This window comes from Paraburkholderia acidisoli, from assembly GCF_009789675.1.
Classification (GTDB): domain Bacteria; phylum Pseudomonadota; class Gammaproteobacteria; order Burkholderiales; family Burkholderiaceae; genus Paraburkholderia; species Paraburkholderia acidisoli.
The window spans coordinates 1,491,935-1,722,620 of sequence record NZ_CP046914.1 but is presented as its reverse complement, the minus strand read 5'-3'; the positions used below and the strand labels follow the sequence as shown (position 1 = coordinate 1,722,620).

The following is a 230,686-nucleotide window of genomic DNA, read 5'->3' as shown; positions in this document are numbered from 1 at the left end:
GTTGCGCAAGCCTCGGCGCGCGCCGCCAAGCAAGCCGCGGTGTAAGCAGGCGAGCTGCGTCGAACGTAAAAACCGGCGGGCAATGCAAGTTGCCCGCCGGTTTTTTCTTTTGCGGCACGCCCGTGCCAAAGAACGCACCAGACAAAAAAATCGGCGCATTCCGTGCGCCGATTTTTCATTTCCGCCCGTCCCGCGCGCGGTTTAATTCACGAGCCGAACATGCGATTCACGGCGCGTTCGAGGTGACTGCGCATGGCTTGCGACGCCGCTTCGGCGTCGCGTCTCTGGATCGCTTCGAGCACTTCCAGATGCTCCTGCTGCACGAGCCGCTGACGCTCGACCGACTTCACGAGCGAGAGGTTGCGCGACAGGTTCATGCTGAACACCATCTGCTCCTGAATGCCCGAAAGCGCCGTGATGAAGAACTGGTTCTTCGAGGCGCGCGCCACGGCCATGTGGAACGCAAAGTCGTCTTTCGCGCCGATGCCCGAGGTTTCGACAATGGTTTGCAGGTTTTCCCACTCGCGTTGAATCGCGGCGATATCGCCGTCCTCCGCCTTCTGCGCCGCGAGCGACGCGGCGCCCGCCTCGACCACCACGCGATACTCGTAGCAACGCCGAATGTCCGACAACGTTTCGAGCGGCGCGAACCGCCGTACGTCCGGGTCGGGGCGACGCATGACCGTGGTGCCCGAACCGTGGCGCGTGGCGATGATGCCGTCCGCGCGCAGTTGCGCGAGCGCCTCGCGCACCGTCGGGCGCGACGTCGCGAACCGCTCCGCCAGCATGTGCTCCGTCGGCAAACGCTCCCCTTCCTTGTATTCGCCTTCGATGATGCGGTTGAGGATGTCGCTGTAAATCCGCGCCGGCATATTCGGCGCTTTCTGCTCAGACATGGTCGGACGATGCACTTGAGTTGTCAGGGGTATCGTGAATTGTAAGTCATATCGCATGGCACCCGCGCGCCGGGCGTGTGCGCGGGCATGCCTTCAGCGCCACGCGCTCACCGTGATCCGCAGCGCCGCGCGTTGCGTCTCGCCCGGTTTCAGCCAGCGCAAACCCAGTCCCGTATGAATCGCGTCGGGCAAACCGAGCCATGGCTCCACGCAATAAAAGTCGCAATCGGGCGCGAGCGTCCACGTGGTGACGGCGTACCAGGGCGTCGAGCCGGGGCGGCTCAGATCGATCTCGATCGCGCGACCTTGCGATGGCATCTCGATACGCACGGGCGCGTCCGGCGCGCCGTCGAGGCAATGGAAGCGGTCGACGATCTGCGCGTCGTCGAGCCGGTATCGCCTCGCGCCGGGCGTGGCTTCGGTCGTCGCGCCGTCCGGCAACTGCCGCCGCCACGCGTTGCGCGGCAAGGTGATCGTGGTGCGCGCGCGCTCGGCGTGCGGCAGCGCGAAATAGAAATGATGGCCCGCGTAGTACGGCAGCGGGGTGTCGCCGGTATTGGTCGTGATCAGGTCGACGTCGAGCGCGTCACCCTCCCGCAGCCGATACGCCGCCTCGAAGCGAAAGCCGAACGGGTAGCGCTCGCGCGTCGCCGCGCTGTCGGCGAGCGTCACGCGCACGCCGTCGCCTTCCGGCGCGACGTCCGCCGCGAACGGCAGATCGCGCGCGAAACCATGCAGCGGCATCTCGCGCACCGTGCCGCTCGCGTCGCGCCACGCGCCCATTTCACCGTCCACCCAATGCCGCGCGATGAACGGAAACAGCAGCGGATTGCCGCCGCGAATCCCGCCCGGCTGGCTCCAGTCGGGCGCGTCGGGCCAATACAGAACGGGCGCGCCGGCTATCGTCCATGACAGCAGGCGGCCGCCCGCTTGCGGCGCCACGCGCAACCGCGACGCGCCGCGCGCGAGTTCGACGACGTCCTGATCCTGAAACCGCATCGTTTCCGTTCCGATAAAGAGAAAACTCAGCGCAGCGCGCCCGCGAATTCGGGCTCGGGCAGACCGCGCACGCCCGCGTCGAGCGCGAACACGAGGCCGTCCTGCTCGCCCGCCTGCGCGGGAATGATCGTCGTGACGAACAGCGTGTCGTAATTCGCGCCGCCGAATGCGCACATCGACGGCTTCGACACCGGCACCGCGACGCTGCGGTCGAGCCGCCCTTCCGGCGTGAAGCGCAGCAACTGGCCCGCGTCGTTGGCGCAGATCCAGTAACCGCCGTCGGCGTCGACCGCCGCGCCGTCCGGGCGGCCGGTGTAGTCGTGCAGATCGGCGAACACGCGACGATTCGTGGGGACGCCATCGTCGATGTCGTAGTCGAATGCCCAGATCACGCGGCTCGACGGATGCGAATCGGACAGATACATCGTGCGGCCGTCGGGCGACCACGCGAGGCCGTTCTGCGTGCAGAGCGCGTCGATCACGGGCGCCGACAAACCGGCCTCCGCCGTGTAGCGATACAGCTTGCCCGCCGGTTGTGGCGCGGCGGCGTCCTGCACCATCGTTCCGGACCAGAAACGGCCCTGACGATCGCAACGGCCGTCGTTGAAACGCATGCGTTCGGCGTCGTGCGCGACGCTTGCGAGCGGGCGCACGCTGACTTCGCCTCGGTGCGACTGCGCGGCCGGCTCATGCAGCGTCACGGCGAAGAGCCCGGTTTCGAGCGCGGCCAGCACGCCGCCGTCGCGCGCGAACGCGAAGCAGCCGATACGCTCGGGCAGTGCCCATTCGGTGCGGCGTGCCAGTGCGCCGCCCGCCACGCCGGCGCCATAACGCACGATCAATTGCGCGGGAATGTCGACCCAGTACAGGGCGTTTTCCGACTCGCGCCACACGGGACATTCGCCCACCGCGGAGCGGCGCGCGTCATGCGCTTCGAGCGGCCGCGTGGGCGGCGTGAGGACTGCGACGTTCGCGCTCATTGATGCTCCTCTCATTGATGATCCTTCTTCCAGGCGTCGTAGGCGGCGAGCGTCGCTGCGTTCGGCGGATAGGTGCCCGGCAGCGCCGCGCCCGCTTCGATCCGTTCGGTGATAAAGCGCTCCAGACGCTCCTGCTCGAAGGCGTCGCGCGCGACTTCCTCGGCGAGATGACGCGGAATCACGACGATGCCGTCCACGTCGCCGACGATGATATCGCCTGGATACACGGCCACGCCGCCGCAGGCAATCGGCACGTTCAGGTCGACCGTGTGGTGCTTGCAGAGATTGAGCGGCGCCGACGCGCCCGCGCAGAACACCGGAATGCCGAGTGCCGCGATCGTGCCGCTGTCGCGCACTGGGCCGTCCGAAACCATGCCCGCCACGCCGCGCACCTTCATGCGCGTGGCGAGGATCGACCCCATCGACGCCGCATCGGTCACGCCGCGGCAATCCTGCACGAGCACCGCGCCCGCAGGCACGCTTTCCACGCCCTTGCGCTGCGGATGCTCCGGATTCTGGAACGCGCTCAACTGGTCGAGATCTTCGCGCGCGGGGATATTGCGCATCGTGAACGCCGGGCCGACGAGATTCGGCGTGCCGGCCGCCGGCGCGACCAGCGGCTTGACGCCTTGCAGGAACACGTTGCGCAGGCCGCGCTTGAAAAGCTGCGTGGTGAGCGTGGCGTTGGAAACGTGGCGCAACTGCTCGAGCGCGGCGGCGCTGACGGGGATGTCGAGTGAACTCATGGCGTGTCTCTTCGGTTTTGGTGTGGATGCCGCGCGCGGCGCAGGCAGTGGCTCGCATTGTTGTAATACAACACGGGAATTGTCAACCTGACGACCGCATCGGCGAGGGATGACGCCATCTTGTAGATGTATGACGACTCGCCAAACCCGCGACGCCGGGCTTGCGCCCCATCTCCGTGAGGTAAAGCCAGCGCTTGCGCGCAGATGCGCCACTTCGAGCGACGCACGCCGCGCGCGGCCCCATGCACTAGGGAAATCCCCAGCGCGTCAATATTTGCTTTACAACTTTGCACGAAATAGAATGATGTCTTACATGAAGGGCCGATTCGCTTTGCTGTCCGCCATCGAGCCAGCCGCCGGAACCCACGGGGCACTTCGCCAAAGAAACATTCATCGGGACCCGCAGCGCGGCACGACTTGGCGCCCGGTCCGTCCACAGCAGGAGACGAGCAGTGCAACGCAAGACATTCAAGGGGGTACGGTGGTGGATCATCGGCCTCATCATGATCGGCACGGTATTCAACTACCTCGCGCGCAGTTCGCTCTCGGTCGCCGCGCCCACGCTCACCGAAACCCTCCACATGACCACGCAGCAGTACTCGTACGTGGTCACGGCGTTCCAGGCGTGCTACGCGCTCGCGCAACCCGTCGCCGGCTTCGTGCTCGACTCCGTGGGCGTCAAGATCGGCTTCGCGATCTTCGCGTTCGGCTGGGCCATCGCCAACATGCTGCACGGTCTCGCCGGTAGCTGGGGCGCGCTGGCGTTCTTCCGCGGCCTGCTCGGCATGAGCGAAGCGGCCATCTTCCCGGCCGGCATGAAAGCGATCAGCGCGTGGTTCCCGGCGAAGGAGCGCTCGGTCGCCACCGGCTGGCTCAATACCGGCACCTCGATCGGCGCGATGATTGCCCCGCCGCTCGTGGTCTGGTGCATTCTCAAGTACAACTGGCAGTTCGCCTTCGTGCTCACGGGCGGCGTCGCGCTGATCTGGGTCGCGCTCTGGCTCGTGTTCTTCAAGATGCCCGCCGAACACCCGAAGCTCTCGCAGGAGGAAGCGGAGTACATCCGCGCCGGCCAGACCGAGGCGCAGAAAGCCAGCGGCGGCAAGCGCGCTTCGTTCAAGGAAGTGCTCAAGACGCGCCGCTTCTGGGGCATCGGCATTCCGCGCATGCTCGCCGAACCGGCGTGGCAGACCTTCGGCGCGTGGATTCCGCTCTACATGGTCACCGTGCGGCACATGAACCTGAAGGAAATCGCGCTGTTCGCGTGGATGCCCTTCCTCGCCGCCGACCTCGGCTGCCTGATCGGCGGCTATCTCGCGCCGCTCTTCATCCGCTGGTTCGGCTGCTCGCTCATCACCTCGCGCAAGCTCGTCATCACGACCGGCGCGCTGCTGATGATCGGACCGGCCTGCGTGGGCCTCGTGGCGAGCCCGTACGCCGCCATCGCGCTGTTCTGCGTCGGCACGTTCGCGCACCAGACCATTTCGGGCGCGCTGTTCACGCTCGCCTCGGACGTGTTCGGCCAGCACGAAGTCGCCACGGCCACGGGCCTCTCGGGCATGTTCGGCTATCTCGGCGCGACCGTGTTCTCGCTCATCGTCGGCGCACTGGCGAGCACGATCGGCTATAACCCCTTGTTCGTGTGCCTGATGCTGTTCGACCTGATCGGCGCCTGCGTCGCGTGGCGTCTGCTCACGACGCAGCAGAATGACGAGGCGGCGAGCGCCGCGCTCCGGCCCACGCAGAAAGTCGAGGTCTGATTCGGATGTACACTGGCCGGCGCCTGCGAGGGCGCCGGCTTTCGGCGTTTTTATGTGAGGTAACTCCACTGTGAAGAAAGTTGCATTGACCGGCGCGGCCGGCCAGCTGGGCACCGTGTTGCGCAAGGGCCTGCACGAGCGCGGCGTGAATCTGCGCTCCGCCGCCGGCTCGAAGCCGCTCGAACCGCTGTTCGCGGGCGAGGACGTGATGCACGGCGACCTGCGCGATCCCGTGGTGGTCGACCGTCTGCTCGAGGGCGTCGATGTGCTGATCCACATGGCCGGTACGAGCGTCGAACGGCCGCTGCCCGAAATCATCGAAAACAACCTGCGCGGCCTCGTGGAAGTCTACGAAGGCATGCGCCGCCACGGCACGAAGCGCATTCTGTTCGCGAGTTCGAATCACGCGATCGGCATGTATCCGGTGGAAGAGAAACTCACGCTCGACTGCGCGTTCCGTCCGGACGGCTTTTACGGTCTGTCCAAGGCGTGGGGCGAATCGCTCGCGCGCCTGTACTGGGACAAGCACGGCATCGAAACGGTGAACGTGCGCATTGGCAGTTGCCTGCCCGCGCCCACGGAATTCCGCCAGCTGAGCACGTGGTTCGGTCACGAGGACCTGTTCCATCTGGTCGATCGCGTCATCAACGTTGACGAAATCGGTTTCGCGATCGTGTGGGGCGTGTCGAACAATACGCGCAGCTACTGGATTCAGGAAGGCGAAAACGACGGCGCGAAGCGCCTCGGTTACGCGCCGAAGCAGAATTCCGAAGACTGGGCCGCCGAGATCCTGGCGAGGGAGAATCCGCTCGACGCGGTGGCGCAGCGGTATCAGGGCGGCAGTTTCGCGAGCTTCGATTTCACGCCGGTGGAGCAGCGCGGGAAGCGCTCGTAGGCGCGCGATTCGACTGCGCCGCGCATCGCCGATACAAAAAAAGCGCCCTACTCGGGCGCTTTTTTGCATTGTGCGGCGTGCCGACGCGATTAAAACAACACGTGCGACTTGACGATCATCTGCACGGCCGCGGCCAGCACGCACACGAGCACGATCACGCGAAACGCCAGCGGATGCAGTTTGTCGCGCAACGGCCGGATCAGCAGCATGCCGATGATGGCGGGCACGCTCGCGGCCGCAGAAATGGCCAGATCGGCGCCGTTCGCGTGCGCGCCGCCGCTGAACGTCGTGATGAGCGTGAGCACGGAGACCACGAGAATGATGGCGATCTGCTTCGTGAACACACGGCCCGTCGCGCCCGAAGCGATCAAATACATCGCCAGCAGCGGCCCCGGCACCGAGGCGATGCTCTCCATGAGCGCCGCGCCGAAACCGAGCAGGAAGCCCACCGGCTTGACCCACGCGGGCGCGAGCGTGAGTTTCGGCGAAGCGAGCAGCAGCGCGGCCGCCACCACCAGCGCGAGCCCCGAAGCCGCCTGCGCGTGATGCGGCTCCAGCCGGATCAGCAGGGAAACGCCCACCACGTTGCCGATGATCGTGCCCACCAGCGGCGCGGCGATCTGCTTGACCGTCTTCCACAACTCGCCGCCCTCGAGCGCCTGCGGGATGTTGCCGAGGATGATGGGCATGGAAAGCAGCAGCACGGCCTGCTTGACGGGCAGGAAATGCGTGAGGATGGGCATGGCGACCAGCGGCACGCCGATGCCCGTGACGCCTTTCACCATGCCGCCGAGCACCAGCGCGATCGCGAGTCCGCAGAGTTGAGCGGCGTCGAGCGCCTGCAGGTGTGCCAGCAGCACGCCGCCGGAGAGTTGGGATTCGAGCATCGGTGAAGGTTGGCCGGTAATTGGAAGTCTCGCCGCGTGAAATCCGACATTACGGTCATCTCACGCCTGACGGGGCTGCATGATAGCGCAGGCTGGCCGCGCTCACCTGGCGCGGCCTCGAGGCGCCACCGCCACGCGCGCCGCAGCGTTGCCGGCATCGGCAAAAAAAACGGCGGCCCCGGTTCGCTCAAACCGGGCGCCGCCGTCAATCCTGCCTCGGAGACCTACCTAAAACGCCATCAACGGCGCGCCGTCAGAAGCGGTGAATGATGCCCACCGCGCCCGCGACCTGGCTGCGCGACGACGAAGGCGCGCTGTTCTGGCCGTCGCCGATATCGGCCGTCGCGTTGATGATGCTGCCGTTCGTGCCCAGCGTCTGGCCGCCCGCGCGCTGATAAGCCTCGACGAAATAGAGGCCCGTGCGCTTCGAAAGCGTCACGTATTGCGAGAGGTTGAACTGCTGATACGACGCTGCGCTCTGCACGCCGTTCGCCTTGGTCGCGCGCGTGTAGCTGTAGCCGGCCGCGAGATCGAGCGTGGTGAGCGGTTTGTAATGCAGCACGACCCCGCCGGTGTTCCAGATTTGTGTGTTGACGAACGAAGAGCCGATACCCGGGATGTACTGCACATTCGAATAGGATGCCGAAATATCCCATTGCGAATTGAACGTGTAGCCACCCGTGACCGCGAAGCGCTGTTGCGTCTGCGCGGTCTGGAAGCCATTGGTGACGCCCGAGACGCCCGGCTCGCCGTTGCTCGACGCTGTGGAATTCGCGCCCCATGCACCGCCGCCGCTGGTCGAGTTGCTCAGGCGTTCGAAGCCCACCGCAACGCCCACCGGACCGTGAATGTAATTCGCCGCGACGCTCCACGTCTGGCCCGCGCCGGGGCTGCCCGCCACGCCGCCGAGCGCGTACATGCCGCTCACGGTGAAGCCCGCGATGTTCGGCGAGGTGTAGACGACCGAGTTGTTGATCCGATAGATCGTGTCCATCGAATCGAGATCGCCCGGATGCGCGCCGTATGCGCCCGTCAGCCACGTGGTCGGGCTGTACGGCGAGAGCAGCGTGTAGTACGGCGCGTACTGGCGGCCGGCCGTGACCGTGCCGTAGGTTTTATCGGCGATACCGACGAACGCCGCGCGGCTGAACATCAGGCCCGAGGTCGATTGCGCGCCGTTGGCCGAGTTATAGCCTTCTTCGAGCTGGAAGATCGCGCGCGTGCCGCCGCCGAGGTCTTCGCTGCCCTTGAAGCCGAAGCGCGAGCCGGCCCACACGCCCTGCACCATCTTGACGGCCGAGCGGCCACCCGAATTGCTGCCGAGCGCAGCCGAACTGCTTTGATAACCGATACCGGTATCGACGATACCGTAAAGCGTGACGCTGCTTTGCGCGTGCGCGCCCAGCGTTGCGAGTCCAAGCGCGGATGCGAGGATCGTTCTTTTCATCTGTACTCCTACATGTCGTCGTTGTGATTGCTGCTGGTTTTAATTGCGGACTGCGGTTTCCTCCTGACCGGCGAGCGCGCAACCCCTGAAGCGCGCTCGCCGCCTTGCCTACCTCGATATGATTACGACCGCTTAGTGAATCTCCGGCTCGCCTTCTTGCTTCGCTGCCGCGCCGCCCGCGCCGTCACGCTGCATGAAGTCGAATTCGCAACCCTTGTCGGCCTGCATCACGTGCGTCTGGTACATCGCGCCATAGCCGCGCGTGAAACGTGGCTCCGGCGCGACCCACGCGGCCTTGCGGCGTGCCATTTCCTCTGCGGAGATCAGCACGTTGAGGCGGCGGTCCGGCACGCTCAGCTCGATCATGTCGCCGTCCTGCACGAGCGCGAGCGGACCGCCGATGAACGATTCGGGCGCCACGTGCAAAACACACGCGCCATAGCTCGTGCCGCTCATGCGCGCGTCGGAAATGCGCAGCATGTCGCGCACGCCTTCCTTCAGGAGCTTCTGCGGAATAGGCAACTGGCCCCACTCGGGCATGCCGGGCGCGCCAACCGGACCCGCGTGCTGCAGCACGATCACCGAGTCGGCGGTGACATCGAGGTCGTCGCTGTCGATGCGCGCGGCCATGTCGTTGTAGTCCTTGAACACGACGGCCTTGCCCGTATGCACGTGCAGGCGCGCTTCCGCCGCGCCCGGCTTGATCACGGCGCCGTCCGGCGCGAGATTGCCGCGCAGCACGGCGAGGCCCGTGTCCGGCATCAGCGGCTTCGCACGGCGGTAGATCACTTCTTCGCTGTAGATTTCCGCGTCGGCGATGTTCTCGCCCAGCGTCTTGCCGTTGACGGTCATCTGCGTGCCGTCGATCAGATCGCCCAGCTCCTTGAGCATCGCGCGCAAACCGCCCGCGTAATAGAAGTCCTCCATGAGGTACTTGCCGGTCGGGCGGATGTTCGCGAGCACTGGCGTGCGGCGCGCGATCTCGTCGTATTGCGCGAGCGTGAGGTCCACGCCCGCGCGGCGCGCCACGGCGATCATGTGCACGATCGCGTTGGTCGAACCCGAGAGCGCGAGACACGTGGTCACGGCATTGTCGACGGCCTGGCGCGTGATGATGTCCGAGGGCTTGAGGTCTTCCCACACCATCTCGACGATGCGCATGCCCGTTTTCGCCGACATCTGCGCGTGGCGCGAATCCGGCGCGGGAATCGAGGCGAAGCCCGGCAGCGTGAAGCCCAGCGCTTCGGCGGCGCTCGTCATGGTCGAGGCCGTGCCCATCGTCATGCAATGGCCCGGCGAGCGCGCGATGCCGCCTTCCACGCCCTTCCAGTCTTCCTCGGTGATCTTGCCCGCGCGCAGGTCGGCCCAGTACTTCCAGGTGTCCGAGCCCGAACCGAGCGTCACGCCGTTCCAGTTGCCGTTGAGCATCGGGCCGGCGGGCAGGAAGATGGTGGGCAGATTCATGGAGATCGCGCCGAGCAGCAGCGCGGGCGTGGTCTTGTCGCAACCGCCCATCAGCACGACGCCGTCCGCCGGATACGAGCGCAGCGTTTCCTCCGCCTCCATGGCGAGGAAGTTGCGATACAGCATGGTGGTGGGCTTCTGGAACGGCTCGGAGAGCGTTTGCACCGGCAGCTCGATCGGAAAGCCGCCCGCTTGCCAGATGCCGCGCTTGACCTCTTCCACACGCTGCTTGAAATGCGTATGGCACGGGTTGATCTCGCTCCACGTGTTGAGGATCGCGATCACCGGCTTGCCCGCATATTCTTCGCGGCTATAGCCCATCTGCGCCGTGCGCGAACGATGGCCGAACGAACGCAGGTCGTTCACGCCATACCAGCGATGGCTACGCAGTTCTTCGGGGGTCTTTCGCTTGTTGCTCATCTTGCATTGCTCCAGGTGTATCCGGGTGTTTCCGAAGTGTTTCGGCGAGGCCGCCAATGCCGCCTAGCGCTGTTCCTTCACGCGCGACACGAGTTGTGTCGGGCTGACGAATTGCAGGGCGACCAGCACCCACGCGAGCGTGATCGCCATGTAGATCATCGCCATGGCGTCGATGGATTGCGGCGCACGCACGCCCGTCGAAAAGACGGCGTAGTACAGCGCGACCACCAGCGTTTGCGTGTCGGGTCCGGCGGTGAAAAAAGTGAGTTCGAACATGCCGATCGTGCGCACGAGCACGAGCAGCCCCGCCGCCAGCATGCCGGGCACGAGCAGCGGCAGCAGGACGTAGCGGAAATAGCGCAGCGTGTTCGCGCCGAAAATGCGCGCCGCCGACTCCAGGTTCGGATCGATCTGCTCGATGAACGGCGTCATCACGAGAATCACGAACGGCAGCGCCGGCACGAGGTTCGCGAGGATCACGCCGGGCAGCGTGCCCGCGAGACCGAAGTGATACATGGCCGTGGCCATGGGAATGCCGTAGGTCACGGGCGGCACCATCAACGGCAGCAGGAACACGAGCATGGCGAGGCGCTTGCCCGGAAACTGCGCGCGCGCGAGCGCGTACGCCGCGGGCACGCCGAGCAGAATGGACAGCAGCACGACCGCGCCCACCACTTCGAACGTCACCCACAGCACGCTGCCCAACTGAAAGTCGCGCCACGCCTGCGCATACCAGTGCAGCGTGAAACCTTGCGGCAGCGGCGTGCCGAACCAGCGCGTGGCGATGGAATTCACGCCGACCGTGGCGATCAGCAGCAGCACGTTGAGCAGGAAGAACACCACGCCGCCCCAGACGAGCACTTTCCAGATCAGGTCGGGCAGGCGCGCATCGGGTTTCGCTCGCGGCGCGTTCGTCGCGTGCGCGTTGCTCGCGCCTTCGTTGCTCGCGTCGTCGTGAGCCAGGCCCGATGATGCATTGCGTTGCTGTGCGGTCATCAGCCTTTTCCTCCGCTCACCGGGCCCGAGTAGAAAAAGCGCCTCGCGCCCAGCATCGCGGCCACCACGACGAGCTGCACGAAGCCCATGACGATGGCGATGGTCGAGGCGAGCGCGTAGTCGTAGCTCTCGAACGCCGCCTCCGACGCCGCGATCGAAATCACGCGCGTGGGACCGGCGGGCGCGCCGAGCAGCACGGCCGAAGGAAACACCGAATACGCCTGCACGAACGAGAGGCACGCGGCCATCGTGAGACCCGGCGCGAGCAGCGGCAGATAGATCTGCCGGAACTGCTGCCACGGCCCCGCGCCGAGCGTGGCGGCCGCGCGCGCGAGCGTGGGATCGATGCCCGTGACGTACGAGAGCACCAGCAGGAACGCGAACGGAAACCCCGAGACGATCAGCGAAATCAGCACGCCCCAGTAGTTGTGCGTGAGGCGGATCTCTTCGTTCGTGTACAGATGCAGCGCGTGCAGCGCCTGCGGAAACCAGCCGTTCGGGCCGAAGTAGCTCAGCATGCCGTCCGCGATCAGCACGGTGCCGAGCGTGACGGGAATCACGAGCAGCGTGGTCACGAGCTTCTGATACGGCGACTTGCGGCGCAGCGCGAACGCCACCGGCAGCGAGAGCCCCACGTTGATGACGGTGGCCGGCACCGCGAGCTTGAGCGTGACGAACACCGTGGGCCACATCGACCGGTCGGTGAAGAATTGCAGGTAGTTCGCGAACACGCCGCCGCCGTTCATCGGCTTGAACGAGAGCATGAGACCGTAGGCGAACGGATACAAAAACATCGCGACGATAAAGCCGAGCGCGGGCGTGACGAGCCAGCCGCGGGCGTCGCGCGGCGCCTTCAGCGCGGAGACGACGGCGCTCATGACGCCCGCTCCGAGGCCGGCGCCGCATAAGCCAGCACGCGCGAAGGCGCCACGCGCAAGGTGGCGCGCTCGCCCGCTTCGAACTCACCCTCCACGCGCGCCCACAGCTTGCCGAACGGCGCGTTCGCGAGCAGCAGCGAGTCGCGGCCGCCGTATTCGACCAGCTCGACTTCCACGTCGAACGCATTGGCGTCGCCAGCATTCGCGCGTTCGAAATCTTCGGGACGCATGGCCACGGCGATCTCGTTTGCGCCCGCGCGGGCGACTTCGCCCATCGGCACGCCGGTGAGCGTAATGCCCGACGCGGACATCGCGACATGCTCGCCCTGCTCGCCGGTGAGCGCGAACGGCAGGACATTGCGATAGCCCATGAAGCGCGCCACGTGCAAATTCGACGGGCGGCTATAGACTTCCTTCGGCGTGGCGACCTGCTGCACCACGCCCTCTTTCATCACCACGATGCGATCGGCCATGGAAAGCGCCTCGTCCTGGTCGTGCGTGACGTAGATCGTGGCGCGTTCGAGGCGGCCGTGAATGCGGCGGATTTCCGCGCGCATTTCAATGCGCAGTTTCGTGTCGAGATTGGAGAGCGGTTCGTCCATCAGCACGAGCGGCGGCTCGATGACGATCGCGCGCGCAATGGCCACGCGCTGCTGCTGGCCGCCCGAGAGCTGGCCGGGCAGTTTGCTCTCGTGACCCACGAGCTGCACCAGCTGCAGCGCCTCGCGCGCGCGCCGTTTGGCTTCGTCGCGCGCCACGCCCTGCATCTTCAGCCCGAAGCCCACGTTCTCCAGCACGCTCATGTGCGGGAACAGCGCGTAGTTCTGGAACACCATGCCGAAGCCGCGTTTTTCGGGCGGCAACACGTCGATCCGCAAGTCGTCCAGCCAGATGCTGCCGCTCGTAAGCGGTTGCAAACCCGCGATGCAGTTGAGCGCCGTGGATTTGCCGCAGCCCGAAGGGCCGAGCAGCGCGACGAATTCGCCGCGGCGAATGTCGAGATCGAGCCCGCGCAGCGCGGCGAGCGGCGTGCCCTCCGCGCTCGTGAAGCTGCGGCACACCGCGTCCAGTCGCAGACGATCGAATGAATGCTTCATCACACGTTCCCGATTCACGGATCAACGACACTCAAACAGGCATCGGCAAGAAGGGCGATTTCACCGCGACTTCATTGCGATTTTTGCGAACCCACTTCGCGGTCCCATTTCTGGAACGCCGCGACCATCGCCTGCGCCGAAAGCGGCTGCACATGCGGGTAGGCCGTGAGCCACTTCGCGTACTCGGGGCGGCCATACTTCGCGATCACGTCCTGGCTCGCCTTGGGCGCCATTTGCAGCGTCACGCCGTTGACCGCCGGACCGGGATAGAAGTAGCCGTCGTCGTAGGTCATGGCCTGTTGCTGCGGCTCGAGCATGAAGTTCATGAGCTTGAGCAGCACTGCGAGCTTTTCCTTCGACACGCCCTTCGGCACGACCATGTAATGCGCGTCGTTCACCCACGTCATGTTGTCGAACGCCTGCACCTTGAACTCGGCCGGCACGATGCCGAGCGCACGCGGGTTGATGTCCCAGCCCGTGACCGTCACGGTCATGTCGCGCGTGCCTTCGCCCAGTTCCTTCATTACCGCCGAGGTGCCGCCGGGGTAATACGGCACGCACGAATTCAGCTCTTTGAGGAACGCCCAGGTCTTGTCCCAGCCGTTCACGGGATCCTGCGGATTTTTATCGCCGAGCAGATACGGCAGGCCCATCAGGAAGGTGCGGCCCGGGCCCGAATTGGCGGGGCGCGCGTAAATGAGCTTGCCGGGATTCGCCTTGCACCAGGCGAGCAGTTCCTGCGGCGTGTGCGGCGGCTTCGCGACCTTCGCGGGGTTGTATTCGATCAGCGGACCGGCCGGCATATACGAGACTTCGAGGCCATAGCCCTGCGCGAGGTCCTGCATCTTGCGCGGACCCGGCGCGTATTTGTCGAGCACGCCCGGCAGCGCCGCCGCCTGATCGGGCAGCAACTTCATCCAGAGGTTTTGCTCGATGCCGGCCGCGAGCGCGTCGGTGCCCGTGAGCACGAGGTCGATGTCGGCGCGACCGGCGGCCTGCATCGCCTTGATCTTGCCAGGCAACTGCGGCGCGGGCGCATTCGTGTAAGTGATATTGGAGACGAGCGTGGGGTTCTTCGCCTTGAAGGCTTCGAAGGCCTTCTGCGTGAGCTGGAGATTGCCGGCCACGTCGACAATGTTCAGGGATACGGGGTCCGCCTTCGCCGCGCTCGCGCCGAGCGCCGATGCGGCGGCCACACACACGGCCAGGAAGCTGGCCTTCAAGCGTCCATTGAACATCGCATCTCCTCACTTCTCTTGTTTATGGGATTGTTCTACGTGGCTTCTACGTGGCCGCGCTGGCTTCGACAGGCCGAGCCCACCGAAGGATGCCGAACCACACACCAAGTTGTCAAGCAACGTCAGGCGCTTCGTGGGGGAGTTGTCGGCTCCTTGTCGGAGAAAGCGCCCGCGAAAACCGGGCGGGCGCTGTTTTCCTGCTGGTCCTTCCCGCGGCGGTCCGGCTTCCCGCCGCGCGTACGAGGGATTACCCGCGCACGAGTTCGCCGTCGCGCAAGCGCCACAGCTGCAGCGGGTTGTCGTTCTGCAGCGTGGCCGGCAAGAGTTCCGCCGGCAGATCCTGGTAGCACACCGGGCGCAGGAAGCGCTCGATCGCCATGGCGCCTACCGAGGTCGTGCGCGAGTCGGACGTGGCCGGGAACGGGCCGCCGTGCACCATCGCATACGACACTTCCACGCCCGTGGGGAAGCCGTTCGCGAGAATGCGGCCCGCCTTGCGTTCCAGAATAGGCAGGAGGCGCGCGGCCATCGCGTAGTCGTCGCGGTCGATGTGCAGCGTGGCCGTGAGCTGGCCTTCGAGCTGCTCGGCCACGCGCGCGAGTTCGGCTTCGTCGCGGCAGGCGATCACGACCGAGGTCGGTCCGAAGATTTCGTCGGACAACGCGTGCTGCGCGAGAAACTGCGCGGCGCTGGTCTTGAACAACACCGGCAGCGCGTCGCAATGGGCTTCTGTTTTCGCGCCTTCCGCCAGCACCTCGACACCCGCGAGCTTTTCGCGCGCCGCCACGCCTTCTTCATAGGCCGAGGCGATGCCCGCCGTCAGCATGGACTGCGAGGGCTTTTGCGCGAGCGCCGCGCTAGCGGTCTTCACGAAGCGGTCGAGATCGGGACCGTCGATGGCGAGCACGAGGCCCGGATTCGTGCAGAACTGACCCACGCCCAGCGTGAGCGAATCGACGAAACCTTGCGCCAGCGCTTCCGTGCGCGCGGCCAGCGCCGCCGGCAGCACGAACATCGGATTGACGCTGCTCATTTCCGCGTAGACGGGAATGGGTTCGAGGCGATTCGCGGCGATGTTCGCGAGCGCGAGACCGCCGCGGCGCGAACCCGTGAAACCCACGGCCTTGATGGCCGGATGCGCCACGAGCGTTTCGCCCGCTTCGTTGCCGCCGCCGAACACGAGCGAGAACACGCCTTCGGGCAGACCGACGTCCGCCACGGCCTGCTGGATCGCGCGGCCGACGAGTTCCGAGGTGCCCGGATGCGCGAGGTGCGCCTTCACGACGACCGGACAACCGGCCGCCAGTGCCGAAGCCGTGTCGCCGCCCGCCACCGAGAACGCCAGCGGGAAATTGCTCGCACCGAACACGGCCACGGGGCCGAGCGGAATGCGCTGCGCGCGCAGGTCCGAACGCGGCAGCGGCTTGCGCTCGGGCAGTGCCGAGTCGAGCACCGCGCCGCACCAGCGGCCGTCGCGCACCAGCGTGGCGAACAGGCGCAACTGGCCGACCGTGCGGCCGCGCTCGCCTTCGAGGCGCGCCTTGGGCAGCGCCGACTCGAGATGCGCGCGCTCGATCAAGGCGTCGCCGATCCCGACGATGCGTTCGGCGATCGCTTCGAGCAAACGCGCGCGCGTTTCGAACGGCGCGGCGCGGAACGCGTCGAACGCCTGGCCCGCGAGTTCGCAGGCGCGCGCGACTTCGGCCTTGCCGCCCAGACCGAACGCCGGTTCGATCTCCTCGCCCAGCGCGGGCGCGAAGGCCCGCATTTCGCCTGCTGCGCCGCGCACGGCCTGCGCGCCGATCAGCATGGCTCCCGTAATCTGCATAGTCGCTCCGTTCATCCGTTTCGTTGCACGAACCGACAGCTTACGCGTGCGCCGCCGAGGACGCGGCGAGCCGCTTCTGCTCGAACGCGAGCAGTTCCTTCGCCGCCGCGCCGATGGCGGGCAGCGCTTCGGCCGGCGACTGCGAGAGCAGCGGCAGGATCGGGCCCATGTCGGCGATGCCGGAGAGCGTGACGGCGTCGTGCAGCACGCGGATCAGCGAGATGTCGTCGCGCAGCGTTTCGAGCGGCATGAACGCGTCGTAAAGCTGTTGCGCTTCTTCCGCGCGGCCTTCCTTCGCGGCCTTCAGGAGCGCCATCACGGCGTTCGCCGCGATACAGCCCGAACCCGTGGTCCAGGCGGCCAGGCCGAAATCGCGCACGTGCACCAGCGCCGGGCGCTCGCCCATGCCCGACACGACCTTCGAAGCGGGCACGCGCTCGAGCAGACCGCGCAGATACGGGTCGTTCGCGGGATCCTTGCGGACAATCGCGTACTTGACGGCGATGAGCGTGCCGCGCTCGACCAGACGCACGAGCGTCTCGACATCGACGTAATCCTCGCTCTTGATATAGAGCGTGAGCGGAATGCCCGCGGTGTCGGCGATGCGCGTGAGGCCCGCTTCCACGCCGGCCGGCGTGGTGAAGCCCGTGAGCGGCAGAACCATGGCCGTCTGGTACTGCGTTTGCGAAAGGATGCGCGCCTGGTCGAGCATCTTGCCGTAGTCCGCGCCGATAGCCGGGATCACGCGCGTTTCGGGCGCGGTCAGGTCGGCGAGCATGTCAAGCAACTCTCGGTATTCGCTCACGGCCACGTGGTACAGATTCGCGTTGCCGCCGTACAGCAGCGTGCGCAGGCCGCCCGCTTCCATATGCTGGATCAGCTTGCGGTTGGCTTCGACGTCGAGCGAGAAGTCGGGGCGGCGTGCGAGCGGCGGCACGGCCATCACGGTCGAGGCGAATTCGCTCTCGACGATCGGGGACACGTTCATGGAGCCTTGTGCTGAATGGTGGGTTGTCAATAATGCGACAGTAGCATCGCGTCGCCTTAGTTGTCAAACAACTTATGGACTTGTTAGGGTTTGTTCGGAGCGTGCCCTAAACCGCTCGAAACCCGTGCCGCGACCTGCGCCGCATCTGCGCCGATACCCCCGCCCTGCGCGATCGCTACAGCCTTCGTAACGGAATATTGTAGAATCGCCGCCGAATCTTGGAACCGGTTCCATTTACCATGTGTCGCCGGGTCGCCGCTGCGACGTTCGGCGACTTGTCACCGGCGTCGATCCGTCGAACCGGCCCGCGCAATGGCACGAGCACGACGCGCGGCCCAGGCTGGCCACGGCCGGATCACGCCGTGCCGAACTCATACAGAATCCAACCATGTCCGAATCCCCACTCACGACACGACGCGGCTTTCTGCGCACGGCCGCCGTGCTCGTTCCCGCCAGCGCGCTCGCCGGCTGCGAAGGCGGCGCGAAATCGCCCGCGACTGCGGCCACGGATGCATCCACGGCGTCCGGCGCCGCGGCCACCGCGGGCTCGTCCGCGCAGGCTGCCGCGTACAAACCCCGCTTCTTCGACGCCCGCGAGTGGGCCTTCGTCGAAGCGGCCGCCGACCGTCTGATTCCCGCCGATACCGAAGGCCCCGGCGCGCTCGAAGCGGGCGTGCCCGAATTCATCGACCGGCAGATGGACACGCCCTACGCGCACGGCGCGCTCTGGTACATGCAGGGGCCGTTCCAGCAAGGCGTGCCGGAACTCGGCTATCAGCTGAAGCTGGTGCCGCGCGACGTGTACCGCCTGGGCATCGCCGCCGTGAACGCGTATTGCACGAAGTCGTACGGCAAGGACTTCGACGCGCTCGACGCCGCCACGCGCGACAGCGTGCTGGCCGCGCTCGAAGCGGGCAAGGTCGAACTCGACGGCGTGCCCGCCTCGGTGTTCTTCGGCCAGTTGCTGCAGAACACGCGCGAAGGTTACTTCTGCGATCCGATCCACGGCGGCAACCGCAACATGGCCGCCTGGCAGATGATCGGCTTTCCCGGCGCACGCGCCGATTTCATGGATTTCGTCAACCAGAACGGCAAGCCGTATCCCTACGGTCCGGTATCGATCAACGGGGAGCGCACGTAATGGCGATCAAGAAACCGCATGTGGACGCCGTGGTGGTCGGCTTTGGCTGGACCGGCGCGATCCTCTCGAAGGAACTCACCGAAGCGGGCCTGAACGTGGTCGCGCTCGAACGCGGCGAGTATCGCGACACCTACCCCGATGGCGCGTACCCGAACACCATCGACGAACTCACGTACAACATCCGCAAGAAGCTGTTCCTCGATCTTTCGAAGACCACCGTGTCGATCCGGCATGGCGTGAACGACACGGCGTTGCCTTACCGCCAGCTGGCCGCGTTCTTGCCCGGCGAAGGCGTGGGCGGCGCGGGTCTGCACTGGTCGGGCGTGCACTTTCGCATCACGCCAGAAGAGCTGCGCCTGAAGAGCCATTACGAGGAACGCTACGGCAAGAAGTTCATTCCCGAAGGCATGACGATCCAGGATTACGGCGTGAGCTACGACGAACTGGAACCGCACTTCGACTTCGCGGAGAAGGTGTTCGGCACTTCGGGCCAGGCGTACAAGGTGAACGGCAACGTGGTGGGCGACGGCAACGTGTTCGAAGCGCCGCGCAGCGACAACTTCCCGCTGCCCGCGCAATTGAACACGTATTCGGCGCAGCGCTTTTTCGACGCGGCGCAATCGCTCGGGCTGCATCCGTACCGGCTGCCCTCGGCGAATACTTCGGGGCCCTACACGAATCCGTACGGCGCGCAGATGGGGCCGTGCAACTTCTGCGGCTATTGCAGCGGCTACGCGTGCTACATGTACTCGAAGGCCTCGCCGAATCTCAACATCCTCCCCGCGCTCAAGCAGGAAAAGCATTTCGAACTGCGCTCGAAATGCCACGTGCTGCGCGTTGAACTCGACGACACGAAAACGCGCGCCACGGGCGTGACGTACGTCGATCCGGCCGGCCAGGAAGTGTTCCAGCCCGCCGATCTCGTCATCGTTTCGGCGTTCCAGTATCACAACGTGCATCTGCTGCTGCTTTCGGGCATCGGCAAACCATACAATCCGGTCTCGGGCGAGGGCGTGGTCGGGCGCAACTTCGCGTATCAGAATCTCTCGACGATCACGGCGTTCTTCGACAAAGACACGTGGACGAATCCGTTTATCGGCGCGGGCGGCAACGGCGTGGCCGTGGACGACTTCAACGCCGACAACTTCGACCACGGGCCGCTCGGCTTCGTCGGCGGCTCGCCGCTGTGGGTGAACCAGGCGGGCGTGAAGCCGATCAGCGGCATCGCCACGCCGGCGGGCACGCCCAACTGGGGCAGCGCGTGGAAGAAGTCCGTGAAGGATCACTACGCGCACACCATTTCGATGGACGCGCACGGCTCGAACATGTCGTATCGCGACGTGTTTCTCGACCTCGATCCCACCTATCGCGACTCGTATGGCCAGCCGCTGTTGCGCATGACCTTCGACTGGAAGGACAACGACATCAAGATGGCGCAGTACGTGACGGGCCAGATGCACAAGATCGCCGAGGCCATGGGACCGAAGGCCATCAACGTGTACACGCGGCAGTTCGGCGCGCATTTCGACTCGCGCCGCTATCAGACCACCCACCTCGTGGGCGGCGCGATCATGGGCACCGACCCGAAAACGAGCGTCGTCAACCGCTATCTGCAAAGCTGGGATGTGCACAACGTGTTCGTGATGGGCGCGTCGGCGTTTCCGCAAGGCATCGGCTATAACCCGACCGGCCTCGTCGCCGCCCTCGCCTACTGGTCCGCGAAAGCGATCCGCAACCAGTATCTGAAGAACCCCGGACCGTTGGTGAGCGTGTGAAGAACCGCATGAAAAAGAACCTGATTGGCGGGCGCTTTGCACGCACGATGCTTGCGTCGCTGGCCGCGGCTGCGTGCATTTCGACGACGATGCAAGCCGCGAATGCGGCCGCGAGCGCAGCCACGAGCGCAACCGCCGATGCCCCCAACGCCAACGCCGCGCTCGTCGCGCATGGCGAATACCTCGCGCGCGCGGGCGACTGCATCGCCTGTCACACGACGCAAGGCGGCAAGCCGTTCGCGGGCGGTCTGAAGTTCGACACGCCCATCGGCGCGATCTATTCGACCAACATCACGCCCGATTCGAACACCGGCATCGGCAAGTGGAGCTACGACGACTTCGCGAAGGCCGTGCGCCAGGGCGTGCGCCCGAACGGCGACACGCTCTACCCGGCAATGCCGTTCCCCTCCTACGCGCGCCTTTCCGACGACGACATGAAAGCGCTCTACGCGTATTTCATGCAAGGCGTGGCGCCCGTGCCGGCGGGCAATCGCGCGGTGGACATTCCGTGGCCGCTCTCGATGCGCTGGCCGCTGTCGTTCTGGCGCCTGCTGTTCGCGCCGAAGGTACAGGTGTTCGACGGCACGCACTACAACGACGCGATCGTCGCGCGCGGCGCGTATCTCGTGCAAGGGCTCGGCCATTGCGGCGCCTGCCACACGCCGCGCGCGCGCACGATGCAGGAACTCGCGCTCACCGACCTCGAGGGCGACGACTTCCTCGCGGGCGGCGCGGCCATCGACGGCTGGGTGCCCACCAACCTTCGCGGCAACGCGCGCACGGGCCTCGGCGCGTGGAGCGAAGACGACATCGTGCAGTTCCTCAAGTCGGGGCGCAATTTGCATACGGCGGCGTTCGGCGGCATGACCGACGTCGTGCAGCACAGCATGCAGCACATGACCGATGCCGATCTGCTCGCCATGGCGCGTTACCTCAAGACGCTGCCGACCAGCGACGCGAAAGAAACGCCGTACGCGTACGACGACGCCGCCGCGCAGGCGCTGCAAGGCGGCAACGCGAGCGCGCGCGGCGCGGCCGTGTATCGCGACAACTGCATGGCCTGCCATCGCAGCACCGGACGCGGCTACACGCGCGTGTTCCCCGCGCTCGGCGGCAATCCCGTCGTGCAGGGCAAGGACCCCACTTCGCTGATCCACGTGCTGCTCACGGGCAACGCGCTAATGGGCACGAAAACGGCGCCCTCGACCATCACGATGCCGGGCTTCGGCTGGCGCCTCTCCGACCAGGAAGTCGCCGATGTCTCGACCTTCGTGCGTACGAGCTGGGGCAACGCCGGCACCCCCGTGAGCGCGGCAGACGTGGCGAAGGTCCGCAAGACCGTCACCGTGAACGCGCCCGAACTTCCGCCGGGCGCCTCGCTCGAGCGCTAGTTTCCCGCTCCGTTTTCCCCCGCGTAAGCCTGCCCGTTTGCCTCCTTCGCCTCGCGCGCCTCGTGCGCGAGGCGGCGGGCCGGCGCGCGCATAACAAGAGATTGCCCACGCGGCAATCCATGCATGTTGATGACACCGATGAAGACACACCTCTACGCCGCGCCCGTCCTGCTCACGCTCGCGGGCAGCGCCTTCGCGCAAAACTCCGTCACGCTCTACGGCATCGCCGACGCGGGCCTCACCTACCGCAGCAGCGAACGCACGGGCACGACCGGCGCGTACAGCGGCCATTCGAATGTGGGCGCGACGAGCGGCAATCTCTCCGGCAGCCGCTGGGGCATCAAGGGCAAGGAAGACCTGGGCAACGGTCTGGCCGCGATCTTCCTGCTCGAAGACGGCTTCGACCTCACCAACGGCACCTCGGGCCAGAGCGGCCGCCTGTTCGGCCGCCAGGCGTTCGCGGGCCTCGCCGACCGGCAATACGGCTCGCTGACGATGGGCCGCCAGTACACCTCGCTCGACGACTTCGTCGGGCCGGTCGCGCCGGTCAACTTCATCGGAGGCTTCGGCGCGCATCCGGGCGACATCGACGACCTCGACCAGACCACGCGTGTCGACAATTCGATCAAGTACACGAGCGCGAACGTCGCGGGCTTTACGTTCGGCGCGCTGTACGGCTTCGGCGGCCAGGCAGGCAGCCTGAAACGCAAGAACACGTGGAGCGTGGGCGCGGGCTATGCGAACGGGCCGCTGCACGTGGGCGTGGGTTACGAGCGCTCGGACAACAGCAAGACCGGTCTCGCCGACGCCACTTACGGCAAGTGGCAGGGCACCTTCGACGGCACCTTCAATTCGTCGATCAACGAGGGCTACGCGAGCGCGCAGTCGCAGCAGGTGGTGGCGGCGGGCGCGACCTACGACTTCGGCGCGGCCGTGGTGGGCGTGAACTACAGCAACGTGCAGTACCGCGCGGGCGCGAACTCGCTGTTCGCGGGCAACGCCAGCTTCAATATCGCCGGTATTTTCACGCAATGGAACGTGCGCCCGAACGCGCATCTGTTCGCGGGCTACAGCTATACGCGCGGCAGCGGCGCGGACGGCGTGAACGACGACGCGCAGTATCACAACGTCTCGCTCGGCGCGCTCTACGACGTCTCCCGGCGCTCGACGGTGTACCTGCTCGCCGGTTATCAGCACGCCTCGGGCGAGACGCTCGACGCGCTCGGCCGCCCGGTCGCGGCAACGGCCTCCGTGTCAGACAAGGGCAACGGCCACTCCGCGGCGGCGCAGTCGCAGGCGATCGTGAGCGTGGGCCTTCGTCAGAAGTTCTAACTAACTAACCAGGCGGTGTTTCGCGTTCAGTGCAATACGTCGGGACGCGAGAGCAGGCAGTAGAACTCGTCCATGGTGACGGTGGGCGCGAATTTCGCCAGCGTGGACTCGATCACGTCGTCGTAAATCGCCGATCCCGTCGCCGATTCGAGCTCGACGCCGGCCTGCGCCGCCTGGTCGGTGGCGATCTCGAGCGCGAGCGACAGAACGAAGCGGGCGTCGGACTGGGTAAATAGCGTTTTCATGCCTGCACTAACGGCGGCGCGGCGCGAAATCTTTAGCGTTTTTACGCCGATTCCGGGGCGCGGTTTTCACTGATATCGCGCCGCCCGCGCGGCGGTTTGGCGGCACTTTGGCGACACTTCGGACCGCCAGACCGCCGTCATTCCGGCCCGAAATATGGCACGCGTATTTCAACGGCGCACGGCACGTCGACGCCGCCCGGCGCGTGTCGCATTCGCGCACAGGCCTTGACTTGCGGCTTTCGGCTGCATACGTTGCTGGCATCGACAAACCAAGAACAATCAGAACGACGATGCCACACGACCCGCCACTCGCCGGCACACCGGCGCCCGAGCGCATTCCCTACGCTCATTTCGACGTCAACGCCCTGCCCGTGCGCGAGCAATTGCTGGCGTGGCGCGACCGCATGGGCCAGATCACCGACGTCGTGCCGCTGCACGCCCAGGTCGGCGCGCCGTTTCGCGCCTCGATCGAGCGCTGGGACGCGGGCGGCGTCATGTTCGCCGATTGCTATACCGACCTCATCAAGCTCGACCGCAGCATTGCGCGCATTTCGCAGGACAATGCGCGGCGCATCTGCTTCAACGTCTTCATCGACGGCGATGCGCAAAGCGTGATCGAGCGGCCCGCGAAGCGCGGCGACGCGCAAGGCGAAGTGGGCGTGCTCGCCATCGACCTCGACCAGCCGGTCCGCTTGATCCGGCGCGGCAGCCGCCACTTCTCCATCTTCACGCCAGGCGCGCTCATCCAGTCGTTGTTCGCCGACCCCGCCGCGCTCCATGGGCGCCGGCTCTCACCGCACGATCCGGCCGCGCGCGTCGTGGTCGAGCGCGTGCTGCGGCTGCGCGCCAACATTCGCGAGATGACCGCCGAAGCCGCGCAGCGGCACCTGCGCGAGCTCGTCGAGCTGATCGCCGCCGCGTTTGCCGCCCAGGCCGGATTGATCGGCGGCAAGCGCGCGATCGCCCGCGCGGCCACCTACGCCAGCGCGCGCGAATTCGTGCGCGCCAATCTCGCCAACGTCGACCTCACGCCCGAATTCGTGCTCGACCGGCTCGCGCTGTCACGGCCCAGCGTGTATCGGCTCTTTCAGCACGAGGGCGGTTTGAACGCGTATATCCGCCACGTGCGGCTGCGGGCGGCCGCCCAGGATCTCGTGCGTTATCCCGGCGTGGCGATCAAGGACATCGCCTACTCCGTGGGTTTTCGCAGCGCGACGGATTTCACGCGAGCGTTCCGCCGCGATTACGATGTCGCGCCGCAGGACGTGCGTTTCTACAAAAGCGTGCCCGCAGGACGGTAACGCCGCGCGATCTGTTGTAAAGTCGGTCGCTTCGCAACCCCACGCAGCACGCGCACGATGCCAACGCCCTCGACTTTCGCGCCAGTGGCGCTCGAACACGCCAGCCGCCTCATCAATCACGGCCCGACCGTGCTCGTCACGAGCCAGGACGGCGCGCGCCGCAACATCATGGCCGCCGCGTGGTCGATGCCGGTGGAATTCACGCCGCCGCGCATCGCCGTCGTGATCGACAAGCAAACCTTCACGCGCGAACTGATCCACGCGAGCGGCACGTTCGGCCTGTGCATTCCGGGCGTGGCCGCCATCGACCTCACTTACGCCGTGGGCAGCGTGAGCGGCCGCGAGATCGACAAATTCACGCACTTCGACATTCCCGCCATCGCCGGACCGGTGCTCGGTTTGCCGCTGCTCGAAACCGGCTGCGCGGCGTGGATGGAATGCCGCCTGATTCCCGAGCCGCACACCGAAGACGCCTACGACACCTGCTTCTGCGAAGTGGTCTCGGCGGCCGCCGATCCGCGCGCGTTCCGCAACGGCCATTGGGAACTCGACGCCAGCAACGGCGACCTGCACACGATCCATCATCTCGGCGCGGGCAATTTCGTGCGCGCGGGCGACAGCATCAAGGCGCGCCCGCTGAAGTAAGCCCGCGCGGCGCGTTGCCGCGTCGCGCGCATCAGGACAAACGAAACTGCGCGACGCAGCGCACGAGTTGCGCGGCCTGCTCGCGCAGGCTTTCCGCCGCTGCGGCGCTCTCTTCCACGAGTGCCGCGTTCTGCTGCGTGGTCTGATCCATCTGCGTGACGGCCTCGCCCACCTGTTCCACGCCCGTGCTCTGCTCCGCGCTCGCCTGGCTGATTTCGTCGACGATCAGGCTCACGCGCGCGATCGCACTCACGATCTGCGTCATGGTCGCGCCCGCTTCGTCCACCAGCGCGCTGCCCGCCTCCACTCGCACCACGCTCTCCGCGATCAGCGCCTGAATCTCGCGCGCCGCCTGCGCGCTGCGCTGCGCGAGACTGCGCACCTCGGTCGCGACCACGGCGAAACCGCGCCCCTGCTCGCCCGCGCGCGCAGCCTCCACGGCGGCGTTGAGCGCGAGAATATTGGTTTGCGCGGCAATGTGATTGATGATGCCGGTGATGTCGCCGATCCTGCGCGCGCTCTCGTTGATGCGCTGCATGGTGGCGACGACTTCGCCCACCACGTTGCCGCCCTTCGTCGCGATGCTCGCGGCGCCCCCGGCCAGTTCGCTCGCCTCGAGCGCATTGGCCGCGTTCTGCTTCACGGTCGCGCTGAGCTGTTCCATCGAAGCCGCCGTTTCCTGCAACGCGCTCGCCTGCTCCTCGGTGCGCTGGCTCAAATACGCGTTGCCCGAGGCGATCTGCGCGGAGCCCGTGGCGATCGAATCGCTGCTGCTGCGCACCTGCCCGACAATGCGCGTGAGCGAGCGCGTCATCGCCTGCATGGCGGCCATCAGGCTTTCGGTGTCGCCCGCGCGCAGGTGCAGGTCGACGTCGAGATCGCCGGCCGCGATCCGGCGCGCGGCGTCGCGGGCGTCGTCGGGCTCGCCGCCCAGCTTGCGCGTGATCGCGCGCGAGAACGCCACGGCGAGCGCCACGCCCGCGGCCACGATGGCCGCCATCACGCCGATGCTCGCCAACATCGCGCGGCGCTGCTGCGCCGTGGCGCGGGCGATGGCCTGCGAGGTTTCCGCGACGATCGCCGCGCCCGCCTCGCGCAACACGATGGCCGATTCGCGGTCGAGACCGTCGATGGCGCGGTCGCCCACCCCCACGTCGAACCCCGAAGCCTTGAATCGTTCGAGCGCCTGGCGGAACGCCTCGCCCATACCGGCATGCAGCGCGTTGAAGCGTTCGAGCTTCGCGCGCGCCGCGCCCGGCGGCAACGCGAGCGCGACGCGCTCGGTCGTGGCCTGCGTGGCGGCCTCGTATTTCTGGAACGCGCGCCAGTACTTGCCGTATTGTTCGGCATCCTTACCACGCAGCAGGATGTCCTTGCCGTTCTGCACCTGGTTCTTGAACGCCACGAGCGCATCGGCTACGTCGCGCGCGTTCGCGTCGTCGACCTCGATCAGCGTTTCATAGGTATTCGCGGCGCGGTTCATCTGCCAGATACCGAACAGCCCCGCCGCGGATGCCGCCAGCAGCGCCGCCCCGAGCGCCAGCGGAAGTTGATGGACCAGTTTCATCGTTCACCTTGTGTCGTCCCCTCGATGGGGCTCGTCTCCCGCCGGCGAGAGTAGTCGATGCCGCGCCGCGTGGCTCTGCACAAAAGTGAGATTTGCTGGGATTTTTGTCGCGCGGGCGCACGAGACTGCGCCGCGCGCGGCCATCACGCCGAATACAAGCCCTCGGGCCCGTTGCGCAGCGTGCGCGCGAGCACTTCCAGCCCCGCGCGCAGCATCTCGTCGCTGCGCGCGCCGCCCAGACTCAGTCGCACCGCGTGCGGCGCCGAGCCGCGCCCGATCACGAAACTGTCCGCCGTTTTCACGAGCACGCCCGCCTGACGCAACGCCGCCGAAAATTCGGCCGCGCGCCACGGCTCCGCGAGCGGCAGCCACAAGTGCGGGCTCGCCGGATCGGTGCGATAGGTCCAGCCTTCGAGCACTTCGGCGGCGCTCGCCTGGCGCAGCGCCACCTGCGCGCGCTGCTGCGCGATGAGCCGGTCGATTTCACCGTCGACGATCCAGCGCGCCGCGATTTCCGCCGGCAGCGGCGAGGTCATCCAGCAATCGCTGCGGATCACCGCGAGAATCTTGCCGACCCAATCCTGCGGCGCCTGCACATAGCCAATACGCAAGCCCGGCGCGACCGCCTTCGACAAACTGCTGATGACGATGCCGTGCTCGGGCAAGCGCGCCGTGAGCGGCGCGGGCGGCGCGTCAAGCAGCGCGGCGGGCACGAGGTCCTCGATCACCACGAGGTTGTGACGCACGGCGATCTCGGCGATCTGCGCGCGGCGCGCTTCGGACAGCGTGGCCGTGGTCGGGTTGTGCAGCGTCGGCACGCAGAACAGCGCGCGCGGGGCCAGCAGGCCGCAGGCGCGTTCGAGCGCGGCGGGCACGATGCCTTCGTCGTCGATTTCGATACCCACGAGGTTCAGCCGCAACTGCCGCGCGAGCGCCACGATGCCGGGATAGCTGAGCGCTTCGGCAAAGATCGTGTCGCCGGGGCGCAGCACCGCGCGCAGCACGCACGCGAGCCCGTGCTGCGCGCCCTGCGTGACGAGCACGCGCTCGGCCGGCACCGCGCAGCCCATGCGCGCGAGCCAGCGCGCGCCCGCCTCGCGATGCGAGCGGCGGCCGCCTTCCGGCTGATACAGCAGCAATTCGCCCGCGAGCCGTTCGTCGGCGGACAGATTGCGCAAGGTTTGCGTGAGCAGCGCGGCTTCGTCGGTGGGCATCGGCACGTTTTGACCGAGGTCAACGAGACGCGATACAGCCGACGCGAGCGGCGTGGCCGCGGCCAGGCTGTCGGCGCGTTCGGGCTCGGGCCGCGCGAGGCCCGGTCGCGCGAGACGCGCGAGGCGCGCGCCATCGGCGTCCGGCTCGGCCACGTAGGTGCCGTCGCCCACGCGCGCGACGACCATGCCGCAGCGCTCCAGCTCGGCGTAGGCGCGGCTCACCGTACCCGTGGTCACGCTGAGTTTCTTCGCGAGCAAGCGGTGCGCGGGCAGCTTTTCGCCGGGCAGCATCTGGCCCCCGTTGATGGCCTGCACATAGGCATCGGCGATCGCGCGGTACTTGGGTTCGTTGCTGCGCGAAAGCGTGGGCAGCCAGCCGTTCATGGTGTTTTCCCGGGTGTCCGACAAGGATAAAAGCGCCTCGCGGGCGCGCCGCAAGGCTGCGTCATTATCGCGCCCAATTCGCCGGAATGAAGGCTGTCATTTACTTCAATTGACTTCATTGAGTGGCGTTAATTGCCCCTCTAGGATGCCGTAACGCCTGAACAGGCGAAGGAGACAATCGCCGCCGGACGTGCCTTTCAGCCGCCCTGCAGCGCTCAGAGACCATGACAACAAACCGCATCGTCCGCATCACCGTGAGCCAGCACCGGCTCCCGCTCGATCCGCCCTTTCCGGCGTCGTGGGACAGCCGGCCGCGCCGCGCGTTTCCGGCCACCATCGTCCGCGTCGAAGACAGCGCGGGCCGCGTCGGTATCGGTTCCGGCGACGCCATGTACGGCTTCGACGACTACCGCGACCTGTTCATCGGCGCCGACCCGCTCGACCTCGAACGCCATTCCGCCGTCCTCGACAACATCAACTTTCACGCGGGCCGCCCGTGGCCGCTCGACGTCGCGCTCTGGGACCTCGCCGGCAAGATTCGCGGCGAGCCGTGCTGGCAGATGGCGGGCGGCCGCGCGAGCCGGGTGCGCGCCTATGCGTCGTCGGGCGTGCATCGCTCGCTGGACGGCATGGGGCGCTGGGCCGAGCACTGCGTCGCGCGCGGCTTTCCGGCGCTCAAGGTGCGCTTTGGCCGTGCGAGTCTCGCCGACGATCTCGCGGCGCTCGCCGCCGTGCGCGAAGCGGCGGGCGACGGCATCGAACTGATGGTCGACTGCAACCAGGGCTGGCGCATGCCGTGGGACACGCAGGCGCCGTGGAACGTGGAGCAGGCGCTCGCCGTGATTCGTGAAGTCGAGCGCCACCGCGTGTACTGGGTCGAAGAACCGCTGCATCGCGGCGACTACGCGGGCCACGCGCAACTGCGCCAGCGCACCGGCGTGCGCATCGCGGGCGGCGAGATGACGCGCGACCCGCACGAATTCGGGGCGCTGCTCGCGCACGATTGTCTCGACGTCTATCAGCCCGACGTGGTCTGTTCGCTCGGCATGGAAGGCGCGCGCAGGCTCGCCGCGCAGATCGAGGCGCACGGCAAGGTGTTCACGCCGCACACGTGGGGCAACGGCATCGGCCTCGCGGCGAATCTGCACGTGGTGGCGGGCGCGGGCAACGCGCCCTTTGTGGAGTTTCCCTACGACCCGCCCGAGTGGACCAACGAACGCCGCGACTTTCCGCTCACGCGCGCCATCGACATCGACGCACAAGGTTTTATCGAACTCGGTCAGGCGCCGGGCCTCGGCCTCGAACTGGACGACGCCGTGCTCGCGGCAACGGCCGCGACCGACAGCCGTTACGAGTGACCTCGCAGTAACCCGGCCGATACGCGAACCGAACCCGCTTCGGGCCAGGCCGAGAAACATTAGTTTGCATGACGAAGCATCAAAAACATCGATAACAAAGGAGACATCATGAAACGCATTACCTCGCTGATCCGCGCGGCCTGCCTCGCCGCGCCGCTGCTCGCGGCGTTGCCCGCGCACGCCGCCGGCACCTGGTGCGGCCAGAACAAGCCCGTGCACTTCGCGGGCGTCACGTGGGAAAGCGGCAACTTCACGAGCGAAGTGCTGCGCTACATCCTCAAGACGGGCTACAACTGCCAGAGCGACGTCGTGCCCGGCAGCACCGCCGCGACCGAAACCGCACTGTCGCGCAACGACCTGCAGGTGTGGTCCGAGCAATGGACGGGCCGCTCGGAAATCGTCGCGAACGCCGTGAAGGCGGGCACGGTGAAACTCGTGGGCGACACGCTGCCCGGCGGCACGAAGGAAGGCTGGTACGTGCCCGACTACGTGATTCACGGCGACCCCAAGCGCGGCATCAAGCCGAGCGCGCCGGGCCTGCAATCCGTGAGCGATCTGCCGAAATACAAGGCGCTCTTCACCGACGACGAGGAACCGGATCGCGGCCGCTTCCTCAACTGCCCCTCGGGCTGGGACTGCGAGCGCGTGAACACGCGCCTCCTGAAGCTGCTCAAGCTCGACGACAGCTATACGAACTTCCGCCCCGGCACGGGCGCGGCGCTCGACGCGGCGATTTCGTCGGCGTACGAACGCGGCAAGCCGATCCTCACGTACTACTGGGAACCGGCCGCGCTGATGGCCAAATACAAGTTCGTGCAACTGAAGATGCCGCCGTTCAACGAAGCCTGCTGGAAGACGCTGCGCGAGGAAAACAGCGCGCAGCAATGCGCTTCGGCGTATCTGGTTTCGCATCTGAAGATCGGTGTGTCCACGCCCTTCTATCAAGCGGAACCCGACGTCATGACGTTCTTCTCGAAGGTCAACTTCCCGCTCGACTTCCTGAACACGACCATTCTCGACATGACCGAGCATAAGGTCGATGCGCAGGCCGAGGCGCTCAAGTTCCTCAAGCAGCATCCGGAAATGTGGAAGACGTGGGTGCCCGCCGACGTCGCGACGAAGGTGCAGCAGTCGCTCGGCGCATGACGCGCTGACACCCCTCGCCTCCCACCCGATCCAATCAACGAAAAAAGGGCCGCGCACATTCTGACGATGCCGGCCCGCGACCTGGAGATTCACACGTGAAGAAAAAAATCATCGCCGCGGCACTGCCGCTGGCCCTCGCCGCGGCGGGCGCGCACGCGCAAAGCAGCGTGACGCTGTACGGCATCATCGACCTGGGCGTGGACTACGCCAACAACGTGGCGTCGGGCTCGAACGGCAATCTCGTGCCCAATAGCGGCAACCGGCTCGTGCAGATGCAAAGCGGCGTGCCGGCGGGCAGCCGCTGGGGCCTGCGCGGCAGCGAAGACCTGGGTGGCGGCTATTCGGCCATCTTCCGCCTCGAAAGCGGCTTCAACGCGGCCACGGGCGGGCTTGGCGGCGGCCTCGCGTTTTCGCGCAACGCCTACGTGGGCCTGAAGAACGAGCAATACGGCCAGATCACGCTGGGCAAGCAATGGGACGCCACCGTCGACCTGATCGAACCGTATTCGCTCAACGGCAACTACGGCGGCTGGTACTTCGCGCATCCGAACGACATGGACAACCTCGACAACGGGTTCCCGGTCAACAACGCGATCAAGTACGTGAGCCCGGTGATCGCCGGCTTCCAGTTCGAAGGCCACTACTCGCTCGGCGGCCAGGCCGGCCAGTTCTCGAACAACGCCTCGTATAGCGCGGCCGCCGCGTACACGCTCGGCTCGTTCAGCGCGGGCGTGGGCTACCTGCGCGTGAACGATCCGATCACGGCCGTGGCCGGTTACGGCAGCGGCGGCGGCTTCGTCAACGCCGTGTACGGCAACGCGCTCGCAAACGCGCGCTATCAGGGCATTCTTTCGGCGGGTGCGTCGTACGTGCTCGGCAGCCTCAAGCTGATGGCGAACTACTCGAACGTGGACTTCTCGTCGGGTAACGGCAGTCACGACCTGCATTACCAGAACTACGAAGTCTCCGGCACGTACGCGGTCACGCCGGCCTTCACGGTGGGCGCGGGCTACACGTTCACCACCGGCCTCGACCACGCGAGCGACACCGAGCCGAAGTACCACCAGGTCAACCTGATCGGTCAGTACTCGCTCTCGAAGCGCACGTCCGTCTACGCGATGGGTTCGTATCAGCACGCCGCCGGTTCCGCCGACAACGCGCAGATCACGGGCTTCAATCCGTCGAGCACGCAGAACCAGGTCATCACCCGCGTCGGCATCACGCACTCGTTCTAACGCGGCATTAGAGTTGTCCGGCGCGCGTCCTGACATGGCGCGCGCCCGCATCACGCATCAATGTCACACGCCGAATGAGGCTCATCATGGGATCTCCCTTCCTTCACCTCTCGATCGCCGACTGGGTCAACGATCAGGTCACCGCGTTCGTGCAGCGCTACGGCGACGCGTTCCACAACTTCAGCGTGCTCATGCTGCGCCACGTGCTGGTGCCGCTCGAAGGCCTGCTGCGCGCGACGCCGCCGTGGGTCGTGCTGCTCGCCGTGGGCGTACTCACGTGGCATGCGTCGCGGCGCGTGGGCGTGGCCGTGCTGTTCGTCGCCCTGCTCTGGCTGATCGGCTGCTTCGGACTGTGGGACAAGCTCATGCAGACCTTCGCGCTGATGCTGGTCGCGACCGTCATCTCCGTCGCGCTCGGCGTGCCGCTCGGCATTCTCGCTTCGTCGAGCAGCGCGGTACGGCGCGTGCTGCTGCCCGTGCTCGACGTGATGCAAACACTGCCCAGCTTCGTGTACCTCATTCCCGTGCTGATGCTGTTCGGCCTCGGCAAGGTGCCCGCGATTCTCGCTACCGTGGTCTACGCGCTGCCGCCGCTGATTCGCCTGACCGACCTCGGCATCCGTCATGTCGACGGCGAGATCGTCGAAGCCGCGCGCGCGTTCGGCACGACGCGTGCGCAATTGCTGTTCGGCGTGCAGTTGCCGCTCGCGCGGCCGAGCATCATGGCCGGTATCAACCAGACAACAATGATGGCGCTCTCGATGGTCGTGATCGCCTCGATGATCGGCTCGCGCGGCCTGGGCGAGGACGTGCTCGCGGGCATTCAGACGCTCGACGTGGGCAAGGGCACGCAGGCCGGTATCGCCATCGTGATTCTCGCGATCGTGATCGACCGCATCAGCCAGGGCTACGGCCAGGGCCGCCGCACGCGCCGTTCGATGCAGCCTTCGCGCGTGCCGTTCCGGCGCGCACGCGACACGGCGGCGAACGACACGGCGAACGCTGGCGCCACGGGCGACGCCGGCGCGGAGAACACCGTCAAGCGCGCGGTCTGAACCCGACCGGCGCGCGAGCCGAACACGATTCGCGCGCCGTCAAATACGCATCGAGGTAACGAACATGAGCGGCATCGAAGTCAAGAACGTCTACAAGATTTTCGGCACGCGCGACGCGAGCCAGCACGCGCTCGAACTGCTGCGCGGCGGCGCGGGCAAAAAGGAAGTGCTCGAAAAAACCCGCTGCAACGTGGGGCTCGACGACGTGAGCCTCTCGATCGGCTCCGGTCAGATCTTCGTCATCATGGGTCTCTCGGGCTCGGGCAAATCCACGCTCGTGCGCCATTTCAACCGGCTGATCGAACCCACCGTGGGCGAGATTCTCATCGACGGCAAGGACGTGCTCAAGCTCAACGAAGGCGGCCTGCGCGAGTTGCGCCGCTACGGCGTGAGCATGGTGTTCCAGAGCTTCGGCCTGCTGCCGCACCAAACCGTGCTCAACAACGCGGCCTACGCGCTCGTCACGCGCGGCGAGAAGAAGGCCGAGGCGCTGGCGAGCGCGCGCGAATGGCTCGGCAAGGTGGGCCTCGCCGGATACGCCGATCACTACCCCGACGAACTCTCGGGCGGCATGCGTCAACGCGTGGGCCTCGCGCGCGCGCTCGCCGCGAACACCGACGTGCTACTGATGGACGAAGCGTTTTCCGCGCTGGATCCGCTGATCCGCACGGAAATGCAGGACCAGTTGCTCGAGTTGCAGAAGACGCTCCGGAAGACCATCGTGTTCATCACGCACGACCTGGACGAAGCGCTGCGCATCGGCAACCAGATCGCCATTCTGCGCGACGGCCGCCTGATTCAATGCGGCACGCCCGACGACATCCTGCATCGCCCCGCCGACGACTACGTGCGCCGCTTCGTCGAGCGCCGCGCCGGCACGACGCATTAAGCGCCGCCCATGCGATCGCTGGTTGGCCTGCTGAGCGGCTACACGATTCTCGTGTGCGGCAACAGCCTGCTCACGACGCTGATCTCGCTGCGCATGCTGCACGCGGCGCACAGCGCGCTCGCGGTCGGGCTCGTGCAATCGTGCTATTACATCGGCTTCATCTGCGGCGCGCTCGGGCTGGGGCCGCTGGTGACGCGCATCGGGCCGCAGCGCGCGTTCATCGGCTTCAGCGCGATCACGGCGCTCGCCGCGCTCGGCTATCTCTCGTTCGACACGCCCGAAGCTTGGGCCGCGCTGCGGCTCGTCATGGGCTTCAGCATGGTCGGCGTCTTCACGTCGATCGAAAGCGGCGTGAACGGCGCCGTGCAGAACGCGCAGCGCGGCCGCGCGTTCGCGCTCTATCTCGTGCTCACCTATCTGGGCGTGAGCGCGGGGCAGTTCCTGCTCGGCGCGAACGCGCCCGGCAGCCTCGCGGAACACGGGCTCGTCAATGCGCTGTTCGTGGCAGCGCTCGTGCCCGTGGCGCTGATCGGCGACTGGCAGCAGGTCGTCGTCACGCCCAGGCCCGTCGCCACGCCGCTCGCCACGCCCAAACGCCCCACCCTGCTGCTCGACGGCTTGCGCGAACTCACGCGCGTCGCGCCGCGCAGCGTGCCCGCGTGCATTGGCGCGGGGCTGCTGTCGAGCGCGTTCTACGCGCTCACGCCTGTGTATCTCGCCGATATCGGCTATCCGTCGAGTGAAATTTCGCACGCGATGGGCGTCGTGCTGATCGGCGCGCTGCTGTCGCAATGGCCGGTGGGCCGCCTCTCCGACCGGCTCGGCCGCCGCGCGACGCTCGGCGCGGTCGCGCTTGTCGCGGCGTTCGCGGCGGCGGCGTTGATCGTGATTCGCGTGGCCGCCATCGTCGACGTGCTGCTGTTTCTTTACGTCGCGCTCACGTTCACGTTGTACGGCGTGATCGTCTCCGACGTGAACGATCGCGTCGATCAGGCGCGCCGCGTGCAAACGAGCGCCACGTTGCTGCTCGTGTTCTCGCTGGGCGGCGCGGCGGGACCGACGCTCGCCTCGCTGTTCATGCGGCTGCTCGGCGCGGGCGGGCTGTACGTGTTCGCGCTCGTCATCACGCTCGCGCTCGCGGCACTGTCGCGAGCGCCGGAACGCGCGGTCGCGCAGGCGCGCGAACCTGCCGATGCGCCGCCGGTCGAGCATGCCCACGAAAGCACGAAAGAACGCGCGAGCGAACACGTGATCGAGCCCGTAATCGTCAAGGAAAGCCAGGCGAGCGAGCCCTGAATGGCGCGCGCTCCGCGGGCCGGTATACTGCCTCGTTTTGGCGCCGCACCTTTTCGGGATAGAGCGGCGCGCGAGGAGACGACCTTGAAGCGAAAGATGCCCGCGCTCAACGCCCTGAAAGCGTTCGAAGCGGCTGGCACGAGCGGCAGCTTTACGCGCGCCGCCGAGCAGTTGAACGTGACGCAAAGCGCCGTGAGCCGCCAGGTGCGCCAACTGGAGGACCAGCTCGGCGAGACGCTGCTCGAACGCCACCATCACCGGCTCGAACTCACCGACGCGGGACGCGCGCTACTGCGCACGCTCCAGCAGTCGTTCGATCGCATCGAACTCACGGTGCGCACGATCCAGCAAAAGAGCGACCGCAACCGCCTGCGCGTGAACGTGGCGCCCACTTTCGCGGCGCGCTGGCTCGTACCGCGCCTGCCGAAACTGCACGCGCGCCACCCGGAGCTCGAACTGAGCCTCACCACCCGGCTGCAAGACAGTCTCGACGATTCGACCTCGCTCGATTGCGCGATCCGTTTCGGCGACGGCGAATGGGAAGGCCTGGAAAACTCGCTGCTGATGCACGAGTCGCACATCGCGGTCTGCGCGCCCGCGCTGCTCGCGAACGGCCCGCTCGATCTCACCAAGGTCACGCTGCTGCACGTGCTCGCGGGCGAAAATCAGCGTTACCTGACGTGGCGGCATTGGCTCGACGCGGCGCGCATCGAAGGCGTGGACACGTCGGGCGGCTATGAATTCGATCTGCTCGATTACGCGATTCGCGCCGCCGTGGAAGGGCTCGGCGTGACCATCGCGGACCGCAACATGATCGGGCGCGAACTGGCTTCAGGCCAGCTCGCGCCCGTGCGCGACGTGCATGTGGAGGGACGGCAGTCGTACTGGTTCGTGGTGCGGCCCGAACAGAAAGTGTCGAAGCCGCTCCAGCTGTTCCGGCAGTGGCTTCAGGAAGAAGCGGCGACGGCCGGCTGAAAACGCGCCGCGAGACTGCGGTCGGCGATGGCGCGGTCGGCGTCTTCGAGAATCAGGTCGGCGCCCTTCTCCGCCACCATCATCGTTGCCGCGTTCGTGTTGCCCGAGGTGATGTTCGGGAAGACCGAAGCATCGACCACGCGCAACCCGTCGAGTCCGTGCACGCGCAAACGCGCATCGACCACGGCCGTTTGCGGATCGGGACCCATTGCGCAGCTACCGCACAGGTGGTAGATCGAACCGCTCTGCTCGCGGAAGAACTGCAGCATGCTGGCGTCGTCGGTGACTTCGCCGGCGGGCGTGACTTCGCTTTCCGTCACGGCCTGCAACGCCTTCGCCTGCATCAGCTTGCGCACGAGGCGGCTGCCCGCGATGGCTTCGTCGCGATCCTTTTGCGTCGACAGATAATTGCCGCGAATCTTCGGTGCGTCTTCCACGCTGTTCGAGGCGATTTCCACCGAGCCGCGGCTCGTGGGCCGGCACGGATTGAAGCAGACGAGGAAGCCCGAATACGGCTCCGGCGTGAGCTTCGCGCGATTCGACTTCGGAATGCGATACGAGAGCGGATTGAAGTAGATCTGCATGTTCGGATGCGCTTCGCCCGCGTTGGTGCGGAAGAAACCGCCCGACTGGTTCACGCTCATCGAGAACGGCCCCGAGCGCGCGAACAGCCATTGCAGGCCGAACTTCAGTTGCGACATCCAGCTGCTGAACGAGTCGTTGAGCGTCTTCACGCGCGCGCGATAGTAGAAGCTCGCGCACAGGTGATCCTGGAGGTTCTGCCCGACGGCCGGCAACTCGTGCACCATCTCCACGCCGTGCTTCGCGAGCAGCGCACGCGGCCCCACGCCCGAGAGTTGCAGCAGCTTCGGCGAATCCACGGCGCCCGCCGCGACGATCACTTCGCGGTTCGCATGGAACGTGCGCGTCACGCCTTGCTGCACGATTTCCACGCCGGTCGCACGCTGCTTCGCCGCGTCGAACAGCACACGCGTGGCGCGCGCATGATGCTCGATTGTCAGATTCGGACGATGACCCGCGCGATGCAGATACGCCACGCTGCTCGAATCCCGCTTGCCATTGCGCGTATTCACGTCGTAAATGCCCACGCCTTCGAGGCGCGCGCCGTTGAAGTCGTCGTTGCGTTCGTAGCCGAGTTGCTCGCAGCCTTCGATAAAGCTCGCGCAGATCGGGTGCGCGCCGTCGCGCATCGGCGTGATGTGCACGGGGCCGTTCGCGCCGTGCCATGTCGTATTGCCGAGCGGATGCGATTCGAGCTTGCGGAAGTACGGCAGCACGTCCTGATACGACCAGCCCGGATTGCCCGCGGCGGCCCAGTCGTCGAAATCGCGCGCGGCGCCGCGCACGTAGATCATCGCGTTGATCGAGCCCGAGCCGCCCTGCACCTTGCCGCGCGGCGCATAGATCTGCCGTCCGCCCAGTTCCGGCTCCGGCTCGCTGTAGTACATCCAGTTATAGGCCTTGTTGTAGTACAGCTTGGCAAAGCCGATGGGGATCTTGAACCAGAAACCCTTGTCCGGGCCGCCCGCTTCGAGCAGCAGCACCGAGTGACGGCCCGAGGCCGACAAGCGCTCGGCGAGAATGCAGCCCGCCGACCCGGCGCCGACGATGATGTAGTCGTAATTCATCTTGCGTGCTCCAGTGGCTTCAGCCGCGTGCGGGCGCCGTGTCGCGCACGTCGGCCGGCTGGCTCGCCATCTGCAGATGCAGACGCTTGCCCGTGTACGGCGAATGCGCGCGCACGACGTCCATGTCGAGCTCGACGCCCAGACCCGGCGCCTTCGACGGGATGATGTAGCCGTCTTCCCATTGGATCGGCTTCTTGAGCACCTGCGCGTGGAAACCGTCCCACGTGCCGATGCTTTCCTGAATCAGGAAGTTGGGCGTGCATGCCGCGAGCTGGATGCTCGCCGCCGCGCCGATCGGGCCGTTGTAGAGATGCGGCGCGATCTGCGCGTAGTAGACCTCGGCGAGCGTGGCTACCTTCTTCGCTTCGAGCAGGCCGCCCACGCGCGCCACGTTCAACTGGATGATCGAGGCCGCGCCGCTCTCGAGCAGCTTGTGGAACTCGTATTTCGTGGTGAGGCGTTCGCCCGCCGAGATCGGAATGCTCGTGTGACGCGCGACTTCGGCCATGGCTTCGGGCTGGCCCGGCGGCACCGGTTCTTCGAACCACAGCGGGTCGTACTTTTCGAGGCGTTTGGCAAGACGGATAGCCGAAGACGGCACCATCTGGCCGTGCGTGCCGAACAGAATGTCGGCCTGGTTGCCCACGGCTTCGCGCACCTTGCGGCAGAACGTTTCGCAACGGTCCAGCACTTCGAGCGACAGCTGATGCCCCGAGTACGCCGTGTACGGGCCGGCCGGATCGAACTTGACCGCCGTGAAGCCGCGCTTCACGTTTTGCGCGGCGCATTCGGCGGCGAGATCGGGGTCGTCGTAATCGTATTCGCCGTCGCGGTTCTTCGGGTACAGGTAGGTGTACGAACGAAGCCGCTCGTTCACCATGCCGCCCAGCAGCTCGTACACGGGCTTGTTGCACGCCTTGCCCACGATGTCCCAGCACGCCATTTCCAGGCCGCTCACGATGCCCATCATCGTGAGATCGGGGCGCTGCGTGAAGCCGCTCGAATACGTTTCACGCCACAGGCGCTCCACGTGGTGCGGATCGTGATCGAGTAGATAGCGCGAGAACACATCTTCGATCGCGGGCACCATCACGTCGGGATGGAAGGTGGCCGCGTAGATTTCACCGACCCCTTCGATACCGCAGTCGGTCTTGAGCGTGACGAAGATCCAGTACATGCCGCCGAGGTGCGGAGGTGGCACCGCGACGACGTGCGTTTCCAATGCAACGACTTTCATGGTTCGAGCTGTTCAGGCAAAGTGAAAACAGGTTATGCGCGAGTCATGCGCCGGAGCGCGAGCGCAGCGATACCGCCGAGCGTGCCGATGGCCGCCACGTAGGCGAAATAAAACTGATAGCCCAGCAGGCCCGCATAGTGTTCGGTGAAGTAACCGTTCACGAGCGGCAGGAAAATATCCGACGAATAGCCGATCAGCGAAACGAGGCCGATGGCGAGACCCGTGATGCGCATGGGAATCGCGCACAGATCGAGCAGCGTCCAATAGAGGCCGCGAATCGCGTAGGTCATGAGGCCGATGAACAGCACGACCACGCCGAGCACGGCCATGTTCCGCAGCGCGGGCAGCAGGATCAGACCGACGAGACCGGCCACGGCGAGAAAGATCGCCCAGATCAGCACGCGCAGGTTGGAGAGGCGGTCGCCGAGCCAGCCGCCGCCGATGCCGCCGAGCGGGCGCATCCACAGCTTGAGCGTCGTGACCATGCCGGCCGCGACCACGCTCATATGCAGGTCGCCCTGCTGGAGATACGCGGAGAAGCTGTAGGTGGCCCAGAAGATCTGATAGCCGCAGAACACCACGGCCGCCACGAGCCACAGTTGCGGAATGGCCGCGAGCGTCGCGAGATCCTTCAGCAGCGAACCGTTCGCCTTCGCTTCCTCGGCCTCGGCCAGCGCTTCGGCCGTGGGTGCGGGGTCGCCGAACAGGCTCATCAACGCGCCCAGCGCGATACAGGTGAATGCGTACAGATAGATCACGTGGCGCAGGCCGGCCGCGTCGCCCTGGCCCGAGCTCGTGGCGGCCGCGAACAACGCGAGCGCGATGGTGGCGAGCACGGCTTCCACGAGACCGCGGCCGCCGTCGAGCACGCCGAAGAAGCGGCCCTGCTCGTTCGCCCCCGCGATCATCTTCACGCGCTTGAGCACCGAGGCCCAGAACGTGAGACCGGTGGAGAGACCCCAGCCGCAGAAGATCGCGAGCAGCGCGTTGAACGAAGGCGCCGTCGAGTACCAGAGTCCGAGCACGCCGGTCGCGACCAGCGAAAAGCAGATCAGGAGGCGCGGCGCCACGCGGTCGGCGAGCCAGCCGCTCGGCAGATAGCTGAGAAAGAACACGATGCCGAGCACCGAGTACAGATAACCGAGCTGCGAATTGTCGATGTGAAAGACATCGAGCATCGTGGTCTGATAGACCTGGCGCAGATACAGGATCGGATAGATACCGCCGGCGGCGAGCACGAGCAGCATCAACTGGATATAGCGCTGCGCAGGCGAACCGGCGCGCGACTCGGGTGCCGCGCTCAGCGGCTTCGATACGGACTTCTGCAAGATTGTCTCCATGCCGCGCGCGGTGTTGATACGCGCGCTTTCTTCTACGAGCTGATTCGAACGACTTTCAAACCGGCGCTCGCCTTTCGCGCGAGCGCCTTTAAACAATTCCAGCAAGCATTAACGAAGCGCGATCAATGCGGCATCACGACAAGACGCGTTTGCGTGAATTCGAGCATGCCGTGCTTGCCGTCGTCGCCGCCGAGGCCCGAGCGCTTCCAGCCCGCGTGATAGCCCTGATACGGATCGGCCGGCGTGCGGTTCACGTACAGCTCGCCCGCTTCGATCTCGTTCGACACGTGCATGATCGAGCGATAACGCTCCGTGAACAGCACCGACGAAAGACCGAACTGATGATCGTTGGCCATGCGCAATGCGTCTTCAAGCGTGGCGTACGACACCACCGGCAGCACCGGTCCGAAGATCTCTTCCTGCACGATCTCCATGTCGTGACCGCAATTCGACAGCAGCGTGGCCGGATAGAAGTGGCCGGGGCCTTCCGGCACGCGGCCGCCCGTTTCGATCACGGCGCCCGCGGCGACGGCGCGCTCGACCATTGCGTGAATCTGCGTGCGCGCCTGCGCGCTCACGAGCGGACCCATGCGCGAGGCGTCTTCCGCGCGGTCGCCAAAGCGCACGGCGGCCATCTTCTCGCGCAACAGCGCGACGAAGCGGTCGTGCACCGACGCGTGCACATACACCCGTTCGATCGCCGTGCAGAGCTGGCCGCAATGCGAGGTTTTCGAGCCGACGATGGCCGCGGCGGCGGCTTCGAGGTCGGCGTCGTCCTCGACGATGGCGGGCGTCTTGCCGCCCAGTTCCAGCGACGGCTTCGCGATGTTTTCCTTGCAGTAGTCGAGCACCTTGCGGCCCGCCGCCACGCTGCCCGTCAACGTGATCATGCCCACCTTGCTGTGCGTGCAGAGCACGGCCGCCGTGTCGTGATCCATGGCCAGCACGTTGAAGATGCCGGCGGGCAGCCCCGCTTCCTGCGCGGCGCGCGCCACTTCGAACGCCGAGCCCGGCGTGTTGTTGCTCGGGCGCACGACCACGGCATTACCCGTGATGAGCGCGGGCGCGATCTTGCGCAGCAACGTGTAAATGGGGAAATTGAACGGAATCAGGCAAGCCACCACGCCGATCGGTTCGCGCATGAGGATGAGGTTTTCGCGCGGGCTGTCGCTCGGGATCACCTCGCCTTCCACGCGGCGCGCCCACTGCGCGTGATAGCGCAGGATTTCGGCGGCATACTGCGCTTCCGAGGTGGCGTCGGCGACGCTCTTGCCCGACTCGGCGGCCAGCGCCGCGCCAATGGCGGGGGCGCGCGCCACGATCGCGTCGGCGAAGCGGTTGAGGATCGCGCCGCGCTCGGCTGCCGGCAGGCGGCGCCAGGCGGGTTGCGCGGCGGCGGCGGCGGCCACGGCGCGCTCGGCGTCGGCCGGGCTCGCGGCGCTCACATGGCCGATCAGCTCGGCGTTGGCGGGATTGAAGACGTCGATGCGCGCGGCGCTCGTTTCGTCGAATTGCCCGTTGATGAAGTTGTGATGAAGTCGCATGGAATACCGCCGGTTCGTCGCATGAACGGAAAGTCAGGGCAGTATCGGCGGCGGTTTGGCGCCTCACAAACGATTAATTGTCGAGCGGAGCATGCGTTTTTCGCATACTCGCCGCGCGGCTTTCGATACGGCGTTTTCGCGCCACGACGTTTCGAAATCGACCGTCGGACCGTCGCGCGGGATCATCCGAAAACGCGCTTCGGCATGGGTTGGATTACGCTTGATCCCATCCCGCATTCAATCGTCTGGTTAAAAAGATCATTGCCGAAACCAGCAAAACACGTGGCCCAGCCATTACAGATCGCTGACACGGCGATCGAATGGAACCGCACGCCGGTTTAAACGGTCATTTAAGGCACTGCAATTGCTTACCCTGATCGACCAAATCCAAGGAAGCGCCATCATGCCGACCAGCACGCCCAACCCCGACACCGCGAAAGCGCAGCAAAACCCGCAACCGAGCGCGAAGGTGGACGCGCATGCGCAGCAGGCGCCCGGCGCGCCGGCCTCGCCCGCGGGCAAGCATCCCGCACCGCCCTGCACGCTCGTGATCTTCGGCGCGGGCGGCGATCTCACCAAGCGCCTGCTCATGCCCGCGCTGTACAACCTGACCGTCGACGGCCTGCTCGACGACGGCATGCAGATCATCGGCGTCAATCACGGCGAGCGCGAAACGCAGCAATGGCGCGACGACCTGCACAGTTCGCTCGAACAGCTCGCCGCCGACAAAGCCAGCACCTTTCACGCGGGCAAGCTCGACGACAACGCCTGGAACTGGGTCGCGCAACGCTTGCAATATATGGCGGCCGAATTCGAGGAAGACGCGCCTTATCAGCAACTCGCGAAGCTGCTCGAAGGCAAGACGCAAGGTAACGTGGTGTTCTACCTCGCCGTGGGCGCGCGTTTTTTCAAGCCGATCGTCGAACGGCTCGGCAAAGCAGGCTTGCTGAAAGAAGGCGACGACGGCAAGAGCGGCTTCCGCCGCATCGTGATCGAGAAGCCGTTCGGCACCGACCTCGCCTCGGCGCGCGATCTGAACGCGCATCTGCTGAACTTCGTGAAGGAAACGCAGATTTACCGTATCGACCATTTTCTCGGCAAGGACACGGTGCAGAGCATCCTCGCGGTGCGCTTCGCGAATGCGCTGTTCGAGCCGATCTGGCGCCGCGAGTACATCGACAACGTGCAGATCACGGCTTCGGAAGTGATCGGCGTCGAAGGCCGCGGCAGCTTCTACGAGCAGACCGGCGCGTTCCGCGACATGGTGCCGAACCATCTGTTCCAGTTGCTCGGCATGGTCGCCATGGAACCGCCCAATTCGTTCGATGCGGAAGCCGTGCGCAACAAGAAGGCCGAAATCTTCGACGCGATCAAGCCGCTCACGCGCGAAGATGTCGTGTTCGGCCAGTACGAGCAAGGCCCGGCGGGCGTGGGCTACAGGGACGAACCGAATGTGGCGAAGGACAGTACGACCGAAACCTATGCCGCCGCGCGCGTGCATATCGACAACTGGCGCTGGGCCGGCGTGCCGTTTTATCTGCGCACGGGCAAGCGCCTCGCCGCGCGCCGCACCGAAATTTCCGTGCAGCTGAAAAGCGTGCCGTTCCGGCTCTTTCGCGACACGCCCGTGGACGCGCTCACGCCGAACGTGCTCACGCTGCGCATCGATCCTTCGCACGGCACGACCTTCGACTTCAACGTGAAGACGCCCGGCCCGCTCATGGAAATGGGTGCGGTGCATTCCACGTTCGATTACGATGACTTCTTCACGCAGCGCGCGAACGTGGGCTACGAAACGCTGCTCTACGACTGCATGCTCGGCGACGAAACGCTGTTCCAGCGCGCGGACAGCATCGAGTCGACCTGGGCTGCCGTAGACGACGTCTTGCACCCGAAGGATGGCGGCGCGGTGCCCGTGCATGGCTACGCGGCCGGCAGCCAGGGGCCGAAGGAAGCCGACGACCTGCTGGCTCGCGACGGGCATGCATGGCGCAAACTCACGCCGCCGGAGTCTAAGCCCGACTCGAAGCCCGACTCAAAGCCCGACTCGAAGCCCGATGCAAACAAGAAGTAAACCCGAGACCGCAAGCACGACATCAACGGAGGACCGAGTGGCAAAGAAGAACAACGCAACGAGCACGAAGGACACCCAGGGCAAGAACGCGGCGAGCGCGATTCCGGCTTCGGCGGGCATCGAAAACATTCTCGCCATCGACGTGGGCGGCACGGGGCTGAAGGCCGCGATCATCGACGCAAACGGCACCATGCGCACGGAGCGCGTGCGCGTGGCCACGCCGCATCCGTGCCCGCCCAAGCTGCTCGTCGAGACGCTCTACACGCTCGTCGAACCGCTCACCAGGCAGTATCCGGTCACGCACGTGTCGATCGGCTTTCCCGGCTTCGTGCGCGACAACCGCGTGATCACCGCGCCGCATCTGGGCAACGAAGACTGGCGCGACGTGCCGCTCGCGGCCATGCTCGGCGAACGACTCGGCAATCCTTCGGTGCGCATGATCAACGACGCCGAGATGCAAGGTCTCGCCGCCATCGAAGGCAAGGGCCTCGAGTTCGTCCTCACGCTCGGCACGGGCGCGGGCACGGCGCTCTTTCGCGACGGCGAACTGATGCCGCATCTCGAACTCGCGCATCATCCGGTCAGCAAGAAGCACGCGTACGACGAGTACATCGGCGACGCGGCACGACGCAAAGCGGGCAACAAGCGCTGGAACGAGCGCGTCGAGAAGATCATCGGCATTCTCGATTCGCTCGTGCATTACGACAAGCTGTGGATCGGCGGCGGCAATGCGGAGCGGCTTGCATTCAAGCTGCCGCCCAACGTGGCGACCGTCTCCAACGACCGCGGTATCGAGGGCGGCGCGCGGCTCTGGCATCCGCAATCGATCCGCGAAACGCGTCAGTGCACCGACACGTCCGCGCAAGGCAACGAGGCCGCGAAGCCATGAGACTCGCCCTGCTTCGCTTCGCCTCGCAGACGTTCGTTGCCGCGAGCGCCTGTTGCAGCGTGATCACGCACGCGGCGGAGCTGCACGTGATGACCTCGGGCGGCTTCACGGCCGCTTATCAGGCGCTCGGCCCGACCTTCACGCAGCAGACCGGCAATTCGCTCGACACGATCCTCGGGCCTTCCATGGGCAAGTCGCCGCAAGCGATCCCGAACCGGCTCGCGCGCGGCGAACCGGCCGACGTGGTCATCATGGTCGGTTATGCGCTCGACGGGCTCATCAAGGACGGCAAGGTGATGCCCGATTCGCGTGTCGACCTTGCCGATTCGCGCATCGGCATGGTGGTGCGCGCCGGCGCGCCGAAGCCCGATATCAGCACGGTCGACGCGTTGCGGCAGACGCTGCTGCACGCGAAATCGATCGCGTATTCGGACAGCGCGAGCGGCGTGTACATCAAGAACGAAATGTTCAAGAAGCTCGGTATCGAAGATCAGGTGGCGCCGAAAGCGACCATGGTGCCGCGCATCCCCGTGGCGGGCGTGGTGGCGAAAGGCGACTACGAAGTCGGCTTTCAGCAGGTGGCCGAACTGCTGCCCGTGCCGGGCGTGACGTTCGTCGGCAAGGTGCCGGAGTCCTTGCAGTCGGTCACGCGCTACGCCGCCGGGATTCCGGTGGGCGCGAAGCATCCGCAGGAAGCCCGTGCGCTGCTGCAATTCCTCGCTTCGCCGCAGGCCCAGGCGACGGTGGAGAAAACCGGCCTCGATCCGATCGCGCACTGAGTCATCGGCGTGTTCGAAAGCGAAAAGGGCGAACGCTTGCGTTCGCCCTTTTTATATCGACATCACATCGTCAGAAGTCCGAACGGACCGTGAGCATCACGTTGCGCGCATCGCCGAACACGCTGTAATACGCGCCGGGCGGGCGAATGTAATAGCCGCGATTGAAGATGTTGTTCAGTTGCAGCGAGGCATTCACGTGCTTGTTGAACTGATAGCCCACTTCCGCATTGAAGATCGCATACGCGCCCTGCTCCACACCGCGAGAGATACGCGTTTGCGCGAGCATGCCACCGCCCACCGTCACGCCGCTCAAGAGGCCCTGCGAGAACCGGTAGTTGGTCCAGAGCTTGAACAGATGCTTGGGATCCTCGCCGTCGGTGAGATCGGGCGCATCGTTCTCGTAATGCTCGTCGAGATAGGTGTAGCCCGCATAGACGTTCCAGTTCGGCAGCGGCTGGCCCGTCACTTCGAGTTCCAGGCCCTGGTCGCGCACCTTGCCCGCGGCAATGTAGTAGTACTGGTGAGCGGGATCGTCCACCGCGCGATTGTTGTCGTTGATACGGAACAGCGCCGCCGTGGTGTTCAACCGGCCACCGAGGAAACTGCCCTTCACGCCCACTTCGTACTGTTCGCCCGTGCGCGGCGGCAAGCCCGCGCCCGAGTAGGTGGTTTGCGTCTGCGCATCGAGAAAACGCGCATAGTTCGCGTACGCCGTGATCGACGGCACGATGTCCCACACGAGCCCCGCCGAAGGCAGGAAACGATGATTGACCTGCGCGCTCGTGGTCCAGTCTTCCACGGTCGGCAAGGTGGATTGCGTGCGGCCTTGCAGGAAGGCTTCACGGCCGCCGAGCACGAGCGTGAGCGGGTCCGCGAGCTTGATGCGCGCCTGCGCGTACACGCCGTACTGCACCGTGCGCGTGTTGGTGCCGAACGTGTACGGCACGTACACCTTCGGCACCGCGTTAGGATCGTAGAGGCTGAACAAACCCAGGGCGCTATACGGTCCTGTCACCGCCTGATAACCCGAGAGCGCCGAAGACGTGGTTACCGAATAGTTCGCGCCGAACGTGAGCGTGTGCGTTTGCCCGAACAGATGAACCGGACCGGACACGTTGGTGTCCGCGCCGAACCAGTCGTATGCCGTGCGCTGGGCCTGATCGCCGAATTCCGCGAGACCGGTCGACGTCGCGCCGGGTCCCGAATACGCGTAGTTCGCTTTCGAGAGTTCATGGCGATAGAACACCGTCGTCGACGACTTCCAGTCGCTCTCGAAACGATGCACGAGATTGACGTTGCCTTCCTCGATCGACGTGTAGGCGTAGTTCCAGCTCGGGCTGAAGTTCTGCGTGTACGAACTCGGCACGCGCTGACCGGAGAGCGCAGTCAGGCTGCTGTTGAGCACGCCGCCCGCGCCGTAGTCGATGCCCGAAGTCGGCGACACCTGGTAGGTGCCGGAAGCCGAGATGGTGGTGCGCGGCGTGATGTCCCAATCGATCGCGCCATACGCCATGACTTCCTTGCTGCGCGTGCGGTCGATCGACTGCGTGCCGTCACTGCCCACGATCACCGCGCGCCCGCGCACGGTGCCGTCCTTGTTGAGCGGCCCGGTCACGTCCACCATCTGGCGCACGCTGCCGAACGAATCGACCTGCGTTTCCGTGGCGACATGGAACTGGTCCTGCGGACGCTTGCGCACGAGATTGACGATGCCGCCCGGTTCGCCGATACCGTCGATGGCGCCCGCCACGCCGCGCAGGATTTCAATACGGTCGTACATGGCGAGGTCGAACTGCAATTGATATTGCAGGCCGCTCACGATCGACACGCCGTCGAATTCCACGCCCAGTTGCGAGCCGCGCGCGCGGTAATACGCGGTGCCGTCGCCGTAGTTGATCGAATTCACGCCCGTGACGTAGCGCAGCGCGTCCTGGATCGTCGACACGTTCATGTCGTCCATTTGCTGGCGCGTGAGCACGGAAACCGAGTTCGGCACTTCCTTGATCGGCTGCGCCGTTTTTCCGGCGATGGTGGCGTTCTTCGTGGCGTAGGTGCCGGTGCCTTCCGTGGTGGCGTCGGCGCTCGCGGTGCCCGTCACCGTCACGGCGGGCAGCACGCTGGCATCCGCCGGCGCTTGCGTGCTCTGTGCGCGCGCATACGGCGAGGCGAGGCTCAACGCCGCCAGCGCGAGCGGCGTCATGTGCGGCGCCATTCTGCGCCATCCCGATCCCGGCGCGCGTTGCGCGGCGGCCTGGTCTGTTCTCGTTTTCATTCGCTATCAATCCCACTGTTAAAAGGCCGAACGGCATCCACCCGCCAGAAGCGGGCGTGAATTGCTGGGGGACCGTTCTTTGTTATTTATTTCGGATAGCTAACCGAGTCGCTTCATGCGACACCTCGCACGGTGCAACCTCACCACTCATGTTTCTCGCGCTGCCGCTCGCCACAGCATCGTCGCGACGAGCCACGGACCGCCGATCAACGTCGCCACGAGTCCCGCCGCGAGTTGCTCGGGAAAGACGATCTGGCGGCCGAGCCAGTCGGCAACGACCATCAGCAGCGCGCCCAGCACGGCCGCGCAATACAGCTGCGCGAGCGGCCGCCGCGCGCCGGACAGCCGCGCGATATGCGGCGCGATCAGGCCGACGAACGAGAGCGGCCCCACCACGACCGTCGCCGCCGCCGTGGCGAGCGCGGCGAGCAGCAACAGCGCGAAGCGCGCGACGCCCACGGGCACGCCCACGCTCGCCGCCGCGTGCGACCCCACGCCGAGCGCCGCGAGCCAGCGCACGCCCAGCGGCGCGACCGCGAGCACGAGCACGGCGAGCGCCGCCGTGCCCCACGCCACCACCGACGGCACGTAGTAGGTCGAGCCGACCAGCAGGTCGATGAGCACGCCCGCGCGCGGGTCGCCGCTCGCCATCACCGCGCCCACCACGGCCTGGAACAGCGAGCTGATCGAGAGGCCCACGAGCAGCAGGCGCTCGGGCGCGAACTGCGCGCGCCGCCCGAACCACAGCAGCAACACGAGCGTGGCGAGCGCGCCCGCCACACAGCCCGCGAACAACGCGGCCGGCATCATGCTGCCGGTGAGAAACAGCACGGCGACGATGCCGAACATGCCGCCCGAGCCCACGCCGAGCAGATCGGGGCTCGCCATCGGATTCGCGGTCATGCGCTGCAGCAGCACGCCCGCCGTCGCCAGCAGGCTGCCCGCCGCCAGCGCCGCGAGCAGGTGCGGCACGTTCCAGAACAGCAGCGCGTCGATATGCGCGAGCGACGCGAGCTTCCAGCCGTGCACGCCGCGCGTGAAGGCGAGCGACATCGCGCACGCGTCGAGCAAGAGCAGCAGCCACGCGAGCGGCATCATGCGCGACATCGGCGGGGACGGGAAACGCGCGGCCGTCGCCTGCGCTTCGGGCCGGACAGGCAGGCGCGGCAACAACGCGACGAGCAGCGGCACGCCGAGTATCGAGGTCACGCTGCCGGTGGGAATCAGATGTGCCGAAAACAACTCGGTCTCGCCCACGTAGCGCACGATTTCGTCGGTGAGCCACAGCAGCGCCGCGCCCGTGAGCGGCGCCCAGATCAAACGCTCGCGCAAGCGCCGCGCGCCCGCGAGCCGCGCGACCAGCGGCGCGGCGAGCCCGACGAAGCCGATCACGCCCACTTCCGCGACCACGCACGCCGTCAATGCCACCGCGACGAACAGCGCCGCGCCGCGCATCCAGCCAACCGCGACGCCGAGGCTGCGCACGGTCGCATCGCCCGCATCGAAGAGACTCAACGGCCGGTACAGCAGCGCTGCGCCGAACGCGCATGCCGCGACGCGCACGCCGAGATGCGTGGCGCTCTGCCAGCCGCTTTGATCGAGCGCGCCGCCGCCCCAGATTTGCAGGCCGCGCAGGAAGTCGAAATGCACGACCGAGATCGCGAGGCTGATCGCGCCGCAATAGAGGTTCACGACCATGCCCGCGAGAATCACGCCGAGCGGCGACATGCGCTGCGTCCATGCGAGCGCGAACACGAGCAGCATGGCGAGCGCGCCGCCCGCGAGCGCGAGCGTGTCGCGGCCCAGCGCGAGCCAGCCCGGCGCCCACACGCTCGCGACGCTCAACGCGAGATACGCGCCCGGAAAAATGCCGAGCGTCATGGGCTCCGCGAGCGGATTGCGCAACACCTGCTGCGCGAGCGCGCCCGCGAGACCCAGCGCGCCGCCGCACAGCAGCGTCATGGCAATACGCGGCAGCAGGCTCTCGTGCACGAGCACGTCGCGCATGTCCGTCAGGTCGGGCGCGACCAGCGCTGGCCACCACGCCGCGCCGCCGAGCGCCCGATGCAGATGCACGGCGGCGAGGCACGCCGCGAGCGCGAACAGCGTACCGGCGATGGCGCGCGGCCCCACGCGCGGCGGCGCGGCGCGCACGGGCAGCGTGGCGTTATCCAAGTCCGCCTCCCGCGTTCGCGATGGCGCCGAGCGCGGCTTCGACAGCCACGGCGAAGCGCCGCATCGACAGCAAACCGCCATACGGCGCGATCACGGGCAGCACGGCCACGCGACGCTCGCGCGCGGCGGGCAGCGCACGCCACAGCGGGCTCGCGCCCAGCGCGGCGCGCGTCTCGTCGTGCAGCGGGCCGACGAGCAGCATGTCGGCGTGCGCGACGTCGGTTAACCGTTGCAGCGGCACGACGGCCGAGCCCATCGCGTTCGCGGTCCAGCGCGCTTGCGCCGCGCTCGCCTCGCGCGGATTCACCGCGTTGATCACGCCGAGGCGCGCGAGCACCGCGTCGAACAAACTGCCCTTCGCGTAGACGCGGAAATGGCGCTCGTCGATGGCGTCGGCGACGATCACCGTGCGTGGCGCGCTGCCGCGCAACCGCGCCGACACCGCGTCGAGCGCGCGCGCGGTATCGGCAATCAAGGCGTGAGCGCGCGGCTGGGCGTCGAGCGCGTGCGCCATCGCGAGCGTTTCGGCCTGCAGCGCGTCGTACGGCTGCGCGGCGTTCATGTAGGCGCCCAGCGTGAGCGTCGGCGCGATGCGGTGCAATGGCGCGAGCAGACCCGCATGCTCGGGCGTGACGATCAGCAGGTCGGGCGCGAGGTCGCGCAGCACGTCGAAATTCGGCTGATACAGCAACCCGACGTCGGCGACGCGCGGCGGCAGTGGCGGCGTCACGATCGTCGCCGTGTACCAGTCGGGCAAAGGAATGCCGATGGGCGCGCGGCCGAGCGCGAGCAGCGTTTCGGTCAGCTCCCAGTTGAGCACGACGATGCGGTTCGGCACGGGTGTCGGCACGGACGTTGGCACCGGTGTTCGCGCAGCGTTCGCCGCCCGCAGCGCGCGCGGCAACGCGCCGATGCCGCCGAGCGCGAGCGACGCCATCGACATTGCCGCGCCGCCCAGCCAGCGCCGGCGCGCGGGAGCCCGGCGTGAACGCGCGCCGCTCATGCCGCGTCCGCCATCGGCAACGATCCCGCGCTCAATTGACCGCTGTCGAGTTTGACGAGGCGATCGGCGAGAGGGAAATAGCGGTCGTCGTGCGTGATGACGAGCACCGTTTTGCCAAGCGCCTTCAACTGCGGCAGCAGCGTGCGATAGAACACGTCCTTGAACGCGGGATCCTGGTCGGCGGCCCATTCGTCGAACACGTAGAACGGCCGGTCTTCGAGCATCGCCACGAGCAGCGCGAGCCGCTTGCGCTGGCCTTGCGAGAGCGCGAGCGTCGAAAACGTGCCGTTCTCGATGCGCACCTTGTGATCGAGCTGCAACGCGGCGAGCAGCGCGCGCGCCTCGGCGTCGCGTTCGGGCGGCAAGCCGAGCAGCGAATCGAACAGATGAAAGTCGCTGAACACGACCGAAAAGCGCTGTCGATACGCGGCGCGCGTGGCCGCCTCGACCGCCACGCCATCGACGAGAATCCGCCCCGCTTCCGGCGCGTAAAGGCCCACAAGCAGCTTCGCGAACGTGGTCTTGCCGCTACCGTTGCCGCCCACGAGGAACACGAGCTCGCCCGCCTCGAACGCGAGATCGAGCGGCCCGAGCGTGAAGAAACCGTCTTCGCTTTCGCGCGCATAGCGATGCGAGACGCCTTCGAACACGATGCGCTCGAACGCGGGCACGAGCGCGGCCGCATGCGATGGCTCGGGCGGCAGCTTCGCCTCGAGTTGCGCGATGCGCTCGAACGCCACGCGCGCCGCGCCGACCGTGGGCAGCGCGGCAAGCAGCCCTTCCACCGGCATGATCAGGTAGAGAAACACGAGCGCGTAACCGGACATCACGCTCGCGTCGGCGTGAAAGTCACGCGCGAGCACGAAGATCGTGAGGCCGACGAAACCGAACAGCACCAGCGTGCCCCAGCTCGCCGCGAACGCGTTGAGCACGTAGCCGCGCGTACGCTGAATGCGCACGGCTTCCACGTGCGGCGCGAGTTCGCGCGCGACGAAAGCCTGGGCGCGCGCGTGATGCAGCTTCAATTCCTTCGCGCCGTCGAACAGCGCGCGGAACTGGCGCAGCAGATCGTCCTCGCGTGCGCGCGATGCACGCAAGTGGCGCAGCGCCCGCGCGCCCACGAGATGCGTGCCCAGCGAACCGATGCCGATCACCGCGAGCGCGAACACGAGGATCGGCACGGAGAGCACGCCGAGATAGACGAGACAGCCCGCGATCACCGCGCCTTGCATCGCGATGGACGGCAGGCTCACGAAAAAGATGACGATGCTGTCGAGATCCTGCGTGAGCGCGCCCATCGCGCGCGCCGCGCCGCACTGCTCCAGATCGCGGAACGAGGCGCGCGCGAGGCGGTCGATCGTCTGCATGCGCAGCCGCGCCTTGGCGCGCTGGCCGAGATACATGAAAAGCGTTTGCGAGACCACGCGCGTGACCAGCACGACCAGGCCGAGCAGCAGAAAGCGCAGACCGAGCGTAGCCAGTTGGGCACCCGTCGCCCGCAGCGCCTGATTGATGAGCGCGACCAGCGCCGCGTTGGCGAAGCCGCTCAGGAGGCTCACCAGCAAGGCAACAGGCAGCAGCCAGCGCGAGCTGCGTATCAACGAGACGATCAAGGGCATGGCACGGCCGGAAGTCATTCGGGGTCATTCAGGGCAAGAATGCGAATCATTCCTGATTTGAGCGGGAATCGCGCGCGAATCGTTGCCGGAAAAGGAGATTACCGGCTTCCGCGCGAGAGAGGATGACAGCCGATATCGAATTTTTGACAATTTTTGGACAATTCTCGATATCATCGGCGGTCTAATCGACCTTTTGCCGTGCGCTTCACGCTGCTTTCCGTCCGAACCTGCCCGCATTCGCCATGAAGGAATTTCTGCTCAAGCGCTATCCGCTCGCGCGCACGCCGCTCGCGCACGAGGTCAGCGCATCGGTCATCAACTACCGGCACGGCGAACGGGTCTCGTGGCACCAGCATCGGCATGGTCAACTCGTGTTCGCGATCCAGGGCGTGATTCGCGTGCTCACGCCCACGCGCACGTGGACGCTGCCGCAGTCGCGCGCCGCCTGGCTGCCGCCCGATGTCGATCACGAGTTGCATGCCGTGGGCGAGACGGTGCTGTGCAGCGTCTATATCGAGTCGCACGTGTGCCCGTGGCCGTGGCGCGACGCGGCGGTCATCGCGGTGTCGGCGCTGATGCGCGAACTGGCGCTCACGATCGGCGCGGCGGGCGAGAAGTACGGCGGCGACAGCCGCGCCGCGCTCGCGGTGCCGCTGCTCCTCAAGGTGCTCGCGGAAACGCCCGGCCTGCCCGAGCCCGGCGTGCCGCTGCCGCGCGACGAACGCCTGCTGAAAATCTGCGAGCACATGATGAACGACCCGGCGAGCGAATTGACGCTCGACTTCTGGGGCGAACAGTTCGGCGCGAGCGGCCGCACGCTCGCGCGGCGCCTGCATGCGGAAACGGGGCTGACGTTCGTGGCGTGGCGGCAGCAAATGCGCGTGGCCGAAGCGATCACGCGGCTCGCGCTCGGGCAATCCGTGGCGCACGTGGCGCGCAATCTTGGCTATCGCAGCGCGAGCGCGTTCATCGTCATGTTCCGCCAGGTCACCGGCGAGGCGCCGCAGCGCTATCTGGCTTCACAATGACGGCGTGTGCCTCCGCCACCACATCGACATGAACGATCCCGACTACTGGTTTCCCGCTAAACGTTACGGCTGGGGCTGGGGTCTGCCCACGCACTGGCAAGGCTGGCTCGTGCTCGCGGTCTATGTCGCGGCGCTCGTCGCGGTGGGCGTGCTGGTCAGGCCGGACCGGCACCGCTGGGCGTTCATCGCGCTCGTCGCGCTGCTGAGCGCCGGGTTGATCGGCGTGTGCTGGCTCAAAGGCGAACCGCCGCGCTGGCGCTCGTGATCGGGCGACTCACGCGAGCCGCGCCGCGAGCCTGGCGCGCACGTCCGGCCATTCGTCGTCGATGATGCTGAAGCGCACCGAGTCGCGCTTGCGCCCGTCGGGCATGATGCGTTCGTGCCGCACGACGCCTTCCTGTTGCGCGCCAAGGCGCAGGATGGCCGCGCGCGACTTGTCGTTCAGCACGTCGGTGGTGAACTGCACGCGCACGCAGCGCAGCGTGTCGAACGCGTACGTGAGCATCAGGAATTTCGCTTCGGTGTTGACAGGCGAACGCTGCGCCGACGCCGCGAGCCACGTGCTGCCGATCTCGAGCTTGCGGTTCGCGTAATCGACCTTCCAGAAGCGCGTGCTGCCCACGACGCGATCCTGTGTTGTGTCGACGATGACAAACGGCATCACGGTGCCCGCGCGTTCGCCTTCGAGCGCGCGCGCGATGTAACTGTCGACGGTTTGCGGGCCGGGGACCACGGTAACTTTCAGATTCCATAGCTCGCCGTCGGCGGCGGCCGCGAGCAGGTCGGGCGCATGGGTCGCGCGCAGCGGACGCAGTTCGACGTTCGCGCCGCTCAAAGTGGGCGTACTGAAAGTTGGCGATTCGGAGGACATGGCGTGCGTGAGCCTGGGGAGCGCAAGACGCCCATGATACGTCGCGGCGCAATCTTTACGGGCGTTTTACGCGCCGCCCGCCAAGCTGCTTGCCACCGACATCACGCACGCCCCGCGTGCCCGCTCCGAAGACCCACGCCCACGCGCTCTCCGTTGCGCTCACGCCGCCCGCCCCACCGCCTGTCCCGCGCCGTTCGAGCGCGACCGTGCTGCCATTTCGCGCGCCGCGCCAATGGCTCGACCTCGCCCTCGAAGGCCGAACGCTGCGGGACACGCGTTCGCATCTGGCCTTGCTGCCGCGTTCGCCGCCCGGCGTCTACGTGACGGGCACGCACGAGCGCGGCGAGTCCATTCGCGTGCGCCTCGACATCGCGCCGGAAGATTTCGGCTTCACGTTGCCCAGGTTGATGTCGACGGTGCCCGCCGCCACGATCAACGCGCCGCAGCCGCGTTCGCCCTGATCGCGAGCGGCGCTGGCGCTCACTCCGCCAGCTCGACGCCGCGCGTGGCCTTCATATGGCGCTTCCAGCGCGCCACCAGCACGGACCGGCGTTCGCCGTGCCGTTCGTCCAGGTAGTCGACGGCAACGACACGGTCGGTGCGGAAGTGCCGAAATGCCTGACGCCATTCGCACCATGCCGCGACCACGCGCAAGGCGTCGGCGTAACCGATCAGCAGCGGCCACACCGTGCGTTCGCTGATGCGCCCGCGTTCGTCGCGATAACGGATGCGCAGCTTGCGGCCCGCGCGAATCCACTCGCGCAGCCGCGCGACGTCGAGCGTATCCACCGAGTTCGCGAGCGGCGTCATCGGGCCGCTGGCCGGTTCGGCGATGAACGGCCGCAAGCGCTCCGGCACCGAGGCCGCGATCTTCGCGATCAGATCCTGCGCGGCGCGCGCGAGCACGGGATCGCCGCGTTGCGCGACCCATTGCGCGCCGAGCACCGCCGCCTCGAGTTCGTCGGCGGTGAGCATCAATGGCGGCATGTCGTAGTGGCGCTCGAGCACGTAGCCCGTGCCCGCCTCCCCGCGGATGGGCACGCGCTGGCCCATCAGGTCGGCGATGTCGCGATACACCGTGCGCACCGAGACCTCCAGCTCCTGCGCGAGACGCTGGGCCGTGAGCGGGCGCGTGGAGCGCCGCAGGATTTGAATGATCTGGAACAGTCGGTCGGATCGGCGCATGGCGGTTTCGATGCTGACAGCACGGTGTCAGCAGGGCTTTTGTAGCATGGCGGCATCAACCTCTGACGCAAGGAGTCAACGTGAACTTCGTTTCGACCCGCATCATCACCAACGACATCGCCCCGCTCGTGCGATTTTACGAAGACATCGGCCTGCAGGCCAACTGGTTCACCGGCGAATTCGCCGAACTGAAGTCGCCCGCGTGCACGCTCGCGGTCGGCACCAAAACCACGATGGACCGGTTTTTTGGCGGCGCGGCCACGCCCGGCAGCAATCGCGCGGTAATCCTGGAATTCATCGTCGACGACGTCGACGCGCTGTTTCAAACGCTCAAGGCGCGCGGCAAGGACATCGTGCAAGCGCCCACCACGCAGCCGTGGGGCAACCGTTCGCTGCTGGTGCGCGACCCCGACGGCAATCTCGTCAACTTCTTCACGCCAGTCACGCCCGAAGCCGTGCAGCGTTTCGCAAAGGCCTGAGCGCATCACGGCGTACAGCGCCGCTCATTTCACGGCGTTGTACACGGTGGCGCGCGACACGCCCAGATGCTGCGCCACGGTTTCCATCGACTTGCGCAACGCGAGGTAGCCCTCGTCGCGCAACGTCTGCAGCAACGCCCTGCGCTGCTCCGCGCGCAGCGCCTGCGGTGTGGTCGCGAGGCTCGCCGCGTAACGGTCGATACGTTCGCGAATCGCGTCGGCGCTCGAAGGATCGAGCGTCTCCTTCAGCGCGGCGTTCTTCGGCAGCGAAAACTGTTCGAGCAACGTGGAGAGGCTGCGAAACAGCGTGACATCCACGTTCAGACACAGCGCGGCGAAGTAGTGGCCGTCCGCATCCTTGATGCCGATCGAGGTGCTTTTCGCGCGGCGCCCGTCGGCGAACCGATTCGCGTAGTTCGCGATGACCTGCGGATAGTCGTCGTCGGCAAGGCGCGCGAGGCCCAGTTCCGTGGCCGGATCGCCCACTTCGCGCCCCGAGAGATTGTTGTGGATCGCGAGGATCGCATGCCTGGGCGAGCGGAGATCGTGCACGACCACTTCCGTAAAGGGCGCGAGCGTCTCGCCGAGTCCCGCGGCAATCTGCTTGACCTGATCGAGCATGACTTGCTGCTCGTGCGTGAATTTGGCGGATCGGGGTTTTCGCATGCTGGACGATGGATCTCACTGGCGCGCAGGGAGCGGGCGGCGCAGTACTGCGCGCCCGGCACAAACGCGCAATCACCAATATTGTACGATTTGTCTATTATTATATAATTCGTCGATACCGTGTGATCGCGCTCTTCGCCATGCCCAGCCACGCCCAACTCCTGTTGCTCGACCGCGACGCCGTCGAGCCCGCACTCCAGGCCGAACAGGTGCTCGCGGCCGTGCGCGAAGCCTTCGTCCTGCATAGCCAGCGCGCGGGCCGCGTCTTTCCCGTCGTGCGCGAAAAGCTCGCCACGGGCGGCGTGTTCGGCATCAAGTCCGGCGATGTCGCGAGCCAGGATCTGCTCGGTTTCAAGGCGGCGGGTTTCTGGCCCGGTAATCGTCAACTCGGCGGCGAGCCGCATCAGGCCACCGTCGCCCTGTTCGATCCGCACACGGGCCGGCCACTATGCCTGCTCGACGGCAACGCGATCACCACGGCGCGCACCGGCGCGGCGGGCGGCATCGGCCTGCAACAACTCGCGCGGCCGGAAAGCACCAGAATCTGCGTGTTCGGCACCGGCGTGCAGGCCAGGGTCCAGTTGACCTACGCGCTGCGCATCCTGCCGCGGCGTTGCACCGTGCAATACGTGAGCACGCGCGGCCAGGCGGTGCCCGAGTTCGAAGCGGCATTCCGCGATATCTGCGCGATCCGCCTGGCCCATGACCGCAATGAAGCCGTGGCGAGCAGCGACGTCGTCATTACGGCCACGCCCGGCGGCGGCCCGCTGTTCGACGCCAGCGCCGTGCGGCCCGGCACGCATCTCACCTGCGTAGGCGCGGATACCGCGGGCAAGCGCGAACTCCCCGAAGGCGTGCTGCAGCGCGCGCGCATTTACGTCGACGACACGCAGCAGGCGCGCAGCATTGGCGAATGCCAGTGGGCGCCGGGCCTGCCGTGCACGGAGATCGGCGACGTGCTGGGCGGCACGACGCCCGTCGCGCGCGCCGCCAGCGACATCACCGTGTTCGACATGACGGGGCTCGCGTTGCAAGACTTGACCGTGGCGCGCTTCCTGTACCGCCATGCGCTCGACACCGGCGCGGGCACGCGCGTGGCCTGGCCGTGGTAGCGTAAGCCCGATTCACTCTCTCCCCTCCTCACGCAATGCCGAACGTGTACGAAGCGCTGGTCGCGCTGCTGGACAAGGAAGGCGCGACGTATCGCGTCATCGATCATCCCGCCGAAGGGCGCTCGGATCAGGTGGCCGCGATTCGCGGCACCGAGCCCGGGCAAGGCGCAAAAGCCATGCTGTGCAAGAGCAAGGACGACGCGCGGCTGATTCTCTGCATACTGCCGGGCGACCAGAAGCTCGACTTCAAAAAGGTCGCGGCCGCGGCGCAGATCAAGAAAGCCACGCTGGCTTCGCCCGAGGAAGCCATGCGCGAAACCGGCTGCGTGATCGGCGCGATCCCGCCCTTCGTGTTCTCGCCCGCCATCGCACTGATCGTCGATCCCGGTTTGATCGCCCGCTTCGACGAGATCGCTTTCAACGCCGGGCGCCTCGACAAATCGATCGTGCTCGCTTCCGCCGACTACGTGCGCATCGCCCAACCGCTGCTCGAACCGCTATGCGCCTGAACCACGTAGCGGCGCTCTCCTTCGACCTCGACGACACCTTGTGGTCGTTCGGCGTGACCGTCAAACGTGCCGAAGACGCGCTGCATGCGTGGCTGCTCGAGCACGCGCCCGGCACGGCGAGCGTGTTGCCGTCCCGCATGGCGCTCGCCGAACTGCGCAACGAGTACGAGCGTTCGCGACCCGACCTTGCTGGCGACTTCCGTGCATTGCGCCTCGGCTCGATCGACCTCGCGCTGAGCCTGGCGAAAGAAGACCCGTTGCTCGCCGCACACGCCTACGACGTGTTTTTCGCCGCGCGCCAGCAGGTGGAATTTTTCGAAGACGTCATGCCCGCGCTGGCGTGGCTCAGTGCCCGCTTTCCGCTGGTCGCCGTGACGAACGGCAACGCGGACTTGCGGCTCACGGGCGGCAGCGAGTTTTTCCGCGCGACCTTGAGCGCGGCAGTAGTCGGAATTGCAAAGCCGCATGAGGAGATATTTCATCGCGCCGCGCGCGAAGCCGGGGTTGCGCCCGAAACCATGCTTCATGTTGGGGACGATTTCCGGCTCGACGTCCTGGGCGCGTTGGACGCGGGACTTCAGGCCGCGTGGCTCGTGCGCGAAAACGTGACGTCCGCGCACGCGTTGGTCGATGCCTCCAGCCCTGCTGCAACGCGCCCGTATGTCACCCTCAACGAACTTCGTACGCTGTGCCGGATGCTCGGCGCGCCGCCTTCTTTGGCGTGATAAGGCCTTCTGCAATGGCAGCGGAATCGAATGCCCCATAACGGGGCATCAATCCGGTTTAAAGAGGGCACGTTCCTTGCTCTCAATTTTTCCAGCGAGCGCTCGTTAACGTGGAAATAGAGTAGCGATACGCGTGCACATCACCGCGAATCGCTGTGCCGAACACGTTATCAACGCGCTGGAAAAATCCTCTCGACGTGACTTCACCGCCCAACCAGAGAGGCGCATTCATTCGTAGCAAGCATGGGCTTTACGGGGAGCAAAGAGATATGGAACGCGATTACGATTACATGGGATACGCCATTCGCGTCAGCACGGAATCCATTTCGATGCCGATACTGCGCAAACTGCACATGAACGACAGCGGTTATGTCGCAATGGTGTCGATCTTCAAGTCGGACAGCGTCACGGCCTGCTTTCCGGACATGCGCCTGACCGACCTTGGCGACCGTTGGTTCACGACCGAAGTCGATGCGTTGATGCGCGGCTACAGCGTGGGCCGGCGCATCGTGGAAGAAGCACTCGGCGGCCGGGTGATTTAAACCGGAAGCGCTGCTTCGAGCGACGCATTGAACATGTCATTTAGCTGATTGAGGCTGGACTTAGACGCTTGCGCTGTCACGCAACTGTCATTCATCGATGTTTCTCGGCGAGAAAAAAATCAAGAAAAAGCCGGATCTGCGACAAACAGGCGCAACGCAATGCGCCCATTTCCCGCCATCTGCTTGATCGTTATCAAGCGCCACTGTCATTGACGCCATCCGCTGACAGGCTGTCTTAATATTGGGCGCTCAGTCGCGCTCGAGAGGCCGTCGCCGGTGACGTGCCCCGCTTCGAGGCCGCCACGATCTCCTCGGGCGCCAGGCGCGCAGCAGTCGGACGGCAACCATGCAGACACACACTCTTTCCCAGCCCGGTCAAAGCCGGTTCGCCCAGTTTCTCGCGCTCACCAAGCCCCGCATCGCCAATCTCGCCGTATTTTCCGCGGTGATCGGCATGTTTCTGTCCACGCGCGGTTCGGTGCCATGGCGCGTGCTGGTGGGAGGAACCGCGGGCATCTGGCTGCTCGCGGGCGCCGCGTTCGCGTTCAATTGCCTGCTCGAACTGAAGATCGACGCGCGCATGAAACGCACGCGCCACCGCGCCTCTGCGCAAGGCGCGATCGCGCCGAAGGAAATTGCCGTGTTCTCGCTCGCGCTCGGCGCGGCCGGCGCCGTGCTGCTCGCCACGTGCACGAATGTGTTCACGATGTGGCTGACGCTCGCGACCTTCGTGGGCTATGCGCTGATCTACACGGCCATCCTGAAGCCCGCCACGCCGCAGAACATCGTGATCGGCGGACTTTCGGGCGCGATGCCGCCCGCGCTCGGCTGGGCTGCCGTGACCAACAGCTTGCCGCCCGACGCCTGGTTGCTCGTGCTGATCGTGTTCGTGTGGACGCCACCGCACTTCTGGGCGCTCGCGCTGTATCGCCGCGAGGACTACCGCAGCGCGGGCCTGCCCATGCTGCCGATCACCCACGGCGTGGCCTACACGCAGCTGCAGATCCTGCTGTATTCCGTTCTGCTGTGCGCGGTGACCGTCATGCCGTGGCTCACGGGAATGAGCGGACTGCTGTATCTCGCGAGCGCGCTCCTGCTTGGCGCGGTTTTTCTCGCCTACGCCATTCGCCTGTATCGCGGGTATTCGGATGCTTTGGCCCGCTCGATGTTCAAATACTCGATTCTTTATCTCACGCTATTGTTCGCAGCTTTGCTGATCGACCATAGAGTGGCGATATAAAAACGCATTGAAATCGCAAGCAAGCTTTCAATACGCGATTAAGCGTAAAGATCCAGCACCTCGATTACGGCGCGATACGACCTCGCGGTGTCGACATAAACGATAAGCGCGTCGCCGGGGCAAACATCTGCTATGGGGCTGCGCAATTGTTCAGCGACATCGAGGGTCGAGTCGATAACGATGACGTGGATATCCCCGTTGGCGGTTATACCGTCGAAATCGCTTAGCCTGCTAATACCGTCGCCAAAGCGAATTTCGACGTAAACCTCCGCGCCGCTCCCGACGAGCGCAGTCGCACCGTTGCCTCTGCGGGCACGGAGTGCATTCTCGGTACTCATTGTGTGTCTCTCAGGTTCTATCTTTGCGACCCTGCCCTCAGCCGCTGACTCGACGTTATACGATCGGAAAAAATTTCTCAACTGACTAAATCGTGTCAGCGAGGAAACCCGAATAAAAATTCGAAATTTGTTGTGTGGGGAATGGGCCGATTCATTCCATTTGCATAAGAAACTCGGGTTTTTCCGGAGCGGGTTGCCGCTTGTGCCATGTCGGTCGCATCACGCATGTTGCTTTGCCACCGCATTCGCGTGCACGCTGAACGCACAGTCGCTGTTGGCGCGCTAGATTCGCAATACGCCCTCGGGAAAAGCCCCCAGAGGGTTGTATTGGCAAGGCCGCACGTTCGTGCGGCCTCTTTTTGTGCGGCGGCCAATCACGTGGCGGGAGACGGCTAAAAGGTGATCGAGCGCTAAATCGATCGCTATGCTGCGCAATTCCCGCGCTAATTTTTCCCGTTGACGGCGTGCTAATGGCCACTGAGAATCGTCGCGGGCAATGACGTCACAGAATTGTCAAGAATGGGCCTGGAGGTTCTGCGGCCATTCGTCTTATTCGTTCGCTTCGCCCGCGTGATACGTTAGATTCATCAGATCATTTCAAATAGCATTCTGAAAGGCGATATTGTGAATCCTTCGTTAGAAACCGATGCGCAACGCAGGGCTTATGCCATCACGCGGCTTCACAAGGCCATGGGACGCCTGATCGACGCGGACGAACCGGAAGAAAAGCTCAGCGCCTCGCGCTGGGTGACGGCGTGGAGCGGCGCGATCGGAGAACTGCGTATTGCGCAACTGGTGGCCGAGAGAAACAGTTCGGAACTCAGCAGCTGACGTTGCGCCCGCCTGAATCAATCCGGTCCGCGAAGCGCGTCTTCACGGCACCGTTCAAATCAACGCCCTCGTCCCTTCCCGTTTATTCCCAAGCCTGTCTAAACCTGCGGTTAGCCACGGCCTGCGGCGTTTAATCGGCATCAACCCATACGGCAGACCTTCGCTCGCTGGCGCGCGGGCGCTTGGCGTTCGAACCCGGCTCGCATGCGCTACGCCGCGTCGGCCGCATCATGCGGAACCGGACGGCTTTGCGGCTCGAGAGAAAGGTAGGTGACATTGAGCGTCTTGAGCTCGTCGTAGCGCAGCACGAAGACGTCGCCGGCGATGGGATAAAAGCGCGTCGCGTCGTCGATGAACTGATCGCTCGCCGCGTCGTACTTGCGGTCGCTTTCCAGCCGCCTGCGCTGCGCCTGAATCAGCATGAGCCGGTCGAGTTGCCCGTCGGCATTCACTTCGTAGTCGTCGAGTATGCCCGTGAACAGGAACGTTCCCTCGCGGAACTCGACCACCGCCGCGATCATCGCCCCGTCGATGGCGTCCTCTTTTGGATGATCGAGCCCAGCGAACAGGTAGTACCAGGGCGCATCGCCGCGTGTCAGGCGCGCGAGCCGGTGCCCCGACCGATCGAGCTGCCAGCGTTGCACCGCGCCGCGCCACACGAAGGCCGCCACGAGCGCGAGACCGTTCGTGAACACGAAGTATCCCGACCCCGCGAGCGGATGGGCGTTGAGCCACGCGAGACGGCCGTTCAGATCGTCGAGCGACGCCGGGCCACCGACAAGCAGGCGAACGATGTCGCCCAATTCGATTTCGTACCCCGCCACATGGGCCGCGACGGCACCGGCTGCGTCGAACACGAACGCACACAGCACGGCCTTCAACACCACCGCGCTGAACGGCGCGTGATCGAAGGTACGCACTTCGTTGCGTTGAAAGAACTGGCGGAACAGAAAACCGGGAAGAACGACGAGGAAGATGAATAGCGCCGGAAAGGCGACGTTCATGCGTCCGAACCCGCAACGCGAACGAGTTTGGGCTGATAGCGCACGGCGTTACCGTTGGCGTCCCGGACTGTGATTTCCACATCGCTCGGCCGCGCGAGCGAGGCCGAAGCCAGAAAGGCACGCAGTTGCTCGGCGGCCTTGGGGTCCTTCAGCACGGTTTCGAGTCGCTTGCTGCGTATGACTTTCATGGGGCCTCCGTTCGTTATTGCAATCATATCGTCCTGCAATTCACGAAATCAACTCCGGACTGCCAGCGGCCAATTAACGCCTGCGAACGCACCGGATGCAATGGCAGCCATCGTTCATGCCTCCAGCGCGTCGAACCGTCCCGCACGCTGTTCGAGACCACGAATCGCCGCAGCCGTTCGATGCAGGCACCAAGCCATCTCCAATTGACGAAATGCCGGCTTCGCATTACCCTAAGTGTACAAAATTTTTACTTACGGCCGCACCCGGTCGCCTCGAACACTCGGGCGTGCGCCACGATTTCGCCTTGGAGACGCAATGAAAAAAACCGTACTGGCACAGTCCGAACTTGCCGGCTGGCTGGCCAGCGTGGGAGACGGCGCCACCGTCGTGACCACGGGCTCGGGCGGTGGCCTGCTCGAACCCGATGAACTCCTCGCCGGCTTCGAGGCGGCGTTTCTCAAAACCGGCCATCCCGCGCAACTCACGCTGGTTCACGCGCTCGGTATCGGCGACAAATCGGCGAAAGGCACCAACCGCTTCGCGCACGAAGGCATGGTCAAACGCGTGATCGGCGGGCACTGGACGTGGTCGCCGAAGATGCTGGACATGGCGCGCGACGGCGAAATCGAGGCGTATTGCCTGCCGAGCGGCGCGATCGTTCATCTCGTGCGCGAAATCGGCGCGGGCCGCCCCGGCCTCTTCACGCACGTCGGGCTGGGCACATTCGTCGATCCGCGACTGGGCGGCGGCCGCGTCAATGCGAACACCACCGAGGAAATCGTCGAACTCGCCACCATCGACGGCCGCGAATATCTGCGCTACAAGCCGTTCAAGGTCGACATCGGGCTCGTGCGCGGCACCGTGGCCGACGAAGACGGCAACATCAGCGCGATCGAGGAACCCGCCGATCTCGACGCCTACAACGTCGCGCTCGCCGCGCACAACTGCGGCGGCAAGGTGATCGCGCAGGTGCGCGAGATCGTGCCGCGCGGCACGATTCGTCCGCGCGAAGTGTCCATTCCCGGCAACCTGGTCGATGCCATCGTGGTGTGCCCCGAGCAGATGCAAACCTATTTCGGCGACTACGATCTCTCGCTCGCGGGCCTCGTGCAGTCCGACGAACATCCGCCCATGCCAGACTTCTCCGACGCCATGCGCCGCATCATCGCCGGGCGCGCCGCGCAGGAACTCGTGCCGGGCTCCACACTCAACTTCGGCTTCGGCATGTCGGCCGACGTCGCCGCGCTCATCGCGCAGCGCGGCGCCAAAGGCGAGTACTGGTTCACCGTCGAACAAGGTTTGCACAACGGCTCGCTGATGACGGGCGACTTGTTCGGCATCGCGCGCAATCCCTCGGCGATCGTTTCCTCCGCGGCGCAATTTGATCTGTACAGCGGCGGCGGACTCGATCAGACCTTCCTCGGCATGGCGGAGATGGACGGCCACGGCAACGTCAACGTCTCGCATATCGCGGGGCGCATGAGCGGCCCCGGCGGCTTCATCGACATCACGCAGGGCGCGCGCAGCATCGTGTTTTGCGGCAGTTTCGCGGCCAAGGGGCTCAAGGTTCACGCGGCGGACGGCCAGTTGACCATCGCCTCGCACGGCCAGATTCCGAAGCTCGTCGAGCACGTGTCGGGCATCACCTTCTCCGGCGCCGAAGCGATCCGGCGCGGGCAGCAGGTGACGTACGTGACCGAACGCGCGGTGTTCCGTCTCACGGCGGAAGGCATCGAACTGATCGAAGTCGCGCCCGGTGTCGATATCCAGCGCGACATTCTCGACCGCATGGCCTTCACGCCGATCGTGCGTTCGCCCAAACCGATGGACGCCGCGCTGTTCGCATCGAGCGACGCACTGACTCACGCGTACTGACTCACGCGTACTGAATCACGCGCATTGACTCACGCGTATTGACTCACGCGTATTGACTCGCATGTAATCGATCTGCCCTCCCTTCAAGACGAGCCTTTTCCATGACAGCTTTTTACGTAGAGATCGGTGAAACCTTCGTGTTCCGCAAGACGGTTTCGGAGTCGGACGTTTATCTTTTCGCAGGCATTACGGGCGATCTTTCGCCGAACCATGTGGACGAAGCGGCGATGAAGCAAACGCCTTACGGCGGTCGCATCGCACACGGCGCGTTGCTGGTCGGGTACATGTCCGCGTGCTCGACCATGGCCTGCGCGAAAACCCGCAATTCGGCGAAGGAAGTCCCGGTCTCGCTGGGCTACGATCGCATCCGCTTCCTGAAAGGGGTGCGTATCGGTGATACAGTAACCGTCACTTATACGATCAGCGAGATCGATACGGTCAAACGGCGCTCGGTGGCCAACATCGAGATCACGACCGAAGACGGATCGGTCGCCGTCGTGGCCAACCATATTCTCAAGTGGGTCGAAAACGCCTGAGCACGCAGCGCGTCAGGCATCGTCCCTCACCTACGCCCCGCAGGAAAGCATATGAAAAATAGACCTGCCGTCAGCCGATCGAGCGAGGAACAAGGCACTGAGCCGCGCAAGCGCAATCCGGAGGAAAGCCGCAAGCGCCTGCTGCTTGCCGGCATGAGCCACTTCTCGCGCTTCGGGCTGGGCGGCGCGCGCGTGACCGACATCATCGCGGAGGCGCAGATGTCGCACCGCATGCTCTACCACTACTACGAGAACAAGGAGCAGCTCTACGTGGCGACGCTCGAGTTCGCGTACGAACAGGTGCGGCTCTCCGAGGTGGCGTTGCACATGAACGAGATGAAGCCGCTCGACGGCGTGCGGCGTCTCGTCGAATTCACGTTCGATTACTACGTCGAGAAGCCCGAATTCATGGGCTTGCTGAGCCAGGAGAATTTGAATGGCGGCGCTTATATCACGAGTTCGAAGACGATTCGTGCGATCCAGTCGCCGTTGCTCGAAACGCTCGCCGACCTGAGCGCGCGAGGCGTGGAGGACGGCACCTTCGCCGAGCCGTTCGACCCGCTGCATCTCTACATCGACATCGCGGGTCTGTGCTATTTCGCGCTCTCGAACCGCTCGACGCTTTCCGCTGTATTCAGCTCGCGCGTGGCCAAGCCCGCGTTCCTGAAGGAGCGTCGCCAGCACGTGGTGAAGCTGGTCACGGCCGCGCTGACCAATCGCAATCCGCCCGCTTAATCGAACACGCGGCCAGCGCTCAGCGAACTCGCGGCTAGCGCTCAGCGAACTCGCGGCCAGCGTTCAGGGCGTCGGATCTTTCGGTCCGACGCCCTTTCTGTTTAGACCGAGATGCCGCACGCGACCCGCAAATAGCTGGCCAGGCGTTCGCAAGCGAGATTCGGGTCGCGCAATGCGCCGCAGGCATCGGCAAGCTGAAACACCTTTGCATAGTGCGCGACGCCGCGCGCGGACTGCGCACCCGCGACCATCGAGAAATGCTCCTGATGACCGTTGAGCCAGGCGAGAAACACCACGCCCGATTTGTAGTACTGCGTGGGCGAGCGGAAGATCTCGCGCGACAACTCGACTGTCGGGTCCAGCAGCGAGCGGAACGCCGATACGTCGCCGGCCGCGAGACGTTCGAGCGCGGCCGCCGCCACCGAGGCGATCGGGTCGAAAATGCCGAGCAGCGCGTGCGAGTGGCCGTGCTCGTCGCCGGCAATCATGTCCGCATAGTTGAAGTCGTCGCCGGTGTACATCTTGACCGACGCCGGCAAGCGGCGCCGCAGCGCCACTTCCCATTGCGGGTCCAGCAGCGAGACCTTGATGCCGTCAACCTTGTCGGCGTGCGCGGCGATAAGCGTGACAACCGTGTCGAGCGCCGCCGACAACGTCGCGCTGCCCCAATAGCCGGCCAGCGACGGGTCGAACATTTCGCCGAGCCAATGCAGAATCACGGGCCGCGACGCACGATCAAGCAAGCGCCCGTAGAGCGTCAGATAGTCGTCGGCGTTTCGCGCGGCGCGTGCGAGCGCGCGGCTCGCCATCAGAATGACGTCACCCCCTTCGGCCTCTACCACGTCGAGCTGTTCGAGATACGCCGCTTCGATCTCGGCCAGCGTGTAGTCGCGCTCCGCGCTCAACTGGTCCGTGCCCACACCGCACGCGATGCCGCCGCCGCGCGTCTTCGCATGCCGCACGCTGCGTTGAATCAGCTCGCGCGCCTCCGGCCAGTCGAGACCCATGCCGCGCTGCGCGGTGTCCATCGCCTCGGCAACCTTGAAGCCGTGCGACCACAGATACTCGCGAAACGCGAGCGTCGCGTCCCAGTCGATCACGACGGGCGTGCGACCGGAATTGCCCGACGCGATCGGGTCGACCACCACGTGCGCGGCCGCATAGGCTTCGCGATTGAACGCGCGCCCCGCCACCGCCAGTCCAACCGGCTCGCCTTTGACGTGGTAAGCCAGCAACGACCCGTCCTCCTGAGGCAACTGCATTTTCATAGTTAGGAATCCTTTTCTTGTCGGACGGGAACCGCCTGGGAGATTGCGATACACCGCTATTCAAGCTTGCCGGGCGCGGCCCGAAAGCCGCGCCTCGTGATTTAGTCGCGCTTACTGCCGCGTTTGCAGCCGCGTTTACAAACGCGCCACCGAAAGCGCGCCATCGACATTCACGACACTGCCGGTCGCAAAGCCGAACGAACCGTCAGCCAGCGCCGCAACGGCACGCGCGACGTCTTCCGGCTGGCCCCAACGCGCCGCGGGCACGAGCCCCTCCTCGATGCGCTTCGTGTACTTCTCCGCGACAGCCTGCGTCATCGGCGTGGCGATAATGCCGGGCCGCACTTCGAACACGCCGATGCCGAGCGGCGCGAGCCGCACCGCAAAGAGCTTCGTGAGCATGGCGATGCCCGCCTTCGACACGCAATACTCCGCGCGTTCGGGCGAAGCCATTTCCGCGCTCACCGACGACACCGAGACGATCGCGCGCGCGTGTTCGCTCGCCGTGCCCGCCATATGCCGCGCCACGCACTGCGTGAGGAAAAGCGTGCCGCGCAGATTGATGTCGAGCACGCGATCGAACGACGCCGCGCTCATCTCCAGCAGATCGACGCGCTGTTCGGGTGCGACGCCCGCATTGTTGACGAGGCAGTCGAGCGGCTTGGCCGCCCACGCGAGCACTTGCGCGAGCAGCGCTTCATGCTCGTCCAGCCTGGCAATATCGCCGACGAACAGATCGGCTCGCGCGCCCGTGGCTTCGATGCTGGCGCGCAAGGCGTCGCCGTCGTCGAAACGCAGGTCGGCGAGCGCGACGTCGAAGCCGCGCTTCGCGAGCTGCAGCGCGATGGCCGCGCCGATACCGCGCGCGGCGCCCGTGACCAGCGCGACCGGGCGCGACTCGCCTGGCGCGGTTGCCGTATGCGTCGTCATGCCGTGCGCACCCATTTTTGCCGCGCGCCCAGATCGATCAGCGCCGACTTGACTTCGGTATATTCGGCCACGCCCTGCAAGCCGGTTTCGCGGCCGAGGCCCGATTCCTTGTAGCCGCCGATAGGCATTTCCGGGCCGCCCGTGATGGTCGTGTTGACCCACACGCGACCCGCGCGCATCTTGCGCATGGCGTGCATCGACTGATCGAGGCTTTGCGTCCAGACCGTGGCGGACAAACCGTAGTCCGTGTCGTTCGCGAGATCGATGGCCTGTTCCAGCGTATCGAACGGCATCATGGCCAACACCGGCCCGAAGATTTCCTCGCGCGCCACGGTCATGCTCGACTGCACGCCGCCGAGCAGCGTGGGCGCGACGAAATAGCCATTTTCCGGCGGCACGCGTTCGCCGCCGGTCAGCACGCGGCCGCCTTCGTCCGGGCAGGTGCCGATCAAACGCAGAATGCGCTGCATCTGCGCCTCGTTCACGATCGGGCCAACCTGCGTGGCTTCGTCGAGCGGGTCGCCCACGCGCACCTGCTTCATCAGCGCGACAATGCGCTCGCTGAGCGGCTGCATCACGTCTTTCGCAACAATCAAACGGCTGCCCGACACGCAGCATTGGCCCGCGTTGAAACACACGCCGTAGACGATGCCGTCGGCGGCCTTGTCGAGATCGGCGTCGGCGCACACGATCACGGGATTCTTGCCGCCCAGTTCCAGGCTCAGCTTCTTCAGATTGCCCGCCGACGCCACCACGGCCGAGCGGCCCACGCGCGTCGAACCCGTGAACGACACCATGTCGATGCCGCGATGTTCGACGATCGCCTGGCCGACCGGATCGCCATATCCCGTGACGACGTTGACCACGCCGTCCGGCACACCCGCATCGCGCAGGATTTCGGCCATCATCAGCGTGGTCGACGACGTATATTCGCTCGGCTTCACGACCACGGTGCAGCCCGCCGCCAGAATGAACGGCAGGCGTTCCGCGAGAATCCAGAACGGGAAATTCCACGGCGTGATGAGGCCGACCACGCCCACCGGTTCGCGCAGCACCAGACCGAGCAGGCCGTCGCCGAACGTGTTGTGCGTTTCGCCGTGCAGCGCCTGCGCCTGACCGGCCGCGTAGTGCCACAGCGCCACGGCGCCTTCGATTTCGCCCTTCGACTGCGCGAGCGGCTTGCCGCTTTCGAGCGTTTCGATCATCGCGAGCGCGTCCACGCGTTCGCCGATCAAATCCGCCGCGCGGCGCAGATAGGTCGCGCGTTGCGCCGAGGTGATGTTCGCCCAGCCGCCTTTTTCGAAGCGCCGCCGCGCCGCCGCGACGGCGCGATCGACATCCTCCGCCGTACCGGCGCGCACCGTGGAAACCGGCACGCCGTGCGCGGGACTGTTGCGCACGATGGTGTCGCCACGTCCGGCGTGCCATTGACCGTCGATGAAATGATCGAACGAACGGGGCGTACTGAAAATGCTGTCCGCGAGTGTGTTCACACGCTGCTCCTTGCTTGAATGAGTCGCCTCAAACCGGCCCCAGCCAGGTGCCGGCGGCACGAATTACGAATGCTGCTTGCGGGTTTCGGCCACCGGCGTTTCACGCGGTTGCAGAATGGCGGCCGCCTGACTGCGCCGCGAAGCCGTCTGGCTCGCGCGCACGTAATACTGGTCGAGGCCCACGGCGAACATCAGCACCGCGCCCTTGATGACCAACTGGTAGTAATCCTGCACGTTCAGCAGCGTCATGCCGTTGCTCAGCACGCCGATCACGAACACGCCGAACACCACGCCCATGAAGCGGCCCTCGCCGCCCGCGATGCTGATACCACCCAGCACGACCGCCGTCACCACGTCCATCTCGAAGCCGGTGCCCGTGTTCGGCTGCGCCGAGTTCAGCCGCGACAGCATGATGACACCCGCCACGCCCGTGAACAGCCCGGAAACGATGTAGGTCATCAGCAGGTTGCGCGACACGCGAATGCCGGCGAGACGCGCCGCTTCCGCGTTGCCGCCCACCGCATACAGATGACGCCCGTAACGCGTGCGGTTCAGGATCAGCCAGCCGAGCACCATCGCCACGATCATCACGATAACGGGCACCGGCACCACGCCGATCATGCCGCGCCCCATGAAGCCGAAGCTGTGCGGGAACCCGAAGATCGGCAAGCCGCCGCTGAGGATATACGCGAGACCGCGCACGGCCGTGAGTGTGGCGAGCGTGGCGATCAGCGGCGGAATGCTAAAGCGCGTGACCGCCACGCCGTTCACGACGCCAACGCCGCCCGCGCATGCAATGCCGAGCAGGCTCGCCGCCAGCGCGCCCCAGCCGAACTGCGTCATGGCGATGGCGCTCACCACGCCGGTTAGCGCGACCGCCGAACCGACCGAAAGGTCGATACCGCCGGTGAGGATCACGAGCGTCGCGCCAACGGACGCAATGCCCAGCATCGACACCTGACGCAAAATGTTGGTGAGATTTTCGCCGGTGAGAAACACGTCGGACAGCGACGCGAACAGAATGATCAGCGCCAGCAGCACGAAGGCCATGCCGTATCGGGACGCGAAAGTACGCAGGTTGTTCATTGTGATGTCTCCTGATGCCTGAATCCCGGGCCTAGCCCGCTGCCAGTTCGAGTATGCGGTCCTGGGTGTAGTCGCCCGACTTCAGCTCGCCCGCAACGTGCCCCCGGCACAATACGATGATGCGGTCGGATACGCCGATCAGTTCCGGCATTTCCGACGAAATCATGATGATCGAAATACCTTGCGCCGTGAGTTCGCGCATGAGGCGGTAAATCTCGTGTTTCGCGCCCACGTCCACGCCGCGCGTGGGTTCGTCGAAGATGATGATGCGCGACTGCATCATGAGCCACTTGGCGACCACCACCTTCTGCTGGTTGCCGCCCGAGAGCAGCTTGACCTTCTGCGCGATGTGCGGCGTGCGAATGCGTAGTTTGTCGACGTAACCGCTCACCACGCTGCGCTCCGCGCGCAAATTCAACATGCCGATACGGCCGAGCCGCGACAGTTGGGCGAGCGTCGCGTTCTCCGCAACCGTCATGTTGAGCAGCAAACCCTGCCCCTTGCGGTCCTCGGGAATCAGCGCGATGCCGTGATCGATCGCGTCCTGCGGCGAGGCGATTTTCACCGGCTTGCCGTCGATCAGTATCTCGCCGCCCGTAACCGGATCGGCACCAAAAATCGCCCGCGCGATTTCCGTGCGGCCCGCGCCCACGAGCCCGGCAATGCCGAGAATTTCACCGCGATGCAACGCGAACGACACGTCGCGAAAGCGCTCGCCGCACAGGTTGCGCACTTCGAGCGCCACGTCGCTGGCCGCATGACCGCCTTGCGGGTACGTTTCGCTCAACTCACGCCCGACCATCAGCGCGACGAGTTCCGCGCGGCTCGTTTCGGCAGTGTTTACGCGCTTGATGAAGCGGCCATCGCGAATCACCGTGACGTTCTCGGTCAGCTCGAAAATTTCTTCGAGCCGATGCGAGATATAGATAATCGAAATGTTCTGCGCTTTCAGGCGCGCAATGAGTTCGAACAAGCGCTCGACTTCGCGATTCGAGAGCGGCGCGGTGGGTTCGTCCATAACGAGCAGCTTGACCTTGCGCGACACGGCCTTGGCGATCTCCACCATCTGCTGATACGCCACCGTGAGTTCGCGCACCGGCTTGTCCGGATCGATGTCGAGACCGAGGCGCTCGAACAGTTCCGCCGCGCGCCGGCTCGCCTGCGCGCGATCGACGAACACGCCGTTGCCGAACTCGTGGCCGAGATAGATGTTCTCGGCCACGCTCAGCGCCGGTACCAGATTGAACTCCTGATAGATCACGCCGATACCCAGATCGATCGCCGTCTTCGGATCGAACTGCGCGCACACCGTGCCCTCGAACGCGATCTCGCCGGAGTCCGGCTGGATCGCGCCCGCGAGCACCTTGATGAGCGTGGACTTGCCCGCGCCGTTCTCGCCCATCAGCCCGTGCACTTCGCCCTTGAGCACGGTGAGATCGACCTGATCGAGCGCCACGACGCCGGGATAGGTCTTGCGGATGCCCTTCATCGCAAGCAGCGTCTCTCTCATCTCGTTTCCTTCGTGCATAGAACCGGCTGGAAGCATGGTGCGCTCGATCTGCATGGCGGTGCGATTACTGGGCTTTCGTGAACGCTTTCACGGCCACGACCTGGCGATACGGCAGCTTCTCGCCCTTGATGAGTTTGAGCGCGATATCCACGTCCTGCTTGCCATTCTCGAACGGACGGTTGTCCACGCTCGCGCGCAACGCCGAGCCCGCCGCGATCTTGGTGCGCGCTTCCGGCGTGGCGTCGATCCCGCCGATAAAGAAGGTCGGCGAACTGCGATCCGCCGACTCCACCGCCGCCAGTGCGCCCAGCGCGCTCGCGTCGTTGATCGACACGACGACCTGCAGCTTGGGATGCGCCTGCAACACGTTCTCCGTCACCTGCATGGCTTCGGAGGTGCCCGGCGCCGGTTGCTCCGCCACGATCTTCGCGTTCGGCGCGTACTTCTTGATGCCGTCCTCGATGCCCTGCTTGCGCGTGATCATCTGCGGAATGCGGTCGTTGTCGAGCACCAGCACTTCGGCGTTGCCGTTCAGCTTGTCCTTGATCCACTTGCCCGCTTCGGCGCCGATCGTCTCGCCCATGTCTTTCTCGTCGGCGGAAGCCCACACGTCGGCCACCGGCGTTTCGATCGACTGCGCGATGATCTTCACGCCTTTCGCGCGCGCTTCCGTGAGCGCGCTCTTCGTGGCCTGCGGGTTGATCGCCGCGATGATGATCGCCTTGCAGCCGATGGTGGTGAAGTTCTCGATCGAATCGACCTGCTTGCCCGTGTCGTTGGAAGGATTGCTGACGACGAGTTCGCTGCCGTTCTTCGCCGCCTGTTCCTTCGCGCCGTTCACGAGATTGACCCAGTACGAGTTCGTGAGGTCCCACGTGCTGATGCACAGCTTGGGACCGGCGGCGTGCGCGTAGGTCGTGGACACGGCGAAGGCCGCAGCGGCGAGCGCCAGCTGCTTCTTGATGCGAGTCTGCATGTTTCAGTCTCCTAAGGATTGTTGTTGCTCTCTTGACCACCTGACCACCGCGGCGCCACCGAAACCGCCGTCATGAACGGCTTGCCGATGAGAGGACGACGCCAGCCTTCATCGTGCACAAGTAAAAATTTTGTTCACTTTAGTTGGGGCCGTGGCATCATGTCAAGCAGCAGTCGGGCAGACTCGGGCGACTTCGGGAAAGTCCCAGTACGTAGCATCGGCACGACATCCTCGCGCGCGACAATGCACTCATCGAGAACTTACGGAGACATCGGTTAATGAAGAAAATCAGGGGGCTTCGCTACTACATCATTGCCCTGATTACGGCCGGCACGGTGCTGAACTACCTCGCCCGCAGTTCGCTATCCGTCGCGGCGCCCACGCTCACCCACGTCCTGCAGGTATCCACCGCGCAGTACTCGTACGTCGTCGCGGCGTTTCAGGCGGCCTATACGGTCGCGCAGCCCATTGCGGGCTGGATCCTCGATCACATTGGCTTGCGCATCGGTTTCGCGCTCTTCGCGGTTGCGTGGGCGGCGGCCAACATGCTGCACGCGCTCGCCACGAACTGGCAGGGACTCGCCGTGTTTCGCGGGTTGCTCGGCTTCTCCGAAGCCGCGATCTTTCCCGCCGGTCTCAAGGCCATCTCGGCATGGTTTCCGAAAAGCGAACGCTCGGTCGCGGCAGGCTGGATCAGTTTCGGTGCGGGATTCGGCTCGATGCTCGCGCCGCCGATCATGGTGTACTGCATCCTCAATTACGGCTGGCAGGTGGGCTTTGCCGTGACGGGCGGCATCGCGCTCGTCTGGGTGGCCGCGTGGCTGCTGTTCTATCGCGAGCCGGAGCGGCATCCGCGCATGGCCGAGCGCGAACTGGCCGTTTTGCGCAGCGAGCACGCCGCGTCGGGCGCCGCTGCGTCGGGCGCCGCTGCGCGGCCGAGTTTTCGCAGCGTGATCCGCCAGCGCAACTTCTGGGGCATCGCGGCGGCGCGCTTTCTCACCGAGCCCGCGTGGCAGACCTTCAGCTTCTGGATTCCGCTCTATCTCGTGCAGGTGCGCCACCTCGATCTCAAGGCGATCGCCGCGTTCGCGTGGCTGCCGTTTCTCGCCGCGGATCTGGGCGCGGTGGTGGGCGGCTATCTGGCCTCGATGGTGTATCGCTTCACGCCGGTCTCGCTCGGCGCGTCGCGCAAGATCGTGCTCACGTTCGGTTGTCTGCTGATGATCGGCCCGGGCTCCATCGGGCTGGTGTCGAACGCCTATGTCGCCATTCTGCTGTTCTGCTTCGGCGCGTTCGCCCACCAATGCCTTTCGACCTGCCTGTATTCGCTCACGGTCGATAGCTTCGACGGCAAGGACGTGGGCACCGCCACGGGCGGCGCGGGCATGTTCGGTTACGGCGGCGGCACGCTGTTCTCGCTGCTCGTGGGTTATCTCGCCAGCAAGGTCGGCTTCAATCCGCTGTTCGCGTGCCTCGCCGTCTTCGACCTCACCGCCGCCGCCATCATCTGGATCGTGGTGCGGCCGCGCAGCGACGAACCGCTCGAACGCGACACGCACGCGACCGCGGACCGGTTGGAGCGCGCCGCGCGCTGATCCCGGCCTTCTTCGCGCCATCGACATAAGTAATAATTTTGTTCACTTTCGGGCGGCTTGTGCTATCGTGGGCAAAATCGAACAGGGCTACGCGTAGCCCGGCATAAGTGGGGAGACAGCATGTACGACTACATCATCGTGGGCGCGGGTCCGGCTGGCTGCGTGCTGGCGCGCCGCCTTTCGGACGACCCGTCCATCCGCGTCTTGCTGGTCGAAGCGGGTAAGCCCGACCGTCATCCGTATTTTCATTTTCCGGCCGGGTTCGCGAAACTTTCGGCCGGCATGGGCTCGTGGGGCTGGTCGACGGTGCCGCAGAAGCATGTCGACAACAAGGTGTTCGTCTATCCGCAAGGCAAGGTGCTGGGCGGCGGCTCGTCCATCAACGCGCAGGTTTACATGCGCGGCAATCGTGCCGATTACGACGACTGGGAAAACGAATGCGGCTGCCCGGGCTGGGCTTATGCGAACGTGCTGCCCTATTTCAAACGCGCGGAAAACAACCAGCGCCTGTGCGACGATTACCACGCGTACGGCGGCCCGCTCGGCGTGTCGGACCCGATCGGACCCGCGCCCATTTCGCACGCGTATCTGCGCGCCGCTCAGGAAGCCGGTATTCCGTTCAACCCCGATTTCAACGGCGCCCGCCAGGAAGGCTGCGGCTTTTATCAGCTGACGACGCTCAACGCGAAGCGCTGTTCCGCCGCAACCGGCTATCTGAAGCCCGTGCTCGGGCGCCCGAATCTCACGGTCTGGACCGGAGCGCTAACCACGCGCATCGTGGTGGAAGGTGCGCGCGCCACCGGCATCGAAGTCGTGAAGGACGGTTCGTCGAATCGCGAGATCGTGCGCTGCGAGCGCGAAGTGCTCGTGACCTCCGGCGCGATCGGCTCGCCGCGCCTGCTGCTGTTGTCGGGCATCGGTCAAGCCGACGAATTGCGCAAGGCCGGCGTCACGCCCGTGCACGATCTGCCCGGCGTCGGCAAGAACCTGCACGATCACTTCGATCTCTACGTGATCGCCGAGTGCCGCGGCCCGTTCACCTACGACAAGTACAACGCGCCGCATCACGCGGCGTGGGCGGGCTTGCAGTACGCACTGTTCAAGAACGGGCCGGTGGCGTCCAACCTGTGCGAAGCGGGCGGATTCTGGTTTACCGATCCCGCCTCGCGCGCCCCCGACATCCAGTTCCACTTCATGCTCGGTTCGAGCGTCGAGCGCGCGGGCGAGAAGCTGTGGCAGGAATGCGGCGTCACGCTGAATTCCGCGATCATGCATCCGCGTTCGCGCGGCACGGTGACGCTCGCGAACAGCGACCCCGCCGCCGCGCCGCTCATCGACCCGAACTTCTGGGACGATCCTTACGACAAGGCCATGTCGATTGCCGGTTTCCGGCTGGCGCGCGAAATCATGGCACAGCCCGCGCTCGCGCCTTACGTGCTGGCCGAACGCATTCCCGGTCCCGACGTGATGACGGACGAGCAGATCGTCGCGCACGCCGCGCGCCATTCGAAAACCGACTATCACCCGGTGGGCACCTGCAAGATGGGCACCGACGACATGGCCGTGGTCGATCCGCTCACGCTCAAGGTGCACGGACTCGAAGGTTTGCGCGTGTGCGACTCGTCGATCATGCCGCGCGTGGTTTCGTCGAATACGAACGCGCCGACCATCATGATCGGCGAGCGCGCGGCCGACATGGTGCTGGGCAAGACCTTGACCGCGCCCGATCGACCGGCCGCCGCGCGGCGCCATTCGACCGATCGCGCGACGGTTTAAGCCGACGGAGAGCACGATGCGCCCGACGACTGCACCGAAGACGAAACGCGGCGCGAGCGCCTCGCCGCCGTCCATGTCGTCCGACGACTACGGCACGCTGCTGGAAGGGCTGGAATCGCTCCTGCGGGAGCGCCTGATGGCGTATCGGCTCGCCGCGCGCCTGCTTGCCGGAGAGAGCCAGCCCGCGATCGATGTGGGCCAGTTCGGCCTCACCGACATCATCCGCTTGAAGCAGTTGCTGGAACCGTATGCCAACGGTCCCGTGCTCACGCCAATCGACTAGCGTTTGATTCGAGCCAACGCGAATTCGTCCGCCATGTCAGAGGTACGGCGTGAGCGCGGCCATTCCCGGCAGAGAGCGGGTCGATGCCGCGCGCTCCGCCACACCCGCCGCCCCCCTCAAGCCGTTTCCCGCAACACCTCGTCCAGCGTCGCGACCAGCATGCTCACGTGCTCGGAGCGAAAAACCAGCGGCGGCCGGATCTTCAACACGTTGGCGTGCGGGCCCGAGGCGCTGATCAACACGCCCCGGCGTCGCATGCCGTTGACAACGCGGCTCGCCAGCCCGGCGTCCGGTGCGCGCGTGGCGCGATCGGTCACGAGTTCCACGCCGACGAACAAACCCGCGCCGCGCACGTCGCCCATGCCTTCGTAGCGCTTCGCCAGGTCACGCAAGGCGTCGCCGAGCAACGCGCCCGTACTGGCCGCGTTGTCGCGCAACCGCTCGTCGCGAATCACGTTCAGCACGGCCGCGGCCGCCGCACACGAAACCGGATTGCCGCCGAACGTGTTGAAGTAGCGCATTTGCGTGCCGAACGCGAGCATCACTTCGGGCCGCGCCACCACCGCCGCCACGGGATGACCGTTGCCCATCGGCTTGCCGAGCGTGACCAGGTCGGGCACGAAGCCGTGGCGCTCGAAACCCCACATCGTTGCGCCGGTTCGGCCGAACCCCGGTTGTACTTCGTCGGCGATGAAGAGCGCGCCCGCCGCGCGCACGCGCTGCGCGGCGGCGGCGAGAAAGCCGGGCGGCGAAGCGACGATGCCATCGCTCGAAAGAATCGAATCGACCAGCATGGCCGCGGGCCGAATGCCGTGCGCACGCAGGTCGTCGAGCGCGTGCTGCACGTCGTCGGCGAAACGGGTTGCGGCGTTCGGGTCTCGATACGGATCCGGCGCCGCGACATAGCGCACGTGCGGCCCGGGCTGGATCGCGGGCCCGAGTGAAGGCGAAAGCTCCGCCAGCGCCGCGGTCACGCCGTGATACGCATACGAGGTCACGATCACGCCCGTGCCTTGCGTGTGCGCTCGCGCCACGCGCAGCGCGAGATCGTTGGCTTCGCTGCCGGTGCACGTGAGCACGACGTTGCCGAGTTCGCCGGGAAATTCGCCGAGCAGGTCTTCGGCGAAATCGAGTATGCCTTCGTGCAGATAACGCGTATGCGTGTTGAGCGTGGCCGACTGGCGCGCGATCGCGTCCACCACCACGGGATGGCAGTGCCCGACCGAGGCCACGTTGTTGTAGGCGTCGAGATAGCGCCGTCCATCGGCATCGTAGAGCCAGACACCCTCGCCACGCACGAGATGGACGGGCTCCTCGTAGAACAACCGGTAACTCGGCCCGAGCAGGCGGCGCCGGCGTTCGAGCAGCGCTCGATCGGCATCGGACAGGGCGACATCGGGCGTGAGCGAGGCAGCGGCGGCGGTCATGAATTCTCCATCAACGTCGGGCGAAACAGGCTCGCGGCGGCGGCGGGCGTGAGCGCGTCCATGCGTTCGAAGCCCTCCCAGGCGCGCGCATTGTTGCGCAGGATATACGCGGCATTGCCGGGGTAACTGGCAGCGCGCCAGTGCGAGATCGCGATGATGAGCGCGAGACGCGCGCGCACGAGTTCGGGCAGCAGTTCGATTTCCGCCGCTTCCAGCGGCACGACGCGGTGATAGGCGAGCGCGCACGCCTGCATGCCTTCGAACGGCGGCTGCCCTACCGAAACGTGATACGCCAGCGCCGTGGCGAGGTCGTTGATCATCGGCGCGACGAGCGCATCGCCGAAGTCGATGATGCCGCCGAGCCGGTCGTGGCGCCGCGCATCGACCATCACGTTCTGCGGATTCATGTCGTTGTGAATCACCTGATGCCGTAACGCCGTGAGACGCGGCGCGACGCGAGCGCCGAAGTGATCGAAGAACCGCTGTACCGAGGCGCGGCGCCGGGGATCCACGACATAGTCGAGCCGCGAAGCGAGACGCGGCACGTGCGAGATATTCCAGAGCAGGTCGCGCGCGGCGGCTGGATGCGAAAAGTCGGCGAGCGCGCGATCGAGCCGCGCGAGCACGGTGCCCATGTCGCTCATCAGCGCGATGCCGGGCGTCACGTTGTGCAGCGGCACGCCTTCGAGATAACTCACGAGACGCATGACGATACGCTGGCCGCCGCACTCGAGTTCCGGCTCGCACCGCCCGTCGCGCGCGGCCACCACGCGCGGCACCGGCAGCGACGGATCGCGGCGCCCCAGATGCAGCAGGACTTCGGTCTGGAAATTTGTCACGTCGCGCGGTTCGGCGGCGTTGACGAATTTCAGCACGTACTTGCGGCCGTCCTCGCCCACGGCGAGAAAATTCAGATCGCGCTCGCCGTTGAGCGCGCTCACCCGCACGCGCAGCCCGTACCACTCCCACGCGAACCGTTGCGCTTCGTCGGCGGACAAGGCCGGCGGATGCGTGCTCAGCACGTCGGCCGCGTCGTTGACGACATCCGCGGATGCATGAAATATTTGATGCATCATAAATTTTTTCACCAGGAGGCCGTCGGACGGCACAGCGCGGTCGCGCTGCCGTCAGGCTGCCGAGTCGATGGACATTTCCAGTTCGGTGAGACGTTCGAGAATGGCGCCGCCGCCTTCCACGATGTCCTGTTGCAGCGCGCGCGCAGCCGAGGTGCCGTCATGCTCGCGGATCGAAGCGACGATCGGATAGTGGTGATCGATCATCGAGCGGCCCGCGCCCGCGTACACGTCGGCGATCATCGGTCCCATGCGCAGCCACAGCCGTCGCAGGATGCCTTGCAGCACCGGCATGCCCGCGATATCGGCCAGCAGGAAGTGGAACACCTGATTCAGCTCGGTCGCGCGCAGCGTGTCGCCGGCGCGCATCGCCGCTTCGTTCTCGACGAGCAGCGCCTCGAGCCGCGCGATGTCGGCGGGCGTGGCCACGTGCGCCGCCGTTTCCGCCGCCAGTCCTTCGAGCCGCACGCGAATCGAGCGAATTTCCAGGTACGCCGCTTTCGTGAGGTGCTGCACGCGAATGTCGCGCGCCGATTTCATCACCAACGCTTCGTCCTGCACGAGACGCAGCACCGCGTCGCGCACGGGCGTCACGCTCGTGCCGAGTTCGGTCGCGATGTCGCGAATCTTCAGCCGGTCGCCGGGCTTGAAATTTCCCTTGATCAAACCTTCGCACAGCGTTTGATAAATGGTCGTTCCAAGATTGTCGAACTCGACGGTTTTCAGGTCGTATTGGCTCATACGTCGATGATGAAAAAGGGTGCGGACGCTTACATGCCGGCGTCCGTTCGGGCCGCAAACCGCGATTTTCGCAGATCGGCTGTCGCCTGTTCGTCGAGCCGATATTCGAGCCGCGTTTCGTCGTAGGCCGCGACCACGCCGTAAGCCTCGCGCGCGCGCTCCGCGCCGAGCCAGCCGCGATTGAGACTGCGCAGCACGCGCGCCGGATCGCGCCGCAGCGGGTCGCCGTAACCGCCACCGCCGCAGGCGAAAAACAGCATTTTCTCGTCGGGGCCGCAGACCTCTTCGTTGAAGCCCGGCAGGTCGCTCACGCTGCCGTCGGCAAGCTGCTTGCGGCTGGTGGTCGGCTGCGCGTCGCGGCCGCCGTTCACGCCGCGCGGCGGAAACTGCGAGGCATCGGCGGCATACACCACGGTCATGTCGTGATCGAGCGGATAAAACACGCCGCCCACGCCCGGCGCGCCTTCGAACTCGCCCACGCCTTGCGTGTCGGCGCGTATCTCGCGCGAGGCGATCACGATCGGGTACATCGACTCGTCGACTTCGACCGAATCGAGCGTGATGAGACCACCGTTGGCCGCGCCGCAGTAGGTGAGCCAGCCGTCGTGGCCGTGCAGCGCGCCGCCGCCCGCATAGCCGATGAAGAGCTGGTTCACGTAAGCGCGGCCGTGCTTGTACGGATCGCCGCCCGAAATCACCGCCATGCCGACCGGAAGATGCGGGCCGCCCTCCGCCTGCCCGTACGGTTCGCCCATGCGCGAAAACACGGCATTGCCCGCGGTGATGAGCCGGTCGTTGACGTTGGTGGTCGCGACCGAGGTGCCGGCCGGATAACGCGGCTTGCCGACCACCGCGCCTTCGCGCAGCAGCACGCGAATGCGGCTCGCGCTACCGTGGTTGTGCGGTAACGAAGCGTCGAGATTATTGAATACGCCGATACGGCACGATCCCGTCGTGGTGTTTTCGGAGAGATTGAGGCCGCCCGGCACGCAGTCGATGTTGTCGCGCACGTCCACCGTCACGTAGCCGTTTTCCGGATCGACCTCGATCGCGAGCCGCACGGGAATGCCTTCGTCGGCAACGCCCGGCACCGGGTCGTGGCGAATCTCGTACTCGAAGCGCCCCGCCGGCAGCTTGCCGATTTCCGCGACGATGCGGCGCTCGCCGTAATCGAACCAGTCTTCGACGAAGTTCATCACCGTTTGCGTACCGTACTTCTCCAGCAATTCGTGGATACGCCGCTCGCCCGTCATGCACGCGCCCATCTGCGCGCGCAGATCGCCTTCCCAGATCTCCGGCACGCGATTGCGCGTCATTCCCATGCGCAGGATGTCGCGCTTTTCCTTGTAGTTCTCCATCACGCGCACGCAGGGAAAATGCAGCCCTTCCTCGTACACGTTCTTCGCGAACGGCAAATACGTCGACGGCGTCGGCGCGCCGGTGTCGGCGTGATGCGAGAGCGCGACCACCCAGAACAGCGGCACGCCTTCGAAGAACACCGGCATCGCCATGATCATGTCGGCGTGGTGCGTGCCGCCCGTATAGGGCGAGTTGTTGAGAAAGCCGTCGCCGGGCCGGATATCGTCGAAATGCTCGCCGATCGGACGCGTCGCCATGTCCATCGACATCACGTGGATCGGCAGCGCGTCTTCGGTCGAAACCAGCCGGTTGTCGAACGTGAGGATCGCGCACGACAGATCCTTCGCGTTCTTGATCACGGCCGAGCGGCTCGCCTTCATCACCACGAGCGTCATCTCGCGCACGATGGCCTCGAAGCGGCTTTTGAGCACCGACATCATGAACGGGTCGATACGATTGCCGTTCGGGGCGTCGGTGCCGATGGGGTCACGTTTCACGTTGCAGCTCCTGTCCGGGGTTCTCTCTGCGTTATCGGGTTCTGCGGCTATCGTCAGGCGGCCTTCGCCAGCGCGGCTTCGCGCGCCACCTGCACGGTCAGGTTGCCGTAGCGGTCCATCGTGCCGGTGTGGTCGGGCAGCAGCACCGCGCTGAAGGTTGTCGCTTCCACCACGCACGGTCCCTGCAGCGTGGCGTTCGCGCCCAGCGTGGCCGCGTCGTACACGGGCACCTCGGTCAGGCCGCCCAGCCGATGCACGTAGAGCGGACGATGCCGCGCGGCAACCGGCGCGCCGCTCGCCTCGCCCAGCGCGAACTTGCGCCAGACCTGCTGGCTCGGGCGGCGGCCGATGGCCTGCACGCGCCAGTTGGTGAACTCCACCAGTTCGCTTTCGTTGCTGATCGAATAGATGCGCTCGTGCATGCGGTGAAACGCCTGCGCCAGATCGTCGGCGGCGCGATCGGCAAGGCGGCCGTCGCGCAGTTCGAACTGCACCGGGATTTCCCACGCCTGATATTCGTAGCGGCCCATCGCCACGTATTCGAACAGCTGGTCTTCGGGCGCGACGTGCGCCGCGTCCAGAAAGCGCTTGCCCTGTTCGCGCAACTGCGCGAGCAGACGCTCCACGCCCTCGCGGTCGAACTCGCGGCTTTGCGTGAGCAGGGTCGCGCTTTCTTCCCAGCGAATGTCCGAGATCAGGCCGCCGAACGCCGAGAGCCCCGCCACGAAGCGCGGAATCATGTAGCGCTCCAGCCCGAGAATGTCGACCATTTCGGCGATATGGCACGCCGTCGCGCCGCCGCCCGACACGAAAAAGCTCTCGCGCGGATTGATGCCCTCGCGAATCGTGATGTCCTCGATCGCGGCCACCATGTTGTGGTTGCTGGTGGTGTGGATCGCGTACGCGGCGTCGAGCACGCTGATCCCGAGCCGCTCCGCGAGCGGCGCGATGGCGGCTTCGGCGAGCGCGCGGTCGAGCTTGATCTTGCCGCCCAGAAAGTAGTCCGGGTCGATGATGCCGAGCACCACGTTGGCGTCCGTCACCGTGGGCGCCGTCGAGCCGTTGCCGTAGCAGGCCGGCCCGGGCCACGCGCCCGCGCTGTGCGGACCGACCACCAGCAGGCCGCCCGCGTCGACCTGCGCGATCGAGCCGCCGCCCGCGCCCACCGAGCGCACGTCCACCTTGGGAATGCCGAGCGCGTCGTCGTGAATCATCGCGTCGGGCGCAATGATGATCTGGCGGTTGCGGATCGCGGAAACGTCGAAGGTCGTGCCGCCCATGTCGCCCACGATCACGTCCGCTTCCTCCGTGAGCGCCTGTGCGGCCATGGGCGCGAGCGTCGGCCCCGACATCACGCTATAGATCGGCCGGCGGATGATTTCCTGCGCGGGCATCATGCCGCCCACGCAGTTGGCGAGCAGCAGTTCGCCGACAAAACCGCTCGCGCCCAGCGCCGTTTGCAGTTCGCCCACATATTTGCGGATGATCGGATTGATCGAGGCATCGATCGCCGCCGCCACCACGCGGCGGTATTCGCGCGGCACGGAACTCACCTCGTGGCTCAGCGTCACGGGCACGTCGGGCCAGACTTCGTGGATCAATTCGCGCGCGCGCCGCTCGTGCGCCGGATTCACCACCGACCACAGCAGCCCCACCGCCACGGCCTGCGCGCCCGCCTGACGCAGGTAGCCGGCGGCGGCGCGAATGCCGTCCTCGTCGAGTGCTTCGAGTTCGCGCCCGCGCGCGTCGATACGGCCGCGCACGGTGCGCGTGAGACGCCGCGGAATATACGGTTCGGGATAATCGAGCCGCCATTCGAACGCGCCTTTGCGCGGTCCTTCGCGCAGCGTGAGGATGTCGGCGTGGCCTTCGTTGAGGATCAAACCGGCCGTCGCCACCTTGCGCTCCACGAGCGCGTTGGTCGACACCGTCGAGCCGTGCACGATCAGCTTGATCTGTGCGATGAAGTCGCGCGGCGCGAGACCGTAGCCTTCGGCCGCGACATGCAGCACGTTGATGAAGCCCTTGTGGAACTCGCCGGGCGTGGTCGGGGACTTGAAGATGTTGATCTCACCCGTGCTGTCCGAGACGAGGCAATCCGTGAACGTGCCGCCGATGTCGATGCAAACCTGATAGGTCATGATTGCGTGCGCCGAATGAAACGTTGAAGGAAGGCTCCGAGGCGGGCATGCGCGCGAAACCGGTCGAGACCGAGCGCCGCAACGATGATCGCGCCCAGCAGAATCTGTTGAAGAAAGCCGTTCAGATGCAGCAGGTCCATGCCGTTGCCGAGTATCGTGACGAACAGCGCACCCAGCACCGGCGCGAGCACGTCGCCCTCGCCGCCTTGCAGACGAATGCCGCCGAGCACGGCCGCGGCGATCGACTGCAGCGCGAGATTGCCGCCCAGGTTCGGCTCGCCGGAACCCGTGCGCGCCGTGAGCAGCAACGCGCCGATCGCGACCAGCGCGCCGCACAGCAGATAGCCGAGCAGCAACGTGAGCTTGACGCGCACGCCCGCCACGCGCGCCGCCGCCGGATTCGCGCCGATCAGCGTGAGCGAGCGCCCGAACACGGTACGGCTCATGAGCCAGGCCAGCGCGCCGAGCGTGACCGCCACGATCGGCAATTGCACCGGCACGCCTGCCACCTGCGCCGTGGCGAGCGCGGCGAAACCCGCGGGCAACGGCGCCACAGGAAAGCCGCCGCTCACCGTCGAGCTGAGCGTGAGCACGATGTTCATGGTGCCGAGCGTGACGACGAACGGACTGATACGCGTCCACGCAATGCATACGCCGTTGAACAGACCGACCGCCAGCGCCGCGCCCAAACCCGCCGCCACGCCCAGCGCGGGCGCGGCAACGGCGTGATCGGCGAAATGGGTCATTGCCAGTGCGGCGCACACGCTCGCGAGCGACACCGTCACGCCCAGCGAGAGATCGAGCCCGCGCGTGAGAATCACGATGGCCTGCGCGGTCGCGAACACCATCATGTAGGAAGCCTGAACGAGGATGTTCTCGAGATTGCCGAGGCTCAGCACGTTCGGTTGCAGCGCGCCGAGCACGAGCAGCAGCGCCACGGTCGCCGCGGCGAGCGTGAGACGTTCGCGGCGCGCGGGCGCATAGAGACGCACGCGAGCGGCGGAGCGTGCCGGAGGAGTCGTCGAGGTCGTCATTTCGCTTTCCCGGAAGTCTTCACGTCGATCAACATGGCGACGATCACCACCACGCCGAGCGCGAGCGTTTGCCATTTGCTGTCGATGCGCGCCATGTTCAGCGCGTTCGACACCACGGCCAGAAACAGCGCCGCCGCCACCACGCGGCCCACGCGCCCGCTGCCGCCTTGCAGCGACACACCGCCCACCACGGCCGCCGCGATGGATTCGATCGCCGTGGTGTTGCCGAGCGTCGCTTGCCCCGAGCCGATGCGTGCCGTGACCAGCACGCCGTAGAGCGCCGCCAGCACGCCCGCCGTCGTGTAGGCGAGCAGCAACAGCCGCGTCATGGGAATGCCGGACGCGCGCGCGGCTTCCGGACGGCCGCCGACTGCATAAAGATGACGCCCGAGCGGCCGCTGCGTCATCACGTAGCCGATCGCGAGCACCACCGCGAGGCAGATCCACACGATCACGGGCACGCCGAACAGCAAGGCACGGCCGACGGCGTCGGTGAGCAGATCGGGCACGCCGTAGATCGGTACGCCGTTCGAGATGTAGAGCGCCGCGCCGCCCACCATCGACATCACGCCGATAGTGGAAATGAACGGCGGCACCTTGAGCCACGCGACGATCGCGCCGTTGGCGGCGCCCACCGCGGCGCCCGCGAGCAGCGCGGCGAGCGTGCCGATCACGACGAGCGCGAGCGGGCTCGCGTCGGGCCAGAGGGCGGGCACGCCCGTCATCGTCAGCGCGCTCGCCACCGAAGCCAGCGCGACCACGGCGCCGAGCGAAAGGTCGATGCCGCCCACCACCATCACGAGCATCTGCCCGACCGAGACGAGCGCGAGCATCGCGAAGTTACGCGCAAGATTCACGAGATTGAAGCGGCTGAAAAAGCGCGGCTCCCACACGGCCATCGCCACGCACAGCACGACGATCAGCGCCGGCACGACGAGGTTGCGCCACGCGAATCGCGGCGCGCCGGCACGCGCGGGCAACGACAGTTTGTGCACGTTCATGAAGCCTGCCTCGAGGTGAAGGTGTCGGTGAACGAATTGCGCGGCGTTTGCGCAGCGGCTTGAGCGTCGACTTCGGCGCCGGTGTCATGGCCCGTCACGCGTGGCGCGGGCGCGGCGCGCTTGCCGAAGAAGGCTTCCAGCACGTTGGCTTCGGTGCGATGCTCGGCGTCGAGTTCGGCAACGGGCCGCCCTTCGTGCAGCACGTAAATGCGATGGCTGAGATGCACGACTTCGGCGAGATCGGACGAGATCAGCACGATGCACGCGCCCCGCTCGACCAGTTGCGCGATGAGGCGATACACCTCGGCCTTCGCGCCCACGTCAATGCCGACCGTCGGTTCGTCGAATACGTACACGTCCACGTCGCGCAGCAGGCCGCGCGCCAGCATCACCTTCTGCCGGTTGCCGCCGGAGAGTGTGCGCACAGCCACTTCGGTGTCGAGCGGACGCAGGCCCAGCCGCTCCATCGCCGCGAGCGTGCGCCGCTGTTCGTCGCGCGGCCGCATCACGCCGCGCCGGTTGAACGCCGCGAGATCGAGCGCGGCCATGCTGCCGTTCTCGCGCACGCTGCGTTCGAGCGCGAGACCTTCCGCGCCGCGATCGGCGGGAAAATAACAGAGCTTTTCGCGCAGCATCTGGCGCGGGCTGCGCGGCTGCACGGCACGGCCGTCGAGTTGCACTTCGCCGCGCGCGATCGGTGCCAGCCCGAACAGGCAACGCCCGAGCGCTTCCTTGCCGCACCCGACCAGCCCCGCGATGCCGACGATCTCGCCCGCGTGCGCGACCAGCGACATCTCCGCGAGCTTGCCGTCGCGGCTCGCCAGCCGGTCGACGCGCAACCGCACCGCGCCGGGCCGGTGCGAAATGGCGGGCCACGCGTCCACGCTGCGGCCCGTCATCATTTCGACGAGACGCGCTTCCGAAACGGCAGCGGCTTCGACCACGCCCACGCGCGAGCCGGACCGCAGCACGGTCACGCGATCGGCCAGCGCGCGAATCTCGCGCATCCGGTGCGAGACGTAGATGATGCCGACGCCCCGCGCGCGCAGCGACTTCACGAGCGCGAGCAGACGGTCGGCTTCGGCGTCGGTGAGCGACGCCGTGGGTTCGTCGAGAATCAGGATGCGGCTCTTTTGCAGCACCGCCTTGGTGATCTCGGTCATCTGCTGCTCTGCGCGCGACAGCGTGCCGACGAGCGCGTGCAGGTCGAGTTCGAAGCCCAGTTCGCGCATGCATTGCGTGGCGAGCGCGGCCATCCGCTTGCGGTCGACGCGGCCGAAGCGCGTCAGCTCGCGGCCGAGAAACAGGTTGTCGAGCACGTCGAGGCTCGCGACCAGACTGAACTCCTGGAACACCGCCGAAACGCCCGCTTCGCGCGCCGCGTGCGGCGTGAGATCGGCATGGACCTGACCATCGATCTCGATGCGCCCTTCCTCCGGCACGAGAATGCCCGTGATCACGTTGATGAGCGTGGACTTGCCCGCGCCGTTCTCGCCGAACAGCACGTGAACCTCGCCGGCGCGCAGATCGAAATCGACGCTGCTCAGCGCACGCACGCCAGGAAAGCGCTTGCTTACGCCGGTCAGCCGCAACAAAGTTTCCGCCATGATGAGTCCGTCCGGGTTCCGTTACGGATCGCCGCCGAATGGGGTGTTGCCGTGAAGCGCCGCGCACGGCGCTCACCGCCACCTTCGTCGCGACGCTTACTTCTGCTCGAACACGGGCCGCCAGTTCGCGGGCGCGAGAATCTGCGTGGTGTCGATCTGCGCAACGCTTTCGCGCGTCACCATCTTCGGCACGACACGGTATTGCGGCGCGACCGGCTGCTTTTCGAGCGCGCGCACCGCGAGATCGACGGCGGCGCGCGCCTGCATGGTCGGAAATTCGGTGGCGAACGCCGCGATCTTGCCGCTGCGCAAGAGATCGAGCATGGCCTGGTTCTCGTACGACGAGACGATCGTCACCTTGTTCAAGCCGGCCTCCGACACCGCGCCGACCGCGGCTTCGGCAGCGGGCGCCGCGCCCCAGACCGCGTTGACGCCCGAATACGTCTGCAACGCGTCTTCGACCAGATGCAGTTGTTCCGGCACGCCCGCTTCGCCGAATTTCACGTCGAGGACCTTGACCTTGCCGCCGTTCATCGACGACTGGAAGCCCTTCAGATAGCTCTCCGCCCAGCCGGAACCCTGCGGACCGGGAAACGCCACGACCTGACCGCCCGCCGCGCCCAGCGCGTTCTTGAGATAGGTGCCCGTGAGCGCGCCCTTGGTCTGGAAATCGACGAAGATTTTCGACGTGACCGGCGCGCTGTCGACCGGATTGATGAAGACCACCGTGGGAATGCCCTTCGCCTGGCTCTGCTTGAACTTCGCGGTCAGGCCGGCTTCGGAAATGGGGGCGACGACAATGGCGTCAGCGCCCGAGGCGAGGCAGTCGTCGAACTGCGAGACCTGCACCGGCAACTTGTCGTAGCCGCCCGCCTGGAGGATGGTCGCCGAAACGCCAATGCGGCGCGCCTCGCTGATCACGCCGTAATCCACGGCGCTCCAGTAGCTGTCTTTCAGATGCGGGATGAGCACGCAAAGCTTCCATTTGCGGCTCGCTTTCGTGAGCGGCGTGATCTGCGTGGCAGTGGCCTTGCCGCCCTGCACGCTTTCCACGTTGAACGGCGGCCATGTGCTTTGCGCCTGCGCGAGCGCCGCCACCGAGGAGAGACTGAGTATTGCCCAAAGCTTCCTGCACCAGGTCGACCGCATAACGAGTCCTCTGCTGTTGGGATGATGTTACGTATTTGATGCATCATAATTTTCCGCGAAAAAAGTCATCGCAATAAGGGTAAACCCCATATTCGACGATTCGTGCTGAAGGAGCGCGGGACTCGCTGGGGATACCAGGCGACCGGGGGGGTCGTTGCTTGGCGGAAGTCCGCTTTCGAGAATATGGCGTCACGTCACCTTGCGAAAACGCGGGCAATTTATTTCGCGATCCTGACGATTTGCGATATTTCGGCATGGCTGCGCCACGCAGTTGACGCAGCGCACGCCTCGCAGTCGAATAGCAGTGAACCGGTATTCCCGAGCCGGAAATACGCCTGCGATTGCTTACGTTCGGAGACCTACCATGCAAGATCAAGCCATACTCGACGCGCTCGAGGCGCACTGGCGGGCGTCGGCGGCGGGCGACCTGGAAGCGGAGCACCAGATCTACGCCGAAGACGTGATTTGCGACTATCCGCAATCGGGCGAACGCATTCTCGGCCGCGCGAATCTGCAGGCGCTGCGCAGCGCGCATCCCGCCCGGCCATCGGGTTTCGGGGTAAGACGGATGCAGGGCGCCGGCAACCTGTGGATCACCGAATACACCATTACCTACGGCGACCGTGACGCGTTCACGGTCAGCATCATGGAGTTCCGCCACGGCAGGGTGACGCACGAAACCCAGTACTTTTCGGAGCCTTTCGAAGCGCCGGCGTGGCGTTCCCGCTGGGTGCAAAAGATGCCGTAGCCCGAACGCATCTCAGGCGCCCACGGCAGGTTTTCGCCAGGCGAGCCACGCCCTTCACTGACAACGCGCTTCGAGCCAATGCCGGAACGCGATCAACGCGTCCGAGCGCTCTTCGGTCGCCTGCCACGTAAACCAATAAGAAAATTTCGTGGGAATCGTCATGGGCGATAAGCGCACCAGCCGCCCCGTCCTCACGTCTTCGGTCACGAATTCCGGCGGCAGCAGCGCGACACCCAGGCCGGCCAGCGCGGCCTCGCAACTCAACAGCAGCAGCGAGTAATAACTGGCGGCTTCGACCTTGACGTTCTGTAACCCCAGCGCCGCCAGATACTCGCTCCATGCCTCCGGCATTTCTTTCAGATGCAGCAGCGGCAAGGCGGCAATGTCCTTCGCGGAAAGCGTCGCGCGCTCGTTCAATAGCGACGGCGCGCAAAACGCCGCGAGCGAGAGCGGGAAGAGTTTCGTCATCTGCGTGCCCGGCGGTCGTGTGGGGGAATTGATGATGGCCGCGTCGAACTGCGTGCGCGAAAGATCGATGTGACCCACGCGAGACGTGACGTTCACGAGAATGCCGGGATGCTCCTTGACGAAGTTCGGCAGATTGGGAATGAGCCACCGATTACAGAAACTGCCGGCCACCGACAAATTCAAGGTGTTACGCAGCGTGTGACGCATCTGCGTACGCACCGTGGCCGCCTCCAGTTCGTCCAGCAGCGGCGCGATCTTCTCCCAATACTCCTTGCCCGACGCCGTCAACGTCAGATGGCGGCCGGATCGCTCGAAAAGCGCGACGTTCAGGAATTGCTCGAGGTCGAGTACCTGCCGGCTCACGGCGCTTTGCGTCAGCCCCACGGAATTGCCCGCCTGAGTGAAGTTCATGAAGCGCACGCAGGCGTCGAAGATGATGAGGGAATCGCTGGAAGGAATGCTTCTGCCGATCGATCGCTTCATGCGAAAAACTCATCCTGACATTGAAAATGGTCATTATGAGGGGATTTTTGGCAACCGTACCATGCGCAAATCGATTTGTGATGGAAATAGCATGTTCAATCAGACCACGGTTGCCGCCCAGCGCGCGCCACGTCCCGCGCCCACGAGCGCGGTGGCTATCATCGGGGGCATGGGACCCGAAGCGGGCGTCGACATGACGTCGCGGTTCCTGACCGCCTGCCGCGAGGAAATGGCCCGGCGCGGCGTTCCCGTCACGGACCAGAGTTATCCGCCGCATGTCCTCATCCAGTATTGCGTCCCCGATCGCACGGCCGCCTTCCAGGGCATGGGCGACTCGCCGGTGCCGGCACTCGTGGCGGCGCTCGGCACGGCCCGGGCGGCGGGCGCGCGGCTGTGCGGCATTGCCTGCAACACCGCGCACCTCTGGCACGAAGACATGGAGCGCCTGTTCCCCGACATGACGCTCGTGCATATCGCACGCGAAGCGGCGGCCACCGTGCGGCGAACGGGCGCGAAAACCGCCGCCGTGCTCGCGACCACCGCCACGCAGGAGAGCGGCCTGTATCGCCGTGCGCTGGTCGAAGCGGGACTCGGCGTGATCGAACGGTCGCCCCGTGAAATGCAGCAGGTCCACGAGGCGATCTTCCAGATCAAGGCCGGCGCGTTGCCGGCCGCGACCCGGACGCTCGAAGCCGCCGTCGCCTGCGCCTTGCGGGAAGCCGATTGTGTCGTGCTGGGATGCACGGAACTCGGCCTCGTCATCCATCCGGGCCAGTACGCCGCGGGCGCCGTGGTCGATGCCGCCGACGTTCTCGCCGCGCGCCTCGCCGAGCAGGCATTCAGCCATCCGTCAACGCTATCGCCCGAAACGCCATGAACAACTCACTCGATACGCAAGCCAGCCCGAGCATGACGGCCAGCCGCCTGGAAAAACACGAATCGCCGCTGGCGCAGGAAAGCGAACCGGTCACGCATTACTCGAAACCGCGCAAGATCATCCTGCTGATCGTCCTTTTGGCTGCGTGGGTTTTGGCCAATGCCGACCGCATCGCGATGAGTATTTCCATCGTCCCGATGACCCAGGAATTCTCCCTGGACTCCCGTGAGACCGGCCTCGTGCTGAGTGCGTTTTACGTCACGTACGCGGTCATGAATCTGCTGGCCGGCTGGCTCTCCGACCGCATCGGCTCGCGACGCGTCCTGGTGTTCTGCGTCGCGTCGTGGTCGGTGTTCACGGCGCTGACCGGCATGGCCTGGTCGCTCGGCTCCCTGATCGCGATACGTGCGCTCTTCGGCATTGGCGAAGGCGGTTTCGCACCCGCCAGCACGGTCACCATTGCGGAGGCGTACCGCAAGAGCGAACGCGCGAAACCGAAGAGCCTCGTCATCGGTGCGGCCTTTCTCGGCAGCGCCGTGGGTTCCGGATGGATCGCCACGATGATCCACTCGCACGGCTGGCGCTTCGCCTATCACGTGCTGGGCGCGGTCGGCGTCGCGATGGCGATCGTGCTCTGGCTCGTCGTCAAAAAGCCGCCCGTGCAGGCCGCGGGCACCCGGCAAACGCGGCCGGGCGTCAAGGCGCTCCTGCGCACGCCCATCATGCGGCGAACGGCGCTGATCTTTTTCTTCAGCAATCTCGTGATGGTCGGGTTGATGTCGTGGATGCCCACGTATCTGGTGAAGACGAAACACGTCAACCTCATGGCGGCGGGCCTCGCGTCCTCCCTGCCCTATCTCTGCAGCTTCGTTTGTCTGAATGTCGTTGGCTGGTTGCTCGACCGCCATGGGCAAAAACACGAGCGGCGCTTCCTCGCGGGCGGTGCGTTTTCGATGATGGTGTTCATGGCGCTCATGGTCACCTGTTCGCAACTCTGGACGCTGCTGACCTGCTGGACGCTCTGCATGATGAGCTACACCTTCGTCTACGGCACCGTGTTCGCGATCCCGCTCAAGCGCCTGCCCGACGGGATGATCGGCTCCGCTTCGGGCGTCGTGAATTTCGGCGGCCAACTGGCGGCGTCCATCTCGCCGGCCGTGATGGGACTTCTGGTTGCGCATTACGCGGGTTCGTTCGTCCCCGCCATGCTGTTTCTGGTCGCGGCCGGCGCCGGCGCGTTCCTCGTGGCCGTGACATGGCGCGACGGCGAGCGCACCGCGTGAAGCCGCACCGCGACGCCGGCCTTTTCGCTTTGGGCCGGGTCCCTCATTCCATTGCAGGAGTCAGTTCTTGAAAATTGCCGTACTTCATTTCGTGCACGAGACCGTCACGTTTCTGTCCAATCCGACCACGCTCGACGACTTCATTTACGAAGGCTCGCCCGCTAAAGGCGAAGCCCTCCTGAGCATCGACGCCAAGTCGTACATGGGCGGCTTCGTCAAGGCGGCCCGCGAGCACGCCGACGTCGAGCTGGTGGGCATCGAATCGCCGCTGCAACCCAAAACGGGCATCGGCTCGGGATGGATCACCACCGAAGCGTTCGACCATTTCCTCGGCAAGATGGTCGAGGCGCTTCGCGCGCAAGGACCGTTCGATGGCGTGTATCTCGCGCTGCACGGCGCGATGGGCGTGACCGGCGTGGCTCGCCCGGAAGCCGAGATTGCGCGCCGGGTGCGGGAAGCCGTCGGCCAGGCCGCGTTTATCGCCGCCACCTTCGACCCTCATGGCAACGAAGACGAAGCCTTCCTCGCTTCGGCCAACCTTGCCTTCACCGTCAAATACTATCCGCACTACGACGCCTACCTGCAGGGCACGCGCGCGGCGCGCAACCTGATTCGCTGCATCCGTGGCGACTTCACACCGGCCCATGCGTCGCGCAAAGTGCCGCTCATCTCGCCGACGGTGCTCCAGTGGACGGGAAGCGCGGCCTGGATGTCGCTGATCAATCGCGCCCTGACCTGGGAGGCGCGCGAGCCCGACGTCTACGTGAACGTCTTCTTCGGCTTCCCTTGGTCGGACGTGCCCGACGCCGGCATGTTCGTGCAGGTGACGACGAACGGGAATCCCGCGCTCGCCGCGGAAGTCGTCGAGGACATGTCGCAGGCCATCTGGCGCCAGAAAGACGCGTTGCTGAATTCGACCGAAATCGTGCCGGTCAGCGACGCGGTAGCGGCCGCCGCGTCGGCCTGTCAGCGGGGAGCGTTCCCGGTCGTCATCGCGGACCATAGCGACCGTTCCGGCTACGCCACCTGGGTACTCGACCAGATCATCCAGCAAGCGCTGCCCGATACGGTCATCGCCACCGTGACGGATGCCTCCGCGCTCGACGCGCTGCAAGCAAAACATGCGGCCTCGGGTGACGCGGTGGAGATCGAGGTCGGCGGCCGGGTGGACGCCTCCGCCGGGCAGCCGCGCGTGGTGCGCGGCACGCTCGTCACCGTTCCCGGGTTGCAGACGAAAGACGCCGGGAAACTGCCGTTTGCGACGATCCGCTTCGGAGACAACAACCTGCTCGTGATCAGCCGCTACCTCACCCAGGTGATGGAGCCCGCGGAACTCGCGCAGTTCGGCGTGGACATCAACGCCTACAAGGTGTTCGCCATCAAGTCGCGGGTTCACTTCCGGCGCGGCTTCGACGACAGCGGCTTCGCGAAAACGATCGTCATCACCGAGCCCGACGAGGCGTTTCTCGGCACCACGCGACTCGAAGGTCTCGCGTACGCCAACCTCGAGCTGTCGTCCTTCTATCCGTACAGCAACGACGTAGCACGCTGATCGCACGACGCCGGCCTCGCCCGGCGCCGGCCTTCGGCATTCCCCACCGATCTCGACAATAACGCTTCGGCATCCTGAACAACATGAAGAAAACACTTCTCGCCTGCGCATTGGCATCGTCCGCCGTTTCCTCGTTCGCGCAGAGCAGCAACACCCTTTACGGGATCATCGACACGGGGGTTGCCTACATCAACAATCAGGCCGGCCATTCGAACCTTTTCATGGAAAGCGGCTGGGATTCCGCGAACCGGTTTGGTTTCAAAGGCACGGAAACTCTGGGCGGCGGCTATGCGGCCATTTACCAGCTCGAAGCGGGCTTCAATTCGACGACGGGTACGGCATCGGGCGGCCTCATGTTCGGCCGCTGGGCTTACGTGGGTATCAGTTCACCCTATGGCACGCTCAAACTCGGCCGCCAGTACGACTTCATGTCGCCGTATCTGTTCGCCGACTCCAACATGGAATATCAGTCGCTGTGGGCGGGTCAATACAACGACGCCGACCGCATCGCCGGCGAGTGGGTCAACAACGCGGTCTCGTGGGAAAGCGCGGCATTCGCCGGTTTGCGCGTGGGCTTGATGTACGGATTCAGCAATGCGGTGGGCGCGTTCAACGGAACGAGCGGTTCTCCGCGCACCGTCAGCGCAGGCGCGCGATACCACCGCGGGCGACTCGGCATCGATTTCGCCTTCACAAAGTCGAACGGCACCGGCGCCAGCATCTCGCAGAACCTGTTCGGCGCCAGCGATTCGCGGGCCATGGGACTGGGCGCGCGCTACGCTTTCGATCGCTTCACCGTGTACGGCAACATCAACGCGAGCTATTACAACGGCATCAAAGGCGGCCTGCATCAGTCCATTCAGGGCACCGACTTCGGTGTGCGCGCGGCGCTAACGCCTACGTTTTTGCTGACGCCCGGCGTCTCGCTCACGCGAGTCGAAGGAAAGGGCTCCGGACAGTTCAATCTCACGGGCGACTACCTGCTTTCCCGTCGCACCGACATTCAAACCGGCGTCTTCTACGCCCACGCCTTCAATGACCGGTTCCAGCCGGCCTTGCTGCCTGCCTTGAACCTGGCCACCGACGTGGGCGCGTCCACGTCGGTCAATCAGGTTGGCGTGCGCGTCGCGTTGCGCACGCGGTTCTAACGAAGCGGGCGAACGATTACCCGTGCCGGACCTTCGCCGCCGGATAGTCGAGCAGCCCGCCGTGGAACGGCATGGACGCGAGCGTGTCGGGGCCGACCTCCTGGTCGATCGACGCATTCCGTTATCGGGAGATTGCCGTCACGTCTTCATCACGCTGATCACATGCGGCTGCGTCATCGCCTTCAATCCTTCCGTGCCGAACTCGACGCCCCAGCCCGAGTGTCCCGTGCCGCCGAACGGCACCATGGGATGAATCGCACCGTGCTGGTTGATCCAGACCGTCCCGGCGCGAATCCGCGCCGCGACCGCCTCGGCCTTGCCGATATCCGACGACCACACCGACGCGCCCAGCCCCACACTCAGGCGATTGGCGCGGGCAACGGCATCGTCCACGTCGCGATAGCGAATAATCGGCAGCACCGGGCCGAACTGCTCTTCGTCGACGAGGCGCGCGCCGTCGCTCAGGCCCGTCACTAGCGTGACCGGATAGAAGTAACCGGCGCCATCGCGCGGCGCGCCGCCGCATTCGATCGTCGCGCCGTTCGCGCGCGCGTCTTCCACCAGCGCGACCACTTTGTCGTATTGCGCGCGGTTCTGGATCGGCCCGATCGCCACGCCCAGCGCCAGGCCATCGCCCATCGGCATCGCGAGGGCGATCGCGCGCAACTCGTCGACGATGGCGTCGTGCAGCGCGTCGGGCACATAGAGCCGCTTCGCGCAGGCGCAGGTCTGCCCCATGTTGAGAAACGCGCCCCAGAAGAGCTTCATGGCAATCACTTTCGGGTCCGCGTCCGGCAGCACGATGGCGGCGTCGTTGCCGCCTAGTTCCATGGTCGCGGGCGTGAGCTTCTGCGCGGCCGCGGCGGAGATCCGCGCGCCGGTCGCCGTGGAGCCCGTGAACAGAATCTTGTCGATGTCGTCGTGCGCGGTGAGGCAGGCGCCGACGCGGCCATCGCCGCTCACGCTGTTGAGCACGCCGGGCGGCAAGACCTGGGCCATCAGCCTCACCATCTCCAGCGTCCCGATACTCGTGTACTCCGACGGCTTGATCACCACGGTGTTGCCCGCCTTGAGCGCCGGAACGATTTGCCAGATCGCGATCAACAGGGGCCAGTTCCACGGCGCGACCGCGGCGATCACGCCATAAGGCTGGCGATGCATCGTGTCGCGGCGCGTGGCGTCCTCGAACACGACTTCGGGCGCCAGCGAGAGGCTCGCGGGCACGCGCGTCCACACTTCGCAACCCCACATCTCGAAGCGCGAACCCGGAATCTGGTCCGGACCCACGCCGCCGAGCGGCTTGCCCTGCTCGCGGGTAATCCACCGCGCGAGCGGCTCGGCGTGCTCCTTGAGGACATCGGCCACGCGCAGCAATGCTTCGCTGCGGGCGGCGTCGCCCAGCGCCGCCCACGCCGGTTGCGCGGCGCGTGCGGCGGCGACGGCCTCGTCCACCTGGGCGTCGCTCGACATCGGCACGCGGCCGATGGCTTCGCCGGTAGCGGGATTGACGGATTCGAACGTATCTTGCGCGGGAACCGGCTCGCGGTTGACGGTGTTGAGGAAGGTGTTCATTGGAGAGCCTGAGGGTGCGGGGTATCGGAGTGCGTTGCGGTGCCTGCGGTCTGCGCGAGTTCGAGGCGAGCGCGGCTTCGTGCCGGATTCACGGCGACAAGGCTCACCACGCCGCCGACGGCGAGCACGCCTGCCGCAAACATCAGGCCGTTCTCGTAGCCAACGATGCCTTCCGTCGCCGAAACGAAGCGGCCCATGCTGATCGGCGCGATCAATCCGGCCGTGGTGGCGAGTGAATTGGCGATCGCCAGCGCCGCGCCGCGTTGCCGGGCGGGCGTGATCTCGCCCGTCACCGCCGAGCACAGCACGAAGGTGATCTGCGGCAGGCTGCAGCCGACTGCGAGCAACACCGTGCGCGTCATGCGGTCCAGTCCGAAGCGCAGCGCGATCACGATCAGCAGTGCGCCCGCGAGCGTGCAGCCCGCGGTGAGCACGCCGCGCGACACGCGGGAGCCTACGCCGCGCCGGAGCATCGTCTCCGAAATCCACGAGCCCAGCAAAATGATGGGAATGTTGATCGCGATGAAGAGCGAAAACATCCAGCCGCTTTCCGACGCGCCGAAGTGCAAACCCTTCTGCAAATACGCGGGAATCCACGTGAAGATCAGGGCGACCACCCAGTACGCGCTCCAGTACACGACCACGTTGCCGAGGTAGGTTGGATCGAGCAGCAGGCGCCGGTACGGCAGCGACGCCACCGGCGCAGCGGCACGCGAGCCCTGCGCGAGCGCGGGTTCGTCGAGCGGACCTTCGGCGGCGAACAGTTGCCAGAGCACCAGCCACACGACGCTCGCGCAACCGAGCGCGAGGAACGCCGTGCGCCAGCCGAAGTGGATCGTGAGCGCGGTGACGACCGGCCCCGCGATGAGCATGCCGACCTGCCCGCCCTGCATGATGATCGCCGTGGGCACGTTGCGGCGATGGTCGGGCACCCACTTGTAGCAGGCATGCAGCGCGAGCGGATACGCCGGCCCTTCCCCCGCCCCCAGCACCACGCGGCAGGCGATCAGCACCGGCAGCGAGATTGCGCCGATCGCCAGCGGAAACTGCGCGATGGCCCAGATGAACGCGAGCAGCAAAATAAGCGGCTTCGAGGCAATGCGGTTGGCCGCGAACCCGAAGCCGATACCTGAGAGCGCGAACAGCGCGAAGAACGAACCGGCCACGAGGCCGAATTGATTCGGCGAAAGCTGCAGATCGCGCATGAGCGGCACGGCGACGAGGCCGAGTGCCGCTTTGTCGGCGAAATTGATCAGCATGAAAACGAACAGCAGCGCGATGATGAGCGCCGGCGAGCGGCGCAAAGAGCGTTCCGACATGATGACCTCGATGCTCGAATGGCGGGTGCCGTTGCCGGCAGCGCGTGGTCGTGGTACGTCAGGGACGCCCGTTAGGGACGCTCGCCCGTGATGGTCGCGCGCATCATGCGCCGCACGGCCGGGAAATAGTCCTGGATGGCGTAGTGCTGGGTCGCGCGGTTGTCCCAGAAGACAACCGTGTTCTTCTGCCAGCGCAAGCGCATCTGGTATTCCGGGCGGCGCGCCTGATCGAACAGATAGTCGAGCAAGGCCCGCGCGCCCGTGGCGAATTCCGGCATGCCGCGAAACGCTACGGACTCCGTAAAGTTCAGCAGATGCGTCGTGAAGCCTTCGTTGACGTAGAGAATCTTCTCGCCCGATTCGGGATGCACGCGAACGACCGGATGCACCACCGGCGGAAATTCGGCGCGAATGGCGCAGCGCTTTTCAACGGCAATGCGGTCGATGAAGCCGGGCAGCATGTCGTGCACGGCATGCAGATTGTCGATTGCCTCACGGATCGCGGCGGGCAAACCCTCGTACGCGAGCGCCATGTTCACCCACAGCGTGTCGCCGCCGCTCGGCGGGCATTCCACGCAGCGCAGGATCGACCCGAGCGAAGGAATTTCGCGCCAGCTCACGTCGCTGTGATAGATGTTTTCGCGCGCGGGATGGCTGCCGTCGCCGCCCAGCAGCACGAGTTCCGGGTGATCGGCATGATGCGGAAACACCGGATGGATCTCCAGCGGGCCGAAGCGGCGCGCAAACGCCACATGGTCGGCCGGCGCGATGTCCTGGTCGCGGAACACCAGCACCTTATGGCGCACCAGCAAGGCGCGCAGCGCGGCGATGTCGTGGTCGTCGAGCCCGGCACCCAGGCGCACACCGCTGACTTCGGCACCGATCGAAGGCGTGATGGGCTGGGCGCTCATGCGCTGCGCGGCCTGCCGGATGTCGGGGGAAGCGTCGTAAATGGGGCTGGCAAGGGTACTCATCGGGTCGTCTCCAATTTGTTTCATTTGAGACGATACTAATTTATCCGGCGCGCGCCTGTAAAGACGAAAGCGATCCCGCCAGGGAAATTCCCGAGAAGTCCGCTTCCCCGCTCGCTCAAACGTGAGCGTTGCCGCCCAGATCGCCCGCGCTCATTTCAATCACTTTCTTGTCGAGTTTCGTCAGCGCATTCACGAAGACTTCGCGTTCGCTCTCGGTGAGGACGTCGAGCAATTCGCGTTCGAGATTCGTGGCGATCGGGGTGATCTGATCGTGAATCTGCTGGCCTTTGCGCGTGAGTTTCAGGCGGTTGCTGCGCATGTCGTTGACGTTGTCGGAGCGCGAGATCAGTTTCATCGCCGACATTCTCGTCACCGCGCGGCTGACTTTGGCCTTGTCCATGCTGGTGCGCTCCATGACTTCACCCGACGATAGCTCGCCATAGCGCCCGAGCACGGCCACCACGCGCCACTCCGGAATGGAAAGGCCGAAGCGCTCCGCGTGCTGCTGCGCAAACGTCACCGCGATGTGCGACGCAAGGACGGTAATGCGGTAAGGGACGAAACTTTCGAGGTCGAACATGAGGGTGCGCCAGGCAAGAATCCGAATGACCCGAATATTAGCAAGTTACCCATCGGCCGGAGCGCTCCTCGAAACGCGCGGTCGTTTGAGAGAGAGTATTCAGCGGCGCATTCAACCGCGCTTCGCCGTCTTATCCGTGGATCCGACGACGAAGCGCCCTCGTGCAGGCAACACGCCAATGTCTGTCTATGCCCGCGCCTCGTTGTAGTATTCTGGCGGGCCGTGCATAACAGGGTGGAAGGAATGGAGCACTCCGGTGCTGGTCACGAGCAACCCGCACCTCGTCTCGACGTTTTGGCCGAGGCGGAGTTGACGCGTTCGGGCTTTCGCCTGGCCTTTCCCGCCGCACTCGAATCCCGCTATTGGCGCGACATCGCCGTCGAAAGGCTGCGGGAAATGCGTTTTATCGCGCTTTGGGGTGTAGGCGGCTATTTCTGCCTCGGCGTCTTGCTGAATCTGATCGTCATCGAGAATCCCAACTGGACGAGTGTCGCGATCCAGTTGGTGGGCGCCAGCCTCCTTACGCTCGCCATCATCCACTTCGGTCTGCGCAACAGCGTGGGGGTTGCCCGGCGCGAAATCGCGCTGCTCGCGTGCTGTCTCGTTTGCACGCTCGCGGCAATTCTGGTCGTCACCGCCAAGCCGGGGCCCGTCACGCAGCGCGACTTTCTTCTTGCAATTCCGCCAGCCAGCTTCGTTCTGATCTTCATCCGGCTGCGCTTCCATCAAGCGGCCGCGTTCTTCATTGCCAATCTCGGCGTCTACGCGCTCTCCGTGTTCGTCCGCCCGGAAATCAGCCGTAGCGACGCCATGTTTCTGATCGGCTTCATGAACACGCTGTTGCTTCCGGCGCTGGTGGGCGGACATGCGTTCGAACGCGCCTTGCGCCGCATTTATCTGCACGGACTGCTGGAACGCCTGCGCGGCGAGAAACTCGCCGCTCAAAATGCAACGCTGACCGGTCTCTCGTACACGGACCCGCTGACCGGCGTCGCCAACCGGCGCAGGCTCGACGAGACGCTCGCCGCGCTCGCGACCGCACCCGGTGCGACGGGCGCGTTGCTGCTCGCGGATATCGATCTCTTCAAGGCATTCAACGATCGCTACGGCCATCTTGCCGGCGACGCGTGCCTGTGCCACGTCGCGCAATGTCTTGCGTCTCGCTTGCGCAGCACCGACCTGCTCGCCCGCTTCGGCGGCGAGGAATTCGCGGTCGTGCTGCCGGGCACGACCATCGAAGAAGCGAGCCGCACCGCAGAACGATTGCGCGACGCGGTGCAAAACCTGCACTTCGTCGTGGAGAACCAGCGAGTCAGCGTCACGATCAGCATCGGCATCGCCATGCGTCTGGGACAGAGTTCGCCGGACGCGCTCATCGGCGCGGCGGACATGGCGCTCTATGCGGCCAAGCACGCCGGACGCAACCTCGTGCAAGTCGCGCTGCCCGATTCCGGCCAGCGCGAGCCGCTTTCGGCCTGACGGTCGCGACGCCCCCAACCGTCGTCCTCTTTAGCAACCGCGAACCCGTTACGCGGGCAGGTCGCGCACGACCTCGATCAGATCGCCGCCGTTCATCTCGTAGAAGAAGCCGTATAGCTGAACGTGCTTCGGCACGGCCGGGCTGTCACGCAGCAGTTTCACGTCGTGTTGCAGCGACGCCTCGAAGTTCATGATCGCGAGACTGTCGTGATCGAACATCGTCGAAATGTCGGCGTGGTGGCAATCGTGATACTTGCCGATCAGCTGGTCGGGCCGGAAACCGGTGGCGCCGCAGAACGAGTGATGCACGACGACCACTTTCTGCACTTTGAACAGGTAGTCCATCGTCGCCACCGACTGCAATGCCGAGGCGGCACGTCCGGCGGCGCAGTACACGGCGAACAGCGTGCGCGTGTGACCGATCTTGTTGCCCTGCGCGTCGAGGATGTTCTGCCCTGGATAGACTTCGTCGCCGAAGTGTTCCGCGACGACCTGCGGCACTTCGCCGGCGCGCGGGTCGAAGCAGCAGATCACCATCGTCTTCATCGGAATCGCCTGATTGAAGCCTTTGAAGTCGTCCTGATCGAACCACGATTGCGTGCGGAATTCGTACTCACTATATTTCGCCGACATATTGCTGCTCCTCGAGTGGAAAATGCATCGCCGGAACTTGCGCGGAAAAGCCGTCTAGCTTTCGAAGGGTGCGTGGTCGATCAGATCGCAAACATTCGGACAGTCGAAGCCATGCACGTGACGGCGCGCGACGTCGGCGAGCCCCGTGCCGACCGCCGTCTGCGGCTTTTTTCTCGCGACTTCGGCAATCGCTTGCTGGAACGCGAGCTTGAATCCGTCGCGCGGATAGAGTTGCAGCACGTCGTCCACGAACGAAGGTGTGATTTCGTCCAGAAACAGACCGAATACGTCCACGTGCGCGCCCAGATAGATCAGCGCGATTTCCGCCTGCTTGCGGTCGGCAATGCCGCCGCTCGAGTGCAGCGCGATACCGTCCCAGACGAGATCGGCCTTCTCTTTGGTGTAGCCGTCTGCGAGCAGGAGGCGGCTCGCGGCGTCGGCGCCATCGACCTCGAAGCGCTGCCCGGCACCGTACGGCTCCGTTAAACCGAGGTCGTGATATAGCGAGGCGAGGTAGACGATCTCGGGGTCGTACTTCAAGCCGCGTTTTTCCCCGAGATACGCCGCAAACCACCAGGTGCGATGCACATGTGCCATCATCGGCCGCGAATGAATGTGCTCGACGAGCGCCATTGCCTTGCGTGTGTGCGCGGTATCGGGAGCGGTCAACGCTCCGATGCTGACAGGTGGTTTCATAACGTTCCCGGTACGTTGATTCCCGTTTTCGATACTCGGGATTCTCTCGCCGCGCCGGGCACGGCTCAATTACCCGCCGGGTAATCGGCGTGTGATTCATTTGAGGCACACTCTCAATTCACACACGGAGCGAGTCACGATGGTCGAAGCGAACCCGGCATCCAGAAACACGCGCCTCGCGACGGGCGAGTTGCTCCGATACTGGCGCGGTGTGCGCGGCCAGACGCAACTCGGCCTCTCGCTCGCGAGCGGCGTGTCGCAGCGGCATATCAGCTTCATTGAAAGTGGACGGAGTTCACCGAGCCGGCAAATGCTGCTGGATCTCGCCGAGTCGCTCGATATTCCTTTGCGGGATCGCAATGGTCTGCTGCTCACGGCGGGCTACGCACCGATCTACGCAGAGGGCACGTGGGAAGACGAAGCGATGCTGGGCGTGACGACGGCGCTCAAACGGATGCTGCATCATGCAGAACCGTACCCTGCCGTGGTGATGGACCGCTACTGGAACGTTCTCATGACGAACGAGGGCTTGCCGCGCCTTTTCAACTGCTTTACTGATGTTTCGAGTTGGCCGGGGCCGAACAACATCCTGCACGCGATATTCGATCCGGCGCGCCTTCGGCCGCATATTTCCGGCTGGAACAATCTCGCGATCAGTCTCATTCAACGCGTCTACCGCGAGGCGGTGGGCAGACACGTGGACGAGCAGACCACGGCGTTGCTCGAGAGTTTGCTGGCGTATCCCGGCGTGCCCGGCGACTGGAAGACCCCCAAGGGTCTCGAATCGGCGGTGACGTCGCCGGTGGTACCACTGGCCCTCATGAAAGACGGACAGACGCTTCGTTTCTTCTCGATGGTCACCACGGTCGGGACGCCGCAAACCGTTGCGGGACAGGAGCTGCGGTTGGAGTGCATGCTGCCGGTCGACGCGGAGACCGAACGTCTTCACCAGGCGCTACTGGACGAGGCACTCGTTCGCAACCGGAGCTGAAGGCGGAATTCGCACCCCACCAAGGTCTCCTGGTGTCGGCAATCAAGATCCATCGGAGGGGAACGTCAACCGCGCCCCGTTGGACCTCTCTGCCCGGCATCTGGCGCGATCAATCCTGGCATGGCGCTACCGATGCGCCTCGAATGCCGTGACGCTCGAGCGCGGCGGCAACAAAGCCCGAGCGCTTCATGTCCTCCACGAATGCGCCCAGCGCGGCCGCCGCCGCCTCGCCCCGGCTTTTCGCCACGCCCATTGCCTGACGAATCACCATGAAGCGTTCGTCGAGCAATCGCAAGCCGCCCACCTTCGCGGCATCGGCTTCGAGTTGCTGCTTCACGCCCGCCGCCACTTCGAGTTTTTCGTCGAGAAACGTTTGCACGACCGCCGGCGAAGTAGGCGCACGCACGATCTGCGCGGCCTTGAGTTCGCGCGTGAGAAAGAGATCGTACGCACTGCCCTTGCCCACCACGACGCGGTTGTGCGCCTGATCGATTTCGGCATTGCTGCGGACCGGCGAGTCGTCGCGCACGAGATAGAAGCCTTCGATCAGCACGTACGGCTCGGTGAACGCGATGGTTTCCCCGCGTTTGGGATCGACGGCGAAAAAGCCGAAGTCGGCGCGCTCGTCGCTCACGGCTTCGACCGATTTGCCCGCCGCGTCGAACACCACGAGTTCGAGCGGCACGTCAAGACGCTCCGCGAAGGCGCGCGCGAGATCGACGGAAACGCCGAACGGCTCGCCTGATTGCGTGTCGCGGTTGGCGAGAATCGGATTGCCGAGATTGATGGAGGCGCGCAGCGTGCCCGTGGGCGCGAAGGCGTGGACGAGGGCGGAGTCGAGGGTCATCGGGTTTCGCTGTTGAGACCGCGCACGGGCGCGCGCGGATCAGGGTTCGAAAATCTCGCGAATGCGCGAGAGCGCGTCGAGCGTATGCAGCAAATGCTGGCGCAGTTCCTCGGCAGCTTCCTCGTTGTGCTCGCGTTCGAGCAATTCGAGCACATGCAAATGCTGCTTCGCGTGTTCGACATAACGTTCGCGATGCTGCATCGACCGATACGAGAGCAAACGGCGCACACGATTCACGCGCCGGATCGTGTCGATGAAAAACGTATTGCCCGACGCCTCCACGAGCGACTCGTGAAAGCGCACGCCGCGGTCGTGCAACTGATCGGCCGTGTCGGTTTCGATACCGCCGGCCAGCAGATGCTTTTCCGTTTCGCGGCAACGTTCGAGCACCTTGCGTTCGAGCTTGTAGCCGGGCTCCAGCAACGCGGCCGGCTCCAGCGCGAGGCGCAGCCGGTACGACTTGAGCAGGCTGTCCGGCGTCGTGAGCATGGGCGAAAACTCCCAGCCGTAACCGGGTTTGCGCTCGGCCCAGCCTTCCTGCGCAATGCGCCCGAGCACAGCCGTGAGCTGCGCGCTGGTCAGGCCGTAACGCGTGCGTATCATCTGCTCGGAAAACTCATTCGGCAATTCGCCTTTGAGCAGATCGTCGGCAATGCGGAAATAGACGCTCGTGATCACGTCCGTTTCCGCGAGACCGAGTTCTTCCACCACGTTCGACAACGACGCCACCACCGGCCGCGCGACAAAGAAGCCGCGATTCTTTTCACGCGTGAGCACGCCTTTTTCGTGCAGCAGCGCGAGCGCTTCGTTCACGGGCGAGCGCGACACGCGCAAGCGGTCGGCGAGCATTTGCGCAGGCAGATGCGCGCCCGTTTCGAGCCCTTCGTTGCGGATCAGTTCGAGAATTTGCGTCGCGATGGATCGGTCAATCATGTCAGTCGGCGATTGACGCCGCGCGCGGCGTTAGCGGTTTTTGCCTCCGCGCGCGAGCGTCTGTTGCAGGATCAGCGGAATCACGCCGCCCGAACGCAACAGCGTGCATTCGAGTTGCGTTTCCACGGCCGCGCGCGCGTCGATCGAATCGATACGGCCGTCGGCGCGCACGATACGCACCGGCACCGCGCAACGCGGCGTGATGGCGGCGGCATCCGCTTCGACTTCGAGCATATCACCCGGCCCGATCGCGAGGCTATCCGGGTGCGTCCCCGGCGCGAAGCGCAACGGCAGAATACCCATGCCGATAAGGTTCGAACGATGAATGCGCTCGAAGCTCGCGGCCAGCACCGCGCGAATACCGAGCAGACGCTGCCCTTTCGCGGCCCAGTCGCGCGACGAACCCGTGCCGTAGCGTTCGCCCGCGATCAACACCACCGCGTCGCCATGTTGCGCGTAGCGTTGCGCGGCTTCGTGGATCGGTAGCACATCGCCGCTCGGTACATGCAGCGTGTGCGCGACCGGCATGCCCGGTTTCAGGCGATTCACGAGCGTCTTGTTGTAGAACGCCGCGCGCATCATCACTTCCCAGTTGCCGCGCCGCGAGGCGAACACGTTGAGGTCGTCGCGATCGTCGCCGCGCGAAACGAGAAAGTCCGCGACGAAGCTGTCCTTCGGAATCGCGCTCGCGGGCGAGATGTGATCGGTCGTCACGTCGTCGCCGAGCACGAGCAGCGGATACGCGCGATAACGGCCGAGCTGGCTGCCTTGATCGAGCGACGCGAACGGCGGCCGGCGCAACGCCGTGGACGCCGCGCCCCACGGGAAGCGCGCGCTCGAAGGCGCCGCGAGTTCGTGCCACGCGGGATTGCGGCTCGCCACGGCGAACGCGCGCGGGTAATCCTCGGGATCGGCCGATTGCGCCACCAACGCCGCCACTTCCTCGCGCGTGGGCCACAGATCGCGCAGATACACCGGCGTGCCATTGGCGGCGCGCTGCACCGGCTCGCGGCTCAGGTCGATCTCCGCGTTGCCCGCGAGCGCGAATGCGATCACGAGCGGCGGCGACATGATGAAGCCGAGATCGAGATCGGGATGAATACGGCCCGCGAAATTGCGGTTGCCCGACAGCACCGCCACCGGATAGATGCGGCCTCCGGCTTGCGCGTCGCGCACGCTTTCCGTTAGCGGCCCCGAATTGCCGATGCAGGTCGTGCAGCCATAACCGACGATATCGAAGCCCACGGCCGAAAGATCGTCGATCAAGCCAGCGCGCGCGAGATACGCGGCCGCGGCGGGCGAACCCGGCGCGAGCGAGGTCTTGATCCACGCGGGCACCGTGAGGCCTTTTTCGCGGGCTTTACGCGCCACCAGACCGGCGGCGATCAGCAGCGCGGGATCGGACGTGTTCGTGCAACTCGTGATGGCCGCGATCGCCACGGGATGGCGCGGCATCTCCGCTTCGCGTGCCGGGGGCGTGAAGTCGAGCTTCGCGAGCGTTGCCGGCAGCGCCGTGTAATCGAGCAGATCCTGCGGCCGGCGCGGCCCGGCCACGTGCATGCCGATGCGCGCGAGATCGATCTCGATCGTGCGCGTGTAGCGCGGCGCGGCTTCGGGATCGAACCACAGGCCCGCCGCGCGCGTGTAAGCCTCGACGAGTTGCTCGGCCTCCTCGCTGCGATGCGTCGCGCGCAAATACTCGAGCGTGCGCGCATCCACGGGGAAAAAGCCGGTGGACGCACCGTATTCCGGCGCCATGTTCGCGACCACGGCGCGCTCTCCCGCCGTCAACGTCGCCACGCCCGGCCCGAAGAATTCGACGAATTCGCCCGACACGCCAATCGCGCGCAGGCGCTGCGTGACGGTCAACGCGAGGTCGGTCGCGAGCGCGCCGGGCGGCAATGCGCCCGTGAGTTTCACGCCGATCACGTCGGGAATGCGCTGCATCACGGGCATGCCGAACATGACCGTTTGCGCCTCGAGTCCGCCCACGCCCCAGCCGAGCACGCCGATGCCGTTGATCATCGGCGTGTGGCTGTCGGTACCGATCAGCGTATCGGGCACGGCCCACGCCTCGCCGTCGCGCATCGTGCGCGTCACCACGCTCGCGAGCTGCTCCAGGTTGATCGTATGCATGATGCCCGTGCCGGGCGCGTGAATGCGCACGCCGGTCAGCGCGCGCGAAGCCCAGCGCAGAAAGCGGTAGCGCTCCGCATTGCGGCGCAGTTCGAGCGCGAGATTGCGCGGCGCGGCATCGGCTGCGCCGAAGTATTCGACCGCCAGCGAATGATCGACCGACGAATCCACCGGCAACACCGGATTGAGCGCCGCGGGATCGGCGCCCGCCTCGGCGAGCGCGTCGCGCATGGCCGCGATATCGACGAGCGCGGGTGTGCTGGTCGTGTCGTGCATCAGCACGCGATTGGGCTGGAACGCGATCTCGTGCTCGCTCGTCGCACGCTCGCGCCAGGCGAGGATCGCGTCGACGGCTTCGCGGCGCTCGCCGCCTTCGGTATTGCGGATCACGTTTTCGAGCAGCAGGCGCAGCACCACGGGCAATTCGCGCAGATTCGCGCCGAACATCGCGGGCAAATCGACATAGCGCAGCGGGACGCCTGAAATCTCCAGACGAGCGATCGGTGGGGTGTCGGTGTTTTCCATGAGTGTATTTTTGCACTTATCCAGGTCAAAATGCAATCCAGTGGAAACCCGAAATGCAAAAAATCAGGAGACAGCCGTGAGACAAGCCGCCGTGGCCGCTGTTATGCCCGTGATCGCGCCATCGCCCGACACCTTGCGGCGCAAGCTCGTGCTGGGCGCGGCGTCGTTCGGCGCACTGGCCACCCTGGGCGCGGCGCCACGGCACGCTTTGGCGCAACCGGCGGCCCGAGAGGAACCGCATCACCCCGTTTTGAAAGGACAGTCATCCATGTTTGCTTACGTCGGCTCGCGCACCACGCGCGAACGCAACGCCCGCGGCGACGGCATCAGCGTTTATCAGGTCGATACGACGACCGGCGCGCTCACGCTCGTGCAACTCGCGAAGGACCTCGTGAATCCGTCGTTTCTCGCTCTCAGCCGCAATGGCGAGCGCCTTTACACCGTGCACGGCGACATGAGCGACATCAGCGCGTTCGCCGTGGACAAGGCGAGCGGCACACTCACGTTCCTCAACACGCAGAGCACGCAGGGCAAGAATCCCGTGCATCTCGCGCTCGATCCGCTCGAGCGCCACGTGGTCGTGTCGAATCACATCGGCGCGAGTCTCGCCGTGCTGCCCGTCGCCGCCGATGGCTCGCTGCTGCCGCTCACGCAGCTCGTGCATCTCGAAGGACCGATCGGGCCGCACCGCATCGAACAAAAGCAGTCGAAGCCGCACTTCAACCCGTTCGACCCGGGCGGGCGTTTCGTGATCGTTCCCGACAAGGGCCTCGACCGCACATTCTCGTTCCGCTTTGAAAACGGCACGCTCACGCCCGCCGCCACGCCGTTCGTCGCCTCGCGCGAAGGTGCCGGGCCGCGCCATCTCGCGTTTCATCCCGGCGGCCAGTATGCGTGGATCGTCAACGAACTCGACTCGACCGTGACGAGCTACCGTTACGACGCCGCGACAGGCGCGCTCGCGCCGTTCCAGGTGCTCTCCGCGCTGCCGGAAACGTTCACGGGCGACAGCCGCGCCTCGGAGATCGAAGTCGATCGCAGCGGCCGCTTTCTCTACGCCTCGAATCGCGGCGACGACAGCATTGCCGTGTTCGCCATCAACGCGGCGACCGGCCATCTACGCTTCGTGCACGCCGAACCGACGCTCGGCAAGACGCCGCGCTTCATGACGAGCACGCCCGACGGCCGCTTCCTGTATGCGCTCAACGAAGACAGCGACACGATCGTCGCGTTCAGCGTGGATGCCCAGTCGGGACGCCTCACGCCTACGGGTTTCGTCGCCGAATCGGGCAGCCCCGTGTGCATGGTGTTTTCGACACACGCCGCATAACGCGCCGCTCATCCCACGCAAAAAACCGGCGGCCGCGCGCCGCCGGTGGAGACATCCATGCAAGCCACTCCCGCAATCGACGAACGCGCGCTCGTGCGCAAGATCGCCTGGCGCATCATTCCGTTCGTGTTCATTCTTTACGTCATTTCGTATATCGACCGCGCCAATATTGGCTACGCCGCGCTGCAGATGAATCACGAACTGGCGCTCACGAGCGAAGCGTTCGGCTTTGCTTCCGGCATCTTTTTTATTGGCTATTTTTTGTTCGAAGTGCCAAGTAATGTCATGCTCAACAAGTATGGGGCGCGCGTGTGGATTGCGCGCATTCTGGTGACCTGGGGCCTCGTTTCGGTGGGCTCGGCTTTCGTGCAGAACGCCACCCAGCTTTATGCGCTGCGCTTTCTGCTGGGCGTGGCCGAGGCCGGCTTCTTTCCCGGCATCATCGTGTATCTGACCTACTGGTTTCGCGCGAAAGAACTCGCCACCACGGTTGCGCTGTTCACCGCGGCGATTCCCGTGTCGTACATCATCGGCGCGCCGCTGAGCACGTGGGTCATGGACACCGTGCACTGGTTCGGCTGGAGCGGCTGGCGCTGGATGCTGGTGCTCGAAGGTGCGCCCGCCTTGATCGGCGGCGTGCTCTGCTTTCTCTATCTGACCGACCGCCCCGCGCTCGCGAAATGGCTCGCGCCCGAAGAACGCGAGTGGCTGCTCGCCGAACTCGAAGGCGACCGCAAGGCACGGCCTGCCGCAAAGCATTTCGGCTCGCTCAAAGCGATGACGAATCCGAAAGTGCTCTATCTCTCGTTCATCTATTTCGTGTACCAATGCGGCAGTCTGGGCGTGGGTTACTGGATGCCGCAAATCATCAAGGGCTTTTCGAAAACGCTGAGCCACACGCAGATCGGTTTGATCGCGATGGTGCCGTACCTGTTCGCCACGGTCGTGATGATCCTGTGGTCGCGTAACTCGGACCGCCGCAACGAACGGCGCCTTCATTCGGCCGTGCCGCTGGCCGTGGCCGCGCTCGCATTACTGGGCGCGGGTCTCACCACGAACCCGTATGTGTCGATCACGATGATCAGCTTCAGCCTCGCGGGACTCTACGCGTTCAAGTCGCCGTTCTGGGCATTGCCCACGCTCTTTCTCACGCGTTCCACAGCCGCTGTTTCCATCGCCGTGATCAATTCCGTGGGTAATCTTGGCGGTTTCGCAGGACCGTTCGCTATTGGCTATATCAAGGGCTCGGGCCAGAGCGCGACGCCGGGACTGCTGTTTCTTTCCGCGCTGCTGGTCATGGCATTCCTGATGACGTTCTTTATCCGCATTTACGAAACGCCCTCGCCCGACGACGCGCACGGTGCCGTGGCGAATCACGGCCACTAAACCCGAAGCAGCAACGCCGGGCAAGCCTGCCCGGCTTCCAGCACAAAATAAACGTATTAGAGGAGACAACTCGATGAACAAGCGGCATGCCATTTCCTTCGCAATCCTTAGCACGATGAGCAGCGCTGCAATCGCGCAAAGCAGCGTGACGCTCTACGGCATCATCGACAGCGGCATCAACTACACCAATAACGTGCAAAGCGCAAAAACCGCTTCGGGCCTCGCAGGCGGCCGCCAGATCGCCATGATCGAAGGCGGCTCGGCAGGCTTGCAAGGCAGCCGCTGGGGGTTTCGCGGCGTGGAAGATCTGGGCGGCGGACTCAAGGCGCTGTTCTTGCTCGAAAGCGGCCTCTATAGCAACAACGGCATGCTGAACCAGGGCGGCGCGCTATTCGGCCGTCAGGCCTATGTGGGCTTGCGCAGCAACGACATTGGCACGCTCACGCTAGGTCGTCAGTACGACCCCGTGGTCGATTTATACGGGCCGTTTCTGGCCGCGCCGCAATGGGCCGGCTATATGTCGTCGCACCCGAGCGATCTGGACAATGCGCTCAACACACGGCGCATCAACAATTCGATCAAGTTTCGCAGCGCCAGTTATCGCGGCCTGACGATCGAGGCGATGATGACGCTCGGCGGCACGCCCGGCTCATTCTCGAACAACTGGATCTGGGGCGGCGGCGCGGCCTATGCGCACGGGCCGTTTTCGATTGGCGCGAGCTATCTGAACATTCGCAACCCCAATACCTCGTTTTTCGGCGCGAATCCGAATGCGGGACCGGCCACGACCAACAATCTCGGCAGCTTCGGCAGCGCGACGAGCGCGGAAAGCAACCCGGTGTTTGCGGGCTATGCGTCGGCGAACCGGCTGGAAATTGCGGGCGTGGGCGCGGGCGTCACGCTCGGTGCGCTCAACGTGAATCTTGCCTACTCGAATACACGTTTCGAGGACATGGGCTCCGCCTCCGGCCCGAACACGCTGCGCTACCGTGGCACGGCCTCGTTCAACAATGCGGAAATCAACGCGAAGTATCAATTCACGCCCACCCTGCTCGCGGGCGTAGCCTACGACTACACCCGCAACGGCGGCGCGGGCGGCAAAGGCGGCGCGAACTACAGCCTGTTCAGCGCGGGACTCGACTATTTTCTTTCAGCGCGCACGGACGTATATACGATTGCCGTTTACGAGAAAGCGAGCGGCACGGACTCGCTCGGTCAAAGTGCGGTCGCGCAGATCACAGGACTCACGCCTTCTTCCACCGACAAGCAGGTTTCGTTGCGCGCGGGGATTCGGCACAAGTTTTGATGCCCGACGCGTTGAAGCGCGCGCGAATGACGAAACAAATGCGCAGATGATGACCCGATGAATGCGTCTATCTGCGATCAGTTTGATACCGGGCGCCACGGTTAGCTGTTGCTGAGCGACGCTTCAAAATTCCCTACCGGGATTTGCGCGACGTTAGCACTCAAGCCTTAACGCACAGGATGAGCAAAACGGCGCGGAAATGCGGGATCGGATGACCGCGATCCTCCGCCAGCATCGACGAAGGATTCGCTGCATGGCACCCGGCGGAGACAAGCGCTCAAACAACACCATGAGCGGCGATGTTGCGATATTGACCTTTGAAGTACAGCAATGGCTGCGTAGTACCGGCGTCTTGCAGGTTCAACGCTTTCACTTCGCCAATCACGATCACATGATCGCCCGCGGCGTGTTCGGCGTGAATTTCGCAATCGAGCCAATGAAGACTGCCGGCAATGATGGGATTGCCGAGCGGCGATTCCTGCCATTCGACGCCCTGCCACTTGTCTGTGCCTCGCCGGGCGAACTGGTTAGAAATCGGGATTTGCTCGTCCGACAGGATATTGACGGCGAATCGCCCCGCTTCGCGAATTTTTGGGAGGCTGGCCGAACTGGACATCACGCTGAACGACACCAGCGGCGGGTTCACTGACACGCTATAAAACGACTGGCAGGTGAAGCCAATCGGTTCGCCTTCGATATGCGAGGTAATTATCGTGATACCGGATGCGTAGTGCCCGAGCGCTTCGCGAAAGCGCAATGGCTCGATAGCGTTACCAGGGAGTGACATAGTAGGGACTAGATACGGGACGCACTTCGGGTTAGGGATCGCCTGAAGTCATCCGGGGATACTGCCTGACTTCCGCTTTTGCCAATAGGGAAAGGCGACCCGTCGATGAAAACCGACCGGGTCGCCCGCTCACTCTTTTGCGTGGGGTCGTCACGAGCAACTCACGACGACCTTTTCCGCCTTTGAATCAGTTCGAGAGTTCGTTTCGGACGATCTCTGCGCCCGCGCTCAACGCTTCCAGCTTGCCTTTCGCGATCGCGCGCGACAGAGGCGCCATGCCGCAGTTGGTGCACGGATAGAGCTTGTCGGCATCGACAAACTGGAGTGCTTTGCGCAGCGTATTGGCGACTTCCTCCGGCGTTTCAACGGTATTGCTGGCCACGTCAATCGCGCCCACCATCACCTTCTTGCCGCGGATGAGTTCGATGAGCTCCATCGGCACGTGCGAGTTGTGGCATTCCAGCGAGACCATGCCAATGCTGGACTTTTGCAGCTTGGGAAACGCCTCTTCGTACTGACGCCACTCCGACCCGAGCGTCTTCTTCCAGTCCGTATTGGCCTGGATGCCATAGCCGTAGCAAATGTGGACCGCCGTTTCGCACTTGAGCCCTTCAATGGCTCGTTCCAGCGTGGCCACGCCCCACTCGTTCACCTCGTCGAAGAACACATTGAAGGCGGGTTCGTCGAATTGGATGATATCGACCCCGGCAGCTTCCAGTTCGCGGGCTTCCTGATTCAGGATGCCGGCGAATTCCCACGCCAGTTTTTCGCGGCTCTTGTAGTGATCGTCATAGAGCGTGTCGATCATCGTCATCGGGCCGGGCAGCGCCCATTTGATGGGTTGCTTCGTTTGCTGGCGCAGGAACTTCGCATCCTCGACAAAGACTGGCTTCCGGCGCGCCACCGCACCCACGACCGTCGGCACGCTTGCATCGTAGCGATCACGAATTCGCACGGTCTTGCGGTTCTCGAAATCCACGCCGTCCAGGTGCTCGATAAACGTGGTCACAAAATGCTGACGCGTCTGTTCGCCGTCGCTGACGATGTCGATGCCCGCGTGTTGTTGCTCTTGCAGCGACAACCGCAAGGCATCCTGCTTACCCTCGATCAGCGCCTCATCCTGCAATTTCCACGGTGACCAGAGTTTCTCGGGTTCCGCGAGCCACGAGGGTTTGGGCAGGCTGCCAGCAGTCGAAGTGGGTAGCAATTTTTTCACAGTAGATGACCTTGTATTTTTGACTGATTAACGAGCGTAGCTAGTCGCCCACTGTTCAAGAACGGCCTGGTAGGGTTTGATAAACTGCTCTTCAACAAACCTTCCCTGCTCAATAGCCAACCGGCTACGTTCTTCCCGATCGTAAACAATTCGCGTCAGCGAATAATCCTCATGCTTCAAACTGGGCTGATAGGACTTACCCGCTGCTGAGTTCGCATTGTAAATTTCCGGGCGATAAATCTTCTGGAAGGTATCCATCGTGCTGATGGTGCCGATCAACTCCAGATTGGTGTAATCGCCCAGCAAGTCGCCAACAAAATAGAAGGCCAAAGGCGCAGCGCTGTTCGGAGGCATGAAATAGCGAACCTTCAGCCCCATTTTTTCGAAATACTGGTCAGTCAACGAATACGCATCCTGCTCGTATTCCACACCCAATACCGGATGCTGATTTTCGGTCCGACGATAGGTTTTGCTGCTCGAAACGCTAAGACATATGACGGGCGGCTTCCCGAAGTTGTCCTGGTAAGCGCTCGAGTTCACGAAGCACTTGAACAGCTTCCCGTGCAAGTCACCAAAGTTTTCCGGTGTGCTGAAATTCGGTTGATTCTTGTTATGCTCCAGCAACAAGACGCTAAAGTCATAATCACGCACGTAAGAGGAAAAGTTATTTCCTGCAATCCCTTCGATACGTTCGCCTGTTTTCCGGTCGAGAATATTCGTCTTCAATATTTCAATCAGAGGGAGCGCGGCACCGCTATTTTCACCCTCCATATTCATCTCAACGGAGATGATTTCCAGCTTGACGGTGTAGCGGTCGCCTTCCGGGTTGTCCCAATGCGCCAAAGCATTGAATCGATTGTCGATCATCCTGAAAGTATTGCGCAGGTTCGCCTGGCGACTCGCTCCTCGCGCCAGGTTGGCGAAATTGGTCGTGATGCGCGTGTTTTCAGAAGGCTGATAGTCTTCATCGAAACAAATGCTCTTAATAGCAAAGGTAAAGTCTTTACTCATTTTGGTTTGACGCCGAAAATTCTGATGAAAACTTGCGATTACTGTTTGCTTTTCCGGTATTTTATGCTAGGCGATCAATGAATAAAAATGAATTGATTTCATGCTTCCATTAGATCGTTTCATGGACCGGAGCACGGGATCTCTCCGTCTGCCAACGCCCTGCGACTCGTTCGCGAGCCCTTTCCGCGCACCGGCAATTTCCGTCAACGCGGTGCGGTTCGTGGTGCGAAAGAAGAAGCGCGCCCCAAGACAAGCTCGGGGCATGCAAGCAATGCAATGCAGTGCGGTGCAGCGGGTCAATGCGCCTGGCTGCGCAACGCTTTCGCGGCCGCGACCATATTGGTGAGCGCGGGAATCACCTCGGCCCACTGGCGCGTCTTCAGACCGCAGTCCGGGTTCACCCACAAGCGCCCGGCCGGAATGCGCTCTGCCGCCTTCTGCATCAGTTGCACGATATGAGCTTCGGTCGGAATGTTCGGCGAGTGAATGTCGTACACGCCCGGCCCGATCTCGTTCGGGTACTTGAAGTGATCGAACGCGTCGAGCAGTTCCATGTCCGAGCGCGATGTTTCGATCGTGATCACATCGGCGTCCATCCCGGCGATCGACGCGATGATGTCGTTGAACTCCGAATAGCACATATGCGTGTGGATCTGCGTTTCGTCGGCTACGCCGTTTGCCGTGATACGGAACGATTCCACGGCCCAGCGCAGATATTCGGCCCACTGCGCGCGGCGCAGCGGCAAGCCTTCGCGCAACGCGGCTTCGTCGATCTGGATCACGCGCACGCCGGCCTTCTCCAGATCCAGCACTTCCTCGCGAATCGCCAGCGCAAGCTGATAGCACGACATCGAACGCGGTTGATCGTCGCGCACGAACGACCAGTTGAGAATGGTGACCGGCCCCGTGAGCATGCCCTTCATCGGCTTGTTCGTGAGCGACTGCGCGTAGGTGATCCACTCGACCGTCATCGCGCGCGGGCGGCTGATATCGCCAAACAGAATGGGCGGCTTCACACAGCGCGAACCGTACGACTGCACCCAGCCGAACTGACTGAACGCGTAGCCGTCGAGTTGCTCGCCGAAGTACTCGACCATGTCGTTGCGCTCGGCTTCGCCGTGCACGAGCACGTCGAGACCCAGTGCTTCCTGCTCGCGCACGCTGTGCTCGATTTCGGCACGCATTGCGCTTTGATAAGCCGCATAGTCGAGCGCACCGCTCTTGTAGTGGCTGCGTGCCTGGCGAATCCCGGCCGTTTGCGGGAACGAGCCGATAGTCGTGGTCGGGAAAGCGGGCAGCCTGAGCAACGCGGCCTGCTTCGTTGCGCGTTCGGCGTATGCGCTCTGACGATTGCCGAGTTTTGCGTCGATGCGTGCCATCGCCGCCTTCACCGCCGGGTTGTTCACGCGCGGCGACTGGCGGCGCGCGGCGATCGCGGCAGCATTCGCGGCGAGTTCGACGGCAACGGCATCGCGGCCGGCGTTGAGCGCGGTGGCAAGCACGTTTAGCTCGTCGAGCTTTTGCAGCGCGAACGCGAGCCACGAGCGAATCCCGGCGTCGAGTTTTTCCTCGCTCGCGAGATCGACCGGCACGTGCAGCAGCGAGCACGACGGCGCGATCCACAAACGTTCGCCTAGCTGCCGCGCGAGCGGTTCGAGCCAGTCGAGCGTCGCACCGAGATCGGTCTTCCAGATGTTGCGGCCGTTGATGGCGCCCACGGAAAGCACGCTTTGCGCGGGCAGCTTGTGCGCAGCGAGCGCCAATTCGTCACGCGCGTTGATTGCATCGATATGCAAACCGTCCACTGGCAATGTGCACGCGAGATCCAGATTGTCCTTCAGCTCTCCGAAGTAAGTGACCAGCAGCAGCTTCACGCCACGCTGCTCGAAGCCTTCGTAGGCGGTCTTGAATGCTTCGCGCCAGGCGGGTTCGAGTTCCGTCACGAGGATCGGCTCGTCGATCTGCACCCACTCCACGCCCAGCGCCTTGAAATGGCTGAGCAGCGCGCGATACACCGGCATCAGGCGCGGCAGCAAAGCAAGCTTGTCCGACTCGTCCTTCGCCTTGCCGAGCCACAGGTACGTGAGCGGACCGACGATCACCGGCTTCGCGTTTACGCCCAGCGTCCGGGCTTCGCGCAGTTGTTCCGAAAGACGCGAGGTGTCGAGATTAAACTGCGTGTTTGCCGTGAATTCCGGGACGATGTAGTGGTAGTTCGTGTCGAACCACTTCGTCATTTCCCCTGCGGCCACGCCGCCGCAGCAGCCCGCGTGCTCTTCGGCACTCTGCGCCGAGCGGCCGCGCGCGACGCGGAAGTAGTTGTCGAGCGTATCGCCGTGAAAACCCTGCACGCGCTCGGGCAGATTGCCGAGCGTAAAGCTCATGTCGAGCACCTGGTCATAGAACGCGAAGTCGCCGACCGGCACGAGATCGAGTGCCTGCTGGTTCGTCCAGTGGCGCGCGCGCAGTTCAACGCCAAGGGCCTCGAGTTCGTCGCGCGACGACTCGCCCTTCCAGTAGCGTTCGAGACCGAATTTCAGTTCGCGTTTCGCGCCGATGCGCGGGAATCCGAGATTGTGCGTGGTGACCATGTGCGCTGCCATCCTTTGAGAGTGCGGAGATGCTTCGAAGGTGGCAGGAATAATAGGGCTACCTGCAAATGAATAAAAATGGCATTATTTCATCGATACATTAGATTTTTTCATTCCTCGTTTTTCGGGTTGATCCCATGCTCGAGCGTGTTCATCTTGTCCTCGTACGCGAAGTCGCGCGCCAGGGTTCCCTGACCGCTGCCGCGGAATCGTTGTTTCTCACGCAGTCGGCGCTCAGTCATACCGTCAAGAAAATCGAGCATCAGCTTGGCACCCCAATCTGGCACCGTGAAGGCCGCAGCCTTCGGCTGACACAGGCCGGGCAATATCTGCTCTCGCTCGCGGAGCGCCTGCTGCCGCAATTCGAACTCGCCGAGGAGCGCATGAAGCAATACGCGGCCGGCGAGCGCGGCACGCTGCGCATCGGCATGGAGTGCGCGCCGTGTTACCAGTGGCTGCTCAAGGTCGTCTCGCCGTATCTGACGCGCTGGCCCGACGTCGATGTGGACGTGAAGCAGCGCTTTCAGTTTGGTGGCATTGGCGCATTGATCGGCTACGACATCGACGTGCTCGTGACGCCCGACCCGCTCAACCGGCCCGGCTTGCGTTTCGAACCCGTATTCGACTACGAACAGGTGCTCGTCGTGGCAGAGGGCCACCGGCTTGCCAACGTGCGTTATGTGAAACCCGAACAGCTCATCGACGAAACGCTCATCACCTACCCGGTGGAAACCGACCGGCTCGACGTCTACAACCAGTTCTTGCGACCCGCGAACATCGCACCGCGCCGTCACAAGACGATCGAAACCACCGACATCATGTTGCAGATGGTGGCAAGCCATCGGGGAGTGGCCGCGCTGCCGCGCTGGCTCGCGGAGGAATACGCGGACCGCATGCCGCTCGTGGCACTCAAGCTGGGCAAGCAAGGCATTGCCAAACAGATTTTTCTGGGCACACGCGAAGGCGATACGGTGGTGGATTATCTGAGTTCGTTCGTTGAATTCGCTCGGGAGTCGAACTGGCAGGCGCCGCGCATGCGCAGTTGATCCTGGGTCACATCCGGGATAATGAAGCGCCGAAAAATGCTACCTTAGCGCTGCCACGAGACGTTGGCCGTGGCAACCATCACAGCAAGGGAGGACACATGAGCGCAAGCTGCAACGAACCGCATCACGCCCATCATGACCACAAGCACGGCCCGGGATGCGGCCATACGGCCATCCAGCATGGTGATCACGTCGACTATCTGCATGACGGTCATCTGCATCACCCTCATGGCGACCACGTCGATGAGCACAAGGTCGAGGTTAGCGACAAGAACCCCGATACCTGTACTCACGGCGCGGGCGGCCATGAGCCCGGGCATGTGCACGGACCGGGCTGCGGGCACGAAGCCGTGCCGCATGGCGATCACGTCGATTATCTCGTCAACGGGCATCTGCACCATCCGCACGGCGACCACTGCGACGACCATGGCGCCGTCGAGGTCGTGACGAAAACCTGACCGACGATGCCCGGAAGCGCGCTCGTTCGCGCGCTTCCGACGTCTGGCACCTGGCCGCGATGTCTGCGAAGGCTGGAAAGCGGGTCGTGTCCGGATGCGCACCGACTCGCTTCTATTCGATGCGTTTGAACCTTCGGCCTGAATTGTTGGCAGTGCAAAGCTTGAGGATAAGCACGCTCACCATGGCAGGTTCGTCGCTGAAGAGAAGATGAACCGTCGCGGGACCGGATGAATATCTCACCGCGCTTCTCGTCCGTAACCGTTATCTCCTGCCCTGAGATACCGCTGCGGGCTCGTTCTGAGCGCCTTTTTGAGTGCAGACGGGCGAGGTACGCTCCCGGGGCTTCGAGTTCAGCGCCGTGGGCAAGCTGACGAGCAATCTGTCGATCATCGTGGCTTACGTTTATCAGGACGTGAAGAACGTCGAGGCCAACGACGAAACGCTGAACCAATGGCCGGTGGATATTCCGCGGCCACGACAGATGGCGTCGCTGCGGGCCGACTGGACGTGGCATACGGGCGCGATCGCGGGATTGGGCTTTGGCGTGGGCGTGCGTTATCAAAGCGCGGTAGCGGGCGCCGCGGACAATTCGATCACCGTGCCCAGCTACACGCTCTACGACGCGGCCGTGCACTACGAGACGCGCGACTGGCGCCTCGCCGTCAACGCGACGAATCTGTTCGAGCCGCTACGTGGGCGGTTGCCAGTCGTCGGCGGTGTGCATCTACGGCAATCCACGCACGGTGATCGCTTCGGCCCGATACAACTGGTAAGAAGGCTTTGTGATCCGGCGGCGTGTGGCCGGATCACTCGCCGTTTTCGGATTCGTTAGATCGTGCATCGAACCGTATAGGGTCCTTCACGATGCGTGATCGCCCAACGGCGCGCCCGGCATTCAGCTAACCCACTGAACGGCGGTCTGCCCAGCGTGCCACGGCAACGCCAAGGTGTGACCCGAACCATTAGTCAACCCGGTACCAACGACCCGATTCCGGGCACACCGCGGCGGGTGCACCGTTCGACCAGACTTGCTCCTCCTCCAGTTGCAGCGAGGCCAAAGGGGCATTGTCGAAAACTACCTTGAGTGCCTGCTTGACTTCGGCATCTTCGATGGGAAGCTCCCACGTCAGGAATATCTGGATGTCATCCCGGTCCGGCGCGAAGTCAGCCACATTAAAGCAGTGACTACGGCGCGGAATGACGCCGTGAGGCTGGCCAGTATCGAATATCACAGCGGTCCCCCGAGTCAGGGGAATGCGATGGCCCGTAGAGGGAAAATGCAAGTCCAGCCCCCGGTCCTCGCTCAAGAAGAGATTGCAGAAGGCCGCACCGCCATATTGCGCACCGTCATGGTGGTACCTCGCGCCACGACAGGCCATAAGGGCGACGTCACTGGCAGCAAGCACAGTGGGCAGCCCTAGTGAGCACATCCAGTCGGACATTGCCTGCACGCAGCGCTTGTAGTCCGGCCAGCGCGCTTGCGCTCGCGGCAGAGACATTGCCTCAACGTCCCCAGGCTCCAGGACGAGCCGCGACGATGTCTCCCGTTCCCAATCTGCTAGCAGGCGCGCGGAGGGAACAGGTACGTCGACCGTGCCTGATAGAACGATGTCACTTACGCGTCGACTGCGGATGGCGTCGCCGCTCCAGAAATAGGAAGTCAGCATGTCTCGAATTCGATGCTGTCAAAAGGGGCATCTGAGTCATTGTAACGATTCATGCTGGATCACATTGTCGAAACCCACTCACACCGACGTCTGCCCGGCCGCCAACACGTCGTCGCTCATACCCGCCAGGCGCGCCGCGTTGCGATACTCCCTCGGCGAGTGTCCGGTCGATCGCTTGAACGCGTTGCTGAATGCGCTTTCCGACGCATAGCCGATCGATTCCGCGATGACCGCCACTGGCGTCGCGCCCGCCCGCAACGCGCGCTCCGCGAGACGCATGCGCCACTCGGCGAGATAGGTCAGAGCGGGCACGCCCGCCGTAGTCTTGAAACGCAGCGCGAACGTCGTACGCGACATCGCGCAGGCGTCGGCCAATTCTTCGAGACGCCAGCTACGCGCGGGTTCACCGTGCATCAACGCCAGCGCGGGCGCGAGACGCCGGTCGCTCATCGCGCGAAACCAGCCGGCGGACAGCACCGCGTCGGTCTCCATATGCGCGCGCAGGATCTGGATGAACAATAGCTGCGCCAGATGGGCGGTAGCCAGTTGCGCGCCGGCCCGGGTATCGGCGCGCTCGGCAACGAGTTCGGCGAGCAGCCATCGAAACGCGCTGGCTTGCGTACGCGACGCATCAATTCTGATCCACGGCGGCAGCACATTCGCGAGCAGTTGTCCGCTTGCGGCATCCAGCAGCACATGTCCGCCGATATAAGCGAAATCCTGTCCATCGCCCATGCACACGGGCGACTTTCCGGCGCCCGAAAAGAGGCGCATGGCGTCGACCGGAACGAGTCCCGGCTCGCTCGACACGACGAACGCGCGCGGCATGGTCATCAGCCCGACATCGCCCTCATTGAAGCGAATGGATTCGGCTTCGCCGTCGATCGTCACCCAGCAATGCCCGCGCGCGATGGCAAAAAACTTGATCTTCGTGGGCGCCGGAAAACGGATCGCCCACGAGCCGCCCGCGCAAAAGCCGCCTGTTACGAGCGACTGGGCGCAGGTCAGTCTGAGGATGTCGGAAAGCGGATCGGCGTTCATTTTCGTACTATTGCGCAACTAAGCCGTACTTTCAAGCATTCTGCGTACGACCGAGCATCGTTAATCTGAACGCACTCCAACACACGGAAGGATCGAGTTCATGAGCGGCGAATGGGTTTTGGTTACGGGCGGCACCGGTTTCATTGCACAGCATTGCATTCTCGCGCTGCTCGAACGCGGCTATCGCGTGCGGACGACGGTGCGCTCGCTTGCGCGGGAAAAGGACGTGCGCGCCCAGTTGCGCGTCGGCGGCAACGTGGCGGACGAACGTCTGTCATTCGTCGAGGCCGATCTTTCGAACGACGCCGGCTGGCATGAAGCGATGTCGGGCTGCGCTTACGTCATGCATGGCGCCTCGCCCACGCCGTCGGGCGATCAGGTCACTGAAGACGACTGGGTCCGGCCCGCCGTCGAAGGCAATCTGCGCGTGCTGCGCGCCGCGCGCGACGCGGGGGTCAAACGCGTCGTGCTGACTTCGGCGTTCGGCGCGATCGGCGTGGGGCATGCGCCCGACTATCGGCGTCCCTTCGATGAAACGGACTGGAGCGATCTGACTGGCGACGTCGCGCCGTATCAGAAGTCGAAGACGCTCGCGGAGCGTGCCGCGTGGGACTTCATCGCGCGCGAGGGCGGCGAACTGGAACTGTCGGCGGTAAATCCCGTGGCGGTGCTCGGCCCCGTGCTGGGCGCGGATTTTTCGCATTCCACACGGATCATCAAGAGCCTGCTGGACGGGCAACCCGGCTGCGTGAACATCAACTCGTGTTTCGTCGATGTCCGCGACGTCGCCGATCTGCATGTGCTGGCGATGACCCACCCCGCCGCGCATGGCGAGCGCTTTCTCGCGACGGCGGGCGCGAGCCTGCTGATGATCGAAGTCGCAAAGGTGCTGCGCGACAGGCTCGGCGCGGCGGCGGCCAGAGTGCCGACCACCGTCTGGCCAGACGAGGAAGTCCGCAAGCATCCCGCCATGAAGTCGGTTGCGCCCTTGCTCGGCATCGACATGAACGCGACGAGCGCCAAGGCCATCCGCCTGCTCGGCTGGCACCCGCGGTCGAGCGAGGAAGCCATCATCGCGAGTGCGGAGAGTTTCCTGCGGCTCGGCTTGATCGACGGACAAGCGTGAAACGCGAAGCGAGCGGCATGCCGCTCGCGGTCACGCAGATGCGTCGTACGAACGAAACTCGATTGCCCGGACTCGCGCGTCAAGGCAGCGCTCTCGCTGCGCGATGGCCGCAACGTGCGTCCACTCCCGCACGCCTCCTGACAATGCACGGCGCGCGCAACCCATTTCAAGCGAGGCGGATCTTCGGTTGGGCGAGGCCGTTGATGCGCTCGGCGGTCCACAACAGCGCCGCCTTGCCGAATCCATGCAATTCCTGCTGATGACGCCGATAAAGCATCGCATGGCTCAGTTGCGCGAGCCGCCCTTTGATGAAGCCGCCTTTGAAAAACCCGAACTGGCCTAGCGTGCCGAACGCATCGTAGTCGGCCAGCGACACGAGCGAACCGAAATCGTGGAAGTGAAAGCCCGGCAATGCGCCACCGGCCAACCAGCCGGGCAACGACCGGGCAAGATGTTCGGCCTGTTGCGTGGCAACCTGCGCCGTGGGCGCCAGCGGACGCTCGGCATCGTCGAGATGCAGGCTCGAACAATCGCCCAGCGCGAAGATTTTCTCGTCACGCGTTGACTGCAAAGTCGGGCGTATGACGATCTGATTGGATTTCGTGGTTTCCAGTCCGCCCAGACCTTGCATGAAGTCGGGCGCCTTCACCCCCGCCGCCCACACCATCAGATCGGCCTGCACGTGCTGGTCATCGCCATAACGGAAGCCGTCCTGCTGCGCGCCGGTCACGCGCGTCGACGTGAGCACCTTGAATCCCATGCGTTCGAGGCGGTCCTGACTCGAGCCGGATATGCGGGGCGGAAATGCTGCCAGCAAGCGCGGTCCGCTTTCCAGCAAGGTCAGGTTGAGGCGATCGCGCACGCTCGCGTCGCCGTAAGAAGCGGCGATATCGAGTAGCCGGCTGAGTTCCGCGGACAATTCCACGCCGGTCGCGCCACCACCGACGATTGCCACGCGCAGCGACTCGTTGCGCGCCACGCTGCGGAAAATGTGCGTACGCAGCGTCTCATTGAACGCCTCAGCCTGCCGCTGGCTGTCGATGAAATGGCAGAACTGCCGCACGCCTGGCGTGCTGAAATCGTTGGCGTGACTGCCGAGGCACAGCACGAGCACGTCGTAGCCGAGCGTGCGCGACTCCAGCACGGTCTCGCCATCGCGTGTGCGCAGCGCCGCGATTTCAATGCGCTGGTTTTGCCGGTCGAGACCGCACATTTCGCCCGGCTGGTAGCTGTATCCGTGATCCTGCGCGTGAGCGAGGTAGATCACCTGCTGCTGATGAACATCGCGCGTTCCCGCCGCGATGGTATGCAACATCGGCTTCCAGATATGCGTTGGGCTGCTGTCGACCAACGTCACCTCGGTGTTGCCCGAAGCGCGAAACTTTCGGCCCAGTTTAGTCACGAGCAGCAAGCCAGCGATGCCGCCCCCGACCACGACGATACGTGTTTTCTTTGCCATGAATATTTCAACATGCGATGAATTAAAGCGATGCTAACACTGGCTTCGATTTGCGGCAGCCAGCGCGGCAAGGGCCCGCACATCGCCGCCAGAATCCACCGCGCAATACCGCTTTTATCCATTTGCTTTCGCGAAAACATTCTAAATAGTTGAACGAAGCGCACCACGAGGGCGTTATGCGAGAGCGCGCCGCGTCGATCACAAACGGCAGGCTGATTGTTAATACGCGAAAGAGAAAAGCCGCCGGGCGTGAGGCCAACGTCGCGAAGCTGCGCGAGCGCCCTGTATGCGAACGCGGCGATTTACCTCGCGGAACGGAAACGATTAAGTGTGGGAATCCTAACTATATGATTCCGCGCCGCCGATAGACGCAATGCTGGCGGAGGGCAGCCAGAGTCGAACTGACCCGGGAACGGCTAACGTCCCCAACTGGATTTGAAGTCCAGCCGTACCACCGGATACGAATGCCCTCCGTTTTACTGCTAACAAACTCGTTGCACTCACAACCACTCGTGCATGCGGCTATCCGGCCGCAATAGATGCATTTCGCGATGAAACCGAGTATATCCAACGCGATCGAAGAACTCCAGAATCTGGATCGCGCGCTTACGCCCCAAGGCCGTGGCGTCGCGAAACACGGCGGCGCTCACCGTGCCGCCCTGCTCGCTTGCAATACGCGCGACCGTGCGCGCGAGCGTCTGCATTACCTCGCGATCGTAGAACAGATCGCGCACCACCTGATACGTCTTGCCGAGCCGCGCAAGCTTGCGCAGCAGCGCGCGCATCTTTTCCTCCGGCTCCTGCAGTTCGCGCGCGAGATCGCGCACCCATGGCGGATCGAACCCGCCTCGCGCGACGAGCGGCAACACCCGCGCCGCGAGCGCCTCCTCGGCGGCGTCGAGTGTCACCGCGTGCGAAGGCAGATGCAGCCACGGCCCGCTGCGGGCCACGCGGCTCTCGCTCACGAGCGCCTCCACGGCGGCACGCCACGTCGCCTCGCTGACCAGCGGCGCCGCAATGCGACGCAAGCGCGACGCGTCCGGGCCCTGCTCGTCGGGCGAACGCGTGTGATACGCCGCGAGTGCCTCGACGATGGTGCCGGCGAGGCGCGTCCAGTGCGCGCGTGCAATCACCGCGCCCGCTTCGTCGCGGCCTTGCGGCGCCACGACGATCGCGTCGGCGGGCAACGCGAGCGCGGCTTCGTCGTAGCCGGTGAACTGCATCAGCGTTGCGCGCGCGATGCCGCGCGGCGCCTGGTCGATCAGCGGCGCCAGACGCGCTTCGTCGAGCCACGTGCGCGAGGCGTCGAGCCACGCGCGCCGCTCGGGCGTGCGACGACGCCGTGGCGGCCCGAACGGATCGAGCACGCGCCCGCCTCCCACGGTGCGACTCGCTTGTGCATTGCGCACGATAAAGCGGTCGCCGGACAACGCGTGCACGGGCGCCTCGAACACGAGTTGCACGCGCGCATGCGCGCCCGGCGCGAGGGTCTCGGCGTCGAGCAGCGCGACGTTCGCCACGCGATGCGTCGTGCCCAGATGCACGTGCAATGGCGACCAGTGCTGCAACGTGACGTCGGCATCGGCGAGTAGCTCGAGTTCGACGTCGAGCCGCGTGGCGGGCGCCGCGAGCTTCGCATCGACGATCCAGTCGCCGCGCGCGATCAGCTCCTTGTCGACGCCGGTCAGGTTCAGCGCGCAACGTTGTCCAGCGTGACCGGTTTCCGCCGCCCGATTCTGCGCATGCAGGCCGCGTACGCGCAGCGGCAAGCCGGCGGGCGCCAGCACGAGCGAATCGCCGGCTCGTACGCGCCCGGCGAATACCGTGCCCGTGACCACGGTGCCCTGGCCCGCGAGCGTGAAGACGCGGTCCACCGCGAGGCGAAAGAGGCCATCGTCGCGCCGCGCGTGCCAGGCCATGGCGCGCTCACGCAGCAACGCGTCGAGTTGCGCCACGCCGTCGTCCTGGTCGACGGTGGCATTCGTCGCGAAGACCGGCGCCTCGGCGAGCGTCGTGCCTGCGAGCGCCAGCGCGATTTCCGCACGCACCGCCTCGAGCCGCGCGGCATCGACACGATCGGTCTTGGTCAGCGCGATCGCGCCCTCGCGCACGCCGAGCAATTGCAGAATGGCGAGATGCTCGCGCGTTTGCGGCATCACGCCGTCGTCGGCGGCGATCACGAGCAGTGCGAAGTCGATGCCGCACGCGCCCGCCGCCATCGTATGCACGAGCTTTTCGTGGCCCGGCACGTCGATGAAACCGAGCACGTCGCCGTTTGCGAGCGGCGTGTAGGCGTAGCCGAGTTCGATGGAAATGCCGCGCGCCTTCTCTTCTTTCAGGCGATCGGTGTCCACGCCCGTGAGCGCGCGCACGAGCGTCGTCTTGCCATGATCGATGTGACCCGCCGTGCCGACGATCACAGACGCAGCTCCACGAGTTGCGCGAGGAACACGGCTTCGTCCGCGGCCTCGAGGCAGCGCAGATCGAGCCGCAAGGCGTCGTCGGCGATACGGCCGATCACCGGGCGCGGCAAGCGCCGCAACGCGCGTTCGAGCGCGAGCAGGGCGCGGCCGCTGCCGCCTTTGCCCGCGCCTTTGCCTGCATAGCGCACGACCAGTCCGCTGCTCGGCAAGACGTCGACCGGCAACGCGCCGCTGCCGATCTGGCTGAACATCGGCTCCACGCTCGCGGTGTACGTGTCGCCCAGCGCACGTTGCAGCGGCGCGAGCGCGCGCTGCGCGGCCTCGTGCATTTCCGTGGCGGGACGCGTGAGCAAGCGCAGGGTCGTCAAACGCTCGCGCAAAAATTCGGGCGCCCGATACAGGCGCAGCACGGGTTCGAGCGCCGCGAGCGTGAGCTTGCCCACGCGCAGCGCGCGCTTGAGCGGATGCTTCTTGATCTTCGCGATCAGTTCCTTTCGACCGACGATGAGACCCGCCTGCGGGCCGCCCAGCAGTTTGTCGCCGCTGAACGTGACGACATCGGCGCCCGCCTCGACCGTCGCGCGCACGGTAGGCTCCGCGGGCAAGCCCCATTGCGCGAGATCGACGAGCGTGCCGCTGCCGAGATCGACCGCCACCGGCAAACCATGCTGATGCGCGAGCGGCGCGAGTTCGTCGAGTTCGACGCTTTTCGTAAAGCCGCTGATCGCGTAGTTGCTGCAATGCACTTTCATCAGCAAGCCCGTGCGCGCGTTGATGGCCGCCTCGTAGTCCTTGAGATGCGTGCGGTTCGTCGTGCCGATCTCGCGCAAACGCGCGCCCGCGCGGCTCATGATGTCGGGAATGCGGAACGCGCCGCCGATCTCCACGAGTTCGCCGCGCGACACCACCACTTCCTTGCGGTTGGCGAGCGCGCTCAGCAGCAACAGCACGGCCGCCGCATTGTTATTGACGACCGTGGCCGCTTCCGCGCCCGTGAGTTCGCAGATCAGTTCGTCGATGAGATCGTCGCGGTCGCCGCGCTTGCCGCTCGCGAGATCGAACTCGAGATTCGCGGGCTGCGCGAGCGAACGCATGACGGCCTGCACGGCTTCCTCGGGCAGCAGCGCGCGGCCGAGATTGGTGTGCAGCACCGTGCCCGTGAGATTGAACACGCTGCGCAGCCTGCTTTGCGCGCGCGCTTCGAGACGCTGCGTGCTGGCCGCGATCACGCGTTCGAGCGAAAACGGCTCGGTGTCATTCGCGGGCAACGCCAGCGTGCCGTCCTGTGCCTCGCGCCGCCAGCCGTCTTGCGTGGCGCGCACGGCCGCGAGCACCTGCGCGCGCCCATATTGGTCGACGAGCGCTTGCGCGAGCGGCGAGGCGATCACGCGCTCCACGGCGGGCATTTGCGCGAGCAGCGCATTGAGCGGCGGCGGTTGAGTCACGGTGTCACTCATCGCGCGCCCTCAGCGGTCTTCGGGCACTTCGGGCCACAGCAGCGGATTCGGACTCGCGCGCCGATATCCCGCATCGCCCATCAGCAAGTCGAGCGTGAGACTCGCGAGGTCGTCGGCGAGCGGTTCGATCTCGAGGTCCTTGTCCTGATAGCCGATCTTGCGGTACGTGTGGCATTCGTCGCACGACTCGGCCTTGAGCGCGCCGTTACCGCCTTCGATGCCGTGATAGGCAATGCCCTTGGTCGAATCGCAGTTCGTGCACTTCACGCGCACCACGTGGTTTTCGGTGCCGCACACGCCGCATTGCGCATAGCGATAGCCCTGATACGCGCCGCCCACGCGCACCACGCTCGCCACGGGCGGCGAACCGCACACGGGGCACACGCCCGGCGCATCCACATAGGGAATCTCGCGCAGGTCGAGGCGGCTCGCGAAACTCGTCCAGACCACCTGCAGCGCGGCCATGATGAACGGCGCGGTCGCGGGCGCGACTTCGGCGTAACGCTGCGCGAGAATTGCGTCGGCTTGCGACTCGAGTTGCGCGTCGCTCATCGCGCGCAACGCGTCGAGCACGTTCGCGAGCGCGGGCGCGACGGCACCCGCCGCCTGCACGCGGTTCGCGAGATCGCGCAACACGTCGCGCCATTGCGGATCGCGTTCGCCCGAGAGCGCGGGCAGGATCGGCATGGAATGCTGCTGCGCGCTGGCGATGGACTCGCGCGACGGCAGCGGCACGTTCAAGGCGTCGAGCGCCTGCTGCTGCGACTCGGCGAGCGCCGCCATCAGCCGCACATAACCGGCGATGGGGTTCTGCTCGGCAAGACGGCGCAATCGTGCTGCGCGCGTACTGAAGAACGCGAGCCGCTCGGGCAGGCGAATGCGGGGAATTGCCGAGGGATCGAGCGTTTGAATCTGCTCGGGATCGAGAATGCGTTGTGTCACGACAGGTTGGCTCCGGATGCGCCAAAAGCGCGCCACATGAATCGCCACCAAAGAAAAACCGCCGCGCCCCATGAAAATAAGGCCGGCGGTCTACCGTTCGCGCGCCGCCGTGCATTCCGGCAAACGCGCGGCCCGCTGTTACTTGACGCTCTCGCGGAACCAGCGCGGATGATGCTTTCTCGCCCAGCCCCAAGTGACGTAACCGCGCGTCATCGCGCCGATCGAACCCTTCACCCACAACGCCGCATAAATATGGACGATGATGCCGACGATCAGCACGAACGCGGCAGCGGCATGCACGACGGCGGACAGGCGAATGATCCCGATCGGGAAATAGAACGAGAAATAGCGCCGCCAGATCACGATGCCGCTCGCGAGCAACAGCACGAGGCAAACCACCATCGTGAAGAATAGCAGCTTCTGTCCCGCATTGTATTTGCCGATCTCGGGCAGTTTGTCCTCGCGATTGTGAAGCACGTCGTCCATCTGTTTCATCCACTGGATGTCGCTTTTGTCCAGATAGTTGTGATGCCAGAAACGCAGCGCGAGAATCATGAACGACACGAACATCACGAGGCCGATGAACGGATGCAGAATGCGCGTCCACTGGCCGCCGCCGAACAGCGCGGAAAGCCAGAACATGGCCGGATGAAACATCGCGAGGCCGGAGAGCGCGAGCAGGATGAAACTGATTGCCGTGATCCAGTGATTGCTGCGCTCGTTGGCCGTATAACGCTGGATCAGATGCGGTTCGTCAACGTGTTTCATCGCTGCGCTCCTCGGGTGGTTCGCCACGGATACGCCGTGCTTCTTCCACGGCGGCTTCCTCGTCTGCCGGATGCACTTCGTTCGGGCCAATGCGCGTGTAGTGGAAGAAACCGGCCACGGCCGCGAGCGCCATACCCGCGAGCGCGAGCGGCTTCGCAATGCCCTTCCACACGCGCACGAGCGGGCTGATGCGCGGGTTGTCCGCCAGCCCGTGATACAGCGACGGTTTGTCCGCGTGATGCAGCACGTACATCACGTGCGTGCCACCCACGCCGGCCGGATCGTACAGCCCGGCGTTCTCGAAGCCGCGCTCCTTCAGGTCGACGATGCGCTCTTCCGCATGCACCTTCATGTCTTCCTTGGTGCCGAACACGATCGCGCCGGTCGGGCACGTCTTCACGCACGCGGGCTCCTGTCCCACCGCCACGCGATCCGAACAAAGCGTGCACTTGTACACGCGATGCTCGGTCTTCGACAGACGCGGAATGTTGAACGGGCAGCCGGTGATGCAGTAGCCGCAACCGATGCAGTTTTCCTCGTGAAAGTCGACGATACCGTTGGTGTACTGCACGATCGCGCCCGGCGACGGACACGCTTTCAGACAGCCGGGATCCTCGCAGTGCATGCAGCCGTCCTTGCGGATCAGCCATTCGAGATCGCCCGCCGGATTCTCGTATTCCGTGTAACGCATCACGGTCCACGAGTGCTCGGTAAGATCGCGCGGATTGTCGTACACGCCGGTGTTGATGCCCACTTCGTCGCGCAGGTCGTTCCACTCCATGCACGCCGTCTGACACGCCTTGCAGCCGATGCACTTGGTGACGTCGATCAGTTTGGCAACGGTGCCCGTGACCGGTTCGCGCACGCCGGGCGGCGGCGTGGTGGTGGCCGACAGGCGTTTGATGTCGAGTGATTGAAATGCCATGTCGTCCCCCTAGGCCTTTTCCACTTTCACGAGGAACGACTTGAACTCGGGCGTCTGCGAATTGCCGTCGCCCACGGGGGGCGTGAGCGTATTCGTCAGATAGCCCGGCTTCGTCAGTCCCGTGAAGCCCCAATGCAGCGGTACGCCCACGTGATGCACGGTCTTGCCGTCGATCGTGAGCGGCCGGATGCGCTTGGTCACCACGGCCACCGCATAGAGGTAGCCGCGATTGCTCGACACCTTCACGCGGCCGCCGTCGACCACGCCGATATCCTTCGCCAGCGCCTCGCCAATCTCGACGAATTGCTGCGGCTGGATGATGGCGTTCAGGCGCGCATGCTTGGTCCAGAAGTGGAAATGCTCGGTGAGCCGGTACGACGTGCCCACGTGCGGAAACGCCTGCGCCGTGCCGAAGGTCTTGCGGTCGTCGGGGAACACGCGTGCCGCCGGATTGCTGGTGGCCTGCGGGTTGTTCGGATGGAACGGGTTGTAGCCGAGCGGGGTTTCGAACGGCTCGTAGTGCTCGGGGAACGGTCCTTCGTTCATGCCGTCGCGCGCGAAGAAACGCGCCACGCCCTCGGGGTTCATGATGAACGGCCCCATGCCCAGATCCGGCGCCTCGTCCACCTTGTAGTCGGGAATGTCCGCGCCAGTCCACGCCGCGCCGTTCCATGCGATCAGCTTGCGCGTGGGATCGAACGGCTTGCCCGCCGTATCGCACGAAGCGCGGTTGTACAGGATGCGCCGGTTCGCGGGCCACGCCCACGCCCAGTTGAGCGTCTGGCCAATGCCCGTGGGGTCCGAATTGTCGCGCCGGCCCATCTGGTTGCCCGCCTGGGTCCACGCGCCGCAGAAGATCCAGCAGCCGCTCGCGGTCGTGCCATCGTCCTTCAACTGCGCGAAACCGGCGAGCTGCTCGCCCTTCTTCACGAGCACCTTGGTCGCGTCCTTCGGGTCGGTTTGATCGGCGAGCGCCCGCCCGTTGTATTCCTTCGCGAGTTCCTCGGGCGTGGGGCTTTCCGGGTCCGAATACTTCCAGTCGAGATTGACGATGGGATCGGGCAGCTTGCCGCCGTCCTTCTTGTACGCCGCGCGAATGCGCAGGAACAGCCCCGACATGATCTCCAGATCGCTGCGCGCTTCGAACGGCGGTTCCGCGCCCTTCCAGTGCCATTGCAGCACGCGGCTCGAACTCACGAGCGAACCGTTTTCCTCGGCAAAACACGTGGTGGGCAGCCGGAACACCTCGGTCTGGATCGAAGCGGTATCGACATCGTTATAGTCCCCGTACTTCTTCCAGAACTCGGAGGTTTCCGTGGCGAGCGGGTCCATGATGACGAGCCACTTGAGCTTGCCGAGCGCGGAGAGCGTCTTGGCCTTGTCCGGCGCCGAAGCGATCACGTTGAAGCCCTGGCAGATATAGCCGTTGACCTTGCCCTGGTTCATCAGCTCGATGGTTTGCAGCAGGTCGTACGGTTTGTCGAGCTTGGGCAGCCAGTCGTAGCCCCAGTTGTTGTCCTTCGTGGCCGCGTCGCCCCACCATGCTTTCATGAAGCTCACGAAGAACGCGCCGTAGTTCTTCCAGTAGCTCAGCTGGTTGGGCCGCAGCGGCTGCGTCGCGCGCTTCTTGATGTAGTCGTCGTAGTTCTGCTCGGCCTCGAACGGCAGCGTCATGTAGCCCGTGAGCAGATTCGACATCAGCCCGAGGTCGGTGAGGCCCTGAATGTTCGAGTGGCCGCGCAGCGCGTTCATGCCGCCGCCCGCAATGCCGATGTTGCCCAGCAGCAATTGCACCATCGCGCCCGTGCGGATCATTTGCGCGCCCACCGAATGATGCGTCCAGCCGAGCGCGTACAGAATCGTGCCCGCGCGGCCCGGTACGGCCGTGGTCGCCAGCATTTCGCACACCTTGAGGAATTTATCCTTGGGCGTGCCGCACACCTTCTCGACCATTTCGGGCGTATAGCGCGAGTAATGCTGCTTGAGCAGCTGATACACGCAGCGCGGATTCTGCAAGGTTTCGTCGGTTTTCACGAAACCGTCGTCGCCCAGTTCGTAGTTCCACGAGGTCTTGTCGGGATACGCGTGTTTCTGCGGATCGTAGCCCGAATAGATGCCGTCGTTGAACGCGAAGTCCTCGCGCACGAGGAACGTGAAGTCGGTGTAATTCTTCACGTACTCGTGCTGGATCTTGTCGTTCGTGATCAGCCAGTTGATCACGCCGCCAAGGAACGCGATGTCCGTGCCGGAGCGGATCGGCGCGTAAAAGTCCGCGACCGATGCCGTGCGCGTGAAGCGCGGATCGACGACCATGAGCCGGGCCTTGCGGTGCGCCTTCGCCTCCGTGACCCACTTGAAGCCGCACGGGTGCGCCTCGGCCGCATTGCCGCCCATCACCAGAATCACGTCCGCATTGCGAATGTCGACCCAATGGTTCGTCATCGCACCACGGCCAAACGTCGGGGCAAGACCTGCCACCGTCGGGCCGTGTCAGACACGCGCCTGGTTGTCGAACGCGAGCAGGCCCATGCTGCGGGCCACTTTATGCGTGAGATAACCGACTTCGTTGCTGCCCGCCGAGGCGGCCAGCATGCCGGTGGTCAGCCAGCGGTTGACGGTTTTGCCGTCCGCCGTTTGCTCGACGAAATTCGCGTCTCGATCCGCTTTGAGCAACTTCGCTATTCGGTCGAGCGCGTCCTCCCACGAGATGCGTTTCCACTCGTTCGATCCCGCCGCTCGATACTCCGGGTATTTGAGCCGGTTCGGGCTGTGGATGAAGTCGATGAGACTCGCGCCCTTCGGGCACAGCGTGCCGCGATTGACGGGGTGGTCGGGATCGCCTTCGATATGGATGATGCTCGCCGTGGCGTTTTTCGCGCCGTCGCCGAGACCGTACATGAGAATGCCGCAACCTACCGAGCAGTACGGGCAGGTGTTGCGGGTTTCCGTGGTGCGCGCCAGTTTGTATTGTCGGACTTCGGCCAGTGCGTTGTCGGGCGCGAAGCCCATCAACGCGAGGCTGGAACCAGCCAGCGAGGTAGCCGTGACCTTGAGGAACTGACGCCGGGACATCTGCAGCATGATGCGTCCTCGGCTTTGTGGTTGTGGGTCAGTTGAGTATATGAGGTTTTTCGGCGACGGATCCTCATGATGTTCGCGATCGAAACGCTCGCGCGCTCGTGCGCGTTCCGGCGCGGGCCGGGAATCGGGCTTGCTATAGTGAACCGGCAAATGGGCCATCTTTATGACGAATGTCCGCGGCGCTGTTAGCGGCCTTCGTTTGCGGGTTCATCGGGCAGGTGATCGGGACCGGTCATCGGGCCAGGTAATCGGCAACTTCATCGGCAACTTCATCGGCTCACGCACCGGCTAACTCGTTGGCTAACTCGTCGAGCCAACCATCGCGCTAACCACGGGGGCGCTCATCATGTCGACACTGTCATCGGAACGCCTGCAATCGGCCGCACGCAAGGAAGCGTCGTGGGTGGTCGGCGCGTTGCGCCAGTTCATCGCCGACCGCTGCCCGTCGCTCGCGGCCAGCATCGCCTTCTATTCCGCGTTTTCGCTCGCGCCCACGCTCGTGATGGTGATCGCGGTGGCCGGCTGGTTCTTCGGCGCCGAAGCCGCGCGCGGCGAGCTGTTCCGCCAGGTGCACAACGTGCTCGGCGACGACGCCGCCGCCGGCATCACCACGATCGTGCAGAACGCGCACCGCTCCGGCGATGCAGGCGGCATCGCCGCGATCATCTCGCTCGTGATGCTGGCCGTGGGCGCGTCCGCCACGTTCTCCTCGCTGAACTCGGCGCTCAATCTGGTGTGGCCGCTCGAGGGTCCGCGCGCCTCCAGCGTGATGGCGCTCGTGCGGGTGCGGCTGATTTCGTTCGGCCTCGTGCTCGGCGTGGCCTTCCTGCTGATCGTGTCGCTCGTGCTCGATACGGCGATCACGTTCGTCGGCAACTGGATCTGGGGCAATTCGCCCTACGTGATCATCGGCAATCTGCTGCAACTGGGCGTCGGGTTGCTGGTGCTGGCCGTCGCGTTCGGCGCGCTGCTCAAGTTCCTGCCCGACGCGCCCGTGCACTGGCGCGACGCGCTCGTGGGCGGCATCGTCGCGGCGGTGCTGTTTTCGGCGGGCAAGAAGCTGTTCGCGCTCTATCTCGCGCACGCGGGCATGGCAACGGCGTTCGGCGCCGCGGGCTCGCTGGCCGTGCTGCTGATGTGGCTCTATTTTTCGGCAGCGGTGTTGCTGCTCGGCGCGGAATTCGCCGCGGCGCGCGGGCGTCAGCAGGATCCGCGCGGCGCATGGGGTTTCCTCGAGGAAACTCCGCCCGGCAGCCGCGCCAAGCTCGCCTCGGTTCTCGCGGCCTCGACCATCGCGCCGCTGCATGAAGCGCGCCGCTCGCCCGGCGTGTCCGGCAATGGCGCGAACGCCATTGACCCGGCTGCACCGGCGCCCGCCGCCGCGCCGATCGGAAACTCCGCCAAACCCATAGCTGCCGTGCCTCCGGCCTATACCGCGGAGCTTGCCGAGGGAAATTCGGCACTATCGGAAACTCCAGTCGGCGCGATCGGGCTGGCCAGCGCCCATGAAGGCGCATTCGGACGACGCAAAACCGGCCTCCAGATCCGCCGTTCGGTGGTGCGCATGGAAGACAGCGCGACTTATGCGGCCGCTCGCACGCTCGTGCGCGCGGGGCGTGGCGTGGCCGCCGCCGACCGCTACGTGAAGCAACATCCGTGGGGTTCGGTGCTCGTCGTGGCGAGCGCGGCACTCGCGATGACGGCCGCCGCGGGACGTCGACAAATACAGGAATCCAACCCGCTCGCGCATGCCGCCAAAGGCCGCGATAAAGCAAGTCGTTAGCCACTTGTTTCAAGACTTTTATCAAAAACAACAATAATGCCAGGTCAACAAAGCAATATTTCCAAAACCGGAATAATTGACCAATGCCTTGTCAAATAAGGCGTTCTGGCAGGTGTCAGCTTTTCGCGACAAACATTTTTTTTCGGTTCTGGTGCATTGGCGTGCTGCGTTATTCTCCATCGCGCAACAACTACACAATCTCTGCGTGGAGAAAACAGAATGAAACGAGTCGCACTATCGACCCTCTCGCTGGCCCTGCTGGCTTCCGCCGGTGCCGCGCACGCTCAAAGCAGCGTGACGCTCTATGGCGTGATCGACGAATCGATCCAATGGGCACACAACGTGGATACGGCCGGTCAGAACAAGAATCTGGTGGGTCTGGTTGGCGGCAACCTGTCGGGCGACCGTTGGGGCCTGAAGGGCACGGAAGATCTGGGCGGCGGCCTGAAGGCAATTTTCCAATTGGAAAACGGCTTCAACCTGAACAACGGCAAGCTGGGTAGCTACAACGGCAACACGGCGCTGTTCGGCCGTCAGGCATTCGTGGGTCTGGCGCACGACCAGTTCGGTACGGTCACGCTCGGCCGCCAGTACGACCCGCTGGTCGACCTGGTTCAGCCGCTGACGGGCGACAACTACTTCGGTAGCACGTTCGCAACGCCGGGCGACATCGACAATAACGACAACAGCTCGCGTACCAACAACGCCATCAAGTACACGTCGCCGGTTCTGAGCGGCTTCCAGTTCGAAGGCATGTACGCACTGGGCGGCGTGGCTGGCTCGACCGGTTCGGGTCAAAGCTGGGGCGCAGCGGCAACGTACGGCATCGGCTCGTTCAACGCCGCAGCCGGCTACTTCCGCATGGACAACTCGTCAAACCCGGCTAACCGCCTGACGGCGAACGGCGGCTGGGCTTCGACGGCAACGTCGGACAACGTGTTCCAGGACGGCACGGTCATCACCGAGCAATTCGCTTCGGCGAAGTCGGTTGGCATCGCTTCGGTTGCTGGCCAGTATGTTGCCGGTCCGTTCACGCTCGGCCTGCGTTACAGCAACGTGCAAGTCAAGCCGGACGGCTACTCGACGTTCCAGTCGACCGAGCGTTACAACGTCGGCGGCGCGTTCCTCGGCTATCAGCTGAACCCGGCCCTGCTGCTCGGCCTCGGCTACATCTACACGCACGCTGCCGGCGACACGTCGAGCTCGTACCACCAGGTTTCGCTGGGTGCGGACTACAACCTGTCGAAGCGCACGGACCTGTACGCGGTTGCGGCTTACCAGCACGCCAACGGCACGCAACCGGGCCAACCGGGCACGAGCGCTACGGCGTCGATCGGCTCGTACGGCTACAACTCGGCTTCGAGCTCGCAAGAACTCGTCAGCCTCGGCATCCGTCACAAGTTCTAAATACCGCTTTCGCCGGGCTTCGGCCCGGCTTCGCGAGCGAGACCAGGCAGCTAAAAATCACACGCTGCACAAACCAGCCTTCGGCGCAAGCCAAGGCTGGTTTTTTTATGCTCGAGCGGTTTTAGAGCAGATCTTCTACGCGTCGATGCGGGGCGTCGAAGTCGTGCGGTTCAGGCTCGGCGGCGATCGCGAGATCGCGGGTTCTTCGCGGGTGCTTCGCGGATTCTTCGCGGGTGCTTCGCGGATTCTTCGCCGCTTCCACGCCGCATTCAGCGCAATCGCGTCGCCGCTGCGGCCGCATGCCGCGCGAAGGCCTCGGCGAGCGGCGCCGCTCCTTGCGCGCCGCGTATGGTGTAAATCGACGTCGTGAGCGCAGGCGCGAAGCGCTTCACGCTCACGCGACCGCCGGCTTGCGTGGCGCTCGACGACGCGCTCACGGCGTCGATCAGCGCGATCCCCATGCCCGCCTCCACCATCGCCACCACGGACTGCGCGAGCGGCGCCTGCACGCTCAATTCGCGCGCTACGCCATGCTCCGCGAACACGCGGTCGATGCGCGCGCGCACCTCGCTCCCAAGCGGCAACGAGACGAAGCGTTCGCCGGCGCAATCGGCAACGTCGATCACGCGTTTGCGCGCGAGCCGATGACCGCGCGGCACGATGCAGCGCAACGGCCATTCGCCGATGACCTCGACGCGCGCGCCCGGATGCGCGACCGCCTGCGCCACGATACCGAGATCGCATTGCCGCGCCGTCACACGCTCCGCAATCTCCGCCGCCTCGCCCGTGCCCAGTTCGATATCGACGCCCTCATGCTCGCGCGCGAACGCCGCGGCAAGGCCCGGCACGAACTCCGCGCAAAGCTCGACACTCGCTGCCACGCGCATCACCCCGCGACGCTGCGAGCGAATCTGCTCGGCCGCCAGCGCCACGCGCTCGAAGCCGACGAACGCGCGCTCGACCTCGCCGTGCAGCGCATGCGCCTGGGCCGTTGGCACGAGACGGCCGCTGCGGCGCTCGAACAGCGCGAGCCCGAGGTTCTGTTCGAAGTCGGCGAGCAGGCGGCTCACGGCGGGCTGCGAGACACCGAGCGACGACGCCGCGCGCGTGACCGTGCGCCATTGCATCAGCGCGCGAAACGCCTCGATCTGTCGCAAGCTGAGATCCGTCGCAAGCATAAGGTGATGTTATGGAAATAACGCCGAGATTGGTGGTGACATTCACGTTTCCTGTGAATACGCCATGAATAACGCCACATCATATCGCGGCCTCACCCATAACACGACAACATGGTTTTCGGCATCAATGCGTTTTTACCGCACCAAATAAAAATCCCCGCGGCCAATGCCAACGGGGATTTCTGGGTACAGACTCGCCGCCGTCACGCGACGGCGACCGCAGCGGCGATTAGCCTGCTGCTGCGTCCTTCAGCTTCTTCAGTGCGCGTGCCTTGATGCGAACCGAAGCGGGCTTGGCCGGGAACCAGCGCTCTTCGCCGGTGAACGGGTCCTTGCCGAAACGCTTCTTCTTTGCCGGCACAGCTTGCACGACGATCTTCAGAAGACCCGACAGCGTGAATTCGCCAGCGCCCTTCTTGTGGACCGAACCGAGGATCGTGTCTTCCAGCGCGGCGAGCACGGCCTTGGCAGCCTTCGGCTCGACGCCAGCGCGTTCAGCGACGTGTGCAGCCAGCGAGGCCTTCGTGAAGGTGTCCTTGATCGGCGACGGTGCGCCAGCAGCCGCCTTCACGGCGACCTTCTTAACTGCGGCCGTCTTTGCCGGCGCTTTCTTTGCAACAACCTTCTTGGCCGGGGCAGCTGCCTTTTTGGCCACTTTCTTTGCGGAAGTCGGCATGTTTCTCCTACCAGTGTTGGTCAGTGAACGATAAAGCACTTGCGGAATGCACGTGCTTCAACGGCGGATTCTACATAGACGCAAGCGTTTTGCGTGAAGCTTTTGCATTGTCGTTACGATTTTGTTGCGCGGCGCAGACTTCGTAACGCATTTCGATGCCTGTTTACAGGGGTTAACGTGCATCCCGCGCCCCGCAGCGAGGCCAAAACGTCGCGCCTCGCGCGCACGATCGTGCGCTGCGATCGTCAAGAAAACGCCTTACGTATGGCGCTTTTGCGTGATTTTCGTCCGGCGTGTCGATGTCCGCGCCTCGTGTGGAGCGGTCGTCTATGCGCTCGCCAGAGCGTCAAAGCGTGCGCAGCAATGCGGCGAGCGAGGTCAGCGCCGCCTCGATGCGCTCCGCTTCCACCGCGCCGTAGCCGAACAGAAACCCCTTCTGCGCAGGCGTTTTCAGATGAAACGGCGTAAGCGGATGCAAGCCGATCGACGCCTTGCGCGCCGCCGCGACGAGCGCGGCTTCATCGATCGGCGCCACCAGTCGCGCCGCAAGGTGCAGGCCCGCCGTGCTCGGCGTGATCGCTTCGAGCCACGGCGCGAGCGGTCCGCGCAGATGCGCGAGCAGCACGTCGCGGCGCGCCGCATAGGTTTGGTGCATGCGCCGCAGATGCCGCGCGAAGTGGCCATTGAGCATGAAATCGGCGAGCGCCGTCTGGGTGAGCACGCAACCGTGGTTGTCGCCGATCTGCCGCGCGCGGGCGAGCGGCCCGGCCAGCGCGGCCGGCGGCACGAGGTAGCCCACGCGCAGTTCCGGGAAGATGGTCTTCGAAAACGTGCCGACGTAAGCCACCAGGCCCGCATGATCGAGGCATTTGAGCGGCTCCATGGAGCGCCCCTCGAAACGGTATTCGCAATCGTAGTCGTCCTCGATCACGAGCGCGCCGCGCGCCTGCGCCCATTCGAGCAGCGCGACGCGGCGCGCGAGACTCATCGGCATGCCAAGCGGAAACTGATGCGAAGGCGTCACGTAAACCAGCTTCGCGGCTTGCGGCAGTTGCTCGACCACGAGCCCTTCGCGGTCCACCGGCACGGGCACGATTGTCGCGCCGAGCGCCGCGAAGATGTCACGCGCGGGCGGATAACCGGGCTCCTCCACGGCCACCACGTCGCCGGGCGCGAGCGTCACGCGCGCGAGCAGATCGAGCGCCTGCTGCGCGCCCTGCGTGACGATCACCTCGTCCCAGTTGCTCTGCACGGCGCGGTTGAACGCCAGATAACGCGACACCGCGAGGCGCAGCTTTTCCTCGCCCGACGGATTGCGATACGTGCCGTAGCCGCGCGCCTGTACGCGCAGCGCGTCGTTGATACAGCGCCGCCAGACGTCGAAGGGAAAGCGCGATTTGTCGGTCACGCCGCCCGCGAAATCGCACGCGAGACGCGCATCCACGCGCGGCAGCGGCACCGGCTCGGCGGCCTGCGCCTGCCACCACGGCGTCGCGTGAGCGCCGCGCGCGGGCGACTCGACCCGCAAGGCCGTGTCGATCTGCGAATTCGGATGCGCACGCTCGCGCGCGGGCAGGCGTTCGAGCGTGTCGGCGACGAAGGTGCCCGAGCCGCGCCGCGACTCCAGATAGCCCTCGGCGAGCAGGCGTTCGAAAACGTCGAGCGTGGTCTTGCGCGAGACGCCCAGTTGCTGCGCGAGGTCGCGCGTGGAAGGCAGGCGCGTACCGCCCGCGAGGCGGCCGTCCACGATGCTGTCGCGCAGTTGACGATAGATCTGGCCGGCGAGATCGCGACGGCCCGACACGGTGACGTGGAGTTCCATGGTGGCGCTGGCGCGCGTTCCGGTTGAGCAAAAGTGGTCACCCGAAATATTGCCAGAATGGCTATATGAACGCGCCAGCGCGGCGCCTAAAGTGCGTTCCGTGGCAACGCAAACGACTCTTTCAGCTCAGGTCAACACTCAGGAAAAGGTGAACGTCATGGAACAGCGTCTGGACTTCTACAAGGTCTGCCCCGAAGGCACCAAAGCGATGATTGCGCTCGAAGAACGGGTGAGCAAAAGTGCGATCGAAAAGCCGCTCGCCGAACTCGTGCGCCTGCGCGCCTCGCAGATCAACGGCTGCGCCTTCTGCGTGGACATGCACACGACCGACGCGCGCAAGGGCGGCGAAACCGAGCGGCGGCTCGCCACGGTGAGCGTCTGGCGCGAAACGCCGTTCTTCACCGAGCGCGAACGCGCGGCGCTCGAATGGACGGAGTCGGTCACGCTGCTCGCGCAGACCCACGTGCCCGACGACGTTTGGGAACGCGTGAAGCCGCACTTCAGCGAGCAGGAGATCGCCGATCTCACGATGCTGATCATCGCGATCAACGGCTGGAACCGCATCGCCGTGACGTTCCGTAAAACGCCGGCTTGAGCGGAGTCGGGCGGGCTCGCGCCGGTTTTGAACCGGCGCATCGACAGCACGAACGCGAATCAGGCAAGCATCAGACGGCGGCCGAAGCCTGCTCGCCGCGCTTTTCGTGATGCTCGCGCGAGAGACGGTTCATCAGCGGCAGCAGCACGACGGCCACCACCACGCCGCCCGTGGCGAGCCAGCCGAGCCCCGCGAAGAGGCGCGTATAGAGCGGCAGCGAGGTGAGCGGATCGAGCGTGCCGGAAGGCATCTGCGCGAAATTGGCGACCACGCTGCCCAGATACTGCGACACGCCCGTGGCGACGAAATACGCGCCCATCATGAATCCGCTCATGCGCGCGGGCACGTAGCGCGCGACCATCGCCAGGCCAAGCCCGCTCACGAGCAGCTCGCCGAGCGAATAAAAGCCGTAGCCCGCGACCATGAACCACGACGACACGCGGCCGTCCACCGCGTAGCGCCCGCTCGCCGCGAACACGAAAAAGCCCGCCGCGACCACGGCGAAACCGAGTGCGTATTTCGCGGCCACGGGCACGTCACGGCCGCGTCGCGCGAGCGAGGTGTAGAGCGTGGCGAGGATCGGCGAAAGCACCATGATCCAGATGGGATTCAACGCCTGGAACTGGCCCGCGCTCCATTTGAAGAGATTCACGCCGAACAGCGCGAATTGCGGATCGACGTTGCGCAGCGCGAACAGCGTGAGCGACGTCGACATCTGCTGATAGAACACGAAGAACAGAATCACCTGCAAGGTGAGGATGAGCGCCGCGATCAGGCCCGCGCGCTCGGCGTGCTCGCAGCGCGCGAGCATCCAGCCGAACACCGCGAGAATCGCCACGCCCGCCGCGTAGACGCAATCGCGCGCGAGCGTTTCGTGCTGCAGCACGAACATCGTTGCCGCGCCCAGGGCGATCGCGCCCGCCGCCACGAGCGCGACGCGGCCCCACTGCAGCGGACGCTCGTCCGGTGCGGAACCGATCTGCGCGAGCGTGCGGCGCATCAGCAGAAAGTTGAGCAGGCCGAGCACCATGCCCGCGCAACACACGCCGAACGCGGCGTGCCAGCCCCAGTGGTCCTTGATCCACGGCGTCGCGAGAATCGAGATCGTCGAGCCGATGTTCACGGCCATGTAATAGATGGTGAACGCGCTGTCGAGGCGCGCGTCGTCGCCTTCGTAAATGCGACGCACGAGATTGGCGGCGTTCGATTTGAACAGCCCGTTGCCGACGACGATCACGCCGAGCGAGGCGTACATGTGGTTGAGGCTGTCGTCGGGGATCGCGAGCATCAGATAGCCGGCCGCGAGAATCACGGCGCCCGCCAGCATCGAGCGCCGCGCGCCGAGAATCTGGTCGCCCACCCAGCCGCCGATGGCCGGCGAGGCGTAGACGAGCGCCGCGAATGCGCCCCATGTGAGATTGGCGTCGCGATCGGCGAAACCGACCTGGTTGACCATGAACAGCACGAGCAGCGCCGCCATGCCGTAATAGCCGAAACGCTCCCACATTTCGATCAGGAAGACGGTTGCGAACGAACGCGTCTGAGTGGGCCGGGGTTGAGCGGGCGTAGTCATGGTGCCGTGTCTCCTGCAAATGATGCGATGTTGCCGGGCCTGCGGGTTGCGCCGCATGGTGCCGATACGTGCCGCTGGCGCGCGGTTGCGTCCGCCGTGGCGTGAGCTGTGCTTTTTGAGCAGCGGGCGATTGTACGAGACTTGCGCGCCTGGCCGCGTTTTCGTGGCCGCGCGCCACGCTCCCCGCGACCGCGCGCTGGCAGTTTTTGCGCGGCTTTTGGCACCTGCGTCGCCGTATGCGCGGCTAGAGTGATCTTCGTCGGCGGGCGCGCAGCCTGCCGACATTCTCACTTTTTCGGGGACTCCACCATGGCGCTGCAAATCGGCTTTCTCGTCTTTCCGGGCGTTCAGCAACTCGACCTCACGGGTCCGTACGACGTGCTCGCGTCGATCCCGGAGGCCCGCGCGCGGCTCGTCTGGAAGACGCGCGAACCCGTGCTGTCGAGCAACGGCCTCGCGTTCACGCCCGACACGACCTTCGACGATTGCCCGCCGCTCGACGTGATCTGCGTGCCGGGCGGCAGTGGCGTCGGCAAGCTGATTCCGGACGACGCCACGCTCGGCTTCCTGCGCGCGCAGGCGCAAACCGCGCGTTACCTCACCTCGGTCTGCACGGGCGCGCTCGTGCTGGGCGCGGCCGGCCTGCTGCGCGGCAAGCGCGCGACCACGCACTGGCGCTATCACGAACTGCTCGCGCCGTTCGGGGCCATTCCGGTGCAAGACCGCGTGGTGCGCGACGGCAATCTGTTCACGGGCGGCGGCGTCACGGCGGGCATCGACTTCGCGTTTACACTCGCGGCCGAACTGATCGGCGCGGACGCGGCCCAGGCGCTCCAGCTGCAACTCGAATATGCGCCGGCGCCGCCGTTCGAGGCGGGCGATCCGGCCACGGCGCCGCGCGCCATCGTCGACCAGTTGCGCGCGCAAACAGCGGCCACGTTCGCCGAACGCGAGAAGATCGTCGCTACGGCGGCGGCGCGGCTTTAATCAGGGTTTGCGCGAATCCATCGCGCATGCACGCTTGCCACCGTGAAGCGCAAGGATCGTTTACATTCGATGGCGGGTCTGACAGACCCGACCAGGTACGACCTGGAAATGCAGCCCTGAATCAGCCGTTCAAACCAATTCAATAGGGGTAGTCATGCGTTCCACGATCAGCAAGCTCACTCTCGCCGCGGCCACCGCCGCTTTCCTGCTCGGCGCCGCCGCGCCGTCGTTCGCGCAAACGGACGCCAGCGCGCCGGGCGCCGCCGACACCGCCGCTTCGCAGCCGCTCACCAAGGCGCAGAAGAAAGCGCAGGCCAAGGCGGCGCGCAAAGCCGACCGCAAGGCGGCCCGCGCGAAGAACCGCGCCGAGCTGAAGAAGCTCGAAGACAACGGCTATCAGCCCGCGCAGAACGACCCGAACTACCCGCAGAACCTGCAGAACGCGCAAAAGAAGGCCAACGCCGCCGCTGGCGCGAGCCAGTAACGCGCGCGGCGTGCGCCAACTTTCGAGCGCGCACGCCCCGCTGCAAGCCTGGACGATTCCCCCGCGTCCGACGCACGCCGCTGCGCCGGACGCTTCTTTTTGGGCGCGCGGTTTTTCACAGGGTTTGCGCAGATCGCCGCCGCTTTTCGCCAGCACAGCCGCGCATTCCACGCCCGCGCGTGCCGCACGGACACGCGCAACGCTTCGTCCGACGAATGGCAGTACCATCCGCGAAGCGAACGGCTCGCGCGTTCGCGCCAGGCCGGAGCGTCCCAAGGCCACCCGCATGATTCCCGTCTCGCGCGCTGCCGCCTGGGCACCGCGCTCGAGCACGCGGACCCACAGGAGCCGCTGATGCAAGTGTCCATCGACGACGCGCGCCGTTTCGCCACGGCCGCGCTCACGAAACTCTCGGTGCCCGAGGACATTGCCGCCGACGTCGCCGATCACCTGATCGAATCGGACCGCGCGGGCTACGCGAGCCACGGTTTGTCGATCCTGCCGAACTACCGCCGCGTGATGGCCGAGGGCTTCGTGGTCGCCGACGGCCGCGCCGAACTCGCCGTCGATCGCGGCAGCCTGATCGCCTTCGACGGCCACAGCGGCTTCGGCCAGCATGTCGGCAAGGTCGTGGTCGAGCACGCCATCGCGCGCGCCCGCGAACACGGGCAATGCATCGTCACGCTGCGCAACAGCCATCATCTCGGCCGCATGGGTCATTACGGCGAGATGGTCGCCGCGCAAGGCTACGTGCTGCTCGCGTTCACCAACGTCACCAACCGTCCGCCGATGGTGGCGCCGTTCGGCGGCCGCGCGCCGCGCCTCACGACCAATCCGCTGTGCTTCGCGGGACCGTTGCCGGGCGGCCGGGCGCCGTTCGTCGTCGATATCGCCACCAGCGCGATCGCCATGAACAAGGCACGCGTGCTCGCCGAAAACGGTCAGACCGCACCGGCCAACGCGCTGATCGACGCGCACGGCGAGCCCACGACCGACCCGAACGCGCTGTTCACCGACCCGCCCGGCGCGCTGCTGCCGTTCGGCGCGCACAAGGGTTACGCGCTCGCGCTGGTGGCCGAACTGCTCGCGGGCGTGCTCTCGGGCGGCGGCACCATCCACGAAAAGAATCCGGCCAACGGCGTGGCCACCAATAATCTGTTCGCGCTCGTGCTCGATCCGCAGGTCGATTTCAACGCCACGTGGCGCTCGCAGGAAGTCGAGAACTTCCTGAACTATCTGCTCAGTTGCCCACCGCAGGACCCGCAACATCCCGTGCAATACCCCGGCCAGTACGAAGCCGAAAACCGCGCGCGCCACGAACGCACGATCGACTTGCCCGACTCCGTGAAAAAGCCGTTCGCCGATCTCGCGAGCGAATTGCATATCGCGCCACTGAGCGCATGAGGTGACGCGGCACGGCGCACCACGCGCATGAAAAAAACCGCGCGGTCTGACGACTCGCGCGGTTTTTTCTATCGGCGAAAAGCGGCCAGAAAGCCGCAAAAAGCGAGTTACACGGCCACCGCGCCCACGTAGTTCTCGGCCATCGCCGTGGCGGCGGCGCGCGAGGTGGTGACGTGCTCCAGTTCCGCGACTTGCAGGCGCTGCTCGAACGGCGAGGCGTCGTCGAGACGGTGCATCATGCGCGTCATCCAGTACGAGAAATGCTCGGCGCGCCAGATGCGGCGCAGCGCCGTTTCCGTGTAGGCGTCCAGCAGATCGGTGCGATCTTCCTTGTAGAACGCCACGAGCGCCGCCGTGAGAATGCGCACGTCCGACACGGCGAGATTGAGGCCCTTCGCGCCGGTGGGCGGCACGATATGCGCGGCGTCGCCCGCGAGGAAGAGGCGCCCGTGCTGCATCGTCGCCGAAACGAAGCTGCGCATGCCGACGATATTCTTCTGGAAAATGCGCCCTTCCACCACGTGGTGCCCGTCGTGCGAATCCACGCGCGCGTGCAGTTCGGACCAGATGCGGTCGTCGGACCAGTTGTCGACATGATCTTTCGGATCGCACTGGAAATACATGCGCTGCACGTTAGGCGAGCGCGTGCTGACGAGCGCGAAGCCGCGTTCGTGGCGCGCGTAGATCAGTTCGTCCGACGAAGGCGGCGCTTCCACCAGAATGCCGAACCAGCCGAACGGGAACACGCGCTCGTAGTCCTGGCGCAGCGCGGCCGGAATCGCGGCGCGCGAGACGCCTTGCGAGCCGTCGCAGCCGATCACGTAATCGCAGTGCAGTTCGTGCTGCGCGCCGTCGTGCTCGAAGCGGATGGAAGGCGCGTTGGTGTCGATGCCGTGCACCGAGGTGTTCGAGACGTTGAAGAACAGCTTGCCGCCGGCCGCCACGCGCGCGGCCACGAGGTCCTTGAGCACTTCGTGCTGCGCGTAGACCGTGATCGCCTTGCCCGTGAGGCCCGTGAGATCGATACGGCGGCGCTTGCCTTCGAACGCGAGTTCGAAACCGTGATGCAGCGCGCCTTCGGCCTGCATGCGCGCGCCCACGCCCGCTTCGGTGAGTGTGTCCATGGTGCCTTGCTCGAGCACGCCGGCGCGGATCGTCGATTCGATCTGCTCGCGGCTGCGCATTTCGAGCACGACCGAGTCGATGCCGCGCAGATGCAGAAGATGGGAAAGAAGCAGGCCCGCGGGCCCGGCGCCGATGATGCCAACCTGGGTGCGCATGTGATGTCTCCTATGCGGCGTTGCTTGTAGAAATTGATTTTTCGCAAGTGTCGCCGCGCGCAGCGATATCGCGCAACGCGATATCGAGAATAGGCACTATCCATTTTTCGAATAGTGCTCGGCCGGAGGTTTGACCGCCTTCTTCGCCCGATCAAACGTCTGCGGAATGAAATTTGCTGCTATGCAGCGTTTTTCGCCCGCTCAGCGCACCGCGCTTGCTGCTGCTTGCTGCCGCTCGCTGCCGTGCCTACCGCCGCTACGCCCCCGCTCCTCCCATTCCAGAAAAATCCATGCACCTGCCACCGCTTCACTTCCGCTCCCGCTTCCGTCTCGCCACGCTTTCCGCCGCCATGTCCACGGCGCTCACCGTGGCCTGCGCGCTGCCCGCCGCCGCCCTCGCGCAAGCCGCGCCGGCGGCGCCCACCGCCAGCAGCCCGACCGTCAACGCGCAACCCACGCACGATTTACACGCGAGCGCGCCGCAGCCCGACCAGTTGCCCAAAGCGCCGATCCGCCCGGCCACGCCCGCCGACCTCTACGGCCGCCTCTATCACGACGTCGAACTCGCGCAGGTCTTCCCGGACAGCAAGACCTTCGCCGACATGCTGCCCACGGCGCGCCCCGCGCAGATCACGGCCGCCTACGACCGCTGGCGCCAGAAGCACGCGAGCGACGCTGACGCCGCCGCGCACAAGGCCGCGCTCACCGAATTCGTGAACCAGTACTTCAAGGCGCCGCCCACCACCGAAGACCACTATGTCTCCGACCCGAACCAGGACGTCACGAGCCATATCGACACGCTCTGGAACGTGCTCACGCGCCAGCCCGACGCCACGCCCGACGCGCAGTCGTATTCGTCGCTGCTGCCGCTGCCGCATCCGTACGTCGTGCCGGGCGGCCGCTTCAACGAGATCTATTACTGGGACTCGTACTTCATCATGCTCGGCCTCGAAGCGAGCGGCCGTCACGAACTCACGCTCGACGAGCTGAACAATTTCGCCACGCTGATCGACCGTTACGGCCATATCGCCAACGGCAATCGCACCTATTACCTGAGCCGCTCGCAGCCGCCGTTCTTCGCGCAGATGGTGAGTCTCGTGGCGGAAAAGGACGGCGACGACGTGTATCTGCGCTATCTGCCGCAACTGCGCAAGGAATACGACTACTGGATGGCGGGCGCGCAGACGCTCAAGCCCGGCCACGCCACGCGCCACGTCGTGCGCCTGCCCGACGGCACGCTGCTCAACCGCTACTGGGACGCGCGCAACCGGCCGCGCGACGAGTCGTATCGCGAGGACATCCTCACGGCGCGCAGCGTGCCGCAGCGCGACGCCTCGGACCTCTGGCGCAACCTGCGCGCGGGCGCGGAAACGGGCTGGGATTACAGCTCGCGCTGGCTCGCCGACGGCCGCACGCTCTCGACCATCGACGTGACCTCGCTCGCGCCCGTCGACCTGAATTCGTTGATGGCGATCCTCGAAACCACGCTCGCCAAGGCCTACGGCATTCAGGGCAACGCGCGCGAGGCGGCGCTCATGACGAAGCGCGCGCAACAGCGCAGCGAGGCGATCGACCGCGTGCTGTGGGACCCGCAGCTGCACGCGTTCGGCGACTACGACTTCGTGCATCACACGCTCACGCACCGCTTGACGGCGGCGACGCTGTATCCGCTCTACGCGGGCGTGGCGAAGCGCCAGCAGGCGCAGGACGTGGCCGCCGCCGTGCGCGCGGGCCTGCTGCGCCCCGGCGGCCTCGCCACGACCCAGGTCGCGACCGGCCAGCAATGGGACGAGCCGAACGGCTGGGCGCCGCTGCAGTACATCGCGGTCGCGGGCCTGCGCCGCTACGGTCAGGACGATCTCGCGCAGGACATCGCCACGCGCTGGATCGCGACGAATCTCGCGTATTACCAGCGCACCCACAAGCTGGTCGAAAAGTACGACGTGAGCGCGGCGGCCACGAAGGCGTCGGCGGCGGGCGGCGGCGAATATCCGTTGCAGGACGGCTTCGGCTGGACCAACGGCGTGCTGCGCGTGCTGCTGCAGATGTATCCGCAAGCGGGCGCGGCGGCGGGCACGCAGGCGTCGGGCGCGGCGCCGGTCAGTGCGCCCGCGGCGCCGCGGCCGTAAGCGCCGCGCGTAAGCCACGGGCCGACCCCGCCCGGCGCACGCTTCACGCGCCGGGCGTACACTTTTTTGTCTAGTTGCCGAAAACTTTCGTGACATTGACGGAGCCGCCCATGCGCGAGGAAACCGCGTTCCTGTTCGACCTCGACGGCACGCTCGTCGACAGCGTCTATCAACACGTGCTCGCGTGGAAGGAGGCGCTCGACGCCGAGGGCATCGAGCTTTCGGTGTGGCGTATTCACCGGCGCATCGGCATGAGCGGCGGGCTGTTCATGAACCAGCTGCTGCGCGAAACCCACACGTCGATCTCGCCCGAGCGCATCGCGCGCTTGCAGCAGGAACACGCCGCGGCGTACCGGCGGCACGCGGCGCAGGTGCGGCCGCTGCCGGGCGCGCGGGCGCTGCTCGACGCGCTCACGGCCGCGCAGGTGCCGTGGGCGATCGCCACCAGCGGGCGCATGGAAACCGCCGCCGTGAACCTCGCCGCGCTGGGCGTCGATCCGGCCGTGACGACCGTCGTCACGCGCGACCAGGTGCGCCACGCGAAGCCCGACCCGGATCTGTTCGTGGCGGCGGCCCAGCGCCTGAACGTGCCGGTCGAGCGCAGCCTCGTGGTGGGCGACAGCGTCTGGGACATGCTGGCCGCGCAGCGCTGCCGGGCGCTCGGCATCGGCCTGCTCTCGGGCGGCTACGGCACCGAGGAACTCGAACGCGCGGGCGCGCTGCGCGTGTACGAAGATCCCGCCGATCTGCTCGACCATCTCGACGAAGTCTGCGCGCGCGATTGAGCGCGACTTCCCGCAAGAACCGCGCTCGCGGCCGCGAGGCACACGTCGCGCCGCGCTGAAAGCCGATCGCATGACTGCGGCGCGAAAATTGCTCATTCTTTTGGCGTGGGCTGCGTCCGTTGCGCCATCGGCGTATGCTGACAAAGCTTGACAGCGCAATTCCGACAAGTGTATCGACACGCCGATCGACCGCGTGGCGACACGCTCATTGACCCGTCGACACGTGACACGTCGACTTGTCGACCCGTTAGTCGGCCCATCAACTCGCGGTCTCACGCCTTCGCTGCGATGAACGCCTCCAACCCTGCACCCGGTTCCGAATCCGCGCCGCGCGTGACGGTGGTCGTGCTCACGCGCAATCACGTGCGGCAAACCGTCGATACCGTCGCGCGCCTGCTCGCGCTGGCCGAGTGTCCCGACGTGATCGTCGCCGACAACGGCTCGACCGACTCCACCGTGGGCCTGATCGCCGCGCTGTTTCCGCAAGTGCGCATCGTGCAGGCGCTGCGCGACCGCGGCCTCGCCGGCTTCAATCGCGCCATGCTGCTCGCGCGCACCGACTACGTGGCCTGCTGCGACGACAGCACCTGGTTCGTGCCGGGCGCCCTCGCGCGCGCGATCACGCTGCTCGACGCGAACCGCGACGTGGCGGTGCTCAACGCGCGCGTGGTCGGCGACGACGAACGCGAGATCCATCCCGCCTGCCTCATGCTCAACGCCACCTCGCCGGACACGGAGCATCACGTCGAGAGCCCCGCCGGCCCCGCGCTCGCGAGCTACATGGCGGGCGCGTGCGTGCTGCGCGCCAGCGTGTTCCGCGCGCTCGGCGGCTACGATGAACGGCTCTCGCACGGCGGCGCGGAAACGCTCGCGGCGCTCGACGTGCTCGCGGCGGGGCATCGCATCGTCTATTGCGAACAGGCGCTCGCGCACCGCGATCCGCTCTACCGCTGGTTCACGCGCGCCCAGCAATGCGCGCTCGCACGCAACGCCGCGTGGGTCGCATGGATGCGCCTGCCCGTGCGCGACGCGCTCGGGGCCACCGGCCGCGCGCTCGCCGTGTTCGCCCGCCAGCGCTCGCTCGGGCCCGCCGGTTTCGCGCTGTTGCGCGGCGCGTTCTGGACGCTGCGCCGCCGCCACGTCGTGCCGCCGCACGTCGTGCAACTCACGCGCCAGGTGCGCCGCGCGGAACGCCACGTGCGCGCCGGCATTCCCGCGATGGCCGAAAAGTACGACCGCTCGGGGCAACGCGCGTGGTAAGCTGCGGCGCCCGTCGTGCGCGTCCTCCGGTGCGTGGTAGCGCGCTGGCAACGCAGCGGAATCGACAGCAGGCGCGGCGCGCGCGGGCAGTGCAAACGAGAAGCCTCATTTCGAACCGAAGATCATGACGACGCCCGATTCCGGCATCGCCTTGCACGGCAGCCAACCGCCAACCCACTCCCCGCCGCCCGAAGGCCACAGCGGGCGCCGCTTCGAGGCGCTCGTCGAGCCCATCGAAGATTACGCCATCTTTCTGCTCGACAAGGAAGGCCGCGTCGTGAGCTGGAATCGCGGGGCCGCACGCATCAAGGGCTACGCGGCGCACGAGATCATCGGCGAGCATTTTTCCCGTTTTTATACCGACGAAGCCAACGCGCGCCGCTGGCCCGAGCACGAACTCGAACAGGCCGCGCTGCACGGCCGTTTCATGGACGAAGGCTGGCGCGTGCGCAAGGACGGCTCGATGTTCTGGGTTAACGTGGTGATCACCGCGCTACGCGAGCACGACGGCACGCTCGGCGGCTTCGCCAAAGTCACGCGCGACCTCACCGACGAGCGCCGCCAGGTCGAGGCGCTGCGGCTGTCCGAAGAACGCTTCCGCCTGCTGGTGGAAAGCGTGAGCGATTACGCCATCTTCATGCTCGACCCGGAAGGCCGCGTCGTGAGCTGGAACACGGGCGCGACGAACCTCAACGGCTACCGGCCCGCGGAAATCGTCGGCCAGCATTTTTCGGTGTTCTTCCCGCCCGAAGACATTTCCGCTGGCATTCCCGAGCGCGAATTGCGCCTCACGCGCGAGCGCGGCCGTTTCGTGACCGAAGGCTGGCGTGTGCGCAAGGACGGCTCGATGTTCTGGGGCGCCGTGACGCTCACGGCCGTGCGCGACGGGCACGGCCATCTCACGGGCTTCGCGAAGGTCACGCGCGACATGACCGAAAGCCGCCGCAACGACGAACTCGAGCATTCGAGCGAGCAGATGAAGCAGTTCCTCGCCATGCTCGCGCACGAACTGCGCAACCCGCTCGCGCCGGTGCGCAACGCCGTGGCCACCATGCGGCTGATGGAAAGCCCCAGCCCCGAGATCGAAAGCGCGCGCGAGATGATCGACCGCCAGATCACGCATCTCACGCGGCTCGTGGACGATCTGCTCGACGTGGGCCGCATCACCTCGGGCAAGATCGAACTGCGCGAAGCGCCGCTCGACGTGGCCGATGTGATCGCGCATGCGATCGCCGCCGCGCAACCGTTCACCGCCGCGCGCGCCCAGCGCGTGGAGGTGCGCCTGCCCGCCACGCCGCTCAGCATGACGGGCGATCACACGCGCCTCGTGCAGGTCGTGCAGAACCTGCTGCACAACGCCTCGAAATTCTCGCCCGACGCGAGCGTGATCGTCGTGGACGTGCAGGCGATTCCGCGCGCACTGCAAATCCAGGTGCGCGACGAAGGACGCGGCCTGCGCCCCGGCACGTTCGAAGCGATCTTCGGCTTGTTCAGCCAGGATCGCTCGATGCCCGGCCCCATCGAAAACGGCCTCGGTATCGGCCTGATGCTGTGCCGCTCGCTGGTCGAACTGCACGGCGGCACGATCTCGGCAACGAGCGACGGCCCCGGCACGGGCAGCACGTTCACCATTCGCCTGCCGTTCGCCCGGGCCGCCACGCATGCGCTGCCGGTCCGACTCACCGGCAGCGTGGCCGAACTCGCGGCGCTCGCGGAAAACGGCGTGCCCGCGCTGCGCGTGCTGATTGTGGACGACAACCGCGATTCCGCCGACAGCCTCGCGATGCTGCTCGAACTCAAGGGCCACGACGTGCGCGCCGCCTACAGCGCCGGGCAGGCGCGCGAAACGGTAAACGGCTTCACGCCCGACGCCGCGCTGATCGACATCGCCATGCCCGAGGTGGACGGCTACGCGACCTTGCGCGAGCTGCGCACCGTGGCCGCGCTCGGCAACACGCTGTTCGCCGCGATGACCGGTTTCGGCCAGGCCGCCGACGTCGAGCAAACGCGCGCGGCGGGCTTCGAGAAGCATCTGGTCAAGCCCGTCGACGTGGAATTGTTCGACGAAGTGCTCGCGCTCGCCGCCGCGCGGCGCCTGCCCTAACGCCGCGTCTCCTGGCGCCTCAGGGCATGACCGGCACGAACGGCCGGTAGTCGATTTCCGCGCCGCGCACCACGATCGCCGTCGACTCCGGCACCTCGGCCCACGCCTCGGGCAAATCGACGATCGGCTCCGAGACGATCAGATAGGCGTCGTCGCCCACGGCCGCGATGCGCGGGTCGTCGGGATACAGCTCGTGCAAATGACGAAACGAGGTGCTGTGATAGAGCGAGCGCGAGTTGCGCTCGGTCGAGTAACGCACCGCCACGAGTTGCTCGCCGTCGCTCGCGCACACGGTCATGTTCAGCGCGGGCTCGATGCCGTGCTTCTGCGCCACCGCTTCGACGAAACCCGCCATGCGCTCCAGCCCTTTCACGGGATCGGCCTCGAGCCCGAACGTCATCGCCAGATAGAACATGGCCTCGGAGTCGGTCGAGCCTTCGAGCGCGTTGAAGCGGCCCGGGTCGATCGCCACCAGCAACTCGCGCCGCATCAGCGGAAAGCCCTGGATCAGCCCGTTGTGCGCGAACATCCAGCGCCGGTGCCGGAACGGATGGCAGTTGGTTTCCTGCACAGGCGTATGCGTGGCCGCGCGCACGTGGGCGAGAAACATGGGCGCGGTCACGGCGCGCGCGAGTTCGCGCAGATTGCGGTCGTTCCACGCCGGATGCACGCTGCGGTAGCGGTACGGAATGTCGTGCGGATGCTGATACCAGCCGAGCCCGAAGCCGTCGCCGTTCGTGGTGGTCGCGCCCTTGGTGGAATGCAGGCTCTGGTCGATCAGCGAATGGCGCGCGCGAAACAGCACGGTTTCGAGCGGCACGGCGTTGCCCGTGTAAGCGAGCCAGCGGCACATGGCGAACTCCTTCGTAGCAAAGTGATGGCAGCAAGTAATGGCATGCAGGCGCTTTCGGCGCTGTCTCGCACCCGCTGGCGCCCCCCGCACCTCAAGGCGCGGCGTTGCGCAGGTCGGCGATTGGCGTGAGAAAGCCGGTCAGGCCCGTGAGTATGATCTGCACGCCGATACACAGCAGCAGAAACGACGAAATGCGCATGGCCACGCGCGTGCCTTCCACGCCCAGATAATTCGCGAGACGCGCCGCGCGGCTGTACACGTAATAGATCACCACCATCACGAGCGCCGAAATCACGATCGACGCGAAACTCGACAGCAGCCACGCCGAGAGCTTGTGCGTGCGGTTCGCGTTGAGCGCGATGGCCGTGGCGATCGAGCCGGGGCCCGTGGTGAGCGGAATCGTCAGCGGGAAAAACGCGTTGCCGGGCGGCGCGGGCGCGCGCGCGGGATTGCCTTCGGTATCGACGATGGCGGTGTCGGCGAGCGCCACGTCGTCCATCGCGGGGCGCGGTTCCGGCTCGGGCGCGTTGAGCATCTGCCAGCCGCTCACGGCCACGGCGAGGCCGCCGCCGATACGCAGCGCTTCCATGGAAATGCCGAAGAAATGCAGCACGGGCGTGCCGACGAAGAACGCCGCGAGCAGCACGAAGAACGCGTTGATGGCCACGCTCTTGGCGAGCAGGCGGCGCTGTTCGTCGCTGAGCGTGGAGGTGCGGTCGAGAAAGACAAAGGCAATGCCGATGGGATTGATGATGCTGATGAGTCCGGTGAACCCGAACAGGATGTCTGAAATGAGGCTTTCGATCATGGAGGCGTTTCCGATGTGAGCCCGCGCGCGACCGATCAGGATCGACCTGCAAACCGAGGTGCGGATCGACAAGGATCACAGCGCGGATCGCGGCGGGAATCGAGGCTGCGAGAAGTGTAACTGGATCGGCTCGCGGCATGAATGAACGGCGTCATTCCGGCGCGGCGCACCATCGCGGCAGCCTTCGCTCGCGGGCCCGCGGCGGGCCCCGATGTACCGCAACGCAGCATGGTTTCAGGCGGCTCTTCGATAATTTTGGCTTCTTTACGGGGCGCGTTCGCGAGCATAGAGTGGATTGCCTCGCACCCAGGCGCGACGTTTGTTTTCTTCTCATACGAAAGAGGAGTTGCCATGTCACTGAGGTTGCTCGCTGCCCTGCCCTTCATCGGCATCCTGCTCGGCGTACCGTTCGTCAACCGCACCGAGCCCCTCGTGCTCTGCATGCCGCTGGTGTTGGCGTGGATCGTCCTGTGGGTCGTGCTGACCGCCGTCATCATGGGTCTGATCTATCGGCTCGACCCGACCAACCGCCTGCCGCTCGACACCGCAGAAGAGGTGCGTTCATGAGCGCGCTCGTCATCATCGTCGCCATTACGCTGGTCGCGCTCGGGCTGGGCATGCGCGCGCGGCGCGGCCACGACATGAATCTCGAACAATGGTCGGTGGGCGGGCGCAGCTTCGGCACCGCGTTCGTGTTCCTGCTGATGGCGGGCGAGATCTACACCACGTTCACCTTTCTCGGCGGCAGCGGCTTCGCGTACGGCAAGGGCGCGCCCACTTACTACATTCTCTGCTACGGCACGCTCGCCTACGTGCTGTCGTACTGGATGCTGCCGCCCATCTGGCGCTACGCGAAGCAGCATCGTCTGCTTTCGCAGCCGCATTTCTTCGCGAGCAAATATCACAGCCCGGCGCTCGGCGTGCTCGTCGCCTGCGTGGGCGTGCTCGCGCTGGTGCCGTATCTCGTGCTGCAACTGAAGGGCCTCGGCATCATCGTGACCACGGCCTCGTATGGCGCGGTGTCGTCCACGGCAGCGATCTGGATCGGCGCGGTGGTGGTCACGACCTACGTGATCGTTTCCGGCGTGCGCGGCTGCGCGTGGAATTCGGTCGTCAAGGACACGATGATTCTCGCCATCGCCGTGTTTCTGGGCATTTATCTGCCGATCCACCATTACGGCGGCATGAGCGAAATGTTCCGCGCCATCGACGCCGCCAAGCCCGGCTTCCTCACTTTCGCGCCCAAAGGCCAGAGCGTGGCGTGGTTTCAGTCCACCGTGCTGCTCACGGCGCTCGGCTTCTTCATGTGGCCGCACACGTTCGGCTCGGTGTACACTGCGAAGAACGACCGCATTTTCCGCCGCAACGCGATGATCCTGCCGCTGTACCAGCTGATCCTGCTGTTCGTGTTCTTCTGCGGATTCGCGGCCGTGCTGAAGGTGCCGGGCCTCAAGGGCGGCGACATCGACCTCTCGCTGTTCCGCCTTTCGCTGCAAACCTTCGACCCGTGGTTCGTGGGCGTGATCGGCGCGGCGGGCGTGCTCACCGCGCTCGTGCCCGGCTCGATGATCCTCACCACGGCTTCCACGCTGATCGCCAACGACATCTACCGCGGCGGCCTCATGAAGAACGCCGACGACGCCCGCGTGGCGCGTCTCGCCCGCTACTTCGTGCCGGTGATCGCGCTGGTGGCCGTGGCGTTCACGCTGCGCGGCGGCGACACCATCGTCGCGCTGCTGCTGATGGGCTACAACTTCGTCACGCAGCTGTTTCCGGCGCTCGTGTGCAGCCTCGCGGCGCGCAATCGCGTGACGAAGCAAGGCGCGTTCTGCGGCATTCTCGCGGGCGTGCTGGTGGTGGTCGTCATCACGCTGATGAAGCTGAGCGTCGCGCAACTGCTGCCGTTCGCGCCCGACGGCCTGAAGGACGTCAACATCGGCTTCCTCGCGCTGTTCGTCAACGTGATCGTGCTCGCGGCCGTGAGCCTCGTGACGCAGCCGCGCGCGCATGTCGACCGCGAACACGCGGGTGCGCACTGAATGGCTTGATTGACGCGCTTGACGTGACCTGAGCGTTTGCTTCGACATCCTGACCCAGCCGGCCGGATCGCTTCGCGGTGATCCGGCCGACGGGTTTTCAGGCCGCCTTGCGCGCTTCGGCAATGCGCTGCGGCGCCTCGGGGCGCGCGTAAAGCCGCTCCATATACGCCTGCAAACGCGGAAAACCGTCGAGCAGTTGCAACTCGTTGGCCCAGTCCATCAAGTACACGGTCACGCAGTCGGCCACCGAAAGCCGGTTGCCGACGATGAACTCGCGCCCTTCGAGGTGCGTGTCGAGAATCGCCGCCATCGTGACGAAGTCCTCGCGGGCGAGCGCGATGTCGGCGGGCAGGCGTTTTTCCGGCGGATACAGGATCATATGCCGCGTGATGCGCCACAACGGCTGCTCCAGCTCGGTCACGGCGAACATCGTCCAGCGGTACGCCTGCGCGCGATCTTCGAGGCTGTCGGGCAACAGCGCCTTCTCGGGATACTTCTCCGCGAGATACAGCACGATGGCCGCCGACTCGGGAATCACGCGGTCGCCGTCGATCAGCACGGGCACCTTACCCGCCGGATTGATACGCAGATATTCGGGCCGCTTGTGCTCGCCTTCGAGCAGATTGACCGAGACGTATTCGAAATCGGCATCCACTTCCTTGAGGCCCCAGAGCGCGCGTTGCGCGCGCGTGCCCGCAAATCCGTAAAGTCTCATGACGGCCTCCGCTCACGCGCCGGGAATGGCCAACACCGGCATGACCTCCACCGATTCGCCCGGAAACAGCGCGAAATGCGGGTGGTTTTCGAACAGCTTCGCGGCGGCTTCGGCCGACTCGGCGCGCAACACGGTGAAGCCCGTGAGCAGGTTCGTCGTATCGACGATACCGCGCTCGCTGATGGATTTCGTCTTGCCGAGCGGGCCGCCCATCTCCACGATCTGCGCCTTGTGACGCTCGACCCACGCATGCCACGCGGCAATGCCCTCCTTCTCCTTTGCGCGCCGCTCCGCTTCGGGCAGCGCCATCCACGCCTTCATGCGCGGGTTGTCTTTGCCGCCGAGAAATACCGCGAGAAACAAGGTCTGATCGCTCATGCGTCCTCCGTCCGATTCGTCAAAGGGAGCGGGCAACGGCCGTCGCCCGGCTTGCCTTGACACAATAGGTTGATATCAACACAATTGCAACATGGCACGCGAGAAAAACCTCCCTTTCGAGACCACGCTTCTGGTGCGCGATTGCTGCCTGTGTTTGCACATGCAGCGCGCGGCGCGCAATCTCGCGCGTATCTTCGACGAAGTCCTGCGCCCGCTCGATCTCACGAACGGGCAATTCTCGCTGCTGATGTCGCTGAACCGGCCCGAGCCGCCCACGATGAAAGACGTCGCGTCCTTGCTGGCAATGGATCGCACCACGCTCACCGCGGCGCTCAAGCCGCTGGAGCGGCGCGATCTGGTGGTGATCGAACCGGACCCCGAAGACAAGCGCAGCCGCCTGCTGAGTCTCACGCCCGCGGGGCATCGCCTGCTCGCGCAAGCGTTTCCGCTGTGGCAGCAAACGCACGAGGCCATCGAAAAACCGTTTGCCCCCGGCGAAGTGGACACCTTGCGCGCGCAGTTACGCGCGCTTTCCTGACGCGCGTTCGCGGCGTTAGCGTTTGGACGCGCCGTAGAGCGTCGAATCGGCGAAACCTTCTGCCGCGAGCACGCGGCCCACGAGAATCAGCGCCGTGCGCTCGATGTCGGTGGCCTGCACCTTCGCGGCGATATCGGCGAGCGTGCCTGTCACGCGTTCCTCGTCGGGCCAGCTCGCGCGATAGATCACGGCGACCGGACAATCGTCGCCGTAATGCGGCTTCAGTTCCTCCACGATGCGCGCGATATGCCGCACGCCCAGATGGATCGCCATGCTCGCCTTATGACGCGCGAGATCGCCGAGCGCCTCGCCCTCGGGCATCGCCGTTTTGGTCGCGTAGCGGGTGAGAATGAGCGTTTGCGAAATGCCGGGCAGCGTGAGTTCGGTGCCGAGCGCCGCCGCGCAGGCGGCCGTGGCTGTCACGCCGGGCACGATTTCATAAGGAATGCCGAGCAAACGCAGGCGCCGGATCTGCTCGCCGATCGCACCGTATAGCGAGGGGTCGCCCGAGTGCACGCGCGCGACGTCGAAGCCGTTGCGATGCGCGTCCGCGAGCAACGCGACGATTTCGTCGAGCGTGAGCGGCGCGGTATCCACCACTTTGTGCGCGCGATGACCGTCGAGCACGGCGGGCGGCACGAGCGAGCCCGCGTAGAGCAGCACGGGACACGTGCGCACGAGACGCTGGCCTTTCACGGTGATCAACTCGGGATCGCCCGGCCCCGCGCCGATAAAATAGACGGTCATGCTTCGGAACTCCGCGTTTGCGTGTGAAGTGGAATCGGCGTGGCGTGGAAATCGGCAAGCGCCCGCACGGCGTCTTGCGCCAACTCGAATTCGCGCTGCGCGGGCGGCAACGGCGGACGCCGCATCATCACCACGGGCAGCCGCATCTCGCGCGCGACGGCGAGTTTCGCTTCCGTCGCCGCGCCGCCGCTGTTCTTGCTGACGATCACGTCGATGCGCGCCGCCGCGAACAACGCGCGCTCGCCTTCGCGCGTGAACGGCCCGCGCGCGTCGATCACGCGGGCGTGCTCGTGACCCGCATGCGCGTCGAGGCAACGGATCGTCCAATGCTGATGCGCGGGGACTTCATGCAGATGCGCGAGCGGCTCGCGCCCGAGCGTGAACAGCGGCCGCGCGAACGCGTCGAGCGCGTGTGTCACGCCGTTCCAGCCGTCCACCTGGCGCCAGTCGTCGCCGGCCTGCGCTTGCCATGGCGCGCGCCGCAGCGCCCAATACGGCACGTGCGCGCTCGCGCACGCCTGCGCCGCGTTGGCGCTGATTTGCGCGGCGTACGGATGCGTGGCGTCGAAGACGAGCGCGATACGTTGATCGGCGAGATAACGCGCGAGGCCCGGCGCGCCGCCGAAACCGCCCACGCGTACCTCGCACGCGAGATCGGCGGGCACGCGGCCGAGGCCCGCGAGCGAATACACGTGCGGCGCGGCGAGCGTGCGCGCGATCGCGAGCGCGTCGCCGGTGCCGCCGAGCAGCAGGATGCGCGCCGTCATGGCTTCACGGCTTCGTAGAGCGTGACGGGCAGCGCCTGGCGCCACGTGTCGAAACGTCCGAGCGGTTCCGCCTCGCCGATACCGAGGCGCGTGAGCGTGCCGCCATGCTGCGCGCGCCACGTCACGAGCGCGGCTTCGCTTTGCACCGTGACCGCGTTCGCCACCAGCCTGCCGCCCGGCGCGAGCGCCGCCCAGCACGACTCGAGTACGCCCGGCACCGTCACGCCGCCGCCGATGAATACCGCGTCGGGCGTGGCCAGTCCGGCGAGCGCATCGGGCGCGCGGCCCGCGACGAGTTGCAGCCCCGGCACGCCGAGCGCCGCGCGATTGTGTTCGATGAAACGCTGACGTTCTGCGTTCGCCTCGATCGCGATCGCCCGACACGCGGCGTGCGCGCGCAGCCATTCGATGCCGATGGAGCCGCTACCCGCGCCCACGTCCCACAGCAGCGCGCCGGGCGTGGGCGCGAGGCGCGCGAGCGTGAGCGCGCGCACGTCGCGTTTCGTGAGCTGGCCGTCGTGCCGGTACGCCTCGTCGGGCAGGCCGGGCGTAAGCGTCCAGGCTTGCGCGACGGCGGGCGTCTCGCTCGCGCATTCGAACGCGACGAGATTGAGCGCCGCGACTTCGCCGGCATGCCAGGCATCGGCGCGGCCGTCGATACGGCGTTCGCACGGGCCGCCCAGATGCTCGAATACGGTCAGACGCGTTGCGCCGAAACCGGCTTCGGCGAGCAACGCGGCGAGCGCGGCGGGCGTGCGGCCGTCGGCGCTCAAGGCGAGCACGCGTGAACGCGCGTAGAGCTGGCGGCGCAACGCGTCGAGCGGACGGCCGACCAGCGAGACCATGGCCGTGTCCTGCAACGCCCAGCCGAGCCGGGCCGCCGCGAGCGAGAGCGACGAAGGCGCGGGCAGCACGCGCATTTCGCCGGGCGCGAGATGGCGCGCGAGCGTCGCGCCCACGCCGAACAGCATCGGGTCGCCGCTCGCGAGCACGCACACGCCGTGCTTCGCGTGGTTTTCCGCATCGGCATCGACATCGACATTCGCATCGGCGGCCGCATGGACATTGGCCTCGACATCGACATGCGCCGCGCGATACGCCAGCAACGCTGTGACGCTGAACGGCTGCGGCCACGCCTCGCGGCGCGCCCGCACGCGCGCGGGCAGCATCGCGAGATGCCGCGCGCCGCCCGTCACGATAGCCGCGTCGAACAGCGCGCGCCTTGCCTCGCGCGCGAGTCCCGCATATCCGTCGTCGCCAATGCCGATCACCGTCAGCCACGCCTTGCCCTGCATCCGCTCTCCGTTTTCGGGGTCGTGCCGCGCGCCCGCAAGCCGTTCGCTGGCCGGGACGCGCATGAAAACGGGCATAATACCGCTTCCGCCGGCGCCTTCAGGCTGAAAAGCGTGAAGGCTCAAAAGGGAACACAGCGAAGCTGTGGCCGCCCCCGCGACTGTGAGCAGCGAGACCGCATCCACCCGAGCCACTGGTTTTACCGGGAAGGCCGATGCGGTTCGCGACCTGCGAGCCAGGAGACCTGCCGGCCGAACCGTTGAACGTACCCATGCCGGGCGGGGTGTACCGCTGGGTGTTTTTGTAGCGCCGCCTGACGCACGCCCGTGCGCCGAAGCGACGCGTTTGCGCCATGCCCTTGAAGCCCGATTCCACACTCACGTCCGCCGCCGACGCCGCGATCCGCCCTTCCGCGTGTCCGGGCCTCGTGCGCGTGGTCGCCGCGCGCGACGGCGGCATTTGCCGCGTGCGCCTGCCCGGCGGCGTGCTGCGCGCGGCAGCCGCGCGCGCGCTCGCCGCGGCCGCGCTGACGCATGCGCGCGGCGTGCTCGAATTGACGAATCGCGCCAACGTGCAGATTCGCGGCGTGCGCGCGAGCGAAGAAGCGGCCTTGAGCGCGGCGCTGATCGCGGCGGGTCTCGGCCCTCATGGCCTCCATGGCGCCGATACCGCGAGCACGCGCGCGCAAACCTGCGTCGCCGACGAATTGCGCAACGTGATGCAAAGCCCGCTCGCGGGTCTCGATCCGCACGCGCACGACACCGCGCCACTGGCCGCCGCGCTCATCGACATGCTGCAGGGCGAGCCGCGTTTTGCCGCGCTCTCGCCGAAATTCGCGCTGCTGCTCGACGGCGGCGAACGCCTCGCGGAGCGCGCGCATCCGCACGACATCTGGCTCGCGGCGCTGCCGCGCGAGGCGGAAGATGCCGGGCAAGCGCACTATGCGCTGGGTCTCGCGGGCTGTCCGGGAGAGACGCCGCTCGGCACGCTGGCCGCGAGCGACATTTGCGCGACGGTGCGGGCGCTGCTGCACGCGTTCCTCGATTTCGCCGATAACGACAGCCGCATCCAGCGCATGCGCGACATCGCCGCGACGAATGCGATGAACGCTACAAACGCGATGGACGCGCTGCTCGAACGCGCGCGCGGGCATGCGGGTTTCGCGCTCGCGCCGTATCGCCGCGACGAAGCAACGCGCCCACGCGCCACCGCAACGAACGCGGCGCTACGCCTCGGCGCGCACGCGCTGCAGCCGGACGGCAGCGGCTACGTGGGCGCGCAACCGGCGCTCGGCCGCATCGAGGCGGCCACGCTGAACGCGCTCGCCACGCTCGCGCAAACGCACGGCGACGGCACGCTGCGCGTCACGCCGTGGCAAGGCCTGCTAATGCCGAACGTGAGCGCGCAGGCAATGCCCGCCGTGCTCGCCGCGTTCGACGCGCTCGGTCTCGTCGTCACGCGCGCGCATCCGCTCGCGCGGCTGATCGCCTGCGCGGGCTCGCCGGGCTGCGCGAAAAGCCACGCCGACACCAAAGCCGACGCGCACCGCCTCGCCGCCCTGCTGCCGCACGACGCCAACGCCGCCGAAGTCCACCTGAGCGGCTGCGAGCGCTCGTGCGCCGCCGCCCATCGCGCGACGTTCACGCTGCTTGCGTGCGCGCCCGGCCATTACGACCTTTACCGGCGTGACGATGTCGATGAGAAAGCCGCCCGCTTCGGCCGCCTCGTCGCGCCCAACCTGACGATCGAAGCCGCCGCGCCCCTGCTCGCGCGGCGCACCCGGAGCAACACCGATGTCTGATTACATCCGCGACGGCCAGGCGATTTATCGCGAGTCGTTCGCGACCATTCGCGCCGAAGCCGACCTCTCGCGCATTCCCGCCGACCTCGAAAAACTCGCCGTGCGCGTGATCCACGCCTGCGGCATGGTCGACGTGGCCGCCGACCTCGCGTTCTCCGCGCATGCGGGCGCCGCGGGCCGCGCCGCGCTCGCGAACGGCGCGCCCGTTCTCTGCGACGCGAAGATGGTCGCGTTCGGCGTCACGCGCGCGCGCCTGCCCGCCAACAACGCGGTGATCTGCACGCTCGACGATCCCGCCGTGCCCGCGCTCGCAAGCGAACTCGGCAACACGCGCTCGGCGGCGGCGCTCGAATTGTGGCGGCCGCATCTCGCCGGCAGCGTCGTCGCCATCGGCAATGCGCCCACGGCGCTGTTTCATCTGCTCGACATGATCGCGGCCGGCGCGCCGCGTCCCGCGTTGATCCTGGGCTTTCCCGTGGGCTTCATCGGCGCGGCGGAATCGAAGGCGCAACTCGCGGCGCAGAACCACGGCGTGCCGTTCGTGGTCGTGCACGGGCGGCGCGGCGGTTCCGCCATGGCCGCCGCCGCCGTGAACGCGCTCGCTTCGGAGACCGAATAAATGGCCCAGAAAGGTCGCCTGCATGGCATCGGCGTGGGTCCTGGCGACCCCGAACTGCTCACGCTCAAGGCCGTGCGCCTGCTGAAAGCCGCACCCGTGGTGGCGTATTTCGTCGCGAAGGGCAAGAAGGGCAACGCGTTCGGCATCGTGGAAGCGCATCTCGGCGAGCAGCAGGAGCAGTTGCCGCTCGTGTATCCCGTGACGACCGAAGCGCTCGAACCGCCGCTCTCGTACGAAGCGATCATCGCCGACTTCTACGACGGCGCCGCCGAAGTCGTCGCGCGCCATCTCGACGCCGGCCGCGACGTGGCCGTGATCTGCGAAGGCGATCCGTTCTTCTACGGCTCGTACATGTATCTGCATGACCGGCTCGCCGCGCGCTACGAAGCCGAAGTCGTGCCGGGCGTGTGCTCGATGCTGGGCGGCGCGGCCGTGCTCGGCGTGCCGCTCGTGTATCGCAACCAGAGTCTTTCGGTGCTTTCGGGCGTATTGCCCGAACACGAACTGCGCCGCCGTCTCGCCGACGCGGACGCCGCCGTCATCATGAAACTCGGCCGCAACTTCGAGAAAGTGCGCCGCGTGCTCGGCGACCTCGGACTCGCGCGGCGCGCGCTGTATGTCGAGCGCGCGACCATGGCGAATCAGCGCATCGTGCCGCTCGACGACGTCGATCCGATGGCGTCGCCGTACTTTTCCCTGCTCGTGGTGCCGGGGGCGAAATGGCAGGCGTAAGCGCGACGCCGCCCGCCATCATCGTGCTCGGGCCGGGCGCGCTGGCCACGGCGCAGCGCGTGAAAGCGCTCTATGAAGGCGCGCGGATTCACGCCCTGCAGGACCGCGTGAGCGGCGATGTCGCGTTCGCCGAACTCGGCGCGCATTTGCGCGACTGCTACACGCGCGGCCTGCCGATCATCGCGTTGTGCGCGGCCGGCATCGTGATTCGCTGCCTCGCGCCGCTGCTCGCGAACAAGGGCGCGGAGCCGCCCGTCCTCGCGCTCGCCGAGGACGGCAGCGCGGTCGTGCCGCTGCTCGGCGGTCTCACGGGTGTGAACGTGATGGCGCGCACGATTGGCGCGGCGCTCGCGGTCGCGCCCGCGATCACCACGAGCGGCGAATTGCGCTTCGGCACCTGCCTGCTCAATCCGCCCGCGGGCTATGCGCTCGCGAGTCTCGCGCAAGGCAAGCGCTTTGTTTCCGATCTGCTCGCGGGCGACCGCACGCGCATCGACGGCCATGCGCCCTGGCTCGACCACGTCGACCTGCCGCGCGACGCGCACGCGCGCCATGCGATACGCGTGAGCGCGCAGGCGTGGGACGGCAACCCCGCCGATCTCGTGATCCATCCGCGCAGCGTGATCGCGGCGCTAGGTGCCGTGGCCGTGCCAGACGCCACACTCGCGGCCACCGTCGAGCGCACGCTGCAAGCGCACGGCCTCGCCCGGCAGGCGCTCGCCGCAATCGTTGCGCCCGCAACGTTGATGGGCGATGCGTCGCTCGCGAACGCGGCCGCCGCGCTCGACGTGCCGCTGCGTTTTGTCGATGCCGATATCGATGGCGATATCGGCGCGGGGCTCGACACCGCGATCGCCGCCGGCCTCGCGCCAAACAAGGCAAACGAGGCAAACGTGCAACGCATCGCCGCGAACGACGCGGGCATCGCCCTGACCGTGGCCAGCGCGCCTGTCGATCCGCTCGCCATCGGCCGCGCGCGCGGCAAGCTCACGGTGATCGGCCTCGGTCCCGGTCGCGCCGATCTGCTCACGCCCGCCGCCCGCGCCGCGCTCGACGACGCCACCGATATCGTCGGTTACGCCACCTACGTGGAAATGGCAGGACCGTTGCGCGCGCAACAACGTCGCCATGCCACCGACAATCGCGAGGAGCTGCAGCGCGCGCGTCACGCGTTCGAGATGGCTTGCGAAGGGCGGCGCGTGGCCGTGGTGTCGTCCGGCGACCCGGGCGTGTTCGCCATGGCGGCCGCCGTGCTCGAAGCGCTCGAGGCCTCACAGGACCCGCGCTGGCATGCGGTGGAACTCGCGATCGTGCCGGGCGTTTCGGCCGCGCTCGCAACGGCCGCGCGCGTGGGCGCGCCGCTCGGCCACGACTTCTGCATGATCTCGCTCTCGGACAACCTCAAACCGTGGAGCGTGATCGAAACACGCCTGCTGCATGCTGCGCAGGCCGATCTCGTCATGGCGTTCTATAACCCGATCTCTCGCGCGCGCCCGTGGCAACTCGATCGCGCGCTCGACGTGATTCGCGGCGTGCGTTCGGGCGACACACGCGTGGTGCTCGGCCGCGACGTGGGGCGTCCCGCCGAAACGCTACGCGCGACCACACTCGGCGCGCTGCGTTCGAGCGACGTGGACATGCGCACGATGGTGATCGTGGGATCGTCGATGACGCGCGGTTTCAGGCGCGTGGGCGATGAACAGGGCGAGTGGATCTACACGCCGCGCTGGTATCCGCAAGACGATACGGCGACGTGAAAGCAGGGAGAGGTCTCGCGCCCGGCGCGCGGTGGGTACGACCCACGCGCCGGGCGCACGCGGCGATCAGCCTAGATCGCGCGTTTCCAACTCGACGGATTGTCCGCCGTTCTTTTCGAGCGCGCGGCGCGCAGCGCGTTCGATGGTGGGCCGATTGGCCTCGAACGCACTCAATAGCGAATGCGACGAGGTACCTTCGTTACCGCAGGAGTCGTTGAGTGCATCCAGCGACACGCTGCACCAGACCGCGCGATTGTCGACTTGCGCTTCGAACGCAACACGCGCGGCAGCCACCGTGTGACGGCGATTCGTAAATTCGATCCGCATCGTTGTCCTCCGTTAAGTTGGCGGATACATCTGGACCGGACGGCGCGCAGCCAGCCGGCACCTCCCACGAATTTAGCAAGCAACGGACCCGTGCGAGCCTGATGCTTACTGCCATTCGCGATTCCCCGAACTCGCGCCGAATGCAGAACGGCCCTTGAATATCAGGGCCGGAGGTTTTTTATAGCTGGAATGACTGCATGAGATTGCCTGAGTGACGCGAACGCCCATCGTCCCACATTGCGCGGACGACTGCATTAACGGTGTCACTATGATGTCAGCGCGCCGATTTGTCTTGCGGCGTCTCGTTCAGCGCAGTCAGTAATTTCTCCCGCATCCAGCGATGCGCGGGCGAACTGGCGTGGCGCTTGTGAAAGAACACGTTGAGCCGGTAAGGCGGCGCCGCGAACGGCGTGGCATGCAGCACGAGTGCCGTGGCGCTGGCGGCATCGGCGAACTGCAACGCCGCGCGCCTCGGCAAGGTAAGAAGCATGTCCGAATTCGCGACGATGAACGGCGCGGCCATCACGCTCGGCAATTGCACGGCCACGTCGCGCACATGGCCCTGTTCGAGCAACGCGGCGTCGATCACACTGCCCTCGCTGCTCCACGGCGTCACCACCACGTGACGCTCCGCGAGATAGTGCGCGAGTGAAAGTTTCTTCTTGATGCGCGGATGTTTCGCGCGCACCGCGACCACGTAGTCGTCGGCGAAACAATCGAGCGCGTCGAGTCCCGCGGGTCGTTCGGCGTCGTGCTCCGTGAAGCCGAGCGCGAATTGCACGCGGCCCGAAGCCAGTTCGTCGAGCGACTCGCGCTCGCTCGAATAAACCACGCGAATGCGCACGTGGGGCGCCGTGCGTTCGAGCGCGGCGATCAAACGCGGCAACACCGCGAACGCCGTGAAGTCGGTGGCCGCGAACACGAAGGTTTGCCGGCTCGTCGCGGCCTTGAACGGCCCTGCCTCGCCCAGGCTGCCCGTGAGCATCTGGAGCGCCTCGCGCACGCCGCTCGCCATGTGCCCGGCGCGCACCGTGGGCTGCATGGCGCTGCCGTAGCGCACGAACAACTCGTCGTCGAGCGCGCCGCGCAGCCGGGAAAGCGCGTGACTGCACGCGGACGCGCTCAGCGACAACTCGTTCGCGGCCGCGACAACGCTGCGGTGCCGGAACAGCGCATCGAAGACGAGCAGGAGATTCAGGTCGATGCGCCGCAATGTTTCGTGCATAACGTACAGCCTCGAATGAAAACAATGCAGTGCGTGCATTCTGCATCGCTTTTATCATGCTGTCTCGACCGATTCACATCCGCCTTCCGCTCATGACGCAACCCACTTTCCGCCCCGCCGTTCCCGCCGACACCGACCGCTGCTTCGCCATCGAAACCACCGCTTACGAAGGCGACGAGGCGGCCACGCATGCGAAGATCGCCACGCGCATCGCGGTGTATCCGCAAGGCTTTCTCGTGATGGAGCTGGACGGCGAACTCATTGGCTTCATCAACGGCGGCTGCGCGCACGAGGTGGTCATGTCCGACGAATCGTTCAAGGAACTCGTGGGCCACGATCCCGACGCGCCCAACGTCGTCATCATGTCGGTGGTGATCGACCCGGCGCAACAGGGCAACGGCTATGCCTCGACGATGATGCGGACCTTCGTCGCGCAGATGCGCGCGCTCGGCAAGCGGTCGATCCATCTCATGTGCAAGGACCGCCATGTCGCGCTGTACGAGCGCATGGGGTATCGCTACGTGCGGCCGTCTTCGTCGGATCACGGCGGCATGGCGTGGCACGAAATGGTGATGGACCTCTGAGCGGACCGCTGAACCGCGCGCCCGGCCGGGCTTTCGCGGCGCTTTCACGCAGGGCGCATGAAAATGGCGACTGAACTAAACTTCGCGCCGGGCTCGCCGTAAACGAGATAATCCCGCGAAGTAACGCCCGAAGCAGGGCCCGAAGTCAATCTCGCAGTAATGCCGTGTGACTCGTCCATCGCCACCATGACCCAGACCACCGCTATCGACGCCAACGCAGAAGCCGCCACCGACATCGCCCCCCTCACGCCCGACGCCGTGCCGCTCAACGAGCCGCTCGCATGGCCGGTCGTCGACCGCGACGGCACGCTGCTGCTCGAGCGCGCCGCCGTGATCGTCAACGAGGCGGAGCACAAGTTCCTGTTCCAGCACTTCGCGCCGTATCGCGGCGACCAGCCGGTGACCGAAGCCGCGGCCGAAACGGCGAAAGACAGCGCCAAACCGTCGAATGCCGCAGCATCGGCGGAAAGCGGCGCGGCGACCAACGCGCGCGACATGCACCTGACGATCGGCGCGTTGATGGGGCTGCGCCCGCAAATGGGCGCGAGCGGCGCGCCCATGCATCCGTGCCGCCTCATCGGCCTCGCGCCCAACGACGCCATGTTCGTCACCCTGCCCATCGCCGAAGGGCGCCCGGTGCCGATCACGCCCAGCGAGAACGTCGAGATCGTCGCCATTGCGAGCCAGGCCGTGTACCGCTTCGTGTGCACCGTGGAAGGGCTGTGCCAGACGCCGTTCGATTATCTCGTGCTCTCGAAGCCCGCCAACATTCGCCGTTTGCGCGAGCGTCGTTCGATTCGCGTGCGCGCGCAATTTCCGGTGCGTTACGGCATTGGCGAGGAAGGCGAGCAATACGACGGCGTGGCGATCGCGCGCGGCATCAGCGCGCTCGGTATTTCCGTGAGCGCGGCGTGGGCGTTGGGCAAGGTCGGCGAGCGTTTGCGCGTGGCCTTCGAGCTGCGTTCCGGCGGCGCGGTCACGTCCATCGCCACCACGGCCGTGGTCCGCAACGTGCAGACCGAGGCCGCCACGGGCAACGCCACGCTCGGCCTCGAGCTCGATCGCCTCACCCCCGCCGAGCAAATGGCGATGAAGGTCTACGTGTTCGATCGGCAAGACGACGTGCTGTATTGGACCGGCAGCGTGCGCTGATTTGCGCGTTGTTTTTACGTCGATCAGCGTGCTACGCGAGCAACGCGTGCGCGTCGAGATATTCGCCGTCCCACGCTTGCGCCAGCGCCTCGCAACGCCCCACTCGCACCGCGCCCGCTTCGCAGTCGATCACGCGCACATGATCGGCATGACGCGGCCGCGCGGGCCATTGCGTCACGCGGCCGTCGCTGAATAGCCAGAGATGCTGCGCGCGCGCCGGATCGCGGCGCCGCGCCGTGTCGAGCAACCGCGCGGCGCGCTGCACGCCCGCTTCGAGCGGCGTGCCGCCGCCACCGCCGATCGGCTCGATCCAGCGTTCGTTCCACCAGCGCGGCACCGCCGGGCCGAAGCGCCATTCCGCCCGCGCGCCGCCGAACGCGATCAACGCGACTTCCGCGCGTTCGGCGCGCGCGCGATCGAACAGTGCGATCAATAGCCCCTTGGCAAGCGCGAGTTGCCCGCGCGCGAGCATCGACGCGGAGCAATCGAGCACGAAGCAATGCAACGCGCGCGATGCGGGCTGGCGCCGGGCGAAGCGTAGATGCTGCGTTTGCAGCGCCGCGCCGCGTTTGGCCGCGAGCGTGGGCGGCCACGCGATGCGCCGGCTCGACGCGTCGTCGCGCGAGCCGCCAGACGTGCTGCGGCCAAAGCCCGGACCTGGATCGTTGCGCCGCCGGACGCCGCCTTGTGCGAAGGCAGCGGTCCTTGCCCGACGGGTCAGCGTTTTTTTGCGGGTAGCGGAATCACGCCTTTGACGGAAGTGGCCGCCACTGGCTCGGGCGCGAGTTCGCCCCAGTCGCGTTGATCGTTCTGCCCGCCCTGTTCGTTTTTATCGGCGGACGAATTGCTTTCGGTATCCTGATGATTGGCGTTCGGCTGATCGTGACGGCGCGACGCTTCCGGCGCCGCATGGCGACGATGCGCGAGCACGCTCTCGGCCACGGCGTCGACATGCTCCGGGCTCACGGCCGGCGCGCCCTCGTAAGCCGCGAGCGCACGCGCCGCGCGCAACATCACGAGATCGGCGCGCATGCCGTCCACGGCCGCCTCGATACAGCGTTGCGCCACGCGCTCGTGCACGGCGTCGCTCCACGGCAGCGCGGGCAATGCCGCGCGCGCCGCGACGATGCGCTGCGCCAGCGCGCGTTGCTGCGCCTCGAACGCGGCGCAGAGCGCTTGCGGATCGGCGTCAAACGCGAGCCGCGCCTTGACGATGCGCTGGCGCTCAGCGGCATCGCGCGGCGTAGCGAGTTCGACCAGCAAGCCGAAGCGGTCCAGCAGTTGCGGCCGCAACTCGCCTTCCTCGGGATTCATCGTGCCGACCAGCACGAAGCGCGCGTCGTGCGTGTGCGAGACGCCGTCGCGCTCGACCGTGTTGATGCCGCTCGCGGCCGCGTCGAGCAGCACGTCGACGAGCGCATCGGGCAACAGGTTCACTTCGTCGACGTAGAGCACGCCCTCGTGGGCGCGCGCGAGCAGGCCCGGCGCGAAACGCACGGCGCTCTCGCGCAGCGCGGCTTCGAGATCGAGCGTGCCGATGAGTTTCTCTTCGCTCGCGCCCAGCGGCAGCGTGACGAACGCGCCGTGCGGCAGCAACGCGGCCAACGCGCGCGCGGCCGTGGATTTCGCGGTGCCGCGCGGACCGCAGACGAGCACGCCACCGAGCGCCGGGTCGATGGCCGCGAGCAGCAACGCGCGCTGCAATTCGGCCTGGCCGACGAGCGCGGTAAAGGGAAAAGCAAGGGGCAACGCGGGACGCGTGGCCGCGGCGTTCGTCATGATCGTCCTTCGAGTTGCTGCCCGGCTTCGAGCAGACGCTGTTCGAGTTGCGCGCGATGCTCGCCCGGCTCCTGCCACAAGCCGCGCTGGATCGCTTCCAGCAGACGTTCGCACACGGCATGCAGCGCGTGCGGATTGTGACGCTGCATGAAGGCGCGCGTGGCGTCGTCGTGCACGTAGGCGCTCGCGACGAGTGCGTATTGATGATCGCCCACCACGCGCGCCGTGGCGTCGTAGCCGAACAGATAGTCCACGGTGGCCGCCATTTCCGCCGCGCCCTTGTAGCCGTGGCGCTTCACACCGTCGATCCACTTGGGGTTCACCACGCGCGAGCGAATCACGCGCGCGATCTCCTCGTGCAAGGGCCGGATGCGCGGCGCCGCCGGGTTGCTGTGATCGGCGTGATAGAGCGTGGGCTGCGCGTGCGAGAAGTGCCGCGCGGCCGCCGCCATGCCGCCCTGGAACTGATAGTAGTCGTTCGAGTCGAGCAGATCGTGCTCGCGGTTGTCCTGGTTCTGCAACACCACGTCGAGCGTGGCGAGGCGCGCGCGAAACGCGTCGCTGGCTTCGTCGCCCGCGCTCTTTTGTGCATACGCGAAGCCGCCCCATGCCTGATACGCGTTGGCGAGGTCGGCGTCGGTCTGCCACTGGCGATGATCGATCATCGTTTGCAGGCCCGCGCCGTAGGCGCCGGGGCGCGCGCTGAACACGCGCCAGCCCGCGCGGCGGCGTGCGTCGTCGGCGTTCATGCCTTGCGCGATCAACGCGTCGCGTTCGCGTTGCACGCGCGCGCGTAGCGGGTTCTGGTGCTCGGGCTCGTCGAGTTCGGCCACGGCTTGCACGGCCGCATCGAACAGATGCATGACGTTGGGAAACGCGTCGCGGAAAAAGCCGGACACGCGCAACGTCACGTCGATACGCGGCCGGTCCAGCGCTTCCACCGGCATGATCTCGAAGTCGGTCACGCGCTGGCTGCCCGCCGCCCATTTGGGGCGCACGCCGATCAATGCCATGGCCTGCGCGATGTCGTCGCCGCCCGTGCGCATCGTGGCCGTGCCCCACACGGAAAGCCCCACGGCGCGCGGATAGTCGCCGTGCTCCTGCAAATGCCGCTCGATCAGTTGCTGCGCCGACTTCATGCCGAGCGTCCACGCCGCCTGCGTGGGCACCGCGCGCGTGTCGACCGAATAGAAGTTGCGGCCCGTGGGCAGCACGTCGGGGCGGCCGCGCGAGGGCGAACCGCTCGGGCCTGGCGGCACGAAACGACCGGCGAAGCCACGCCGCAACGCGCGCATTTCCTCGCTGCCGCAGGCGTCGAGGCGCGGCAGGACGTCGTCGCGCAAACGCGCCAGCACTTTCGCGGTTTGCGGCAACGCGTCGACCGCATGATTATTTTGGATGCCTGAGCAAATGCCGTCGATCAACGTGATTGCCAGCGCTTCCAGGCGCTCGCGCGTGTCGCCCGCATGACGCCACGGCGCGGCGCTGGCATCGGCGAGCAACTCGGGGCGCGGCCCGCTCCACGGCGCGGCCCAATCGACGCTGGCCGGATCGAGCAGATGATCGATGCGCAAGTCGCGCGCCATCGCGTCGATCAGCCCCGCGTTCGCGCCCTGCCCGTCGGCGCTCGCGTAACGGCCGAGCGCCACCAGCGTGTCGCGGCGCTGCACGCCTTGCGGCGACTCGCCGAACGTGTGCAAACCGTCGCGAATCTGCGCTTCCTTGAGTTCGCAGAGATACGCGTCAGCGCGCGTGAGCAGGTCGTCTTCGCCCGCCTGATCCCGCGGCGCGGGCATGCTCAATTCCTCGTGCAGGCGATGCTCGATGAGGGTCGCGAGGATCGTCTTGCGCAGCAACTTCGCGCGGCGCGGATCGACCATCAAGGCTTCGTAGTACTCGTCGACCTGACGTTCGAGATCCTGCATCGGCCCGTAATTTTCGGCACGCGTGAGCGGCGGCATCAGATGATCGACGATCACGGCCTGCGCGCGGCGCTTCGCCTGGCTGCCCTCGCCCGGATCGTTGACGATGAACGGATACAGATGCGGCAGCGGGCCCAGGATCATGTCGGGCCAGCAGCTTTGCGCGAGCGCGACGCTCTTGCCCGGCAGCCATTCGAGGTTGCCGTGCTTGCCCACGTGCGCGATGGCGTCAATGCCGAACGTGTCGCGCAGCCAGAAGTAAAACGCGAGATACGCGTGCGGCGGCACGAGTTCGGCGTCGTGATAGTTCGCGTAGGTGTCGTCGCCGCGCGAGCGCGACGGCTGAATCCCGACGAACACGTGGCCGCAGCGCCAGCCCGCGATCATGAAGCGCCCGCGCCGCACCGTGGGATCCTCCTCCGGCGCGCCCCAGCGCGCGATCAACGCGTTCTGCGCCTCGGCGGGCAGTTGCGAAAAGCGCGCGCGGTAGTCGTCGAGCGAAAGGCTCTGCCACGCGGGTCGCAATGCACGCGTGTCGGGGTCGTTGGTCACGCCTTGCGTGAGCACGTTCATGAGCGCTTCGCCGTCTTCCGGCACCTCGGCCACGCGGTAGCCTTCGTCGCGCAGCATGCGCAAGATGCTCACCATGGAGGCGGGCGTGTCGAGTCCCACGCCGTTGCCGATACGCCCTTCGCTCATCGGATAATTCGCGAGCACCAGCGCGAGCTTTTTCGCTTCGTTCGGCATCCTTCGCAACGCACACCAGCGCTGCGCGAGTTCCGCGACGAACGCCACGCGCTCCGCGTCGGGCTGGTAGCGCACGACATCGACCTGCGTATGCGGGCAGTGATACGCGAGCCCCTTGAAGCTGACCGCGCGCGTGATGATGCGGCCGTCCACTTCGGGCAGCGCGATATGCATGGCGATGTCGCGCGAGTTGAGGCCGTGGTTGTCCTTGAGCCAGTCCTCGCGATTGCCGCCGCTCAGAATCACCTGCAGCACGGGCGCGTCGCCGGCAATCTCGATCGACTCGGGGTCGTCCAGCGAAGATGCGGCAAACGCCGTGGTGTTCAGCACGAGCGACACGTCGTGCTCGGCCGCGAGTTGCGCGAGCACGTCGCGGCTCAACGCGTCCTTGAGCGAGGTGATGGCGAGCGGCAGCGGATTCAGCCCGCGCGCGAGCATCGCGTCGATCAGCGCATCGAACGCGGCCGTGTTCGCGGCCTGCAAATGCGCCTTGTAGAACAGCAGCGCGACCACGCTCGCGCCCGGCTGCCAGCGCGCGCGCCATTCGTCGATGGTCGCCACGTCGCGCTGCGGGCAATAGAGCGCCGCGGCCGGCAGCACCACGGGCGGCGGCGGCTCGCTGCCCCAGCCGAACGCATGCCATGCGAGCGCGCGCAAAAACGACTCGGCATTGGCCGCGCCGCCTTCGCGCAAGTAACGCCACAGCACCCGGCACAGCGCGGGCTCGGCGCGGCTCTTCGCGATGAGATTCGGGTCTTCCTGCAAGTCGCCGGAGAACATCGCGAGCAGTTGGCCGCGGCGCTCCGCGAGCGAGACGACCTGTTCGATGCCGTACGGCCAGTACGCCTCGCCGCCCAGATGATCGACCACCACCACGCGCGCGTGCTGCAACACGTCGTCGAGATAAAAGTCGACGGACGCGTTCTGCCGCAAGTACGAAACGTTCGCGAGCCGTACGCTCGGGAAGCCCTCGGGCAGGCGCGGCACCACGCTCGCGAGCAAGGCCAGCGTGGTGTCGGCGGAACTGAGCACGACGATCTCGGCGGGCTGCTGGTCGATGCGAACCACGCCTTGCGTGTCGTCGACGAAACCGCCCGGCGTGGTGCGCAACAAATGCATCTTGCGGTCTCTCGAACTAACGCGCTTATTGCGCCGATGCAGCTTGCGCCGACGCGGTATGCGCCGACGCGGTATGCGGCTGTGCGAGCGCCGCGTCGAACGCGGCTTGCAGCTTCGCGCCGTCGAGGTCCTCGCCGATCAGCACGAAACGGCTCGCGAGCGGCTGCGCGGCGCTTTCCTGCGCGTTCCAGCGGCGGTCGAAATAGCTGTCGAAGCGGCGGCCCACGCCCTGGATCACGAGACGCATGGGCGCGCCCGGCAACGCGGCGAAACCCTTCACGCGATAGATCGTGTGCGCGTCCACGAGTTGCTGGAGCGCTTCGATGGCGGCGTCGCGCGAAGCCACTTGCGCGCTCACGACAACCGAATCGAATTCGTCGTGATGATGATCGGCGTCTTCGGCTGAACCGTGATGGTCGTGGCGCAGATGAATGCTTTCTTCCGATGCCGCTTCGAGCCCGAGCAGCGTGTGCAGATCGAGCTTGCCGTGCTGCGCGCGCACGATCTTCACCTGCGGCGGCAGTTCCTCGCGCAGTTCCTCGATGAGCGCGTCCTGACCGGCTTCGTCGATCAGATCGGTCTTGTTGAGGATCACGAGATCGGCGGCGCTCAACTGATCTTCGAACAGTTCATGCAGCGGCGACTCGTGGTCGAGGTTCGGGTCGGCGCGGCGCTGTGCGTCCACGGCCTGCGGATTTTCCGCGAACTGACCGCTCGCGGCCGCGGGCGCATCGACCACGGTCACGACCGCATCGACAGTGAACGCATTGCGGATGGACGGCCAGTTGAACGCCTGCACGAGCGGCTTCGGCAACGCGAGGCCCGAGGTTTCGATCAGCACGTGGTCGATATTGCCGCGGCGCTCGAGCAGTTGCTCCATCACCGGGAAGAACTCCTCCTGCACCGTGCAGCAGAGGCAACCGTTGGCGAGTTCGTAGAGCTGGCCTTCCGTTTCGTTGCCGTCCTCGTCGCAACCGATCCCGCAACCGCGCAGAATTTCGCCGTCGATACCGAGCTCGCCGAACTCGTTGACGATCACGGCCACGCGCAGGCCGCCCGCGTGCTGAAGAATATGACGCAGCAACGTGGTTTTACCGCTACCGAGAAAGCCCGTCACGATCGTGACCGGAATCTTGCGCATCTGCATGAAGTGCTCCTTCGGCGTGTGGCCTCGCGAATCGCCATGAGCGGTAGGGCGCGTCGTTCGTGCGCGCAACGCAGCCGCGCCTCGCGGCGCGACGGATTTCGTTGCGGGGACGAACGACCGGAACCGCTCTCGAACGCAATGCGGGCCACGCCCACCGATCGCATGAAAGCATGAAATTTACGAACCCTGCGCCGCATCCCCGCAGCGCGAATTCCTCGTTTCTGGCCGGTATCCGGACTGACGATGCGCCGCCTCGCCTTCCCGCGCGAGCGCCCTCGCGGAGCGTTTCGTGCAGTGGCTTCGTGAAAGCGGCGTGCGGCTTGCGTGCGAGAGTTCGCTCGCAGACCGCGCTCGTTGTACCGTTGCGGGTGCAGTTCAGGTTGGCCATGCCCGAGGCGGGATGGCTCCCTGATTCCCGTTTAACTGCGCGCGCCATGTTCGCGCGCGCGAGCACCAGAGTGCGTGCGAGTGTAGGCGTGGGGGGCACGCGCGTCAAGGAAGCGGATTGAAAGCCGGCGGCGAATCTCGCGCGAAAGCGCGTGTGCTATCGTAGCGCGCAATTTGCGGGCTTCCGCGCGGGGCTCGCCGCGGCTTTGCCACTTCATCTTCGCGCCATCTTCGCGTCTTCGTTCGCTATCGCCGTGAATCGTGCTTCGTTTTCCGCCGCTCGTGCGTCCGGTTCCGCTTCTGTTTTTGCAGCGGATTCGGCCGATGACGATGTCGATGGCCATGCCGCCTCGCTCGTGATTGGCGTGGGTTGCCGGCGCGGCGTGACGCTCGCGCAGGTCGAAGCGGCCGTGCACGCGGCCCTCGGCAATTGGCTGCTGGCGCAGGTGGCCGCCGTGGCGACGCTCGACGCGAAAGCCAGCGAACCCGCCTTGCACGCGTTCTGCGCAGCGCATGCGCTCACGCTCGTTCTCTACACGCGCGAGCAGATCGCGGCCGTGCCGGCGCTCGCTGTGGCGGCTGCCGCGCCCTCGCCGCCTTCGCTCGCCGCGCGCGCGCACTACGGCGTGAACGGCGTGTGCGAACCGTGCGCGTGGCTCGCCGCGAACGGCGGCCCGCTCTTGCGCGCCAAACTCGCGCTCGACGGCGTGACCGTCGCGATCGCCCGCCAGCTCCCCTGACCCACTCGACATCGACGATGAAAACCGACCCCGAATCGCACCAGCGCATGACCCAACGCCGCCGCGAAGGCCACGAGAAAAAGCAGGCTGCGGCGACGCACGAAAAAGGCCTCTTGATCGTCAACACCGGCAACGGCAAAGGCAAGAGCACCGCCGCGTTCGGCATGGCCGTGCGCGTGCTCGGCCACGGCATGAAGCTCGGCGTCGTGCAGTTCATCAAGGGTGCGTTGCACACGGCCGAGCGCGATTTTCTCGGCAGCGTGGCGCATTGCGACTTCGTGACGATGGGCGAAGGCTACACCTGGAACACCCAGGATCGCGAGCGCGATATCGCCACGGCGCGCAAAGGCTGGGACGAAGCGAAGCGCATGATCGAAAGCGGCGAGTACGTCATGGTGATCCTCGACGAACTCAACACCGTGCTCAAGTACGACTACCTGCCGCTCGACGAGGTGCTGGGCGTGGTCAATGCGCGCGCGCCGCACGTGCACGTGGTCATCACGGGCCGCCACGCGCCCGACGCGCTGCTCGAAGCCGCCGATCTCGTCACCGAAATGCGCCTCGTGAAGCATCCGTATCGCGAGCAAGGCGTGAAGGCGCAAAAAGGTGTGGAGTTCTAAATGACGGCCTGCCCCGCGCTCTTTCTCAGCGCGCCCGCTTCGGGCCAGGGCAAGACCACGCTCACGGCGGGTCTCGCGCGGCTGCATCGGCGCGCGGGGCGGCGCGTGCGCGTGTTTAAGACGGGGCCGGATTTTCTCGATCCGATGATCCTTGCGCAGGCGAGCGGCGCGCCCGTGCTTTCGCTCGATCTGTGGATGGTGGGCGGGGCCGCCTGCCGCGCCCTGCTCGCGCAAGCCGCGCGCGAAGCCGACCTGATCCTGATCGAAGGCGTGATGGGTCTGTTCGACGGCACGCCGAGCAGCGCCGATCTGGCGACAGCATTCAACGTGCCGGTCGCGGCCGTGGTGAGCGCGAAGTCGATGGCGCAAACATTCGGCGCGATCGCGTTCGGGCTCGCGCGCTTTCGCCCCGAGGTGCCGTTTCATGGCGTGCTCGCGAATCGCGTGGGTTCCGCGCGTCACGCGCAGATGTTGCAGGAAGCGCTGCCCGCTGACGTGCGCTGGCTCGGCCACGTGGCGAGCGACGCGCTGCTCGAATTGCCCGATCGCCATCTCGGCCTGCACCAGGCGAGCGAGATCGCCGACCTCGACGCGCGCATCGAGCGTGCCGCCGACGCGCTCGCGCCCACCGCGCTCGCGCAATTGCCGCCAGCCGTCGATTTCGGCGATGTCGATCACGTGCCAAACGTGCCGCGCGCGCTCGAAGGCCGCCACATCGCCATGGCCTGCGACGCCGCGTTTTCCTTCGTGTATCCCGCCAATGTGGCGTTGCTCGAAGCCATGGGCGCGCGCGTGAGCCGCTTTTCGCCGCTCGCGGACGAACCCGCTCCCGCGAATGCCGACGCGATCTGGCTGCCCGGCGGCTACCCCGAACTGCACGCCGCCACGCTCGCGAGCAGCACACGCAGCGCCCATTCGTTGCGCGCACATCTTTCGGCGTCCAAACCCTTGATCGCCGAATGCGGCGGCATGCTCTGGCTGCTCGACGCGCTCACCGATACGCAAGGCACGCGCACGCCCATGCTCGGCCTGCTGCCGGGCGTTGCGACCATGCAGAAGCGCTTCGCCGCGCTCGGCATGCAGCAACTCGACAGCGCCGCGCACGGCGCGCTGCGCGGCCACACGTTTCACTATTCGCGCGTGAGCACGCCGCTCGACGCCGTGCTTACCGCGCGCAATCCGAACACGGGCGCGCCCGGCGAAGCGCTCTATCGGCACGGTTCGATCGTGGCGACCTATATGCACGCCTACTGGCCTTCCAATCCGGCTTTCGCGGCCGCCCTATTCCATGGCACAGCCTTTTGACGACGCCGAGCGCGCGGCGGTCTACCGCGCGATTTACGAGCGGCGCGACATGCGCCACTTCGTGCCCGGTCCCGTCGACCCGGCCACGCTCGCGCGTCTGCTCGACGCGGCGCATCATGCGCCGAGCGTGGGCTTCATGCAGCCGTGGCGCATCGTCCGCATTACCGAGACTTCGTTGCGCACGCAACTTCAGGCAGCGGTCGAGCGCGAACGCCTCGCCACCGCCGACGCGCTCGGCGAACGCCGCGAAGCGTTCATGCAACTCAAGGTCGAAGGCATGCGCGACTGCGGCGAACTGCTCGTCGTCGCGTTGATGGACCGGCGCGAGCCGCATGTTTTTGGCCGCCGCACATTGCCGGAAATGGATCTCGCCTCGGTGGCATGCGCGATCCAGAACATGTGGCTCGCCGCGCGCGCCGAAGGACTCGGCATGGGCTGGGTGTCGATTTTCGATGTCGACGAGGTGCGCGCGCTGCTCGGCATGCCCGCCGGCGCGAAACCCGTGGCGATCCTCTGCGTGGGTCATGTCGAGGCGTTTTATCCGCAGCCGATGCTGGAGATGGAACGTTGGGCCGAACGCAAAGCGCTCGACGACTGCGTGTTCGAGAACCGCTGGCCGACGGCGGACGGCGACGCTACGGCGCCGTCACCGGCCTGACCGACTTCACTTCCGGCACGGCGTGGCCGTTCGCGTCGAGGTTAGCGGCGTCCTTCAGCGCCACGCGCCATTGCGGCGCGCCCGCATACGGCAAACGCGCGAGCGCGCCAGCCACGAGATACGGCTCGGCCTGTTGTGAATTGGCGTTGCGGTCGCGCTTCACGGCGCTCACCTTATAGACTTCGTTGCCCTCAGGCAGCGCGAAAAAGCGCAACGTGAGCGTGTGCACATAGGTCTTGCCGAACCACGGCAGCGCGGGCGGCGATGGCGGCAACACCGGCGTGGCGAGCGCGCAGGCGTTGCCGCCATTGCAATCGCCCTCGACCACGCTCACGCCCGCGGGACGCGTGGCCCACGCCACCGACACCAGATAGCGTGCCGCCGCGGGCGCGCCTTCGCTGAAGCCGCGCCGCGCCAGGCTCGCGCGCAACAGCGGCTCGCCCGGCAGCATGTCACCGGCCTCGGCCTGCGCGGGCGACTGCGCGAACCGATAACGGGCGGCGGCGTTCGCTTCGGGCAGCGCCCCGGTGGCGGCGATATCGGTGGTGACGCCCGCGCAACCGGCAAGCGCGGCCAGCATCGTCGTCAGGAAACAGACAGACAATCGTATCTTCACGAACGGCTCCATCGAAAAACGGGTTGTGCGCCTGGCTTCGTCGGCCGATCAATCGGGATCAATCGAGATCAATCGGGCGTCCGGCCAGGCGCGTCGTGCGCCTCGAGCGCGGGCAGCGACATCGTGAGCGTCGTACCTTTGTCGGGCTCGCTCTGAACCTGCACGTCGCCGCCGTGACGCGTCACGACGGTTTTCACGAACGCCATGCCGAGCCCCGCGCCGCTCACCTCGGGCCGCTGCCCCGCATGAAAGCGCCGGAACTGCTCGAACAGCCTCGCCTGGTCCTCGGGCGCGATGCCGTAACCCTGATCGCGTATCGCGCAGATCACATGCGGCGGCACGCGCGCGTCGAGCGCGATCGAACACACGACGCGCGTATCCGGCGGACTGTATTTGACCGCGTTGTTGAGCACGTTCACGAGCGCGCGCGTGATGAGCGAACGGTCGGCGTTGATCCAGCCCATCTGGCCGGCGTCGCATGCCGTGTCGATCTGGATGCGTTTCGCGCGCGCCTGCGGCCAGACTTCGTCGCTCGCGTCGATCACGAGTTCGGCGAGGCTCGTGGGTTCGAGCGCATAGACCTGCGATTCGGCGCGCGCGAGTTGCACGAAGTCGTCGGCGAGTGTGAGCGCGCGCCGCGCATAGCGTTCGATGCGCTCCATCACCTCGCGCGCGGGGCCCGCCGCGAGTGCGCCGCGCTCGCGCTCGGTTTCCACCAGCGCGACGATCGACGCTTGCGGCGAGCGCATGTCGTGCGACAGCAGCCGCAGCGCGTCTTCGCGTTGACGCTCGGCGTCGTGCAGCGCGGTCACGTCGACAAGACCCGCGATCCAGCCCACGGCCTGGCCTTGCGCGTTGGTGCAGCGCGCGTAGCGCAGCAGATAGTCGCTGCCGTCGCGCGCGCGCACTTCCACGCCGCGCTCCATCAGCCCGGCGAATTCATGGCGCGCCGGATCGAGCGGCGCGGGCCAATGCGCATGCGCGAGCGCCATGGCCTCGGGGCTCGGGTCGATCGGCTTGACGAGCGCGAGATCGCCGAACACGTCCTGCATCGCCCGCCCTTCCACGGTATCGACGGCGAGGCCCGCGAAATACGCGCGCGACGCGTGATTGGCGATCAGCACCGCGCCGCGCAGATCGGCGACGAGAATCGGTTCGGGCACCGAATCGAGGCTGTCCCACACGAAACGGCGCATGTCCTGCAAACGCTGCGCGGCCTGCGCCATCAGCGCCATTTGCTGCGCGAGCGCGTCGCCGCCGAACTCGCGGCGCGGCATGGGCGCCTCGGGCAGCAAGTACGGCTCGTCGGCGAGTTGACGCAGTTCCTTGCGCAGATACGCCATCGTCATTTCGAGCCGCCGCCAGCTCCACAACGGATACACGACGACGAGCGCCGCGATCGCGGGCACCGGCGTGAACCAGAGGCGCGCGCCGTGCAGCACGGCCGCGCTCGCGCCCAGCGACACGGCGATCAGCAGCGCGAGCAGCAGCAGCGCGCGCAGCGGCGAGAGCACGAGCAAGCCGGCGAGCACGATCGCGAGCGGCACGAGCGAAAGCAGCACGATGGCGAGCGTGGGCACGGGCTGAATGGCGGTGCCGTTGAGCAGCGTGTCGAGCACGATCGCGTGAATGTAGACGCCGGGCAGCGGTCCGAGCGTGCCCGAAAGCGGCGTGGCGAAGCGGTCGTACAAGCCCGAAGCCGAAACGCCGACGATCGCCACGCGCCCGCGCAACGCATTCGCGGGCACGCGGCCTTCGAGCACGTCGGCGAACGAGAGCTTGCGGTAGTGCTGCGAATTCGCGCCGAACGGGATGAGAAATCGGGACTCGCTGCCGGGGCCGGCGGCGCGCAGCATGTCGTCGCGCTGCGCCGCGGCGGGCGTGCCGTGCGCGAGCGTGAAGGCGCCGCTGCGGATCGCGCGCCAGAGCGGCAGCATCAGTTGCGGCCAGCGCTGCGCCGCGTCGCCTTCGAACAGCGCCACGCTGCGCACGATACCGTCGCTATCGACTTCCAGGTTGATGTGGCCGAGACCGGCGGCCGCCTGCGCGAGCGGCGCGACCGGGCGCACGGCGTCGCGACGGCCCGCCTCATCCGCGGGCGTGAGCAGGATCGGCAGGAACGCGGGGCGCTGGCGCAGCGCCTGGGCGAAACGCGCGTCGTTGGGCGAGGGTTCGGTGAACAGCACGTCGTAGACGATGGCCGCAGCGCCCGCCTGCGCGAGCCGGTCGGCGAGTTGCGCGTGGACGGCACGCGCCCACGGCCAGCGCCCGAGCGCGGCCACACTCGCATTGTCGATTTCGACCACCACGATGTCGGGCGACACCGGCGCCGCGCGCGCGGCGAGAAAGCGGTCGTAGACGAGATGGTCGGCGCCGCTCGTCAAGCGCAACAGCACGCATAGCAGCACCACGACGGCGCCCGCACAGCCCACGCCAGCCCACTCGAACAAAAAGCGCCGCCCGACCGAGCGGCCAAGACGCGAGGACGGCCCAACGCTCATGCGCGCGCTCACCAGTCCAGCCGGAACGACTGAATCGGACTGGCCTTCTGGTAGTAGCGGCCATGGTCGAACTGCTCGGCGATCACCGTCCAGTAGTAGACGCCCTTGGGCAGATCGCGCACGACGGCCTCGCCCGCCGCGATGTCGGGATGATCGACGAGCGGCACGCGCAAGTCCGGCGTGGCCGCGAGCACGAAGCGAAAGTGCGTGTCCTGCGCACCCTGCTCGACGAACCAGCGGAACGCGAAGTCGCGCGAGCCTTCGATCGGGCCGGCGCTGGCGCCGAGTGCGAGCCGGCGGCGCTCGAACGCATAAGCGGCCGGAATGCCTTCGAGACCACGCGCGTCGATGGCGGAAATGCGCACGAAGTACGTACCGTCGTCGAGCGCGCCGATCGAGACGTGCGGCGCGTTGCTGCGCACGTCGCGGACCAGATCGAGCAAGCCCGCGTCGCGCCCGATCTGCACGCGATAGCCGCGTGCGCCGGAGGGCGGTGCGAGGTCGAACGCGACATCGGCATCGTCCTGAATTTTCGACGCGTTTTGCAACGCGGGCGCTTCGAGCAACGCGACGGGGCTGCCCGCCGCCTCGCCCGCCACGGTGACGCTGCCGTAGCGCGCCAGCACGAGTTGCTCGGACGCGGCGAGCGGCTGGCCCGGCGCGGGCGCCGCCGCATACGCGCCGCGCCAACCTTGCGCGAGCGAGGTCGTGTCGACGCCCACGGCGCCGTCGAGTACCTCGACCGTGGTGGCCGCCCCGGCGGCATGCGTGCCGTCATAGGTCACGCGGAACTGCGTGCCGCGCACGCCCGCGACCACCGAAGGGGAGCGAATCTGAAAGCGGTCGTCCTTCTTCGTGGCGTGCGTGACCTCGGTGTTCACTTCGCCGCGATGCAGGTCGACGACGCGGTCCGTCGCGCCCGTGAGCACGGTCTGGCGCAGCGTGGCGAGATTGAGCGAGGTGTCGGCCGGCAGCACGAGATGCGAACCGTCCGCGAGTTCGAGCGTGGCGAAGCCGTTCGTGCCGGTCTGCACGCGATCGCCTTCGACGAGCTTCGCGCCAACGCGCAGCGGCAACAGCGGCCCATTGCGAAACGCGTGCTGCGCCGGTCCGTTCGCGGCGATCACGGTCGCGCTGAGCGGGTCCTGACGCAACAGCGCGACGGGCACGCGCAATACCGTACCCGGCTGCAGGCGGCGCGGCGCGCTCACGCGATTCACGCGCGCGAGCGTTTTCCAGTCGGCGGGATTTTGCAGATAGCGCGCGGCGATGCTGTAGAGCGAATCGCCGGCGCGGGTTTCGTACGGCGTGGTTTCGGTGACGCGGCCGGTTGTACGCGGCGCGGCTTCGCGCGCCTCGACCGCTCGCGCGCCCGATACGAGCGCGAACGCGCAGGCGACGAGCGGCGCCGCGGACGCACACGCCGCGCGCCCTTTCGCGGCGGCCCGAGTCCTGCGCGCGGCGCTCAAGGGCCGTCTCCCTCGATGCGCTCGAGTCGATATCCGTAACCGTAGATGGGCGTGAGGCGGTAGCCGTTTTCCGGACGCAGGCCGAGCTTCGAGCGCAGCATCGAGACGTGCGTGTCCATGGTGCGCGACGGGATGTCGTCGGATTGCTTCCAGATCACGTCGAGTATGTGCGCGCGCGACAACGGGCGGCTCAGATGCTGGAACAGCAACAGCGCGAGGTCGAATTCCTTCTGCGTGAGCGCGACCTGACGGCCGCTCACCGAAGCCTGACGCGACTTCAGATCGAATTCGTATTCGCCGAAGCTTTCCTTCAGCGCGGGCGAATGCAGTTGATACGCTCGGCGCAGCAACGAATTGACGCGCGCGATCAGCACCGGCGCCGCGACCGGTTTGACGACGTAGTCGTCGGCGCCCGCGTTGAGCATTTGCGCGATGTCGATTTCGCGGCTGCGACTCGTCATGAACAGCACGGGCAGCCGCGTCGACAGACTTTGCCGCACCCAGTGCAGCACTTCGTCGCCGGCCATATCGGGCACGTTCCAGTCAAGCACGAGCAGGTCGAATGTTTGCCGACGAAGCTGCCGGACCAGTTCGCCGCCCTTGGCGAACGCGTGGCAGATGTGGCCCGCCGCCGTCAAGGTCTGGCACACGAAGTCCGTCTGTGCCGCATCGTCATCCAGTACTGCAATTCTCATAGCACCCCGCAACGAGGATCGTTATTCATGTTGTAAGGACGGACGGGCCCGCCGCGCCTCGCTGTGCGTGGCGTGCGGCGTTTTGCCCCGAGTCCTGCCTGGCGCAATGCGAGCTGCCATCCCCGATGTTCGGACACGCGAATGCCAAGCGCATCGCACGCCAAGACCGCTACTTTCGCCGCGTCTCGAAAAAATGGGCAACGGCGCGAAACGATTCGACGGGCGCGGCCTCGTGCGGATGCAGCCTGATGGCTGCGCCCGGTATCGGCGGCGTTCTGGCGCGAGGCTGGGGCCAAATGCGCGCGCATCCTGACGGAACCGCTCGCCCGTGGCCGTCAGGCATACGCTCAGGGGGTAGCGGAGTTCGAAGCCTGCGGGAGGCGGGCGATACCTTGCCAAAGCCGGCGGCCCGCGCAAACCGTGGAACGCTGGCGATGTCGATGTCGATGTCGATGTCGATGTCGATGTCGATGTCGCAAGCGTGCTCGATCGGCGGGCTATTCTTACCTGGGACTTGAGAAGTTACTGTCAGGGATTGTTAAATCTGACGGGGTGCGCCCAAACGATTGGCCGATGCCGCATACATTTGAGAAAGAAAACGTAAGCGCCTTTGCCGTTCAAGCCTTCGCGTGGCTCGTGCTGGCGTTCGGCGCGGCACGGAGAAGGAGCGACGCGCCCGGCCAGGCGCGGCTCGCGAAATAGGGAAGCCGCCGTTTCAACGTTGCGATTCTCGACGTCACGTTCAAGGCGGCTTTTGAAGGTAGCCCTCGCGGAATACCCGCTGATGACTCGCGTATCACCGGGCGGACGGTGCGCCATCCGTATTCGAAGGCGCGCGCGACACCGACAGTTCCACGCGACGGTCTGGCGCCAGACATTCGATCAGCGCCGCGCGATTGGCATTGCGGTCGCCGCATTGCGCGACCGGCCCCGCGCTACCGCGCCCCACCGCACTCATTTGCACGTTCGTGACGCCGCGGCTGCGCAAATAGTCGACCACCGTTTGTGCCCGGCGCTTCGACAGGTCGCGGTTGTAGCGCTCGCTTCCGAGCCGGTCGGTATAGCCATCGGCGCGAATGGCCGTGATGTCGACGGCCGCGACGATGTCACGCGCCAAGGCGTCGAGGCTCGCGCGCCCTTGTTCCAGCATGCCGCCGATGTCGCCGCGATCGAACTGGAACAACGTGTCGGACGGCAAGACGACCTTTGCCGGCACGACGGACGCTGGTGACGGCGGCGTGCACGCAGCGAGCGCGGTGTCGAGCGTGCCGATCTGCTGCGCTGCGTCCGCGACGCGAAGCTGGCTCGCCTCGAAGAGACGCGACCACGCTTCGTGCCCCGCATGAATCAGCGCGACCTCCGAGCACGCGACAATGCGTTGCGCTCGCGGACACGCGCCGAACACCGGCGAGTTCTTCGCCGCCTCGAGACGGCGCCACAGATCGGGGCGCACGATCGTTGCCGTGCGCAACACCGGATTGGCCGCCGGAAGGGCCCCGCGCCCTTCGAGCCCATCGATCAACTGATCGGCCTCGCGGCTCGCCTCCTCGACGAAGCCCCACTCGTTGTACTGATTGCGCTCCTCACGCGCGGCATAAATCCAGCACTGCGCCTTCGCGCCGAAGTAGTTTTGTTGCTTCGCGCCCAGCGCCTGCAAGCGTTGCTGCTCGCTGTCGAGTTGCGCGTGGCTCACACGCTCGGGATGCGTGTCGTTCCATGTTTCGGTCACGGCGCCGGCCGCTGCGTTTTGCGAGGCCGAGAAACCGTTTTCCCGCACCGTGGGGTCCTGCACCTGCAACTGGTCGCGCGTCGCCTGGGACGCGCAACCGGCGAGCGCCACCGTTAGCGCGAGCGCCATCGTTGAATATTTCATATTGTTTGTCCGTGGATAGGCGGCGCGGCGCGCCGCCGCGCACCGTGCCGCGCTCAGCCGCCGAATACGATGCCGACGCCCGCGCGAACGATGGTGCTGTTGCCGCCCGCAGACGAAACGCCGAGGTTGTAGTTGACGTTGCCTTTCTGATTCCAGCGCGACACGCCAACACCCAGCGCCGCCTGCCCGCGATAAGCCGCCACCCCCGCATTCATGGTCGTGCGACCCGGCAAATACGGCGTGACGATGTTCAACGCCGACGAAGCCGCGATACCGCGCCGCGCCGAGCGGTCGATGTCGTCAATACGGCCATTCAAGCCGTTCGCCACGCCGTTGAGTTGCCCGAGATTGACGGCGTCGGTGGGGGCCGTGCCAGCCGCCACATTCGTGATTTGCCGCTCGCCGCCGACCGTGCCCACCGACACCGAGTTGTCCCGCGACGCCACCGAATTCGCACCGATCGCGACCGCATTCGCGCCCGTTGCCTGCGCCTGATCCCCGATTGCCGTGGATGCGTTGCCACTCGCAATGGCTCCGCCGCCCACCGCCAGCGAAGCCGCGCCCGTGGCGACAGCCGCGCCGCGCGTGGTATTGACCGCGATGTATTGCGAACCCGCGCCAGCCACGTTTTCGATCGCCTGGCCGAGGTTCGCCACCTGCACGTTGGTCGCATAAAGCTGCGCACCGGTGACGGCGTCGGTGCTGCTCGCGCTCAGGTCGGCGTCGGCGAGATTCGTCAGCTTGACGGCCGTGCTCGCGTCCTGACCGCCGAGCGTCAACTTGTCGTGCGCGGAGGAGTCGTACTGAACCGCGTTCGCCACCGTGCCGGCGATATTCGTGATGGAGGTCTGCAGATTCGTGATGTCGGCGGTGTTTTGCGTGATGCGGCCGTCGAGATTGGTGATGGCCGCGCCAACGTTGTTCACGGTCGTGCCGCCCACCGAGTAGGCGGGTGCCGCGATCGTGCCGTCGGCGTGGACCGAGGCGCCGCCGCCCAGCGCCGCCGCCGCGCTCGCGGCATGCGCGTAGAGTTGCGCGCCGTTGACGGCGTCGGCACTCGACGCGCTGACGGCACCCGCGGCAACGCCCGTGAGCACGCGGCTGCCGGCCGTGCCCGTGAAGTTCACGACGCCGCCATCGGTGCCCGCGCCAACGGTAATCGCGCGGCTGACCGGGTCCTGCTCGACGAGGCCGATACCGGAGCCGGAAATTTGCTGTTGCAACGACGTCAGCCCACTGTCGAGCGTATCCAGCGCATTGCCGACGGTACGTTGCGTGCCGCCTTGCATGTGATAGGCAGGCGCGACGATCGAGCCGTCTGCGCTCAAGCCGGCCCCGCCGCCGAGCGTGGCGCTCATGGCGGCCAGCTGGCCTGCGTTCACGGCGTCGCCCGGTGCCGAACCCGCGGCGAGATTCGCGATCTTCGTGCCATTCGCGCCGCCGAGCGTGACGGTCGCCTTCGAGGCGTCGTCGTAGGCCACGAACGCGTTCGTCACGTTGCCGCCCGTGTCGATCTTCAAGCCTGCCGCGCGCAACTGCGCGACGTTCACCGCGTCGCCGTCCAGCGCGCCGCCCGCCACGTTCGACAGCACCGTGCCGTTCGCGCCGCTGAAGGTCACGCGCTCGTGCGCGGATGTGTCGTATTTCACGCCGTCCGGCGAACCCGTGGTCGCCGTGGTTTCGAGCGCTTGCAGCGCCTCGCCCACGTTGCCGTAGGTCGCGCCGCTCAACACGTACGACGGCCCTTTGAACGTGCCGTTGGCGTCCACCGCCGCCCCGCCGCCCAGCGATGCCGCCGTGCCGCTCGCCACGCTGTAGAGCTGCGCGCCGTTGACCGCCTCGCGGCTCGCGGCCGCGACATTGCCCGCGGCGAGATTCGCGATTTTCGTGCCGTTCGCGCCGCCGCCGAGCGTGACGGTCGCCTTCGAGGTGTCGTCGTAGGCCACGAACGCGTTCGTCACGTTGCCGCCCGCGTCGATCTTCATGCCCGCCGCCTTGAGCTGCGCGACGTTCATCGCGTCGCCGTCCAGCGCGCCGCCCGCAACGTTCGACAGCACCGTGCCGTTCGCGCCGCCGCTGAAGGTCACGCGATCATGCGCGGACGTGTCGTATTTCACGCCGTCCGGCGAACCCGTGGCCGCCGTGGTTTCGATCGCTAGCAGCGCGTGGCCCACGTCGTTGTAGGTCGCGCCGCTCAGCACATAGGCCGGGCCGCTGATCGTGCCGTCGTCTTTCACGGCCGCACCGCCGCCCAATGCCGTGGCCGCGCCGCTCGCGAGGGTGTAGAGCTGCGCCCCGTTGACCGCTTCCATGCTCGCCGCGCTGACAACGCCCGCGGCCACGTTACGCAGGGTGACTGGCGCGCCCGTGCCGCCCAGCGTGACCGCCTCGTGGGTCGACGAGTCGTAGAGGACGGCGTCGGCCACCTGGCCCGCGAGGTTCGTCACGTCTCCGGCGATATTGGTCACCGCGCCGGCAAGGTTCGTGACGTACTGGTTGGTGGCGAACAACTGCGAGCCGTTGACGGCGTCGGTACTGGCCGTGTCGAGCGAGCCGGCGGCGACGTTCGTGAGCGCCACCGTGCTGCCCTTGCCGATGCCGCCGAGGCTGACCTTGTCGTGCGCCGCCGAATCGTAGACAACCGCGTTGGCCACACCGTCACCCGCGGCCGTTTGCACCGCCTGCAACGCATGCCCCACGTCGCTGTATGTCTGGCCCGAGACGACGTAGCCTGGCGCCTGGATGGAACCGTCGGCGGTCACGGCCGCGCCGCCGCCCAGTGCGCTCGTTACGCTCCGGAGCTGCCCGACGTTGACGGCGTCGGTGTCGCCCTGCCCCGCGGCCATGTTGACGATGCGGCGCGTGTTGAGCTGGCTCTGGAGCGTGGTCTTCGTGTTGTCGGGGTTCACGACCAGGCGCATAGCCGTGCCGTCGCTGCCCACCGAGACCGTGTTCGCCACGTTGGCCACCGAGCCCGACCCGAGCGCCACGGAGTCGTTGGCCGTGGCGAGCGACTGAATGCCCAGCGCGGTGCTGCCGCCGCCGTCCGCCTGCGTGTTCGAACCCATGGCGATACTGCCGGGCGCGTTGGCGCGCGCGACGTCGGTGGGCGGCGTGGACCCGACCGCGTTGCCGGTGCCGCGTACCTGCGAGTAGTAAGCGGCGGTTTTGTACGAGGCGCCGCCCGCGTCGTCCAGGTCGACGCCCGACCCCTGCGTGGCCTGCAAGACCAACAGGTTGTTCTGGATGTTTTGCGTGGCCACGACGCGTTCGAGCAAGGCCTTGGCCGCCACGGCCTGGCCGCTGTCGCTGCCAAGGTCGCCCGACACGGCCGTGCCCTCGTCCCGCGCGGCTTCTTCCGCGTGCGCAGCGAGCACGAGGCCGCCGAAGCCCACCGCGGCGAGCACCCGCGCCACGCCCGCAACGGCCGCGGCCGGACCGCTCTTGCGCTTGCCGGACGCGCGCTCCGGCACCGCCACCCAGGTTCCCGACGATTCGTTCCAGACTGATCGATAAGCCTTGTTCATACACATTCCAGGTTCGTTGATGGATGAGGCGATCAAGCAAGAGGCTCCATGCATCTCGCCAATCATTTATTTAGTTATCCGAATTCACCGACAGGCCAGATGATTGAACTCAGAGCCGGTATCGTGCTGGTTTTCCGCATTGTTCCGGCAACGGCCGGTTACGACCATTCATCCGAATGGCTAATGCAGGCGACGCCTGACTCGCGCGAGAATGTCGCCGCGCGACACCTCACGCGCTGTGGATCGAGCGCGCTCCTAAATAAATTTGGATAACTAAGAAAATAGCGATGGGAAATGGATGGAATTCATTGCCAGCGCGCCCTAAACATTACGGATCGCTCGCGGGACAATCCACACGAAAATTCCTAAACAAGCTATTTTTATCTTGATCAGGATTTAGAAAAGCAAATGGATGCCGTGCAGGCATCCATTTGCTTTGCGTCGGAGCGACGACAGGAACGCGTCAAGGCTGGTGCTGATCGCCGTGGCCGCCGCCACCGCCATTGCCGTGACCGCCGCCTTGCGGCGCCTCCGGCCGGCCGCCGCCGTGCTGCTCGGGCGCCGGACCGTGCATGCCGCCACCCGGCGGCGGGCCGCCCGCCGGACGCCCGCCAGCCTGCGGAGCGGGCGCGGCCGGGCGCGCCTGCTCGGGCGCGCGCTGCGGTTCCGGCGCACGCGGCACGTTCGCCGGCATGTTGTTGGCCGGCCGCGGCGGTTCCGCATTGCCTTGCGGCGGACGCGCCATGCCCGGTTGCGGGCTGCCGGGCGGATTGGCCCGTCCGCGCTGCATCTCGTAGTTGCCCGGCGGACGGCCGTCACCCGGCGGCATGTTGCCCGGTGCGCCGGGCGCCCCCGGCGGACGGCCGGCTTCGGGCGGCCCGCCATGCTGCGGCCCGCCGTAATTGCCGGGCGGACGGCCGCCGCCACCGGGCGGCGGTCCCGGCGGACGACCCGGCTGACCATGCCAGGCCGGCGGTCCCGGCGGCGGGTGGCCGCGCTCGGGCGGCGGCACGTGGGCCCAGCGCGCCTGTTCGCCGTACCACGGCCGATCGCGATAGAAACTGCCCCAGTACGCACCGAGCGAGAACGTGATGACCGGCAGACCGATCGCCGCGCCATAGTTGGTCAGCGGCACGTAGCCGCCTTGGTACGGGTAGCTGAGATAGCCGCCATAGACCCAGCCGCGCAAGCCTTCCACGGTCACGTCGCACCACGAGTAGTCGCCGACGCAGCCCATCACCGTGACGGGTTCGTTCGGTCCGATCTCGGAGACGACGGGGTAATCGCCGGACGGCCCGGCATAGACATCGACCGGCTCGCTCGTGTAAGCCGCGGTTTGCGCCTGGGCGTCCGTGGCGGCGAGCGAGAGGCCGGTTGCGAGACAGGTCGCGGCCAGCGCCGCGGTGAGGGCGCGCTGTCGCGGCCCGGAACGATTGCTCATCGTCTCTCCCTTGTTCTGGCTATCGTTGGGAAAGACGCTGCAAAATTTGTTCCCGCCCTATTCGCGTCAGAGGCGCCGGGCGGGCCTCAGCGTAGACGGCGCGCTTACTCGTTTTCCTCGAAGTAGTGGCCGAATTTCGACTGCTTGGTGCGGATATAGCGCTCGTTTTCCTCGCGCATCGGAATCGCCAGCGCCACGCGTTCGATCACCGGAATGCCGTGTTGCTGGAGCGTGTCGAACTTCTTCGGATTGTTGCTCATGAGCCGCACCGAGGTGACATTGAGCAAGCGCAGGATCGCCGCCGCCGAATCGTATTCGCGCGCGTCGTCGGGCAGACCGAGGTCGAGATTCGCTTCCACCGTATCGCGGCCCTGTTCCTGGAGCGCATAGGCGCGGATCTTGTTCGACAGGCCGATACCGCGCCCCTCGTGGCCACGCAGATACAGCAGCACGCCGCGGCCCTCGGCCGCGATATAGCGCAAACCGAGGTCGAGCTGTTCGCCGCAGTCGCAGCGATACGAACCGAGCACGTCGCCAGTCAGACATTCGGAATGGAGACGCGCGAGCACGGGCTCGCCGTTGCCCACGTCGCCCATGACGAGCGCGAGATGCTCGGCGCCGCCATCCTTCACCCGATACACATAGGACTCGAACGTACCGTAACGGGTGGGCAGCGTGGCGGTGGCGTCGAGCACGACGCATTCGTTGGCGTTGTCGCCGTCCGCGCAGGACGACTCAGGAAGCGTAGGCATGATCTAAGGCAAAAGGCTGGCAAAAACCGGCGAAGCCGGGTTGAAGTTCGGAACCGGAGTTTACCGCCATTTGGCGCACCACGCCGGGGCGGCCTCTGGCGCGTCGGCGGCGGGCGTGGACCCCGCACGCGCGCGACCTCGCGCTTATCCCAGGTGGCGCGCCCAATCAGCCGCCTATACTGAAGAGGCTTTCTGATGGCATACGGAAGGCATTCGGGCGAAACGTCCGCGTGCCGCACCGCGCCATGTCTGGAATCGGCACGGCCGATCAGCACGACCTCGCACGACAGATCCGCAACACCTCTCGGACCCGCATCACAAAAGACGCACGGACCATAAAGGGAGCCGCCCTATGACAAGCGTTGCACAGGTACTGAAATCCAAACCGGAACAGGTCGTCTTCACGATCGGCGCCAGCGATTCCGTCTACGACGCGATCCGCCTGATGGCCGACAAGCAGATCGGCGCCTTGCTCGTGACCGATGGCGCCGAGATCGCCGGCATCGTCACCGAGCGCGACTACGCGCGCAAGGTCGTGCTGATGGACCGGTCGTCGAAAACCACGCCGGTGCGCGACATCATGAGCCCGCACGTGCGCTTCGTGGGCCTCGACCAGACCACGTACGACTGCATGGCGCTGATGACCGAGCGGCGCATGCGTCATCTGCCCGTCATGGACGGCGGCAAGATCGTGGGAATGGTGTCGATCGGCGACCTGGTGAAGGAAATCATCGCCGAGCAGAAGTTCACGATCGAACAACTCGAGCAATACATTCAGGGCGGCGCGGGCGGCTGAACGCCGGCGCGTATCGTCGCCGGCAATGAAAAAGCGCCCAAGCCCCGTTGGGGTTGGGCGAAGCCACCTGACAGGCGGCGGAGGTTCTACCCACGCCGCAACGCGCGTCGCGCGGGGCGTGTGGCGAAAGCGAACACCAGGTCCGCCTTCGCCGATGTACAGCGTATGAATGATGCGCGGGCCGCGCGATTCAACTCGACTCGGCGTGTCCAGCTGAAGGGATTCGCAAACCGGCCCGTTCCTGCTGCGCGCGCGAACGCTCCATGAGCCGTTCGGCGCGCGCTTTCCTGCTATCTGTAACGGCCGGGTTGCCCCAATTAGTTGCCGAAATAAACCGATTGCGACGGCCGCACGCTAGCCGGCTGACCCGACTGCGACGAACCCGAGGTGCCCGAGCCATAGCCACTGGTTTCAGGCGTTTGCGCCTGCGCCAGACCTTGGCCTTGCTGCTGCGAAACGCGCGCTTCGGCGGCCTGGATGTCGCTCGGATAGTTCGAGTCGTTGGCCGTGGCGGGGTTGTAGCCAGCCTGTTCGAGCTGGATCAGCTGCGATTTGACTTCGGCGCGCGTGACCGGGCCGTTGTTGTCTTGCGCCTGAGCAAACGACAGCGCGGGAGCAGCGGCAAGTGCCGCGACGAATGCAGCTTGAACGAGAGTACGGGTATTCATGATCGGTAACCTCCAACACTTGTTGTAGGCCGGCGTGTTGTCTGCAATGCGTGATTGCGATGCCGGGCCAGTGCTTGCAGTGTAGGAAGCTATCGACTTAGGGGAAACCCCTATTTTTAAAAGACATAGTTTCAAGCAAGGAAACAATCGCCCTAAATGTAAGGGACGGATGGCGATACCTTACAGCAGCAGCTTGCGCGGGCCGCTCACGAAGCGGCTGCCCAGCTCGTAAAAGCGCAGCGGCCGGTCCATCTCGCGCGAAAGGCCAATGCGCGTGGTCACGCCCACGGGCCGCTGCGGCTCGTCCACGCGCCCGATCCAGAGTCCGTGGCCGCGGCACAAATCCACGCCGTCGAACGCCGGGCCGATGTCGTAGGCCTGCGTGAGTCGGCCAGGCCCGCGCGCGAGATCGCGCAGCGGCACGCCGGGGCGCCGCGCTTCCATGGCGGCGATGCCGTCCACGGGTTCGAGCGCGCGAAACAGCACGCCCGCGCCCACGTCGAGCGCCTCGCTCGACATGTTCAGCATCCACGCGCTGCCATACGTGAGCCGCACATAAGCGTGGCCGCGCTCGAGAAACATCGAGGCGTTGTAGGCGCGCCGGCCGATGAACGCGTGGCTCGTGGAATCGCCGAGCGGATACGCCTCGACTTCGACCAGGCGCCCGGCCATGCGCCGTTGCGCGCGCCCTTCGGCGAAATCGCGCACGAGATATTTACCGACCATGAAGCGCGCGAGTTCGGTGGTGTCGAACGGCAGGTCGTCGCGCGTGAGCGGCAGGATCGTCGGCAAGCGGATCTCCGTGTTCGGCCAGTCGCCCGAGTGTAGCGCGGCGCTTGACAACGCACGCACGCGCGTTGCGCTACCATCGACCGCAGTCCCGCGCGACCCGCTCGCGCTGCCCGTCGAACCCCGAAGCCACATCGAAACCCGCGAACCGGCGCGCGCCATGACGTGTTGCGCGCGCCCTCGTCACCGAAGGAGACGCACGATGAACGAACAGAGCGCGATTCAATTTCTCAACGACGTGCGCAAGCCGCTGCTCACGCTGCACAAGGCGATTCTCGACCACGAACGCGCCCAGTACGAACGCGAGTTCGGGCCGGTCACGCCCGCGGCGTTCCTGCAGGTGCTGATCAACGGCACGGCGTTCCGCTGGCTGATGCCGCTCTCGACCGTGATCGCCAATGTCGACGAAACGCTCGACGCCAAGGACGCCACGCCCGAGGACCGCGTGGGCGCGGCCGAAGGCGTGGCGGCGCTGTTCTCGGGCGAGGAATCGGAGGAGTTTTACGAGCGTTATCAGGCGCTGTTGCAGGCCAGCCCCGAGATCCTGCATCTGCACGGCACGGTGGCGCCGTTGCTGAATTCGCTGAAGAACTGACGACGGTTTTCCGGCGCGCGAGCCGGGCGAGCGGCGTCCTCAAACGCGCTTCGCTTTCGCCGCGCTCAAGCGGCGCCACAACGTGGTCTTGCTGATGCCGAGCATCTCGCACGCGCGGTCGCGGTCGCCGTTGCAGGCCTCGAGCGCGGCACGAATCTCGTCGGCTTCCAGATGCAGGCTGCGCTCGCGCAACGTGAGCGCTTCGCCCGCGCCGCCGCGCGTGTGAGCCGGCGCGTGATGCGTCTCGAACACCTCGGGCGCGATCGCGCGCAGCACGGCCGGCGTGAGCACATCGTCGTCGGCATCGGCGAGTTCCACCACGATCCGTTCGATCACGTTCTGCAATTCGCGCACGTTGCCCGGCCACGTATGGCGCGCGAGCGGCACGCTCACGAGCGCGAGCGTGCGCGCGGCGTCGTCGGGCGTGCGAATGCGCAGCGCCACGCGCGGTTCGCGGCGCGCCGCCTGCAACAGCAGTTCGGCGGCGAGCAACGCGACGTCGGCGCCGCGTTCGCGCAACGGCGGAATCGACAGATTCAGAATGTTCAGCCGATAAAACAGGTCCGCGCGAAACGCGCCCGTTTCGATCTGGCCGGTGAGCGCGCGGTGCGTGGCCGCGACCACGCGCACATCCACGCGCGTGGGCTCCGTCGCCCCCAGGCGCACCACTTCGCGCTCCTGCAACACGCGCAGCAGGCGGCTTTGCAGCGGCAACGGCATTTCGCCGATTTCGTCGAGAAAGAGCGTGCCGCGATGCGCCGCTTCGATCAGCCCGACCTTGCCGCCACGCCGCGCCCCCGTGAACGCGCCTTCTTCGTAGCCGAACAATTCGCTCTCCAGCAGCGCCTCGGGAAACGCGCCGCAATTGAGCGCGACGAACGGAAAGTCGCGCCGCGCGCTCTCGCGGTGAATGCCCTGCGCGGCCATTTCCTTGCCCGTGCCGCTTTCGCCGCGAATCAGCACGGTGGCGTCCGATTTGGCGTAGCGGCGCGCAAGCTGGCGCACGCGTTCGATGCCGGGCGTCGCGCCGCTCAGATCGTCGAGCCGGTAACGCGCCACGAATTGCTGGGTGCGCTGGCGCGAACGCAAGGTGCGGTCGAGCCGCTCGACCGCGCGCGACTCCTGGAACGTGAGCACCGCGCCCGTCGTCACGCCGTGGTCGACAAGCGGACCGCGATGCACGACGTAGCTCACGCCGCGCACGGTTTCGAGCGATTCGCCGTCCGTCTCGGGCAGCGAAAACGCAATGTCGGGCGCGAGCGCGGCGAGCGCCTGCCCCGCCGCCGCCGCCGGATCGATGCCCAGCACGGCCGCGAGCCGCTGGTTGATCGCCTCCACTCTGCCGCGCGCGTCGAGCGCCACCACGCCGTCGCGCAAATGCTGCAGCACGCTGTCTAGCCGCTGGCGCCGCTGCGTTTCGCGTTGCGTCGCCTGCACGAGTTCGAGCGCGTTGTCGAACGCCGCGCGCACCGACGAACGCGAGTAGACGAAGAACGGCACGAGCCCGAGCCGCGCCGCCAGATCGTTCACGTGGCCCGGCCCCACCACCGCGCCCACGCCGCGATCGCGCAGGTCGAGCACGCACGCTTCGGCGTCCTGCACGGAGTGATACGAGGCGAAGGTCACGTCGATATCGAACGCGCTCGCGAAGCGGCGCACCTCGGCGGGCGTCTCGCCGTAGGTGACGAGCGCGACGTGATCGGCTTCCCGCCGCGCCCGCGCGAGCGCCTGCATCACGTCGAAGCCCGTGGCCTGCACCAGCACGACCGGCACGTCCACGCGCGGCTTGAGATACGAGCCGTTCGATCCCGACGCGATCACCACGTCGGGGCGCTGGCCGGGTCCGGCGGCGGCGATCTCGGCCGCCGCTTCCTCGAAGCCGCGCGCGACCACGCGCACCTCGGCGCGGTCGTCGTATTCGCGGGCGATGTCGCGGAACAGGTCGCGCAGGCGGCTGATGCCCATCGCCCAGACCCGCGGACGGAATTCGGCGGACGCGCCGGGAGCAGGAAATCGGTTCATGACGTGCATTATCGCGCCGAATTTCATTTTTGAAATCGTCGTTTCACAAACGAAATTCCGGGTCGCGAACGCGTATTGCCAATCCGGCGCAAAATCAACGCTCTAGTCGCGGCACAGCGACCTGGCACGGTATTCGCAATATCGTCGCGGATTCAGACGGAGACACCTCGCATGAACGCCACATCCCTTGCCCGCACGGGCGCGGACACGCCCGCCGCGCAATCCTGAGCGCGCCATCCCCATCCAGTCAAAGAGAGGAAGACACCATGAGCGAAGCAGATAACGGTACGCAATCCGCAGGCGGCTTCAAGCCGAAGAAGTCGGTCGCGCTGTCGGGCGTCGCCGCCGGCAACACGGCGCTGTGCACCGTGGGCCGCACCGGCAACGACCTCCACTATCGCGGCTACGACATTCTCGACCTCGCCACCGCCTGCGAATTCGAGGAAGTCGCGTACCTGCTCGTGCACGGCAAGCTGCCGGGCGCCGCCGAACTCAAGGCGTACAAGGCCAAACTCAAGGCGTTGCGCGGCCTGCCCGCGAACGTGAAGGCCGCGCTCGAATGGGTGCCGGCTTCGGCGCACCCGATGGACGTGATGCGCACGGGCGTCTCCGTGCTCGGCACAGTGCTGCCCGAGAAGGACGATCACAACCTGCCGGGCGCGCGCGATATCGCCGACCGCCTGATGGCGTCGCTCGGCTCGATGCTGCTCTACTGGTATCACTACTCGCACAACGGCAAGCGCATCGAGGTGGAAACCGACGACGACTCGATCGGCGGCCATTTCCTGCATCTGCTGCACGGCGTGGAACCGTCGAAGTCGTGGGTCGACGCCATGCACGTCTCGCTCAATCTCTACGCCGAGCACGAGTTCAACGCCTCCACATTCACAGGCCGCGTGATCGCGGGCACGGGCTCGGACATGTATTCGGCGATCACCGGCGCGATCGGTGCGCTGCGCGGCCCGAAGCATGGCGGCGCGAACGAAGTCGCGTTCGAGATCCAGACACGCTACGACAACGCCGATCAGGCGGAAGCCGACATTCGCGCGCGCGTGGAAAAGAAAGAAGTCGTGATCGGCTTCGGCCATCCGGTCTATACGATCTCGGACCCGCGCAACAAGGTCATCAAGGAAGTGGCGAAGAAGCTCTCGAAGGAACAGTCGAACATGAAGCTGTTCGACATTGCCGAGCGGCTCGAATCGACGATGTGGGAAGTCAAGAAAATGTTCCCGAATCTCGACTGGTTCAGCGCCGTTTCCTATCACATGATGGGCATTCCGACCGCCATGTTCACGCCGATCTTCGTGATCGCGCGCACGGCGGGCTGGAGCGCGCACATCATCGAGCAGCGCGTCGACAACAAGATCATCCGCCCGAGCGCGAACTACACCGGGCCGGAAAACCTGAAGTTCGTGCCGATCGGCAAGCGCTGATCCTTGCACGCCAGTCGTCCGGACGGACTATGACGTTCGGACGACTGTGACGCGGCAACGCAGGCGCGTAGATTGACGTTTCCGACTACACGCAAGCACGCGCCGCCGCGCATCTCAACACAACCACATTGGTCCCCAGCCGTGAATACCGCCTACCGCAAGCCTCTTCCGGGCACCGGCCTCGATTACTTCGACGCGCGCGCCGCCGTCGAATCGATCCAGCCCGGCGCCTATGACACGTTGCCGTACACCTCGCGCGTGCTCGCCGAAAATCTCGTGCGGCGCTGCGACCCGGCCACGCTGAACGCCTCCCTTTCGCAACTCATCGACCGCAAACGCGATCTCGACTTTCCGTGGTACCCGGCGCGCGTGGTGTGTCACGACATCCTCGGCCAGACCGCGCTCGTCGATCTCGCCGGCCTGCGCGACGCCATCGCCGACCAGGGTGGCGACCCCGCCAAGGTCAATCCGGTCGTGCCGGTGCAGCTGATCGTCGATCACTCGCTCGCGGTGGAATGCGGCGGCTTCGACCCGGACGCGTTCGCGAAGAATCGCGCGATCGAAGACCGCCGCAACGAAGACCGCTTTCATTTCATCAACTGGACGAAGGAAGCGTTCGAGAACATCGACGTCATTCCGCCCGGCAACGGCATCATGCACCAGATCAATCTGGAGAAAATGTCGCCCGTGATCGGCACGCGCGACGGCGTGGCCTACCCCGACACCTGCGTGGGCACGGACAGCCACACGCCGCACGTGGACGCGCTCGGCGTGATCGCCATCGGCGTGGGCGGCCTCGAAGCGGAGAACGTCATGCTCGGCCGCGCCTCGTGGATGCGGCTGCCCGACATCGTGGGCGTGGAACTCACGGGCAAGCGCCAGCCCGGCATCACCGCCACCGACATCGTGCTCGCGCTCACCGAATTCCTTCGCAAGGAAAAGGTCGTGGGCGCGTACCTGGAATTCCGCGGCGCGGGCGCGTCGAGCCTCACGCTCGGCGACCGCGCGACCATCTCGAACATGGCGCCCGAATACGGCGCCACGGCCGCGATGTTCTTTATCGACGATCAAACGCTCGACTATCTGCGCCTCACGGGCCGCGAAGAATCGCAGCTCGAGCTCGTCGAGACCTACGCGAAAACAGCGGGCCTCTGGGCCGACGCGCTCGCCCCCGCACAATACGAGCGAACGCTCACATTCGATCTTTCCACCGTCGTGCGCAATATGGCCGGCCCGTCGAACCCGCACAAGCGGCTGCCCACGTCCGCGCTCGCGGAACGCGGCATTGCGGGCCAATGGGAAGACACGCCGGGCCAGATGCCCGACGGCGCCGTGATCATCGCGGCCATCACGAGCTGCACGAACACGAGCAATCCGCGCAACGTGATCGCCGCCGCGCTGCTCGCGCGCAACGCGAACGCGCGCGGCCTCACGCGCAAGCCGTGGGTGAAAAGCTCGCTCGCGCCGGGCTCGAAGGCGGTCGAGCTGTACCTCGAAGAAGCGAAGCTGCTGCCGGACCTGGAAAAGCTCGGCTTCGGCATCGTCGCGTTCGCGTGCACCACCTGCAATGGCATGTCGGGCGCGCTCGATCCGGTCATCCAGCAGGAAATTGTCGATCGCGATCTCTACGCCACGGCCGTGCTCTCGGGCAACCGCAATTTCGACGGACGCATTCATCCGTACGCGAAGCAAGCGTTCCTCGCCTCGCCGCCGCTCGTGGTCGCGTACGCGATTGCGGGCACGATTCGCTTCGACATCGAAAAAGACGTGCTGGGCACGGACCCGAACGGCCAGCCGGTGTACTTGCGCGACCTGTGGCCGAGCGACGAGGAAATCGACGCAATCGTGGCGCAAAGCGTGAAGCCCGAGCAGTTCCGCAAGGTCTATACGCCGATGTTCGCGGCCACGGCCGCGAAGCGCGACGCCACCACGCCGCTTTACGACTGGCGTGCGCAGAGCACCTACATTCGCCGCCCGCCGTACTGGGAAGGCGCGCTCGCGGGCGAACGCACGCTGCGCGGCTTGCGTCCTTTGGCCGTGCTCGGCGACAACATCACGACCGACCATCTTTCGCCGTCGAACGCCATCCTGGCGGACAGCGCGGCCGGTGAATACCTCGCAAAAATGGGCTTGCCCGAAGAGGACTTCAACTCGTACGCCACGCATCGCGGCGACCATCTCACGGCGCAGCGCGCGACCTTCGCGAATCCCACGCTGATGAACGAAATGGCCGTGGTGGACGGTGCGCTGAAGAAAGGTTCGCTAGCTCGCGTCGAACCGGAAGGGAAGGTCGTGCGCATGTGGGAGGCCATCGAAACCTACATGGAGCGCAAGCAGCCACTCATCATCGTGGCAGGCGCGGATTACGGTCAGGGCTCGTCGCGCGACTGGGCGGCCAAGGGCGTGCGGCTCGCGGGCGTGGAAGCGATCGTGGCGGAAGGCTTCGAGCGCATTCACCGCACCAACCTCATCGGCATGGGCGTGCTGCCGCTGGAGTTCAAGCCGGGCACGAACCGCACGACGCTCGGTATCGACGGCACGGAAACCTTCGACGTGACCGGCGAGCGCACGCCGCGCGCGACGCTCACGCTCGTGATCGAGCGCCGCAACGGCGAACGTGTCGAGGTGCCGGTCACGTGCCGGCTCGACACGGCCGAGGAAGTGTCCATCTACGAGGCGGGCGGCGTGCTGCAACGCTTCGCGCAGGACTTCCTCGAATCGTCGTCCTCGGCTTCGTCGCAATCGGCAGCTTGACGGCGGCTCAACCTTCGTTTCAGGACAACACATGGCACACGTTCCTCAAATCAAGATTCCCGCGACCTACATGCGCGGCGGCACCAGCAAAGGCGTGTTCTTCCGTTTGCAGGATCTGCCCGAAGCGGCGCGGCAACCGGGCGAGGCGCGCGACCGCCTGCTCATGCGCGTGATCGGCAGCCCCGACCCGTACGGCAAGCAGATCGACGGCATGGGCGGCGCAACGTCGAGCACGAGCAAGACGGTCATCATCGGTAAAAGCACCAAGCCCGATCACGACGTGGATTACCTGTTCGGCCAGGTGGCCATCGACAAAGCCTTCGTCGACTGGAGCGGCAACTGCGGCAATCTCTCGGCGGCGGTCGGGCCGTTCGCTATCGGCGCGGGCCTGATCGACCCGAGCCGCGTGCCCGACAACGGCGTGGCGATCGTGCGTATCTGGCAGGCCAACATCGGCAAGACCATCATTGCGCACGTGCCCATGACCAACGGCCAGGTGCAGGAAACCGGCGGCTTCGAGCTGGACGGCGTGACGTTCCCCGCCGCCGAGGTGCAGCTCGAATTTCTCGACCCCGCCGCCGAGGAAGAAGGCGCGGGCGGCGCGATGTTTCCCACGGGCCAGGTCGTGGACGATCTCGAGGTGCCGGGCGTGGGTACGCTCAAGGCCACGATGATCAACGCGGGCATTCCCACGATCTTCGTCAACGCAGAAGCCATCGGCTACACGGGCACGGAGTTGCAGGACGCCATCAACGGCGATCCCGCGGCGCTCGAGAAGTTCGAGACGATCCGCGCGCACGGGGCACTGCGCATGGGGCTCATCAAGCATCTCGACGAAATCGCCACGCGCCAGCACACGCCGAAGGTCGCGTTCATCGCGAAGCCGGCGGGCTATACCGCATCGAGCGGCAAGCGCGTGGAAACCGGCGACGCCGACCTGCTCGTGCGGGCGATGTCGATGGGCAAACTCCACCACGCCATGATGGGTACCGCCGCCGTGGCTATCGGCACGGCGGCCGCCATTCCCGGCACGCTCGTGAATCTCGCGGCGGGCGGCGGCGAGCGTAGCGCGGTGCGCTTCGGGCATCCGTCGGGCACGCTGCGCGTGGGCGCCGAGGCGCGCGAGGTGGACGGCGAGTGGACGGTCACGAAGGCCATCATGAGCCGCAGCGCCCGGGTGCTGATGGAAGGCTGGGTGCGCGTGCCCGGTGATTCGTTTTAACGCAGATCGCCCCACGTCATGAGGCACAAAATAGAGCATCATTTGACGCTAAATTAAGTGCCATTGACGTGAAGGTTCCCATACGCACCACGATTGCACTCGACGACGACCTCGTCGCCAAGGCGCAGGCCTATACAGGCAAGGAAGAAAAACGGCGCTCGTGCGCGAGGCGCTGAAAGCGCTGATCCAGCGCGAGGCGGCGCGCCGTTTGGCCAATCTGGGCGGCAGCCAGCCCAATATTCAGGGCGTGCCGCGCCGGCGTCACGAGAGCGAATGAACCTCGTCGATACCCCGGTGTGGATCGATCATCTCGGCGCGGCCGATCCGCTGCTCGTCAGTCTGCTCAATGACGACCGCGTTTTGGCTCATCCGTATGTGATCGGCGAGATTTCGCTCGGCAGTTTGCGCGAGCGCGAGATGGTGCTGGGAGCGTTGCTGGACTTGCCGCGCGCAACGGTTGCCACGCCCGACGAAACGTCGTGGCTGATCGAGCGCGAGCGCTTGTTCAACCGGGGTATCGACTATGTGGATATCTCGTTGCTGGCGTCCGCGCGCCTGACTCCGGGCGTCACGATCTGGACACGCGGCAAGCGTCTCTCGCAGGTCGCAAGGGAGTTGCGCGTCGGCGCGACACTCGAGCACTAGCGGCACACGAGATCGGCCGCACGCGCGGCCTCGCAACACGCGCTGCCCGATCCGGCACACGGCGCGATCGCGTCGAGCAGATTTGCGGCGATCAGCTTTGCGGCGATCAGCTTTGCGTCGAGCAACTTGTGGCGATCAGCTTTGCGGCGTCGGCAAGTACGGCATCGGGTCGACGGGCTTGCCGTCACGGCGCACTTCGAACAAGACGGCCACGCGATCGTTGCTTTCGCTGCCCATCTCGGCGATCTGCTGGCCTTGATGCACGGTGTCGCCCGTTTTCACGAGCAAGCGCCGGTTGTGCGAGTACGCGGTGAGAAAGTCCTTGTTGTGCTGGACGATGATGAGGCTGCCGTACTCGTTGAGGCCCGTGCCCGCGTACATCACCTTGCCGTCAGCCGCGGCGATCACGGGGTCGCCGGACTTGCCGCCGATCTCGATACCCCGTGTTTCACCCGGTGCGAACGGCTCGACCACGTGCCCCCGCGCCGGCCAGACGAGCGCGACGCTGTTGGCGTGGCGCGAGACCTCGGCGGCCACTTCGCGCGCGTCGGCGGCGTTGGCGCCGCTTGCCCCGCCAGCCTGCGGCGCGGCGGCCTGCACAGTGATCGTCTGCGTCGAAACGAGCTTGATCGACTGCCCCGCGCGCAGCTTGCTGGCGGGCTTCAGCTTGTTCCACGCGGCAAGATCCTTGACCGATACGCCCTGGTTTTGCGCGATACGCGCGAGCGTGTCGCCGCGGCGCACGCGCACATACGAAGTTTTGGTGACGGTGCGCGTGACCGGCGCGCTAACGGCCGGTGCGGCGTTGTTACCCGCGCCATTGGCGCTGCCGGAATTGGCCGACGTATCGGGTTGCGGCTGCTGCGGTTGCGTCTGCTGCTGATCCATATTGGCGCAGCCGCCCAGCAGCGCCACCAGACCCAACGCGGCGCAAAACCCAGCTAGACCGTTGGCGCGGCGGCCGTGACGATCTTCGAACATGATGAACCTCCTGCTTTACCCGCGACGGCGCATGACAAGCAACGAATAGAGTCTGCGACACGGCGCGCGGCGTTCCAGGCGCCACCGTTATCTCAATGCCTCGACTCGCCTACGCGATCGCTTGAATCTGCTTCTAAAAACACGGAAATCTCAGACATCTAACACTTAACGTTTGCGATCATTCAAATAGCGAACGAACGTGCAATCCTGAAATGATGCGGCATTGTAAGGCGCAATCCTCGCGCCTCCTGCCGCCGACAACACATTGATACAAATGTTAATTAGCGAAATTTCGCCGAAGCCGGTTACGCGTGAAATGGCGCGAAAAGGGGATGAAATTGGCACTTTCACCGCGAGTGAAACGTTTGCATCGTTACATTGATCGAACCCTTTCATCGCGTTATTGGGTCGACCGGCGGGAAACCTGCACGCATGCGGCACGTCACCGCAAACGCCCGGGCGTGATTCGGGTAGTATTCCGTCGATTTTTGCGGAAGTCAGTAGGAACCCTTAGGGGTTTCGCCGGTCTTTCACTATGCTTACCGTGCGCGGCCCGAGCCGCCACAAGATTTCCGGCACACGCCGTGCTGTGGCACGTACCGGACATCGCCAAATTACATACAACGTACTGCACGCACCGCCCGCTCGGCCCTATCCGGCTGCTCGATTTTCGAATGCGCCATTCCGGACCGGCGAGTGCTCAACTCATGTCAAAGTCATCCAGTCGCCTGGTCGAGCTCGATTTTTTTCGCGGCCTCGTCCTTTTGATCATCGTCGTCGATCACATCGGCGGAAGCATTCTGTCGCGCGTGACGCTGCATGCGTACGCGCTATGCGATGCCGCCGAAGTCTTCGTCTTTCTCGGCGGCTACGCTACGGCCACGGCATGGGCGGCACTGTGCGCGCGTCGCACCGAAGCCATCGCCCGTCAGCGCTTCATCAAGCGCGCATTCGAGATTTATCGGGCATTCGTCGTCACGGCGCTGCTCATGCTGCTCGTCACCGCCATCCTCGTGGCCTGCAACGTGGACGCGCCGAATCTCGCCACCACCGACCTCGACGACCTCACGCTCGCGCCCGCCGCCGCGCTGCGCGACATCGTGTTGCTGCGTCGTCAGCCTTATCTCGCGGGCGTGCTGCCCATGTACGCGTGCTTCGCGCTCGCCGCGCCGTTCGCGCTGCCGCTCGCGCGCACCAAACCGTGGCTGCTGCTCGGCGTGAGCCTCGCGCTTTGGGGTATCGCGCCGCACGCGGCGCCGTATCTGCCGCATGTGGCCGATGTGCAGTGGGACTTCAATCCGTTCGGCTGGCAACTGCTGTTCGTGCTCGGCGTGATCGCGCAAACCCAGCCCGTGTTCCAGCGCGTCACCGCGCACCGGCTCGGCGCGCTCGTGACGCTGTGCGCACTGCTCGTGGTGGCCGCCGCGGCGATCTACCGTCTGCAACTCGGCAACGTCGCGCTCGACGCCGACTTCAAGCGCAACCTCGCGTGGTTCCGCGCGCTCAACTTCATCGGCATCGCGTGGCTCACGGCGCACGTCATCAAGCTCGGCTGGGCGAAGCGGCTGGCAAGCGCGCTGCCGTGGGTCGGCCTCGTCGGGCAGAAGGGCCTGCTCTCGTTCGTCGCGGGCGCCGTGATTTCGCTCACCGTCGACTCCGTGCTGTACTGGTACACCGACGGCTATCTCAACGTGCCGGCCGGCCTCGTCGCCGACGCGGTCGCGCTCACCGCGCTACTGCTCGTGGCGCGCGCCTCCGACCCGCTCAAACGCCTGTTGCCGTCGCGCGCGAAGGCGTCGGTCTGAGGTCAGCGGGCCGCCCTCGCTGCCGGCGTTCGACCTGCGCCGGCGGCACGGTCCCTTCGCGCAGTCCACATTTGCCACATTCGCTCGCCGTTGCCATGCGCCGCCTGCTTCGCTCCGCATTCGCCCCGCTGCTTCTGACCTGCGCCGCCCTCGCGGCAGCAACGACCGTAGCCGCGCCCGCCGCGGCGAGCACGCTCACGGTGCGCATGTTTCACGCGGAGGCGCTCAATCGCGACTGGCCGTACGTCGTTTATCTGCCAACGGGCTATCGTGCCGATCAAGGCCGCTATCCCGTGCTGTATCTCTTGCACGGGAACAACGACGACGCCATGAACTGGATCACGCAAGGCCAGCTCCAGGCGACCGCCGACGCGCTGATCGCGCGCCACGAGATTCCGCCCGTCGTGATCGTGATGCCGCAAGGCGGCACCGACTGGTACGTGGATCGCAAGGAAAAGATGGAGACGGCGTTCTTCGACGACCTGCTGCTCGAGGTCGAATCGCAATTCGCGGTCTCGCAAGAGCGCGACGGGCGCGCGATCGGCGGGTTTTCGATGGGCGGCTTCGGCGCGCTGCGCTACACGATGGAGCACCCCGACATGTTCTGCGGCGCGCTGCTGCTTTCGCCGGCCATCTATTCGGGCGACCCGCCGCCCGCTTCTTCGGCGCGCCGCGTGGGCGTGTTCGGCGAGCATCAGTTCGATTCGCACGTCTGGCGCGCGCTCAACTATCCGGCGCTGTGGAACGCCTACTTCGCGCAACCGCGCCGCGTGCCGTTCTTCATCGCGGCCGGCGACGACGATCTCGTGATCCAGGCCGAGTCGTCGCTGCTGTACACGCGCTTGCGCGAAGCGGGCAATCCGGCGGCGCTACGCATTATCGACGGCGGTCACGTCTGGGCCGTCTGGCGCGACTTACTGCCCGCCGCGCTCAAATACACGCTCGCCTGCATGCGCTAACGAGGCGTCGAACGGCGGGAACGATCTCCCGCACCACGCCGTTAATCACGCGAATTTGCACAAACCTCGCATCAATTTCGCGCTATTCCGCCCAATTCGCCCACAACACCATCAGCACGGTCATGAGCGCCGGACCGATGAAGATGCCGATCAGCCCGAACGTGGAGGCGCCGCCCAGAATGCCGAACAGCACGAGCAAGAACGGCAGGCGCGTGGAATTGCCGATCAGCACCGGCCGCACGAAATGTTCGGCGACGAACACCACCACGCAGCCGCACGCGGCCAGGATCGCCGCCGCCACCATCGAGCCTTGCGCCGCGAGCCACAGCGCCGCGCCCGCGAACACGATGGGCGCGCAGAACGGCAGCATGGCCGCGACCGCCGTGACCGTGCCGAGCAGCGCCGCGTGCGGCACGCCTGTCGCGAGATACGCGGCGCCCAGCAGCACGCCCTCGCCCAATCCCACGACCACGAGGCCCGTGACGGTGGCCCGGATCGCCGCGGCCATGCGTTGCAGCAGTTGCGCACCGTCGGCGCCGAACGCGCGGCGCGCGCCACGCATCAACGTGGACGAAAGTTTCGGCCCCGCCTGAAAGATCACGAACAAGGTGACGAGCGTAAAGCCGAACGTGACGGACGCGTGCGCGGCACGCGCGCCGAAGTGACGGCCGAAGTTCACGAGCGTGTCGCCGTGCAGATGCTGCATCGCGGGCGACGCCTTGAGCGGTTGCGCGAGATTGGCCTGCCACCAGTCGTTCACCTGACGGCTGCCCACGGGCAGACGCGAGACGAAATCGGGCACCGGCACGCCGTTTTCCTGCGCGTCATGCACCCAGACGTAGAGTTCGTGCGCCTCGCCGCCCGCCTGAATGGCCGTGACGGCGATCGGCAGAATCACGAGCAGGCCGATCGCCACCGAGAGCAGCGCCGCGATCAAGGTGGTGCGGCCACGAAACCACGCGCGCGATTCGATGGCGCCGTACGCCGGCCAGAGGACGATGGCGAGCACGGCCGCCCACGCGACGGCCGGCAAAAACTCGCGCACGACCCACAGCGCGAGCACGACGAGCAAGGTGTACAGCACCGCCGAGGCGGCGCGCTGGATTTTCTGCTCGTGTGTGGAGTTCGGAGCAGGCGGGCGATGAATCATGTAACCTCGGGAAAATTTTAAAAAAGGCGCTCGCGCAGTCCAGCATGCGGCGCAGCAACATCGAGCGCGCAAAACCCGCTTTTCGTCAGATTCGCTCGCACTCCGGGCGTTCCGCCCCCTTCCTCCCAACGCCGTCGCAATGCCAATTTTCGGGGCATCGCATGTCGCGTCTCGCACAACAGTGCGTTGCACAAATTCAAGATGTCGACCCTAATCGGCCGCAAACCCGCATTCCTTCGTTCGCTGCAACGTCCGGCGGGGGCATTGTTGCCGGAAATGGAATGGTGTTTCAACGGCGACACAATGGCACTTGTCAGCGCGCAGGAATACAGTCGCGGCAACCCCACGTACGGAGCCGACAATGAAGAAAAAAGCGTGCCTCGCGCTTAACGGTGCCAACGGCGAACGCATCGAGATCCTGGAGCAGACCGATTCTGCGCTGGTGATCCGCTGGGTCGAACCGGGGCGCTGCCATTACGGCGAACAACGCTGGCGCCGCCGCTCGGCGCATACGTCCGGAACCTGCGCCGTTTCGCGCCGCAAGATCCGCCGTGGCGACGCCGTGTTCAAGCCGGCCGAGCGCCCCGCGCCGCTCAACGCCTCGGTCATGATCGCGGCCGAAGTGTTCGGCGAGCTCGTCGCGGTGGAAGCGTAACGCGCCTTCCGCGCGCCACGGACCTGCCGTCCAGCGCTGGCGTCCCGCTTTCACGCCGCTGAACTGCGCGTCTTCCGCGCCCGCTCGCCGCAGCAACGCAGCACCCGATGCCGCGGCCAACCCCGCGCCCCAAGCACCGCTCAACGCGCCAGCGCAATCGTCCGCGCGGCATGACGCGGCACGAAGCCTTCCGCCGATGACGCCTCCCGCAGCGCAGCCACGCGCGCGAGCACGTCGGCGTCGAAGGGCGCGGCGCGCGGCCCGGCGCGGTCCACGTGCAGCAACAGCTGCTCGCTCGCCGCAACCGGCGCGGCGCCATCCACCGCGACATCGCCTTCGGCGTACATCTCCAGATAGACGCGCACGCGTTTCGCGTCGTGCTCCAGCACCCGCATCTCCACGCGCAACCGCGCGCCGGCCTTCACCTCGCGCAGATAGTTCAGATGCGCCTCGAGCGTGTACATCGAACGCCCGCGCGCCTCGCGCGCCGCCGCATCGAGGCCGATGGCGTCGAGCAGCGCATCGGTCGCGAAGCTGTAGATCAGCATGTAATACGCGTCGCGCAAATGCCCGTTGTAATCGACCCAGTCGGCGCGCACCGTGTCGCGGTACACGAGCGGCGCCGTCGCGTTCGTCATCGCGTTCCTCCGTGAGCGGCGCGGCGCGGTCCGCCGTTTGCGCGTGCAGCAGTGTAACCGCAGCCGCGCCCCGGCCGTCGCGAGGCGCGCAATTCGTCTGACGCTTCCATCGAACGCCTTTTTGCGTCGATGGCCGCGCCCCGCGCGCCGATCCGCCGCCGTGCACACCCCCGGCCGCTGCGGTAAGGTTTGACGATACGCGGCGCCGGCCGCGCCCGGCTTCTCATGGCGCGCCGCCCTCGCCGCCCCGCAACCGCCGCCTTGCGCGGCGCTTCTGAGGCCCGGCCATGGCAGAGAACACGCCCCCGCTCCCGTTTCCTCCGCAGCAGTTTTCGCTCGATGTGATGCTCGAGAAGTACGCCAAGGGCGACGAGCAAAGCGCCGACGACATCTATCGCCGCGTCGCGCGCGGCGTCGCGGCGGTCGAGCCGCCGGAACTGCGCGCGGAAGTCGAGGCGCGCTTCGTCGACAACCTGCGCCACGGCGCGCTCGGCGCGGGCCGCATCATGAGCGCGGCGGGCGCGGGCATCGACGCCACGCTCATCAACTGTTTCGTGCAGCCCGTCGGCGACAGCATTCAGGGCGTCGACGACGAAGGCCGCCCCGGCATCTACGTCGCGCTGTTGCAGGCCGCCGAAACCATGCGGCGCGGCGGCGGCGTCGGCTACAACTTTTCGGCGATCCGGCCGCGCGGCGCGCACGTGCACTCGACGGGCTCGAGCGCCTCCGGCCCGTGCAGCTACATCGACGTGTTCGACGCGTCGTGCCGCACGGTGGAAAGCGCGGGCGCGCGGCGCGGCGCGCAGATGGCCGTGCTCGACTGCGATCACCCGGACCTGCCCGAATTCATCGAGGCCAAGCATTCGAAGGGCCGCTGGAACAACTTCAACGTCTCCGTGGCCGTCACCGACGAATTCATGCGCGCCGTCGAGGCGGACGCGCCGTGGCAGCTCGTGCATCGCGCCGAGCCCTCGCCCGCGCTGCGCGCGTCGGGCGATCTGCATCAGCGCGAGGACGGCAAATGGGTCTACGCCGAACTGCGCGCGCGCACGCTCTGGGACGCGATCATGCGTTCGACCTACGACGTGGCCGAGCCGGGCGTCGTGTTCATCTCGCGCATGAACGAGGACAACAACCTGCGCGCCCTCGAAGCGATTCGCGCGACCAATCCGTGCGGCGAGCAACCCTTGCCCGCGTATGGCTGCTGCAATCTCGGGCCGCTCGATCTCACGCGCTTCGTCGTCGATCCGTTCGCGCAGCTCCACGGCGGCACGCCCGATTTCGACTGGCAGGCGCTCGCCGCGCGCACGTGCACCCAGGTGCGTTTTCTCGACGACGTGCTCGACGCCACGCTCTGGCCGCTGCCCGAACAGCAAGCCGAGGCGGCCGCCAAGCGGCGTATCGGCGTGGGCTTCACGGGACTCGGCGACACGCTCGTGATGCTCGGCATCCGCTATAACTCGGAGGAAGGCTGCGCGTTCGGCGCGCGGATCGGCCGCACGATGCGCGACGCCGCGTATCGCGCCTCGGTAGAACTCGCGCGCGAGCGCGGCGCCTTTCCGCTGTTCGATGCGGCGACCTATCTCGCCGAGGGCACCTTCGCCTCGCGTCTGCCCGACGCCGTGAAGGCCGAGATTCGCGCGCACGGCATCCGCAACAGCCATTTGCTCTCGATCGCACCCACGGGCACCGTGAGCCTCGCGTTCGCCGACAACGTCTCGAACGGCATCGAGCCCGCGTTTTCGTGGACCTATCAGCGCACGCGCCGCATGGCCGACGGCAGCCGCGAAACCTTCGACGTGGAAGATCACGCGTGGCGGCGCTACCGCCAGCTGGGCGGCGACGTGGACGCGCTGCCCGCGTACTTCGTGAGCGCGCTGGAAATGAGCGCGCAAGAGCACGTGGCGATGATGGCGGCGGTGCAGCCGTTCGTCGACACCTCGATTTCGAAGACGGTGAACGTGCCCGCCGACTATCCGTTCGAAGATTTCGAGCATCTCTACCTCGATGCGTGGCGGCGCGGCTTGAAGGGTCTCGCCACGTACCGGCCGAACGAGACGCTCGGCGCGGTGCTGCAGACCACGCCGGCGCCGGCCCCGGCGGCCACGCCCGACGACGCCGCCAGCGACGCGCTCCTCGACCCGCTGCGCGTGGCCATCGATCATCGGCCCAAAGGCGAGTTGCCCGCCGTGATCGAGAAGATCGAATACATCACGCAGGCCGGCAAGGTGTCGCTCTACGTGGCGGTGTCGTTCATGGCAGTGACGGGCCAGGTGGGCGGCGCAACGGCCACGATCGAACGGCCGATCGAGTTCTTCATCCCGATTGGCCAGCGCGACGAATCGCAGCAATGGATCACGGCGACGATGCGTTCACTCTCGCTCGCGGCGCGCGGCGGTTTCGTCGCGCGCAATCTGCAGGATCTGCGCAAGGTCTCGTGGGATCGCGGCCAGGTGCGCTACGGCGAAACGCAGCGTCTGGACGGGCGGCGCACGCCGCTATGGCACGACTCGGAAGTCGCGGCGATCGCCTATGCGATCCAGCAGATACTGCACCGGCGCGGCTTTCTCGATGCCGAAGGGCGGCAGGTGCCGTCGCGGCTGCTCGCGCAACGGCATGGTGGTGGCGCTGCGGCGGTGGTGCCGGCTGCGACGATGGCGGCCGAAGCGCCCGTGGAAGCGGAACGCCCCGGCGATCAGGTGCTGCCCGTCGACAACGCCCTGCCCGCCGACGCGCAACACGCCTGGCCGCACGCGATGTTCGGCAGGCGCTGCGGCTCGTGCGGCGCGAACGCGGTGATCCGCAAGGACGGGTGCGACTTCTGCACGGCGTGCGGGGAGATCGGGTCGTGCGGGTGAGCGCGCCGGTGCTTCACGTTGCGGAGGCACTCGCCGGTCACTGAACGAGATCGACGCTCAGCGTGCGTTCGTTGCTACGGCCATGATCGTCGACCACGCGCACGCTGTACGTGCCGGTGGTCGACGGTTGCCAGAAGAGCGTGCCGCTGGGCGCACTCGTGCCCACGTACGCGTCGTTGACGAACCAGTAGAGCCGTTGCGTGCTGGCGTCGGCGGTTGCCGTGAAGGCGATGCGCGTGCCGCCCACGTCCTTCACCCGCATCGCGTAGCGACTGCCGCGCAGCGGCGAGCCGATCCGCGGCGGTTCGCCCACGATCTGGCCGGCGTCGCGACAAGCGCGATTCTGCGGCGGCCGGCGCACTGCGATACCGGCCTGCGCGAACACCTGGCGCAGATCGGATGGCCAGAATTCGAAAACCTCGGTATGCGTACGCCCGCTGTCATAGGGCGGGCAAGCCGCCTGCCCCGTGGCGTTGTCGATCACGACGGGCCGGTGCAGCGTGCTCACCCGGATCGGCGACTTGCCGGGAATGAACCAGGTCCAGCCCAGTTGCGGACACCACGGGTTCGGTAGATTGCCGCTCGCAAGACAAATGGGGACGCGCTTCAGCCCGGCGGGCACCGGGCGGGCGGGCTCGGCCACCGTGCGCTGCGCCGCCACCGAATCGACGATCTGGAAGAACAGCGGCGCGGCCGCATCCACGCCGACGAACGCCGTGTTGCTGGAGTTGTCGAAATTGCCCACCCAGACGACGAGTACGTACGGACCGAACACGCCGGCCGTCCACGCGTCGCGGAACGACCAGGACGTGCCGGTTTTCCAGTACACCGGCAAACGCGACGGCTGCGCATAGCTCGTCTCGTCGGGGCGCACGTGCTGGCGCAGGATGTCCATCGTCATGAAGCTCGCCTCGGCGCTCAGCAGCCGCTTGCCGGGCAACTCCGGCGAGTCGGCGCGCAGCCGCAGCGGCCGAAGCACGCCGCCGTTCGCGAGCATCGCGTAGAGCCTCGCAAGCTCCTGCATCGTCACCTCTCCGCCGCCGAGCACCAGCGCGAGCCCGTAGTGCTGCTCGCTCGCGGCGAGCCGGACGTCCGCGTTGCGCAGAAACTCATAGAGATCCGGATGCTGAAGTTGCGATGCGGTCCACACGGCGGGGACGTTACGGCTGCGGTTCAGCGCGTCGGTCGCGGTGATGGGGCCGAGAAAGCGGCCGTCGAAATTCTCCGGCGCGTACGGACCGAACGACGTCGGCACGTCGCGCAGTATGGTTTGCGGATGCAGCACACCCTGATCGAAGCCGAGCGCGTAGATGAACGGCTTGAGCGTCGAGCCCGGTGAGCGCCGCGCAAGCGTGCCGTTCACTTGCCCCTGGATCGAGCGATCGAAGAAGTTCGCCGAGCCGACGAGCGCCTTGACGCCCATGTCCCGCGTGTCGACGAGAATCGCGGCGGCGTTGCGAATCCCCTGACGGTCGTTGCGCGTGACATAGCGATCGATCTGCCGCTCGAGCGCGCGCTGCAGGTCGAGATCGATCGTCGTAACGAGCCGCGCGTCGCGGTCGCCTGCATCGCGGCGCTGCGGCTCGCGCGAAGCCAGCACCTGATCGACGGCATGCGGTGCGGAAAACGGCAACGCCGAAAGCGGCCGGAGTTGCAGCGGCAATTCGAAGAGCGCGGCAAGCGCGGTATCGGCAGGATGTTGCGCCGCCCAGCGCGCGTAGAGCCGGTTGCGCGCCACCGTGAGCGCCTGGTTGATCTGCGCCTGGGTGCCCCGCACGCGCCGCGCCGGATCCTGCGGAACGACGGCGAGCGCCAGCGCCTCGGGCAGCGTGAGGGCATCGGCGGCCTTGTCGAAGTACACGAGGCTCGCGGTGCCCGCGCCTTCCACGTTACGTCCATACGGCGCGTCGTTCAGATAGGCCTCGAGAATCTGTTGCTTCGAGTAGAACAGTTCGAGTTGCAGCGCGCGGCCGATTTGCCTGAGCTTGCCCAGCGGCGTGCGGGTGTTGAGCGGCCAGAGCGAACGGGCGAGCTGCATGGTGATCGTGGAGCCGCCCTGCGGATTGCCGCCGCGCACATACGTTACCCACGCGCCGCGCGCGAGCCCGTAGAGGTTGAAGCCCGGGTGCCAGTAGAACCAGCGGTCCTCGTGCAGCAACACGGCGTCGACGAGCTGCGGCGACATCCGGCCGAGCGGCACCCACAACCGGTAGCGGTCGTCCTTCGCGAGCGTGAGACGCAGAAGCCGGCCGTTCGCGTCCAGCACGGCCGTCGACGCAGGCTTCCAGTCGCGCAGCGACGGATGCGGCCACAGACGGCAGCCGGCGAGCAACGCGGCGACCAGCAGTACGCCGGCAATCCCGTTCTGCCAGCGCTGCACCCACCGCGCGAGCGCGCGCAGCACAGAGCGCGGCACGCTCTCAGCCGCCATGTGTCGCCGCCTTCCCGCGCACGGTGCGCCCGATCACGGACGCACGACGGTCAGCGCCGCGCCCCCGGGCGCTTGCGCCTGCACGCGCCGGTCGTACATTGACTCGCCATAGGCTGGCGGCACGACGAAGCGGCCCGCGTTACTCGCCTTGATGCGGTACACGAACTCGCGCACGTCGGTCGTCGCGGTGCCGTAGATCACGACGCGGTCCTCGCGCACGTCCACATAGGCGGGCTGCCAGCTCGACCCCGCGACGCCGATCGGCGAATGCCACGGTGGCGGCGCCGTGCTCGCGTCGCTCGACGCGGCATCGCTGCTGTCGGCGTCGCTGGACGGCGGCGGCGTGAGCACCGGATCGAAGCCACCCGGCAGCAGATCCACGATGGCGACGTTGCCGACACTCGTATTGCCGGTGGCGCGAATTTTCAGATGCACGTCGATCTCCTCGCCGGGCGTGATCTTGCCGAGGGGCTTGCCGCTCGTATCGGTGTACTCGCGCACGATTTCGAGGCCGTTGCGGATCGTTTTCGCGGCATTGCCGCGATCGTAGCCCGACTGGCTCGCGATCCACCACGCGGGCAGCGCGCTGCCGTTGATGAAATCGACGCGCGTGGCGTTCGAACTCCATGTGGCCGACTTCATCAAGCCGGCCTGCACCGTCGACACGTCCTTCGACGTGCCGTTGGCGAGCACCTCGTTGATCGCGAGTTGGTCGAGACTGCCCGCCGTCGCGCTCGAGTAGGCCGTGAGCGCGAGAATCGTCATCGACGAAGACAGCGTGTTGAAGCGGTCCTGTTCGAGCGGCGTCACGATGTTGGCCACGGCACGCGGCGACAGCTTCGCGATACGGTCCGGGAAATGCTTCGCGATCAGGTACAGGGTGGTCGCATCGCGCGTGAGCGGATCGATGAAATAGCCGAAGCCAAACGATTCGTCGCGCGGCGCGGCGCGCTCCAGCAGCTTCTGCGGCCCGGCGATCAAGGCGGCGGCCTCCTTGTCCTGCTTCAGCAATTGATAGGACGCCGCCAGCCACGCCGCCGCCAGGTCGTCCTTCCACTGGTTCGGATACGCGCTCTGCAACCGCTTCTGGACGGCCGCGAGACTGTTGGTCGTCACATTGCCCTCGCGCGTCAGCAGATAGACCGCGTACGCACGCTGCCGCAGCAGGTCGAGCGTGTCGAGCGCGTCGTTCGCCGCCAGCTTTTGCAGGTACTGATTGCCGGCATCCAGCATGTCGGGCGGCACGGCGACGCCGCGCTCGCCTGCGTCGATCAGCACGTGCATCGCGTAGACCGAGACGAACGGATCGGCGTCCTGCGTGGCGGTCCAGAGCCCGAACCCGCCCTGCGCATTCTGCCGGCTGCGCAGCAGCTCGAAGAACTGCCGGGTCATGTCCGCGCCCGTCGTGCCCTCGGCCGCGAACTGCGTTCGCGTGGGGCTCGTCAGCGCGCGCGCCGACAACCACTTCGCGGCGAACAGGCGCGGCACCATGGCGCTCACGAGTTGCTCGCTGCAGTCATGCTCGAAATTGACGAGATACGACGCCAACCCTTCCGACAAAACGACCGGCGCGGTCGAAATACTCGCGTCACGGGCGGCATACGCGTCGTACATCGTGCGCAGTTCGGGCACGCTTGCCTTCTTTCCCGGCGCGAGTTGCGCGAACCCGAGTTGCGTGCGGAATGGCGCGGCCGGCCGCACCGACACGTCGGCATGCTGCGCGGCCGATTTGTCGCCGTAGCGCGCGCCGAACGACAGCGCGCCGTCGCCGAGTACGCCGGTGGCTTTCACGCGGAACAGCGCGACGCCTTCGTGCAGCGGCGCGAGCGCGATGCTCTGCGTGGCCGCACCGACGACGTCCAGTTGCGGGCTGCCGGTCAGCGTGACGGACACGGGCACCGGCTTGTTGTCCACGCCGGTCAGATTGTTCGCAATGCCGACGCTGATCTCCGCCTCGTCGCCCGGCGCGAGTGTCGTCGGCGTATTCGGAGAGAGGACGAAGTCGCCGCGCACCGTGGTCTCGCTGGACGCCGTGCCGATGAGATCCGGCGAAACGGACACGGCCATGACGCGCATTTTGCCGTTGAAATAATCGGGCACGCGGTAGCTGAATCGCGAGTCGCCATGCGCGTCGACGATGCCCGACCAGAACACCACGGGCTTGTCATGCTTGCGCTTGAACGGATTGAGCTGCCGCCCGATGGCGTCGTCGGCGTCGCCGCCCGGCGCGGCCATCGACATCAGCTTGCCGAAGTCGGGCAGGATCAGGTCGAGGATCTGCGAGGTGCCCACTTCGAGCGTCCGCTTGCGGAAGAAGTACTTCAACGGGTCGCCGAGCTTGTAGTGCGCGACCTGCAGAATGCCCTCGTCGACGGCGAACAGCACCAGTTTCCCGGGCCGCGGCGAATGCACGGTGAAGGTCGCCGTCTCGCCCGGCTTCACGAGCGCCGGCGCGTCGACGGTCAGCGCATTGCGGCGCGCGTCGAGGTTCACGGAGAACGGCACGACGCCGTAGCTCAACGGGCTCATGAACACCTCGTCCGACGAGGGATCGCGAATGTACTGCACGTTGATGTACCCGCTGCCTTCGAAGCCGGCAGGCACCGTGATGTGCTGGATCGAACTGGTCGTGTTCGCATGGAACCACGCGTGCGCGTACACCTTGTCGCGCTCGATGGTGATCAGGCCACTGCCCGCATACGGCGCGCGTATCGCGATTTCGATCGGCTCGCCCGGCTTGTAGTCGTGCTTGCTCAGCGTGAGTTGCAATTCGGCGTTGCGGTCGAGCGAGCGCGAGACATTCGCGTCGCCCGCCACCGAATAGTCGATCCGGTTGACTTCCGCGCCATCGGGACCATGAATCACGAGTGCGTAGTTCCCGGGCCGGTCGGTACGCAACGGAAAGACAGTGCCGGCCGCGGCGATCGAAAGCGGCTGCTCGTCGAGCGGCACCTCTTTCAGCCTCGAGTCGTACTTGTACGCGCCCGAATCCTGTTTGGTCAGCACCGAGACATAGCGTTCCTCGACAAGCTGCGCGCGCAGCCCGCTCACCGCGATCGCCTTTGCGTGCGGATCGATCGCGACGAGGCGGACGCTACGGGGACTGCCGCGCATCACGTAGCCGAGACTGTCCGCCGACTTGTAGCCCACGAGCCAGTCGTTGTTCGACACGAGCGTCTGCGCATTCGCGGCGACGCTGCGGCCGCCGTCCGCTTCGTAAGCCTTGGCCTGGAAATAAAGCTGGTAGGTCGCGTCTTCGTACTTCTGCAGGTCGAGATCGAACTCCGCGTGACCTCGCGCGTCGGTTTTGCCGTCCTGCAGCGTGCTCGTGTAGTCCTCTTTCGCGCGATGCGCGCTGAAGAAATGATAGTCGGACCAACTGCGGAACGACGGCCACGCGGGCCGCAAGGTCAGCGTGGCCTCGACGCGCCGGTCCTCCGCCGGCGTGCCGAACAGGTTTTGCGCGTCGACGATCCCCTTCAGTTGCGCGGGCTTGACCCAACCTTCGGCGACTTGCTGCGACAACCGCGCGTCGACCTTCATGCGGTCGGGCATGAACTCCTTCACCTGCACCGTCACACTGCCGATAGGCGTGTCGCCCGGCCGCCCGTCTTTGACGATATACAGGTTGGCCGTCCACGTGCCGGTTGGCGCGGTTTCGGCCGGCGTGTAGTCGAGCGATGTGAAGCCGTTCGAATCGACGGCCAGCGAACGCCGTTCGACCGTGATACCGCGCGGATCGACGATCTCCGCCTGCAGCGGCACGCCTGCCGGGCTGCGCGACCAGTCCGCCGCGCGCACGATCATGCCGATGTGCAGCAGATCGCCCGGCCGGTACAGTCCACGATCGGAGAAGAGCCACGCCGACAGTTGTCCGCGGCTCGTCGCATTGGGTTCGCCACCCACATCGAAGCGCGAAAAATCGAGCTGGCGATCGCTGCCCGAGACGGGCAAAAACGAAAGATCGCCGTCTTTCGACACGACGTACAGCTCAGGACGTTTCTCGCGCTCGAGTCCCTTCAGGGTCGGGAAATGCGCGACGCCGTCAACGTCGGTCGACTGCGTGAAGAGCGGCTGGCCATTGACCGCGAGCACCGACACCTTTGCGCCCGCCACCGGTCTGCCGGTACGGATCGACTGGACGAACACGTCCTGACTGCCGTCGAGCGCGCGCTTGACGAGCATCCCGAGATCCGTCACGACGATCAGGCGCGTGTCGCGGGTGTTCGAATTGTCGGCATTCGCATCGTCGCCACTGCCGGCATCGTCCGAACTGCTTTGACTGTCGGCATTGTCCTGCTGGTTGCCGTCGCCGTCGCCCGAACTGGCGGAACTGTCTTCGTTGCCGTCGCTCGCCTTTTTCTTGTCGGCGGCCGGATCGTAGCTCGACAGATGAATCAGAAAGACACCGCGCTTGCCGTTCTTCAGATACTGACCGAGATCGACGCCGTCATAGCGCGCCTTGCCGGGGTCCGCCGAAGGGAACGCCCGCTTGATCTCGAAATGCTCGACGATATGGTCTTCGCTGAAGCTGTACGACAACTCCGGCCTGGCGTAGGTGCCCCGATTGAAACTGACCAGATGCTGAAGCTGCTCCGGCAGCACGCGGCCGATCTCGACCTTCATGCCCGGCAGATTTCTCGAGACGATCGAAATCCGCTTATCGCCGCTCAACGACAGCAACGAGCCGTCGGCGACGAAACGCAGCAGCTTGGGATAGTCGGGCACCGTGAGCGTGCGCGTGACCGGTGCGGCGAGCAGATAGCCGCCCGCCGATTTGAGGCCCGCGTCAACGCGCACATAGATCCGCGCGCCGGGCGTGGCGTGATACTTGAAGCTCTGCAGCGCGGCTGAATCCGTTTCGGTCGGCGTCACGCCGAGGGGCAGCGGCGTGGACTGCTTGAGCACGGCATCGCTCACGTCATCCACGTTCCACGCGTACGGCGGATCGTCGTCGGCCTGCTCGACGCCCGCTTTGCGTTTGGGCAGGACCCAGGCCCTGGCGTGCGCCGCGATGTCTTCGGCGCGCACGGCGTCGGACAATTGCGCCACGAGCACTTGCTCGGGCTCGTAATGGTCGCCGTCCACGAGCGTGGGCGAGATGTCGCTGAGCGTGAGACTGTATAAACCCGGCACCGCGACCTCGGCGCGCAGCGGCGCCGCCGTGCCGTCTCCGCCACGCGCGCTGCGCACGCCCTTGTCGAGGTCCAGCCGCGCCGAAAGCGGATCGCGCGGCACCTCGAGCGGCTGGGACCGCACCCACGCGGTCAACTTGTGCGTGTCGTAGCTGACCGTGTAGCGCAGCGGCGTCGTCGCCTTGCCGTCGCGGCCGACCAGCGCGAAACCGAGACGCTGCTCGAACGTGGCCGGATCGACCGGATAGTTGAAGCGGATCTCCATGATCGCCTGCTTCAACGCCGCATTCCGCGGGTCTTGATAGAACGCGTTCGAGCCGAATTGCGCGGCGAATGCCGGCACGTCGAACGCGAAGCGGTCGTCGGCCATCGTCACCTGCGGCGCAAACGCCTCGCGAACCGCGAAACGCACCGCCACGTGCGCACCAACCGGCCAGTCGGCGGCGGGCGTGAATTGCAGCGTATGGTCGTCGGTCCAGACCCACGCGCCCTTCAACGCCGGTTGCATCTCGATGCCCTGCGTTACGGCCTTGCCCACGAGCGCGAGCGGCGCGGCCGACTTCGAGAACGCCACCTCGAGCGGATGCACGATCGTTTGCGGCTTGCCACTGTCGTCGTCGCTATAGGTGGTGACCGGTGGCGCATTCACGCGGAAGGTGACCCGATCGGGCTCCGGCGCTTTCGGCCGATGCTGGTACCAGTAAATGCCGTAGGCCGCCGCGAGCGCGACCACCGCCACGCCCACCGTCCGCCCCGGCCTGCGACGTACGTGTTCCGCGGCATAACCGGGCCACGCAGGCGCCGTCCAGGACACGCCGCCGACCAGCGGCCGCAACAGGCGCCCGAGCAGCCGGAAAACCCGTGCAATCGTGCGAAACGGGAGCAGAAGCAGGAAGCGGAGCAGATCCATGATGGTCGGTCGTGCGCTAGCTGAAAATCACTACGACAATGCGTTGGAGGCGTCGCGCAGAAAACTCTGCGCGATGCAGCGTTTTAATCCGTCGATATCACAACGACTGCGCGCGGCGAGCGATCTCTCCCGCGGCGAATCACGCCAATTCACGAACGGCCCGACGTTGGCCTCCCGAATTGAACATCTACTTTCATTCGACACATTTCCGTGGAATAACCGGCAATCCACGATGCCGAAAATCCGGACGCGCACGGGAACGATGAAAATCGCATCCCGCAGACAAGGAGCGCGAGCGCACGACATGGCCGCCCGCACGCGACGGCGATTATACCGACTCGTATCGACCGTCGATAGCGAGGTCCGGCCGTGCATTTTTCCATGCCGAGTGAATTGAAAATCGCCCACGTCGATTTTCAAATTAAACAACTCGCAATTTCCGCCCGATAAAATAGCGCCTCTCATCTATTTATTCTTCTCCGTCGTCACGCGCCGGCCTCGCTGGCCGAGTCGTGCATATTTACCCAACCGATAGAGACGCGGCAATCGTATCAATCCGAAGCTTGTGCATCATCAAGTTTTCCTGACTTGCGTTCATTTTCCCGGCATCGGCAAATACCCCACAAACCCCTGCGCCAACGCGTTCCCCTCGCCCGCCCTCACGAGTTTCAGCACCTGCGATTCATAAGGATTGCTCAGCAGCGGCCGGAACACCACACGCTCGCTCCCCACACGTCCCAGCGCGGCGGGCACGAGCGCGATGCCCATGCCGAACTCCACCATCGTCACCACGGTCTGCCAGAGCCGCGCCTCGTGACGGATCTGCGGACTGAAGCCGGCTTCCACGCAGGTCGCGATGATTTGATCGTGATAATGCGGCGAGACCGAACGCGGAAACAGAATGAACGGTTCGCGAGCGAGCGTCGCGAGTTCGATGCGCCGCTTGCGCGCGAACGGATGCGCGGCGGGCAAACAGCACAGGAAGGGCTCGGAAACCAGCACCTCGGTTTGCACCTCGGCGGGAAAACGTCCCCAGTGCGCGAAGCCCAGATCGATCTGCAAGCGCTGCAACGCGTGCATCTGTTCCGCCGTGTTCATCTCGCGCAGCACGACCTCCACGGCCGGATGATCGGCTTCGAAACGGCGCACCGCTTCCGGCAAGCCGCGATACAGCATCGAGTTGACGAAGCCGATGCGCAAACGCCCCGCCAGCCCATGCGCCGAACGGGCCGCGATACGCCGCACTTCGTCGGCCTGTTCGAGCAGCCGGCGCGCCTCTTCGAGCAGCACGTTGCCCGCGTTCGTGAGCGCGACCGCCTTGTTGGTGCGTTCGAGCAACTGCACGCCCAGTTGCTCCTCGAACTTGCGGATGTCGAAGCTCAGCGCGGGCTGCGAGATGAAGAGCCGGCGCGCCGCGCGGCCGAAATGCAACTCCTCGGCCACGGCCACGAAATAGCGCAATTGCTTGAGTTCCACGGCGTCGTCTCCCGCGCGATGTCCGCGATTTATCGATAGATAACGCTTATCGTACATGACATCGGTTGTATTGGACCGTTATCGAAGCCGCGCCTAAGCTGTGTCGAACTCGCCGTGACAGCGGCGGCAAAACAGCAATCCGATGGAGACACCTCGATGAGCGACCGGCCCGCCTTCGCCACGCCACTCAACGGCGCGGACAACATTCCCGACAGCCGCGGCATCAACTTCTACACCAGCGATCCCGGCTTCGCGCCCCTGCTGCGCAGCTATCTCGGCGACGACGCCTTCCGCGCGATCGAAGCGCAACTGACCGAGCTGGGCTTGCGCGCGTCGGACGAACTCGACGCGCTCGCCTCCGTCGCCGACAAGCATCCGCCCGTGCTCGCGCCGCGCACGCGCCGCGGCGAAGCGATCCAGAGCATCGAAAAGCATCCCGACTACGTGGCGCTCGAACGCGTCGCCTACGCCGAACTCGGCCTCGCCGCGATGAGCCATCGCGAACACGCGAGCGCGCCGCTCGTGAAATACGCGCTCACCTATCTGTTCGTGCAGGCCGAATTCGGCTTGTGCTGCCCCGTGAGCATGACCGACTCGCTCACGCGCACGCTGCGCAAGTTCGGCACGCCGGAACTCGTCGCGCGCTATCTGCCAATGCTCGCCTCGCAGGACTTCGACACGCTGTTTCAAGGCGCGATGTTCATGACCGAGCAGGCCGCGGGCTCCGACGTCGCGCGCATCGCCACGCGCGCCGTGCGCACGCGCAACGCGCAAGGCGAGGACGTCTGGCAGTTGCACGGCGACAAATGGTTCTGCTCGAACGCCGACGCCGATCTCGCCATGGTGCTCGCGCGCCCCGACGACGCGCCGCCCGGCATCAAGGGCCTCGCGCTGTTCCTGCTGCCGAAAACGCTTGCCGACGGCTCGCGCAACACCTACCGCATCGTGCGCCTCAAAGACAAGCTCGGCAGCCGCTCGATGGCGAGCGGCGAGATCGTGCTCGAAGGCGCGCAGGCCTATCTGATCGGCGAAGTCGGGCGCGGCTTTCACCAGATGGCGGACATGATCAACATGTCGCGGCTGTCGAACGGCGTGCGCGCGGCGGGTCTCATGCGCCGCGCCGTCACCGAGGCGCTGCACGTGGCGCGCCACCGCGAGGCATTCGGGCGCAAGCTCGTCGACATGCCGCTCATGCAGCGCCAGTTGCTCAAGATGATGCTGCCCGCCGAGCAGGCGCGCTCGCTGTTCATGCGCATCGCCACGCTGCTCCCGCGCGCCGATCAAGGCGACGCGCCGGCCGCGAAATGCGTGCGTATCCTCACGCCGCTCATCAAGTTCCGCGCCTGCCGCGACGCGCGCCGCGTGACCGGCGACGCGATGGAAGTGCGCGGCGGCGTGGGCTATATCGAGGAATGGAGCGACCCGCGTCTCGTGCGCGACGCGCATCTGGGCTCGATCTGGGAAGGCACGAGCAATATCGTCGCGCTCGACGTGGCGCGCGCGGCGAAACGCGAAGGCGCGCTCGACGCGCTCGCGCAATACGTGAATGCCGAACTCGCGGCCAGCGGCCTGCCCGCGCAAAACGTGGCACTGCTGCGCGACGTGTTCGACCGCGCGGGCGCGGCGCTCGTGAGCGTGGCCGAATGCGGCCGCGACGAGTCCGTGCGCCAGGCCGCGAGCGCGCTGTATCACGCCACCACGGCCGCGTTCATGGCCTGCGAGGCGGCCGCGATCCAGAGCGACTACCGGCGTCTCGCGCTCGCTAACCTGATCGTGCAGCACAAGCTGCTGCCGCGCGATCCGCTGGCGCTCGACGAACGCGACGCGCATGCGGCCACGCTGCGCGCGATCGTCGACGAGCGAAGCATCACGCTCGCCGACGCCGTTGCGCTGATGCCCGCGCAGTGAGGTCCCATCATGTCGATTAATTCGGTTTCCCAGGTACATGGCGCGCTGCACGGTTTGCGCGTACTCGATCTGAGCCGCGTGCTGGGCGGCCCGTACTGCACGCAGGCGCTCGCCGATCACGGCGCGCAGGTCATCAAGCTCGAACCGCCCGACGGCGACGAAACGCGCGGCTGGGGGCCGCCGTTCGTGGGCGAAACGGCCTCGTATTACGTGGGCGTGAACCGCAACAAGCAGGGTATTGCCGTCGATCTGTCGCGCGGCGAAGGCCGCGCGCTGCTCTGGCAACTGCTCGAAGGCGCGGACGTGCTGGTCGAAAACTTCAAGCCCGGCACGCTCGCGCGCTGGGGCATGGATTACGAACGCGATCTGCGGCCGCGTTTTCCGCGCCTGATTCACTGCGCGATTTCGGGTTTCGGCGCCGACGGCCCGCTCGGCGGCTTGCCCGGTTACGACGCCGCGATCCAGGCGATGGCGGGCCTCATGAGCGTAAACGGCGAACGCGACGGCCCCGCGTTGCGCGTGGGCTTGCCGATCGTCGACATGGTCACGGGGCTCAACGCGCTCGCGGGCATTCTGCTCGCGCTGGCCGAGCGCGAGAAAAGCGGCCTCGGCCAGTCGGTGGACATCGCGCTCTACGACTGCGGCGTGTCGCTGCTGCATCCGCATCTGCCGAACTACTTCGGCAACGGCCGCACGCCGCAGCGCAGCGGCAACGCGCACCCGAACATCGCGCCTTACGACAGCTACGCCACGCGCACGGCGCCCATCTTTCTCGCCGTGGGCAACGACCGCCAGTTCGCAAAGCTGTGCGCGCATCTGGGCGTGCCCGAACTCGCGAGCGACGCGCGTTTCGCCGACAACCGCAGCCGCTGCGCGCATCGTCCCGAACTCAAGGCGGCGCTCGAAGCGCGGCTCGAAGCGCACGACTGCGAGCCGCTCGCGCGCGACCTGATCCAGGCGGGCGTGCCCTGCGGTCCGGTGCAGACCGTCGATGCCGTGGCGGCGCATCCGCATACGCGGCATCGCGGCATGATCGTCGAAATGAACGGCTATCGCGGCACTGGCGCGCCCGTGAAACTCTCGCGCACCCCGCCCACCTACCGCACGCTTCCGCCCGCGCTCGGGGCCGACACGCGCGCCGTGCTCGACGCACTGGGTATCGACGCGCACACGCAGCAACGCCTGTTCGAATCCGGCATTGTCAAGGAACCCGAAGCAACGGAAATCGTGCAGAACTAACCACGTCAACGGAACATAGACCGGCCCGAGCCGGCTCAACCCGCTTCAGGAGACACGCATGAATCGCCACGCCCAACTCGCCCGCCAGCCCGCGCGCGCCTCGCTGGCCGCCTTCTTCGGCACCACCATCGAGTGGTACGACTTCTACATCTACGCCACGGCCTCGGCGCTGATCTTCGGCAAGCTGTTCTTCCCGTCGAACGAACCGTTCTACAGTACGCTCGCGTCGTTCGGCACCTTCGCCGTGGGCTTTTTCGCGCGCCCGTTCGGCGGTCTCGTGTTCGGGCATCTCGGCGACCGCATCGGCCGCAAGAAGGCACTCGTCGCCACGCTTTCGATCATGGGCGTGGGCACCGTGGGCATCGGCTTCCTGCCGACCTACGCGAGCGCCGGCGCGCTCGCGCCCGCGCTGCTCGTGCTGCTGCGCGTGGCGCAGGGCGTGGCCATCGGCGGCGAATGGGGCGGCGCGGTGCTGATGGCGGGCGAGCACGCACCGAAGGACAAGCGCACGTTCCTCGCTTCGTTCGCGCAGCTCGGCAGTCCCGCCGGGCTGATTCTCGCGCTGCTGGCGTTTCGCAGCGTCGCGCATCTGGACAAGGACGCGCTCTATGCGTGGGGCTGGCGCCTGCCGTTCCTCGCGAGCGCGGTGCTGCTCGTGGTGGGCTTGCTGATTCGCTCGGGCGTGGGCGAGTCGCCGGAATTCGAGGCGCTCAAGACACAACGGCGCACCGCCGCGATGCCGATCGTCGAGGTGCTGCGCGATTCGTGGCGCGCCGTGCTGCTGTGCCTGGGCGCGAACGTGATTGGCGTGGCGGGCGCGTGGTTCGTCAACACGTTCATGCTGAATTACACGACGCAAACGCTCGGCCTCGATCGCGGGCTGATTCTCGACTGCCTGTTCGTCGTGGCGTTCATCCAGCTGTTCACGCAGCTGTTCTCGGGCTGGTTCGCGCAGCGCGTGGGCGCGGGGCGCTTTCTCGTGCTCGCCGCCGCGCTCGCGACGATCTCGCCCTATCCGATGTTCGTGCTGGTTGCCACCGGCAAGCCGGTGGCGATCGTCGTGGGCATCGCCATCGCGGTGATGTGCATGTGCAGTTCGTATGCGGTGATGGCGGGCTTCATGACGAACGCGTTCCCGGTGCGGGTGCGCTACTCGGCCATTTCGATTTCCTACCAGTGCTGCGCGGCGCTCGCGGGCGGTTTGACGCCGCTCGTCGGCACGCTGCTCGCGCATCACTTCCCGGGCCAGTGGTGGCCGCTGGCGATGTTCTATAGTGCATTGGCCGGCATCTCGCTGCTGTGCATCGCCGTGCTGCAACGGCGCCAGCACGCGGCGAAAACGGACGACGTGGGCATGGCGGTGGCCGAATAAGCGCCAGGCCACGCTTCGGCGGCGCGGCTCAAGCCCGCGCCGTCGCCCCGATCGCCGCCATCAGCGTCATGACGGCCACGCGCCACGCCTCGCTCTCGCGCCCTTGCGCGAACAGCGCCCCGACGATCTCGCGATGCAACGCCTCGCGCTGGGCGCTGGGCGGCAAGATTTCGCCGAAGCTCATCAACGATTGCGCGAGCGCCGCGCTCGGGCCGCCGCTCGCCAGCGCGGCCAGCAGATTCTGCGCGGCGTCGGGAATCGCGGCGATCATCAGCATGCGCTCCTCCCAGATCACGAAGCGCGCGAGCCGCGCGAGCAGGCTGTGCTCGCCGCCGCTGGCGAACACCGGCATGCCGTCGAGCCACGCGAGCAGGCGCGCGCCCTCCATCGGCCGGGCGATCACATAGCCCTGGGCGCCGTCCACGCCGAGCACGGCGAGCGCGTTGAGCAGATCGAGCGAGTCGATACCTTCGGCCAGCACGAATTGGCCGAGCGAATGCCCGAGCCGCGTGAGCTGATAGATCACGCGCAGCGTGTTGAGCGCTTCGTCGCCGCTCACCTGCACGAGTTCGCGGTCGAGCTTGATCCAGTCGAACGGCAGTTCGCGCAGCCGCGTGAGACCGCTGTGCCCCGAGCCGAGGTCGTCCTGCGCGAGCAGCACGCCGAGCGCGCAGAACTTCTCCAGAATCGCGCGCTGCCCCTGGCTCAGCGTCAACGATTCGTTCTCCAGCACTTCGAGCGTCAGGCACGCGGCCGGGCAATCGTGCGCGTCGAGCGCGCCGCGCAGCGCGTCGTAATAGCGGATGTCGTTGAGCGCGGCGGGCGGCAGGTTGATCGAGATGTCCAGCACGCGGCCGCGCGCGCGCCAGCGCAACCGGTCGCTCAGCGCGAGATCGAGGCCGCGCGTGAACAGCGCGAGCAGGTCGTCGGACGACAGCGCGGAGAGAAACTCGTCGGGCGCGAGCAGACGCTCGCCGTCGCGCAGCCGCGCGAGCGCCTCCACCTTGCTCACCGTGCCCGTCGCCAGATTGAGCAGCGGCTGATAGTGCATCTCCAGCGCGCCCACGCGCACGAGCGCGGCCCAATGCTGGCGCACGCTCACCGGCACGGCGGCGCTCATGCCGTCGTGCGTCTGGATACGCGACGCCGCGCAGCCGAGCAGCGTTTGCAGCAATTCGACAAATGCGACCTGATCGGTCCCGACAAAGCCGCCCGGAAACTCGCTGTACAGAATCAGCAACGCGAGCGGCGGCTGGCCGGGCGCGGCGAGCGGAACCGCCACGAGGGAACGCACGCCCTCGTTGGCCGCGATTTCGCGCCACAGCGCGACGAGCGGATCGGTCTGAAAGTTGACGACGCGCTCGGGCTTGCCGCTGCGCCAGGCGCGCCCGACGGCGCCTTGCCCGTGCGGATGATCGGCGCGTACGCTCACGATCTGATCGTGCGCCGCCAGCACGCCGAGCAGGCCGCCCGCGGCCTTGCCGCCCGCGCCCGCCTCGAAGTGAAAGATGCCCGACGCGTCCGGCCGGCCGATCACGCACGCCGTGATCTCGTCGTGCCCGGCCAGCGTCTCGATCACCTGATCGATGAAATTCGTGTAGCTGCCGGCTTCCCACACGAGCCGCGTGATGCGCAGCAGCGCTTCCTGCTGGGAATCCTGCACGTCTTGATACGCCTTCAATTGCCACGCCAGGTCGGACGTCAGGCGGCGCGCGTAGAGCGCGAGCGATTCGTTGCTCACCACGCTTTCGATCTGCGCGTAGAGCAATTCCTGCAGCACGCTGCGGCTGCGCACCAGTTCTTCCTTGTCGAGCCCGACGATCGCGTGAATGCGGCCGATGCGCTGCGCCATCTCGGCGTGCTCGAGGGGACTGAGGTTGGGATCGGCGAGCGCGAGGAGATTCTCGATCTGGCGCGTCTTCAGATTCGCGAGTTCGTCGCCGGCGAGCATTTCCAGAATGCGGCGGGATTTGGGCAGGCGCGCGAGTTCTTCGTAGAACTTCTGCACCACGAGGGCCGC

Annotated in this window: 191 protein-coding genes, 1 tRNA gene, 2 pseudogenes and 2 riboswitches (2 of these 196 cut by a window edge); of the genes and pseudogenes, 87 read left to right on the top strand and 107 right to left on the bottom strand. The window is 65.9% G+C overall.

Translation table 11 applies throughout. The features are described from left to right. Positions 1 to 45, top strand: partial view of a phasin family protein gene (gene phaP, locus FAZ98_RS21745; RefSeq protein ID WP_158953684.1) — the 3' end only. 522 nt of this gene lie to the left of the window's left edge; 45 of the gene's 567 nt are visible here — the last part of the coding sequence; its start codon lies beyond the left edge, outside the window; its stop codon occupies positions 43 to 45. A gap of 161 nt (positions 46 to 206) precedes the next feature. On the opposite strand, the gene FAZ98_RS21740 is transcribed toward phaP, so the two are convergent. The 4 genes from FAZ98_RS21740 to FAZ98_RS21725 form a co-directional block, all read right to left on the bottom strand. After that, positions 207 to 896: a FadR/GntR family transcriptional regulator gene (locus FAZ98_RS21740; RefSeq protein ID WP_158953682.1), complete on the bottom strand. Its 690-nt coding sequence runs from the start codon at positions 894 to 896 to the stop codon at positions 207 to 209. A gap of 93 nt (positions 897 to 989) precedes the next feature. Beyond that, a complete protein-coding gene (locus tag FAZ98_RS21735; protein ID WP_158953680.1) occupies positions 990 to 1,895 on the bottom strand; it encodes an aldose epimerase family protein in 906 nt (301 codons plus the stop codon). Positions 1,896 to 1,921: 26 nt separating this feature from the next. Beyond that, the gene (locus tag FAZ98_RS21730) at positions 1,922 to 2,875 is read right to left on the bottom strand and encodes an SMP-30/gluconolactonase/LRE family protein (protein WP_158953678.1); all 954 of its coding nucleotides are present in this window, start codon (positions 2,873 to 2,875) and stop codon (positions 1,922 to 1,924) included. An 11-nt stretch (positions 2,876 to 2,886) separates the two neighbouring features. Further along, positions 2,887 to 3,621, bottom strand: coding sequence for a ribonuclease activity regulator RraA (locus FAZ98_RS21725; RefSeq protein WP_158953676.1), 735 nt, complete (start codon positions 3,619 to 3,621; stop codon positions 2,887 to 2,889). A 452-nt stretch (positions 3,622 to 4,073) separates the two neighbouring features. Between FAZ98_RS21725 and FAZ98_RS21720 the strand changes: the two genes are divergently transcribed. Both FAZ98_RS21720 and FAZ98_RS21715 read left to right on the top strand, forming a co-directional pair. Beyond that, the gene (locus FAZ98_RS21720; RefSeq protein ID WP_158953674.1) at positions 4,074 to 5,381 is read left to right on the top strand and encodes an MFS transporter; all 1,308 of its coding nucleotides are present in this window, start codon (positions 4,074 to 4,076) and stop codon (positions 5,379 to 5,381) included. Positions 5,382 to 5,451: 70 nt separating this feature from the next. Next, a complete protein-coding gene (locus FAZ98_RS21715; RefSeq protein ID WP_158953672.1) occupies positions 5,452 to 6,276 on the top strand; it encodes an NAD-dependent epimerase/dehydratase family protein in 825 nt (274 codons plus the stop codon). 89 nt (positions 6,277 to 6,365) lie between these two features. On the opposite strand, the gene FAZ98_RS21710 is transcribed toward FAZ98_RS21715, so the two are convergent. The 9 genes from FAZ98_RS21710 to FAZ98_RS21670 form a co-directional block, all read right to left on the bottom strand. Further along, positions 6,366 to 7,163 carry a sulfite exporter TauE/SafE family protein gene (locus FAZ98_RS21710; RefSeq protein WP_158953670.1) on the bottom strand — a complete coding sequence of 266 codons (798 nt, stop codon included), beginning with the start codon at positions 7,161 to 7,163 and terminating at the stop codon, positions 6,366 to 6,368. A 253-nt stretch (positions 7,164 to 7,416) separates the two neighbouring features. Next, positions 7,417 to 8,610, bottom strand: a complete 1,194-nt coding sequence (locus tag FAZ98_RS21705) for a porin (RefSeq protein WP_158953668.1) — start codon at positions 8,608 to 8,610, stop codon at positions 7,417 to 7,419. Positions 8,611 to 8,742: 132 nt separating this feature from the next. Beyond that, the gene (araD, locus tag FAZ98_RS21700) at positions 8,743 to 10,494 is read right to left on the bottom strand and encodes an L-arabinonate dehydratase (protein ID WP_158953666.1); all 1,752 of its coding nucleotides are present in this window, start codon (positions 10,492 to 10,494) and stop codon (positions 8,743 to 8,745) included. Positions 10,495 to 10,557: 63 nt separating this feature from the next. Further along, entirely contained in the window at positions 10,558 to 11,490 is a 933-nt protein-coding gene (locus tag FAZ98_RS21695) for an ABC transporter permease (protein ID WP_233272762.1), read from the bottom strand. Next, positions 11,490 to 12,368, bottom strand: a complete 879-nt coding sequence (locus FAZ98_RS21690; RefSeq protein ID WP_158953664.1) for an ABC transporter permease — start codon at positions 12,366 to 12,368, stop codon at positions 11,490 to 11,492. Before FAZ98_RS21690 ends, FAZ98_RS21695 begins: the two co-directional genes overlap by 1 nt. Continuing rightward, positions 12,365 to 13,465, bottom strand: coding sequence for an ABC transporter ATP-binding protein (locus tag FAZ98_RS21685; RefSeq protein WP_158953662.1), 1,101 nt, complete (start codon positions 13,463 to 13,465; stop codon positions 12,365 to 12,367). The genes FAZ98_RS21690 and FAZ98_RS21685 overlap by 4 nt, the downstream gene beginning before the upstream one ends. A gap of 71 nt (positions 13,466 to 13,536) precedes the next feature. Beyond that, a complete protein-coding gene (locus FAZ98_RS21680) occupies positions 13,537 to 14,703 on the bottom strand; it encodes an ABC transporter substrate-binding protein (protein ID WP_158953660.1) in 1,167 nt (388 codons plus the stop codon). A 247-nt stretch (positions 14,704 to 14,950) separates the two neighbouring features. Next, on the bottom strand, positions 14,951 to 16,531 hold the full coding sequence (locus FAZ98_RS21675; protein WP_158953658.1) for an aldehyde dehydrogenase (NADP(+)): 1,581 nt from the start codon (positions 16,529 to 16,531) through the stop codon (positions 14,951 to 14,953). A gap of 40 nt (positions 16,532 to 16,571) precedes the next feature. Beyond that, entirely contained in the window at positions 16,572 to 17,519 is a 948-nt protein-coding gene (locus FAZ98_RS21670; protein ID WP_158953656.1) for a dihydrodipicolinate synthase family protein, read from the bottom strand. Positions 17,520 to 17,907: 388 nt separating this feature from the next. Between FAZ98_RS21670 and FAZ98_RS21665 the strand changes: the two genes are divergently transcribed. From FAZ98_RS21665 to FAZ98_RS21650, 4 genes are all read left to right on the top strand, one after another. Continuing rightward, entirely contained in the window at positions 17,908 to 18,660 is a 753-nt protein-coding gene (locus FAZ98_RS21665) for a gluconate 2-dehydrogenase subunit 3 family protein (protein ID WP_158953654.1), read from the top strand. Continuing rightward, positions 18,660 to 20,435, top strand: a complete 1,776-nt coding sequence (locus FAZ98_RS21660; RefSeq protein ID WP_158953652.1) for a GMC family oxidoreductase — start codon at positions 18,660 to 18,662, stop codon at positions 20,433 to 20,435. Before FAZ98_RS21665 ends, FAZ98_RS21660 begins: the two co-directional genes overlap by 1 nt. Before the next feature lie 8 nt (positions 20,436 to 20,443). After that, complete coding sequence (locus tag FAZ98_RS21655; protein ID WP_158953650.1) at positions 20,444 to 21,826, top strand: cytochrome c; 1,383 nt, start codon at positions 20,444 to 20,446, stop codon at positions 21,824 to 21,826. Positions 21,827 to 21,964: 138 nt separating this feature from the next. Further along, positions 21,965 to 23,158 (top strand): porin, encoded by a 1,194-nt coding sequence (locus FAZ98_RS21650; protein ID WP_158953648.1) that lies wholly within the window; start codon positions 21,965 to 21,967, stop codon positions 23,156 to 23,158. A gap of 26 nt (positions 23,159 to 23,184) precedes the next feature. Here FAZ98_RS21650 and FAZ98_RS21645 read toward each other — a convergent pair whose 3' ends face one another. Next, positions 23,185 to 23,403 carry a hypothetical protein gene (locus FAZ98_RS21645; RefSeq protein ID WP_158953646.1) on the bottom strand — a complete coding sequence of 73 codons (219 nt, stop codon included), beginning with the start codon at positions 23,401 to 23,403 and terminating at the stop codon, positions 23,185 to 23,187. A 290-nt stretch (positions 23,404 to 23,693) separates the two neighbouring features. On the opposite strand from FAZ98_RS21645, the gene FAZ98_RS21640 reads away from it, so the two are divergent. Together FAZ98_RS21640 and FAZ98_RS21635 are read left to right on the top strand one after the other, a co-directional pair. Then, positions 23,694 to 24,704, top strand: coding sequence for a helix-turn-helix domain-containing protein (locus FAZ98_RS21640; RefSeq protein ID WP_158953644.1), 1,011 nt, complete (start codon positions 23,694 to 23,696; stop codon positions 24,702 to 24,704). Positions 24,705 to 24,761: 57 nt separating this feature from the next. Then, on the top strand, positions 24,762 to 25,349 hold the full coding sequence (locus FAZ98_RS21635) for a flavin reductase family protein (protein WP_158953642.1): 588 nt from the start codon (positions 24,762 to 24,764) through the stop codon (positions 25,347 to 25,349). A gap of 31 nt (positions 25,350 to 25,380) precedes the next feature. Here the strand turns inward: FAZ98_RS21635 and FAZ98_RS36065 are convergent, their stop codons facing one another. Together FAZ98_RS36065 and ehuR are read right to left on the bottom strand one after the other, a co-directional pair. Next, positions 25,381 to 26,916, bottom strand: a complete 1,536-nt coding sequence (locus FAZ98_RS36065) for a methyl-accepting chemotaxis protein (RefSeq protein WP_158953640.1) — start codon at positions 26,914 to 26,916, stop codon at positions 25,381 to 25,383. A 143-nt stretch (positions 26,917 to 27,059) separates the two neighbouring features. Continuing rightward, positions 27,060 to 28,514: a MocR-like ectoine utilization transcription factor EhuR gene (ehuR, locus tag FAZ98_RS21625; protein WP_158953638.1), complete on the bottom strand. Its 1,455-nt coding sequence runs from the start codon at positions 28,512 to 28,514 to the stop codon at positions 27,060 to 27,062. A 224-nt stretch (positions 28,515 to 28,738) separates the two neighbouring features. Here ehuR and FAZ98_RS21620 point away from each other — a divergent pair, with 224 nt between their 5' ends. The 7 genes from FAZ98_RS21620 to FAZ98_RS21590 all read left to right on the top strand — a co-directional run bounded on the left by FAZ98_RS21620 (position 28,739) and on the right by FAZ98_RS21590 (position 36,468). Further along, the gene (locus tag FAZ98_RS21620) at positions 28,739 to 29,872 is read left to right on the top strand and encodes a mandelate racemase/muconate lactonizing enzyme family protein (RefSeq protein WP_158953636.1); all 1,134 of its coding nucleotides are present in this window, start codon (positions 28,739 to 28,741) and stop codon (positions 29,870 to 29,872) included. 108 nt (positions 29,873 to 29,980) lie between these two features. Next, complete coding sequence (locus FAZ98_RS21615; RefSeq protein WP_158953634.1) at positions 29,981 to 31,018, top strand: ABC transporter substrate-binding protein; 1,038 nt, start codon at positions 29,981 to 29,983, stop codon at positions 31,016 to 31,018. A gap of 95 nt (positions 31,019 to 31,113) precedes the next feature. Then, positions 31,114 to 32,253 (top strand): porin, encoded by a 1,140-nt coding sequence (locus tag FAZ98_RS21610; protein WP_158953632.1) that lies wholly within the window; start codon positions 31,114 to 31,116, stop codon positions 32,251 to 32,253. A gap of 86 nt (positions 32,254 to 32,339) precedes the next feature. Continuing rightward, positions 32,340 to 33,308 (top strand): ABC transporter permease, encoded by a 969-nt coding sequence (locus FAZ98_RS21605; RefSeq protein WP_158953630.1) that lies wholly within the window; start codon positions 32,340 to 32,342, stop codon positions 33,306 to 33,308. Positions 33,309 to 33,372: 64 nt separating this feature from the next. Continuing rightward, complete coding sequence (locus FAZ98_RS21600; protein ID WP_158953628.1) at positions 33,373 to 34,197, top strand: quaternary amine ABC transporter ATP-binding protein; 825 nt, start codon at positions 33,373 to 33,375, stop codon at positions 34,195 to 34,197. Positions 34,198 to 34,206: 9 nt separating this feature from the next. Further along, positions 34,207 to 35,493 (top strand): MFS transporter, encoded by a 1,287-nt coding sequence (locus FAZ98_RS21595; RefSeq protein ID WP_158953626.1) that lies wholly within the window; start codon positions 34,207 to 34,209, stop codon positions 35,491 to 35,493. Between the two features lie 96 nt (positions 35,494 to 35,589). After that, positions 35,590 to 36,468: a LysR substrate-binding domain-containing protein gene (locus tag FAZ98_RS21590; protein WP_158954120.1), complete on the top strand. Its 879-nt coding sequence runs from the start codon at positions 35,590 to 35,592 to the stop codon at positions 36,466 to 36,468. Here the strand turns inward: FAZ98_RS21590 and FAZ98_RS21585 are convergent. From FAZ98_RS21585 to aldA, 4 genes are all read right to left on the bottom strand, one after another. After that, positions 36,441 to 38,117: a GMC family oxidoreductase gene (locus tag FAZ98_RS21585; protein WP_158953624.1), complete on the bottom strand. Its 1,677-nt coding sequence runs from the start codon at positions 38,115 to 38,117 to the stop codon at positions 36,441 to 36,443. The two genes, FAZ98_RS21590 and FAZ98_RS21585, sit on opposite strands and share 28 nt — an antisense overlap. Positions 38,118 to 38,136: 19 nt before the next feature. Further along, positions 38,137 to 39,354 carry a mandelate racemase/muconate lactonizing enzyme family protein gene (locus FAZ98_RS21580; protein ID WP_158953622.1) on the bottom strand — a complete coding sequence of 406 codons (1,218 nt, stop codon included), beginning with the start codon at positions 39,352 to 39,354 and terminating at the stop codon, positions 38,137 to 38,139. Positions 39,355 to 39,386: 32 nt separating this feature from the next. After that, on the bottom strand, positions 39,387 to 40,601 hold the full coding sequence (locus FAZ98_RS21575; RefSeq protein ID WP_199272405.1) for an MFS transporter: 1,215 nt from the start codon (positions 40,599 to 40,601) through the stop codon (positions 39,387 to 39,389). 215 nt (positions 40,602 to 40,816) lie between these two features. Further along, on the bottom strand, positions 40,817 to 42,238 hold the full coding sequence (gene aldA / locus FAZ98_RS21570; RefSeq protein WP_158953618.1) for an aldehyde dehydrogenase: 1,422 nt from the start codon (positions 42,236 to 42,238) through the stop codon (positions 40,817 to 40,819). 21 nt (positions 42,239 to 42,259) lie between these two features. Between aldA and FAZ98_RS21565 the strand changes: the two genes are divergently transcribed. The 4 genes from FAZ98_RS21565 (at position 42,260) to FAZ98_RS21550 (ending at position 45,980) form a co-directional block, all read left to right on the top strand. Beyond that, positions 42,260 to 42,580: a hypothetical protein gene (locus FAZ98_RS21565; protein WP_158953616.1), complete on the top strand. Its 321-nt coding sequence runs from the start codon at positions 42,260 to 42,262 to the stop codon at positions 42,578 to 42,580. A gap of 61 nt (positions 42,581 to 42,641) precedes the next feature. Further along, positions 42,642 to 44,312, top strand: a complete 1,671-nt coding sequence (zwf, locus tag FAZ98_RS21560; RefSeq protein ID WP_158953614.1) for a glucose-6-phosphate dehydrogenase — start codon at positions 42,642 to 42,644, stop codon at positions 44,310 to 44,312. A gap of 37 nt (positions 44,313 to 44,349) precedes the next feature. Continuing rightward, complete coding sequence (locus FAZ98_RS21555; RefSeq protein WP_233272760.1) at positions 44,350 to 45,201, top strand: ROK family protein; 852 nt, start codon at positions 44,350 to 44,352, stop codon at positions 45,199 to 45,201. Beyond that, entirely contained in the window at positions 45,198 to 45,980 is a 783-nt protein-coding gene (locus tag FAZ98_RS21550; protein ID WP_158953610.1) for a substrate-binding domain-containing protein, read from the top strand. Before FAZ98_RS21555 ends, FAZ98_RS21550 begins: the two co-directional genes overlap by 4 nt. A 70-nt stretch (positions 45,981 to 46,050) precedes the next feature. On the opposite strand, the gene FAZ98_RS21545 is transcribed toward FAZ98_RS21550, so the two are convergent. The 4 genes from FAZ98_RS21545 to FAZ98_RS21530 all read right to left on the bottom strand — a co-directional run bounded on the left by FAZ98_RS21545 (position 46,051) and on the right by FAZ98_RS21530 (position 53,049). After that, a complete protein-coding gene (locus FAZ98_RS21545; protein ID WP_158953608.1) occupies positions 46,051 to 48,252 on the bottom strand; it encodes a TonB-dependent siderophore receptor in 2,202 nt (733 codons plus the stop codon). A gap of 147 nt (positions 48,253 to 48,399) precedes the next feature. Continuing rightward, positions 48,400 to 50,427: a Fe(3+)-hydroxamate ABC transporter permease FhuB gene (gene fhuB, locus FAZ98_RS21540; RefSeq protein ID WP_233272759.1), complete on the bottom strand. Its 2,028-nt coding sequence runs from the start codon at positions 50,425 to 50,427 to the stop codon at positions 48,400 to 48,402. Continuing rightward, a complete protein-coding gene (locus FAZ98_RS21535; protein ID WP_158953604.1) occupies positions 50,420 to 51,430 on the bottom strand; it encodes an ABC transporter substrate-binding protein in 1,011 nt (336 codons plus the stop codon). The genes fhuB and FAZ98_RS21535 overlap by 8 nt, the downstream gene beginning before the upstream one ends. After that, the gene (locus tag FAZ98_RS21530; RefSeq protein WP_158954118.1) at positions 51,427 to 53,049 is read right to left on the bottom strand and encodes a cyclic peptide export ABC transporter; all 1,623 of its coding nucleotides are present in this window, start codon (positions 53,047 to 53,049) and stop codon (positions 51,427 to 51,429) included. The genes FAZ98_RS21535 and FAZ98_RS21530 overlap by 4 nt, the downstream gene beginning before the upstream one ends. Positions 53,050 to 53,291: 242 nt before the next feature. On the opposite strand from FAZ98_RS21530, the gene FAZ98_RS21525 reads away from it, so the two are divergent. Both FAZ98_RS21525 and FAZ98_RS21520 read left to right on the top strand, forming a co-directional pair. Continuing rightward, the gene (locus FAZ98_RS21525) at positions 53,292 to 54,077 is read left to right on the top strand and encodes an AraC family transcriptional regulator (protein WP_158953602.1); all 786 of its coding nucleotides are present in this window, start codon (positions 53,292 to 53,294) and stop codon (positions 54,075 to 54,077) included. Positions 54,078 to 54,105: 28 nt separating this feature from the next. Continuing rightward, the gene (locus tag FAZ98_RS21520) at positions 54,106 to 54,342 is read left to right on the top strand and encodes a hypothetical protein (protein ID WP_158953600.1); all 237 of its coding nucleotides are present in this window, start codon (positions 54,106 to 54,108) and stop codon (positions 54,340 to 54,342) included. 9 nt (positions 54,343 to 54,351) lie between these two features. Here the strand turns inward: FAZ98_RS21520 and FAZ98_RS21515 are convergent, their stop codons facing one another. Then, entirely contained in the window at positions 54,352 to 54,948 is a 597-nt protein-coding gene (locus FAZ98_RS21515; protein WP_158953598.1) for a GNAT family N-acetyltransferase, read from the bottom strand. Positions 54,949 to 55,064: 116 nt separating this feature from the next. On the opposite strand from FAZ98_RS21515, the gene FAZ98_RS21510 reads away from it, so the two are divergent. Next, positions 55,065 to 55,409 carry a hypothetical protein gene (locus FAZ98_RS21510; protein ID WP_158953596.1) on the top strand — a complete coding sequence of 115 codons (345 nt, stop codon included), beginning with the start codon at positions 55,065 to 55,067 and terminating at the stop codon, positions 55,407 to 55,409. Between the two features lie 19 nt (positions 55,410 to 55,428). On the opposite strand, the gene FAZ98_RS21505 is transcribed toward FAZ98_RS21510, so the two are convergent. Beyond that, entirely contained in the window at positions 55,429 to 56,133 is a 705-nt protein-coding gene (locus FAZ98_RS21505; protein ID WP_158953594.1) for a helix-turn-helix transcriptional regulator, read from the bottom strand. Between the two features lie 80 nt (positions 56,134 to 56,213). Here FAZ98_RS21505 and FAZ98_RS21500 point away from each other — a divergent pair, with 80 nt between their 5' ends. Next, a complete protein-coding gene (locus FAZ98_RS21500) occupies positions 56,214 to 56,612 on the top strand; it encodes a VOC family protein (protein ID WP_158953591.1) in 399 nt (132 codons plus the stop codon). Positions 56,613 to 56,636: 24 nt separating this feature from the next. On the opposite strand, the gene FAZ98_RS21495 is transcribed toward FAZ98_RS21500, so the two are convergent. Beyond that, entirely contained in the window at positions 56,637 to 57,278 is a 642-nt protein-coding gene (locus FAZ98_RS21495; protein ID WP_158953589.1) for a helix-turn-helix transcriptional regulator, read from the bottom strand. Between the two features lie 140 nt (positions 57,279 to 57,418). Here FAZ98_RS21495 and FAZ98_RS21490 point away from each other — a divergent pair, with 140 nt between their 5' ends. The 5 genes from FAZ98_RS21490 to cyoE all read left to right on the top strand — a co-directional run bounded on the left by FAZ98_RS21490 (position 57,419) and on the right by cyoE (position 61,406). Continuing rightward, positions 57,419 to 58,390 (top strand): ornithine cyclodeaminase family protein, encoded by a 972-nt coding sequence (locus FAZ98_RS21490; protein ID WP_158953587.1) that lies wholly within the window; start codon positions 57,419 to 57,421, stop codon positions 58,388 to 58,390. Between the two features lie 35 nt (positions 58,391 to 58,425). Continuing rightward, the gene (locus tag FAZ98_RS21485) at positions 58,426 to 58,899 is read left to right on the top strand and encodes a YbaK/prolyl-tRNA synthetase associated domain-containing protein (RefSeq protein WP_199272360.1); all 474 of its coding nucleotides are present in this window, start codon (positions 58,426 to 58,428) and stop codon (positions 58,897 to 58,899) included. Continuing rightward, complete coding sequence (locus FAZ98_RS21480) at positions 58,890 to 59,624, top strand: HAD-IA family hydrolase (RefSeq protein ID WP_158953583.1); 735 nt, start codon at positions 58,890 to 58,892, stop codon at positions 59,622 to 59,624. The genes FAZ98_RS21485 and FAZ98_RS21480 overlap by 10 nt, the downstream gene beginning before the upstream one ends. Positions 59,625 to 59,779: 155 nt before the next feature. Further along, positions 59,780 to 60,166 carry a hypothetical protein gene (locus FAZ98_RS21475; RefSeq protein WP_158953581.1) on the top strand — a complete coding sequence of 129 codons (387 nt, stop codon included), beginning with the start codon at positions 59,780 to 59,782 and terminating at the stop codon, positions 60,164 to 60,166. Between the two features lie 346 nt (positions 60,167 to 60,512). Then, a complete protein-coding gene (gene cyoE / locus FAZ98_RS21470; protein WP_158953579.1) occupies positions 60,513 to 61,406 on the top strand; it encodes a heme o synthase in 894 nt (297 codons plus the stop codon). Between the two features lie 38 nt (positions 61,407 to 61,444). Here cyoE and FAZ98_RS21465 read toward each other — a convergent pair whose 3' ends face one another. Then, positions 61,445 to 61,744, bottom strand: coding sequence for a hypothetical protein (locus tag FAZ98_RS21465; RefSeq protein ID WP_158953577.1), 300 nt, complete (start codon positions 61,742 to 61,744; stop codon positions 61,445 to 61,447). Between the two features lie 690 nt (positions 61,745 to 62,434). On the opposite strand from FAZ98_RS21465, the gene FAZ98_RS21460 reads away from it, so the two are divergent. After that, complete coding sequence (locus FAZ98_RS21460) at positions 62,435 to 62,575, top strand: hypothetical protein (RefSeq protein WP_158953575.1); 141 nt, start codon at positions 62,435 to 62,437, stop codon at positions 62,573 to 62,575. A gap of 209 nt (positions 62,576 to 62,784) precedes the next feature. Here FAZ98_RS21460 and FAZ98_RS21455 read toward each other — a convergent pair whose 3' ends face one another. Together FAZ98_RS21455 and FAZ98_RS21450 are read right to left on the bottom strand one after the other, a co-directional pair. Continuing rightward, entirely contained in the window at positions 62,785 to 63,579 is a 795-nt protein-coding gene (locus FAZ98_RS21455) for a hypothetical protein (RefSeq protein ID WP_158953573.1), read from the bottom strand. Then, positions 63,576 to 63,767: a hypothetical protein gene (locus FAZ98_RS21450; protein ID WP_158953571.1), complete on the bottom strand. Its 192-nt coding sequence runs from the start codon at positions 63,765 to 63,767 to the stop codon at positions 63,576 to 63,578. The genes FAZ98_RS21455 and FAZ98_RS21450 overlap by 4 nt, the downstream gene beginning before the upstream one ends. Positions 63,768 to 64,083: 316 nt before the next feature. On the opposite strand from FAZ98_RS21450, the gene FAZ98_RS21445 reads away from it, so the two are divergent. The 3 genes from FAZ98_RS21445 to FAZ98_RS21435 all read left to right on the top strand — a co-directional run bounded on the left by FAZ98_RS21445 (position 64,084) and on the right by FAZ98_RS21435 (position 66,914). After that, positions 64,084 to 65,643, top strand: coding sequence for an acyl CoA:acetate/3-ketoacid CoA transferase (locus tag FAZ98_RS21445; RefSeq protein WP_158953569.1), 1,560 nt, complete (start codon positions 64,084 to 64,086; stop codon positions 65,641 to 65,643). A 137-nt stretch (positions 65,644 to 65,780) separates the two neighbouring features. After that, entirely contained in the window at positions 65,781 to 66,179 is a 399-nt protein-coding gene (locus FAZ98_RS21440) for a MaoC family dehydratase (protein ID WP_233272758.1), read from the top strand. A 51-nt stretch (positions 66,180 to 66,230) separates the two neighbouring features. Beyond that, complete coding sequence (locus FAZ98_RS21435) at positions 66,231 to 66,914, top strand: TetR family transcriptional regulator (RefSeq protein WP_158953565.1); 684 nt, start codon at positions 66,231 to 66,233, stop codon at positions 66,912 to 66,914. A 101-nt stretch (positions 66,915 to 67,015) separates the two neighbouring features. On the opposite strand, the gene FAZ98_RS21430 is transcribed toward FAZ98_RS21435, so the two are convergent. The 6 genes from FAZ98_RS21430 to FAZ98_RS21405 form a co-directional block, all read right to left on the bottom strand. Continuing rightward, positions 67,016 to 68,182, bottom strand: coding sequence for a dihydrodipicolinate synthase family protein (locus FAZ98_RS21430; RefSeq protein WP_158953563.1), 1,167 nt, complete (start codon positions 68,180 to 68,182; stop codon positions 67,016 to 67,018). 135 nt (positions 68,183 to 68,317) lie between these two features. Further along, positions 68,318 to 69,112 carry a 3-ketoacyl-ACP reductase gene (locus tag FAZ98_RS21425; RefSeq protein WP_158953561.1) on the bottom strand — a complete coding sequence of 265 codons (795 nt, stop codon included), beginning with the start codon at positions 69,110 to 69,112 and terminating at the stop codon, positions 68,318 to 68,320. After that, positions 69,109 to 70,605 (bottom strand): aldehyde dehydrogenase family protein, encoded by a 1,497-nt coding sequence (locus tag FAZ98_RS21420; protein WP_158953559.1) that lies wholly within the window; start codon positions 70,603 to 70,605, stop codon positions 69,109 to 69,111. Before FAZ98_RS21420 ends, FAZ98_RS21425 begins: the two co-directional genes overlap by 4 nt. A gap of 63 nt (positions 70,606 to 70,668) precedes the next feature. Further along, positions 70,669 to 71,691: an ABC transporter permease gene (locus FAZ98_RS21415; protein WP_158953557.1), complete on the bottom strand. Its 1,023-nt coding sequence runs from the start codon at positions 71,689 to 71,691 to the stop codon at positions 70,669 to 70,671. A 31-nt stretch (positions 71,692 to 71,722) separates the two neighbouring features. Next, positions 71,723 to 73,201, bottom strand: coding sequence for a sugar ABC transporter ATP-binding protein (locus FAZ98_RS21410; RefSeq protein WP_158953555.1), 1,479 nt, complete (start codon positions 73,199 to 73,201; stop codon positions 71,723 to 71,725). Positions 73,202 to 73,265: 64 nt separating this feature from the next. Beyond that, positions 73,266 to 74,177 carry a sugar ABC transporter substrate-binding protein gene (locus tag FAZ98_RS21405; protein ID WP_158953553.1) on the bottom strand — a complete coding sequence of 304 codons (912 nt, stop codon included), beginning with the start codon at positions 74,175 to 74,177 and terminating at the stop codon, positions 73,266 to 73,268. Positions 74,178 to 74,455: 278 nt separating this feature from the next. Between FAZ98_RS21405 and FAZ98_RS21400 the strand changes: the two genes are divergently transcribed. From FAZ98_RS21400 to FAZ98_RS21390, 3 genes are all read left to right on the top strand, one after another. Continuing rightward, a complete protein-coding gene (locus FAZ98_RS21400; RefSeq protein WP_158953551.1) occupies positions 74,456 to 75,772 on the top strand; it encodes an MFS transporter in 1,317 nt (438 codons plus the stop codon). 120 nt (positions 75,773 to 75,892) lie between these two features. After that, entirely contained in the window at positions 75,893 to 77,548 is a 1,656-nt protein-coding gene (locus FAZ98_RS21395; RefSeq protein ID WP_158953549.1) for a GMC family oxidoreductase, read from the top strand. Between the two features lie 16 nt (positions 77,549 to 77,564). Then, positions 77,565 to 77,831, top strand: coding sequence for a hypothetical protein (locus tag FAZ98_RS21390; protein ID WP_158953547.1), 267 nt, complete (start codon positions 77,565 to 77,567; stop codon positions 77,829 to 77,831). 116 nt (positions 77,832 to 77,947) lie between these two features. On the opposite strand, the gene FAZ98_RS21385 is transcribed toward FAZ98_RS21390, so the two are convergent. The 9 genes from FAZ98_RS21385 to torT form a co-directional block, all read right to left on the bottom strand. After that, positions 77,948 to 79,258, bottom strand: a complete 1,311-nt coding sequence (locus FAZ98_RS21385; protein WP_158953545.1) for an aspartate aminotransferase family protein — start codon at positions 79,256 to 79,258, stop codon at positions 77,948 to 77,950. Next, positions 79,255 to 80,334: a phosphotransferase gene (locus tag FAZ98_RS21380; protein ID WP_199272358.1), complete on the bottom strand. Its 1,080-nt coding sequence runs from the start codon at positions 80,332 to 80,334 to the stop codon at positions 79,255 to 79,257. The genes FAZ98_RS21385 and FAZ98_RS21380 overlap by 4 nt, the downstream gene beginning before the upstream one ends. Positions 80,335 to 80,385: 51 nt before the next feature. Then, on the bottom strand, positions 80,386 to 81,072 hold the full coding sequence (locus tag FAZ98_RS21375; RefSeq protein WP_158953543.1) for a GntR family transcriptional regulator: 687 nt from the start codon (positions 81,070 to 81,072) through the stop codon (positions 80,386 to 80,388). A gap of 29 nt (positions 81,073 to 81,101) precedes the next feature. Beyond that, positions 81,102 to 82,928, bottom strand: coding sequence for a hydantoinase B/oxoprolinase family protein (locus FAZ98_RS21370; protein WP_199272357.1), 1,827 nt, complete (start codon positions 82,926 to 82,928; stop codon positions 81,102 to 81,104). Between the two features lie 53 nt (positions 82,929 to 82,981). Then, on the bottom strand, positions 82,982 to 85,069 hold the full coding sequence (locus FAZ98_RS21365; RefSeq protein WP_158953541.1) for a hydantoinase/oxoprolinase family protein: 2,088 nt from the start codon (positions 85,067 to 85,069) through the stop codon (positions 82,982 to 82,984). Next, on the bottom strand, positions 85,066 to 86,103 hold the full coding sequence (locus tag FAZ98_RS21360; protein ID WP_158953538.1) for an ABC transporter permease: 1,038 nt from the start codon (positions 86,101 to 86,103) through the stop codon (positions 85,066 to 85,068). The genes FAZ98_RS21365 and FAZ98_RS21360 overlap by 4 nt, the downstream gene beginning before the upstream one ends. Beyond that, complete coding sequence (locus FAZ98_RS21355; RefSeq protein WP_158953536.1) at positions 86,100 to 87,104, bottom strand: ABC transporter permease; 1,005 nt, start codon at positions 87,102 to 87,104, stop codon at positions 86,100 to 86,102. Before FAZ98_RS21355 ends, FAZ98_RS21360 begins: the two co-directional genes overlap by 4 nt. Continuing rightward, positions 87,101 to 88,711 (bottom strand): sugar ABC transporter ATP-binding protein, encoded by a 1,611-nt coding sequence (locus FAZ98_RS21350; RefSeq protein ID WP_158953534.1) that lies wholly within the window; start codon positions 88,709 to 88,711, stop codon positions 87,101 to 87,103. The genes FAZ98_RS21355 and FAZ98_RS21350 overlap by 4 nt, the downstream gene beginning before the upstream one ends. Before the next feature lie 96 nt (positions 88,712 to 88,807). Further along, entirely contained in the window at positions 88,808 to 89,860 is a 1,053-nt protein-coding gene (gene torT, locus FAZ98_RS21345) for a TMAO reductase system periplasmic protein TorT (protein ID WP_158953532.1), read from the bottom strand. Between the two features lie 364 nt (positions 89,861 to 90,224). Between torT and FAZ98_RS21340 the strand changes: the two genes are divergently transcribed. Beyond that, on the top strand, positions 90,225 to 90,608 hold the full coding sequence (locus FAZ98_RS21340; protein ID WP_158953530.1) for a nuclear transport factor 2 family protein: 384 nt from the start codon (positions 90,225 to 90,227) through the stop codon (positions 90,606 to 90,608). Between the two features lie 54 nt (positions 90,609 to 90,662). Here FAZ98_RS21340 and FAZ98_RS21335 read toward each other — a convergent pair whose 3' ends face one another. Next, positions 90,663 to 91,487 carry a LysR substrate-binding domain-containing protein gene (locus FAZ98_RS21335; protein WP_158953528.1) on the bottom strand — a complete coding sequence of 275 codons (825 nt, stop codon included), beginning with the start codon at positions 91,485 to 91,487 and terminating at the stop codon, positions 90,663 to 90,665. Between FAZ98_RS21335 and FAZ98_RS21330 the strand changes: the two genes are divergently transcribed. From FAZ98_RS21330 to FAZ98_RS21315, 4 genes are all read left to right on the top strand, one after another. After that, positions 91,486 to 92,436: an aspartate/glutamate racemase family protein gene (locus FAZ98_RS21330; protein ID WP_158953526.1), complete on the top strand. Its 951-nt coding sequence runs from the start codon at positions 91,486 to 91,488 to the stop codon at positions 92,434 to 92,436. The two genes, FAZ98_RS21335 and FAZ98_RS21330, sit on opposite strands and share 2 nt — an antisense overlap. After that, positions 92,433 to 93,719, top strand: a complete 1,287-nt coding sequence (locus FAZ98_RS21325; RefSeq protein WP_233272757.1) for an MFS transporter — start codon at positions 92,433 to 92,435, stop codon at positions 93,717 to 93,719. Before FAZ98_RS21330 ends, FAZ98_RS21325 begins: the two co-directional genes overlap by 4 nt. A 67-nt stretch (positions 93,720 to 93,786) precedes the next feature. Next, positions 93,787 to 95,271 (top strand): M81 family metallopeptidase, encoded by a 1,485-nt coding sequence (locus tag FAZ98_RS21320; protein WP_158953524.1) that lies wholly within the window; start codon positions 93,787 to 93,789, stop codon positions 95,269 to 95,271. An 83-nt stretch (positions 95,272 to 95,354) separates the two neighbouring features. Further along, the gene (locus FAZ98_RS21315) at positions 95,355 to 96,419 is read left to right on the top strand and encodes a porin (RefSeq protein ID WP_158953522.1); all 1,065 of its coding nucleotides are present in this window, start codon (positions 95,355 to 95,357) and stop codon (positions 96,417 to 96,419) included. A 138-nt stretch (positions 96,420 to 96,557) separates the two neighbouring features. Here FAZ98_RS21315 and FAZ98_RS21310 read toward each other — a convergent pair whose 3' ends face one another. From FAZ98_RS21310 to FAZ98_RS21295, 4 genes are all read right to left on the bottom strand, one after another. Next, positions 96,558 to 97,991, bottom strand: coding sequence for an aldehyde dehydrogenase family protein (locus FAZ98_RS21310; protein ID WP_158953520.1), 1,434 nt, complete (start codon positions 97,989 to 97,991; stop codon positions 96,558 to 96,560). Continuing rightward, the gene (locus FAZ98_RS21305; protein WP_158953518.1) at positions 97,988 to 99,310 is read right to left on the bottom strand and encodes an MFS transporter; all 1,323 of its coding nucleotides are present in this window, start codon (positions 99,308 to 99,310) and stop codon (positions 97,988 to 97,990) included. Before FAZ98_RS21305 ends, FAZ98_RS21310 begins: the two co-directional genes overlap by 4 nt. Positions 99,311 to 99,381: 71 nt before the next feature. After that, entirely contained in the window at positions 99,382 to 100,284 is a 903-nt protein-coding gene (locus FAZ98_RS21300; protein WP_158953516.1) for a TauD/TfdA dioxygenase family protein, read from the bottom strand. Between the two features lie 115 nt (positions 100,285 to 100,399). Beyond that, positions 100,400 to 100,804: a MarR family winged helix-turn-helix transcriptional regulator gene (locus FAZ98_RS21295; protein WP_158953514.1), complete on the bottom strand. Its 405-nt coding sequence runs from the start codon at positions 100,802 to 100,804 to the stop codon at positions 100,400 to 100,402. On the opposite strand from FAZ98_RS21295, the gene FAZ98_RS21290 reads away from it, so the two are divergent. Continuing rightward, positions 100,784 to 102,343: a GGDEF domain-containing protein gene (locus FAZ98_RS21290; protein ID WP_158953512.1), complete on the top strand. Its 1,560-nt coding sequence runs from the start codon at positions 100,784 to 100,786 to the stop codon at positions 102,341 to 102,343. The two genes, FAZ98_RS21295 and FAZ98_RS21290, sit on opposite strands and share 21 nt — an antisense overlap. Positions 102,344 to 102,391: 48 nt before the next feature. On the opposite strand, the gene FAZ98_RS21285 is transcribed toward FAZ98_RS21290, so the two are convergent. Both FAZ98_RS21285 and FAZ98_RS21280 read right to left on the bottom strand, forming a co-directional pair. Next, positions 102,392 to 102,976, bottom strand: coding sequence for a carbonic anhydrase (locus FAZ98_RS21285; RefSeq protein WP_158953510.1), 585 nt, complete (start codon positions 102,974 to 102,976; stop codon positions 102,392 to 102,394). A gap of 54 nt (positions 102,977 to 103,030) precedes the next feature. After that, complete coding sequence (locus FAZ98_RS21280; protein WP_325072523.1) at positions 103,031 to 103,645, bottom strand: HD domain-containing protein; 615 nt, start codon at positions 103,643 to 103,645, stop codon at positions 103,031 to 103,033. Between the two features lie 166 nt (positions 103,646 to 103,811). Here FAZ98_RS21280 and FAZ98_RS21275 point away from each other — a divergent pair, with 166 nt between their 5' ends. Beyond that, positions 103,812 to 104,663, top strand: a complete 852-nt coding sequence (locus FAZ98_RS21275; protein WP_158953506.1) for a helix-turn-helix domain-containing protein — start codon at positions 103,812 to 103,814, stop codon at positions 104,661 to 104,663. Between the two features lie 109 nt (positions 104,664 to 104,772). Here the strand turns inward: FAZ98_RS21275 and FAZ98_RS21270 are convergent, their stop codons facing one another. From FAZ98_RS21270 to acnA, 3 genes are read right to left on the bottom strand one after another with little or no spacing between them, the layout of a single operon-like run. After that, positions 104,773 to 105,510, bottom strand: coding sequence for an ABC transporter substrate-binding protein (locus FAZ98_RS21270; RefSeq protein ID WP_158953504.1), 738 nt, complete (start codon positions 105,508 to 105,510; stop codon positions 104,773 to 104,775). A 39-nt stretch (positions 105,511 to 105,549) separates the two neighbouring features. Then, positions 105,550 to 106,443, bottom strand: a complete 894-nt coding sequence (locus tag FAZ98_RS21265) for a GntR family transcriptional regulator (protein WP_158953502.1) — start codon at positions 106,441 to 106,443, stop codon at positions 105,550 to 105,552. Between the two features lie 30 nt (positions 106,444 to 106,473). Beyond that, positions 106,474 to 109,104 (bottom strand): aconitate hydratase AcnA, encoded by a 2,631-nt coding sequence (gene acnA / locus FAZ98_RS21260; protein ID WP_158953500.1) that lies wholly within the window; start codon positions 109,102 to 109,104, stop codon positions 106,474 to 106,476. A gap of 268 nt (positions 109,105 to 109,372) precedes the next feature. Between acnA and FAZ98_RS21255 the strand changes: the two genes are divergently transcribed. The 3 genes from FAZ98_RS21255 to FAZ98_RS21245 all read left to right on the top strand — a co-directional run bounded on the left by FAZ98_RS21255 (position 109,373) and on the right by FAZ98_RS21245 (position 113,126). Further along, positions 109,373 to 110,434, top strand: a complete 1,062-nt coding sequence (locus FAZ98_RS21255) for a lactonase family protein (RefSeq protein WP_233272809.1) — start codon at positions 109,373 to 109,375, stop codon at positions 110,432 to 110,434. Positions 110,435 to 110,491: 57 nt separating this feature from the next. Next, entirely contained in the window at positions 110,492 to 111,820 is a 1,329-nt protein-coding gene (locus FAZ98_RS21250; RefSeq protein ID WP_158953498.1) for an MFS transporter, read from the top strand. Positions 111,821 to 111,935: 115 nt separating this feature from the next. Then, positions 111,936 to 113,126 carry a porin gene (locus FAZ98_RS21245; RefSeq protein ID WP_158953496.1) on the top strand — a complete coding sequence of 397 codons (1,191 nt, stop codon included), beginning with the start codon at positions 111,936 to 111,938 and terminating at the stop codon, positions 113,124 to 113,126. 277 nt (positions 113,127 to 113,403) lie between these two features. Here the strand turns inward: FAZ98_RS21245 and FAZ98_RS21240 are convergent, their stop codons facing one another. The 4 genes from FAZ98_RS21240 to metE all read right to left on the bottom strand — a co-directional run bounded on the left by FAZ98_RS21240 (position 113,404) and on the right by metE (position 118,731). Further along, a complete protein-coding gene (locus tag FAZ98_RS21240) occupies positions 113,404 to 113,913 on the bottom strand; it encodes a flavin reductase family protein (protein ID WP_158953494.1) in 510 nt (169 codons plus the stop codon). Positions 113,914 to 114,100: 187 nt separating this feature from the next. Further along, positions 114,101 to 115,129, bottom strand: coding sequence for a methionine synthase (locus FAZ98_RS21235; protein WP_158953492.1), 1,029 nt, complete (start codon positions 115,127 to 115,129; stop codon positions 114,101 to 114,103). A 27-nt stretch (positions 115,130 to 115,156) separates the two neighbouring features. After that, positions 115,157 to 116,140, bottom strand: coding sequence for a DUF1852 domain-containing protein (locus FAZ98_RS21230; RefSeq protein WP_158953490.1), 984 nt, complete (start codon positions 116,138 to 116,140; stop codon positions 115,157 to 115,159). A gap of 296 nt (positions 116,141 to 116,436) precedes the next feature. Next, positions 116,437 to 118,731 carry a 5-methyltetrahydropteroyltriglutamate--homocysteine S-methyltransferase gene (metE, locus tag FAZ98_RS21225; protein WP_158953488.1) on the bottom strand — a complete coding sequence of 765 codons (2,295 nt, stop codon included), beginning with the start codon at positions 118,729 to 118,731 and terminating at the stop codon, positions 116,437 to 116,439. Between the two features lie 137 nt (positions 118,732 to 118,868). Here metE and FAZ98_RS21220 point away from each other — a divergent pair, with 137 nt between their 5' ends. Continuing rightward, the gene (locus FAZ98_RS21220) at positions 118,869 to 119,777 is read left to right on the top strand and encodes a LysR family transcriptional regulator (protein WP_158953486.1); all 909 of its coding nucleotides are present in this window, start codon (positions 118,869 to 118,871) and stop codon (positions 119,775 to 119,777) included. A gap of 44 nt (positions 119,778 to 119,821) precedes the next feature. Here the strand turns inward: FAZ98_RS21220 and FAZ98_RS35425 are convergent, their stop codons facing one another. Then, the gene (locus FAZ98_RS35425; RefSeq protein ID WP_199272356.1) at positions 119,822 to 120,205 is read right to left on the bottom strand and encodes a hypothetical protein; all 384 of its coding nucleotides are present in this window, start codon (positions 120,203 to 120,205) and stop codon (positions 119,822 to 119,824) included. Positions 120,206 to 120,549: 344 nt separating this feature from the next. On the opposite strand from FAZ98_RS35425, the pseudogene FAZ98_RS21210 reads away from it, so the two are divergent. After that, positions 120,550 to 121,009: pseudogene (locus FAZ98_RS21210) on the top strand (TonB-dependent siderophore receptor); the annotation flags it as partial. 189 nt (positions 121,010 to 121,198) lie between these two features. Here the strand turns inward: FAZ98_RS21210 and FAZ98_RS21205 are convergent. Further along, positions 121,199 to 121,903 (bottom strand): hypothetical protein, encoded by a 705-nt coding sequence (locus FAZ98_RS21205; protein ID WP_158953482.1) that lies wholly within the window; start codon positions 121,901 to 121,903, stop codon positions 121,199 to 121,201. Positions 121,904 to 121,981: 78 nt separating this feature from the next. Then, positions 121,982 to 122,944: an AraC family transcriptional regulator gene (locus FAZ98_RS21200; protein ID WP_158953480.1), complete on the bottom strand. Its 963-nt coding sequence runs from the start codon at positions 122,942 to 122,944 to the stop codon at positions 121,982 to 121,984. 100 nt (positions 122,945 to 123,044) lie between these two features. Here FAZ98_RS21200 and FAZ98_RS21195 point away from each other — a divergent pair, with 100 nt between their 5' ends. Beyond that, entirely contained in the window at positions 123,045 to 124,070 is a 1,026-nt protein-coding gene (locus FAZ98_RS21195) for an SDR family oxidoreductase (protein WP_158953478.1), read from the top strand. 166 nt (positions 124,071 to 124,236) lie between these two features. Here FAZ98_RS21195 and FAZ98_RS21190 read toward each other — a convergent pair whose 3' ends face one another. The 8 genes from FAZ98_RS21190 to fdnG all read right to left on the bottom strand — a co-directional run bounded on the left by FAZ98_RS21190 (position 124,237) and on the right by fdnG (position 135,125). Beyond that, complete coding sequence (locus FAZ98_RS21190; protein WP_158953476.1) at positions 124,237 to 125,529, bottom strand: NAD(P)/FAD-dependent oxidoreductase; 1,293 nt, start codon at positions 125,527 to 125,529, stop codon at positions 124,237 to 124,239. 377 nt (positions 125,530 to 125,906) lie between these two features. Further along, positions 125,907 to 126,002, bottom strand: a tRNA-Sec gene (locus tag FAZ98_RS21185). 27 nt (positions 126,003 to 126,029) lie between these two features. Continuing rightward, positions 126,030 to 127,949 carry a selenocysteine-specific translation elongation factor gene (gene selB, locus FAZ98_RS21180; RefSeq protein ID WP_158953474.1) on the bottom strand — a complete coding sequence of 640 codons (1,920 nt, stop codon included), beginning with the start codon at positions 127,947 to 127,949 and terminating at the stop codon, positions 126,030 to 126,032. Then, positions 127,946 to 129,409: an L-seryl-tRNA(Sec) selenium transferase gene (gene selA, locus FAZ98_RS21175; RefSeq protein WP_158953472.1), complete on the bottom strand. Its 1,464-nt coding sequence runs from the start codon at positions 129,407 to 129,409 to the stop codon at positions 127,946 to 127,948. The genes selB and selA overlap by 4 nt, the downstream gene beginning before the upstream one ends. A 9-nt stretch (positions 129,410 to 129,418) precedes the next feature. Beyond that, a complete protein-coding gene (gene fdhE, locus FAZ98_RS21170; RefSeq protein ID WP_158953470.1) occupies positions 129,419 to 130,351 on the bottom strand; it encodes a formate dehydrogenase accessory protein FdhE in 933 nt (310 codons plus the stop codon). Positions 130,352 to 130,489: 138 nt separating this feature from the next. After that, entirely contained in the window at positions 130,490 to 131,119 is a 630-nt protein-coding gene (locus FAZ98_RS21165) for a formate dehydrogenase subunit gamma (RefSeq protein WP_158953468.1), read from the bottom strand. Further along, entirely contained in the window at positions 131,106 to 132,044 is a 939-nt protein-coding gene (gene fdxH, locus FAZ98_RS21160) for a formate dehydrogenase subunit beta (RefSeq protein ID WP_158953466.1), read from the bottom strand. Before fdxH ends, FAZ98_RS21165 begins: the two co-directional genes overlap by 14 nt. A gap of 9 nt (positions 132,045 to 132,053) precedes the next feature. Next, entirely contained in the window at positions 132,054 to 135,125 is a 3,072-nt protein-coding gene (gene fdnG, locus FAZ98_RS21155; RefSeq protein ID WP_158953464.1) for a formate dehydrogenase-N subunit alpha, read from the bottom strand. 346 nt (positions 135,126 to 135,471) lie between these two features. Between fdnG and FAZ98_RS21150 the strand changes: the two genes are divergently transcribed. After that, positions 135,472 to 136,908, top strand: coding sequence for a YihY/virulence factor BrkB family protein (locus tag FAZ98_RS21150; RefSeq protein ID WP_158953462.1), 1,437 nt, complete (start codon positions 135,472 to 135,474; stop codon positions 136,906 to 136,908). Between the two features lie 219 nt (positions 136,909 to 137,127). Next, complete coding sequence (locus tag FAZ98_RS21145; protein ID WP_158953460.1) at positions 137,128 to 138,315, top strand: porin; 1,188 nt, start codon at positions 137,128 to 137,130, stop codon at positions 138,313 to 138,315. A gap of 269 nt (positions 138,316 to 138,584) precedes the next feature. On the opposite strand, the gene FAZ98_RS21140 is transcribed toward FAZ98_RS21145, so the two are convergent. The 3 genes from FAZ98_RS21140 to pdxR form a co-directional block, all read right to left on the bottom strand. After that, the gene (locus FAZ98_RS21140) at positions 138,585 to 139,493 is read right to left on the bottom strand and encodes a LysR substrate-binding domain-containing protein (protein ID WP_407672090.1); all 909 of its coding nucleotides are present in this window, start codon (positions 139,491 to 139,493) and stop codon (positions 138,585 to 138,587) included. 229 nt (positions 139,494 to 139,722) lie between these two features. Beyond that, positions 139,723 to 140,169 (bottom strand): HU family DNA-binding protein, encoded by a 447-nt coding sequence (locus FAZ98_RS21135; protein ID WP_158953456.1) that lies wholly within the window; start codon positions 140,167 to 140,169, stop codon positions 139,723 to 139,725. Between the two features lie 346 nt (positions 140,170 to 140,515). Then, positions 140,516 to 141,991, bottom strand: a complete 1,476-nt coding sequence (pdxR, locus tag FAZ98_RS21130; RefSeq protein WP_158953454.1) for a MocR-like pyridoxine biosynthesis transcription factor PdxR — start codon at positions 141,989 to 141,991, stop codon at positions 140,516 to 140,518. A 157-nt stretch (positions 141,992 to 142,148) separates the two neighbouring features. Here pdxR and FAZ98_RS21125 point away from each other — a divergent pair, with 157 nt between their 5' ends. Next, complete coding sequence (locus FAZ98_RS21125; protein ID WP_158953452.1) at positions 142,149 to 142,586, top strand: carboxymuconolactone decarboxylase family protein; 438 nt, start codon at positions 142,149 to 142,151, stop codon at positions 142,584 to 142,586. A gap of 70 nt (positions 142,587 to 142,656) precedes the next feature. On the opposite strand, the gene FAZ98_RS21120 is transcribed toward FAZ98_RS21125, so the two are convergent. Then, on the bottom strand, positions 142,657 to 144,159 hold the full coding sequence (locus tag FAZ98_RS21120) for a peptide MFS transporter (RefSeq protein ID WP_158953450.1): 1,503 nt from the start codon (positions 144,157 to 144,159) through the stop codon (positions 142,657 to 142,659). A gap of 309 nt (positions 144,160 to 144,468) precedes the next feature. Here FAZ98_RS21120 and FAZ98_RS21115 point away from each other — a divergent pair, with 309 nt between their 5' ends. From FAZ98_RS21115 to FAZ98_RS21105, 3 genes are all read left to right on the top strand, one after another. Beyond that, positions 144,469 to 145,146 carry a DJ-1/PfpI family protein gene (locus FAZ98_RS21115; protein WP_158953448.1) on the top strand — a complete coding sequence of 226 codons (678 nt, stop codon included), beginning with the start codon at positions 144,469 to 144,471 and terminating at the stop codon, positions 145,144 to 145,146. Positions 145,147 to 145,300: 154 nt separating this feature from the next. Next, complete coding sequence (locus tag FAZ98_RS21110) at positions 145,301 to 145,630, top strand: DUF4148 domain-containing protein (protein ID WP_158953446.1); 330 nt, start codon at positions 145,301 to 145,303, stop codon at positions 145,628 to 145,630. A 354-nt stretch (positions 145,631 to 145,984) separates the two neighbouring features. Continuing rightward, on the top strand, positions 145,985 to 147,034 hold the full coding sequence (locus tag FAZ98_RS21105) for an Ldh family oxidoreductase (protein ID WP_158953444.1): 1,050 nt from the start codon (positions 145,985 to 145,987) through the stop codon (positions 147,032 to 147,034). Between the two features lie 107 nt (positions 147,035 to 147,141). On the opposite strand, the gene FAZ98_RS21100 is transcribed toward FAZ98_RS21105, so the two are convergent. After that, a complete protein-coding gene (locus tag FAZ98_RS21100) occupies positions 147,142 to 148,314 on the bottom strand; it encodes a 4-hydroxybenzoate 3-monooxygenase (protein ID WP_158953442.1) in 1,173 nt (390 codons plus the stop codon). A 290-nt stretch (positions 148,315 to 148,604) separates the two neighbouring features. Here FAZ98_RS21100 and treF point away from each other — a divergent pair, with 290 nt between their 5' ends. The 4 genes from treF to FAZ98_RS21080 all read left to right on the top strand — a co-directional run bounded on the left by treF (position 148,605) and on the right by FAZ98_RS21080 (position 154,592). Then, on the top strand, positions 148,605 to 150,443 hold the full coding sequence (treF, locus tag FAZ98_RS21095) for an alpha,alpha-trehalase TreF (protein WP_158953440.1): 1,839 nt from the start codon (positions 148,605 to 148,607) through the stop codon (positions 150,441 to 150,443). Positions 150,444 to 150,553: 110 nt separating this feature from the next. Beyond that, positions 150,554 to 151,228 (top strand): HAD family hydrolase, encoded by a 675-nt coding sequence (locus FAZ98_RS21090; RefSeq protein ID WP_158953437.1) that lies wholly within the window; start codon positions 150,554 to 150,556, stop codon positions 151,226 to 151,228. A gap of 288 nt (positions 151,229 to 151,516) precedes the next feature. Then, positions 151,517 to 152,488 carry a glycosyltransferase family 2 protein gene (locus FAZ98_RS21085; RefSeq protein ID WP_158953435.1) on the top strand — a complete coding sequence of 324 codons (972 nt, stop codon included), beginning with the start codon at positions 151,517 to 151,519 and terminating at the stop codon, positions 152,486 to 152,488. Between the two features lie 124 nt (positions 152,489 to 152,612). Further along, the gene (locus FAZ98_RS21080; protein WP_158953433.1) at positions 152,613 to 154,592 is read left to right on the top strand and encodes a PAS domain-containing hybrid sensor histidine kinase/response regulator; all 1,980 of its coding nucleotides are present in this window, start codon (positions 152,613 to 152,615) and stop codon (positions 154,590 to 154,592) included. A 19-nt stretch (positions 154,593 to 154,611) separates the two neighbouring features. Here the strand turns inward: FAZ98_RS21080 and FAZ98_RS21075 are convergent, their stop codons facing one another. Together FAZ98_RS21075 and FAZ98_RS21070 are read right to left on the bottom strand one after the other, a co-directional pair. After that, positions 154,612 to 155,445: a class II glutamine amidotransferase gene (locus tag FAZ98_RS21075; protein ID WP_158953431.1), complete on the bottom strand. Its 834-nt coding sequence runs from the start codon at positions 155,443 to 155,445 to the stop codon at positions 154,612 to 154,614. 91 nt (positions 155,446 to 155,536) lie between these two features. After that, positions 155,537 to 156,253: a MarC family protein gene (locus FAZ98_RS21070; protein ID WP_158953429.1), complete on the bottom strand. Its 717-nt coding sequence runs from the start codon at positions 156,251 to 156,253 to the stop codon at positions 155,537 to 155,539. Between the two features lie 351 nt (positions 156,254 to 156,604). Here FAZ98_RS21070 and FAZ98_RS21065 point away from each other — a divergent pair, with 351 nt between their 5' ends. Both FAZ98_RS21065 and FAZ98_RS21060 read left to right on the top strand, forming a co-directional pair. Further along, on the top strand, positions 156,605 to 156,820 hold the full coding sequence (locus tag FAZ98_RS21065) for a DUF3311 domain-containing protein (RefSeq protein ID WP_158954108.1): 216 nt from the start codon (positions 156,605 to 156,607) through the stop codon (positions 156,818 to 156,820). After that, a complete protein-coding gene (locus FAZ98_RS21060) occupies positions 156,817 to 158,292 on the top strand; it encodes a sodium:solute symporter family protein (RefSeq protein ID WP_158953427.1) in 1,476 nt (491 codons plus the stop codon). Before FAZ98_RS21065 ends, FAZ98_RS21060 begins: the two co-directional genes overlap by 4 nt. A gap of 97 nt (positions 158,293 to 158,389) precedes the next feature. On the opposite strand, the gene FAZ98_RS21055 is transcribed toward FAZ98_RS21060, so the two are convergent. Further along, entirely contained in the window at positions 158,390 to 159,007 is a 618-nt protein-coding gene (locus FAZ98_RS21055) for a glutathione S-transferase family protein (RefSeq protein ID WP_158953425.1), read from the bottom strand. A 12-nt stretch (positions 159,008 to 159,019) separates the two neighbouring features. Beyond that, complete coding sequence (locus tag FAZ98_RS21050; RefSeq protein ID WP_158953423.1) at positions 159,020 to 159,385, bottom strand: YciI family protein; 366 nt, start codon at positions 159,383 to 159,385, stop codon at positions 159,020 to 159,022. Between the two features lie 91 nt (positions 159,386 to 159,476). Here FAZ98_RS21050 and FAZ98_RS21045 point away from each other — a divergent pair, with 91 nt between their 5' ends. After that, positions 159,477 to 159,923, top strand: coding sequence for a MarR family winged helix-turn-helix transcriptional regulator (locus tag FAZ98_RS21045; RefSeq protein ID WP_158953421.1), 447 nt, complete (start codon positions 159,477 to 159,479; stop codon positions 159,921 to 159,923). 15 nt (positions 159,924 to 159,938) lie between these two features. Here the strand turns inward: FAZ98_RS21045 and cobM are convergent, their stop codons facing one another. From cobM to cbiE, 3 genes are read right to left on the bottom strand one after another with little or no spacing between them, the layout of a single operon-like run. Continuing rightward, a complete protein-coding gene (gene cobM / locus FAZ98_RS21040) occupies positions 159,939 to 160,670 on the bottom strand; it encodes a precorrin-4 C(11)-methyltransferase (RefSeq protein ID WP_158953419.1) in 732 nt (243 codons plus the stop codon). Next, positions 160,667 to 161,437: a cobalt-precorrin-6A reductase gene (locus FAZ98_RS21035; protein ID WP_158953417.1), complete on the bottom strand. Its 771-nt coding sequence runs from the start codon at positions 161,435 to 161,437 to the stop codon at positions 160,667 to 160,669. Before FAZ98_RS21035 ends, cobM begins: the two co-directional genes overlap by 4 nt. Then, a complete protein-coding gene (gene cbiE, locus FAZ98_RS21030) occupies positions 161,434 to 162,732 on the bottom strand; it encodes a precorrin-6y C5,15-methyltransferase (decarboxylating) subunit CbiE (RefSeq protein WP_233272808.1) in 1,299 nt (432 codons plus the stop codon). Before cbiE ends, FAZ98_RS21035 begins: the two co-directional genes overlap by 4 nt. A 72-nt stretch (positions 162,733 to 162,804) precedes the next feature. Then, a riboswitch (cobalamin riboswitch) is annotated at positions 162,805 to 162,996 on the top strand. A 92-nt stretch (positions 162,997 to 163,088) separates the two neighbouring features. Between cbiE and cobG the strand changes: the two genes are divergently transcribed. From cobG to cobJ, 4 genes are read left to right on the top strand one after another with little or no spacing between them, the layout of a single operon-like run. Next, positions 163,089 to 164,531, top strand: coding sequence for a precorrin-3B synthase (gene cobG, locus FAZ98_RS21025; RefSeq protein WP_199272401.1), 1,443 nt, complete (start codon positions 163,089 to 163,091; stop codon positions 164,529 to 164,531). Then, entirely contained in the window at positions 164,524 to 165,150 is a 627-nt protein-coding gene (locus tag FAZ98_RS21020; protein WP_158953411.1) for a precorrin-8X methylmutase, read from the top strand. The genes cobG and FAZ98_RS21020 overlap by 8 nt, the downstream gene beginning before the upstream one ends. After that, positions 165,151 to 165,882 (top strand): precorrin-2 C(20)-methyltransferase, encoded by a 732-nt coding sequence (locus FAZ98_RS21015; protein WP_158953409.1) that lies wholly within the window; start codon positions 165,151 to 165,153, stop codon positions 165,880 to 165,882. Continuing rightward, entirely contained in the window at positions 165,870 to 167,639 is a 1,770-nt protein-coding gene (gene cobJ / locus FAZ98_RS21010; RefSeq protein ID WP_158953407.1) for a precorrin-3B C(17)-methyltransferase, read from the top strand. The genes FAZ98_RS21015 and cobJ overlap by 13 nt, the downstream gene beginning before the upstream one ends. Positions 167,640 to 167,705: 66 nt before the next feature. Here cobJ and FAZ98_RS21005 read toward each other — a convergent pair whose 3' ends face one another. Further along, positions 167,706 to 167,966, bottom strand: a complete 261-nt coding sequence (locus FAZ98_RS21005) for a DUF1488 family protein (protein WP_158953405.1) — start codon at positions 167,964 to 167,966, stop codon at positions 167,706 to 167,708. 274 nt (positions 167,967 to 168,240) lie between these two features. Beyond that, positions 168,241 to 169,191, bottom strand: a complete 951-nt coding sequence (locus tag FAZ98_RS21000) for a LysR family transcriptional regulator (RefSeq protein ID WP_158953403.1) — start codon at positions 169,189 to 169,191, stop codon at positions 168,241 to 168,243. 92 nt (positions 169,192 to 169,283) lie between these two features. On the opposite strand from FAZ98_RS21000, the gene FAZ98_RS20995 reads away from it, so the two are divergent. Further along, the gene (locus tag FAZ98_RS20995) at positions 169,284 to 169,775 is read left to right on the top strand and encodes a GNAT family N-acetyltransferase (RefSeq protein WP_158953401.1); all 492 of its coding nucleotides are present in this window, start codon (positions 169,284 to 169,286) and stop codon (positions 169,773 to 169,775) included. Between the two features lie 186 nt (positions 169,776 to 169,961). Next, entirely contained in the window at positions 169,962 to 170,927 is a 966-nt protein-coding gene (locus tag FAZ98_RS20990; RefSeq protein ID WP_158953399.1) for a flagellar brake protein, read from the top strand. 31 nt (positions 170,928 to 170,958) lie between these two features. On the opposite strand, the gene FAZ98_RS20985 is transcribed toward FAZ98_RS20990, so the two are convergent. The 4 genes from FAZ98_RS20985 to cobW all read right to left on the bottom strand — a co-directional run bounded on the left by FAZ98_RS20985 (position 170,959) and on the right by cobW (position 177,641). Continuing rightward, positions 170,959 to 171,420, bottom strand: a complete 462-nt coding sequence (locus tag FAZ98_RS20985) for a vWA domain-containing protein (protein ID WP_407672089.1) — start codon at positions 171,418 to 171,420, stop codon at positions 170,959 to 170,961. Positions 171,421 to 171,644: 224 nt separating this feature from the next. Then, positions 171,645 to 172,706, bottom strand: coding sequence for an ATP-binding protein (locus FAZ98_RS20980; RefSeq protein WP_158953397.1), 1,062 nt, complete (start codon positions 172,704 to 172,706; stop codon positions 171,645 to 171,647). After that, a complete protein-coding gene (gene cobN / locus FAZ98_RS20975) occupies positions 172,703 to 176,494 on the bottom strand; it encodes a cobaltochelatase subunit CobN (RefSeq protein ID WP_158953395.1) in 3,792 nt (1,263 codons plus the stop codon). Before cobN ends, FAZ98_RS20980 begins: the two co-directional genes overlap by 4 nt. Positions 176,495 to 176,519: 25 nt before the next feature. Continuing rightward, positions 176,520 to 177,641, bottom strand: coding sequence for a cobalamin biosynthesis protein CobW (cobW, locus tag FAZ98_RS20970; RefSeq protein ID WP_158953393.1), 1,122 nt, complete (start codon positions 177,639 to 177,641; stop codon positions 176,520 to 176,522). A 206-nt stretch (positions 177,642 to 177,847) separates the two neighbouring features. Continuing rightward, a riboswitch (cobalamin riboswitch) is annotated at positions 177,848 to 178,114 on the bottom strand. Positions 178,115 to 178,384: 270 nt separating this feature from the next. On the opposite strand from cobW, the gene FAZ98_RS20965 reads away from it, so the two are divergent. The 4 genes from FAZ98_RS20965 to bluB are packed head-to-tail and all read left to right on the top strand — an operon-like array spanning position 178,385 to position 181,351. After that, complete coding sequence (locus FAZ98_RS20965; protein WP_233272807.1) at positions 178,385 to 178,768, top strand: cobalamin biosynthesis protein; 384 nt, start codon at positions 178,385 to 178,387, stop codon at positions 178,766 to 178,768. 17 nt (positions 178,769 to 178,785) lie between these two features. After that, positions 178,786 to 179,388 (top strand): cob(I)yrinic acid a,c-diamide adenosyltransferase, encoded by a 603-nt coding sequence (gene cobO, locus FAZ98_RS20960; RefSeq protein WP_158953389.1) that lies wholly within the window; start codon positions 178,786 to 178,788, stop codon positions 179,386 to 179,388. Beyond that, on the top strand, positions 179,389 to 180,693 hold the full coding sequence (locus tag FAZ98_RS20955; protein ID WP_158953387.1) for a cobyrinate a,c-diamide synthase: 1,305 nt from the start codon (positions 179,389 to 179,391) through the stop codon (positions 180,691 to 180,693). Beyond that, a complete protein-coding gene (gene bluB, locus FAZ98_RS20950; RefSeq protein WP_158953385.1) occupies positions 180,677 to 181,351 on the top strand; it encodes a 5,6-dimethylbenzimidazole synthase in 675 nt (224 codons plus the stop codon). Before FAZ98_RS20955 ends, bluB begins: the two co-directional genes overlap by 17 nt. On the opposite strand, the gene FAZ98_RS20945 is transcribed toward bluB, so the two are convergent. The 6 genes from FAZ98_RS20945 to FAZ98_RS20920 all read right to left on the bottom strand — a co-directional run bounded on the left by FAZ98_RS20945 (position 181,329) and on the right by FAZ98_RS20920 (position 192,032). Then, positions 181,329 to 181,967 (bottom strand): DUF4136 domain-containing protein, encoded by a 639-nt coding sequence (locus FAZ98_RS20945; protein ID WP_158953383.1) that lies wholly within the window; start codon positions 181,965 to 181,967, stop codon positions 181,329 to 181,331. The genes bluB and FAZ98_RS20945 overlap by 23 nt on opposite strands. A 68-nt stretch (positions 181,968 to 182,035) precedes the next feature. Further along, the gene (locus FAZ98_RS20940; protein WP_158953381.1) at positions 182,036 to 184,468 is read right to left on the bottom strand and encodes a CHASE2 domain-containing protein; all 2,433 of its coding nucleotides are present in this window, start codon (positions 184,466 to 184,468) and stop codon (positions 182,036 to 182,038) included. An 8-nt stretch (positions 184,469 to 184,476) separates the two neighbouring features. Next, on the bottom strand, positions 184,477 to 185,937 hold the full coding sequence (locus FAZ98_RS20935; protein ID WP_158953379.1) for a FecR family protein: 1,461 nt from the start codon (positions 185,935 to 185,937) through the stop codon (positions 184,477 to 184,479). Next, entirely contained in the window at positions 185,934 to 186,632 is a 699-nt protein-coding gene (locus FAZ98_RS20930; protein WP_158953377.1) for a response regulator transcription factor, read from the bottom strand. Before FAZ98_RS20930 ends, FAZ98_RS20935 begins: the two co-directional genes overlap by 4 nt. A 796-nt stretch (positions 186,633 to 187,428) precedes the next feature. Continuing rightward, complete coding sequence (locus FAZ98_RS20925; RefSeq protein WP_158953375.1) at positions 187,429 to 188,505, bottom strand: OmpA family protein; 1,077 nt, start codon at positions 188,503 to 188,505, stop codon at positions 187,429 to 187,431. Positions 188,506 to 188,558: 53 nt separating this feature from the next. Next, a complete protein-coding gene (locus FAZ98_RS20920; RefSeq protein ID WP_158953373.1) occupies positions 188,559 to 192,032 on the bottom strand; it encodes a YadA-like family protein in 3,474 nt (1,157 codons plus the stop codon). A 48-nt stretch (positions 192,033 to 192,080) separates the two neighbouring features. Here FAZ98_RS20920 and FAZ98_RS20915 point away from each other — a divergent pair, with 48 nt between their 5' ends. Beyond that, positions 192,081 to 192,305 carry a hypothetical protein gene (locus FAZ98_RS20915; RefSeq protein ID WP_158953371.1) on the top strand — a complete coding sequence of 75 codons (225 nt, stop codon included), beginning with the start codon at positions 192,081 to 192,083 and terminating at the stop codon, positions 192,303 to 192,305. A 190-nt stretch (positions 192,306 to 192,495) separates the two neighbouring features. Here the strand turns inward: FAZ98_RS20915 and FAZ98_RS35970 are convergent, their stop codons facing one another. Together FAZ98_RS35970 and ribA are read right to left on the bottom strand one after the other, a co-directional pair. After that, the gene (locus tag FAZ98_RS35970; protein WP_158953369.1) at positions 192,496 to 193,473 is read right to left on the bottom strand and encodes an SH3 domain-containing protein; all 978 of its coding nucleotides are present in this window, start codon (positions 193,471 to 193,473) and stop codon (positions 192,496 to 192,498) included. 104 nt (positions 193,474 to 193,577) lie between these two features. Then, positions 193,578 to 194,225, bottom strand: a complete 648-nt coding sequence (ribA, locus tag FAZ98_RS20905; RefSeq protein WP_158953367.1) for a GTP cyclohydrolase II — start codon at positions 194,223 to 194,225, stop codon at positions 193,578 to 193,580. A gap of 352 nt (positions 194,226 to 194,577) precedes the next feature. Between ribA and FAZ98_RS20900 the strand changes: the two genes are divergently transcribed. Further along, positions 194,578 to 195,021 (top strand): CBS domain-containing protein, encoded by a 444-nt coding sequence (locus tag FAZ98_RS20900; RefSeq protein WP_158953365.1) that lies wholly within the window; start codon positions 194,578 to 194,580, stop codon positions 195,019 to 195,021. A 317-nt stretch (positions 195,022 to 195,338) separates the two neighbouring features. Here the strand turns inward: FAZ98_RS20900 and FAZ98_RS20895 are convergent, their stop codons facing one another. Both FAZ98_RS20895 and FAZ98_RS20890 read right to left on the bottom strand, forming a co-directional pair. After that, entirely contained in the window at positions 195,339 to 195,689 is a 351-nt protein-coding gene (locus FAZ98_RS20895) for a DUF4148 domain-containing protein (RefSeq protein WP_158953363.1), read from the bottom strand. Between the two features lie 180 nt (positions 195,690 to 195,869). Further along, on the bottom strand, positions 195,870 to 196,487 hold the full coding sequence (locus FAZ98_RS20890) for a DNA-3-methyladenine glycosylase (protein WP_407672112.1): 618 nt from the start codon (positions 196,485 to 196,487) through the stop codon (positions 195,870 to 195,872). A 193-nt stretch (positions 196,488 to 196,680) separates the two neighbouring features. On the opposite strand from FAZ98_RS20890, the gene FAZ98_RS20885 reads away from it, so the two are divergent. Next, on the top strand, positions 196,681 to 197,073 hold the full coding sequence (locus FAZ98_RS20885) for a thioredoxin domain-containing protein (protein ID WP_158953359.1): 393 nt from the start codon (positions 196,681 to 196,683) through the stop codon (positions 197,071 to 197,073). Positions 197,074 to 197,112: 39 nt separating this feature from the next. Here FAZ98_RS20885 and prpR read toward each other — a convergent pair whose 3' ends face one another. Beyond that, positions 197,113 to 199,095 carry a propionate catabolism operon regulatory protein PrpR gene (prpR, locus tag FAZ98_RS20880; RefSeq protein ID WP_158953357.1) on the bottom strand — a complete coding sequence of 661 codons (1,983 nt, stop codon included), beginning with the start codon at positions 199,093 to 199,095 and terminating at the stop codon, positions 197,113 to 197,115. Positions 199,096 to 199,361: 266 nt separating this feature from the next. Between prpR and prpC the strand changes: the two genes are divergently transcribed. From prpC to FAZ98_RS20855, 5 genes and pseudogenes are all read left to right on the top strand, one after another. Next, positions 199,362 to 200,528: a bifunctional 2-methylcitrate synthase/citrate synthase gene (gene prpC, locus FAZ98_RS20875; RefSeq protein ID WP_158953355.1), complete on the top strand. Its 1,167-nt coding sequence runs from the start codon at positions 199,362 to 199,364 to the stop codon at positions 200,526 to 200,528. Positions 200,529 to 200,669: 141 nt separating this feature from the next. Further along, positions 200,670 to 203,282 (top strand): Fe/S-dependent 2-methylisocitrate dehydratase AcnD, encoded by a 2,613-nt coding sequence (gene acnD / locus FAZ98_RS20870; protein WP_158953353.1) that lies wholly within the window; start codon positions 200,670 to 200,672, stop codon positions 203,280 to 203,282. Between the two features lie 31 nt (positions 203,283 to 203,313). After that, entirely contained in the window at positions 203,314 to 204,504 is a 1,191-nt protein-coding gene (gene prpF, locus FAZ98_RS20865) for a 2-methylaconitate cis-trans isomerase PrpF (RefSeq protein ID WP_158953351.1), read from the top strand. Positions 204,505 to 204,584: 80 nt separating this feature from the next. Continuing rightward, positions 204,585 to 204,781: pseudogene (locus FAZ98_RS20860) on the top strand (type II toxin-antitoxin system VapB family antitoxin). Then, positions 204,778 to 205,149 carry a type II toxin-antitoxin system VapC family toxin gene (locus FAZ98_RS20855; protein WP_158953349.1) on the top strand — a complete coding sequence of 124 codons (372 nt, stop codon included), beginning with the start codon at positions 204,778 to 204,780 and terminating at the stop codon, positions 205,147 to 205,149. Before FAZ98_RS20860 ends, FAZ98_RS20855 begins: the two are co-directional and overlap by 4 nt. A gap of 135 nt (positions 205,150 to 205,284) precedes the next feature. Here the strand turns inward: FAZ98_RS20855 and FAZ98_RS20850 are convergent, their stop codons facing one another. Next, positions 205,285 to 206,130, bottom strand: a complete 846-nt coding sequence (locus FAZ98_RS20850) for a peptidoglycan DD-metalloendopeptidase family protein (protein ID WP_158953347.1) — start codon at positions 206,128 to 206,130, stop codon at positions 205,285 to 205,287. 707 nt (positions 206,131 to 206,837) lie between these two features. On the opposite strand from FAZ98_RS20850, the gene FAZ98_RS20845 reads away from it, so the two are divergent. After that, positions 206,838 to 207,935 (top strand): OpgC domain-containing protein, encoded by a 1,098-nt coding sequence (locus FAZ98_RS20845; protein ID WP_158953345.1) that lies wholly within the window; start codon positions 206,838 to 206,840, stop codon positions 207,933 to 207,935. Positions 207,936 to 208,030: 95 nt separating this feature from the next. Continuing rightward, a complete protein-coding gene (locus FAZ98_RS20840; protein WP_158953343.1) occupies positions 208,031 to 208,894 on the top strand; it encodes an alpha/beta hydrolase in 864 nt (287 codons plus the stop codon). Positions 208,895 to 208,976: 82 nt separating this feature from the next. Here the strand turns inward: FAZ98_RS20840 and FAZ98_RS20835 are convergent, their stop codons facing one another. Further along, positions 208,977 to 210,044 (bottom strand): AI-2E family transporter, encoded by a 1,068-nt coding sequence (locus FAZ98_RS20835; protein WP_158953341.1) that lies wholly within the window; start codon positions 210,042 to 210,044, stop codon positions 208,977 to 208,979. A gap of 361 nt (positions 210,045 to 210,405) precedes the next feature. Between FAZ98_RS20835 and FAZ98_RS20830 the strand changes: the two genes are divergently transcribed. Then, a complete protein-coding gene (locus FAZ98_RS20830) occupies positions 210,406 to 210,699 on the top strand; it encodes a DUF3331 domain-containing protein (RefSeq protein ID WP_158953339.1) in 294 nt (97 codons plus the stop codon). Between the two features lie 140 nt (positions 210,700 to 210,839). Here the strand turns inward: FAZ98_RS20830 and FAZ98_RS20825 are convergent, their stop codons facing one another. Next, a complete protein-coding gene (locus FAZ98_RS20825; protein WP_158953337.1) occupies positions 210,840 to 211,337 on the bottom strand; it encodes a thioesterase family protein in 498 nt (165 codons plus the stop codon). Positions 211,338 to 211,624: 287 nt separating this feature from the next. Here FAZ98_RS20825 and FAZ98_RS20820 point away from each other — a divergent pair, with 287 nt between their 5' ends. Then, a complete protein-coding gene (locus tag FAZ98_RS20820) occupies positions 211,625 to 214,195 on the top strand; it encodes an adenosylcobalamin-dependent ribonucleoside-diphosphate reductase (RefSeq protein WP_158953335.1) in 2,571 nt (856 codons plus the stop codon). A gap of 37 nt (positions 214,196 to 214,232) precedes the next feature. On the opposite strand, the gene pbpC is transcribed toward FAZ98_RS20820, so the two are convergent. The 4 genes from pbpC to FAZ98_RS20800 form a co-directional block, all read right to left on the bottom strand. Further along, complete coding sequence (gene pbpC, locus FAZ98_RS20815) at positions 214,233 to 216,626, bottom strand: penicillin-binding protein 1C (protein WP_158953333.1); 2,394 nt, start codon at positions 216,624 to 216,626, stop codon at positions 214,233 to 214,235. Between the two features lie 33 nt (positions 216,627 to 216,659). Then, positions 216,660 to 222,671: an MG2 domain-containing protein gene (locus FAZ98_RS20810; protein ID WP_158953331.1), complete on the bottom strand. Its 6,012-nt coding sequence runs from the start codon at positions 222,669 to 222,671 to the stop codon at positions 216,660 to 216,662. 30 nt (positions 222,672 to 222,701) lie between these two features. Then, positions 222,702 to 223,136, bottom strand: a complete 435-nt coding sequence (locus FAZ98_RS20805) for a hypothetical protein (RefSeq protein WP_158953329.1) — start codon at positions 223,134 to 223,136, stop codon at positions 222,702 to 222,704. A gap of 129 nt (positions 223,137 to 223,265) precedes the next feature. Further along, positions 223,266 to 224,147, bottom strand: a complete 882-nt coding sequence (locus FAZ98_RS20800; protein WP_158953327.1) for a LysR family transcriptional regulator — start codon at positions 224,145 to 224,147, stop codon at positions 223,266 to 223,268. 156 nt (positions 224,148 to 224,303) lie between these two features. Between FAZ98_RS20800 and FAZ98_RS20795 the strand changes: the two genes are divergently transcribed. Genes FAZ98_RS20795 through FAZ98_RS20785 form a run of 3 tightly spaced genes read left to right on the top strand, consistent with a single transcriptional unit; the run spans position 224,304 to position 228,666 of the window. After that, on the top strand, positions 224,304 to 226,055 hold the full coding sequence (locus FAZ98_RS20795; protein WP_158953325.1) for an acyl-CoA dehydrogenase family protein: 1,752 nt from the start codon (positions 224,304 to 224,306) through the stop codon (positions 226,053 to 226,055). Positions 226,056 to 226,064: 9 nt separating this feature from the next. Next, positions 226,065 to 227,294 carry a CaiB/BaiF CoA transferase family protein gene (locus FAZ98_RS20790; protein WP_158953323.1) on the top strand — a complete coding sequence of 410 codons (1,230 nt, stop codon included), beginning with the start codon at positions 226,065 to 226,067 and terminating at the stop codon, positions 227,292 to 227,294. Positions 227,295 to 227,352: 58 nt separating this feature from the next. Further along, positions 227,353 to 228,666 (top strand): MFS transporter, encoded by a 1,314-nt coding sequence (locus FAZ98_RS20785; RefSeq protein WP_158953321.1) that lies wholly within the window; start codon positions 227,353 to 227,355, stop codon positions 228,664 to 228,666. Positions 228,667 to 228,694: 28 nt separating this feature from the next. Here FAZ98_RS20785 and FAZ98_RS20780 read toward each other — a convergent pair whose 3' ends face one another. Beyond that, positions 228,695 to 230,686, bottom strand: the 3' portion of a protein-coding gene (locus tag FAZ98_RS20780) for an EAL domain-containing protein (RefSeq protein ID WP_158953319.1). 33 nt of this gene lie beyond the right edge of the window; only the last 1,992 of its 2,025 coding nucleotides appear in the window; its start codon lies beyond the right edge, outside the window; its stop codon occupies positions 228,695 to 228,697.

Excerpts from the sequence above, each read along its gene's own strand:
- FAZ98_RS21740 (WP_158953682.1), bottom strand. The coding sequence starts at position 896 with ATGTCTGAGCAGAAAGCGCCGAATATGCCGGCGCGGATTTACAGCGAC.
- FAZ98_RS21735 (WP_158953680.1), bottom strand. The coding sequence starts at position 1,895 with ATGCGGTTTCAGGATCAGGACGTCGTCGAACTCGCGCGCGGCGCGTCG.
- FAZ98_RS21730 (WP_158953678.1), bottom strand. The coding sequence starts at position 2,875 with ATGAGCGCGAACGTCGCAGTCCTCACGCCGCCCACGCGGCCGCTCGAA.
- FAZ98_RS21725 (WP_158953676.1), bottom strand. The coding sequence starts at position 3,621 with ATGAGTTCACTCGACATCCCCGTCAGCGCCGCCGCGCTCGAGCAGTTG.
- FAZ98_RS21710 (WP_158953670.1), bottom strand. The coding sequence starts at position 7,163 with ATGCTCGAATCCCAACTCTCCGGCGGCGTGCTGCTGGCACACCTGCAG.
- FAZ98_RS21705 (WP_158953668.1), bottom strand. The coding sequence starts at position 8,610 with ATGAAAAGAACGATCCTCGCATCCGCGCTTGGACTCGCAACGCTGGGC.
- araD (WP_158953666.1), bottom strand. The coding sequence starts at position 10,494 with ATGAGCAACAAGCGAAAGACCCCCGAAGAACTGCGTAGCCATCGCTGG.
- FAZ98_RS21695 (WP_233272762.1), bottom strand. The coding sequence starts at position 11,490 with ATGACCGCACAGCAACGCAATGCATCATCGGGCCTGGCTCACGACGAC.
- FAZ98_RS21690 (WP_158953664.1), bottom strand. The coding sequence starts at position 12,368 with ATGAGCGCCGTCGTCTCCGCGCTGAAGGCGCCGCGCGACGCCCGCGGC.
- FAZ98_RS21685 (WP_158953662.1), bottom strand. The coding sequence starts at position 13,465 with ATGAAGCATTCATTCGATCGTCTGCGACTGGACGCGGTGTGCCGCAGC.
- FAZ98_RS21680 (WP_158953660.1), bottom strand. The coding sequence starts at position 14,703 with ATGTTCAATGGACGCTTGAAGGCCAGCTTCCTGGCCGTGTGTGTGGCC.
- FAZ98_RS21675 (WP_158953658.1), bottom strand. The coding sequence starts at position 16,531 with ATGCAGATTACGGGAGCCATGCTGATCGGCGCGCAGGCCGTGCGCGGC.
- FAZ98_RS21670 (WP_158953656.1), bottom strand. The coding sequence starts at position 17,519 with ATGAACGTGTCCCCGATCGTCGAGAGCGAATTCGCCTCGACCGTGATG.
- FAZ98_RS21665 (WP_158953654.1), top strand. The coding sequence starts at position 17,908 with ATGTCCGAATCCCCACTCACGACACGACGCGGCTTTCTGCGCACGGCC.
- FAZ98_RS21660 (WP_158953652.1), top strand. The coding sequence starts at position 18,660 with ATGGCGATCAAGAAACCGCATGTGGACGCCGTGGTGGTCGGCTTTGGC.
- FAZ98_RS21655 (WP_158953650.1), top strand. The coding sequence starts at position 20,444 with ATGAAAAAGAACCTGATTGGCGGGCGCTTTGCACGCACGATGCTTGCG.
- FAZ98_RS21650 (WP_158953648.1), top strand. The coding sequence starts at position 21,965 with ATGAAGACACACCTCTACGCCGCGCCCGTCCTGCTCACGCTCGCGGGC.
- FAZ98_RS21645 (WP_158953646.1), bottom strand. The coding sequence starts at position 23,403 with ATGAAAACGCTATTTACCCAGTCCGACGCCCGCTTCGTTCTGTCGCTC.
- FAZ98_RS21640 (WP_158953644.1), top strand. The coding sequence starts at position 23,694 with ATGCCACACGACCCGCCACTCGCCGGCACACCGGCGCCCGAGCGCATT.
- FAZ98_RS21635 (WP_158953642.1), top strand. The coding sequence starts at position 24,762 with ATGCCAACGCCCTCGACTTTCGCGCCAGTGGCGCTCGAACACGCCAGC.
- FAZ98_RS36065 (WP_158953640.1), bottom strand. The coding sequence starts at position 26,916 with ATGAAACTGGTCCATCAACTTCCGCTGGCGCTCGGGGCGGCGCTGCTG.
- ehuR (WP_158953638.1), bottom strand. The coding sequence starts at position 28,514 with ATGAACGGCTGGCTGCCCACGCTTTCGCGCAGCAACGAACCCAAGTAC.
- FAZ98_RS21620 (WP_158953636.1), top strand. The coding sequence starts at position 28,739 with ATGACAACAAACCGCATCGTCCGCATCACCGTGAGCCAGCACCGGCTC.
- FAZ98_RS21615 (WP_158953634.1), top strand. The coding sequence starts at position 29,981 with ATGAAACGCATTACCTCGCTGATCCGCGCGGCCTGCCTCGCCGCGCCG.
- FAZ98_RS21605 (WP_158953630.1), top strand. The coding sequence starts at position 32,340 with ATGGGATCTCCCTTCCTTCACCTCTCGATCGCCGACTGGGTCAACGAT.
- FAZ98_RS21600 (WP_158953628.1), top strand. The coding sequence starts at position 33,373 with ATGAGCGGCATCGAAGTCAAGAACGTCTACAAGATTTTCGGCACGCGC.
- FAZ98_RS21595 (WP_158953626.1), top strand. The coding sequence starts at position 34,207 with ATGCGATCGCTGGTTGGCCTGCTGAGCGGCTACACGATTCTCGTGTGC.
- FAZ98_RS21590 (WP_158954120.1), top strand. The coding sequence starts at position 35,590 with ATGCCCGCGCTCAACGCCCTGAAAGCGTTCGAAGCGGCTGGCACGAGC.
- FAZ98_RS21585 (WP_158953624.1), bottom strand. The coding sequence starts at position 38,117 with ATGAATTACGACTACATCATCGTCGGCGCCGGGTCGGCGGGCTGCATT.
- FAZ98_RS21580 (WP_158953622.1), bottom strand. The coding sequence starts at position 39,354 with ATGAAAGTCGTTGCATTGGAAACGCACGTCGTCGCGGTGCCACCTCCG.
- FAZ98_RS21575 (WP_199272405.1), bottom strand. The coding sequence starts at position 40,601 with ATGCTGCTCGTGCTCGCCGCCGGCGGTATCTATCCGATCCTGTATCTG.
- aldA (WP_158953618.1), bottom strand. The coding sequence starts at position 42,238 with ATGCGACTTCATCACAACTTCATCAACGGGCAATTCGACGAAACGAGC.
- FAZ98_RS21565 (WP_158953616.1), top strand. The coding sequence starts at position 42,260 with ATGAACGGAAAGTCAGGGCAGTATCGGCGGCGGTTTGGCGCCTCACAA.
- zwf (WP_158953614.1), top strand. The coding sequence starts at position 42,642 with ATGCCGACCAGCACGCCCAACCCCGACACCGCGAAAGCGCAGCAAAAC.
- FAZ98_RS21550 (WP_158953610.1), top strand. The coding sequence starts at position 45,198 with ATGAGACTCGCCCTGCTTCGCTTCGCCTCGCAGACGTTCGTTGCCGCG.
- FAZ98_RS21545 (WP_158953608.1), bottom strand. The coding sequence starts at position 48,252 with ATGAAAACGAGAACAGACCAGGCCGCCGCGCAACGCGCGCCGGGATCG.
- FAZ98_RS21535 (WP_158953604.1), bottom strand. The coding sequence starts at position 51,430 with ATGAGCGGCGCGCGTTCACGCCGGGCTCCCGCGCGCCGGCGCTGGCTG.
- FAZ98_RS21530 (WP_158954118.1), bottom strand. The coding sequence starts at position 53,049 with ATGCCCTTGATCGTCTCGTTGATACGCAGCTCGCGCTGGCTGCTGCCT.
- FAZ98_RS21525 (WP_158953602.1), top strand. The coding sequence starts at position 53,292 with ATGAAGGAATTTCTGCTCAAGCGCTATCCGCTCGCGCGCACGCCGCTC.
- FAZ98_RS21520 (WP_158953600.1), top strand. The coding sequence starts at position 54,106 with ATGAACGATCCCGACTACTGGTTTCCCGCTAAACGTTACGGCTGGGGC.
- FAZ98_RS21515 (WP_158953598.1), bottom strand. The coding sequence starts at position 54,948 with ATGTCCTCCGAATCGCCAACTTTCAGTACGCCCACTTTGAGCGGCGCG.
- FAZ98_RS21505 (WP_158953594.1), bottom strand. The coding sequence starts at position 56,133 with ATGCGCCGATCCGACCGACTGTTCCAGATCATTCAAATCCTGCGGCGC.
- FAZ98_RS21495 (WP_158953589.1), bottom strand. The coding sequence starts at position 57,278 with ATGCGAAAACCCCGATCCGCCAAATTCACGCACGAGCAGCAAGTCATG.
- FAZ98_RS21490 (WP_158953587.1), top strand. The coding sequence starts at position 57,419 with ATGCCCAGCCACGCCCAACTCCTGTTGCTCGACCGCGACGCCGTCGAG.
- FAZ98_RS21485 (WP_199272360.1), top strand. The coding sequence starts at position 58,426 with ATGCCGAACGTGTACGAAGCGCTGGTCGCGCTGCTGGACAAGGAAGGC.
- FAZ98_RS21480 (WP_158953583.1), top strand. The coding sequence starts at position 58,890 with ATGCGCCTGAACCACGTAGCGGCGCTCTCCTTCGACCTCGACGACACC.
- cyoE (WP_158953579.1), top strand. The coding sequence starts at position 60,513 with ATGCAGACACACACTCTTTCCCAGCCCGGTCAAAGCCGGTTCGCCCAG.
- FAZ98_RS21465 (WP_158953577.1), bottom strand. The coding sequence starts at position 61,744 with ATGAGTACCGAGAATGCACTCCGTGCCCGCAGAGGCAACGGTGCGACT.
- FAZ98_RS21460 (WP_158953575.1), top strand. The coding sequence starts at position 62,435 with ATGGGACGCCTGATCGACGCGGACGAACCGGAAGAAAAGCTCAGCGCC.
- FAZ98_RS21455 (WP_158953573.1), bottom strand. The coding sequence starts at position 63,579 with ATGAACGTCGCCTTTCCGGCGCTATTCATCTTCCTCGTCGTTCTTCCC.
- FAZ98_RS21450 (WP_158953571.1), bottom strand. The coding sequence starts at position 63,767 with ATGAAAGTCATACGCAGCAAGCGACTCGAAACCGTGCTGAAGGACCCC.
- FAZ98_RS21445 (WP_158953569.1), top strand. The coding sequence starts at position 64,084 with ATGAAAAAAACCGTACTGGCACAGTCCGAACTTGCCGGCTGGCTGGCC.
- FAZ98_RS21435 (WP_158953565.1), top strand. The coding sequence starts at position 66,231 with ATGAAAAATAGACCTGCCGTCAGCCGATCGAGCGAGGAACAAGGCACT.
- FAZ98_RS21430 (WP_158953563.1), bottom strand. The coding sequence starts at position 68,182 with ATGAAAATGCAGTTGCCTCAGGAGGACGGGTCGTTGCTGGCTTACCAC.
- FAZ98_RS21425 (WP_158953561.1), bottom strand. The coding sequence starts at position 69,112 with ATGACGACGCATACGGCAACCGCGCCAGGCGAGTCGCGCCCGGTCGCG.
- FAZ98_RS21415 (WP_158953557.1), bottom strand. The coding sequence starts at position 71,691 with ATGAACAACCTGCGTACTTTCGCGTCCCGATACGGCATGGCCTTCGTG.
- FAZ98_RS21410 (WP_158953555.1), bottom strand. The coding sequence starts at position 73,201 with ATGAGAGAGACGCTGCTTGCGATGAAGGGCATCCGCAAGACCTATCCC.
- FAZ98_RS21405 (WP_158953553.1), bottom strand. The coding sequence starts at position 74,177 with ATGCAGACTCGCATCAAGAAGCAGCTGGCGCTCGCCGCTGCGGCCTTC.
- FAZ98_RS21400 (WP_158953551.1), top strand. The coding sequence starts at position 74,456 with ATGAAGAAAATCAGGGGGCTTCGCTACTACATCATTGCCCTGATTACG.
- FAZ98_RS21395 (WP_158953549.1), top strand. The coding sequence starts at position 75,893 with ATGTACGACTACATCATCGTGGGCGCGGGTCCGGCTGGCTGCGTGCTG.
- FAZ98_RS21390 (WP_158953547.1), top strand. The coding sequence starts at position 77,565 with ATGCGCCCGACGACTGCACCGAAGACGAAACGCGGCGCGAGCGCCTCG.
- FAZ98_RS21385 (WP_158953545.1), bottom strand. The coding sequence starts at position 79,258 with ATGACCGCCGCCGCTGCCTCGCTCACGCCCGATGTCGCCCTGTCCGAT.
- FAZ98_RS21380 (WP_199272358.1), bottom strand. The coding sequence starts at position 80,334 with ATGATGCATCAAATATTTCATGCATCCGCGGATGTCGTCAACGACGCG.
- FAZ98_RS21375 (WP_158953543.1), bottom strand. The coding sequence starts at position 81,072 with ATGAGCCAATACGACCTGAAAACCGTCGAGTTCGACAATCTTGGAACG.
- FAZ98_RS21365 (WP_158953541.1), bottom strand. The coding sequence starts at position 85,069 with ATGACCTATCAGGTTTGCATCGACATCGGCGGCACGTTCACGGATTGC.
- FAZ98_RS21360 (WP_158953538.1), bottom strand. The coding sequence starts at position 86,103 with ATGACGACCTCGACGACTCCTCCGGCACGCTCCGCCGCTCGCGTGCGT.
- FAZ98_RS21355 (WP_158953536.1), bottom strand. The coding sequence starts at position 87,104 with ATGAACGTGCACAAACTGTCGTTGCCCGCGCGTGCCGGCGCGCCGCGA.
- FAZ98_RS21350 (WP_158953534.1), bottom strand. The coding sequence starts at position 88,711 with ATGGCGGAAACTTTGTTGCGGCTGACCGGCGTAAGCAAGCGCTTTCCT.
- torT (WP_158953532.1), bottom strand. The coding sequence starts at position 89,860 with ATGCGGTCGACCTGGTGCAGGAAGCTTTGGGCAATACTCAGTCTCTCC.
- FAZ98_RS21340 (WP_158953530.1), top strand. The coding sequence starts at position 90,225 with ATGCAAGATCAAGCCATACTCGACGCGCTCGAGGCGCACTGGCGGGCG.
- FAZ98_RS21330 (WP_158953526.1), top strand. The coding sequence starts at position 91,486 with ATGAAGCGCACGCAGGCGTCGAAGATGATGAGGGAATCGCTGGAAGGA.
- FAZ98_RS21335 (WP_158953528.1), bottom strand. The coding sequence starts at position 91,487 with ATGAACTTCACTCAGGCGGGCAATTCCGTGGGGCTGACGCAAAGCGCC.
- FAZ98_RS21325 (WP_233272757.1), top strand. The coding sequence starts at position 92,433 with ATGAACAACTCACTCGATACGCAAGCCAGCCCGAGCATGACGGCCAGC.
- FAZ98_RS21315 (WP_158953522.1), top strand. The coding sequence starts at position 95,355 with ATGAAGAAAACACTTCTCGCCTGCGCATTGGCATCGTCCGCCGTTTCC.
- FAZ98_RS21310 (WP_158953520.1), bottom strand. The coding sequence starts at position 97,991 with ATGAACACCTTCCTCAACACCGTCAACCGCGAGCCGGTTCCCGCGCAA.
- FAZ98_RS21305 (WP_158953518.1), bottom strand. The coding sequence starts at position 99,310 with ATGTCGGAACGCTCTTTGCGCCGCTCGCCGGCGCTCATCATCGCGCTG.
- FAZ98_RS21300 (WP_158953516.1), bottom strand. The coding sequence starts at position 100,284 with ATGAGTACCCTTGCCAGCCCCATTTACGACGCTTCCCCCGACATCCGG.
- FAZ98_RS21285 (WP_158953510.1), bottom strand. The coding sequence starts at position 102,976 with ATGTCGGCGAAATATAGTGAGTACGAATTCCGCACGCAATCGTGGTTC.
- FAZ98_RS21275 (WP_158953506.1), top strand. The coding sequence starts at position 103,812 with ATGGTCGAAGCGAACCCGGCATCCAGAAACACGCGCCTCGCGACGGGC.
- FAZ98_RS21270 (WP_158953504.1), bottom strand. The coding sequence starts at position 105,510 with ATGACCCTCGACTCCGCCCTCGTCCACGCCTTCGCGCCCACGGGCACG.
- FAZ98_RS21265 (WP_158953502.1), bottom strand. The coding sequence starts at position 106,443 with ATGATTGACCGATCCATCGCGACGCAAATTCTCGAACTGATCCGCAAC.
- acnA (WP_158953500.1), bottom strand. The coding sequence starts at position 109,104 with ATGGAAAACACCGACACCCCACCGATCGCTCGTCTGGAGATTTCAGGC.
- FAZ98_RS21255 (WP_233272809.1), top strand. The coding sequence starts at position 109,373 with ATGTTTGCTTACGTCGGCTCGCGCACCACGCGCGAACGCAACGCCCGC.
- FAZ98_RS21250 (WP_158953498.1), top strand. The coding sequence starts at position 110,492 with ATGCAAGCCACTCCCGCAATCGACGAACGCGCGCTCGTGCGCAAGATC.
- FAZ98_RS21245 (WP_158953496.1), top strand. The coding sequence starts at position 111,936 with ATGAGCAGCGCTGCAATCGCGCAAAGCAGCGTGACGCTCTACGGCATC.
- FAZ98_RS21240 (WP_158953494.1), bottom strand. The coding sequence starts at position 113,913 with ATGTCACTCCCTGGTAACGCTATCGAGCCATTGCGCTTTCGCGAAGCG.
- FAZ98_RS21230 (WP_158953490.1), bottom strand. The coding sequence starts at position 116,140 with ATGAGTAAAGACTTTACCTTTGCTATTAAGAGCATTTGTTTCGATGAA.
- metE (WP_158953488.1), bottom strand. The coding sequence starts at position 118,731 with ATGGTCACCACGCACAATCTCGGATTCCCGCGCATCGGCGCGAAACGC.
- FAZ98_RS21220 (WP_158953486.1), top strand. The coding sequence starts at position 118,869 with ATGCTCGAGCGTGTTCATCTTGTCCTCGTACGCGAAGTCGCGCGCCAG.
- FAZ98_RS35425 (WP_199272356.1), bottom strand. The coding sequence starts at position 120,205 with ATGGTCGTCGCAGTGGTCGCCGTGCGGATGGTGCAGATGCCCGTTGAC.
- FAZ98_RS21205 (WP_158953482.1), bottom strand. The coding sequence starts at position 121,903 with ATGCTGACTTCCTATTTCTGGAGCGGCGACGCCATCCGCAGTCGACGC.
- FAZ98_RS21200 (WP_158953480.1), bottom strand. The coding sequence starts at position 122,944 with ATGAACGCCGATCCGCTTTCCGACATCCTCAGACTGACCTGCGCCCAG.
- FAZ98_RS21195 (WP_158953478.1), top strand. The coding sequence starts at position 123,045 with ATGAGCGGCGAATGGGTTTTGGTTACGGGCGGCACCGGTTTCATTGCA.
- FAZ98_RS21190 (WP_158953476.1), bottom strand. The coding sequence starts at position 125,529 with ATGGCAAAGAAAACACGTATCGTCGTGGTCGGGGGCGGCATCGCTGGC.
- selA (WP_158953472.1), bottom strand. The coding sequence starts at position 129,409 with ATGAGTGACACCGTGACTCAACCGCCGCCGCTCAATGCGCTGCTCGCG.
- FAZ98_RS21165 (WP_158953468.1), bottom strand. The coding sequence starts at position 131,119 with ATGAAACACGTTGACGAACCGCATCTGATCCAGCGTTATACGGCCAAC.
- fdxH (WP_158953466.1), bottom strand. The coding sequence starts at position 132,044 with ATGGCATTTCAATCACTCGACATCAAACGCCTGTCGGCCACCACCACG.
- FAZ98_RS21150 (WP_158953462.1), top strand. The coding sequence starts at position 135,472 with ATGTCGACACTGTCATCGGAACGCCTGCAATCGGCCGCACGCAAGGAA.
- FAZ98_RS21145 (WP_158953460.1), top strand. The coding sequence starts at position 137,128 with ATGAAACGAGTCGCACTATCGACCCTCTCGCTGGCCCTGCTGGCTTCC.
- FAZ98_RS21140 (WP_407672090.1), bottom strand. The coding sequence starts at position 139,493 with ATGCTTGCGACGGATCTCAGCTTGCGACAGATCGAGGCGTTTCGCGCG.
- FAZ98_RS21135 (WP_158953456.1), bottom strand. The coding sequence starts at position 140,169 with ATGCCGACTTCCGCAAAGAAAGTGGCCAAAAAGGCAGCTGCCCCGGCC.
- pdxR (WP_158953454.1), bottom strand. The coding sequence starts at position 141,991 with ATGGAACTCCACGTCACCGTGTCGGGCCGTCGCGATCTCGCCGGCCAG.
- FAZ98_RS21125 (WP_158953452.1), top strand. The coding sequence starts at position 142,149 with ATGGAACAGCGTCTGGACTTCTACAAGGTCTGCCCCGAAGGCACCAAA.
- FAZ98_RS21120 (WP_158953450.1), bottom strand. The coding sequence starts at position 144,159 with ATGACTACGCCCGCTCAACCCCGGCCCACTCAGACGCGTTCGTTCGCA.
- FAZ98_RS21115 (WP_158953448.1), top strand. The coding sequence starts at position 144,469 with ATGGCGCTGCAAATCGGCTTTCTCGTCTTTCCGGGCGTTCAGCAACTC.
- FAZ98_RS21110 (WP_158953446.1), top strand. The coding sequence starts at position 145,301 with ATGCGTTCCACGATCAGCAAGCTCACTCTCGCCGCGGCCACCGCCGCT.
- FAZ98_RS21105 (WP_158953444.1), top strand. The coding sequence starts at position 145,985 with ATGCAAGTGTCCATCGACGACGCGCGCCGTTTCGCCACGGCCGCGCTC.
- FAZ98_RS21100 (WP_158953442.1), bottom strand. The coding sequence starts at position 148,314 with ATGCGCACCCAGGTTGGCATCATCGGCGCCGGGCCCGCGGGCCTGCTT.
- treF (WP_158953440.1), top strand. The coding sequence starts at position 148,605 with ATGCACCTGCCACCGCTTCACTTCCGCTCCCGCTTCCGTCTCGCCACG.
- FAZ98_RS21090 (WP_158953437.1), top strand. The coding sequence starts at position 150,554 with ATGCGCGAGGAAACCGCGTTCCTGTTCGACCTCGACGGCACGCTCGTC.
- FAZ98_RS21085 (WP_158953435.1), top strand. The coding sequence starts at position 151,517 with ATGAACGCCTCCAACCCTGCACCCGGTTCCGAATCCGCGCCGCGCGTG.
- FAZ98_RS21080 (WP_158953433.1), top strand. The coding sequence starts at position 152,613 with ATGACGACGCCCGATTCCGGCATCGCCTTGCACGGCAGCCAACCGCCA.
- FAZ98_RS21075 (WP_158953431.1), bottom strand. The coding sequence starts at position 155,445 with ATGTGCCGCTGGCTCGCTTACACGGGCAACGCCGTGCCGCTCGAAACC.
- FAZ98_RS21070 (WP_158953429.1), bottom strand. The coding sequence starts at position 156,253 with ATGATCGAAAGCCTCATTTCAGACATCCTGTTCGGGTTCACCGGACTC.
- FAZ98_RS21065 (WP_158954108.1), top strand. The coding sequence starts at position 156,605 with ATGTCACTGAGGTTGCTCGCTGCCCTGCCCTTCATCGGCATCCTGCTC.
- FAZ98_RS21060 (WP_158953427.1), top strand. The coding sequence starts at position 156,817 with ATGAGCGCGCTCGTCATCATCGTCGCCATTACGCTGGTCGCGCTCGGG.
- FAZ98_RS21055 (WP_158953425.1), bottom strand. The coding sequence starts at position 159,007 with ATGAGACTTTACGGATTTGCGGGCACGCGCGCGCAACGCGCGCTCTGG.
- FAZ98_RS21050 (WP_158953423.1), bottom strand. The coding sequence starts at position 159,385 with ATGAGCGATCAGACCTTGTTTCTCGCGGTATTTCTCGGCGGCAAAGAC.
- FAZ98_RS21045 (WP_158953421.1), top strand. The coding sequence starts at position 159,477 with ATGGCACGCGAGAAAAACCTCCCTTTCGAGACCACGCTTCTGGTGCGC.
- cobM (WP_158953419.1), bottom strand. The coding sequence starts at position 160,670 with ATGACCGTCTATTTTATCGGCGCGGGGCCGGGCGATCCCGAGTTGATC.
- FAZ98_RS21035 (WP_158953417.1), bottom strand. The coding sequence starts at position 161,437 with ATGACGGCGCGCATCCTGCTGCTCGGCGGCACCGGCGACGCGCTCGCG.
- cbiE (WP_233272808.1), bottom strand. The coding sequence starts at position 162,732 with ATGCAGGGCAAGGCGTGGCTGACGGTGATCGGCATTGGCGACGACGGA.
- FAZ98_RS21020 (WP_158953411.1), top strand. The coding sequence starts at position 164,524 with ATGTCTGATTACATCCGCGACGGCCAGGCGATTTATCGCGAGTCGTTC.
- FAZ98_RS21015 (WP_158953409.1), top strand. The coding sequence starts at position 165,151 with ATGGCCCAGAAAGGTCGCCTGCATGGCATCGGCGTGGGTCCTGGCGAC.
- cobJ (WP_158953407.1), top strand. The coding sequence starts at position 165,870 with ATGGCAGGCGTAAGCGCGACGCCGCCCGCCATCATCGTGCTCGGGCCG.
- FAZ98_RS21005 (WP_158953405.1), bottom strand. The coding sequence starts at position 167,966 with ATGCGGATCGAATTTACGAATCGCCGTCACACGGTGGCTGCCGCGCGT.
- FAZ98_RS21000 (WP_158953403.1), bottom strand. The coding sequence starts at position 169,191 with ATGCACGAAACATTGCGGCGCATCGACCTGAATCTCCTGCTCGTCTTC.
- FAZ98_RS20995 (WP_158953401.1), top strand. The coding sequence starts at position 169,284 with ATGACGCAACCCACTTTCCGCCCCGCCGTTCCCGCCGACACCGACCGC.
- FAZ98_RS20990 (WP_158953399.1), top strand. The coding sequence starts at position 169,962 with ATGACCCAGACCACCGCTATCGACGCCAACGCAGAAGCCGCCACCGAC.
- FAZ98_RS20980 (WP_158953397.1), bottom strand. The coding sequence starts at position 172,706 with ATGACGAACGCCGCGGCCACGCGTCCCGCGTTGCCCCTTGCTTTTCCC.
- cobN (WP_158953395.1), bottom strand. The coding sequence starts at position 176,494 with ATGCATTTGTTGCGCACCACGCCGGGCGGTTTCGTCGACGACACGCAA.
- cobW (WP_158953393.1), bottom strand. The coding sequence starts at position 177,641 with ATGCAGATGCGCAAGATTCCGGTCACGATCGTGACGGGCTTTCTCGGT.
- cobO (WP_158953389.1), top strand. The coding sequence starts at position 178,786 with ATGAAAACCGACCCCGAATCGCACCAGCGCATGACCCAACGCCGCCGC.
- FAZ98_RS20955 (WP_158953387.1), top strand. The coding sequence starts at position 179,389 with ATGACGGCCTGCCCCGCGCTCTTTCTCAGCGCGCCCGCTTCGGGCCAG.
- bluB (WP_158953385.1), top strand. The coding sequence starts at position 180,677 with ATGGCACAGCCTTTTGACGACGCCGAGCGCGCGGCGGTCTACCGCGCG.
- FAZ98_RS20940 (WP_158953381.1), bottom strand. The coding sequence starts at position 184,468 with ATGAGCGTTGGGCCGTCCTCGCGTCTTGGCCGCTCGGTCGGGCGGCGC.
- FAZ98_RS20930 (WP_158953377.1), bottom strand. The coding sequence starts at position 186,632 with ATGAGAATTGCAGTACTGGATGACGATGCGGCACAGACGGACTTCGTG.
- FAZ98_RS20925 (WP_158953375.1), bottom strand. The coding sequence starts at position 188,505 with ATGAAATATTCAACGATGGCGCTCGCGCTAACGGTGGCGCTCGCCGGT.
- FAZ98_RS20920 (WP_158953373.1), bottom strand. The coding sequence starts at position 192,032 with ATGAACAAGGCTTATCGATCAGTCTGGAACGAATCGTCGGGAACCTGG.
- FAZ98_RS20915 (WP_158953371.1), top strand. The coding sequence starts at position 192,081 with ATGCATCTCGCCAATCATTTATTTAGTTATCCGAATTCACCGACAGGC.
- FAZ98_RS35970 (WP_158953369.1), bottom strand. The coding sequence starts at position 193,473 with ATGAGCAATCGTTCCGGGCCGCGACAGCGCGCCCTCACCGCGGCGCTG.
- ribA (WP_158953367.1), bottom strand. The coding sequence starts at position 194,225 with ATGCCTACGCTTCCTGAGTCGTCCTGCGCGGACGGCGACAACGCCAAC.
- FAZ98_RS20900 (WP_158953365.1), top strand. The coding sequence starts at position 194,578 with ATGACAAGCGTTGCACAGGTACTGAAATCCAAACCGGAACAGGTCGTC.
- FAZ98_RS20895 (WP_158953363.1), bottom strand. The coding sequence starts at position 195,689 with ATGAATACCCGTACTCTCGTTCAAGCTGCATTCGTCGCGGCACTTGCC.
- FAZ98_RS20885 (WP_158953359.1), top strand. The coding sequence starts at position 196,681 with ATGAACGAACAGAGCGCGATTCAATTTCTCAACGACGTGCGCAAGCCG.
- prpR (WP_158953357.1), bottom strand. The coding sequence starts at position 199,095 with ATGAACCGATTTCCTGCTCCCGGCGCGTCCGCCGAATTCCGTCCGCGG.
- prpC (WP_158953355.1), top strand. The coding sequence starts at position 199,362 with ATGAGCGAAGCAGATAACGGTACGCAATCCGCAGGCGGCTTCAAGCCG.
- prpF (WP_158953351.1), top strand. The coding sequence starts at position 203,314 with ATGGCACACGTTCCTCAAATCAAGATTCCCGCGACCTACATGCGCGGC.
- FAZ98_RS20855 (WP_158953349.1), top strand. The coding sequence starts at position 204,778 with ATGAACCTCGTCGATACCCCGGTGTGGATCGATCATCTCGGCGCGGCC.
- FAZ98_RS20850 (WP_158953347.1), bottom strand. The coding sequence starts at position 206,130 with ATGTTCGAAGATCGTCACGGCCGCCGCGCCAACGGTCTAGCTGGGTTT.
- FAZ98_RS20845 (WP_158953345.1), top strand. The coding sequence starts at position 206,838 with ATGTCAAAGTCATCCAGTCGCCTGGTCGAGCTCGATTTTTTTCGCGGC.
- FAZ98_RS20840 (WP_158953343.1), top strand. The coding sequence starts at position 208,031 with ATGCGCCGCCTGCTTCGCTCCGCATTCGCCCCGCTGCTTCTGACCTGC.
- FAZ98_RS20835 (WP_158953341.1), bottom strand. The coding sequence starts at position 210,044 with ATGATTCATCGCCCGCCTGCTCCGAACTCCACACACGAGCAGAAAATC.
- FAZ98_RS20830 (WP_158953339.1), top strand. The coding sequence starts at position 210,406 with ATGAAGAAAAAAGCGTGCCTCGCGCTTAACGGTGCCAACGGCGAACGC.
- FAZ98_RS20825 (WP_158953337.1), bottom strand. The coding sequence starts at position 211,337 with ATGACGAACGCGACGGCGCCGCTCGTGTACCGCGACACGGTGCGCGCC.
- FAZ98_RS20820 (WP_158953335.1), top strand. The coding sequence starts at position 211,625 with ATGGCAGAGAACACGCCCCCGCTCCCGTTTCCTCCGCAGCAGTTTTCG.
- pbpC (WP_158953333.1), bottom strand. The coding sequence starts at position 216,626 with ATGGCGGCTGAGAGCGTGCCGCGCTCTGTGCTGCGCGCGCTCGCGCGG.
- FAZ98_RS20810 (WP_158953331.1), bottom strand. The coding sequence starts at position 222,671 with ATGGATCTGCTCCGCTTCCTGCTTCTGCTCCCGTTTCGCACGATTGCA.
- FAZ98_RS20805 (WP_158953329.1), bottom strand. The coding sequence starts at position 223,136 with ATGAGAGGCGCTATTTTATCGGGCGGAAATTGCGAGTTGTTTAATTTG.
- FAZ98_RS20795 (WP_158953325.1), top strand. The coding sequence starts at position 224,304 with ATGAGCGACCGGCCCGCCTTCGCCACGCCACTCAACGGCGCGGACAAC.
- FAZ98_RS20790 (WP_158953323.1), top strand. The coding sequence starts at position 226,065 with ATGTCGATTAATTCGGTTTCCCAGGTACATGGCGCGCTGCACGGTTTG.
- FAZ98_RS20785 (WP_158953321.1), top strand. The coding sequence starts at position 227,353 with ATGAATCGCCACGCCCAACTCGCCCGCCAGCCCGCGCGCGCCTCGCTG.